This is a genomic window from Pseudomonas sp. R151218B TE3479 (assembly GCF_053629195.1).
The window spans coordinates 1080522-1311207 of record NZ_JBRJHV010000001.1 but is presented as its reverse complement, the minus strand read 5'-3'; the positions used below and the strand labels follow the sequence as shown (position 1 = coordinate 1311207).

The following is a 230686-nucleotide window of genomic DNA, read 5'->3' as shown; positions in this document are numbered from 1 at the left end:
ATTATTTTCCAATCTATAAAAGCCAACTTATAGTCTCGCCGCAGGCGCATTTGCCGCGAGACGCCCAGCCTGCTTTAAGGCAGGATGTGGCAATCTTTTCGGATCGCGGCTACGCCTTATCTCAGCCAAAATATCTCTTCATAAGAAAACACAGGGGCTTGTCATGAATTTTTCCGCATTACGTCGCAACCTGTTGGTGGGTTCGCTGGGCCTGGCATTGAGCGCCGGGCTGCTGGGGCAAGCGGTTGCCGGTGAGCAACTGCAGAAAATCAAGGATGCCGGTGAAATCAAGATCGGCCTGGAAGGCACTTATCCACCGTTCAGCTTCGTTGATGACAGCGGCAAACTGACCGGCTTCGAAGTGGAGTTCTCCGAAGCCCTGGCCAAGGAACTGGGTGTGAAGGTCAAGCTGCAGACGACCCCATGGGCCGGCATCCTCGCGGCGTTGGAATCCAAGCGCCTGGACGCAGTGGTCAATCAGGTGACCATCTCCGAGGAACGTAAGAAAAAGTACGACTTCTCCGAGCCGTACACCGTTTCCGGGATTCAAGCACTGGTACTGACCAAGAAAGCCGACGAGTTGAACATCAAGAAGGCCGCTGACCTGGACGGAAAAAAAGTCGGCGTGGGCTTGGGCACCAACTACGAGCAATGGGTAAAAGCTGAAGTACCGGGCGCCCAAGTCAAAACCTATGATGACGACCCCACCAAGTTCCAGGACCTGCGCGTCGGCCGTATCGATACCATCCTGATCGACCGCCTGGCCGCACTGGAATACGCCAAGAAAGCCAAGGACACCACCGTTACCAGCGAAGCCTTCTCCCGCCAGGAAGCCGGTATCGCCCTGCGCAAAGGCGAGCCTGAGCTGTTGGCAGCCGTGAACAAGGCCATCGAGAAACTGCGCGCCGACGGTACGCTGAAAGAGCTTTCGGAAAAATACTTCAGCGCTGACGTCACGAAATAATGGAAGCAGCTCTTCAACTCGCACTGGACTCCGCGCCCTTTTTGCTCAAGGGCGCGTACTACACGGTCATCCTCAGCCTGGGCGGCATGTTTTTCGGCTTGCTGCTGGGCTTCGGCCTGGCGCTGATGCGCCTGTCGCGCTTCAAGCTGGTGAACTGGATCGCCCGCATCTACGTGTCGTTCTTTCGTGGCACGCCGTTGCTGGTGCAGTTGTTCGTGATCTATTACGGGTTGCCGCAACTGGGCATCGAGCTGGATCCGCTGCCAGCGGCCCTGATCGGTTTCTCGTTGAACATGGCCGCCTATGCGTGTGAAATCCTGCGGGCCGCCATCAGCTCCATCGAGCGCGGCCAGTGGGAAGCGGCGGCGAGTATCGGCATGACCCGCGCCCAGACCCTGCGCCGGGCCATCCTGCCGCAAGCCGCACGCACGGCCCTGCCACCGCTGGGCAACAGCTTCATTTCCCTGGTCAAGGACACCGCGCTGGCGGCGACCATCCAGGTGCCGGAGCTGTTCCGCCAGGCGCAGTTGATCACCGCGCGAACCTTCGAAATCTTCACCATGTACCTTGCCGCCGCGCTGATCTATTGGGTTCTTGCCACCGTGCTCTCGCACCTGCAGAACGTCCTGGAAGCCCGGGTCAATCGGCATGACCAGGAGTCCTGACCCATGATTGTCGTGGAAAAACTGACAAAGCAGTTCAAGGGTCAGGTGGTGCTCAACGGCATCGACCTGAAGATCGAAGAAGGCGAGGTGGTTGCGATCATCGGCCCCAGCGGCTCGGGCAAGACAACGTTCCTGCGCTGCCTGAACTTCCTCGAAGAGCCTACCAGTGGCCGGATCAAGGTCGGCGACATCGAGATCGATGGCAGCCGCCCACTGAACCAGCAACAAGGCCTGGTGCGCCGTTTGCGCCAGCAGGTGGGCTTCGTGTTCCAGAACTTCAACCTGTTTCCCCATCGCACCGCCTTGGAAAATGTCACCGAAGGCCCGCAGGTGGTGAAGAAAATTCCCCGCGCCGACGCCGAGGCCTTGGGACGCAAGCTGTTGGCCAAGGTCGGGCTGGCCGGCAAGGAAAACGCCTACCCACGGCGCCTTTCCGGCGGCCAGCAACAACGCGTGGCGATTGCCCGGGCGTTGGCGATGGAGCCGGCGGTGATCCTGTTCGACGAGCCGACCTCGGCCCTCGATCCGGAGCTGGTGGGCGAGGTCCTGGCAACCATTCGCGGCCTGGCCGAAGAAAAGCGCACCATGGTCATCGTGACCCACGAAATGGGCTTCGCCCGGGACGTGGCCAACCGTGTGGTGTTTTTCGACAAAGGCGTGATCGTCGAACAAGGCGAAGCCAAGGCCTTGTTTGCAGCACCCAAGGAAGAGCGCACGCGACAGTTCCTCAGCAAGTTCCTCTCCGCCGGACACGGCGACCAGTAAGTCAGTGTTATCACTTCCAGGGATGGAAGTGAGACCGCTGCACAACTAACACGACATCGCGATCTTTATCCGAACGACATAACTTGCAACTTACATCTACTAAAATCCTCCGACTCCCATATCGCAAGTAACCCATATAACTCTCGCAACACTTATCCTCCGCGCGCCTCATAAACTTAGTTGTCAGACGCGGCTTCTAGCCTTTTTCAAAAAAACCAAAGAGTCTAGGAAATTGGCCTGCAGCGCTGCGCATTCTTAACATACACACGTAGGATGTTTCTGAAGCCTTTCACAACGAGTTATTAAGCAACCGGCTCTATTGACACTGAAACTGTAGAGCCCTTATCTAGTGCCCGACAGGCGACGCACCGTATTTTAGTTTGCGCAGTGACTAAGCGCAGACAGCCCCTATGGCTACACCCATAACAAATATATCGCGATGGTCCATCGCTTTTTGATCTTCCCGAAACGGACTTAGTTTTCAAGCATCAAGGAGAACACCATGACATGTAAGTCGAAGAGTCCTGAACTGGCCGCCCCTACACTGGCCAACGCCCACCCTACTGGCATCAATATCGCCAACGCCGCTCACTTGGAAGTAGCCATTGCCCCTTACCCCGGCATGGACGCCGGTGACCTGATCGAACTGTTCTGGGACAACTGCTACGTCGGCTCGCGCGTGTTGTCGCAGGCCGATGCACTGGGCAACATCACGATGCGGGTCCCGGAGAGCTTCATCGTCAATGGGACCTCGCGCATCCATTATCGGGTGATGCAGGTCGGACGCGGGCCGGCGCTGTCGGCCAAGCAATAGGTGCGGGTGAAGCTCGATTGTCCCGGCGGCCAACCGTTGGCCCTGAGCGGCGATGAAAACCAGGGCTTGGCGCCAGTGCGCATTCCCACCACCATCCGGCGCCACGGGGTGAACCCGAACCAGATCAAGCGCGGCGTACCGCTGACCATCGAACCCTACCTGAACATGGCCGTCGGCGATGCCGTGACCCTGCGCTGGGGCGATGTGCGCATGGACCTGCCTGCCCTCACCGTCAGCGAGGTCGGCCAGCCGATCAATATCTGGGTCCCGCCGCAGATCATCCTGGAGGCGGGAGAAGACCTGCGCCTGGAAGTGACCTACTGCATCCTCGACCTCGTGGGCAACAACTCTCACTGGGCACCGCCACGGACGTTGAAGATCGGTTGCGTCAATCCGTACCTGAGCACTTCACCGAAACCGGCGCTCATGGCTGCCGAAACGCGCCGCCGACAGCCTTGATGCAAACAGTTATGCGGCAAGCCTGCTTCTGTGGCGAGGGAGCTTGCTCCCGTTGGGCCTGTAGGAGCTGTCGAGCGGAGCGAGGCTGCGATCTTTCCCCTGCCGCTTGAGTCCCAAGCGAAAGATCAAAAGATCGCAGCCTTCGGCAGCTCCTACAGCGCAGCCCAAGCGGGAGCAAGCACCCTCGTCACAAAAAGCTGCTTCATCCTGGGGAGCATACGGGCTTCAATTTAAAACCAACCTATCAATATTCCTAAAAGTTAGTTTGAAAAAAATTTATACGCGCTTAGGGTATATAGACCGGACCACCGGACATTCTTGATTTTTGCTCGCCGCCTTCATCGCGGCGTTTCTTGAGATGTGAGGTGGGTATGGAACGGAACACAATCGCCCCAGTGCAGTATGCCAAGGCACTGCCCGCAGCCACGGAGTGGCTGTAATGTCGGATTTGGCGCAAGCAAAGGTCCAGAGCGACCTGGACATCGCACCACTGCTGTTGCCCGCACAGGTGTTGCGCAACGATGCCGAGGCGATCAAAGCCGCCCATGAGCTGGCACAGATCGCCCGTCAGCAAGCCGCACGTCGTGACCAGCAACGCAAGCTGCCTTGGGCGGAAATCGAGCAATTCACCCGCAGCGGACTGGGCAGCATTGCCGTTCCCCGGGCCTACGGTGGCCCGCAGGTTTCGTTCGTCACCCTGGCCGACGTGTTCGCAATCATTTCCGCCGCCGACCCGGCCCTGGGACAGATCCCCCAGAACCAGTTCGGCGTGCTCCAGCTGATTCTCGGTACCGGTACCGAGCGGCAGAAAAAAATCCTGTTGCAGAGCGTGCTCGAAGGCTGGCGCATCGGCAATGCCGGGCCCGAACGTGGCACTCGCAACACCCTTGAACTCAAGGCGCGGATCACCGCCGACGGTGACGGCTTCGTCATCAATGGCCAGAAGTTCTATTCCACTGGCGCACTGTTCGCCCACTGGGTCGCGGTCAAGGCACTGAATGACGAGGGCCGGCAAGTGCTGGCGTTCGTGCGGCGCGGCACCCCTGGCCTGCGGATCGTCGACGATTGGTCGGGCTTCGGCCAGCGCACCACGGCCAGCGGCACCGTGCTGCTGAACAACGTGCGAGTGGATGCCGAACTGGTATTGGAAAACTGGCGCATCAACGAAACGCCCGGCGTGCAAGGGGCGATTTCCCAACTGATCCAGGCCGCCATCGATGCGGGCATTGCTCGTGGCGCCATCGACGATGCCATCGCCTTCGTGCGCGAACGGGCCCGGCCCTGGATCGACGCCAAGGTCGACCGGGCCAGTGATGACCTCTACGTGATCGCCGACATCGGCAAGCTGAAAATCGAGTTGCACGCCGCCGAAGCATTGCTGCGCAAGGCCGGACAAGTATTGGACCAAGTCAGTGCCGCCCCCATCACCGCGCAATCGTCCGCCCGCGCTTCGATTGCCGTGGCCGAAGCCAAGGCACTCACCACCGAGATCGCCCTGCAAGCCAGCGAAAAACTGTTCGAGCTAGCCGGCAGCCGCGCCACCCTCGCCGAATTCAATCTTGATCGCCACTGGCGCAACGCACGGGTCCACACCCTGCACGACCCGGTGCGCTGGAAGTATCACGCGGTAGGCGCCTACCACCTGAACGGCACCTTGCCGGCCCGGCATTCCTGGATCTGACGACCCGACCTCTGGAGCAGTACATGACGTTTTCTCAACACGTCGCGGTGATCACCAGCGATGAACAAGCCCTGATCGTGGCCAGTGACCTGGCCGATGACTTCAAGCGCGACAGTGCCCTGCGCGACCGCGAGCGGCGCCTGCCGTACCCGGAGCTGGAGGCCTTCTCCCGTTCTGGCCTGTGGGGCATCAGTGTACCCAAGGCCTATGGTGGCGCCGGTGTGTCCAACGTCACCCTGGCCAAAGTCATTGCGCTGATTTCCCAGGCCGACGGCTCGCTGGGGCAGATCCCGCAAAATCATTTCTACGCCCTGGAGGTATTGCGGGTAAACGGCACTGAAGCGCAAAAACAACGCCTGTACGCAGAGGTGCTCGCCGGGCAGCGTTTTGGTAACGCCCTGGCAGAACTTGGCACCAAGACCGCCCATGACCGCACCACCCAACTGCGCCGCGACGGCGAGGGTTATCGCATCAACGGCCGCAAGTTCTACGCCACGGGGGCGATCTACGCCCAGCGCATCCCCACCTCGGTGGTGGATGAAAACGGCGTGCAACAACTGGCATTCGTCCCTCGCGACAGCAAAGGCCTGACGGTGATCGACGACTGGAGCGGTTTCGGCCAGCGCACCACGGGCAGTGGTTCGGTGGTGTTTGAAAACGTGCATGTCGCCGCCGACGACATCGTTCCCTTCCAAAGTGCTTTCGAACGTCCCACACCGGTGGGGCCACTGGCGCAGATTCTTCACGCGGCCATCGACACCGGCATCGCCCGCGCCGCCTATGAAGACGCCTTGCATTTTGTCCGCACTAAAACCCGTCCCTGGATCGATGCCACCAGCGACGTCGCCACCGAAGACCCGCACACCCTCAAGAGTTTCGGCCAACTGAGCATCCGCCTGCATGCCGCCGAAGCCCTGTTGGAACGCGCCGGTGAATTCCTCGACCGGGCCCAGGCCGACACCCGGGCCGACACGGTCGCCGCCGCCTCGATTGCCGTGGCCGAAGCTCGCGCCATCAGCACCGAAATATCCCTGGCCGCCAGCAGCACGTTGTTCGAATTGGCCGGCAGCCAGGCGACCCTGGCCGAACATGGCCTCGACCGTCACTGGCGCAACGCACGGGTGCACACCCTGCATGACCCGGTGCGCTGGAAATACCACGCCGTGGGCAACTTCTACCTCAACGACGAAAAACCGCCGCTGCGGGGGACCATCTGATGGCGGCCGGCAAGAAAAAGATCCTGCTCAATGCGTTCAACATGAATTGCATCGGGCACATCAACCATGGCCTGTGGACTCATCCCCAGGACACGTCGACTCAGTTCAACACCCTCGAATACTGGACCGCCCTGGCGCAATTGCTCGAGCGAGGATTGTTCGACGGGCTATTCATCGCCGACATCGTCGGGGTCTATGACGTGTATCAACAGTCGGTGGACGTCACGCTCAAGGAGTCGATCCAACTGCCGGTCAATGACCCATTGCTGCTGGTCTCCGCGATGGCCGCCGTGACCAAAAACCTGGGCTTCGGCCTCACCGCCAACCTGACCTACGAACCGCCCTACCTGTTTGCCCGACGCATGAGCACCCTCGACCACCTGAGTCGTGGCCGGGTCGGCTGGAACATCGTCACCGGCTACCTGGACAGCGCCGCCAAGGCCATGGGCCTGACGGCGCAAGTCGAGCATGACCGCCGCTACGACCAGGCCGATGAATACCTGCAAGTGCTCTACAAACTGTGGGAGGGCAGCTGGGAAAACGACGCCGTGCTCAACGACCGCGAGCAGCGGATCTATGCCCAACCGGAGAAAGTGCACAAGGTCCGCCACCAGGGCGAGTTCTACCAGGTCGAGGGCTATCACCTGTGCGAACCGTCGCCCCAACGCACCCCGGTGCTGTTCCAGGCCGGCAGTTCCGAGCGTGGCTTGCTGTTCGCCGGGCGGCACGCCGAGTGCGTGTTCATCAGTGGCCAGAACAAACCGGCGACCAAGGCCCAGGTGGACAAGGTCCGCACCAGCGCCGTCGAAGCCGGGCGCAACCCCGAGGACATCAAGGTATTCATGGGCCTGAACGTGATCGTCGGCGAGACCGAGGCGGCCGCCTGGGCCAAGCATGCCGAATACCTGGGCTACGCCAGCGCCGAGGCCGGGGTGGCGCATTTTTCCGCGTCGACGGGGATCGATTTTTCCCAGTACGAACTGGACGAGCCGATCCAGTACGTGAAGAGCAACGCCATCCAGTCGGCCACCAAGACCCTGCAGAACAACGACTGGACCCGGCGCAAATTGCTGGAGCAACACGCCCTGGGCGGTCGCTACATCACCTTGGTCGGCTCGCCCGAACAGGTGGCCGATGAGCTGGAGTCGTGGATTGCCGAAACCGGCCTAGATGGCTTCAACCTGACTCGCATCGTGACGCCGCAAAGCTACGTGGACTTCATCGACCTGGTGATCCCCGAGTTGCAGCGACGCGGCTCGTACAAGATCGAATACGACACCGGCACCCTGCGGGAAAAGCTGTTCCGCGCAGAGGCCCATTTGCCCGAACAACACACCGGTTCGACCTACCGTCAAAAAGCCCATGGCTCAATTAATCAATGACTGGAATAACCGACATGACCACGCAACTCCTGACCCTGCCAGTCAAAGCACTGGCCCTGGCCCTCGGCCTGTTCAGTTCGGCGCTGTTTGCCGCCGACGCCCCGTTGAAGATCGGCACCACCGCCGCGTTCGCCATTCCCCTGGAAGCAGCGGCCGAAGAAGCCGGCAAGCAAGGCCTGAAGGTCGAACTGGTGGAGTTCAGCGACTGGATCGCGCCCAACGTCAGCCTGGCTTCCGGTGACATCGACGTGAATTACTTCCAGCACATCCCGTTCCTGGAAAACGCCAAGGCCGCCGCCGGGTTCGACCTGGTGCCCTTTGCGCCGGGGATCATCAACAACGTCGGCCTCTATTCGAAAAAATACAAAAGCTTCGACGAACTGCCCGAAGGCGCCAGCGTCGCCATTGCCAACGACCCGATCAACAGCGGTCGCGGCCTGCAGCTGCTGGCCAAGGCCGGGCTGATCAGCCTCAAGCCGGGCGTCGGCTACAAGGCCACCGAAGACGACATCGTCGCCAATCCCAAGCAGCTCAAGATCCTGCAAGTCGAAGCCGTGCAACTGGTGCGCGCCTATGAAGACGCCGATCTGGTGCAGGGCTATCCGGCCTACATCCGCCTGGCCAAGACCTTCGATGCCAGCTCGGCCTTGCTGTTCGACGGCCTCGATCACAAGGAATACGTGATTCAGTTCGTGATCCAGCCCAAGAGCCAGAACGATCCACGGCTGATCAAGTTCGTCGACATCTATCAGCACTCGCCAGTCGTGCGCGCCGCCCTGGACAAGGCCCACGGCAAGCTCTACCAGGCCGGCTGGGAAGGTTGATCATGAACGCCGTCAACGCTCGACTCAGAGATGAAGCCCCCGCGCCCCAGCGTGCCGAACACACCGAACTGCATCCGGAGCTGAACCGTGCCCATGTGCGGTTTATCGGCCTGGGCAAGACCTACAACGGCAGCCAGGGTCCGGTGACAGCACTGCAAGGCATCGACCTGGCGATCCAGCGCGGCGAAGTGTTCGGCATCATCGGCCGCAGCGGTGCCGGCAAGTCTTCGCTGATCCGCACCATCAACCGGCTCGAACAACCCACCAGTGGCCGGGTGTTGATCGACCGGGTGGACATCGGCGAGTTCGATGAAGACCGCCTGGTGGAGCTGCGTCGGCGCATCGGCATGATCTTCCAGCACTTCAACCTGATGTCGGCCAAGACCGTGTGGCAGAACGTCGAACTGCCGCTCAAAGTCGCCGGCGTGCCCAAGGAGCAGCGCCAGCGCAAAGTCCGCGAGCTGTTGGAACTGGTGGGTCTGCACGGCAAGCACAAGGCCTACCCGGCGCAGCTTTCGGGCGGGCAGAAGCAGCGGGTCGGGATTGCCCGCGCCCTGGTGCATGACCCGCAGATCCTGCTGTGCGACGAGGCCACCTCGGCCCTGGACCCGGAGACCACCCAGTCGATCCTCGGCCTGCTGCGCGAGATCAACCAGCGGCTGGGCCTGACCATCGTCTTGATCACCCATGAAATGGCGGTGATTCGCGAAGTCTGCGACCGGGTGGTGGTGCTGGAGCAAGGGAGGATCGTCGAGCAGGGACCGGTCTGGGAAGTCTTCGGCAACCCGCAACACGAGGTCAGTCGGACGCTGCTGGCGCCGTTGCAACATGCCATCCCGGAAGAACTGCAAAGTCGCTTGCAGACGCTGCCGGCCTCGGCGGACGCGGCTACGGTGCTGCGCCTGCAATTCACCGGCATAGATCGCGATGAGCCGGATCTTGCCGCCTTGTTCAGCGCCCTCGGTGGGCGGGTGCGCTTGCTGCACGGCGGCATCGAACGGATTCAGGGCCACGGGCTGGGGCAATTGCTGCTGGCCGTGAGCGGTTCGTCTTGGGGCGCCGAGGAACTGCGTCAACGGGCGGGCAATTGGGCGCAACGGGTGGAGGTGCTGGGTTATGTGGTTTGATCGGTTGTTGCAGGGTTTCATCGACACGTTCCTGATGGTCGGCGTGTCGTCGTTGATCGCGTTGCTGGCGGGCATACCGCTGGCGGTGATCCTGGTCACCAGCGGCAAGGGCGGGATCTATGAAGCGCCGGCCTTGAACCGGGCCCTGGGCGCGTTCGTGAACCTGTTCCGCTCGATACCGTTCCTGATTCTGATGGTGGCGCTGATTCCGTTCACCCGGCTGATCGTCGGTACCACCTATGGCGTGTGGGCCGCAGTCGTACCGCTGACCATCGCCGCCACGCCGTTCTTCGCCCGTATCGCCGAAGTGAGCCTGCGGGAAGTCGACCATGGCCTGATCGAAGCGGCCCAGGCCATGGGTTGCCGCCGCTGGCACATCGTCTGGCATGTGCTGCTGCCCGAAGCCCTGCCGGGCATCGTCGGCGGCTTTACGATCACCTTGGTGACCATGATCAACTCCTCGGCCATGGCCGGGGCGATCGGGGCCGGTGGCCTGGGCGACATTGCCTACCGCTATGGCTACCAGCGTTTCGACAGCCAGATCATGCTCACGGTGATCGTGTTGCTGGTGGCGTTGGTGGCGGTGATTCAACTGGGTGGGGACCGATTGGCGCGGGGCTTGAACAAGCGTTAGGCCGCGTTGGCTAATGCCAATGGGGGCGTGAGTCTGCTTGCGGTATAGTCGGCTGACGCTCCTTACCCAAGTCCCCGAACCATGAAACACACGCCCGAAGACCTGCAGACCATCACCGCCACGACCCTGGGCCATTACAACGCGGTCGCCGACAGCTTCCGCGAAGGCACTCGCGATCACGACGTCAGTCAGAATATCGACGCGTTGCTGCGGCACATTCAGGCCAAGGCACCCCTGCACATCCTGGACTTCGGCTGCGGCCCCGGACGAGACCTGCGAACGTTCACCGCCATGGGCCACGTGGCGGTGGGCCTCGATGGCTCGGCGGAATTTGCCCGGATGGCGCGCCAGGACAGCGGATGCGAAGTGTGGCAGCAGGACTTTTTGAAACTCGACCTGCCGGCTGAACGCTTTGACGGGATCTTCGCCAACGCCGTGCTGTTTCATATCCCGGTCCAGGAACTGCCTCGGGTGCTGAAACAACTGCATGCCACGCTCAAGCCCGGGGGTGTGCTGTTCAGCTCCAACCCTCGGGGCGACAATCAGGAAGGCTGGAATGGCCAGCGCTTTGGCGCTTATCACGACCTCGCGGCCTGGCGCACGCTGCTCAGCGAGGCAGGTTTTGTGGAGCTGGAGCATTACTACCGGCCGGCGGGACTGCCACGGGAGCAACAACCCTGGTTGGCGAGTGTCTGGCGTAGGCCTGCTTAGGATTTCAGGGCGCCATCGCGAGCAAGCTCGCTCCCACACTCGATCAGTTGTGAACTCATGCTCGGTGAACACCGCAGCTCCACTGTGGGAGCGAGCTTGCCCGCGATAGCGGTCCAACAGTCAACGAAGCTTGATGGCTTGCCTCATCGCCTGGAAGCTTTCATTCCTGTTTCTTCAGCCACTTCTGCGACAACTGCTCCAACCTCCCGTCATCCTTGATACGTGTCAGAGCATTATCCAGGCTGGCCTTGAACGCCGGGTTGCCCTTCTGGAACGGAATCACCAGGCTCGGTGGCGGGCCGCTCTTCTCTTCCGGCTGGAACGACTGCGTCATGACCAACGGACGCAGCGGCTCCTCCTTGCTCGCCAGCAGTTGTGCATCCGGACGGCTGTAAGCGGCACTGAGGTCGAAACGTTCCGCCAGTTCCGGGGTCAGTGCTATGTGGTTGATGGCAACGTCGTACTTGCCACTCTCCACACCGGACAGTAGATCCCCGGCATCGGTGACCACGAAATCGGGCCGTACATCGAGTTCCGCCGCGAGCATTTCACCCAGTTCCACTTCGAAGCCGGTGAGTTTGCCGTCTTCCTTGAAGTTGAAGGGCGCGGTGTTGGCCTCGAGGGCAATGCGCAGTTCGCCACGGTCATTGATGTCATCGATCAGTTCGGCATGAGCCAGGGGGCTCAAAAGGGGTAGCAGGCAAATCAGGCCAGGCAGAAAACGCATGGTCACTCCTTTGTATTTATACAAGCGACGCTCGTTTCAGGCTCGCTTTGCTATGGTTGTTGCAGGCTTCGACAACGATTGGTCATGAAGTTGTGATGGCCAGGCGGATTTCATGGAAAAACTGGAGAAAAAAATGAAAAGCTTTATGTCTCGTGCCGCGTTGGCCGGTCTGTTATTGGGTGCATCGATGCTGGCAAGCGCCGCGACACCGGCACCTAAAGGTGCTGAAGTGTTCATCGTTTCCCCGGAAGACGGCGCGACGGTCGCCCAGGAATTCACGGTCAAGTTCGGCGTCAAGGGCATTGCCCTGGCCCCCGCCGGCGATGTGACCAAGAACACGGGCCATCATCATTTGCTGATCGATGTCGACAAGTTGCCTGCGGCAGGCGCACCGATTCCAAACGACGCCAACCACATGCACTTCGGCAACGCACAGACCCAGGCCACCATCAAACTGGCCCCGGGCAAGCACACCTTGCAATTGATCCTGGGCGATAGCGGCCACATGCCATTCGAGCCATCGATCGTGTCCAAGAAAATCACTGTCAACGTGAAATAACGCATGACTGGCTGACACAACACAACCCGGTGGGAGCGAGCTTGCTCGCGATAGCGGTGTGTCAGTGGAGAGATCGGCCAACTGGACCGACGCTATCGCGAGCAAGCTCGCTCCCACAGGTTATGTGCTCGACAAAAAAACGGGAGCCCCTTGCGAGGCTCCCGTTTTTTTTACTGCAAAGCCAGCCTGCTTAGAACAACACGCGGCAACGAATCGTGCCCTTGATGTGCTGCAACTTCTCTTGCGCCAGATCCGAGTATTCGGCGTCGACGTCGATCACGACGTAGCCGACTTTCTCGTTGGTCTGCAGGAACTGACCGGAAATGTTGATGCCGTTTTCGGCGAAGACCTTGTTGATCTCGCTCATCACACCCGGGATGTTCTCGTGGATGTGCAGCAGGCGATGCTTGCCAGGGTGTGCCGGCAGAGCCACTTCCGGGAAGTTCACCGACGATACCGACGTACCGTTGTCGCTGTACTTGACCAGTTTCTCCGCCACTTCCAGACCGATGTTGGCTTGGGCTTCAGCGGTGGAACCGCCGATGTGCGGGGTCAGGATCACGTTGTCCAGGCCACGCAGCGGGCTTTCGAAGATGTCGTCGTTGGAGCGTGGCTCCACCGGGAACACGTCGATGGCCGCGCCGATCAGGTGCTTGTCCTTGATCGCGTCGGCCAGGGCGTCGAGCTTGACCACGGTGCCACGCGCGGCGTTGATCAGGATCCCGCCCTTCTTGATGGCACGGATTTCCTTCTCGCCGATCATCCACTGGGTGGCGGCGGTTTCCGGCACGTGCAGGGTCACGATGTCGGACATGCCCAGCAGCTCGTGCAAGTCGTTGACCTGGGTGGCGTTGCCCAGGGGCAGCTTGGTCACGGTATCGTAGAAGAACACCTGCATGCCCAGGCCTTCAGCCAGTACCGACAACTGCGTGCCGATCGAGCCGTAGCCGACGATACCCAGCTTTTTGCCGCGGATTTCGAAGGAGTTGGCCGCGCTCTTGATCCAGCCACCACGGTGGCAGGAAGCGTTCTTCTCAGGGATGCCACGCAGCAGCAGGATCGCTTCGGCCAGTACCAGTTCGGCGACGGAACGGGTGTTGGAGTACGGCGCGTTGAACACCGCAATACCGCGCTCGCGAGCCGCGTTGAGGTCAACCTGGTTGGTGCCGATGCAGAAGCAGCCGACCGCCACCAGTTTCTTGGCGTGGTCGAAGATCTCTTCAGTCAGTTGAGTACGGGAGCGAATGCCGATGAAGTGAGCATCGGCGATCTTTTCCTTGAGCTGGGCTTCCGGCAGAGAACTGGTGATGTACTCGATGCTGGTGTAACCCGCCGACTTGAGGACGTCGACAGCCGATTGGTGGACGCCTTCGAGAAGAAGGAACTTGATCTTGCTCTTATCGAGAGAAGTCTTGCTCATCTGCGTAAACCTGTGTCCCGGAGAAAAATGGCAGGGAATCGGACAGCGCATGCTGGCCCGACCGGCGTGACAGCCGTCGCCGCAGAACAGCCGTTGGGCACTACGCTGCGGGGTCGGTATGCTAGCATACGCACCCCGCTAAACACTCATTCCTGCGACGTGAAGCGTTCTCAGGATGACCATGAATTGTTCGAGAGTTCTGTCGATGACCCATCCTGCCGTGATAGATGAGCTGAAGACCCTGGTTGAGCCTGGCAAGGTCCTGACCGATGCCGACTCCCTGAACGCTTACGGCAAGGATTGGACCAAGCACTTCGCCCCGGCGCCTTCGGCCATTGTCTTTCCCAAGACCACCGAACAGGTCCAGGCCATCGTGCGCTGGGCCAATGCGCACAAAATCGCGCTGGTGCCATCGGGCGGGCGCACGGGGCTGTCCGCCGCGGCCGTGGCGGCCAACGGCGAAGTCGTGGTGTCGTTCGACTATATGAACCAGATTCTCGACGTGAACCTGACCGATCGTACTGCCGTGTGCCAGCCTGGCGTGGTCACCGAACAGCTGCAGAACAAGGCCGAGGAACACGGCTTGTACTACCCGGTGGACTTCGCCTCGGCAGGTTCCAGCCAGATTGGCGGCAATATCGGCACCAATGCCGGCGGTATCAAGGTCATTCGCTACGGCATGACCCGCAACTGGGTGGCGGGCATGAAGGTCGTCACCGGCAAGGGCGACCTGCTGGAGCTGAACAAGGACCTGATCAAGAACGCCACCGGCTACGACTTGCGACAGCTGTTCATCGGCGCCGAGGGCACCCTGGGTTTTGTGGTCGAGGCCACCATGCGCCTGGACCGTGCGCCGAAAAACCTCACCGCCATGGTGCTCGGCACCCCGGACTTCGACTCGATCATGCCGGTGCTGCACGCTTTCCAAGGCAAGCTGGACCTGACCGCCTTCGAATTCTTCTCCGACAAGGCCCTGGCCAAGGTCCTCGGTCGTGGCGACGTTCCGGCGCCGTTCGAAACCGACTGCCCGTTCTACGCCCTGCTGGAATTCGAAGCCACCACCGAGGAAGTCGCCAACCACGCCCTGGAAACCTTCGAGCACTGCGTGGAGCAGGGCTGGGTGCTGGACGGCGTGATGAGCCAGAGCGAAACCCAACTGCAGAACCTGTGGAAGCTGCGCGAGTACATCTCCGAAACCATTTCCCACTGGACGCCGTACAAGAACGACATTTCGGTGACCGTCTCGAAAGTCCCGGCCTTCTTGCGGGAAATCGACGCGATCGTCGGCGAGCACTACCCGGATTTCGAAATTGTCTGGTTCGGTCACATCGGCGACGGCAACCTGCACTTGAACATCCTCAAGCCGGAAAACCTCGGCAAGGATGAGTTCTTCGCCAAGTGCGCGACCGTGAACAAATGGGTCTTTGAAACCGTCGAGAAATATAACGGCTCGATTTCCGCCGAACATGGCGTGGGCATGACCAAGCGCGACTACCTGACCTATAGTCGTTCGCCGGTAGAAATCGAATACATGAAAGCCGTGAAAGCTGTCTTCGACCCGAACGGCATCATGAACCCGGGCAAGATTTTCGCGATTTGATACCTAAAACACCTGATGAACCCCAGAAGCAGGAGTCGGTAATGAGCTATCAGCACCAGTATGTCGACGGTACACGTATTCATTTCCCGGTGGGGAAAGTGGTGTGCATTGGCCGTAACTACGCCGAACATGCAAAGGAACTGGACAACCCGGTACCCACCGAACCCTTGCTGTTCATCAAGCCGGGCAGTTGCGTGGTGCCACTGGAAGGCGGCTTCAGCATTCCCGCCGACCGTGGCTCGGTGCACTACGAGGCGGAAATCGCCGTACTGATCGGCAAGCCGCTGTCCACCAAGCCCAGCGCTGAAGAAGTACTGGACGCAATCTCCGGCTTCGCCCCGGCCCTGGACCTGACCCTGCGGGACAAACAGGCCGAGCTCAAGGCCAAGGGCCTGCCTTGGGAGGTTGCCAAGTCCTTTGACGGCGCGGCGGTGATCGCCCCATTTGTTTCGAACGCCACGTTCGCCGACCTGACCGACATTCCCGTGCGCCTGACCATCAACGGTGAAGTACGCCAGGACGGCAACAGCAGCCTGATGCTCAACCCCATCGTGCCGATGATCCAATACATGGCCGGTTGCTTCTCGCTGCAGGCCGGCGACGTGATCCTCACCGGCACCCCGGCGGGCGTCGGGCCGCTGAATGCGGGCGATGAACTGATCCTGGAACTGCCAGGGACGAGCCGCTTCGAAAGCAGCGTTCGCTAACGGCCAACCTTTGCCCCCCGTGTGGGAGCGAGCTTGCTCGCGATAGCGGTGTGTCAGCCAACATCCGACGTTGAAGGTGATGGCCTCATCGCGAGCAAGCTCGCTCCCACAGGGTATACATGGCGCATCTGCGATCATTTACCGTTTTTTTCACATGCCATCCGGATAATTCCGGGGAATGCGGCATCTGAGCCAGCCACTCCCCTAGCCGAATTTTCTGGAACGCATTCCCCGATGGCCAAAACCCAAGCACTGTCTGCCAAACCTGCCCGCCGCTCGCGCTTCGCCCTGCCCTGGTATGCCTGGTCGCTGCTGGCGGTGGCCGCAGCCTATGGCCTGGCGGTTGCGATGCATTGGGACGACCGCGGCCTGCTTTGGTTATCGGAGCACTTCCAGAGCCCGGCCCAGCGCCAGGAAAGCATCTGGTTGCCGGACTACCACGCCGTGATCGACGCCAAGCCGCTACCGGGCATGGAGAAGGACGAGGCGTCCGATGTGGCCTACAACCCACAAACCAAGACCTTGTTCGCGGTCATGGGCAAGAACCCGTTCCTGGTGGAACTGACCCTGCAAGGCGACGTGCTGCGCAAGATGCCTTTGGTGGGCTGGAACAACCCCGAAGGCGTGACCTACATGACCAATGGCCTGCTGGCGATTACCGACGAGCGTAATCACATGCTGTCGATCGTCCAGGTGGATGCCAACACCCGCGAACTGAACAGCACTGACTTTCCTCACTATGATCTGGGCACCTCGCAGAACCAGAACAAAGGGTTCGAAGCGATCGCCTGGGACCCGCGCAACCAGCAACTGGTGCTCGGCGAAGAACGCCCGCCGGCATTGTTCACCTGGAAAAGCGATGGCAGCCAACTGCTCAAGGGCGACAAGCAGATCCATGTCAGCAATGAACTGGACCTGCGCAACCTCTCGGCATTGGCGATCGACCCGCGCACCGGCCATACGCTGGTCCTTTCGGCCGACTCCCATCTGCTGCTGGAACTGGACGAAAAAGGCGAGCAAGTCAGCTTCATGACCTTGCTGGGTGGCTTCAACGGCCTGAAAGACACGATCCCTCGCGCCGAAGGTGTCACCGTCGACGATGCCGGTAACCTGTACATAGTCAGCGAGCCGAATCTGTTCTATCGTCTCGAAAAACAGCGCTGACAGGACTAACTTTGTAAGATAAGTTCCCTTTCGTTGTAGGGTGTGGCACACCGCCATTAAGCTTCAGTTCAGGCAGCCGTGGTATTTCCACTCACCTGTTCTCATCCGAGCCCACCCCAACATGCGTCGACTCGCCCGTCCCAAACCCTTGATTCTGATATTGCTGACGCTGACGCTGATCTGCCTGATCGCCGCCGGCCAGTATCTGCGCCTGTTCGAACGCGCCTGGTTCAACCTCCACACCTATTGGAAACCCGTCAGCGAAGAGACCATCGCCCTGGACCAATACCGCGTCACGGTCGAAGCCCAGGTGATCGACGGGCTGGACGATGACGTTTCCGCGCTGACGTTCGATCCGGTCCGCAAGAGCCTGTTCACCGTGACCAATAAAAACGCAGAGCTGATCGAGCTGTCCCTGGACGGCAAGATTTTGCGGCGCATCGCCCTGATCGGCTTTGGCGATCCAGAGGCGGTGGAATTCATCAGCGAAGACACTTACGTCATCACCGATGAGCGCCAGCAGCGCCTGATCAAGATTCACCTGGAGGACGACACCCAATTCCTCGACGCCGCCGACGCCGAGCAAATGACCCTCGGCGTGCACATGAGCGGCAACAAGGGGTTCGAAGGGCTGGCGTACGATTCGGTGGGCAAACGCCTGTTCGTGGCGAAGGAACGCGATCCGATGCTGATTTATGAAGTGCATGGGTTTCCCCATCACAATCCGGAAAAGTCCTACGCGGTCCATGTGATCAACAACCCCAAGCGCGATGCCGGGCTGTTCGTGCGCGACCTTTCAAGCCTGCAATACGACGAACGCAGCGGCCACTTGCTGGCGCTGTCCGATGAGTCGCGGCTGATTATCGAATTGGACATCGACGGCCGGCCGTTGAGCACGCTGTCGTTGAGCAAGGGTGCCCAGGGCCTGCAAAAAACCGTGCCCCAGGCCGAAGGCCTGGCCATGGACGACGATGGAAACCTGTACCTGGTGAGCGAGCCGAATCTGTTCTATGTGTTCAAGAAGCCACAGCCTGATTGAAGAAATCAAAAATCCTGTGGCGAGGGGATTTATCCCCGCCGGGCTGCGTAGCAGCCCCCAAAAGCAATGAACTCAATCTATCTGGCACACCGATTATTCAGGTTTCAGGGCTGCTTCGCAGCCCAACGGGGATAAATCCCCTCGCCACAAGAGTGCCAGTCACAACATCGGATCAAGCCTTGAGGGTCTTCACCCCTTCAGCGGTTCCCAGCAACAGCACATCCGCCGGACGCGCCGCGAACAAACCATTGGTGACCACGCCAACGATGGCGTTGATCTGGCTTTCCAGCTCCACCGGGTTGGTGATCTGCAGGTTGTGCACATCCAGGATGATATTGCCGTTATCGGTGAGCACGCCTTCGCGGTATACCGGGTCGCCGCCCAGCTTCACCAGTTGCCGGGCCACGTGGCTGCGGGCCATGGGAATGACTTCCACTGGCAATGGGAACGCGCCGAGCACGGGCACCAGTTTGCTGGCATCGGCAATGCAGATGAAGGTCTTGGCCACCGCCGCGACGATCTTCTCGCGGGTCAAGGCCGCGCCGCCGCCCTTGATCAGGTTCAGGTGCGCGTCGCTTTCGTCGGCGCCGTCGATGTAGAACTCCAGGTCGCTGACGGTGTTGAGCTCGTAGACCGGGATCCCGTGGCCCTTGAGCCGCGCGGCAGTCGCTTCGGAGCTGGCGACAGCGCCGTCGAAGGCGCCCTTGTGTTGCGCCAGCGCATCGATGAAGCAATTGGCCGTGGAGCCGGTGCCGACCCCGACGACGCTCTTGTCATCCAGTTTCGGGAGGATGAGGTCGACGGCGGCCTTGGCCACGGCCTGTTTGAGTTGATCCTGGGTCATGCGGGCTCCGAAGGTGCCGAGAGGGAACGAAAGGCCGGCATTATAGGCGCCGCAAGGGCCTCGGTCATTGCTTGATTGAACGCAGATCCCTGTGGTCGCCCGGCCAAAAGCCGGGTTAGACTCCTTGGTCCTGCCCAACCCGCTCAGTGATGCTTTCCGATGCTTGAACAGTACGTCAAAAAGATCCTCACCTCGCGCGTTTACGACGTTGCCGTAGAAACCCCGCTGCAGACCGCTCGCCAGCTCTCCGAGCGACTGGGCAACAGCATCTTGCTCAAGCGTGAAGACTTGCAGCCGGTGTTCTCGTTCAAGATTCGCGGGGCCTATAACAAGCTGACCCAGCTCAGCGACGAAGAACGCGCCCGCGGCGTGGTCACGGCTTCGGCGGGCAACCACGCCCAGGGCCTGGCCCTGGCGGCCAAGGTGCTGGGGGTCAAGGCCACCATCGTAATGCCCAAGACCACCCCGGAAATAAAGGTCGAAGGCGTGCGCTCCCGTGGTGGCAAAGTGGTGTTACACGGCGATTCGTTCCCCGAAGCCCTGGCCTATTCGTTGAAACTGGTGGACGAAAAGGGCTACGTCTACATTCACCCGTATGACGACCCCCACACCATTGCCGGGCAGGGCACGGTGGCGATGGAAATCCTGCGCCAGCACCCTGGGCGCCTGGATGCGATTTTCGTCCCGGTGGGCGGTGGCGGGCTGATTGCCGGGATCGCGGCCTATGTGAAATACCTGCGCCCGGACATCAAGATCATCGGCGTCGAACCGGACGACTCCAATTGCCTGCAAGCGGCCATGGCCGCGGGCGAACGCGTGGTACTGCCGACCGTGGGTCTGTTCGCCGACGGCGTTGCCGTGGCGCAGATCGGCCAGCACACCTTTGATATCTGCAAGCACCACGTGGACGAAGTGATCACCGTCAGCACCGACGAAATCTGCGCCGCCATCAAGGATATCTACGACGATACCCGCTCGATCACCGAACCTGCCGGCGCCCTGGGCGTGGCCGGGATCAAGAAATACGTCGAGTCGCGCGGCATCAGCGGCCAGACCCTGGTGGCCATCGACTCCGGCGCCAACGTCAACTTCGACCGCTTGCGCCACGTCGCCGAGCGCGCCGAGCTGGGCGAAGGCCGCGAAGCGATCATCGCCGTGACCATCCCCGAGAAGCCGGGCAGCTTCAAGGCGTTCTGCGAAGCCGTCGGCAAGCGCCAGATCACCGAATTCAACTATCGCTACAACACCGGCAGTGAAGCGCACATTTTCGTCGGCGTGCAGACCCACCCGGAAAACGACCCACGCAGCGCGCTGATCGCCAGCCTGACCGAACAAGGCTTCCCGGTGCTGGACCTGACCGACAATGAGCTGGCCAAGTTGCACATCCGCCACATGGTCGGCGGCCATGCAGCCCATGTCATTGATGAAGTGGTGCTGCGCTTCGAATTCCCGGAGCGCCCGGGCGCGCTGTTCAACTTTCTCAACAAGCTGGGTGGGCGCTGGAATATCTCGATGTTCCACTACCGTAACCATGGTGCGGCGGACGGCCGCGTGGTCGCGGGGCTGCAAGTGCCTCACGATGAACGCCACCTGGTCCCCGCCGCCCTGGAAGAAATCGGCTATCCGTACTGGGATGAAAGTGACAACCCGGCGTATCAGCTGTTCTTGGGATGAATCCCATAATTGCGACTGTTGGACTGGGTGGACCTGTGGCGAGGGAGCTTGCTGTGGGAGCAAAGCTTGCTCGCGACACAGACGTCTCGGTTCCAAGGCAAACCGCGTCAGCTTCGTCGCGGGCAAGCCTTGCTCCCACAACTCCCTCGCCACGGGGGTCTAAGCTGTTGAGCACGTCATAAGGAAATCGAACGATGGAAACGTTAACCGCGCTAAAAATCGCTCATGTCGTCGCCACGGTGTTGCTGTTGGCTGGCGCCCTGGGGCTGGCCGTCTGGGTCTGGCGCACGCGACGCAACGGCGATGCCACGGCGGCCGCGCGCACGCTGCAACGGCCGCGGCTGTTCATCTGGCTGGTGATGATCCTGGCACTGGCGAGCCTGCCCTTCACCGGCTGGTGGATGGTTCATCAAGTCGGCTGGCCACTGGGCCAGACCTGGCTGCTGGCTTCCAGCGTGCTCTACACCCTGGCAGCGCTGGCGGGGTTCTGGCTGGTGGTGCGGCTGAACAGACTGCGCAAGCTGCCAGCGGCGGGCAATGGGAAATTTACCTTTGCCTTGGCGCTGTTCAGCGTTGTCTGCTTTGTCGCCATTGCGGGGTTGATGGGGGCCAAGCCGGTTTAAGGTTTTGGACCGTGTCGCTTTCATCGCGAGCAAGCTCGCTCCCACAGAGATTGCGTGATCGACGCCGATCCCCTGTGGGAGCGAGCTTGCTCGCGATAGCCATTTTCAGTCGCGCAACGAAATCACCGGCCAACCCCGCTTCTCGGCCTCGGCCCGAAGATTCGGATCCGGATCCACCGCCACCGGGTGCGTCACCACCTTCAGCAACGGCAAGTCGTTCATCGAATCGCTATAGAAATAGCTGCCCTCCAACGAATGCCCGGTTTCTTCCAGCCAACGGTTCAACCGAGTCACCTTGCCCTCGCGAAAGCAGGGTATGTCGGTGCTGCGGCCGCTGTAGCGCCCGTCGACCATCTCGCATTCGGTGGCGATCAGGGTTTCGACGCCCAGGCGCTCGGCAATCGGCGCGGTGACGAAGCGGTTGGTGGCGGTGATGATCACCAGCTTGTCGCCGGCGTCACGGTGCTTCTTCAGCAGTTCGATGGCCTTGGGCAATACGATCGGCTCGATGCAGTCGCGCATGTAGTCCTGGTGCCACTGGGCCAGCACGGGCATTTCGGTACGACCGAGGATTTCCAGGCAAAAATTCAGGTACTCGGCGTTGTCGAGCTTGCCGGCCAGGTAATCCTGGTAGAACGCGTCGTTGCGTGCCTTGTACGTGACAGCGTCCAGAAAACCGCGCTCACACAGGTAATCGCCCCACGCGTGGTCGCTGTCGCCGCCCAGCAATGTGTTATCCAAGTCGAATAAAGCCAGCCGCATTGCAGTTACTCGCTGAAAAATCTGAAGAAAGGCGTTCAGAATACGGACTTTTCACAAGAGTGCACATAAGCTAGGGGCGCTCGTTGCTGCTTTCACAACCTTTGTGGAACAATGCGGCGACATGCGTTTGCGAGGTTGTTGCCGTGATCGATCCCGATGGTTTCCGTCCCAATGTGGGGATCATTCTTACGAATGATGCTGGGCAGGTGCTATGGGCTCGCCGTATCAATCAAGACGCCTGGCAGTTTCCCCAGGGTGGGATCAACCCCCAGGAGACGCCGGAAGAGGCCTTGTACCGCGAGTTGAACGAAGAAGTGGGGCTTGAGCGAGAAGATGTCGAAATACTCGCCTGCACCCGAGGCTGGTTGCGCTATCGTTTGCCGCAACGCCTGGTCCGCACACACAGCCAACCGCTGTGCATCGGCCAGAAGCAGAAATGGTTTCTCCTGCGCCTGATCTCCAACGAGCAGCGGGTGCGGATGGATTTGACCGGTAAACCGGAGTTCGATGGCTGGCGCTGGGTCAGCTATTGGTATCCGTTGGGCCAGGTGGTGACATTCAAGCGCGAAGTGTATCGACGCGCTCTCAAAGAGCTTGCCCCGCGCCTGCTGACGCGCGACTGACGACGGAGTTCGACCCCGAGCCATGCTCAATACGCTGCGCAAGATCGTCCAGGAAGTTAACTCCGCCAAGGATCTCAAGGCGGCGTTGGGGATTATTGTATTGCGCGTCAAAGAGGCCATGGGCAGCCAGGTCTGCTCGGTCTACCTGCTGGACCCCGAGACCAACCGTTTCGTGCTGATGGCCACCGAGGGCTTGAACAAGCGCTCCATTGGCAAGGTCAGCATGGCCCCCAATGAAGGCCTGGTCGGCCTGGTCGGCACGCGCGAAGAACCTCTGAACCTCGAAAACGCCGCGGATCACCCGCGCTACCGCTACTTTGCCGAAACGGGCGAAGAGCGTTATGCCTCGTTCCTCGGCGCACCGATCATCCACCACCGCCGCGTCGTCGGCGTGTTGGTCATCCAGCAAAAAGAGCGCCGCCAGTTCGACGAAGGTGAAGAAGCCTTCCTCGTGACCATGAGCGCGCAACTGGCCGGCGTTATCGCCCACGCCGAGGCCACCGGCTCGATCAGCGGCCTGGGTCGCCAGGGCAAGGGCATCCAGGAAGCCAAGTTCGTCGGCGTGCCGGGTTCGCCGGGCGCGGCGGTGGGCACGGCCGTGGTCATGTTGCCGCCCGCCGACCTCGACGTGGTGCCGGACAAGACCATCACCGACATCAACGCCGAGCTGGGCCTGTTCAAGACCGCCATCGAAGGCGTGCGGGCCGACATGCGGGCCCTGTCGGCCAAGCTGGCGACGCAGCTGCGCCCTGAAGAGCGCGCGTTGTTCGACGTTTACCTGATGATGCTCGACGATGCCTCCCTGGGCAGCGAAGTGACCACCGTCATCAAGACCGGCCAGTGGGCCCAGGGCGCGCTGCGCCAGGTGGTGACCGATCACGTCAACCGCTTCGAACTGATGGACGACGCCTACCTGCGCGAGCGCGCCTCGGACGTCAAGGACCTTGGCCGCCGCTTGCTGGCCTACTTGCAGCAGGAGCGCCAGCAGACCCTGGTCTACCCGGACAACACCATCCTGGTCAGCGAAGAGCTGACCCCGGCCATGCTCGGCGAAGTGCCCGAAGGCAAGCTGGCGGGGCTGGTCTCGGTATTGGGCTCGGGCAACTCCCACGTGGCGATCCTGGCCCGGGCCATGGGTATCCCGACGGTGATGGGCCTGGTGGACCTGCCATACTCCAAGGTCGACGGCATCCAGATGATCGTCGATGGCTACCACGGCGAGGTCTACACCAACCCCAGCGACGTCCTGCGCAAGCAGTTTGCCGATGTGGTGGAGGAAGAGAAGCAACTGTCCCTGGGACTGGATGCGCTGCGGGACCTGCCGTGCGTGACCCTCGACGGCCACCGCATGCCGCTGTGGGTCAACACCGGCCTGCTGGCCGACGTGGCCCGGGCACAGAAGCGTGGGGCCGAGGGTGTGGGCCTGTACCGCACCGAAGTGCCGTTCATGATCAACCAGCGCTTCCCCAGCGAAAAGGAACAGCTGGCGATCTACCGTGAGCAACTGGCCGCGTTCCACCCGCAACCGGTGACCATGCGCAGCCTGGACATCGGCGGCGACAAGTCCCTGTCCTACTTCCCGATCAAGGAAGACAACCCGTTCCTCGGCTGGCGCGGCATCCGCGTGACGCTCGACCACCCGGAAATCTTCCTGGTCCAGGCCCGCGCCATGCTCAAGGCCAGCGAGGGCCTGAACAACCTGCGCATCCTGTTGCCGATGATCTCCGGCACCCATGAACTGGAAGAAGCCCTGCACCTGATCCACCGGGCCTGGGGCGAAGTGCGCGACGAAGGCACCGACGTGCCGATGCCACCGGTGGGGGTGATGATCGAGATCCCGGCCGCGGTGTACCAGACCAAGGAACTGGCACGGCAGGTGGACTTCCTCTCGGTAGGTTCCAACGACCTGACCCAGTACCTGCTGGCCGTGGACCGCAACAACCCACGGGTCGCCGACCTGTATGATTACCTGCACCCGGCGGTGCTGCAAGCCCTGCAGAACGTGGTACGTGACGCCCATGCCGAAGGCAAGCCGGTGAGCATCTGCGGCGAGATGGCCGGCGACCCGGCGGCCGCGGTGCTGCTGATGGCAATGGGGTTCGACAGCCTGTCGATGAACGCCACCAACCTGCCGAAAGTGAAGTGGATGCTGCGCCAGATCAACCTCAGCAAGGCCCAGGAATTGCTGGCGGAAGTGATGACCATCGACAACCCGCAAGTGATCCACAGCTCCCTGCAACTGGCGCTGAAGAACCTTGGGTTGGCGCGGATGATCAATCCGGCTTCGAACAAGACGCTCTGATCCTGCGGCGCCCCTATCGCGAGCAAGCTCGCTCCCACAGTGGATCTCGGTGGTTCACAAAATTTGTGTTCACTGACGATCTACTGTGGGAGCGAGCTTGCTCGCGATGAGGCCAGCAATGACACAGCAAAACTAAGCCCTGACCTCCACCTCCCCCAAATGCCCCCCATGGGGCCCGAAACTGCGCTCGACCATGTGCCGCGTCCCATCGGCATGGACAATCAGCGCCGTACTCGCCCGCGTCCCGTAGGCCGGGCTGGCAATGAACACACTCGAGAGCAGCATCTCGGTCGCCAGGCCCACGCCCGTGTCTGGCAGTTCCGCCACCGGCGCGGGTTGTGGGTCGTTCAGCAGTGCCAACAAGGCCTGGGGCTGCGGATCGTCCAGCACCTCGCCCAGGGCCGCCCGGGCCTTGAGCAATTTGGGCCATGGCGTGTTCAGCCCAGCGTTCGACAAACCATAGACACCCTCGGCCAGCCGCTGGGGCTGGGTATCTCGGGCATTGTGGTGCCACAGCTCGGTGCCATCGCCGAGCAGCAGGTTGAAGCCACCATACTCGTTCACGCGGGGCACGATTTCGCTGAGGTAATCGGCAATCGACAGATTCCCGGTCAAGAACCGAGCTACCAGCTCACCGCGCGACTTGAAGGCCGGCAACTGGCCCGGGTCACGGATGTTGGTCAGGGCGGCAAACCGACCTTCGGCGCCAATGCCGAGCCAGGTACCACCGGCTTCGAGATCGCGCCCGGCATGGACATGGGGCGCGTCAGGCCACTGGGCCAGGGGCAGGGTCGGCCGGGCGTAGAATTCGTCGCGGTTGGCCGCCACGATCAGCGGCTGGGCGTGGCCGGGTCGCCAGGCAAATACGATCAGGCACATCAGGTCGTCCTGTTAAAAAATGAACCGAACACTCCGCTTTTGTGGCGAGGGGATTTATCCCCGCTGGGCTGCGAAGCAGCCCCAGAACGGCTAACTCAACCAACCTGACGCACCGAGATGCCGGGTTTTCAGGGCTGCTTCGCAGCCCAACGGGGATAAATCCCCTCGCCACAGAGGTTCCGCTGCGAGTCAGCTATAGATCACTCTACCCATCCATCGCCCGCACATCCATCGCCTTCAGTAGAGCCTGAGGCCCTGGATCCGTTACCATGCCGCTCTTATTTCGGGGATGGGCGGGGAGCGTCTGGTGGAATTTGTGCTCTATCTGCTGCTTGGCGCCTGCGCGGGCGTGCTGGCCGGGCTGTTCGGCGTGGGGGGCGGGATCATCATCGTCCCGGTGCTGGTGTTCAGTTTCACTCTGCAGGGTTTCGATCCGCAGGTGTTGACGCACCTGGCCGTCGGCACGTCCCTGGCATCGATCATCTTCACCTCAGTCAACGCCGTGCGCGAGCATCAGCGCAAGGGCGCGGTGCGCTGGCCGATCTTCGCCTGGATGACCGTCGGGATCCTGATCGGCGCCGGTTTCGGCGCGATCACCGCCGAAGCGATTTCCGGCCCGCACCTGCAGAAGATCATCGGCGTGTTCGCCCTGATCGTTGCCGTGCAACTGGCCCTGGATGTCAAGCCCAAGGCCAGCCGCACCGTACCGGGCAAGGCCGGGCTGACCGTGGCCGGCAGCGTGATCGGCTGGGCCTCGGCGATTTTCGGCATCGGCGGCGGTTCGCTGACCGTGCCGTTCCTGACCTGGCGCAGCGTGCCGATGCAGCAAGCGGTCGCGACATCATCGGCCTGCGGACTGCCCATCGCCGTGGTCAGTGCTTTAAGTTTCATGATGCTGGGCTGGCACGACCCGCTGCTGCCGGCCCATAGTCTCGGTTTTGTGTATCTGCCGGCGCTGCTGGGCATCGCCTTGACCAGCATGGTCTTCGCCCGTTTCGGCGCGCGGCTGGCCCATCGCCTGTCTCCGCGCTTGCTCAAGCGGCTGTTCGCCGCCTTGCTATTCTGCGTGGGCTTGAGTTTTCTGTTCTGACGCAATCCTGGCTTAATCCCGAGGTGGCAGCGTCGCCCGGGCATTTTTGACGTTTACGAGGAATATCAATGCTGCCTTACCCGCAGATCGATCCGGTAGCCTTGGCCATCGGCCCGCTGAAAATCCACTGGTACGGCCTGATGTACCTGATCGGCATCGGCGGCGCCTGGCTGCTGGCGTCGCGCCGGCTCAACCGCTTCGACCCGACCTGGAACAAGGAAAAGCTCTCCGACCTGGTGTTCTGGTTGTCCATGGGCGTGATCGTCGGCGGACGCCTGGGCTACGTGCTGTTCTACGACCTGAGCGCGTACCTGGCCAACCCGACGCTGATCTTCGAAGTCTGGAAGGGCGGCATGTCGTTCCACGGCGGGTTCATCGGCGTGATGCTGGCAGCGTTGTGGTTCGGCAAGCGCAACAACAAGTCGTTTTTCGAGCTGATGGACTTCGTCGCACCGATGGTGCCGATCGGCCTGGGCGCCGGGCGCATCGGCAACTTCATCAATGCCGAATTGTGGGGCAAGCCGACTGACGTGCCGTGGGCGATGATCTTCCCGCCGTTCAGCGACCCGGCGCAATTGCCGCGCCACCCGTCGCAGCTGTACCAGTTTGCCCTCGAAGGCGTGGCCTTGTTCCTGATCCTCTGGCTGTTCTCGCGCAAGCCACGGCCGACCATGGCGGTGTCGGGCATGTTCGCGCTGTTCTACGGGATCTTCCGCTTCATCGTTGAATTCGTCCGTGTACCGGATGCCCAGCTCGGCTACCTGGCCTGGAACTGGCTGACCATGGGCCAGGTGCTCTGCCTGCCGATGATCGTCGGTGGCCTGGCGCTGATCTGGCTGGCTTATCATCGAGCGCCGGCTGCGGCGGCCAAGGTTTAAAATTCGAACCCCGGGGCGCTGGCCCCGGGTTCAAGGACACAGGTAACCCATGAAGCAATATCTCGATCTGGTGGCCCACGTCATCAAGAACGGCACCAAGCAAGCCAACCGCACCGGTGTGAACACCATCAGCTTCCCCGGCGCCATGCTGCGCTATGACTTGCAGGACGGCTTCCCGGCCATCACCACCCGCAAGATGGCCTTCAAGTCGGCCATCGGCGAAATGTGCGGTTTTCTCCGTGGCGTGAACAATGCCGCCGAGTTCCGCGCCCTGGGCTGCAAGGTCTGGGACCAGAACGCCAACGAAAACGCCCAATGGCTGGCCAACCCGTTCCGCCAGGGCGACGACGACCTGGGCGAGATCTACGGCGTGCAATGGCGCAAATGGCCGGCCTACAAACAGATCCCCCTGAGCAACCCGGCGGCCATCGAGCAGACGCTGGCCCAAGGTTACCGGCAGATCGCCGAAGGCGAAGAAAACGGCCAGGCCTACGTGGTGCTGTACAAGGCCATCGACCAGGTGCGCCAGTGCGTCGACACCATCATCAAGGACCCGGGCAGCCGGCGTATCCTGTTCCACGGCTGGAACTGCGCCCAGCTCGATGAAATGGCCCTGCCGCCGTGCCATTTGCTCTACCAGTTCCACCCGAATGTCGAGACCCGGGAAATTTCCCTGACCCTCTACATCCGCTCCAACGACCTGGGCCTGGGCACGCCGTTCAACCTCACCGAAGGCGCCGCGCTGCTGAGCCTGATCGGTCGCCTGACCGGCTACACGCCGCGCTGGTTCACCTATTTCATCGGTGACGCCCACGTCTACGAAAACCACTTGGACATGCTCAACGAACAGCTCAAGCGCGAGCCGTTCCCGATGCCGAAACTGGTGATTTCCGAGCGCGTGCCAGAGTTTGCCAAGACCGGCGTGTACCAGCCGGAATGGCTGGAGTTGGTGGAGCCGGGCGACTTCTCCCTCGAAGGCTACCAGCACCACGCGCCGATGACCGCGCCAATGGCCGTCTAAGCCACACCACCCTCCCCTGTGGGAGCGGGCTTGCTCGCGAAAGCGGTGTGTCAACTAGCGAATGTGCAACCTGACACACCGCATTCGCGAGCAAGCTCGCTCCCACATTGGATCTCCATGGGGTCAAGATCAATGCCCATGACTGCGCCCCACATGCGAATGCTCCACCTCCGGCGCCACCGCCCCGCTCACCTCCAACCGCTGTAAGATCCCGCATTGATCCAGGTCCGGCCCTTCGCCACAGCGATGGCGCAGGTCGATCAGTTGCGTCTGCAGGGCCAGCAGGCCATCGATGCGGGCCTTGACATGCTGGATGTGTTCGTCGATCAGCGCATTGACGCTTTCGCACTGGTCCTGGGGGCTATCGCGCAGGGCCAGGAGGCTGCGGATTTCTTCCAGGGTCATGTCCAGGGTGCGGCAGTTGCGGATGAACGTCAGCCGCTCGGCATGAGCCTGGGTGTAGACGCGGTAATTACCGTCGCTGCGGGCCGGCTCCGGCAGCAGGCCTTCGCGCTCGTAATAGCGGATGGTTTCCACCTGGCAGTCGGTGATTTTCGCCAATTCTCCGATCTTCATGATGCGGCCTCCCAAATAGGTGCTTGACCCTATAGTGGCTACAGGGTCTTTACTGCGCAACAGGCACTTTTCACGGACGGCACCCGATGAGCGATTCCCTTCACACCCACAAACCCGACCACGGCCATGACCACGGGCATTCCTGCTGCGCCTCGAAAGCGGCACCGTCGGTGGTCAACCTCGGCAAAGTCCCGACGGACGGCGGGCGGCTGAGCAGTTTCCGCATCGAAGCCATGGACTGCCCCACCGAACAGACGCTGATCCAGAACAAGCTCGGCAAGCTCGAAGGCGTGCAGCGACTGGAATTCAACCTGATCAACCGTGTGCTGGGCGTGACTCACGATTTGCCCAGCGACGCGCCGATCATCCAGGCCATCGAGTCCTTAGGGATGCAGGCCGACCCGCTGGCCCCGGGCCAGAAACCGCAAACCAACGACCTGCCCGCCCCGGCCAAACCCTGGTGGCCGTTGGCGCTGTCCGGCGTGACGGCCGTGTGCGCCGAGGTGATCCATTTCACCAATGCCGCGCCAAACTGGGTGGTCGCGCTGGTGGCGTTGGTGTCGATTCTCAGCGGTGGCCTGGGCACGTACAAGAAGGGCTGGATCGCCCTGAAGAACCGCAACCTGAACATCAATGCGCTGATGAGCATCGCCGTGACCGGTGCCGTGCTGATCGGCCAATGGCCCGAAGCGGCGATGGTGATGTTCCTGTTCACCGTGGCCGAGCTGATCGAAGCCAAATCCCTGGACCGGGCGCGTAACGCTATCAGTGGCCTGATGCAGATGGCCCCGGAACAGGCCACCGTGCAACAGGCCGATGGCAGCTGGCAGGTGCAGGAGGTCAAGGCCATCGCCCTCGGCGCGCGGGTGCGGGTGCGCCCCGGCGAACGCGTGGGTCTGGACGGTGACGTGGTCGCCGGCCGCTCCACCATCGACCAGGCACCGATCACCGGCGAAAGCCTGCCGGTGGAAAAAACCGTCGGCGACAAAGTGTTCGCCGGCACCATCAACCAGGCCGGCGAACTGGAATACAGCGTGACCGCGGCGGCCGACCAATCCACCCTGGCGCGGATCATCCACGCCGTGGAACAAGCCCAGGGCTCCCGCGCACCGACCCAGCGTTTCGTCGATCAGTTCTCGAAAATCTACACCCCGGCGGTATTCGCCCTGGCTTTGGCCGTGGCCGTCATCCCGCCGCTGTTCATGGGCGCGGCGTGGTTCGACTGGATCTACCGGGCGCTGGTGCTGCTGGTGGTCGCCTGCCCCTGCGCACTGGTGATTTCCACGCCCGTGACCATCGTCAGCGGCCTCGCCGCCGCGGCGCGCAAAGGCATCCTGGTCAAGGGCGGCGTGTACCTGGAGGGCGGCTACAAGCTCGACTACCTGGCCTTGGACAAGACCGGTACGATCACCCACGGCAAACCGGTGCAAACCGACTACGTGGCCCTGGACCCGACGGTGGAAAGCACCGCCCCGACCCTGGCCGCCAGCCTCGCCGCCCGCTCCGACCACCCGGTGTCCCGGGCGATTGCCAATGCGGCGGTGGATAAGCAACTGGCCCCGCAGGTTGTGGATAACTTTGAGGCGCTTGCCGGGCGCGGCGTGCGCGGCGACATCGGCGGCCAGACCTATCACTTGGGCAATCACCGCCTGGTGGAAGACCTCGGCCTGTGCTCTCCCGAGCTGGAAGAAAAACTCTTCGCCCTGGAAAAACAAGGCAAGTCGGTGGTGCTGCTGCTCGACGCTACAGGCCCATTGGCGCTGTTTGCCGTGGCGGACACCGTAAAGGACTCCAGCCGCGAAGCCATCCGGCAATTGCACGACCTGGGCATCAAGACCCTGATGCTCACCGGCGACAACGCCCACACCGCCGAAGCGATTGCCGCGCAGGTGGGCATGGATCAGGCGCGGGGCGACTTGTTGCCGGAAGACAAGCTGCAAGCCATTGAAGCGCTGTATGCTCAGGGTCACCGCGTCGGCATGGTCGGCGACGGCATCAACGACGCCCCGGCCCTGGCCCGTTCGGAAATCGGTTTCGCCATGGCGGCGGCCGGCACCGACACCGCCATCGAGACCGCCGACGTCGCGCTGATGGACGATGATCTGCGCAAGATCCCGGCGTTCATTCGCCTGTCGCGGCAGACGTCCAGCATTCTCAAGCAAAACATTGCCCTGGCATTGGTGATCAAGGCGATTTTCCTTGGGGTCACCTTCGCCGGGCTTGCCACCATGTGGATGGCGGTATTCGCCGACATGGGGGTGAGTTTGTTGGTGGTGTTCAATGGGTTGCGGTTGTTGCGCAAGTAAAAGGCCAGGGTGACCGGGCTGGCCTCATCGCGAGCAAGCTCGCTCCCACAGTGGTTCTCTGTTGCTCGCAGAATATGTGCTCACTGGGATCCCTGTGGGAGCGAGCTTGCTCGCGATAGGGCTGCGCAGCAGCCCTTATGGGGCCGCTTCGCGGCCCAGCGGGAGCAAGCTCCCTCGCCACAGAAGCAGTGCATGGCAGTTCTCGTTGCAATGACGATCAATCGCGCTTGGGCTCGCGGATCTTGTACCAGGCCACATACAGCGCCGGCAGGAACAGCAGTGTCAGCAGCGTGGCGATGATGATCCCGCCGATCATCGCGTAGGCCATCGGCCCCCAGAACACCTCCCGGGCAATCGGGATCATCCCCAGGCTCGCCGCGGCGGCCGTGAGCAGGATCGGTCGGCGCCGGTGTTCGGTGGCCTCCACCACCGCGTCCCAGGGCTCGTAGCCGTCACGTTCGTATTCATCGATCTGGGTCACCAGGATCACCGAGTTACGGATGATGATGCCGATCAAGGCGAGGATCCCGAGGATCGCCACGAAGCCCATGGGCGTGCCCGTCGGCACCAGCGCCAACACCACGCCAATCAACCCCAGGGGCGCGACGCTCGCCACCAGGAACAATTTCTGCACGCTGTGCAACTGGATCATCAGGAAGGTCGCCATCAGAAACAGCATCAGCGGCACGACACTGGCGATCGGCCCTTGGGCCTTGCTGCTTTCTTCCACCGTACCGCCCGTGGCGACCTTGTAACCCACCGGTAGGCCGGCAGCGAACTTGTCGATGTCCGGTTGCAGTTGCTTCACCAGGTCGGTGGGCTGGATCTCGTCGCGCACTGCGGCCTTGATGGTGATGGTCGGCTTGCGGTCGCGACGCCATACCAGCGGCTGCTCCAGTTCATAACGCACCGTGGCGAACGCCAGCAGCGGAATCGAGGTACCGCTCGGCGTGACGATTTGCAAGTTCTGCAGGGTTTCCGGCGAACCGCGCTCGGCATCCTCTGCGCGGCCGACCACGTCGATCAGGTAGATATCGTCGTTGACCTGGGTCACTGGCGAGCCGCTGACGATGCTGTTCATCAGCCTGGCCACATCATCGGAAGACAAGCCCAATTGCCGCGCCTTGTCCTGGGCGATATCAATGCGCAGGACCTTGCCCGGCTCGTTCCAGTCGTAAATGATTTCGCCGATGTGCGAGTTCTTGTCCAGCTCGGTGGCCAGCTCGATGGCGTGCTTGCGCACCTGGTCGACGTCCTTGCCACTGATCCGATACTGGATCGGCCGGCCCACCGGCGGTCCCATTTCCAGGGCCTGCACGTAACTGCCAATGCCGACGAAATCCTCGCGCAGACGCTTTTGCAGGCGTTCGGTCAGGGCGTTGCGCGACTCCAGGCCCTTGCTGACGATCACCAGCTGCGCGTAGTAGGGGTTCTGCAATTGCTGGTCCAGCGGCAGGTAGAAGCGAATCGCGCCTTCGCCGATGTAGGTGCTCCACCGCGCGATGTCCGGGTCACCCTTGAGGGTCGCTTCCAGGCGGTCGACGGCTTTGCGGGTCTCGTCCATCGAGGCGTTTTGCGGCAGGTTGAGGTCCACCAGGATTTCCGGTCGGTCCGACGATGGAAAAAACTGGTTCTGCACGAAGCGCATGCAAAACACCGCCAGCACAAACAGCAATATCGTGATGCCGATGGCCCACCAGCGATTGCGCATCGCCCACAGCAGGCCGCCGTTGAAGGCTCGGCCGATCCGTCCCGGCTCGGCGCTGTGGGATTTGACGTTGGTGCTGAGAATATGCACACCGATCACCGGGGCAAACAACACCGCGACGATCCACGACACCAGCATCGCTACCGCGATCACCGCAAACAGGGTAAAGGTGTACTCACCGGCAGAGCTGGCATTCAGGCCGATGGGCACGAAACCGGCGACGGTCACCAGGGTCCCGGTGAGCATCGGGAACGCCGTCGAGGTATAGGCAAAGGTCGCGGCCTGTTCCTTGCTGTCACCTTTTTCCAGGCGCGTGACCATCATCTCCACGGTGATCATCGCGTCGTCCACCAGCAGTCCGAGAGCGATGATCAACGCGCCGAGGGAAATCCGCTGCATGGTGATACCGCTGTATTCCATGAACAGGAAGACCATCGCCAGCACTAGTGGAATTGAACAGGCCACCACCAGCCCAGCCCGTACGCCAAGGCTGATGAAGCTGACGACCAGTACAATGATCACCGCCTCGAACAAGGCGCTGGTAAAGCCGCCGACGGCCTCTTCCACCACCTCGGCCTGGTCTGAAACGGTGTGCACGCCAACGCCCACCGGCAGGTCGGCGGTCAGTTCGTTCATGCGCGCATGCAGCGCCTTGCCGAAATCCTGGATGTTGCCACCCTTCTTCATCGCGATGGCCAGGCCAATGGCCGGCGTGCCGTTGAAGCGGAACATCGGTGTGGCGGGGTCGACATAACCCCGGCTGATGTCGGCGATGTCGGCCAGTCGATAGAACCGGTCATTGAGCCGCAGGTTGACATTGGCCAGGTCTTTTTCCGACTGGAACTGCCCGGACGTACGTACGGAAATCCGCTCCGGCCCCGCGTCGATCACCCCGGCCGGCGTCACGGCATTCTGCGATTGCAGACTCTGCACCACCTGACGTTGATCGATGCCCAGCGCAGCGAGTTTGCGCGTGGAGAAGTTCAGGTACAGCACTTCATCCTGCTCGCCGAGCATTTCCACCTTGCCCAACCCAGGCACGTCGCGAATCTCGGCGCGCACCTGCTCCACGTAGTCGCGCAACTGACGCATCGACAGACCGTCACCGGTGAAGGCGTACACCGAACCGTACACGTCACCGAACTCGTCGTTGAAACCCGGGCCTTGCAGCCCTTGGGGGAAGTCGCCACGAATGTCGTCGATCTTCTTGCGTACCTGGTACCAGATCTCGGGGATGTCCTTGGCCCCGGTGGTGTCGAGCAGGTACACGAACACCGTGGATTCGCCCGGACGAGTGTAGCTTTTGACGTAGTCGAGGGAGTCGAGCTCTTCGAGTTTCTTCTCGATGCGGTCGGTGACCTGCTTGAGGGTTTCTTCCTGGGTCGCGCCCGGCCAGCGGGTCTGGATGATCATGGTCTTGATGGTGAACGAGGGGTCTTCCTCCCGCCCCAGGTTCATGTACGAGAACACGCCCATCAACAGCGCCACGAACATCAGGTACCAGACGAACGACTGATGCCGCAGGGCCCATTCGGATAAGTTGAAAGGCCCTTTCATCGTGCGTCCTCGTCGAGTTTCACTTTCTGCCCCGGCTTGAGGCTGTTCACGCCGGCGCTGACCACGCGGTCGCCGGCCTTGATGCCGTTGGCCACCAGCACCGCATCGTTGGAGCGTTCGAGAATCCGTACTTCGCGGGGGGAGACGGTCTGGCTCTGCGGGTCGATGAGCCAGATGCGCGCCTTGCCGTCGATCTCTTGCACTGCGCTGAACGGCAGCTCGATGCGCGGTTCGATGGTCGAGCTCAGGGTCACACTGATGGCCGTGCCCAGGCGAAAACCTGGCGGTGTGTCAGTCAGCGTCAGGCGCGCGCGGCGGGTACGGGTAGCGCTCTGGGCCTGGGGTTCGATCTCGCGCACGATAGCGCTGGTGTGGATAGTCGGGTCCAATTGCGCCGCCACCTCGAACACCACGTCCGTGGGCAGGCGCTCGACCAGCCCGGCCGGCAGGTCGATCACCGCCTCCTTGACGTCCGGGCGGGCCAGGGTCACCACTTGTTGGCCGGCGGTGACCACCTGCCCGGCTTCGGCATTCCAGGCAGTGACGATGGCGTCGTGGTCGGTACGCAGTTCGCTGTAGTTGAGCTGGTCGCGGGCCTGCTCCACCGAGGCTCGGGCCTGCTCGAGAGAGGCGCCGGTGGTTTTCAGATCGGTCTGGGCGATGTCCAGTTGCGCCTGGGCCCCAACGCCACGGTCGAACAATTGCTGCTGGCGACGGGCATTGGCCTGGGCATTGATGTACTGCGCCTCGATCCGCGCCAGATCGCCCTGGGCGGCGCGCAACTGGTTCTGCTGGTCGGTGGGGTCGAGCGTAGCGAGCAAGTCGCCCTTCTTCACTTCAGCACCGACATCGGCATTGCGGCTGGCGATGCGGCCTGGCACGCGGAAACCCACGTTGCTCTCGTATCGCGCCTGGATATTCCCGGCGAACCGCCCGAGTGCCTGCTGGTCAAGGGCCTGGACCTCAACGGACAACACCGGGCGCACCGGTTCGGGCGGTGCTTCTTCCTTGGAGCAGGCGGCCAGCAACAGGCCGGCCAAAACCATCCATAAACGCTTCATGGCTGGACTCCCGGCGTGGCTTTTCCATACGTGTTTTCAGCGATCTCGACGCGTACACCGGGGTGCAGCAACTGCCCGCCCGCGGTGACGACTTTCTCACCACCCTTGAGGCCGTCGCTGATGATGACCTTGCCGGTCAGATAGCGGCCGACCGTCACCGTTTGCAACTGCGCCTTGCCCTCACCATCCACCAGCCACACGGCCGGCTCACTGAGGTTCTTGGTCAGGGCCGACCAAGGCAGCTCGAAGGCGGTCTTGCCGGCGGACTTGGCCGTGGCGCTGACCACCGACCCCAGGCGCATGCCTTCGGGCAAATCTTTGAGGGTGACCTTGACCTGCACGGTGCCGGTCTGGGCAGACACCGCGGGAGTGATTTCGCGTACCGTGCCGGTGGTCTTGACGGCGGGGTCATCCAGCAGACTGATGGTGATTGCAGGGTCCGACGATGGTTCGCTCAACAGCGATTCGTAGATGTTGAACACCGCGTCGCGCTCGCCGTCCCGGGCCAGGCTGAAGATCGGCTCCGTGGCCTGCACCACCTGGCCGACTTCCGCCTGGCGCGCGGTGATGATGCCCGGTGCCTCGGCAATCAGCGCGGTGTAGCTCAATTGCTCACGGGCGTTGGCCAATTGGGCCTGGGCGGCGGTCAGCGCACTCTGGCTGCTGCGCAGCTGAGCCTGGGCCGCGTCGTATTCGCTCTGGCTGGTGTAGCCCTTGGGCAGGAGTTTCTGCTGGCGCACGAACGCCGCCGCACTCTGCTTGACCCGCGCCTGCTCGGCAGCCACCTGGGCCTCGGCGGAGTCGACGTTGGTCTGCAGGTCCCGGGGATCGAGCCGGGCCAGCACTTGTCGGGCCGAGACCCGGTCACCGACATCGGCCTTGCGCTCGATGATCTTGCCGCCCACACGAAACGACAGATCGGCCTGCACCCGCGCCTGGACATCGCCGGTCAGGGTCACCGAGGCTGCGTATTCACTGGGCACGGCTTGCTGCACGAAAACCCGTGGCAGGGCTTTTTCTTCGGGCTTCTTGTCACCGCACCCCGTCAACAATGCACACACGCCCAAACCAATAACCCATTTGATTCCGGGACCAGTCATGCAGACTCCTTTGCGTTGTACGGACGTACCAGTGACGATACGACTGTGAGCTTAGAACAGGGTTCACTGAAAGCACAGCAATCGGGCAGACTTGCTCCTGACGCCCGTGCAAGGAAACAGGCATGCTCAAGACATTGGCGGTGGCCAACTACCGATCGATCAATAAATTGGTCATTCCCCTGGGCCGGCTGAACCTGATCACCGGCCCCAACGGCAGCGGCAAATCCAATCTGTACCGCGCCCTGCGCCTGCTGGCCGAAACGGCCCAGGGTGGGGTGGTCAATGCCCTGGCCCGTGAAGGCGGACTCGACTCGACCTTCTGGGCCGGCCCGGAGGAAATCAGCCGCCGCATGCGTAACGGCGAGGTGCCGGTCCAGGCGATTGTGCGCCAGGGCACCAAGCGCCTGCGCCTGGGCTTCGCCGGGGAAGACTTCAGCTATTCGATCGCCCTGGGCTTGCCGGAGCCCAGCAGTTCAGCGTTCTCGCTGGACCCTGAAATCAAGCGCGAATGCATCTGGGCCGGCCCGGTGTTTCGGCCCGCCAGCCTGCTGGTGGACCGCAACGGGCCGATGATCCGTGCCCGCGAAGGCCGTTCCTGGGATGTGCTGGCCCAGCACACGCCCACCTTCGACAGCCTGTTCGACCAGGTCGGCAGTCTGCGCACTTCGCCGGAGGTCCTGCAGATGCGCGAGTTCATTCGTCGCTGGCGCTTCTATGACCATTTTCGCAGCGACGCCGACGCCCCGGTGCGCCAACCGCAACTGGGCACCCGTACGCCAGTGCTGCACCACGACGGACGCGACCTGGCCGCCGCCCTGCAGACCATCCTTGAAATCGGTGACGACGAAGCCCTGCATGCCGCCATCGGCGACGCGTTCCCCGGTGCCCGCCTGAACATCGAGAAACTGCAAGGCGGACGTTTCGCCATCGCGTTTCAACAACATGGCCTGCTGCGACCGCTGTCCGCCGCCGAACTGTCGGACGGGACCCTGCGCTATCTGTTGCTGGTGGCCGCCCTGCTCACCCCAAGACCGCCTTCGCTGATGGTGCTCAACGAACCGGAAACCAGCCTGCACCCGGACCTGTTGCCGGCCCTGGCGCGGTTGATCATCCGCGCCTCGGCAAATTGCCAGGTCTGGGTCGTGTCCCACGCCACGCGCCTGATCGCCGCCCTGGAACAGGATGAGCAGTGCAATTGCATCGTGCTGGAGAAAGACCTTGGACAGACCGGGATCGTCGGGCAGCGGGCGCTGGATGAGCCGGCGTGGCACTGGCCAGATTGAGTGGCGCCTGTAAACCGGATCGCGAGCAAGCTCGCTCCCACATACAATTCCCCCTGTGGGACGAGCTTGCTCGCGAAGGCGCTCTGACGGTCTACACAACCCTCAGAGAATCACCCCTGCCATTTGCCACCCTCGACAATCACACTCTCCGGCTTGGTGTCATCGCTCAGTTCCTTGCGCACGTATTGGTCGTACAGCTTGAGCAGGTACTTCTCTTCACCCAACTTCGCCAACTCGGCATTGACCCAATCACGCAGCTCGATGTTGCCTTTCTTCACCGCCGGCGCAATCGGCGCTTCGGCGCCCAGTGTCTGCTCCAGCACGCGATAGCCGGGGTTCTGCTTGGCCCAACTGAATAGCACCAGATTGTCCTGGGCATAGGCATCGCCACGCCCGTTGGCCAGGGCTTGCAAGGACTCGGAATTTTTCTCGAACTTGAGCAGTTTCCAGTCCGGGTGATTTTTGGTCAGCCAGATGTCCGCCGTGGTGCCGGTGGTGACAATGGTGGTGCGGCTCGCCAGGTCATCGAGGCTTTTCACCGCGCTGGCGTGTGGCACCAGCGCCTGCACCGCGACTTTCAGGTTCGGGTTGGTGAATTCCACCGCTTCCTTGCGCTCCGGGGTCACCGTCATGTTGGCCAGGATCAGGTCGACCTTGTCACTTTGCAGGAACGGAATCCGGCTCGCCGGTTCGACCGCGACGAACTCGACCTTGTTTTCATCGCCGAGCAGGTCCTTGGCGAATCGACGACCGATGTCGGTATCGAAGCCGACATAACGCCCCGCCTCATCGACGAAGCCAAACGGTGGCTTGTCGGTGAAGACGCCGACGATCAATTTGTCCCGCGCCTTGATTTTGTCCAGGTAGCTGGTCGACGCGGCGCTTGGGCTGGCAACGTTCGGCTTCGGCGGTTCTTCGGTTTTATTGCAGCCGACCAGCAAAGCGGCGGCGAGCAACGGCAGTAGCAGCAGAGAAGACTTGGCAGTTTTCATGACAGTTCCAGTTCCTTTGTTTGAGTCGTTTTGGGTAGTGCGGCGACGTAGGAGAACTTCTCCAGGAACTGCTGCGCTCGTGCGGTTTGCGGGTTCGTAAAGAAAATCTCGGGAGGGTTTTGTTCAAGGATCCGCCCGGCGTCCATGAACACGATGCGGTCAGCCACGGCGCGGGCGAAGGCCATTTCGTGGGTGACGATCAACAGCGTCATGCCTTCGCGGGCCAGGCCCTGGATGACGTCCAGCACTTCCTTGACCATTTCCGGATCAAGGGCGGCGGTGACCTCATCGAACAACATGACCTTGGGGTTCATGCACAGCGAACGCACGATGGCGATACGTTGCTGTTGGCCGCCGGAGAGTTGGCGGGGAAAGACATCGCGCTTGTCCAGCAGCCCCACCCGCGCCAGCAAGGCTTCGGCCTGTGCGCGCGCTTCGCGGCGGTCGCGTTTTTGCACTTTGAGCGGGCCGAGCAGCAGGTTATCGAGCACGCTCATGTGCGGGAACAGGTGATAGCTCTGGAATACCATGCCGATCTGCTGCCGTACTTCGCGCCAGTCGGTGCCCTTGTCCAGCAACTCGCGACCGGCGAATGCCAAGCTGCCGCTGTGGGCCACTTCCAGCCCATTGAGACAACGCAGCAAAGTACTTTTGCCGCAACCACTGGGGCCGAGGATGACGATCACTTCGCCCGACTGCACTTGCAGATCGATACCATCCAGCACCTGCTGCTCACCGAAAAACTTGTTGAAACCCTTGAACTCGATCAATGCGCTCATGCTTGCGTCCAGCGCCGTTCCAGCACGCGGGAGGCGGCCGAGAGCGGGTAGCAGATAAAAAAGAAAAACAGGAACAGCGCGCCGTAGATCAGCACGGACTCGTAGGTGCGCTCGATGATCTGCTGGCCGACCTTGATCACGTCCACCACGCCGATCAGCACGGCCAGGGAGCTGGTCTTGATGATGCGCGTGTAGACGTTGATGGTCGGCGGAGTCATGCGTCTGAGCGCTTGCGGCAACAGCACATGGCCGTAGAGCTGCGGACCGTTCAGGCCAATGGACAAGCCCGCCTCGCGCTGGCCGCGCGGCAGCGAATGCAATGCACCGCGTACCACTTCACCCACCTCACTGGCGCCCCACAACGACAACACCAGGACCGCGCACCAAAAGCTTGGAAGGCTCAGGCCGAAAAAGATCGGCAGGCCGAAGAACAGCAGGTACAACCAGACCAGCACCGGAATCGCTCGGAACAACTCCAGGTAGACCCGCAGAACGACATCCACGCCTTTGACGCCCAACGTTCGCAACACCCCATAAAGCACGCCGCCCACGGTGCTGAGGGCGATGCTCAGGAAGGAAATCGACAAGGTTTGCGCGGCGCCCTTGCCCAGTTGCGGCAACGACACCCACAGCAACTCAAGACCCGAACTGGCCATGCTGGAGCCTCCTTTCCAGGCGGCTGAGCAGCAGCGACAGCGGCAAGAACAGCAGCACGCAAATCAGCGTCAGCACGGCGAGCATTTCGTAGGTCTTGTAGTAGAGCGCGATGTAGCTTTTGGTGGTGTAGAGAATCTCCGGCACTGCCACGGCCGAGACCACGGTGGTCTCCTTGAGCAGGAAAATGAAGTTGGCGAACAACGACGGCAGGCTGAGGATCCCGGCCTGCGGCAGGATCACGTAGCGCAGCAACTGCCCGTGGGACAGGCCGATGGAACGACCGGATTCCAATTGCGCCTGGGGCACCGCGTCCACGCCCGCACGCAGCACTTCCGTGAGATAGGCACCGCCGAGGAACGTCATGGTGATGATCGCCGTCGCAAACCCCGACACCCTGATGCCCAGCGCCGGCAAGGCGAAGTAGACGAAGAACAACTGGATAAGCAGCGGCGTGTTGCGGGCCAGCTCCACATACAGCCCCACCAGGCGTTGCAGGTAAGGTGTGCGCGACACCAGGATCGTTGCGTTCACGAGCGCCACCAGCAGCGAGGTGGCGATGGCGATAAGGCCAACTTGCAGCGTCACGCCCACGGCCTTGAGAAACGCCGGGAGGGTGCTGAGGATAAAAGCGTAATCGAAGTTCATTGAACATCCTGGACGCCACTCGGTAAGCGGCGGTCGTGCAATCCATGCGCAGCGGATAGCTGCTCGGCAGACACTAACTTTAATGGCATAAGAACAGCAATTTAAATACCGTTAAAGCATATTGATATCACGCAAAAAACTATCCCCTGGATTTGCCGCGAAGAGCAAAGACGACTATTTTCCTTGCGCCGCAGGGAGGATCTTTTTTCGCCATCCCCCTCACCATTACAAGGAAGAAAACATGGCTGACGTAAAAGTGCCGCAGCGACTGGAACCGCAGGACATATTGAAATTGTTGATGGCGTTGCGCAGGGCGTTGAAGAGCGGGGCAGCCTGATCTACCCCCTGTGGGAGCGAGCTTGCTCGCGATAGCGGCCTGTCAGTCACATCAGTGCTCATTGATGAACCGCCATCACGAGCAAGCTCCCACAATAAAAAAACGCCGACGCTGTATCAGCCGTCGGCGTTTGAAACCATGAAAGGGTTTACCGCGCGAATCAGAACGCCGGCAGTACCGCGCCGCTGTATTTCTTTTCGATGAACGCCTTCACTTCAGGGCTGGTCAGGGCCTTGGCCAGTTTCTGGATGGCCGGGCTGTCCTTGTTGTCCGGACGGGCCACCAGGAAGTTGACGTAAGGCGAATCCGAGCCTTCGATCACCAAGGCATCCTTGGCCGGATTAAGACCCGCTTCCAGGGCATAGTTGGTGTTGATCAGGTCCAGATCGACCTGGTCCAGCACCCGCGGCAGCATGGCCGATTCCAGTTCCTTGAACTTGAAGTTGTGCGGGTTCTTGGCGATGTCTTTCGGCGTCGCCAAAGCGTTTTTCGGGTCTTTCAACTCGATCAGGCCAGCCTTCTGCAACAGGATCAGCGCACGGCCGCTGTTGCTGCCTTCGTTAGGCAGCGCGATGGTCGCGCCGTTTGGCAGGTCAGCCAGCGTCTTGTACTTCTTCGAGTAGCCACCGAACGGTTCGACGTGAACACCGATCACGGTCACCAGGTTCGTGCCTTTGCCTTCGTTGAAGTTCTTCAAGTACGGCAGGGTCTGGAAGTAGTTGGCGTCCAGGCGTTTCTGGTCAACCTGCACGTTGGGTTGGACGTAGTCGGTGAAGACCTTGATTTCCAGGTCCACGCCTTCCTTGGCCAGGGTTGGCTTGATCAGCTCGAGGATTTCAGCGTGGGGCACCGGCGTGGCGGCCACGACCAGTTTCTCTGCGGCCTGGGCCAAGCCCGACGCCAGGGCTGCCGCCAATGCGGTGAACAACAGAACCTTTTTCATGCAGTGTCCTTATCGAAAATCACAGTCGTCATGGACGACGGCTAAATGAGGGTGTGCCAGTGAAGTGCTATCGCTGGCGTGATGCGGACAATACCGATATTTTTTATTCCTTAACAATATCTTTTGTTCAAGTTCATATTCATTTTGCTCATATAGCTAACACCGCTTTTGTGGCGAGGGAGCTTGCTCCCGCTCGGTTGCGCAGGAACCGCAAGATCTTGGGGCCGCTACGCAGCCCAGCGGGAGCAAGCTCCCTCGCCACAAGAGCGGGTCAGCCACACTTACAGCGTCGAGCCCAATCGACTGAGCAGCTCCTTGAGTGCGGCACGCTCACCTTCCGATCCCCCTGCGATGACCTGCGCCACTTGCTGCTCGATCAGTTCCGGCACTGAAGGCTGGGGCGGCAAATTCAGGTGCTCGGGTAAAATCTCGTCACCGGTGCTGACCAGCAATGCGAAGTGAATGACGTTTTCCAACTCGCGGGTGTTGCCCGGCCAACTGTGCTGTTCGAGGGCATGCTGCGCCGCTTCACTGATCAGCGGCACGGCCAAGCCGAGTCGCTGGCTGTAGATGCCCAGGAAGTATTCGGCCAGGGACAGAATATCGCCCACCCGTTCGCGCAGGGCCGGCAGTTCCAGCTGGCCTTCGCCCAGGTAGTGGTAGAGCCGTTCGTGGAATTTCCCGGCCGCCACCGCTTGCGCCAGGTCGATGCTGGTGGCCGCGACCAGGCGGACATCCACCGGGCTGGGCTGGTGGGCACCGACACGGGTGACTTCGTGGTTCTCCAGGGCCGCCAACAACTTGATTTGGATCGGCAGCGGCAAATCGCCGATTTCATCCAGGTAAAGGGTGCCGCCGTTGGCCGAACCGAACCAACCGGCCCGGCTGCTGGCCGAGCCGCTGTAGCTGCCGGCGGCATAACCGAACAGTTCGGCGTCGGCGTAGGTCGGGCTGATGGCGCCGCAGTTGACCGACACAAACAATCCGCCGCGATCGCTTTCACGATGGATATGCCGGGCCAGCAGTTCCTTGCCGCTACCGGTTTCGCCGCGTATCAGCACCGAGATCGCTCGGGGCGCCAGTTGCTCCAACTCCTGGCGCAACTGTCGTGAACGAGGGTCGACGAACACCAGCGCCTTGGCGCGAATGCTCAGGGGGCTTTTTTCCGCGTCGGGAAAGGTCAGCAAGGGCTGACCGAAGGTTTCATGCAAACTCATGGCAGGCTCCCGCCCCAGACCGCCGGGAGACGGGGGGCGCTAAAAATTCAGGCGCGACGCAGGGCGTGATGCTCCATGCGGTTTTGCAGACGATAGAGATAAGCGAAACCCTGCTCCCAACGCTGGTGGCCAGACTTCACGTTGATGTGCCCCGCTCCCGCCAGGATCCCGGCCTCGGCCCCCCAGTTGCGCGCCAGTTCCAGGGCACGCGGGGCACTCACGGCGTCGTCGTTGTCGGAACTGACCACCTGGCTTGGGAAAGGCAACAGATCACTGGGAATCGGCGCGAAGTTGCGCAGCGCCGGGACGCAGGCTGGCCGCTCGACATCCGCCGGCGCCACCAGCAACGCTCCACGCACCTGCCGCAAAAACTGCACCGGCGCAGTGGCGGCCCAATGGGCCACCGTGATGCAACCCAGGCTATGGGCAATCAGGATCACCGGCGTGCTGTCGGCGGCCACGGCCTCGGCCAGCGCCGCGACCCAGTCTTCACGCCGGGGCGTCACCCAGTCGGCCTGCTCGACCCTGGCACTGTTGGGCAGGCTGTTCTGCCAGTGGGTTTGCCAATGATTTTCCGGCGATCCTTGCCAGCCCGGCACAATCAGGTAGCGAATCGATTCGTTGCGCATGGGAGCTCTCCTGCGTGTCTGTTCCCGGACGAGTATAGGGAGGAGGGCTATATTATTTAAGGAATAAGAAGCTATTTGTTAATACTTAAAACGAATAACAGGCACACCGCTATCGCGAGCTCGCTCGCGATAGCGGTGTGCCTGTTACATCAATGTCGACTGACCGTTCGCTATCGCGAGCAAGCTCGCTCCCACAGGTCTCCCACAGTTCTCTCAGGCAGGTCGTTCGCCACGCCCCTTGCGCAACAACACATCCAACTGGTCTATCACTTCCGCCCAGTCCGCATCCTCGAGGATTTCCTCGCGCAGCATTTGCCGCTGGCCCTCATTCCAGAAAAACGCATCGGCCAAGTGCAACCCGGGCTTGAGAGGTGAATGCGTGGCGATGAACTGGTCAATGCCAATGGCGTCATCGGGCAAGCCCAGTTGCTTGAACAATGCGCGAAGGGTGTGGATCGGCGGTTCCATAGGGGCTCCTGGACATGAATGGATGGCGGGTTCGTTCCTGGGCAGTCTAGCCCCTCGCCGACCGCCAGACCGCTCAAAATCCAATCAACTCCCGACTCGACTGGGCTTTGAATAAACATCCCGATGGACTCGGGGGTTGTCTTTGTGGCGAGGGGATTTATCCCCGCTGGACTGCGAAGCAGCCCCCAAAACCAGCCGACTCGGTGTGCCAGGAAGATTGAGTTCACTGCTTTAGGGCTGCTACGCAACCAGCGGGGATAGATCCCCTCGCCACCCTCTACAGGGGCAGTGACTTCAACGCCTCATAAGGCTCCTGCGCCCAGCGCAGGACCCGCTCACGCAACAGCGCCGAAGCCTCCCGGCGCTTGTCCTCGCTGTCGCCGACAAACGCCTGCGCCGGCTGCTTGGCATGCTGCCCCACCGTCGCGAACACGTGCCCGCATTGCTCATCATCGAGCCCGAAAAACGCCGCCAACCTGCCCGTCATCGCCTCGGGCAGTTCGGTGTAGTTGACCGCCATCCCAGCCAATGCCCGGCAGTGTTCCAGGCCTGTTCCCAGCAACCGACCCACCCGACGGGGGATGAAATCTTCCTGGCTGCCGAACGGCAATCCATCGTCCAGAACCGTCGCTCCGATCATCCCCGGTACCATGTGCACGCCAGGACGCCGCAGGTGTGAGACTGAAATTTCCAAGGGGTCGCGGTACACGAATAGCCAGGGTGTGTCGGGAAAGCACTCACGCAGCAGTGGCAGTTCACCAATGTTCCAGGCGTCGAGCTTGACCACCAGGCGTTGCTCCACACCTCGGCGGCGCTGCCCGTAGGCCGACATCAAACCCTTGAGTGCCACACACCGCTGGACCGCTGGCAAATCACCGCGCAGCAGCGTATCCAGAGGTGGCGGTTCCGAGATAACAATATGGTCGTCCAACTGGGCAAGCATCTGGCTGATCAATGTCGAGCCGCAACGGGAGGCATGGAAAATGAATGCGCTGGGCTCAAGTCCCGGGGTTTGGCGTTGCCACTGACCAAGTGCATCCAAGGGCGTCCGGCGGCGGAACGCCTGGTTGAAGGGCAGGCGCAGGGCGTCTTCCACCGCATCGCCAAAGAACGGCTGTGACAGACGCGCGTCGCCGAACCAGCACCAATCGACCCACCACTGCCCGGCCTCTTGCCATAGGCGGATCGGTAACCAACCGTGCAGATTCAGGTCTTCCACGGGGTTCTCCACTGCTGACGACCGTTGCGCATGGCGGCACGCACTTCTTCCAGGGTGAAATGAAGCCCTCGTTCGGCCCCCAGCGCCAGGGTGGATTCAATGAAAGCGTCGAGGTCGTGCAGGCTCCGCAAGGTGCGGGCGAGGTCAGGGTCGCTTGCCACGCGCTGCTGAAAACGGGCGAAATCGCTTTGCCTGACGCACGCAGCGGGTGTGGTGCGCAGCCCATCGGCAATCTGCTGGACCAGCCACGGTCCGGGGCGACAGTCGAGCACCAGATGAACCCGCGAATGAGCACTTCGGTTAACCACCCGATGAGGCCGCACCAAGTCGAGAAACCAGCACTCGCCGGCCGTCAGCGGAATGATTTGTCCATCCAGGAAAAAGTCCACATCAGGTGGGCTGAGCAACGGAACGTGCAGGCGCAGGTCGGCGTCCGGCCCGCCCAGGTCATAGTCGCGATGCTCGTGGATGCACCCACCGGGACCCAGCCGCAGCAGCCGGGCCGAGACGATCTCCAGGGGCCAGTCGCGCAACGCCTCATTCCAACGACCGTCCGCCAGCCAAGGCGCACGCTGGCTTGGCTGACCACGCCCGGGCGACAGTTCGGTGACGGTATCCGCCGCCGAAATCAGCGCCACCCCGCTCCAGTCGCCGCTGTAATAGGCACGGTTGAAATGCCCTTGCCAGCGTGTGTCTTCAATGGCCGCCAGTGCCTGCAACAGCAACGGCAGGTTCACCGCCACCGGCAGCCGGGAAAACGCCGGGCGCGTCATGGCAGCACCCGGTCATTGAGTCACCGCGGCCGTCTTCGGCACGGTGATATCGCCTTGGGCCCAGGCCGCTTCGCGGTTAGCCAGCGCCGTGGCGATCGATTGCACCGCGGTCGATTGCACTTCGTTCGGCATTGGATCGAGGCCGGCGCTGGCGAAGATCTGACCGTAGGCGTTGCGCAGGTCGGCATAGGCCAGGTCCCGGCGCAGATCAGCCTGCAAGGTGTTCAGTTCGCCCTGGATCAGGTCCAGCTCGCCAATGCCCGCGGCCTGGTGACGGCTGCGCAACTGGCCAACGATCTGCCCGTCGATGTCCGACAGTTGCTGGCTGGTCTTGAACTGGCGCAGGGCTTCGCGATAGTTGGCATTGGCCACGTACAGCTGCGCCAGCACGGCAATCGACATCGCCTGGCGCCGCGCCGACGCGACTTCTTCACCGGCCTTGGCCACGTCGATGGCCGCCGGGGCGGAGATCACGTTGAACAGGTTCCAGGTGACTTTCACGCCATAGTCAGCCCAGCCCTGCTCCACCAGGAACGAGTTGCTGTCGTAGTGTCCGCCGGCGGAAAACTCCAGCCCCGGCAGCAGGCGCAACATGGCCTTGCGGGTTTCGGCGGCAGTGATGCGGGTCTGGTAATCCTGCTCGCGCAGTTCCGGGCGGCTGGCCAGGGCTTCCTGTTCGAGACGGGCCAGGTCGACCTTGAGTTCCGGGATGGTGTATTCATCCTGGGTCGCCAGGGTCAGCTCGGTGCCCAAGGGCAAGTTGATCAGGGTCGCCAGTTCGGTCTTGGCCAGGGACAGCGCCCGGCGCTGTTCTTCCAGCTGGCGGGTGGCCTGGATCAGCGAGCGCTGGTAACCCAGGGCCTGCACCGGGTCGCCGATGCGCTGTTCGCTCATGCTCTGGCTGTTGCCCCGCGCCGCGTCGACCCTCACCATCAGGCTGTCGATCTGCTTGAGCAGGCGCTCGGCGGCCATGGCGCGCCAGTAGGCCGAACGCACGTCCTGGACGATGGTGTTGATCACCTTGCGTCGGCGTTCCTGCACGATCAGGCGCTGGTCCCCGGCCTGCTTGGCACTGATGTAGCTCACACCGAAATCGAGCACGTTCCAGACCATGGTCAGGTCCGCTACTTCGCGGTCACGGTCCTGGGAGGTCGACGGTTCCAGGGATTGGGTACCGGTTTCCACGCTCTGGCTGCTGGAGGCGCTGACGTTGTTACGGCCCACGTAACCGGCGTCCAGGGCCATGCGTGGCAGCATGTCGAAACTGGCCAGGTCCAGCTGACGCTTGGCCAGGGCCTCCTCCATGATCTTCAAACGACCTTCGAGGTTGTACTTCACCGCCCGGGCCATGGCCTGGTGCAGGGTCAGGGGGCCGCTCAGCGGCTCCTGATCCTTGTACATATTCTGCAGGTCAGTTCGAGCGCGCTGTTCGCTGACGCTGCGCTCGATCGGATCGCTGGTGACCGCACATCCACTCACCACCAGCGCCAGCAAACTCATACCGAACAACTTCTGACTTCTATTCATTCCCTGGATTGCCCCTGGCTGCCCCAATATTTTTTAGAATTCAGGCCAGCGCTTGGCTGATGCCGACCTGTAGTAATGCCGTTGCCAGGCTATCGACCTGACGCTGTTCAGTATCCTTGAGCTGTTGCAGCTGTTGGCCCAAGGTCGGAGCGCCGAACATCCCGCGCAGCCCTTGGGATACATCGCCGCCCTGCATTGACTGGCTGCCGAAGGCATCCATCGAGTCGCCCTCGGAAGCTGAGTCCTGGGTGAACAGGGTCGAAAGCGTGCTGCTGCCGAACACCCCGCCATCGCCCCCACCAAAACCCAGGAACCCCTGGCCAGAACCATCGCCAGCGGCGTCAGCGCTGAAAACCTGGGCGATATAGCTAGGGGCCAGTTGGCCCCGGTTGATGAAAATATCCCCAATCGGCTTGAGGCCACCGCCCACGTCCCGTTGCTCGAACAGCGGCGGGAACCCCAGCGGCGAACCGAGGTTGCCGGTCGGCGGGGTAAAGACGATTGGCTGCAGCGGCGCCTCGGACGGCGGGATAACCGTGACCGGGTCGGACGTCAGGAACTCCGGCGGCGGCTTCACATCGTTGGGTACCACGGTGTTGATCGCATAGTTGTTGGACACCGCCACGCTGGCCCCGGCGTTGCCGGTCAGGTCGCTGACGTTGCTGGTGTCCAGGGCGATGAAATTGCTCGGGTCAGTAAGGTTCAGCGTGGGCGTGAACGTCGCGGTCCAGGTCCTGCCGCCGTCGCTGCTGGTCAGGTTGGTCAGCTCGCCGTTGGTGACGCTGAGGTCCGACAGATCGAAATTGCTCACCGCCTCGCTGAAGGTGATGGTGACCTGGGTCGTCTCGCCCACGGTCAGGTTCGGATCGGCCACCACGATGGTCGCTGTCGGCCGGGTGGCATCGAGCGCGTAGTTGCTGGAGATCGCAATGCCTGCCCCGACGTTGCCGGCGAGGTCCTGCACGTTGCTGGTGTCCAGCAGGATCAGGTTGGTGGCATCGCTGACGCCTGCGGTGGGCGTCAGGGTCGCCGTCCAGGTCAGGCCGCCGTCGCTGCTGGTGAGGTTGGACAGCACACCATTGGCCACGCTGAGGTCCGACAAGTCGAAACCGGACACCGCCTCGGTGAAGCTGATGGTCACGGTGGTGCTCTGGCCGATGCCCAGGGTGGTATCGCCCAGGGAGATGGTCGCGCCAGGACGAGCCGTGTCGATCGCGAAGTTGTTGGAGTTCACCACGCCGACACCGCTGTTGCCCGAGGCGTTGACCACGCCGCTGGTGTCCAGCGTGATCAGGTTACTGGTGTCGGTAATGTTCGCGCTCGGGGTGAACGTCGCCGTCCAGGTCACGCCGCCATCGGAGGACGAGACGTTGCTCAGCGTGCCGTTGCTCACGCTCAGGTCGGCGTTATCGAAACCGCTGACCGCTTCCGAGAAGGTAATGGTGACCTGTGAGGTTTCCCCTATCTGCAATGCACTGTCAGCCACCACGATCGTGGCAGTCGGTACCTGCGTCTGGACCGCATAGTTGGCTGAGTCGGTGGTACCTGCCCCGGTGTTGCCGGCCGCATCGCTTACGCCGGTGTTATCCAGGCTGATCAGGTTGGTGGCGTCGGTCACGCCCAGGGTTGGCGTGAAGGTCGCGGTCCAGGTCAGGCCGCCATCGCTGCTGCTGACGGCGCTCAGGGTGCCGTTGGCCACTGTCAGGTCAGCGTTGCTGAAGCCGGTCACCGCCTCGCTGAAGGTGATGGTCACCTGGGCGGTTTCACCCGCGTTTCAACACCGAATCGCTCAGTACGATGGTGGCGGTCGGACGCTGGCTGTCGACGCTGTAGTTGTTCGAATCGGTGGTGCCGCTGCCGACGTTGCCCGCCAGGTCGGCGACGCCGCCATTGGCGAGGGTAATGACATTACTGGTGTCCGTGATGCCAGCGGCAGGCGTGAAGGTCGCGGTCCAGGTAATGCCGCCGTCATTGCTGCTCAACCCGCTGAGGGTCCCGTTGGCAACGGTCAGATCGGCAGTGGTGAAGCCCGTCACGGCCTCGCTGAAGGTGATGGTCACCAGCGAGGTCTCGCCCGCGGCGATGGCGGTGTCGGTGTCGGCGACGACGATGGTCGCGGTCGGGCGCACGGTGTCGATCGCGTAGTTGTTCGAATCGGTGGTGCCGACGCCAGCGTTGCCTGAGACGTTGACGACACCGGTATTGTCCAGGGTGATCAGGTTGCTGGTATCGGCAATGCTCGCACTCGGTGTGAACGTGGCCGTCCACGTGACGCCGCCGTCGGAGGACGACACGTTGCTCAGCGTGCCGTTGCTGACGGTCAGGTCGCTGTTGTCGAAACCGCTCACCGCTTCGTTGAAGGTGATCGTCACCTGGCTGGTTTCACCGATGCTCAGGGACGTATCGGCCACCACGATGGTCGCCGTCGGCACCTGGGTATCGACGGTGTAGTTGGCGGAGTTGCTGGTGCCGGTACCGGCGTTGCCGGCCGCGTCGCTCACGCCGCTGTTGTTCAGGACGATCAGGTTGGTGGCGTCCCGCGTGCCGGTGGCCGGGGTGAAGATCGCCGTCCAGGTGATGCCGCCATCGCTGCTGCTCACGGCGCTCAGGGTGCCGTTGGCCACGCTCAGGTCTGAATTGTCGAAGCCGCTGACCGCTTCGCTGAAGGTGATGGTCACCAATGAAGTCTCGCCGACGCTGAGGTTGCTATCGGCCATCACGATGGTCGCGGTCGGACGCAGGGTATCGACAGCGTAGTTGTTCGAATCCGCAGTGCCGGTGTTGATGTTGCCCGCCACATCGGCGATCGATCCACTGTTGAGGCTGATCAGGTTGGTGCTGTCGCTGATCCCCGCACTCGGGGTGAAGGTCGCGGTGAAGGTAATGTTGTCGCTGGTACTCAGCCCGCTCAGGGAACCATTGGCCACTGTCAGGTCAGCCAGGGTGAAGCTCGTCACGGCCTCGCTGAAGGTAATGGTCACCAGCGAGGTTTCGCCAATGGCAACGGTTGGGTCGGCCACGACGATGGTCGCGGTGGGGCGCACGGTGTCGACCACGTAGTTGTTGGAATCGGTGGTGCCGACGCCCGCATTGCCCGCGCCGTTGATCAAGCCGGTGTTGTCCAGGGTGATCACGTTGCTGGTATCGGAAATGCTCGCGCTCGGCGTGAACGTGGCCGTCCAGGTGACGCCGCCGTCGGTGCTGCTCATGGTGCTGAGCGTGCCGTTGCTGATAGTCAGGTCCGAATTGTCGAAACCGCTGACCGCCGAGTTGAACGTCACAGTGACCAATGTCGTCTCGCCGATGCTCAGTGTGCTGTCGGCAATCACGATGGTCGCCGTCGGTACGTTGGTGTCGACCTGGTAGTTGTTGGAGTTGGTCGTGCCGGTGCCGGTATTGCCTGCGGCATCGCTGACGCCGGTGTTGTTCAGGGTGATGACGTTGGAGGTGTCGCTGACCCCCAGGGCCGGGGTGAACGTGGCGGTCCAGGTGAGGCCGCCATCGCTGCTGCTGACCGCGCTCAGGGTGCCATTGGCCACGCTCAGGTCCGAATTGTCGAAGCCCGTCACCGCCTCGGAGAAGGTGATGGTGACCAGCGACGTTTCGCCGACGCTCAGGGCGTTGTCGGCAACTACGATGGTCGCGGTCGGGCGCAGCGTATCGACGACGTAGTTGTTGGAGTCGGTGGTGCCGCTGCCAGCGTTGCCCGCCCCATCCACGACGCCCGTGTTGTTCAGCGTGATCAGGTTGGTGGCATCGCTGGTGCCGACGCTCGGGGTGAAGGTGGCGGTGTAAGTGATGTTGTCGCTGGTGCTCAGCCCGCTCAGGCTACCGTTGGCGACCGTCAGGTCAGCCAGTGTGAAGCCGGTCACCGCCTCGTTGAAGGTGATGGTCACCACCGAGGTTTCGCCCAGGGCGACGGCCGTATCGGCGACGACGATGGTGGCGGTGGGGCGCGCCGTGTCGATGGCATAGTTGTTGGAGTCGGTGGTACCGCTGCCGGCGTTGCCGGCGGCGTCCGCCACGCCGGTGTTATCCAGGGTGATCAGGTTGGTGGCGTCGCTGATGCTGGCGCTCGGGGTCAGTGTCGCGGTCCAGGTGATACCGCCGTCGCCGCTGCTCAACCCGGTCAGGGTGCCGTTGGCGACTGTCAGGTCGGCGGTGGTGAAGCCAGTCACCGCTTCGCTGAAGGTAATGGTCACCAGGGACGTTTCGCCGACCCTCAAGGCGTTATCGGCGACGACGATGGTCGCGGTCGGACGCGCGGTGTCGACGGCATAATTGTTGGAACTGGTGGTGCCGGTGCCAGCGTTACCGGCCGCGTCCAGTACGCCGGTATTGGCCAGGACAATGAGGTTGGTGGCATCGCTGATGCTGGCACTTGGGGTCAGCGTTGCAGTCCAGGTGATACCGCCGTCGCTGCTGCTTAGCCCGCTCAGGGAACCGTTGGCAACGGTCAGGTCGGCCAGGGTGAACCCCGTCACCGCCTCGCTGAAGGTAATCGTCACCAGGGAGGTTTCACCGATGTTCAGCGCGTTGTCGGCCACCACGATCGTGGCGGTCGGGCGCAGGGTGTCGATGGCGTAGTTGTTCGAGCTGGTGGTGCCGGTACCGACGTTGCCGGACAAGTCGGCAACGCCGCTGTTGTTCAATGTAATCAGGTTGGTGGTATCGGTCACGCTGGCGGTCGGGGTCAGCGTTGCGGTCCAGGTGATACCTCCGTCGCTGCTGCTCAGCCCGGTGACCGTACCGTTGGCCACCGTCAGGTCCGCGGCGGTGAAACCACTGACCGCCTCGTTGAACGTGATCGTCACCAAGGACGTTTCACCGGCGCTCAGCGCCGTGTCGGCCACCACGATGGTGGCGGTCGGCAGCACGGTGTCGATGGCATAGTTGTTGGAGTTGGTGGTGCCGACACCGGCATTGCCACTCAAGTCCGCGACACCGGTATTGTTCAGCACCACCAGATTGGTGGTGTCGGTGACAGCGGCGTCGGGTGTCAAGGTTGCTGTCCAGGTGATACCGCCGTCACTGCTGCTCAGGCCGCTGAGGGTGCCATTGGCCACTGTCAGGTCAGCCGTGGTCAATCCGCTGACCGCCTCGGAGAAAGTGATGGTCACCAGCGAGGTTTCACCGTTCCTGAGGGCCGTGTCGGATACCACGATGGACGCCGTCGGCGCCACGGTGTCGTTGACCACGTAATTGTTCGAATCGGTGGTGCCCACCCCGGCGTTACCGGCCAGGTCCGCCACACCGGTGTTATTCAAGGTGATGATGTTGGTGGTATCGGCGATATTGCTTGCCGCCGTCAGCGTGCCAGTCCAGGTGATGCCGCCGTCGCCGCTGGTCAGCGTGCCGATGGTGCCGTTCTGTACGGTCAGGTCCGCCGCGGTCAGCCCGGTCACCGCCTCGGAGAAGGTGATGGTCACCTGCGACGTGCCGCCAGAGTTCAGGTTGGTGTTGGCCACCACGACAGTCGCGGTGGGCGGCGTTTCGTCCGGCACGTAGTTGGTATTGATGGTGCCGCCGTCGCCATAGACGTTGGCCACCGACGCCGGCGTAACGCCCGCGGTGCCGGCACTCGTTCCTCCGACGCCGCTGCCCCCGACGTTGCCGGCCAGGGCCGCGAAGTTGGCCGCGGTCATCAGGATCGAACCCTTGTTCCAGATGGCGCCGACACCGACGCCACCGGCACCGCCCGCCTGGGTGTAGCCGCCGCCAGCACCGCCGCCACCGCCACCACCGCCCGCTCCGATGTTGTTGGAGATGACCGAGTTGCCGATGATCCGCAGGGTTGCGCCCGTGTCGTTGTAGATACCGCCAACCGCGCCACCGCCGGCACCACCGATGTCGTTATAGCCGTCGCCACCGCCGCCACCGCCGATGGACAAGCCACCGCTGCTGGCCGTGCCGCCGGCGGAACCGGTGCTGTAGCCGGCATAGACAGCGCCGCCGGCACCGCCGGTCGTGGAGCCGCCACGACCACCGATGTTGAAAAAGCCGCCACCGGCACCGCCCTGGTTGGTAGAGCCCAAGGAACCCGAGGAGTTGAGCGTATCGCCGCCACGCCCGCCGATCCCGCCGCCGAGCGCACCACCGCCACCGCCACCGCCACCTGCGTATTCCGGCGTCACACCACCGCCGCCGCCACCGCCCGCCGCCACGTTAGCCGTGACCGTGACGTTACGCAGGGTCAAGGTACCCGCATTGTTGATCCCGCCGCCCTTGGCCACCAGCGCATCATCACCACCGTTACCGCCGTTGCCCGACACAACGCCACGGGTAATCACCAGGCCATCGAGGGTGGCCGTGGTGCCGGCCGTCACGTTGATCACTTGGGTGCGGAACTGCCCGTCCAGGGTGACATCGGCGACGTTGTCGTTGTTGAGGTCACCGTCGATCGTGACGTTCTTGTTCACCACCAGCACCTGAGTCAAGGCGACGGTCATGCTGTTGTTGAAGGTGACGATATCGCCGTTCTGGGCAGAAGCCAGGGCGGCGCGCAGGGAGCCCACGCCGGAATTGGCATTGTTGGTGGCGGTCCAGGTGGCCAGGCCCCATTGGTACTCGCTCATGGCATTGGCCGAGAGCACGTTGGCACTCTCGATGTTGCCGGTGGCAATCTCCAGGTCCCAGTCGCCGCCGACGCCAGTGCGATCATCGGAAGCCGCCACGTCGCGGCCGGTCAACTGTGCCAACGAATTCACCAGGCTAAGGCCACGATCACCTTCGGCGGTGTAGCAGCCGTAAATGAGAATATCGCCGCCGGCAGTCATGTCCTGGCCGATCTGCGCCAGCACTTCGCTGCGGGCCTGGACGTTGTCCGCCGACAGGTAGCTGTTGCCCAGCCACAAATCACCGGCGTTACCGTGGGCGATGATCTGCACCGAGCTGATGCCCTGGTGGGTCTCCAGATAATCGGCGATTTGTTGCAGGCCATCCTTGGTAGCATCCAGTTGCACCACCTGGGTCCCGGGCGCCACGCCTTCGAGCAGGTTGGCAGCGTCCTTGACCCGGGAATCGACGAACACCACGGATTTGCCCGGAACGGCAGCCTGGGTGGCATCGACCTGGCCCTGGGGCGCATGGGTGTCGGCCGGTTGGTCCGCCGTGGGCGTCTTGGCCGCCTCGGCAGTGGGTTGCGCGTCCGCTTGCGCGGCGTCGGCCACGGTGGCGGCCACCGCGCCGTCGAACAGCATTCGCGGCTCCAGGGACATGATCATTGGCGATGCCAGGGCTTGCGCGCCCTCGGTTACCCGCGATTTGCCTTTGCTCCACCACATGACGATCACCTGGACTCGAACTTTTTGAACGCAAATGAAAAAAACCGCTGTCAGCTGACAGCGGCGTCGGTTTTCATACGAATGACATTGGCGGCGCTTGCGGACCCATCGCGCCAGAACGACAGCTCGGCATACTTTTCAAACAGATCCGGCGGCAACAAGGTTCGCCGGGCTTGCGGCGCGACCTTGGGCTTGACCTTGTGCAGGCCGGCAACGCCCAAGGCCTGGTCGAAGGCAGGGGCGTCGTAGGTCAAGTGATTGAAGTCGTGTTCGAACCAGGGCTCGCCGATGAACTCGTACACCAGGCGCATGACCCGCTCGGGGGCCTGGCTCAGCAGGTCGTAGTCAACGATCAGCAGCGACTCGGCGTTCTCGCCGTAATAGGCCTCTTTGAGCGCCGTCCAGGCAAGCCCCACCAGGCGATTGCGCTGGGCCAGGGTTTCGCAGCGGCTGTAGACGGTGTTGCGCTCGTCATCGTCATTGAACAGCTTGGTGTTCTCGAACGGATTGGCGCGATAAAGGCGCTCCAGGCTGTCGAGGATCCAGGCGACGTTGCGCACGCAAGCGATGGTCTTGGCCTGGGGGAACAGGTCCTGCAGGGCAGGCAAACGGGCACACCATTGGCGATTGGTGTCGAAGATGACCGGTTTATCGGCTTTGTCGGCGTAGTAGGAATCGAAGAGGCCACGCAACAGACGGCGGCGCAGGTCGGTGTCGATCACCGAACCGAACTCGCTGCCGGCGCTGCATTGCTGCAGGACGCTGCTGAACAGCGAACCGACGGGACTGGTCATGCCGGCATGAAAGCGCGGGTTCTGCAACAAAATGGCAGAAAGCAGGGTCGAGCCTGAGCGCGGTAAACCGGAAATAAAGTGAAACTGCGGCAATCCCTTCACCTGTTTTGTAGTCCCTTCGTATCGCCCAAGCGTAGCCGAGGAAACAATCTTCGCCTAGTAGTACTTTGACATCAGATTCGCCCCTAGCTGTAAAAAAGATGGACGGTAGAGACGCTCGGTGAACCTGAATCGATTAAGCCGTTTCGCGACACTTTCCACCCGTTTCCCTCGGCAAAATCAAACATCCCGGTCTACGCTCAGCCGTGCGTGACCAGGCCAGGGAATGAAGGAGTCGGGCTGATCGCACTCTTGTCCTTTACGCGCCGGGCATTGCGAAACCAATCACCTGAAGGATGAGGAATCTATGGAAGTATTCATCGGCACGATCCAGTCATTCGCCTTTAACTTTGCGCCCAGGGACTGGGCCCTGTGCAACGGGCAGACGCTTTCCCTTTCTCAATACCAGACCTTGTTCGCCTTGATCGGCGTGACGTACGGAGGCAATGGCCAGACCACCTTCATGCTGCCCAACCTGCAAGGCCGCCTACCCTTGGGCCAAGGCAACGGCCTGGGCCTGACCCCGCGCGTCATCGGCGAGGTCTCTGGCACTGAAAACGTCACCCCGACGCTGAACAACCTGCCCAGCCACACCCACACCCTCACGGGCGTCACCGCCTCGACCACCCTGCAACTGGCGAACCCGGCCAGTAATCCAGTGAACACTCCCACGGCCACCAACTCATTCATCGGCACCTCGGGCACCGGGCCAGGCTCGGCGGCGATCTATTCCGACCAGATCGGTGCCTCGCCCGTACCGCTGCAAGGTGTCAGCACGACCGTCAGCGGCACGATTTCCCCCGCGGGCAACGGCATGCCATTGGCCGTCATGAACCCCTTCCTGGCCATCAACTTCAGCATCGCCCTTCAAGGCTACTTCCCGTCCCGTAACTGATGAACCGCCGGAGGGCTGCGGTCCTCCGGCCTACTGGAGTGTCGACATGCTGCAACAGGTTCATAGCCGCCATTTCCAACCGCTGGTGGGCCAGACCGGCAGCCTGACCCTGCCTGACGGCAGTTGCCTACCGGTGCGCTTCGAAACCCTTGAAGAAACACCTCGGGCGAAGATGCCGAGCACCGAGCGCATGCCCTTCAGCGTCGAGTTCAACAGTCTGGAAAGCACCGCGTTCGTGGACGGTCTCTGCGGGCTGGAGGTGCCGGAACTGGGCAAGATCGAGGGGGTGTTCGTGTCACGGATACCGCCCATGGGACGGGATCCGGCGCTGGGATATTTCTACATCGCGTTTAACTAAAAACTGATGGTCCCTTGTGGGAGCGAGCTTGCTCGCGATGGCGGAAGGTCAGCTTGCATCCAAGTTGGATTTACCGCCCTCATCGCGAGCAAGCTCGCTCCCACATTGAACCGGTGGCAAGTCAGGCACTGTTCAGCTCCCTTTCGGATACCAGACCAACCGCTCCGCCGCCGGGTTGCGCTCTTGCACTTCGAAACCCAGCGCCAGGTAGTGCCGGCGTGCATGGGGGTTGCTGGCCCAGACCACGGTCGCCACCGGGCAGCGGATCTGTTGCGCGGCTTTCTGCACCCCTTGCAACACCGCCCGGCCGTACCCCTGCCCACGCGCCTGGGGAATGAAGGCCAGGTACAGCACGCGAATTTCATTGGGGCCGAAATCCGTGCTCAAGGCGCCGATCGCGGTGCCGAGTTTTTCCACGACGTAATGCATGGCGTCGGGGAAGTTCTCGCCCAACCCTCGCTCCTGCACCTGGTACTGCTGGGCAATCACCTGCTGCACCTGTTCGGGGTCGCCGTCGATCCATTGCAGGTCCGGCCGCGCCGCCTGGTACAGGCCCTGCAGGAACGGACCATCGCTGACCCGCGATGGACGCACCACCAACCCCTCTGCCGCCACTGAATCCATGCTTGCTCCCTAGGATTAGAACCCGCTTTCCCTGACACCCAACGCCGCCAACCGTCGCCAGGCCGCTCCCAACACCGACTCGCCCTTGCCCTGCAACACCGCCACGCCACGCAGCGGCTGCACCGGAGCGGACGTGTCGTCCACCGCACTCAGGCGCACACCGTATTGGGCCTGCACCGGCTCGGCCCGTTGCTGCGAATCGCGACGCACCGCAATCGGTCCATGGTGGTCGGACGTCAACGCTTGTTGTTCGACCCAGGCCACGCCGTTGGTATCGATTTCACTCAACTGCACGGCAATCGACGTGTGCATCGGATCGTCCGCGATGAACCGTCCCGTGGCGCCCGGCCCGACCCGCCAAAGCTCGGCTTCGGTGAGGTAGCCGCGCAACCGCGAATCGGTCTGCACCACCCGCGCCAGCACCTGCGTCGGCGACAGCCAGCGCCCTACCGACAGTTGCGGCAACAAATCGCGCACCTGGCCGGCATGGGGCGCACGCAACAGCAGGCGTTCGCGCTGGGCCACCAGGCCCCGGTACTCGGCCACCGCTTCGGCCAGTTGCTGTTCGACGATGCCTGCATCGGCGGCGGTTTCGCTGCGCCCGGCCTGACGGCGCATCTGCAACTGCTGGATCTGGATTTCCCGGCGCACGATGGCCAGGCGCGAGGCCATATCTGGCGATTCCAGTTCAATCAATACTTCGCCCTGGGCCACGGTCTGGCCGTCGTGCACATTCACCTGCTTGACCCTTGCCGCCACTGGCGCATGCAAGGCACTGGCCCGCCCGGCCTCAAGCATGGCCGGCACTTCTACCGCGCTGCGCCAGGGCAACAGCAACAGCAAAAGCAACGCCAGCAACCCCAGGCCGCTCAGGAGCATCCGCCCACCGCGGGCTTGCTCACGGCGGCTCCACCATTGCCGCCATTCATTCACGATGGGCATAAAAATGAACCACACCAATTCCACCATCATCAGAAAAATGCCCAGCACCTTGAAGAACAGGTGATAGACCGCCAGGGCAATCCCGAAAAACAACAACGCCCGCCACAGCCAGGAGCCGTACCCCCAGACCAGCAAACGGCGGCGCATCTTCGGCGACCAGGGTTCCGGCGCCGCCGCGCCATAACCGAACAAGGCTTCGCGCAGGCGCCAGCGGCACAGGGCGAACGCACGCCCCTGAAGGTTATCCACCGCCCAGAAATCACTGAGCAGGAAATACCCGTCAAAACGCATGAAAGGGTTCAAGTTGATGATCAGCGTGGTGATCCAGGTGGCGCTGGCCAGCATGAACGCCGCGGTGCGTGCCGGCCCGTCGGGCAGCAGCGACCAGGCCAGCAGCGCGATGCACGCCAGCAGCAATTCGGCCAGGACCCCGCCGGCACCGATCAGCAACCGTGCGCGACGATCGTTGATCCGCCAGGCGTCGCTGACGTCGGTGTAGAACATCGGCAACAGCACCATGAACGCCACGCCCATGCTTTGCACACGACAGCCAGCGCGCTTGGCCATGAAGGCATGGCCGAACTCATGGCACAGCTTGGCGAAGAGCAACGCCGTGCCGAAGGCCAGTGCACCGCCCAGGCTGAACAGGTGCGGAAACGTCGCGATGAAGCGCTGCCAATCCCGCGACACCAGAAAGATGCCGAGGCCCAGGGTCAGCGGCAGGCCATAGCGCAGGATCCCGGGGCCGCACCGCGCCAACCAGGGCCAGGCCCGATTGAGAAAGGCGTCCGGGCGCCACAGCGGTATGCGAAAAAACAGGTATTGATGCAGCAGGATCTGCCACAGGCTCTGGCGCTGCGCGGCGGTCTTGAAGAGGTAACTGTCGCGCTGCTGTGGGTCCATCGCGCTGATCAGATCATGGCCGCGCAAGAAACCCAGCAGTTGCTCCAGCGACTCGCCATTGAGCGGCAGGCCCGGCTCACGGTTCGCGGCTTGCAGCACCTGCTCCGGATCGCCCAGGGACCAGTGCCGCAACATGCGCATTGCTGCCGCGCCAAGCTTGAAATAGCGCCCGCGCACCGGATCGGCCAAGGTCCATTGCGGCGAGCCGTCCGGGTCCGGCGCCGCCGGGGACAATTGCAGGTCCGGCCGCAGGCTCGGCAAGTCCATGCTACAGGCCTACGCTCTGGCGCAGGCCGGCCAATGGCCGCCGCAACAGGTACAACGCCAGCGGCGCGCGGTCGCCAAAGACCTTCGCCGTGCCCCGCAGGCCGATGCGCGGCGTCGTGGCATCGAAACGCGCGTCCAACCGATACGCCAGTTGCCCGGCGGCGGTAGGCTGAGCCTCATAGGCAGAGCGCTCGAGCCAGGCCAGGTGCCGCTGCAAGGGGTCGCTGTCGAGGAACAACGCCACCTGCGCACCGGGTTCCAGGGCGATCGCGTCGCCCACCGCCAATTCAATACGCAACTCGGCCTGGTTCGGGTCGGCGATTTCCATCAGTCGCTCACCGGTCTGCACCGGCTTGCCGAGCCAGCGCTCGGCGTCGGCGAACACCGCGATGCCGTCGCGCTCAGCGCGTACTTCGCTGCGCTTGAGCAGTTCAAACGCGTAGTTGCGCTCGGCACGTTTCTGTTCGACGCGGGCGGCCAGCAAGTCAATCTTCGAACTGGATTCAGCGTCGGCAAACGAACGCTGGGAATTGGCCTTGAGTTCGGCCTCGGCCACGCCCAACGCACGTTCGGCCACATCGGCCTGGGCCTTGAGGCTGGTACTTTCGAAACGCAACAGCAGGTCGCCGTTCTTGACGGTCTGGTTGGGCTTGACCAGGAACTCGGCAATCACCCCATCCAACGGCGCCGCCACCACCTGCCCGCCCAATGGCACCACTTCGGCCGGGGCCAACACGGACTGGCGCACCGGGATCAGCAATCCCAGCAACAGCAACGCCAGCAGCGCGACCTGGCGTTTGCGGGTCCAGCGCAAGCGCCACGGTTTGCGCGGTTGCAAGGCCAACCAGGCATGACTGTAAGTGTCGCCCAGTTGCGATAACAGTACTTGCTCGGCTGGGGTCCAGGGCAGGTCGCGGGCCAGCCACAAACCGCCGAATACCTGGCCCTGATGATCGATCAACGGCAGCCAGAACACTTGCCCGGCCGACAGGCTTTGCCAGTCCGCCCGGATGGGTTCGCTCACCCCGTCGGCGGCGATCACTCGGGCCTGATTCAGTACCCCCTGTTTGAATAGCTGCGCCACCGCCTGCTCGACAAATGCCACGAATGGCGCATTCGGCTCCACCGTACTGACGCCGGTCACCGCCTGGACCTTGCCGGCGATCAACAACGCGGCATGACGAAAGCCGAACAGGGCCTGGCCGTCGTTGACCAGGCTGTAGCTCAGTTGCGCCGGGGTACGTGCAGCGCGCGTCTGGCGCTCCAGGTCGAGGAAGCGGGCGAACACCTGCTCGGCGTTGCCGGTGATCGGCGCGTTCAATTCGACTCCGCGAAACGCGCGGTACCACTCATGCCGGACAGCAAGCCACTGGCATCCGGCACGCTCGCCACCAGCAACAGGGTCTGGCTACCCTCGTCGATGCGCGCGCCCAAGCGCTTGACCGTCGCTTGCAATGGCTTGCCGGTTTCATCGGGAATAAACGTGAAGGGCTGGCCGGGCTTGAGCTTGCTCATCCAGCGCGACGGCACCAACAGATGGATTTCCAGGGTGCGGTTGTCGACCACATCGAGCAACGGCGCACCGGCCGCCACGCTTTCATAGCGCTGGACCTTGCGCGCCACCACTTGCCCGTCGAAGGGTGCGACCACGCTGCAGCGCTTGACCTGAACCTGATACACCTGGGACTGCGCCTGGGTCTCATTGAGCCGGGCCTCGGCCCGCGACACCTCAAAACGCCCGACTGATTTCAATTGCGCCAATTGCCGGTTATGCGCCAGCTCTTCACCGGCACCCCGGCTGGCCGCCTGGGCCGCGTTGAGCTGGGCCTGATAGGCCGAGCAATCGAAACGCGCCAGGGTGTCGCCCTTCTTGAACGACTCGCCCTCACTGAACGGCAACTCGACGATGCGCCCGGCCAACTCGCTGGCCAGCACCGCCTGGTCTCGCGCCCGAAGCACCCCACGCGCCTCGTTGCCTCTCGGCGCATTGGCCGTGACGCCGCTTTCCAGCAGAGGATCGTCCGCGACAGGCGTTTGCGCCTGCACGCCGCACGTTACAAAGGTCAATCCCACAACCCAACTACTCAAACGTCGCATGACCGTGACTCCCTGACGGATGGGCGGAGTCTACGACAGCGGTGGGGGGCGTCAAGGGAGTAGCCGTCAGGAGTGAGAAAACTCTTGTTTCAAAAAGGTCGAAGAGGGGACAAAAAAACGCTCAGTTTTATCCTGATATGTACGGACATCAAATCCTACAAAGTATTGAGAATTTCCATTCGTTGGAAATGGTTTTCGGTGATGGATTTCTACCGTTGCTCTAAGAGAGGCTCTATTTCGTAACAAACGCTGACAGATCAAGCAAAGAATGGATTTGACCTTCCACCATGCATACGCTCAACACTGTTGCGCCGGTGACGAGAGAGAATCCAGCCAACGGTTGACGTTATGACACGCTCAACTTAGGATGGCCCTACTCAACCCCGTACGCAGAGATTCAGTTCTCTGGCTGTTGGGGTGAAAAAACCGGCTTAGGCCGGTTTTTTCGTTTCTGGGGATCAAGTTTGTGCGCACCGCATTTTTTGTTGACGGCTATAACCTGTTCTATGGACTGCTCGCAGACACACCTTACAAATGGCTGGATTTGCGAAGCCTGTTGTCACACATCGCGCATATCGAAAACCCGCACAGCACAACTGCCTCAGTTGATTACTTCACCTCCTCGGTCAAACCATCACTGGCCACCCGGGTGTCGAGTATCAAAAGAAGCGCAAGATTCTTATATCCGCGCCCTGAAGACCACCCATATCCGTGTCCATTACGGTCATCATCAACTTGAACCTGCCAAAGCCCCTCGTTTCGTTGACAGAAAGACAAAAGCCTCTCGAGAGGACAAAGTCGACATCTGGAAGCTGGAGGAAAAAGAGACGGACGTTCACATAGCAATCAGCATGTACCGAGCCGCTGCAAAGCAAACGACGCTGAAGAATCATGAACGGGTGGAGCAATTGGTCCTTGTATCCAGCGACACCGATATGACTCCCGCTTTGAGAGCGTTGCGGGAGGATTTTCCCGAAACAACCGTTGGCGTTATTCTTCCTCATCGAGCTGAGCTGAATCGTCCGTCTCCAGGTTCGTTAAAGCAGCACGCCCACTGGATACGCCGCGTTGTCACTTGCGACGAACTCCAATCCCACCAATTCCCCAACCGAGTGCCCACGCACAAAGCCCCCGCCATCAAGCCGGATTATTGGTAGTAACCAACCTCAGCTCCCCATCGCAATACACCACCTCACACCCCAACCAACCCACATCCACCTGCGGCAGCACCGCCGAAGGTTTACGCAACTCACGCAGCAAGGTCGAGCCGTGGGACAAACGCCCACCCATGCGCGCAATCACCGCCCGGGCGCTTTGATAGTGTGCATGGCGACCAGGGTCCAACGTGTCTTCAAGCAGAATGTCCTCACCCAGAATTCCCTGGGCCTGCCCCGGATAAATCATGAAGCCGCTGGCCTGCTCGGTGCCTTCACGACCGTCCTGCCAGAAGCTGCCATCGCGGGTGCGGATGTCCGGGTGCGGCGCGAACCAATGTGCTCGGTCAGCCGTCGGCATGGCGTGGTGCAGGCGAAAGAACATCCGCATCAGGTTATCGCGATACCATTCGCGCACTTGCAGGTAGTAACCACGCAAGCCCGGCAGACCGGTCGAATGAGCCAGGCGAATCGCCAGGGGCCATTGTGGGAAGGCCTGCAAGGGCAACTCGGTCGGCGCCGGGCGTGGCGTCGCCGGATCGGTTTCCCACGGCAAGCGATGGGGGCTGTGTTCAAGATCGTCATAGGCGGTCGGCGGACGCCCCAACAGGTCGCCACCGCTGCTGGCCAAGGCACTGGCGATGCACAGGTTGCCCTGCACCACGAACACGTAGAAGCGGGTGAACCAGTCGGCCAATTGCTGGCCGTCGGCACCTTGTCCGCTCAGGTCGTGCAGCTCTCGGTCAAAACGCCGCAAGCCGTTTTCCAACGTCAGCAAATGCCCGCGGGCGATGCGTTGCATGCGCAGAAACAACGGCAGCGAGCGCAACAGGCGCAGTGGCCGCCAAGGCAGATGCGGTGTCGCGCCGCCGACCTCGCCGGCATAGCTGCTGGCGCTGATGCCCCAGTCGGCCAGCCGGGCGAGAAACAAATCGTTGTTGATATACGAAGCACCGCCAAACACCGCCGTGAACGGCTCGTTGTCCTGCAACCCCCGTGAGTCCCAGCGCGCCATGATCGCCGGGATGCTCGCCGCCGCACGACGCTGGGCGTACTCCACCAAGGCGCTGGGTTGCGGCGGCAGAATCTCGGCGATGTTGGCGGCAGTCAGGTGGCGGCGCCAGCCGTAGTCACTGATCGGCCGGTATTGCAGCAACCACAGCTGGATGCCGTCCCAAGCCCATTCGACGTCACCGGGCACGTAGTGGAAGACCCGCAGCACGCCTTGCAGGAAGCGCCATAGCACGTCTTCGGTCAGGCCATGGGCGGGCTTGAATGTGCCGCTGTTCCATGACTCGCCGAGGCGGGAAAGAATCGCCCGCTCGGGGCTCGCCTGACCATCGGCCAACGACTCCAGGTGACCTTCGACCCACTCCAGTTCTACCGCCAAATGGCGCACGAAGGCGATCCCCGACAGCCGTGGCGTGATGAAACGCTGGACCACCACTTCCTCGACACCCGCCGCCGTCAACTCGGCAATGCGCACTGGCACGTTGTGCGTCGGTTCACGCAGGAACGTGGTGCTCAGGCCGGCATTCGCCGCGTCGGCCTGATCTTCGCCATAACTGGAGGAACGCACGGCCCAGATAGCGTCCGCCTGGCTCTTCAGAAAGTTCGGCAAGCGCGGATCATTGCGGTCGTTGAGCGTCAGCGCCGCAGGCACCGGCTGCCCAGCCAATGCCGCCAGACGCAAACGGCCGCCCTTGGTGTGCGCAACGAACCCACGCTCGCCCGACTCCAGCCACGCGGCGAACTCGGCCGGCGCATCGACCCACGGGTAGTGACCCCAACCGGGCTTCAGGCTTATGGTCAGATCGGCACGGGCCAGAATGGCGGACCAGGCCGCCGCTTGCGCGACGCCCAGCACTTTGTCCTGATCGCCCCAGACCAATTCGACCCGGTCGGTGATCCATTCCAGCAGTGGCAACGCGGTGTCCGCACGCAGTTGATCCCAGAGCGGCACAAAGGCGCGGCAACGGGCATACCCGGCGCCCATGCGTTGGTATTGCGCGGGCGTCCAGGTCTGGTGGGAGAATTTGTGGGCGAACAGCGTCGGCTTGTTCGAGAGCAGCCAGTGAATGGTCTTGCGAATCGGCGGCGGCGACATCAATGCCGGCAATCGCCGCTGCCACAAAAACGCGCCCACCGGCGCCAGCAACACGCTGCGGCAGAAGTGCCCCGGCTGACGTTGCAGCGCATGCAGCACCAGCAACGCACTCACCCCCACCGCCATGATCGCGCTGCCCTTGACCGTCGCCGCCAGCAAGGCTTGCGCGTAGGCCGCCAGGTCTTCGCAGGGGGCTTGAGGGTTGTTACCGAAGCCGGGCAGTTCCAGCGGCACCACGTCGTGGTGCTGAAAATGCGGTACCGCGTCGTCCCACCAATCGGCGGCGCTACCGTTGCCGGCCAGCAGGTACATCCGGGGCTTGCTCATGGACGGTCCTCAGGCCAGGTCGCGCAGGGCAGCGTCGAGGGTTGGGTAACGGAACGTATAACCGGCCTCGACGAGACGGTTGGGCACCACGCGCTGGCCGTCGAAAAACAACTGGGCCATCTCACCCGCCAGGGCACGCACCGGCGCGGCTGGGATGTGGAACCACACCGGACGCTTGAGTACCTTGCCGACGCGCTCGGCGAACAGCGCCTGACTGACGGTTTCCGGTGCCACCAGGTTGTAGGTGCCGCTCAGGCTTTCGTCATCGAACGCACGGGCGATCACTTGGATGACATCGTCGCGGTGCACCCAACTCATGATTTGCCGACCGTCGCCCATCCGTCCGCCGAACCCCAGGCGAAACGGAATCAACAGCGGCAGCAATGCACCACCAGGGCCGAACACCACGCCCAGGCGCATCACCACCTGGCGCACGCCCAACTCCGTGGCGGGCCGGGCGGAGGCCTCCCAACGCACACAGAGCTCAGCCATGAAGCCATCGCCCCGGGTGGCACGTTCATCGAGGCTTTCGCTGGCGTCGCGCACGCCATAAAAACCGACGGCCGAGGCCTGTATCCACAACGCCGGTTTGTGTCGGGCGTTTTTCAACCAGGTCATCAAGGCTTCGGTGGTATTGACTCGGCTGGCGATGAGTTGCGCCTGACGCTTGGGGCTCCAGCGCGGCCCGGCCACCGGGGCGCCCGCCAGGTTGATCACGACGTCGAAGGTTTCGTCATGGCCCAGTTTGCCCAACGAACGCAGGCACCGGGCGCGGCCGTCGAACAGATAGGCCGCTTTCAACGGATCGCGAGCCAGCACGCTGACTGTGTGCCCGGCGTCGAGCAGCTGATTGACCAGCGTCTCGCCGATAAACCCGGTGCCTCCCGTGACCAGCACGCGCTTGTGGGCGCCACCGGCAAACGGGTTGGCAGGCTTGCCCGCGCGTTGCATGCGCAAGGCCGCCACGCCGTCGCGAATCCCCGAGGCCGTGACCCCGATGGCGAACAAGGTCAGCAGCCAGCCGCGCCAGCCCAGGTCGATCCCGCTCAGGCCGGAGGGCAAACTCGCCCACTGCGCCAGTTGCACTCCGTACAGCGCGAAGAAGGCACCGCCGTTGACCGCCAGTACCGTGTGCATGATCCGCTCGATGGGCGGCAGTTTGCGGCTGCGGTCCTCGACCACGAAGTCCCACAGCGTCAGACCGATCTCCAAGGCGAACAGCAGCGCGATGACAATCGCCCAGGTGCCTTTGAAGGCCAGATGGGCAATGCCCAGGAACAGGATCCCGTAGAAGCACGAACGCAACGCGTGGATCGACAGCTCCAGCCGCGCACTGTGGCGATAGGGCAAGGCGACGGTGAGTTCGTGGTGATACAGGGTATCCAGCGCGCCCAGGATCGCCTGGGCGATCAACAGCGTGATGGCCCAGTCCAGCAGGGAAAAGTCAGGCATGGTTTGCATCACTCGGCGCGTGGTCAATCAGGGAGGTGCGGCGGTCATGGCGATAGAGCCAGAACAGCGGCGGCAGTAACAGCAGCAGCGCAAGACCGTCGAGCCACAAGTGCGACCAGACCCGCGCCTGGGCGGAAATCAGCATGTCCTGGGGCGCCCAGAGCAGGATGCCGGCGATCATCCAGCCCCAGGGCATGGCGCGCTTCAATCGATTGCCGATGTGCACGAGGGCGAGCATGTACAGCGCATAGCTTTGCAACGTGGCGCCGAACAAGGCCAGCCACCAGACCTGCTGCGCGCTGGCCGTCGCGGGTACCACGGCAGCGCCCCAGAAGGTTTGTTCGATGTTTTGCAGGTAGCCATCGAGCAAGCCCGAATGGCCTGCCCAGCTCAGGGTGACGCCGGCAAGCAGATGCATCAGGGCGGCGGCATAAAGCCAATTGACCAAGGCTTTGCGAAGGGTGCTTTGAGGGACTGGCATTCCGTGTCCTGAAGGCTTGCTGGAGGGTCGCAAGTCTAATGGAAAAGGAGGTGGCTTTATCTGGCTATTTGGATTGGGTGCACTCGTACAGTTGGGTCCTAGGAGATTTCCTTCAAGTTGTAGCGATATTGGTGAACTTGTCCGGCTTGGGGCCCGCCGCTAGTCTGGGTTTGTCACTGAAAAAACGGTGACACGGACGTGCAAGTCCGGGTAAAAGAACGCCAAACAATGACACCAGCCATTATATCGAGCATTCGTGCTCGTACTTTATGGCGGCTGTGTGCGGGGAGATCTTCGGGTCTGCCGAGTTTTTTGGGCGTCTTACTCGGTCTTGCACACCCTCACATAGCTGCCACCCTTAGATCGCGTGCAAGCGAACCAGGGCGGTTCTGAAATTGAATAGGAAGCCCAAACCATGTTCAAACCTACGCCCAACCCGCCACCATCCTCGTGCAAATCTCGGGTCGAAACCCCGGATACCAAAAAACTCGACGAAACCGCCGAGCGCGTTCTCGACTATTACCTCAATCCCAAACCGGCCGATGAAACCTCTGGCAAAACCCAAACCGTCCACCTCTTCATGGTCGCCCCGGACATCGATACCGAAACCCTGCTGGCCAATGCCTCCGAAGACCTGCTGTCCATCAGCGCCATCGCCACCGACCTGGCGGATGACGTTGAAGGCAGCCGCCGCAGTGTCATCCTGGCGATCAGCCGGATGGCCGACGGGGTGCATTTGTTGGTGGAGCGGGCGATGGATCGGCTTGAGGTCCAGGCTTCGGGCTGACATTCCTGTGGTGGATTGAAAACCGCCATCGCGAGCAAGCTCGCTCCCACAGGGGTTTGTGTCGACTGAGATATCGAGATCAACACCCGTCAACTGTGGGAGCGAGCCTGCTCGCGATGACGCCAGCCCAGACAACCCAGAATCCGTGGCGAGGGAGCTTGCTCCCGCTCGACTGCGCAGCAGTCGCAAAACCCGGCAACGCGGTCAGCCTGAAGAAACGCAGGGGCCTGCTTCGCAGGCCAGCGGGAGCAAGCTCCCTCGCCACGGGTTCGAGCTGCCAGGGTCTTCCCTCCAGGAGCTTGCCCCTGAGGTGGGATGTGGAACGACTAGCAGTTCTGATAGTTCTCCAACCGGCGCCAGAGGTGTAGAACTATGGCCAACAGTTCCGAGCCTCACGCTTGCGAGTGTTTCGTATGACTCAAAGCAAACCGAACGATCAAGAGAAGCCAAGCCAGCAACGGACGGTGTTGCTGGCAGTGGATCTCAAAAATTCGGTACTTGCTGAACTTGACGCGGGTAATCCCAATTGCATTGCGTACTCCCCGTATGGTCATCAATCGGCACAACATGGGGTCATGTCCCAGTTGGGGTTCAATGGCGAACGGCGCGAAGCCATACCTGAATGGTACTTTTTGGGTAATGGCTACCGCGTCTACAACCCACGGCTGATGCGCTTTCATAGCCCGGACAGTTTGAGCCCGTTTGGTAAGGGTGGGCTGAATGCGTATATGTATTGCGGTGGGGAACCGGTGATGAATTCGGATCCGACGGGGCATTTCTTTTTTAGGGTTATAGTGGCCACGGTAGCTGCCGCGGTTGTGCAGCGTCTCGACGATAGCATTCCCCTTTTCGCGAGATTGACAGTTGATCAGTCGGCAAGCCCTATAACGACAATTAGTCAGCGTATAAAAAACCTAGGCATTGCAACACGAGTCAAAAAGGTGGTGACCGAAATACCTTTCAGTAACCCAGGTACGGGGCCGAAAGTGAAGCAACAATCGCTTTATATGTTCTCCGACAAGCCCTCCTCCTTCGGCAGTGGTTCTTCCTCAAGCTCTGGAAGTTCTGGTTATGCAAATAGAACCTCGCTCACAAAACCCCAACCAAAACCTCAAGGTCATGGTTATGCAAACAGAACGTCGATCCCACCCAAAGAAACAAAACCTCCACGTACCACGAGTACAACCGCCGGAGGTATCAGAGAAGAAAAATGAGTTTACCAGTTGCGAATGTCGGCTAGTTTCGGCAGTTAGCTCATCACAGCTTTTCCCGTGATGAGCGCCAGCCCCATTTTACCGCTGCATCCCCCAACGCTTCACCGTCACCCGCTCCAAACTGTCGAACACCAGGTTCTCCACCAACAACCCAATCAAAATCACCACCGCCAACCCGGCAAACACCTTGTCGGTGTACAGCTCGTTGCGGTTCTGGAAGATGTACCAGCCCAGGCCGCCCTTGCCGCTGGTGGCGCCAAATACCAGTTCGGCGGCGATCAGGGTGCGCCAGGCGAAGGCCCAGCCGATTTTCAGCCCGGCGAGGATCGACGGCAGCGCCGCCGGGATCAGGATGAACAGCACAAAACGCAGGCCCCGGAGCCCATAGTTGCGCCCGGCCATGCGCAGCGTTTCCGACACACCGAGAAACCCCGCGTACATGTTCAACGCCAGCGCCCACAGCACCGAATGCACCAGCACGAAAATCAGGCTGTTCTGCCCCAGGCCGAACCAGAGCAGCGCCAACGGCAACAGGGCGATGGCCGGCAGCGGGTTGAACATCGACGTCAACGTGCTGAGCAGGTCGCGGCCCAACTGCGTCGACACCGCCAAAGTGGTCAAGCCAAACGCCAGGACGATGCCCAGTAGATAGCCCTTGAGCAGCACCACCAGGGAAATCCACACCTTGCCCAGCAGCTCGCCGCTGAGCAAACCGTCGTACAACGCGCTGGCGGTCTGCAAGAAACTCGGCAGCAGCAGGTCGTTATTCTGGTAACGCGCCACGCCCTCCCACACCACCGCCAGCAATAACAGGATCAAACTTTTTCGCAGCCAGCCTTGTTGCCAGAGGCGCTGGCCCAAGGGCAACTCCCGCTCCAATGGCACGTGGGTCAGGGGTTGCAGGTCGACTTCGTACTCTTCGCGCGCAGGCGATAACTGGCTCATAAAACTCTCTTCCTCAATGCCTTGCACCAACCTGTAGGAGCTGCCGAGCGAAGCGAGGCTGCGATCTTTGCGCCAACAAGCGATAGATCAAAAGATCGCAGTCTTCGGCAGCTCCTACGGGGGTCAATAGGCGATACGGATGTTGGTGAAATCCAGCTCACGCTCGGTTTCAGGCGGCTGGCCTTCATTGAACAGCAGTCCATGAATCCGCCGCGCCGTGTGCTGGAACCCCACGCCACCGAGGCTGTGCAAATCGTATTGATGGCTGTGGACTTCCGCCCGCACACGCCCGGGGTGTGGTGACAACAGCAGAATGCGATTGCCCACCACCAACGCTTCCTCGATGGAGTGAGTGACGAATAACAGCGTGAAACGCACCTCTTCCCAGAGCAGCAGCAGTTCTTCCTGCATCTTGCGTCGGGTCAGGGCATCGAGGGCGGCGAAGGGCTCGTCCATCAAGAGGATTTTCGGCTGCATCGCCAACGCCCGGGCAATCGCGACGCGCGCTTTCATGCCACCGGACAACGTGTGAGGGTAGGCATCGGCAAACCCCGCCAGGCCCACTTTGTCGAGGCAATGCAGCGCCCGCTCCTCGGCCTCGCGACGCTTGAGGGTGCCAGACGCCAGCAGCGCGAACATCACGTTTTGCTTGACGGTTTTCCACGGTGGCAGTTGATCGAACTCCTGGAATACTACGATCCGGTCCGGTCCCGGCGCGTTGACGGTTTGGCCTTGCAAGCGAATCTCGCCTTCGCACGGCGTGATGAAGCCACCAATGGCCTTGAGCAAGGTGGACTTGCCGCACCCGGACGGGCCAAGCAAAACAAAACGGTCCCCAGGGTCGACTTCGAGACTCACTTGGTGGGTGGCCCGTACCACCCGCTGTGGGGTGCGGTATTCCAGGCTGACGTTATCCACCGACAACAATGCCGTGTCGGTGCGGGTGGGGTTGCTGGCCGCGTGGCCTTGCAAAAGCGCGTTCATGACAATCAGCTCCCCTGCAACGGTTTGTCGTCCTGGAAGAAATAGTCTTCCCATGACGCTGGCTTGTTCTTGATGGCGCCGACGCGGTAAAGGAACTCGGCCAGCGGGTAGGTGTTTTTCGGGGTGACGGTGAATTCGATCTGCGGGTTGTCGATGATTTTCAGCAAGGTCGCCCGGTCGATCTTGGCCTTGGTCACCCGCAGGTAGGTGTCCGCCGCCGCACCTTTATCGTTCTGGGCGAACTCGGCCGCTTCGGTCAGCGCCTCGACGAACGCCTTGTAGGTCTTCGGGTTTTCATCGCGAAATTTCTCAGTGGCGAACAGCACCGTGGGTGAGTTCGGCCCAAGCACGTCATAGGAGTTGAGCACCACGTGCACGTTGGGGTTTTGCAGGGCCTGATCCTGGAACGGCGGGTTGGAGAAATGCCCGGTCAACTCGGTGCCGCCGGCAATCAACGCCGACGTGGCGTCCGGGTGCGGGACGGCCAAGGTGTACTTGTCGAGACGATTGAAGTCCTTGTCGCCCCACTGCTTCGCGGCGGCGTATTGCAGGAAACGCGACTGCACCGAAACCCCCACCGCTGGCACCGCGATGCGGTCCTTCTCGGTGAAGTCGGCAATGGTCTTGACGTTGGGGTTGTTGCTCAACAGGTAATAGGGAAAGTTGCCCAGGGAGGCCACGGCCTTGACGTTCTGCTTGCCACGGGTGCGGTCCCAGACGGTCAGCAACGGCCCGACGCCGGCTCCGGCAATGTCGATGGAACCCGACAGCAATGCATCGTTGACCGCCGCCCCGCCGGACAGTTGGGTCCAATCGACCTTGATGTCGATGCCCTCCTCCTTGCCGTGCTTCTCGATCAATTGCTGGTCGCGGACCACGTTCAGCAACAGGTAAACGATGCCGAACTGCTCGGCGATCCGAATCTCGCCCTCGGCGTGGGCGCTGGCCGGCGCGATCAGGCTGCCGGCCAGCAAACTGAAGCCCAGGCCGATGGCAGCGGCCAGCGGTGCAAAAGCAATGCGTTTGGACATGGTGATTCTCCGGGCTCTTGGCGCGAGGCGCAGCCGATCAGAAAGGGGCGTCGCCCTGGATGGTGGTGCGATACAGCTTGCGGCGCAGATGGCTCGGGCAACCGGCGGCCAGGTGGATCAGCGAGCGGTTGTCCCAGAACACTAAGTCATGGGGCTGCCATTGATGGCGATAGATGTTTTGAGGCAACACGCTGTGGGCATACAGCTCCGTCAGGATGGCTTTGCTTTCATCCTCCGGCAGGCCGACGATGCGGGTGGTGAACCCCTCGCTGACGAACAATGCCTTGCGTCCGGTTTCCGGGTGGGTGCGGACGATGGGGTGCACGACTTCGGCCACCTGGGCCAGTTGCTCCGGCGTCAACGTCGGGCGCCAGTTGCCTTCGAATTTGGTTTCGCTGTAGCGCGCAGTGTAGGAATGCGCCGCCGAACGACCCTCGACCGCTTTACGCAACGTTTCGGGCAAACCGTCCCAGGCCTTGTGCATGTCGGCGAACAGCGTGTCGCCGCCTTCGCTCGGCAGTTCCTGGGCGTGGAGCATCGAGCCGAGGCTGGGCAGCTCCTTATAGGAAAGGTCCGAATGCCAGAACTTGCCTGCATCGCCGAGGCCGATGGATTGGCCGTTTTCGATGATGTTGGACACGATGAGGATTTCCGGATGCCCGGCCAGCAGGAACTGCTTGAGCACATGGATTTGCAGCACGCCAAAACGGCGGCTGAAGGCGATGTGCTGTTCGGGGGTGATGCGCTGGTCGCGGAACACCACCACGTGATAGTCCAGGTGTGCGCGATGGATGCGGGCGAAATCCTGGTCGTTGATGGGCCGGGACAGGTCCAGCCCGACGATCTCGGCGCCGACGGCATCGCGAAACGGGAGGATTGCGAACGACTGCGGCGCGATGGTCGCGGCATTTGAATCTGGAGAAAAAGAGACGGCTGGCATACATCACTCCCACGCACGGCGCGCTTCAATGGGCGCGCAGTCGATCAAAAACTCACGGGGTTACCGTGTTGGTTTGTGTCGTGCGGCGCGCCGATTGGTCGGCAGGTACGCAGGGGGATGACTTTAAAGCTATAAGAATTGAAATTTAAATACCGTTAATGAATAACGATATGGCGTTTCACTCAGGTGGCAGAAACTGTGGGAGCGAGCTTGCTCGCGATGACTCCAGGTCATACACCTATTTGTCGCTGACCCACCGCCACCGCCATCGCGAGCAAGCTCGCTCCCACAGGGGTTAGCTGAAGAGCTAGCACCACAAAGCTATCCAGCCACCGATGGGCGGCTATGGAGGACACAGGCTTGAACACTACCGCTCGTGCAACGCCTCGGACCGGGCCTTGATGATCGGCTTGAGCAGGTAGCTGAGCACGGTTTTCTTGCCGGTGATGATGTCCACCGACGCCACCATCCCAGGGATGATCAGCAAGGGTTTTTCAGGCGTGCCCAGGTGGCTGCGTTCGGTGCGCAGCTTGATGATGTAGTAAGTGGTTTTCTTGTCTTCATCGGTGATGGTGTCGGCGCCGATCTGTTCCAGCTTGGCTTTCATCCCGCCGTAGATGGTGTAGTCGTACGCGGTGAATTTCACCGTGGCGTCCTGGCCGGGGTGCAGGAAGGCGATGTCCTGGGGGCGGATTTTCGCTTCCACCAGAATGGTGTCGTCCAGCGGCACGATTTCCACCAGGTCGCTGCCGGGCTGGATCACGCCGCCGATGGTGTTCACCAGCAATTTATTGACAATGCCGCGCACTGGCGACGTCACCAGGGTCCGGCTCACCCGGTCTTCCAGGGCCTTGCCGGTGGCCTGGGCCTTGTTCAGGTCGGTGCGGGCTTCGTTGAGCTGGGTCAGGGCTTCGCTGCGAAACTTGCCGCGGGTCTCGTCGATCTTGCGCTGCACTTCCTTGATCGCCGATTCGGCGCGGGGGATCGCCAGCGTCGTGGCGTCCAGTTGCCCACGGGTCTCGACTTCGGCGCGCTTGAGCCGCAGCACTTCCACCGGCGACACCGCGCCCTGGGCCACCAGCGGCTCGGACATGTTGATTTCCTGGCGTTGCAACGCCAGGCCGGAGCGGTACTGCGCCTGCTTGGACACGAACTCGCGCAGTTCCTGCTGGCGCTGGATCAACTGCTCCTGCAAGCCGCCGATTTCGTCGTGCAACTGCTGGCGGCGGCTGATGTACAACGACTCTTCGCTGGCGGCCTGGCCTGGCACCGCCTTGAGCACATCAGCCGGGAAGTTCAGCGGCCGGTCATCGACCTCGGCGCTCAGGCGCTCGACTCGCAACAGCATGGACAGTCGATCAGCCTCGGTTTCGCCGACGTTGGAGACAAACCGTGTGTCGTCCAGGCGAATCAACGACGCGCCGGCGTCGACGATCTGCCCTTCCTTGACGAACAGCTCTGCGACGATGCCGCCTTCCAGGTTCTGGATTTTCTGGATCTTGGACGATGGGATCGCCTTGCCGTCGCCCTTGGTCACTTCGTCGATCTCGGCGAAGTTGGCCCACAGCATCAGGAATACAAAGAAGCCGATGATGCCCCAGATCGTCAAACGCACCACCCGGGGAGCATCTTCGATCAGGGCTTTGTTGACCTCGGGCAGCGGTTGACCGTGCAGCGAGTCGGAACCTTTGAAATAGCGGCCCACCCCGCCCTTTAAACCTGACTTAAGCAACACTGATCTGCCCCTTCTTCAGCGCTTCCATGACAGCGGCTTTCGGGCCATCGGCAAGGATCTGCCCACGGTCGATCACCAGCAGGCGGTCCACCAGCGACAGCAAGGATGCCCGGTGCGTCACCAACAGCACGGTCTTGTTTTCCACCACGGCGGCCAGGCGCTGTTTCAAGCGTTCTTCACCGGTGTTGTCCATCGCGCTGGTGGGTTCGTCCAGCAGCAGGATGGGCGGGTTGAGCAGCAGCGCGCGGGCCAGGGCGACGTTCTGGCGCTGGCCACCGGACAGGTTCTGCCCGCGCTCGCCGACTTGCAGTTCATAGCCCTGCGGATGCAGGCGGGCGAATTCGTGCACGCCCGCCAACTCGGCGGCCTGGAGCACCAGTTCGTCTTCGACGTAACGGGCGCCGGAGGTCAGGTTGTCCCGCAGGGTGCCGGCCAGCAGTTGGATGTCCTGGGGGACGTAGCCAATGTTGTAGCGCAGCTCGCTGACGTCGATCTGGCGGATGTCCACGCCGTCCACCAGCAAGGCACCGTCGTCAGGCTGATACAGGCCCACCAGCAATTTGGCGAGGGAGCTTTTACCCGAGCCGCTGCGACCGATGATGCCGATTTTCTCGCCGGGCTTGATCACCAGGTTGATGTTCTTCAGCGCGGCGTTCTGCTGGTTCGGGTAGGTGAAGTTCAACTGACGGCATTCAATGGCGCCCTGCAGTACCTTGCGGCTCAGCGGACGCTCTTCGAAATTGCGCTCTTGCGGCAACTCCATCATCTGGTCGACCGAGGTCATGGTCACCCGCGCCTGCTGGTAACGGGTCAACAGGCCCGACAGCGACGCCAGCGGGCTGAGGGCGCGGCCGCTGAGCATGTAGCAGGCGATCAGCCCGCCCATGCTCAGGTTACCGGCGATGATCTGGTAGACGCCGAAGATAATCATGATCACGCCAGCCAATTGCTGGATCAACAAGGTGATGTTCATCGCCAGGCCGGACAACATTTTCACCCGCAACTCGAGGCGGCTGAGGGTGCCGATGGTCTGTTCCCACTGGTACTGGCGCTCGCTCTCGGCGTTGTTGACCTTCACCGCATCGAGGCCCGCCAGGGTTTCGATCAGGCTGGACTGACGTTCGGCGCCCAGGGCCATGGTGCGCTCCATCGTCGCCACCAGGGGCTTCTGCAACGCGTAGCCGATCAACAGGGCAATGGGGAAGGCCAGCACCGGGATCCACACCAGGTGCCCGCCGAGGATTGCAATGACCAGGAAAATCAGCAACGTGAACGGCAGGTCGATCAGGCTGGTGAGGGTCAACGAGGCGAGGAAGTCTCGCAGGCTCTGGAACTCATGGATATTCTGGGCAAAGCTGCCGACCCGCGCCGGGCGGTACTTCATGGACATGCCGACGATGCGCTCGAACAACGTCGCCGAGATGATCAGGTCGGTTTTCTTGCCCGCCAGGTCCAGGCACAGGCTGCGCAGCATCTTGAGGATCAGGTCGAACACATAGGCGCCGGTGATGCCCACGGCCAGCACCCACAGGGTCGATTCGGCCTGGTTCGGCACGACGCGGTCGTAGACGTTCATCACGAACAATGGCGCGGCCATGGCGATGATGTTGATCAGCAGGCTCGCGGCGATGGCATCGGCGTACAGCCAGCGGGACCGCTTGAGGGTGTCGCGAAACCACGAACGCGCCCGGGGAATGAGCGTGCCATGGTTAACGTCAAATTTATGCTGCGGTTGGGCGAAGAACACCTTGCCACTGTAGTCATCGGCCAGCAGTTCGCGGCTGACGGTCACCTCACCGCCGTCGCTTTCGCTGAGCAGCAGCCGCGCCTGGTCGTCACCGACCCAGCCCAGCAGCACGGCGCTGCGGCCGTCTTTGAGCAGCAACAGGGCCGGCATGGCGATGGTCGGAATCTGCTCGAGCTTGCGTTGCAGCACCCGGCCTTGCAGACCGGCACGAGCCGCCGCGCGCGACAATAATTCGACGCTCAGCCGTTGCTTGGGCAGTGGCAGGCCCGTGGTGAGCATCGCTGCGCTGGCCGGCTTCTGGTGCAGCATGCAGAGCGCCAGCAGACCGTCCAGCAACGGGTCGTCGTGCAGCGTGCGCGGGTCATCAACTAGTTCGACTGGACTGACTTCTGATTCCACGCTCGGCACTCTGACTGATTAAAACAGGTGGTAGGACTCAATTCATTCCAGGCAACTGGACCTTGGGTTTCACGTCGTTCTGCACAACCGATGCCAACGGTGCGACCACACCCTGGCTTTTCAACAGTTGGCCCATGGTTGCCTTGATCCGGTACTGGGTGAACAACTGCACATTCTTGATTTCCGCCAGGCGACGGGAAGCGCTGAACAGCTCGTTTTCGCTGTCGAGCAAGTCGAGCAGGGTCCGCTCGCCAAGGCTGAACTGCTTCTGGTAGGCGGTGCGCACGCTGGTGCTGCGATCCACGTATTGCTGAGCGATCGGGACTTGAGCGTTGGCGTTGTTCAAGGCGTTCCAGGCCAGGCCCAGCTCTTCGTTCAACTGGCGCAGCGCGTTGTTGCGGATGTCCAGGGCCTGGTTGGACAGGTACGACTTGGATTCCAGGTCGGCCTTGTTGCTGCCACCGGCATACAGGTTGAAACGCATGCGCAGCATGGCCTGCCACTCGTTGTTGTGGCCGTTCTGGCCGTCCAGGTCGTTGTCGGCCGTGCGGCCCAGCTCGGCGTCAAAGCGTGGGTAGAAGCTCGATTTGGCGGCTTCGTACTGTTGCTCGGCGGCCGCGATGTCGGCTTCGGCCGAACGCAGCACCGGGCTGTTTTCCAGCATCTGAGCGCGGGCTTCGGTCAGGTTGGCCGGCAACAGCGCCAGAAAGTCGGCGGGACGTTCCAGTTGATCGGGCAGTTGGCCCACGGCGCTGAGGTAGTTGGTCTCGGCGTCGGCCAGGTTGGTCTGTTCGGTGATCAAGTTGTTGCGGGCCTGGGCCATGCGCGCTTCGGCCTGGTCCAGGTCGGCGCCGCTGCCCACGCCACGGGAGGTGCGCAGCTTGATCTGGTCGAAGATGCGCTCGTGGCTCTTGAGGTTTTCCTCGGCCAGGCGCACGAACTCACGACGGGTCAACACGTCCAGGTAGACCTGGGCCACGGTCAGGCCGGTGCGCTCGGAGGCATCCAGCAACGAGTAGGCACGGGCATTGACGGTGGCTTGTTGACGCCCTACTTCGCTGGACGTCGCAAAACCGTCAAAAACCATTTGCGAGAGACGCAGGCTCGACTCGCTGCGGTTCAGGGTTTCCCAATGGTTGTTGCTGCCCGACCGGGTGGTGACGCTGTCGGTGCCTTCACGGCCATACCCGGCTGCGAGGTCCACCCTAGGCAGGTAGCCGCCCTTGGCCGCCTTGAGTTGGTAATCCGCCGCGAGACGACTGCTCACACCGGCCTGGATTTCAGGATGGACATCCAAAGCCTGCTGCATGGCCTGCGGCAAGGTTTGTGCTTGTACAAAATTGGCGGCGAGGACGAAGGGTAAAGCCTTGAGCAGGTGCGAACGCATGGTTGGATTATTCCCAAAACTCTTGTCTTGAATCACAGCGAAAGGTGGCGCTGCATCGGATGATGGCAACCGGAATGACCGTATGTCGGAAAGTTCGAAACAGGAGCTGGAACACGCACTGGAAGAACAGGTCGCCGCTTAAATATCAATGTGACATTACGCCGGCGATTGTTTAGGATGGCCGGCAGAAGGTCAATAGTTTGGCACAAACAAAATACCCGGAAAAATGCAGCCAAAATATTGACAATAAAAAGCGTCAAATAACCTTACTTTGTGAACATAAACGTCCAGACCGCTGCTGCCCCCAGGCCGCCGGGTCCATGGAAGTCTACTGAGCGTGGCACCCGGAGAAGTCTTCAATGAGCAGTGTTATTGCCGTCGTCAAAAGCATTGTTGGTCAGGTTTTCGTCGTATCCCCTGAGGGCATCCGGCGCGTACTCATTGAAGGTGATCGTCTGAACGTAGGCGACCAGTTGGACACCGGGCCTGCTGGCGCCGTCACATTGGAATTGGCCGATGGCCGCACCCTGGACCTGGGTCGCGATACCCAATGGAGCGCCAACGCCCCGGACTCGTCCACGGACCTGGCACAAGCCACTGCCCAGGCCGCGCCGTCCGTAGAAGAGCTGCAACAAGCCATCGCCGCGGGTGCCGACCCGACCACCGCCTTGGAAGCCACCGCTGCCGGCGCCACCGCCGCAGGTACCGGGGGTGCCGCTGGTGGCGGCCACAGCTTTGTGGTGCTGGATGCCACCGCCGGCAGCGTCGACCCTACCGTCGGTTTCCCAACGGAAGGTCTCGCTGCGGCTGCCGCCACCGACAACAACATCCTGGGTGGCGATACCACGAATACGACCGCCAACGCCGTGCTCAATGCGACGATGACACTGAGCGCCACACCGACCCTGACCGAGGCCGGCGGCGTGCTGGTGTACACCGCGACTGTCACCCAAGCGCCTCAGACCGCGCTGACCGTGACCCTGTCCAATGGCGCCGTGATCGTCATTCCCGCCGGACAAACGACCGGCAGCGTCAACGTACCGCTGGCGCCGAATGACACCGTCTATAACGACGCCACCCAAATCAGCGTGACCGTCACTGGCACCACCGGCGGCACCGGCATCGCCGTGACCGTGCCCACCACGCCGGCCGTGACCCAGATCACCGACACCGTCGACACTACCACCGTCACCCTGAGCGCGGGCAACACCGTCACCGAAGGCGGTCAGATCACTTACACCGCCACCTTGACCAATCCGGCCCAGACGCCGGTGACCGTGACCTTGAGCAACGGCTCGGTCATCACCATCGCTGCCGGCCAGACTAGCGGCACCGTGGCTGTGGATACCCCGGCCAACGACGTCTACAACAACGGCAGCACTGTCAGCACCACCATTACTGGTGCAACCGGTGGCAACTTCGAGAACCTGGTACCGAGCACCGCGCCTGCGGTCACTACGATTACCGATTCGGCGGATACCACTGGCCTGACGCTGACCGCCAGCAACACCGTCACCGAAGGCGGTCAGATCACTTACACCGCCACCTTGACCAATCCGGCCCAGACGCCGGTGACCGTGACCTTGAGCAATGGCTCGGTCATCACCATCGCTGCCGGCCAGACTAGCGGCACCGTGGCTGTGGATACCCCGGCCAACGACGTTTACAACAACGGCAGCACTGTCAGCACCACCATTACTGGTGCAACCGGCGGCAACTTCGAGAACCTGGTACCTAGCACTGCACCTGCGGTCACTACGATTACCGATTCGGCGGATACCACTGGCCTGACGCTGACCGCCAGCAACACCGTCACCGAAGGCGGCCAGATTACCTACACCGCGACCCTGACCAATCCGGCCCAGACCCCGGTGACCGTGACCTTGAGCAATGGCTCGGTCATCACCATCGCTGCCGGCCAGACTAGCGGCACCGTGGCTGTGGATACCCCGGCCAACGACGTCTACAACAACGGCAGCACCGTCAGCACCACCATTACTGGCGCAACGGGTGGCAACTTCGAGAACCTGGTACCGAGCACCGCGCCTGCGGTCACTACGATTACCGATTCGGCGGATACCACTGGCCTGACGCTGACCGCCAGCAACACCGTCACCGAAGGCGGTCAGATCACTTACACCGCCACCTTGACCAATCCGGCCCAGACGCCGGTGACCGTGACCTTGAGCAATGGCTCGGTCATCACCATCGCTGCCGGCCAGACTAGCGGCACCGTGGCTGTGGATACCCCGGCCAACGACGTCTACAACAACGGCAGCACTGTCAGCACCACCATTACTGGCGCAACGGGTGGCAACTTCGAGAACCTGGTACCAAGCACCACGCCTGCGGTTACCACCATTACTGACTCGGTCGACACTACCGGTCTGACCCTCTCGGCCAGCAACACCATCACCGAAGGCGGTCAGATCACTTACACCGCGACCCTGACCAATCCGGCCCAGACCCCGGTGACCGTGACCTTGAGCAACGGCTCGGTCATCACCATTGCCGCCGGCCAGACCACCGGCACAGTGGCTGTGGATACCCCGGCCAACGACGTTTACAACAACGGCAGTACCGTCAGCACCACCATTACTGGTGCAACCGGTGGCAACTTCGAGAACCTGGTACCGAGCACCGCGCCTGCGGTCACTACGATTACCGATTCGGCGGATACCACTGGCCTGACGCTGACCGCCAGCAACACCATCACCGAAGGCGGCCAGATTACCTACACCGCGACCCTGACCAATCCGGCCCAGACCCCGGTGACCGTGACCTTGAGCAATGGCTCGGTCATCACCATCGCCGCTGGCCAGACCACCGGCACCGTGGCTGTGGATACCCCGGCCAACGACGTCTACAACAACGGCAGCACTGTCAGCACCACCATTACTGGTGCAACCGGCGGCAACTTCGAGAACCTGGTACCGAGCACCGCGCCTGCGGTCACTACGATTACCGATTCGGCGGATACCACTGGCCTGACGCTGACCGCCAGCAACACCGTCACCGAAGGCGGCCAGATTACCTACACCGCGACCCTGACCAATCCGGCCCAGACCCCGGTGACCGTGACCTTGAGCAACGGCTCGGTCATCACCATCGCTGCCGGCCAGACTAGCGGCATCGTGGCTGTGGATACCCCGGCCAACGACGTCTACAACAACGGCAGTACCGTCAGCACCACCATTACTGGTGCAACCGGTGGCAACTTCGAGAACCTGGTACCGAGCACCGCGCCTGCGGTCACTACGATTACCGATTCGGCGGATACCACTGGCCTGACGCTGACCGCCAGCAACACCATCACCGAAGGCGGCCAGATTACCTACACCGCGACCCTGACCAATCCGGCCCAGACCCCGGTGACCGTGACCTTGAGCAATGGCTCGGTCATCACCATCGCCGCTGGCCAGACCACCGGCACCGTGGCTGTGGATACCCCGGCCAACGACGTCTACAACAACGGCAGCACTGTCAGCACCACCATTACTGGTGCAACCGGCGGCAACTTCGAGAACCTGGTACCGAGCACCGCGCCTGCGGTCACTACGATTACCGATTCGGCGGATACCACTGGCCTGACGCTGACCGCCAGCAACACCGTCACCGAAGGCGGCCAGATTACCTACACCGCGACCCTGACCAATCCGGCCCAGACCCCGGTGACCGTGACCTTGAGCAATGGCTCGGTCATCACCATCGCTGCCGGCCAGACTAGCGGCACCGTGGCTGTGGATACCCCGGCCAACGACGTCTACAACAACGGCAGCACCGTCAGCACCACCATTACTGGCGCAACGGGTGGCAACTTCGAGAACCTGGTGCCAAGCACCACGCCAGCGGTTACCACCATTACTGATTCGGTCAACACCACCGGCCTGACCCTCTCGGCCAGCAACACCATCACCGAAGGCGGTCAGATCACTTACACCGCGACCCTGACCAATCCGGCCCAGACCCCGGTGACCGTGACCTTGAGCAACGGCTCGGTCATCACCATTGCCGCCGGCCAGACCACCGGCACAGTGGCTGTGGATACCCCGGCCAACGACGTTTACAACAACGGCAGTACCGTCAGCACCACCATTACTGGTGCAACCGGTGGCAACTTCGAGAACCTGGTACCGAGCACCGCGCCTGCGGTCACTACGATTACCGATTCGGCGGATACCACTGGCCTGACGCTGACCGCCAGCAACACCATCACCGAAGGCGGCCAGATTACCTACACCGCGACCCTGACCAATCCGGCCCAGACCCCGGTGACCGTGACCTTGAGCAATGGCTCGGTCATCACCATCGCCGCTGGCCAGACCACCGGCACCGTGGCTGTGGATACCCCGGCCAACGACGTCTACAACAACGGCAGCACTGTCAGCACCACCATTACTGGTGCAACCGGTGGCAACTTCGAGAACCTGGTGCCTAGCACTGCACCTGCGGTCACTACGATTACCGATTCGGCGGATACCACTGGCCTGACGCTGACCGCCAGCAACACCATCACCGAAGGCGGTCAGATCACTTACACCGCGACCCTGACCAATCCGGCCCAGACCCCGGTGACCGTGACCTTGAGCAATGGCTCGGTCATCACCATCGCTGCCGGCCAGACTAGCGGCACAGTGGCTGTGGATACCCCGGCCAACGACGTCTACAACAACGGCAGTACCGTCAGCACCACCATTACTGGTGCAACCGGCGGCAACTTCGAGAACCTGGTACCAAGCACCACGCCTGCGGTTACCACCATTACTGACTCGGTCGACACTACCGGTCTGAGTCTGTCGGCATCCACCGAAGTGGCAGAGGGCGGTCAGATCCTCTACACCGCTACACTGACCAACCCTGCCGGCACACCGGTCACCGTGACGCTGAGCAACGGCGCAGTGATCAACATCGCCGCCGGTGCTACCACTGGCACCGTCACCGTCGACGCGCCAAAAGACGACGTCTACAAAGACGCCGGCAAGGTTGAAGTCAGCATCGACACAGCCACCGGTGGCAACTTCGAGAACCTTGTTCCGAGCACGACCCCGGCTGTCACTGACGTGACCGATACCATCGACACCAGCACCGTTTCGCTGACTGCCACATCGACCGTCGCTGAAGGCGGTACCGTGGTCTATACCGCTTCGGTCAACGCTCCAGTCACCGGTGCGCCACTCGTGGTGACATTGAGTAACGGCCAAACCATCACCATCCCAGTCGGCGCGAGCTCCGGCTCGGTGAACTTCGTTACAACGAACGACGCTCTTGCGGGCGGCGATAACCTGAGCGTCAAGATCGACGACGCCAAGGGTGGCAACTACGAAAAACTGGCTATCGACGGCAAGACCGCCGATACCTCGGTCACCGATACCCAGGACACCACCGGCCTGACGCTTTCCGCAACCGACACCGTGGCTGAGGGCGGCTCGATTGTTTACACCGCGACCCTGACCAACGCCGCTGGCTCGCCGGTCACCATTACGCTGAGCAATGGCGCCGTCATCAACATTGCTGCTGGCGCGACCACTGGCACCGTCACTGTCGATGCGCCGAAAGACGACGTCTACAAGGACGCCGGCAAGGTCGAAGTCAGCATCGACAAAGCCACCGGTGGCAACTTCGAGAACCTGGTGCCAAGTACCGCACCGGCAGTGACCGATGTCACTGACACCATCGACACTTCGACTGTCAGTCTGACCGCTACATCGACCGTCGCCGAAGGCGGCATCGTGGTCTATACCGCTTCGGTCAACGCCCCGGTCACCGGTGCTCCACTGGTCGTCACCCTGTCCAACGGCCAGACCATCACTATCCCGGTTGGTGCCAGCTCCGGTAGCGTGAATTTCGTTACGACGAACGATGCCCTTGCCGGCGGTGACAACCTGAGCGTCAAGATTGACGACGCCAAGGGTGGCAACTACGAAAAACTGGCTATCGACGGCAAAACCGCTGATACCTCGGTAACCGATACCCAGGACACCACCGGCCTCACCTTGAGTGCCACCGACACCGTGGCTGAAGGTGGCTCGATTGTTTACACCGCGACCCTGACCAATGCGGCCGGCTCGCCCGTCACCATCACCTTGAGCAATGGTGCGGTCATCAACATCGCGGCCGGTGCTACCACTGGCACCGTCACCGTTGATGCCCCTAAAGACGACGTCTACAAGGACGGCGGCAAGGTCGAAGTCAGCATCGACAAAGCCACCGGTGGCAACTTCGAGAACCTGGTGCCAAGTACCGCACCGGCAGTGACCGATGTCACTGACACCATCGACACTTCGACTGTCAGTCTGACCGCTACATCGACCGTCGCCGAAGGCGGCATCGTGGTCTATACCGCTTCGGTCAACGCCCCGGTCACCGGTGCTCCACTGGTCGTCACCCTGTCCAACGGCCAGACCATCACTATCCCGGTTGGTGCCAGCTCCGGTAGCGTGAATTTCGTTACGACGAACGATGCCCTTGCCGGCGGTGACAACCTGAGCGTCAAGATTGACGACGCCAAGGGTGGCAACTACGAAAAACTGGCTATCGACGGCAAAACCGCTGATACCTCGGTAACCGATACCCAGGACACCACCGGCCTCACCTTGAGTGCCACCGACACCGTGGCTGAAGGTGGCTCGATTGTTTACACCGCGACCCTGACCAATGCGGCCGGCTCGCCCGTCACCATCACCTTGAGCAATGGTGCGGTCATCAACATCGCGGCCGGTGCTACCACTGGCACCGTCACCGTTGATGCCCCTAAAGACGACGTCTACAAGGACGGCGGCAAGGTCGAAGTCAGCATCGACAAAGCCACCGGTGGCAACTTCGAGAACCTGGTGCCAAGTACCGCACCGGCAGTGACCGATGTCACTGACACCATCGACACTTCGACTGTCAGCCTGAGCGCAACATCGGCTGTCGCTGAAGGCGGTACCGTGGTCTACACCGCGTCGGTCAACGCCCCGGTCACCGGTGCTCCGCTGGTTGTCACTCTGTCGAACGGCCAGACTATTACCATCCCTGTTGGTGCCAGCTCAGGCTCGGTGAACTTCGTTACGACGAACGACGCTCTTGCGGGCGGCGATAACCTGAGCGTCAAGATCGACGACGCCAAGGGTGGTAACTACGAAAAATTGGCTATCGACGGCAAAACCGCTGATACCACCGTTACGGATACCCAGGACACTACCGGCCTGACGCTTTCCGCCACCGACACCGTGGCTGAAGGTGGTTCGATTGTTTACACCGCGACCCTGACCAACGCCGCTGGCTCGCCGGTCACCATTACGCTGAGCAATGGCGCCGTCATCAACATTGCTGCTGGCGCGACCACTGGCACCGTCACCGTCGACGCCCCTAAAGATGACGTTTACAAAGACGCCGGCAAGGTCGAAGTCAGCATCGACAAAGCCACCGGTGGCAACTTCGAGAACCTGGTGCCAAGTACCGCACCGGCAGTTACGGATGTCACTGATACCATCGATACGTCGACTGTCAGCCTGAGCGCAACATCGGCTGTCGCTGAAGGCGGTACTGTGGTCTACACCGCGTCGGTCAACGCCCCGGTCACCGGTGCTCCGCTGGTTGTCACTCTGTCGAACGGCCAGACTATTACCATCCCTGTTGGTGCCAGCTCAGGCTCGGTGAACTTCGTTACGACGAACGACGCTCTTGCGGGCGGCGATAACCTGAGCGTCAAGATCGACGACGCCAAGGGTGGTAACTACGAAAAATTGGCTATCGACGGCAAGACCGCCGATACCTCGGTAACCGATACCCAGGACACTACCGGCCTGACGCTTTCCGCAACCGACACCGTGGCTGAGGGCGGCTCGATTGTTTACACCGCGACCCTGACCAACGCCGCTGGCTCGCCGGTCACCATTACGCTGAGCAATGGCGCCGTCATCAACATTGCTGCTGGCGCGACCACTGGCACCGTCACCGTCGACGCCCCTAAAGATGACGTTTACAAAGACGCCGGCAAGGTCGAAGTCAGCATCGACAAAGCCACCGGTGGCAACTTCGAGAACCTGGTGCCAAGTACCGCACCGGCAGTTACGGATGTCACTGATACCATCGATACGTCGACTGTCAGCCTGAGCGCAACATCGGCTGTCGCTGAAGGCGGTACTGTGGTCTACACCGCGTCGGTCAACGCCCCGGTCACCGGTGCTCCGCTGGTTGTCACTCTGTCGAACGGCCAGACTATTACCATCCCTGTTGGTGCCAGCTCAGGCTCGGTGAACTTCGTTACGACGAACGACGCTCTTGCGGGCGGCGATAACCTGAGCGTCAAGATCGACGACGCCAAGGGTGGTAACTACGAAAAATTGGCTATCGACGGCAAGACCGCCGATACCTCGGTAACCGATACCCAGGACACTACCGGCCTGACGCTTTCCGCAACCGACACCGTGGCTGAGGGCGGCTCGATTGTTTACACCGCGACCCTGACCAACGCCGCTGGCTCGCCGGTCACCATTACGCTGAGCAATGGTGCAGTTATCAATATCGCGGCCGGTGCTACCACTGGCACCGTCACCGTCGACGCCCCTAAAGATGACGTTTACAAAGACGCCGGCAAGGTCGAAGTCAGCATCGATAAAGCGACTGGCGGTAACTTCGAGAACCTTGTTCCGAGCACTACCCCTGCCGTCACTGACGTGACCGATACCATCGACACCAGCACCGTTTCGCTCACTGCGACTTCGACTGTGGCCGAAGGTGGCACCGTCGTTTATACCGCCTCGGTCAACGCCCCGGTGACCGGCGCTCCACTCGTGTTGACATTGAGCAACGGCCAGACCATTACCATCCCGGTCGGCGCCAGTTCAGGCTCGGTGAATTTCGCTACGCAAAACGACGCCCTCGCCGGCGGCAACCAACTGAGCGTCAAGATTGACGACGCCAAGGGTGGCAACTACGAAAAACTGGCTATCGACGGCAAGACCGCTGATACCTCGGTCACCGATACCCAGGACACCACTGGCCTCACCTTGAGTGCAACTGACTCCGTGGCTGAAGGCGGCTCGATTGTTTACACCGCGACCCTGACCAATGCCGCTGGCTCGCCCGTCACCATTACGCTGAGCAACGGCGCCGTCATCAACATTGCTGCTGGCGCGACCACTGGCACCGTCACTGTCGATGCGCCGAAAGACGACGTCTACAAGGACGCTGGCAAGGTCGAAGTCAGCATCGACAAAGCCACCGGTGGCAACTTCGAGAACCTGGTGCCAAGTACCGCACCGGCAGTGACCGATGTCACTGACACCATCGACACTTCGACTGTCAGTCTGACCGCTACATCGACCGTCGCCGAAGGCGGCATCGTGGTCTATACCGCTTCGGTCAACGCCCCGGTCACCGGTGCTCCACTGGTCGTCACCCTGTCCAACGGCCAGACCATCACTATCCCGGTTGGTGCCAGCTCCGGTAGCGTGAATTTCGTTACGACGAACGATGCCCTTGCCGGCGGTGACAACCTGAGCGTCAAGATTGACGACGCCAAGGGTGGCAACTACGAAAAACTGGCTATCGATGGCAAAACCGCTGACACCTCGGTAACCGATACCCAGGACACCACCGGCCTCACCTTGAGTGCCACCGACACCGTGGCTGAAGGTGGCTCGATTGTTTACACCGCGACCCTGACCAATGCGGCCGGCTCGCCCGTCACCATCACCTTGAGCAATGGTGCGGTCATCAACATCGCGGCCGGTGCTACCACTGGCACCGTCACCGTCGACGCCCCTAAAGATGACGTTTACAAAGACGCCGGCAAGGTCGAAGTCAGTATCGATAAAGCGACTGGCGGTAACTTCGAGAATCTTGTTCCGAGCACTACCCCTGCCGTCACTGACGTGACCGATACCATCGACACCAGCACCGTTTCGCTCACTGCGACTTCGACTGTGGCCGAAGGTGGCACCGTCGTTTATACCGCCTCGGTCAACGCCCCGGTGACCGGCGCTCCACTCGTGGTGACATTGAGCAACGGCCAGACCATCACCATCCCGGTTGGCGCCAGCTCCGGCTCGGTGAACTTCGCCACGCAAAACGACGCCCTCGCCGGCGGCAACCAACTGAGCGTCAAGATCGACGACGCCAAAGGTGGCAACTACGAAAAACTGGCTATCGACGGCAAGACCGCCGATACCTCGGTCACCGATACCCAGGACACCACCGGCCTGAGCCTGAGCGCCACCGGTACGGTCGCCGAAGGTGGTCAGATCACCTATACCGCGACCCTGACCAACGCCGCCGGCTCACCGGTCACCGTCACCTTGAGCAACGGCGCCGTGATCAACATCGCCGCCGGCGCCAAAACCGGTACCGTGACCGTCGATGCCCCTAAAGACGACGTCTACAAAGACGCCGGCAAAGTCGAAGTCAGCATTGATAAAGCCACCGGTGGCAACTTCGAGAACCTTGTTCCGAGCACGACTCCAGCCGTCACTGACGTTACCGACACCATCGACACTTCGACTGTCAGCCTGAGCGCAACATCGACTGTCGCCGAAGGTGGCACCGTCGTTTATACCGCCTCGGTCAATGCTCCGGTCACTGGCGCTCCACTGGTCGTCACCCTGTCGAACGGCCAGACCATCACCATCCCGGTTGGTGCCAGCAGCGGCTCGGTGAACTTCGCCACGCAAAACGACGCCCTCGCCGGCGGCAACCAACTGAGCGTCAAGATCGACGACGCCAAAGGTGGCAACTACGAAAAACTGGCTATCGACGGCAAGACCGCCGATACCTCGGTCACCGATACTCAGGACACCACCGGCCTGAGCCTGAGCGCCACCGGTACGGTCGCCGAAGGTGGTCAGATCACCTATACCGCCACCCTGACCAACGCCGCCGGCTCGCCGGTCACCGTCACCTTGAGCAACGGCGCGGTTATCAACATCGCCGCCGGCGCCAAAACCGGTACCGTGACCGTCGATGCCCCTAAAGACGACGTCTACAAAGACGCCGGCAAGGTCGAAGTCAGTATCGATAAAGCGACTGGCGGTAACTTCGAGAATCTTGTTCCGAGCACTACCCCTGCCGTCACTGACGTGACCGATACCATCGACACCAGCACCGTTTCGCTCACTGCGACTTCGACTGTGGCCGAAGGTGGCACCGTCGTTTATACCGCCTCGGTCAACGCCCCGGTGACCGGCGCTCCACTCGTGGTGACATTGAGCAACGGCCAGACCATCACCATCCCGGTCGGCGCCAGCTCCGGCTCGGTGAACTTCGCCACGCAAAACGACGCCCTCGCCGGCGGCAACCAACTGAGCGTCAAGATCGACGACGCCAAAGGTGGCAACTACGAAAAACTGGCTATCGACGGCAAGACCGCCGATACCTCGGTCACCGATACCCAAGACACTACCGGCCTGAGCCTGAGCGCCACCGGTACGGTCGCCGAAGGTGGTCAGATCACCTATACCGCGACCCTGACCAACGCCGCCGGCTCGCCGGTCACCGTCACCTTGAGCAATGGCGCGGTTATCAACATCGCCGCCGGCGCCACCACTGGCACAGTGACCGTTGATGCCCCTAAAGACGACGTCTACAAAGACGCCGGCAAAGTCGAAGTCAGCATTGATAAAGCCACCGGTGGCAACTTCGAGAACCTTGTTCCGAGCACGACTCCAGCCGTCACTGACGTTACCGACACCATCGACACTTCGACTGTCAGCCTGAGCGCAACATCGACCGTCGCCGAAGGTGGCACCGTCGTTTATACCGCCTCGGTCAATGCTCCGGTCACTGGCGCTCCACTGGTCGTCACCCTGTCGAACGGCCAGACCATCACCATCCCGGTTGGTGCCAGCAGCGGCTCGGTGAACTTCGCCACGCAAAACGACGCCCTCGCCGGCGGCAACCAACTGAGCGTCAAGATCGACGACGCCAAAGGTGGCAACTACGAAAAACTGGCTATCGACGGCAAGACCGCCGATACCTCGGTCACCGATACCCAAGACACTACCGGCCTGAGCCTGAGCGCCACCGGTACGGTCGCCGAAGGTGGTCAGATCACCTATACCGCGACCCTGACCAACGCCGCCGGCTCGCCGGTCACCGTCACCTTGAGCAATGGCGCGGTTATCAACATCGCCGCCGGCGCCAAAACCGGTACCGTGACCGTCGATGCGCCGAAAGACGACGTCTATCAGGACGCCGGTAATGTCTCGGCAACCATCAAGACAGCCACCGGTGGCAACTTCGAGAATCTCGTCCCGAGCACCGCGCCAGCAGTGACTGCAGTCACTGACACCGTCGACAACACCACTGTCAGCATCACCGGCAGCACGTCCGTCACCGAAGGCCAGACCGCGACGTACACCGTCAGCCTGACCAACCCGGCGCAGACGGAAGTGACTGTCAAGATCGTCTACAGCGGCACTGCGGCCGACGGTTCAGACTTCACCGGTGTCTACACCGTGAAGATCCCGGCCAACGCCACCAGCGCTACCTTCAACGTGGCGACGCTGGACGACAAGATCACCGAAGGCACCGAAAACTTCGTGGTCAAGATCGACTCGGCCACCGGTGGCAACTTCGAGCACCTGGCAGTCAGCGGCACCAACGGCAGCGTCAGCACCTCGATCATCGACAACGATGCGCCGCCGGTACTCGACCTGGACGCCAACAACTCCAGCGGCAAGACGGGTGCCGACTACCAGGTGACCTTCACCGAAGGCACCAACGGCCCGGGTGTGTCCATCGCCGACACCGACCTGAAAATCACCGACCCGGACAGCACCATGCTGACCGGCGCCACCATCGTGCTGACCAACCGTCAGCCTGGCGATGCGCTGAACCTGGGTAACAGCGTCAACGGCATCAGCATCAACGCCAACAGCACCGACGGCAAGGTCGTCCTGACGCTGTCGGGCAATGCGACGCTGGCCGACTACATGCAGCAGATCAAGAACATCAGCTTCATCAACAACAGCGAAGATCCGAGCACCGTACCGCGCATCATCACCGTGACGGTGACCGACGGCGCGAGCTACTCCAACACCGCCACCACCACCGTGAACGTGGTCGCGGTCAACGATGCGCCGGTGGCCACCGGTGGCGCGGTGACCGGTACCGAAGACACTTCACTGGTGCTCGGCTGGTCGACGTTCGGTATCAGCGACGTGGACAGCGCCGCCGCCAGCCAGGGTGTGAAAATCACCGGGCTGCCGGGTGACGGCAAGCTGCAGTACCTGGACGGAGCCACCTGGAAGGACGTGGCCAACAACCAGACCTTCACCAAGGCCGACATCGACGCCGGCAAGCTGCGCTTCACCCCGGACGCCAACGAGTCCGGCGCCAACGGCAACCCGAGCGGCGTGGGCAATCAGAAGGCTGATTACGCGCAGATCCAGTTCCAGCCAACCGACGGCCAGGCGCTGGGCAATACCAGCACCGTGAAGATCGACATCACACCGGTCGCCGACGCACCGAGCCTCAACGTGGCCGGCAACAGCGTGACCTCCACCGGCCTGATCAAGGAGGTCTGGACCGGCCTGTCGGGCCTGGGCACCGATGGCAATGGGGCGCCATCCGGCACACTCAAGTCGGTGATCGACGCCGCTGGCACGCCGAACAGCAGCACTAACGTGACCAACGTGCAGTCCGACAGCAACGTGAACCCGGGCACCGCGTCGAAAACTTCAGGCCTGATTTTCCTCGAAGCCGGCAAGACCTACACCTTCAGCGGCACGGGCGATGACAGCCTGCTGGTGACCATTGGCGGCAAGGATGTGGCGGGCATCACCTGGGGCGCGGGCGGCAAGCTGAACGGCTCGTTCACACCGACCACCAGCGGCTACTACACCCTGGACATCTACCACCACAACCAGACCGGCCCGGGCAGCTACGACGTGAACCTGTCGGTCAACGGCAGCACGCCAGTGGACCTGAGCAGTGCCGGCGTGCCGCTCTACACCGGCGTGACCGACCTGACGAACGCCGGCGTGACCGTCTCCGACCTGCACGGCACCAATGGCGAAGGCTACTACGACGGCTTCAAGCTCAACGAAGGCGCCGAAGGCACCAGCGTTCACCTGTCGAAGATCACCACCGCCCTGACCGACACCGACGGCTCCGAAAGCCTGAGCGTGAAGATCGGCGGCATTCCGGAAGGCAGCGTGCTGAGCGACGGCGCGGGCCATACCGCGACCGTGGGCAGCAACGGCGAGGCCTCGGTCACCGGCTGGAACCTGGGCAGCCTGACCCTGACGCCGCCGACCTACTACAACGGCCAGTTCAACCTGACCGTGACATCGACCTCTACCGAAACCCTCGGCGGTTCGGCGGTCAGTACGGCGCAGATCCCGGTCACCGTCTACCCGGCGACCTACAACGCGGTCACCGCCACGTCTGGCAGCGACAACGTCACCGGCACCGACGGCAACGACATCGTGATCGCCGACATCGGCGGGCTGACCGTGGTGCCAGGCGTCAACTACAACATTGCCTTCATGGTCGACAGCTCCGGCAGCATGAGCGATTCGTCCCTTTCCGCAGCCAAGACCTCGCTGACGTCGGTGTTCAACACGCTCAAGCAAAGCATGGGTAGCAACTCGGGCACGGTGAACATCTTCCTGGCGGATTTCGACAGGCAGGTGAACAAGACCGTTTCGGTCAACCTCAAGGACCCGAACGCACTGGCGCTGCTCAAGAGCGTGCTGGATTCAATGGTGTCCGGCGGCGGCACCAACTACGAGGACGTATTCAAGACCACGGCCAACTGGTTCAAGAGCACTGAAGCCTTGAACAACACCGGGGCGAAAAACCTGACTTACTTCATCACTGACGGCCAGCCGACCTTCTATCAGTCTGGTGAACAGACCAACCCGACCCTTTACGGCGACGTGAAGCTCGACAGCCTGATTACCACGACCAACTACAAGCTGGGCCAGACGTTCAGCGCCGACCTGGATAGCACACACCGTGTGAAGGTCGACGAGTCTGGCAATGTCACGCTGCAAACCTGGAAAAAAACCTGGGGAGGCTACTGGAGCGACGAAGCGCTGGGCACCTTGCATGCCCAGGGTGACGGCACCTATGAGCTGTCGTATCGCGACGGTACCGGCAACAGCACCGACTCGAGCACCACCAGCAACTCCCTGAGTGCCTTCGCACTCCTGAGTTCGCTGTCTGGCGTGGAAGCCATCGGCCTCAACAGCGATGTGACCCTGGCCGATCTCAAGCCATACGACTCGGATGCAAAACCGCAAACCAATATCGACCCGAGAGACCTGGCGAACTCGATCATCGGCCACACCGAAGCGACCCTGCCGGGCGCCGATACGGTCAACGGTGGCGACGGCAATGACATCCTGTTCGGCGACCTGGTGAGCTTCAATGGCATCGCCGGCGAGGGTTACCAGGCCATCCAGGCGTTCGTGGCCCAGCAGAACGGCGTGGACGTCAGCAAGGTCACCACCAGCAACGTGCACCAGTACATCACCGAGCACTACACCGCGTTCGATGTGTCCGGTGCCCACGATGGCAACGACACCCTGCTGGGCGGCGCCGGCAACGACATCATTTTCGGCCAGGGCGGCAACGACACACTCAATGGTGGCAAGGGCAATGACATCCTGCTGGGTGGCACGGGTAACGACACGCTGGTCGGCGGCCAGGGCAATGACACCCTGATCGGCGGCCTGGGGGGCGATACCTTCGTCTGGAAGGCCGGCGACACCGGCAACGACGTGATCAAGGACTTCAAGGCCGCCGATGGCGACCGGATCGACCTGCGGGATCTGTTGCAGGGCGAAACCGGCAGCACCATCGACCACTTCCTGAAGATCAGCACGGTCGATGGCGTGTCGTCGCTGCAGGTCAGTACCTCCGGCCAGTTCAATGGGGCCAACGGTGCCGCAGCGGCGCCGGACGTGACGATCAAGCTCGAAGGCAACAACTGGTCGAACGTGAACCTGAACTCGCTGATCGCCGGCAGTGACCCGACCATCAAGGTCGATCACAACAACAGCTGAACCTGACACAAAACCCGTGGCGAGGGAGCTTGCTCCCGCTGGGGCGTGAAGCGGCCCTGTTTTTTGGGGCTTCTGCGCAGCCCAACGGGAGCAAGCTCCCTCGCCACGGGATAAGTGTTCATACTCCCCTACAGTTGGCCTATGCTGCCCAGCATGACGCCGCTTCATACATGAGGGATGCCCGATGTTTTATGTGCAACGCGATGCACAAGGCCTGCTGGTGCGCGTAGAAGCCACCGCCTACGCCGAGGCCACCGAGACCTTGCCGGCCGACAACCACGAGATCCAGGACTGGTTCGCCAACCAGGCGGTGGAAAACAGCCTCAAGCAACTCAAGCAGAGCGACCTGGAGATGATCCGGGTACTCGATGACTTGATCCAGGTGCTGACCAGCAAAGGCGTCATCCGCGTCACCGACCTGCCAGCCGCGGCCCAGGCCAAGCTGATGGACCGCACCCAGGCCCGGGAAGCCTTGGGTGGGTTGAGCCGGTTGATCGATGATGATGAGAAGGGGTTGATCTAGCCTCAAATGACACAACCCGATCCCTGTGGCGAGGGAGCTTGCTCCCGCTCGGCTGCGCAGCAGTCGCAAAACCAGGCAACGCGGTCTGCCTGAAGAGCTGCTGGGGGCCTGCTTCGCAGGCCAGCGGGAGCAAGCTCCCTCGCCACAGGGGGTCGTGTTGTCTGGGCTGACGCTATCGCGAGCAAGCTCGCTCCCACAGTTGATCGGTGTTGATCTCGATATTTCGGCTCGACACAGACCCCGTGTGGGAGCGAGCTTGCTCGCGATGACAATCTTCAATTCACCGCAGGCCTCTCAGCCCGCCGCTTGAACCTCCAGCCGATCCATCGCCCGCTCCACCAACAACTGCACCCCATCGGCCATCCGGCTGATCGCCAGGATCACGCTGCGGCGTGAGCCGTCGATGTCATCAGCCAGGTCGGCGGCGATGGCGCTGATGGACAGCAAGTCTTCGGAGGCATTGGCCAGGAGGGTTTCGGTGTCGATGTCTGGGGAAACCATGAAGAGCTGGGCGGTTGGGTTTTTTCCCGAGGCTTCATCGGTAGGTTTTGGATTGAGGTAGTAGTCGAGGGCGCGCTGGGCAGCTTCGTCGAGTGTGTTGGGACTGTGTGAAGTGTGTTTCGTTTCCGCTGTTGTCATTGGAGAACTCCTAAACGACTAGTAAGGAGCCTTTGCTACACAGCGAGTCCAAATGAGATCGCTGAATGGCATGGGCCGTTTCGCCCTAAACAGATATTTCGGACTTGCACGTCCGTGTCACCGTTTTTTCAGTGACAAACCCAGACTAGCCACGAGTCTGGTGCCGGACAAGTTCACCAACTTCGCTACAACTTGAAGGAAATCTCCTAGGACCTTGCTTTTGGAGGGGGGTGTATATCCGTTTCTGCGGTAACGGCCACTGGCGGTTCCGCTCTTACAGCGGGTCACTTTTGGAAGAGCGCCAAAAGTAACCAAAAGCGCTTTGCCCCACCACTCGGCACCTCGCCTAGGCTCGGTGTACCCTCACTCCGGCATTGCTCCGTGGGCCGCCGCGAAGGGCCATCCATGGCCCAGCGCGGCTACCTCGGCATCCATGCCGAGGTGCCCACTGCGCAATGCCTGCGTTCGGCCAGCGTGGTTTAACGGGGCGCCCAAGATCAAAAGCCAAAGCAAGAGCAAGAGCAAGAGCAAGAGCAAGAGCAAGAGCAAGAGCAAGAGCAAGAGCAAGAGCAAGAGCGGGGCACATCCCGGCATTTTATTTAGCTGACCCGCCGCCATCGCGAGCAAGCTCGCTCCCACATAGGCTTTTGGTCGTTTACAAGATCAGCGTCCACCGCCGAGCCCTGTGGGAGCCGAGCTTGCTCGCGATGGTGGTGGGGCTGCTTGCATCAATGCTGAATGTACCGCCGTCTTCGCGAGCAAGCCCGCTCCCACATAGGCTTTTGGTCGTTTACAAGATCAGCCTCCACCGCCGATTACTGTGGGAGCCGAGCTTGCTCGCGATGGCGGTGGGTCTGCTTGCATCAACGCTGAATGTACCGCCGTCTTCGCGAGCAAGCCCGCTCCCACAGAGGAAACGCGGTCCCCATCAAGAACCAGGTCGGCTATAAGGCCGCCTCGTCCTGGCTTTTGATCTGGGGGCCCCGTTAACCACGCTGGCCGAACGCAGGCATTGTGGAGTGGGCATCCCGGCATGGATGCCGGGATAGCCGCGCTGGGCCATGGATGGCCCTTCGCGGCGGGCCCACGGAGCAATGCCGGAGTGAGGGCACACCGAGCCTAGGCGAGGTGCCAAGTGGTGGGGCACAGACCTTTTGGTTACTTTTGGGGCGTTTGCCAAAAGTGACCCGCCGTAAGGGCGGAACCCTAAGTGGCCGTTACCGCAGCAATGGATATGTACTCGGTCAAAAGGCTATAGACCGCTTCGCCAGCAAGCCTCACCCCCAACGCCGAGGCTCCCCAACCAACTGCCCCTGCACCCCAAACAACCCCATCTCCCGAATCACCGCCAACTCCCCCTCCGTCTCCACCCGCTCGGCAATCAACGGCAAATCGATACTGTGAGCAGCACGCTGAATAGCCTCGATGAACAAACGCTTGTCACTTTCCTGATCAATGGCGCGGATATAACTGCCATCGATTTTCAAGTAAGCCAACCCCAGCCGCGACAGGTTGCCGATCATGCTGAAGCGCCCACCAAAACGCTGCAGGCTCAGGGAAAAGCCCAGCTCACGCAATTGCCGGGTCAACTGCTCCAGCACGGCCTGCTCCGGCAATTGCTCTTCACCAATCTCCAGGGTCAAGCGCGACCCAAGGTTGGAATGGGCCCGCAGGATCTCAAAGATCTTGTTCAGCGCCTGAGGATCGGCCAAGGTCGCCGAAGACAGGTTCAACGCCAGGGACTGTTCATGCCCGGCCATTTGCCTGAGCACTTGTTCAAGCATCAAACGGTCCAGGCGTGCGGTCCAGCCGAAACGCTCCAGCCAGGGCAGGAAACGCCCGGCGGGGATGGTCTGGCCCTGCTCGTCCAACAACCGCGACAACACTTTGTAATGCAGCACCACCTGGATGTCCTGGGCGGCCACCACCGGCTGGAAGTACAGCTCGAAGCGCTGATGACTCAACGCCTGGTCGAGCAAGGTGTGCCAGGCATGGTGATCGTCGCCGACACTGGCCGCCAGGCTATGGTCCAGGCAGGCCCAGCCGGGTTCACCCTGGCTTTCGGCCTGGGCCAGGGCCTGGTCGGCAAGCTGGAGCACCGCTTGCGGCGAGTCGCCGTGGACAAACGGCGCCAACCCGATAGAGGCCACCGAAGCCACGTCAGTTGCGCCAGTGGCATGCAGGCTCGCCAGGGCGGCTTCGAGGTTCTGCGCCAGTTGCAGCGCCTCCTCGCGCACCAGCCCGGGGGCCAGCACCGCGAACTCGCCGCCGCGAATACGCGTGACCAGGTTGAGGGTTTCCGGGTAGCGGGCGCACTCACGCTGCAATTGTTCGCCCACGGCCTGGAGCAACTGGTCGGTGCGCTGCCCGCCCAACCGCTGGTTCAAACCGGCCAGGTCCTTGACCCGCAGCAACAGCAGATAACCGGAACTAGCCTGCTCCGGGTTACTCACCCGGGCATTGAGCTGCATTTCGAAATAGCGCCGGTTGGCCAGGCCCGTGAGGGTGTCCTGGTAGGACTCGACCCGCAGCTTCTCGCTGCGCTCGGCCTGCTCCTGGAACAGCGCCTTGAGCTTCTCGACCATCTGGTTCATCGCCTGCACCACACGCCGCAGTTCAGGCGTGCGCGGCAGTTCCGGCAGGCTCAGGAACTCACGTCGGGCGATGGCATGGGACTGATGCACCATGTAGTCCAGCGGCTTGAGCTGGCGACGCAGCAGCAAGGCCCCCAGCACCGCGCTCACGGCACCACACAACAGCAACCAGCCCAGGCTGCCCAACGCGCTCTGCCACAGCTTGGCGAGGGCGAACATCGGGTGGCTGATCACTTCGACCCGCGCCGCCTGCTCCCAGCCGCGACTGACGATGGCGTCGCCACCGGCCGGTTCCAGGCCGATGAGCTTGACGAACCATTGCGGCACGCTGCCAGCGTCCGGCGTGCCGGTGCGCTCGACCAGGGTCTTGTCGGTGGCCACGTCGACCACGCGGATGGTCGCGTAGTAGCCGCTGTCGAAGATCGAGCTGACCATCAACTCCACCATCGCCGGGTCGTCGATGTTCGGCGTCAACGACAGCGCCAGCGCCGTGGCCGCGTCCTGGGCGTGGGAGCGCAACTGATTGACGTACTGGGCCCGTGAGCTCTCCAGGCTGACCATGAAGCTGCCGCTGAAGGCAACCACCAGGAACAGACAGATAGCGATCAACAGCTGTTTGAACAAGGACATCTGAGCGCGCGCTCCTAGTTAGTCGTCTCGACCGGAAAACCTTCGGCCTGCATTTTTTTCAACACATCCTGCCACCGGGACAGGCGCTTGGTGTCACCCACTTTCTTGTTGCCCTTGGCGCCCGGCAACCACAGCCCTTCGGCATTGAAAGAGTAGACCGGGAGCAAGTCGGTTCGCTGGCTGGCCGGCAGGATCCCGTCGATCAGGCTGTCGAGTACCAGCGGCATCGCCTCGGGCGTGGCGTAATAGGTGAGCACCATGTGGGCACGGTTCTGCCGCAAGGCCTTGACGTAGGTGATGCGCAGCTTGTCACTGGACACCCCGAGATGGCGCAGGCTGAAATACTTGGCGATGGCGTAGTCTTCACAATCGCCGGCACCCTTCCACAAAGCCTGGATCGGCGTTTCCCAATAATCGACTTCACGCCACAGGTCGATGTCTTCCACGTAGCGCACCTGTTTGTTGAAAAACAGGTTCACCACCTTGAGCTGTTCCAGTTCCGGGATCTGTTTCTGGGTCGCCAGCAATTGCTGCCACGCGTCGATCCGTTGCTGCCCTTCGCCCAGCGGGCCATATAACGCTTGCGCCCGCCGGCTGATCTGCGCAAAGTCCCAGTCGGCCCGCAGGCCGCCCAGCATCAGGCCGGCCAGCAACAATGCCGAACACAGCCAGCGCAAGGACCTGAGGACAGGGAACGGTGCAGCCAAGGGAAATACGTCCGAAAAGGGTCGTTGGAAATTCGTTGGATGGTGACGCCTGGCCCACTAAAAGACAATGGCAAGGTGCAATCACCGCAGGCAGACTAAACTTTAGTTCAGGAACCTCCGGTCGAGAGACTTTGACGTCTCGTCAACCTGTAACTAACGTGAGCCTGGATCCAATTTTTACTACCAATCAGGGTGCGTTGTCGTGACACAGAAGCCCAAACCGCTTAGCACTATCCAGATCAACGGTCCCATTCCCGCTGACCAGGCACGCTCGATCATCGAAGAGTCTCTGCGCGAGGCCATCCTCGATGGACGCTTGCCTTGCGGTACCGCCCTGCGCCAGCAGGAACTGGCCGACCTGTTCGGCGTGAGCCGCATGCCGGTGCGCGAGGCGTTGCGCCAGCTCGAAGCGCAGTCGCTGCTCAATGTGGTTCAGCACAAGGGCGCCGTCGTGGCGCCGTTGATCACCAACAATGCGGTAGAAACCTACGCCCTGCGTTCGGTCCTGGAGTCTTTCGCCTTGCGCCTGTCCATCCCCTTGCTCGATGACAGCGACCTGGCACTGGCCGCCCAGTACATCGAACAACTGGAAACGGAAACCGACCACGCCGAAATCGGCAAGCTCAACCGGCTGTTCCACATGTCGCTTTATCACAAGGCACCCAACGGCAAGCTGCTGGACCTGATCGAGCGCGAGCTCAATGAAGAAGAGCGCTTCCTGCGTTTTCATCTGTCGTCCATGGGCCTGGGCAAGTTGAACCAGGACGATCATCGCGCGCTGCTCGAGGCCGCACGGGCCAAAGACATCGATAACGCGATCGTATTGTTGGAACTGCACCTGGAAAAAGCCTCTGTCACCATGCGCCGGTACTTGGAACAGCCGTCGAAGCTGTGATCCACGTCGGCGCTCCGTCCGGCGTAAAAATTTCTTACATATCCTTCCGAATCACTTATCACCAGCACGGCGCGGCCTGGCCGTGGCCGCCGCTCGTCGCCCCATCAGTTCAATGGCACTGCCATCGATTTGGGCTCACTCTTGCGCTTGTCGATTCAAAACAGACCTGAAGAAGTCAACGCCTGGCTGAGGCCAGGCGAATCGAAGCCAATACGCAAGGAGCGTCGTCCAACCGGCGGGATGATCGGATGTCCGACCGACGTCCTGCCCATAACATAAAACTTCCTTATTCCCGATCCCTGAAGTGCTCCGAGTGAGGCATTCACTCGAACTATTCGATTCTGATACCTCTAAATCGGAAGGAGCTTCTTCGCCCCAATAAAACTTATATTAAAAGTTTTAAAACCCCTCTTCGCGCCCAATAAAACATCAACTTCAAATAATTAAAAAAGTACTTGCCGCTTACTTGTTCCGTGTATTAGTTTTTTATTCGCCGCGTTACTGCCGGCCGTTCAGACTTGCTAAAACCCATGCAAACAAGGGCGTCGCAAGCCGAAAGCACGATTTAAAGAGAATGCTCAAGCCACTTTGGCAATTCATGGATTTCGGTTCAGGCACCCGCTCGCCTTCACTAACTAACGAGCCGCCCTCCGAACAAACATCATTGATGAGGACGTTCCAATGCAGCCATCCAAAGAACAACTATCTCTCAAAAAACACGAACTTGGCCAACACCCGGTTTTTTCCGAGATTACATCAATCGATCTGTTACGCCGTTTTATGGAAAGCCATGTCTTTGCCGTCTGGGACTTCATGTCGCTGACCAAGCGCCTGCAACGCGAGCTCACCTGTGTCCACCTGCCCTGGCTGCCGCCGGCCGACCCCCACGCGGCCCGCTTGATCAATGAGATCGTGCTGGGGGAAGAGTCGGATGACCGCCCCGGCGCCGGCTATTGCAGCCATTTCGAACTGTACCTGGACGCCATGCGGGAAATCGGCGCCGATACCCGCGCCATCGAGCAGTTCATCACCCTGCAGCAGGAAGGCGTCAGCCCCGAGACCGCGCTGGACAGTGTCGAGGTCGAGCCGGCGGCGGCGCGGTTCGTCCGCCAGACCTTGCACACCGCCCTGCACGCCCCGGCCCACAGCGTGGCCGCCGCCTTCGTGCATGGTCGCGAGAGTGTCATCCCGCAGATGTTCCAGCGCATGTTGGACGCCTGGGGCATTGGCCTGGATCAGGCACCGACCTTTCGTTACTACCTGCAACGGCACATCGAAGTCGATTCCGAAGACCACGGGCCGGCAGCAGAAAAACTGTTGGCACGGCTGATCGATGGCGACCCGCAGCGGGAAACCGAAGTGCTGGCCGCCGCGCTCGCCGCCGTCCACAGCCGCGCGGCCTTGTGGGACGGCCTGCGCCAGAGCATGACCCAACCGGTTGCGCAGGTGATGCCATGAACGCCATCCCCTACCAATCCTTCGCCGACGCCTGGGAAAGCCGCGCCACGATCCGTACTCGACCACGGCGCCGGGTCGAAGACGACGACAAGCTGATCTTCCCCATGAGCCGCCAACCGCTGGTGCACAGCCAGACCTTCCTCAGCCACTGTGCGCAACTGCGGGACTTTGTGCTGGTGCAGAGCCTCTACAAGTTCATCAACGACGTGGTGATTTTCGAGACCGAACTGGTGGACCACACCGCCCGGCGCATCGCCAAGAACCGCTTCGGCATCGAATTCCCGTTCGCCTGCCGCTACGACGCAATGACGGTAGTGGTGGACGAGGATTACCACGCGCTGGTGGCGATGGACTTCATGCAGCAGACCATCGACATGACCGGCATCGAGCCCATCCCATTGCCTGGGCAGATCGAACTCAGCCGCGCCATACCGGCGACCCTGGCCCGAGCGCCGGAGCATTTGCTGAGCGCCGTGGAGCTGATCTGCATCGCCATTGCCGAGAACACCGTGACCAACGAGGTGGCCGCCTTCGCCCGGGACGATTCGGTCAAGGCCTCGATCAAGGGGTTGATGGCCGATCACTTGCTCGACGAGGGCCGGCACTCCGGTTTCTGGACGCGACTGGTGCAGATCTACTGGCGCACCGCGCCCGAAGAGGATCGAGCGGCGATCGCGCGCTTGATGCCCGGTTTCATCGCCCAGTACCTGGCGAGCGACCTGCAACAAGCGTTCGACTTCGAGCTGATCGCGCACCTGCCCGTCGACGAATCGGTACGCCAGTCGCTGCGTGAAGACGCCAGTGCGCTGGCGTACCCCATCAATCGTTTTCACCCATTGGTGGGCAATATCACGCGCTTTTTCCGCGGCAGCTCGATGCTCGCGTCCCCCTGCGTACGCGACGCCCTTGCCGATTACCTGACCCCATGAGGACCTTTCGATGAGACGCCTCGACATTGCACTGCCTGGCACCAGCCGGGCCATGACCGAACTGGCCCGGGAACTGGAGCTGCACGGCCACGCAGTGGTTCGGCACTCGCCAGCCGGCCACGACGCGGTCGACCTGTTGATCGACGACGGGACGACACCGCGAGCCATTGAAGCCCGTTCATGCCTCCAGGTCCGCGTGGCGCTGCGCACGCTTTCCGATGAGGCACTGCCGCAACCGGTGCTGGTTTTTCGCGACAGTGCGCAGCGGCTGTTGTGCCAGGAAGTGATCGCGCCGCAACGCGATGGCAATGGCCAGTCGTTGCGCCTGCGTACGCTGGCGACGGTGGTCGAGACCGGCGCACGGCTGGTCAGCCAGTTATCCCGGGACGAAACCTGTTTCGATCACTGGCCAACGGTGCACGCTGACACTGTCGACCCGCCCCTGCTCGGGCTCGATGCGCTGGAGCCGCTGGCCTTCGAGCATGGCCTCAATCGGCCGGCGGTGCCCTGGCTGCTGGCCGCCGCCGACGTGCCGGTGATGCACAGCATCGAACAGCGCCTGCTCGATGACGCCACGCAACCAGCCTTATGGGTCGATGGGCAATTCATCGACTACAAATCCTTGCGCCGCCTGGCGCTGGGGATACAGCAGGCCATGCTCGCCAGCCTACGCCCGGCGACCGACCGCCCGTTGGTGATCGGCGTGTGCCTGCCCAAGTCCGTGCAACTGTACGCCGCGATCCTGGCGGTGCTGGGTTGCGGTGCGGTGTACTTGCCGCTGGATCCGCAGCACCCGGCGCAGCGTCGGCGCTTCATCCTGGACAATGCCAAGGCCGATCTGCTGCTGCACGACGGCGACAACGACCTGGATGACGTGGCATTGCCAGCCCTGGATGTCCAGCGGCTGCCTGCGCTCAAACCGAGCATCCCGGCCTCGCTGATCCGGCGCGTGGTGAACATCGACGAGCCGGCCGTGGCGATCTACACCTCTGGCACCACCGGCCAGCCCAAAGGTGTGTTGCTCAGCCACCGCAATCTCAGCCATTTCTGTGCCTGGTACGGCGACTACGTCGGGTTGCAGCGCGACAGCCGGGCGTTGCAGTTTTCCACCATCAACTTTGACGCGTCGCTGCTGGATATCCTGCCGACCTTCATCCACGGCGCCCTGCTGGTGGTGCCCTGCGAAGACCAGCGCCGCGACCCGCAGCAATTGGTCGCGTTGATTCACCAGCAGCATGTCAGCCACGCCTTTCTACCGCCTGCGCTGCTGAGCGTCATGCCCCTGGATGCGCCGCTGGGCCTGACGCACCTGATCACCGGTGGCGATGTCTGCGAGCCGTTCGTGATCGAACAACTCGCGCCACAATGCCAGTTCCACAACATCTACGGCCCGACCGAAACCACGGTGCTGGCGACTACACGCCAGTTCGGTATCGGCGACAACAACCGCAACCTCGGCGTACCCATCGCCAATGGCCGGGTCCTGATCCTGGACGAACAATTGCAACCGGTTCCCCAGGGTGTCCCCGGCGAGTTGTACATCGCCGGCCCGGGCGTCGGCCTCGGCTATCTGAACGACCCGGCGCTGACCGCGACGCGTTACCTCAACCTGACGCTGCCCACCGGGCAAGCGTTGCGGGTCTATCGCACCGGCGATATCGGCCAGTGGACCGACAACGGCATCGAACTGTGTGGCCGCCGCGATAACCAAGTGAAGATCCGCGGTTTTCGGGTCGAGCCCGAGGAAATCGAGCACTGCCTGCGCGACAGCCAACTGTTTCGCCAGGTGGCGGTGGGGGTCGATGAAAAGCGGCGGATCCTGGCGTTCCTGGTTCACCCCGAACAGGCGCACCCCGGCGCTGCTCTCCAGGCGCTGCGCGAGCATGTGCAGAACAGCTTGCCCAGTTACATGCATCCTGCGGCCTACGTCGAATTGCCCAGCCTGCCCTACACCAGCAACGGCAAGGTCGATCGCCGGGCATTGCTCGCCATGGCGGTGCAGGTGCACGTCGACGGCCAACGGCGCCAGCCGCAGAACGCCCTGGAAACACAACTGCAGCAACTGTGGGCCGAGCTGCTTGAATTGCCGATCGAGGACATTGCCACCGACGAGAGCTTCTTCAACCTTGGCGGGCACTCGATCCTGCTGTCGCGACTGCTGCTGAGCATCCGCCAGGTGTTCGGCCGCAGCCTGTCGATCAACCGCTTCATCGAAGCGCCGACACTGATGACCTTGGCGAAGCTGCTGGACGACCCGGAACACAGCAGCGCATCGACCCTCAGCCCCCAGGCCTCCATCGATGCCGAGGCCGAGCTCCACCTCGATCCTCTGCCCATCAGCCAATGCGGCGATGTGCACAAGGTGGTGGTGACCGGCGCCAACAGCTTTCTCGGCGTGCACATCGTCGAAGCGCTGCTGGCTTGGGGCGCCACCGAAGTCGCGTGCCTGGTGCGCGCGAGCGCCGAACACAGCGCGGCCGAACGTTTCTCCCAGGCCCTGCGGGACAATCACCTGACCCACCTGGACCTGGACCGCGTCAGCGTGTACGCCGCCGACATCACCCAACCGCAATTGGGTTTGCCGGACGACGTCTACGCCCGCATCGATAGCACTTTCGGCGCGCTGGTGCACAACGCGGCCCACGTCAACCATGTACTCGACTACGCGTCGTTGGCACGGGACAACGTCGAGCCGATTTTCGAGTGCCTGCGCCTGTGTGAAGGGCGCTGCAAGAAAATCTTCAATTTCGTCTCCACGCTGTCCGCCTCCAGTGCCCTGGACGCCGATGGCCAGGTGCTGGAACAGCCTGCCGCCGAGACGCCGCCGATCTACATCAAGAACGGCTACAACCTGTCCAAATGGGTCGGCGAACGGATCCTGCAACGGGCCCGCGATCGCGGGGTGTGGGTCAACCTGTTCCGCCCCGGCAACATCAGCTTCAACAGCCTGACCGGAGTCTGCCAGCCCCACAAGAATCGCTTGATGCTGATGCTCAAGGGCTCGATCCAGCTCGGCCAGGTGCCAGACCTGTCACTCAATTTCGACCTGATGCCGGTGGATTTCCTGGCCCGCTTCATCGCCTTCCACGCCAGCCGCTACCAGCCCACCCAAGCGGTGTTCAACCTGCACAACCCGCAGCCTTTGAGCTGGGACGCTTACGTCGCGTCGTTCCGCGACAGCGGCCGGGAGTTTTCGCTGGTGAGCGTCGCCGAGTGGCAACGGCAGTTGGCTCGGGTCGATGCCGACAATGCGTTGTTTGGCGTGCTGGGTTTCTACCTCAACGGCTTCGAGGAAGACATCGGCGACATCTCGCTGATCAGCCACGACAACGCCCGCGCCGGTGTGCGGCAGATGGGCGCCAGCTACCCGGAAAAGTCCCCGGCCCTGCTACGTCGCGGCGCCGACTACCTCAAGGCCATCGACTTCATTTGAAACACCCTCAACCCAAAGCAAGGAGCAAGACCATGAGTGCATTTCAACCCGACACCCTGATCAAAAACCCTCACGCCTGCCAGGTCGAAACCTCGGTGGAGGTCGCGGCCGACGCGGCACGCGTCTGGGACGTGGTGGGTGATTTTGGCGGATTCAACCGTTTCATCCCGGCGCTGGAGCACATCGAAATGACCGGCGCAGGCGTGAGGTCCCTGCGCAAGAAATTCTTCCGCGATGGTCAGAACCTGGTGGTGGAACAACTCAACAGCCGTGACGACCAGGCCATGCACATGACCTGGACGCTGATCTACAACACCCTGGGCATCGACAACCTGTGGGCGGCCATGCGCGTCGCCCCCCTGGCGGACAACCGCTGCCGCGCCACCTGGACCATCATCGCCGACCATACCGATGCCCACACCCCGTCGGGCTTCAGGGATTTCCTCCAGGGCTTCGCCGATGCGGCGATGGGAAATGTGCAGGAGATGTTCAAGTAGGTACCAACCCTTGTGGGAGCGAGCTTGCTCGCGAAGGCGGTGGGTCTGTTGGCGATGATGTTGATTGGGCTGCCGTCATCGCGAGCAAGCTCGCTCCCACATTGAGTTGGAGTGAACTCAAGATCCAGGCTCACCGCCAATCCCCTGTGGGAGCGGGCTTGCCCGCGAAAGCGGTGGCTCTGTGCCGGTGATGTTGGCTGGGCTGCCGTCATCGCGAGCAAGCTCGCTCCCACATTGAGTTGGAGTGAACTCAAGATCCAGGCTCACCGCCAATCCCCTGTGGGAGCGAGCTTGCTCGCGATTGCGCTGGACCTGTGCCGGTGATGTTGGCTGGGCTGCCGTCATCGCGAGCAAGCTCGCTCCCACATTGAGCTGGAGTGAACTCAAGATCCAGGCTCACCGCCAATCCCCTGTGGGAGCGAGTTTGCTCGCGATTGCGCTGGACCTGTGCCGGTGATGTTGGCTGGGCTGCCGTCATCGCGAGCAAGCTCGCTCCCACATTGAGTTGGAGTGAACTCAAGCTCCAGGCTCACCGCCAATCCCCTGTGGGAGCGAGCTTGCTCGCGATTGCGCTGGACCTGTGCCGGTGATGTTGGCTGGGCTGCCGTCATCGCGAGCAAGCTCGCTCCCACATTGAGTTGGAGTGAACTCAAGCTCCAGGCTCACCGCCAATCCCCTGTGGGAGCGAGCTTGCTCGCGATTGCGCTGGACCTGTGCCGGTGATGTTGGCTGGGCTGCCGTCATCGCGAGCAAGCTCGCTCCCACATTGAGTTGGAGTGAACTCAAGCTCCAGGCTCACCGCCAATCCCCTGTGGGAGCGGGCTTGCTCGCGATTGCGCTGGACCTGTGCCGGTGATGTTGGCTGGGCTGCCGTCATCGCGAGCAAGCTCGCTCCCACATTGAGTTGGAGTGAACTCAAGATCCAGGCTCACCGCCAATCCCCTGTGGGAGCGGGCTTGCCCGCGAAAGCGGTGGCTCTGTGCCGGTGATGTTGGCTGGGCTGCCGTCATCGCGAGCAAGCTCGCTCCCACATTGAGTTGGAGTGAACTCAAGATCCAGGCTCACCGCCAATCCCCTGTGGGAGCGGGCTTGCCCGCGAAAGCGGTGGCTCTGTGCCGGTGATGTTGGCTGGGCTGCCGTCATCGCGAGCAAGCTCGCTCCCACATTGAGTTGGAGTGAACTCAAGATCCAGGCTCACCGCCAATCCCCTGTGGGAGCGAGCTTGCTCGTGATTGCGCTGGACCTGTGCCGGTGATGTTGGCTGGGCTGCCGTCATCGCGAGCAAGCTCGCTCCCACATTGAGTTGGAGTGAACTCAAGATCCAGGCTCACCGCCAATCCACTGTGGGAGCGAGCTTGCTCGCGATGGCGGTGGCTCGGCTTGCGACTGGGATCAGATCTTGAAGCTGTCCACCAGTTGCTTCAGTCGATTGGCCTGTTGGGACAAGGCATCGCAATCCTTCAGGGTTTCATTGAGGTTGGCCACGCTTTGCTGGTTCAGCAGGTTGATGTGGCTGACGTCCATGTTGAGGGTTTCGACCACGGCGGTCTGTTCTTCGGTCGCGGCGGCCACCGACTGGTTCATGCCGTCGATTTCACCAATGCGCTGCGTCACGCTGACCAACCGCAGGCCGGCCTGGTTGGCCACTTCCACGCTTTCTTCGCTGGAGGTCTGACTGGCGTTCATCGTGGTTACCGCTTCACGGGAGCCGACTTGCAGCGAGGTGATCATCTTGTGGATTTCTTCCGCCGACTCCTGGGTACGGTGCGCCAGGTTGCGCACTTCATCGGCCACCACCGCAAAACCGCGCCCGGCTTCGCCAGCACGGGCCGCTTCGATGGCAGCGTTCAGGGCCAGCAGGTTGGTTTGCTGGGAGATGCCCTTGATCACGTCCAGGATGTGCCCGATGTTGTCGGTGCTGGCGTTCAGGGTTTCGATCTGGGTGCACGAGAGGCTGATCTTCTGCGACAGCTCGGTCATGGCCTGGATGGTTTTTTCCACCACCTGGCGACCGTCATCGGCCTGTTCGCTGGCACCGCTGGCATGTTGCGAGGCATCGGCGGCATTACGGGCGATTTCCTGGGTCGCGGCGCCCAACTGGTTGATGGCCGCGGCCACGCTGTTGGTGCGGGCACTCTGTTCATCCGAGCCGACGAGCGAAGCGTTGGACGAGGTCATCACCCGCTGCGACAGGTCATGCACCTGGCGGGTAGCGGAAGACACTTCCGAGATCGACGCATGAATCCGCTCCACGAACTGGTTGAACGAACCACCCAGCACCGCGAACTCATCTTTGCCCTGCACCACCAGGCGCCGGGTCAGATCGCCCTCGCCCTGGGCTATGTCCTGCATGGCGCGCCCCATGGTGGTCAACGGGCGCATCAATACCTGGATCAGCATGCTCAGCAGCAACGCAATGGCCGCCACCGCGACGAACATCGCAATCAACGCCGACGTACGGAACTGGCTCAACGGTGCGTAGGCCTTGGCCTTGTCGATCGACAGGCCGATGTACCACTCAGCATTCGGCAGGCCCGCCACCGGGGTGAACGAAAGAATGCGGTCCTTCCCATTCAGCTCAACCTCCTGGATACCCTTGCCAATGCGCACCGGGGTGCCGGGGTAGATGTCCTTGAGGTTCTTCATCACCTGGTCTTTGTCCGGGCTGACGATCACCTGACCGTCGCCGCTCACCAGGAACGCATGGCCGATACCACCGAAGTCCACGGAGTTGATGATTTTCACCAGGGTTTCCAGGCTCAAGTCGCCGCCCACCACACCGAGCAGTTCGCCGTTGTGCTTCACCGGCAGGGCAACGGTCACCACCAGGCCACCCACCGCCGCCAGATAAGGCGGGGTCAGCATGGTTTTATCGGCGGTCACCGCCTGTTTGTACCAAGGGCGCTGACGCGGGTCGTAGCCGTCAGGCATTTTCGCGTCAGGCCGTTGGGTAAACACACCATTGGCCTGGCCCACATAAGTGAACTGGAAGTTCGACGTCAGCGCCGGTTGGTCGACCAACCCCGGCAAATCGGCAGTCGCCCCCTGATGCGCGATGTTTTGCGCCAGGTTTTCCAACACCAGTATCCGGCCACTCATCCAGTTCTGAATGCTGCTGGCCGTCAGGTCGCCGGATTGCTCGATGGACGATTCAAGGCTGCGGCCAATGGTGTTGCGCTGCAAATAATCGTTGTAGAGCGTGAACAGGGCAAAAGCCAGAACCACCACACCAGAGGCGGCGAGAAGGATTTTGTGGCTGAACTTTAGATTCATCTATGGGGCTTCTTATGCAAGGAGTGGGGGTGCATTCCAGATTGCAACGTTCCATATACAGCGCGGGCGGTTGTCAATCCGCTCCACTTTGGTGCACGCATATCAGTCTGTCGGCAAGCCTGTACAAATAATTAGGGATTCGAAGAAATAGACGACGGGAGGACAAGGCAGGCGAACGGTGGTTGCAAATTCGCCGGGCGATGATGACAATGCGACCTATTATCATTTGTAACATCCAGGCCGTCGCGTCCATGTCATCTCCCGAGTTTGCAGTACAGGCGCTCTACAGCCGGCATCACGGCTGGCTCAATACGTGGCTGCGCACCCGGCTGGGCAATGCCGCCGACGCGGCGGACCTGGCCCAGGACACCTTCGTGCGCCTGTTGCAGCGTAGCGAACGCCTGGAGCTTCGGACCCCACGCGCCTTTTTGCGCACCATCGCCCAAGGTCTGGTGATCGACCATTGGCGGCGAGCGGAAATCGAACGCGCCTACCTGGAAACCATCGCTCACCTACCCGAAACCGAAACCCCAGGCGCTGAAGCCCAGGCCTTGATCCTGGAACTGCTCGAAGCCATTGCCAGGATGCTCGAAGGCCTCAAGCCGAAAGTGCGCAGGGCTTTTCTGTTGGCCCAGTGCGAAGGCCTGACATACAAGCAGATCGCCGAACAGATGGGCATCTCGTTGCGCTCGGTGGAGCGCTACGTCGCCGATGCGCTGTACCACTGCTATGTGTTGCGCTATGAAAGCTGAGCTGGCGGAACACTTGCAGAGCCGCCGCAACGGCCCGTCGCAACAGGTGGTCAGGCAGGCGATCAACTGGCTGTTGCGCCTGCGCAATCACACCGCTCACCCGACCCTGCGCCAAGAGTGCGACACCTGGCGCGCCGCCCACCCTGAACACGAACTGGCCTGGCAACGGGTGCAATCGCTGCACAGCGAATTGACCTCGAACCTGCGGGCGGTGCCCGGTGCCCATATCGCCCTGGACACCCTGGAAAACAGTGCCCAGCGCCTCAGTCGTCGTCAGGCCCTGAAGTTGCTGTCGGGCGTCGCCGTGGTGAGCGGCGCGGCATGGCTGGGCAAGGACCTGGGCTGGCAAGCGTGGAATGCCGATTTCGTCACCGCCACCGGTGAACGTCGAGGTTTCCAGTTGCCGGACGGCACGCGGCTCGAGCTCAACACCCACAGCGCCGCCGACCTGGACTTCAGCGCCCGGCAGCGCCTGATTACCCTGGCCCGCGACGAAATCATGGTCACCTGTGGCCGCGACCCGGGGCGGCCGCTGCTGGTGAAAAGCAGGCATGGTCTGTTCGAAGGGCTGGAGGGGCGCTTCGTGGTGCGCCAGGACAGCGACTGCACGCGCTTGAGCGTCACCAGCGGACACGTCGTGATCCGTTCGCACCCCAACAGCGATGGCACGCCCATCCAGGTCGAGGCCGGACAAAGCTATCTGATCACTGCATCGACAGCGGCCCTGGCACCGCTGCTGGACATGGACGCGGGCGCCTGGGCCGACGGCTTGATCGTCACGCGCAACATGCGCCTGGAAGACTTTCTCAATGAAGTAGGACGCTATCGCCCGGGCTATCTGCACTGCGCGGCATCGATTGCGGACCTGCGCCTGTCGGGTGTGTTCCGCTTGGAAGACACCGACAAATTGCTGGCCGTCCTGCCCCGCACGCTCCCGGTACAGCTGCGCTATCGAACCCGTTGGTGGGTCACGCTGGAACATGCGGTTTGATTTTTTTTGGCGGGTTTTGCGTGGACGTCCGGCTAGGACAGTAAGCAACGCTTATTGGCCTTCAGCGACTCCTACGGAACCTACAATGACTGAGCGCGTACCTCTCAAGAACCCCTTCGGCTTTTCTTCGCAACCGCGTCTGTTGCGCCAGGCGATTCACGCCGCGCTGTTCTCCACGGCGCTGGGAGTCAGCGTCGTGCCGATGCTTGCGCTGGCCGCACAAAACGACGTAACCGTCAGCCGTCAGAGCTACAACATTGCCCCAGGCCCCTTGAGCGATGTGCTGAACCAGTTCGCCCGCCAGGCCGGGATCACCCTGGCAAGCACCCCGGCGCAAACCGGTGGCGTTCACTCCCCAGGGCTCAAGGGCGATTATTCGCCCGACCAGGCCCTGAACCAGTTGCTCAGCGGCTCAGGACTGGTTGCCGTCAGCCAGGATGGCAGCAGCTACGTGCTGCAAACCGAGACCGCTGGCAGCACATTGGAATTGCCGACCACCGACATCAAGGGCTTCGCCCTGGGTAACGCGTTGGGCAGCATGGAAGGCTACAACGCCACCCACAGCCAGGTCGCCACCAAGACCAGTACCGCCCTGCGGGAAACCTCCCAGAGCGTGTCGGTGGTCACCCGCGAACAAATGGACGACCAGGGCGCGCAAACCGTGTCCCAGGCCATGCGCTACACCCCCGGCGTGCTGACCAACCCCTACGGCGCCACCCACCGCTACGATTATGTGGCGATGCGCGGCTTCAACGACGGCTCGGTGGATAACATCTACCTCGACGGCCTCAAGTCCATGGGTGACAGCGGCACCTACAGCTCCATGCAGGTCGATCCGTACTTCCTCGAGCGGGTCGACATTCTCAAGGGCCCGTCCTCGGTGCTCTACGGCCGCAGTTCGCCGGGCGGCCTGGTGGCGCTGACCAGCAAGAAGCCGCTGTACGAGGCCTATCACCAGATCCAGGCCACGGTCGGCACCCAGGGCCAGCGCGGCATGGGCTTCGACTTCAGCGGCCCGGTGGACGACGAAAAACGCATCACCTATCGCCTGATCGGCCTGGCGGACAGCTCCGACACCCAGTTCGACCACAACAAGGAAAAACGCTTCGCCCTCGCACCCACGGTGAACATCGACTTCAGCGAGGACACCTCGCTGACACTCCAGGCCTACCTGCAGCATGACCCCGACGGCGGCTACCACGGTGGCATGCCGGCCGACGGTAGCTTGCATCAGCGCAACGGTCGGCGGATTTCCGAGCACTTCTTCGAAGGCGAACCCGGTATCGACCGCTATGAGCGTGACCAGCAGTCGTTCGGCTACCAATTCGAACACCGTTTCAACGATGTCTTCACCGCCCGGCAGAACTTCCGTTACCTGGATTCCGAGGTCAAGAACGATCAGGTCTATGCCTACGATTGGACCACGCCCACCAGCAACGAGCTGAACCGCTACTACACCGGTGCCGAAGAAAAGCTCCATTCCTTCATTGTCGATAACATGCTGCAAGCCGAATTCTTCACTGGCGCGACCCAGCACACCGTACTGATGGGCGCCGACTATCAGCGGCGCAAAACCGTGGTCGACTGGACCAGCGGCAGCCTGGCGCCGATCAACGCCTTCGACCCGGTCTACGGCAACTCGGCCATCAGCTACTTCAGCCCCACCAGCTACCTGCGGCGCCTGGAGCAGACCGGCGTCTACCTGCAAGACCTGATCGAAATGGACAAGTGGCGCTTCTCCCTCGGCCTGCGCCAGGACTGGGTGCAAACCTCGGATGAGAACCGTATCGCGGAGTTCGGCCGTCCAGAAGGCACCGAGATCAACGACAAACGCACCAAGCTCACTGGCCGTGCCGGGGCGCTGTACCTGTTCGATAACGGCCTGGCGCCGTACATCAGCTACTCCGAGTCGTTCAACCCGAACTCCTATGCCGACAGCGCCGGCAACCCGCTGCCGCCGACCGATGGCAAGCAGTGGGAACTGGGGTTGAAGTACCAGCCGCCGGGCACGGATGATTTGTACACCGCCTCGCTGTTCCGCATCGACCAGGAAAACCTGGCGACCAAACTGCCCCAGGACAACTTCTACCGCGCCATCGGTGCCGTGCGCTCCCAGGGCCTGGAGCTGGAAGCGCACCTGCAGTTGACCGAACAATTCAAAGTGCTGGGCAGCTACACCTTCACCGACATCGAATACTCGAAATCGATGGTCAGCACCCTCAGCACGCCCACCGACATCATCGAAAACAAGGGCAACTCACCGACCCAGGCCCCGCGCCACATGGCCTCGGTCTGGGCGGACTACAAGTTCGACAGCGGCGCCCTCGATGGCCTGCGCCTGGGCGGCGGCGTGCGCTATGTCGGCTATAGTTGGGCCGATGCGGAGAACACCATGAAGGTGCCGTCCTACACGTTGTTCGATGCCTCGGTGGGGTATGACCTGGGCAAGGTCGGCTTGAAGGGCGTGGACGTGCGCCTGAACGCGAACAACCTGACGAACGAAAGCTACGTCGCCTCGTGCGCGAGCCTGAGCTATTGCTACATGGGCGAAGAGCGCAATGTGGCGGCGACGGTGAGTTACCAGTTCTGACTCATTCTTCAGGCCAGGCATGCACCTGTGGCGAGGGGATTTATCCCCGCTGGACCGCGAAGCGGCCCCAAAAAGGGTGGATGTGATCAGGCCTGACACTACGCGGCGCCAGGTCAAAGGGGCTGCTGCGCAGCCCAGCGGGGATAAATCCCCTCGCCACAGGTTGTGTGTTTGTCCCTGAAGTGGTGCGTCTCAAACTCGAGCCGTACCCACCTCCTCCCGCACCACAGCCTCTTCCCGCACAAACCGATTCGCCCGCCCGAACGTGCCGAAGTCATTGAACCGCACGCCCATCTCCCGCATCACCTTGTGCGCCACCGGCACCGTCAGTTGGCGAATGTAGAACGGTTCCTTCACGACGAAATGATGAATGCCATGGCTGCTGCCGAAGTTAAAGCAGAACGCTTGCAACGGCCACAACCACCAGGGATTGAGCACCTGGGTTTGCTGGATGACATTGCCCGGCTCGATGTCGCCGTAATAGTGCATGTTCGAACTGACGAAATGCAGGCAAAAGGTGCGTAAGACGTTCGGTCCGATGATCACCACCGCCGCGATGTCGATCACCTGCATCGTCGCCAGCGTGGTGGCCGACCAGTCAATTGAAGTCCCCAGCAGACTGGCGACACCGTTGGCCCCGTGGAAACCGAGGAACACATACCAGACCCCCCAGTGCAGCAACGCCAGCGGGAAATAAACCTTCAGCGTACGCTTGAGGATGCTGCGCTTGTGCGCCCATGTCTTGGCCCGCAGCAGGCGGATGAAGGCCGACATCACGTTGTCGCCCACCATCAGCAACCGCGCCAGCCCCCAGGGTTCGCCGTTGGTGATCGCCCGTTCCTCCATGTCGGCCTCGCTGCCGGACACCTTATGATGGTTGAGGTGCAGGTGGCGGCGGATCCACGGGTTGATCGTGCTCGGCCGCGCCAGCCACACCAGGCCCATCATCAGGTTGTGGGGCAGGCGCTGCTTGCGGAAATACATGCTGTGGATCAGGTCGTGTTCCAGCTCGTGGGTCAGGGACGCGAAAAACGCGTTGAGCAACAGGCATGCCCACCCGGCCAGGTGACCGTTGATGTAGAGCAGCGCCGAACCGATCATCCCAGCCAGGGCCAGCGCCAGGATGCCCGCGCCCAACGCATCCTGGTGGCGCAGGATCGGATAACGCTGGCGCAACTCCTCGCCCCGGGCCAAGACCACCTGGCGAATATGGGCGGATCGCTGTTGTGCATTCAATCGCTCGGGGCTTGCGCAAGTGCCGTGCATGGCTTACATCCTCTGTTAGAGATGTGCTCATCCTGCCGGGCGTTGTCCCATGGGGTGGTAGCCGTAAACGCCAACCTGTTGACCGCAAGCGCCAATCGTCATGACTGAACCGACCTCCCTCGCCAGCTGGACCCGCGCCCTGCGCAAGCAGCTCGATGCATTGGGCCTGGACAGCCATGCCCTGTGCGTCGACGCGGGTCTCGACCCGCAATGGATGGACGACCCGAACGCCCGTTATCCGCTCTCGGCCACCACGCGCCTGTGGGCATTGGCCGTGCAGGCCAGCGGCGACCCGGCCATCGGCCTGCGGGTGTCGCGCTTCGTCAGCCCCACCACGTTTCACGCACTGGGTTATGCCCTGGTGGCCAGCGGCAGCCTGCGGGAAGTGTTCGAGCGGATCGTGCGCTATCACCCGGTGGTCAGCGATGCACTGACCCTGCAACTGAGCCGCGGCGAAGACTGCTACCGCTTCAATCTCGATGTGCCCCAGGGCAGCCCGTCACCGGCCTTTGAAGCCATCGATGCATTCGCGGCGATTTACGTGCGCACCTGTCGCAACCGCCTCGGCCGTGATTACGCGCCACTGGCGGTGTACCTGCGCCGCCCGGAACCGGCGGACCCTAGCCCATGGCACAAGGTGTTTCGCTCGCCGGTGTATTTCGGCGCCGCCCAGGATTGCCTGGAGTTCAACCTCAGCGACTTCGACAGCCACCTGGACGACGCCAACCCGGAACTGGCCGAGCACAATGAAACGGTGCTCGAACGCACCCTCGCACAGCTCAAGCCTCTGACCTGGGAGCGCAAGGTGCGGGCGGCCATCGAGGCCCAACTGCCCGAAGGCGAGCCCAGCGCCGAGCGCATCGCCCAGGCCATGCACCTGAGCCTGCGCAGCCTGCAACGGCACCTGGCCGACGAAGGTTGCCGCTTCGACGCGCTGCTCAATGAGTGCCGGGAAAACCTCGCACTGCTGCACCTGCGCGATCCCCAATGCTCACTGAGCGAAGTCAGCTACCTGCTGGGCTTCGCCGATACCAGCAGTTTCAGCCGCGCCTTCAAGCGCTGGACCGGAATGACGCCGGGGCAGTTTCGGGATGGGTTGCGCTAGGGACTTGTTGCGCCTGGGCTGGCCCTATCGCGAGCAAGCTCTCTCCCACATTGGGAACGGCGTGACCGCGATATCTGCGGCAACACAAAACCCCTGTGGGAGCGAGCTTGCTCGCGATGGCGGTGTATCAGTCAATATTGATGTCGACTGACCTGTCGTCTTCGCGAGCAAGCTCGCTCCCACAGGGGTCAGGTCGGTTTCAGATTGTGGTCAACCCGCGCAACCGCTCAATGTCGAGGATTTCGATCTCGCCATAACCGAGGTGGAGAATGCCCTGGGCTTGCAAGTCCTTGAGGATCTGGTTGGTGGTCTGGCGTGACAGCGAGAGCATCAATGCCAGTTGCTCCTGGGGCAGTTGCAAGATCCGGCGCGGCGGTTCGATTTCGCCGTAGCCTTCGGCGATCATCAGCAGACGGTGGGCCACGCGGGCCGGGGCGGGCATCAGGCTCAGCTGTTCGAGGTTGATGAAGGTCAGGCGCAGCTTGTGACTCATCAACAATGCCAGATGCCGCCAGTAGATCGGTTGCGCTTGCAGGAAGGCCAGCAACGGCGCCTGGGGCACGTGCAGCAGCGTACCTTGACCCACCACGACCGCATCATGGGTCCGCGGCTGGCCATCGAACAGGCAGATTTCACCGAACCAGTGAGGCGCCTCCACCACGCTCAGCAACGCCTCCTTACCCTGTTCGTTCACCGCACCGACGCGTACCGCGCCTTCCAGCACGGCATACAACCCACAGGGTGGATCGCCGCGCTGGAACAGTCGATGCCCCGGCGGCAGACGGCGCACCCGCGCAATGGCCAGCAGACTATTCTGTAACTCATCAGGCAGATGGCTGTACCAGTGGCCGGCCATCAGGTGTGAGTGCCAGGGATGCGAATTCATGGAAACTCCGGGACAAGTGTCGGCTAACTGACAGAACGCCTCGTGGTACCCGGGCATCATGCAGGCATCACCTCAGGAGGAACAACAATGAAAAGCCTCGTCGATCATCTCAGCCAATACGCTGCTTATCACCGAGACCCGCGCAACATCGCCAGTCATTTCATCGGGATCCCGCTGATCTTCGTCGCCGTCGCCGTGCTGCTGTCACGCCCCGGCTGGCCAATGGGCACGGTGCTGGTGTCGCCAGCGCTGCTGGCGGCGGTGGCCAGTGCCTGGTTCTACCTGCGCCTGGAGCTGCGCCTTGGGATGCTGATGACGGTGCTGCTGGGCCTGGCGGTATGGCTGGGGCAGACACTGGCCGCACAAAGCACGGCGGTGTGGTTGAGCAGTGGCCTGGGGATGTTCGTGGTGGGCTGGGTGATCCAGTTCGTCGGCCACTATTACGAAGGCCGCAAGCCGGCGTTCGTCGACGACCTCACCGGGTTGATTGTCGGGCCGTTGTTCGTGGTGGTGGAAGCGGGCTTCCTGCTGGGGCTTCGCGGCGAACTGAAGCGGGCCATCGAAGAGCGTGTCGGGCCGGTGGCGTTGCGCAACCAGCGTTCGGCGGTGTGAAAAAACCATGCCCCTCTGTGGGTGCGAGCTTGCTCGCGATTGCGCTCGGCCAGACACATCCGTGTCGACTGATCCACCGCTATCGCGAGCAAGCTCGCTCCCACAGGAGTCAGGCCTTACCGCTCAAGCGTTACAGGGCACCAAACTCGACCCGTATCGTCAGCGCGCCGGTGTTATCTTTCAAGCCAGACCCGTGCTGCCCGGTCAGGTCATCGTTGATGCACAGTTGCAGCTCCCCTTGCTGGTCGCCCGGCACCTGCGCCAGATCCCCCACCAGGAACGGCTTGCCACCGTTGCCCACACGTCCGATCAAGGCGCCTTCGGCGGCACCGGGCAAGGCATAGCTGCTGTAGTCGATGTGCCTCGAACCACCATTGCCATCGACATTGCCGCCCTGCGGACTGGCACACCATAGCCCACTGACGTAGCGGACCAGGCGCGGTACCAAGCCGTTGACCTGCACGCCAGTGCCCTGCCAGGCGATGTTGGATTGGACCTGCATCGTCACCGCCTTCAGGTCGTTGGCCACAGTGTCCCCGGCCTGGAACGACAGCGCCGCAATCGTCAGGCTCGGGTTCGAGGTGCCCGTGCTGGGGAACACGCCATCGCCCACCAGGAACAGATTCTTGTGGTCCCAACTGCGCTGGTCCTTGTCCACCACCGACTTGGCCGGATCATCGCCCATGCGGTAGGTGCCCATCAGGTGCCCCGCGCCCTGGAAACTGTACTCGTCACCTTTGTAGGTGAATTTGCCTTGGCCAATGGGTACCGTCAGCTCCACGGCACCGAGCAGCTCCGTGATGATCTTCGTGGCCAACACTTTCGCCTGCCTGAAACCTTCCTTGGTGTAATCGGACAGGTCATAGTGGATTTCCGGGCGCAGAAGGCCAAGCCCATCCTTGTAGCCATCCGTCGAAGGCACGATGTAGCAATTGGACTGATCGGGATTGTCCTCCACCTGCTCCACCAGAAACCCGATCCGAAACTGGCGGGTGAACAGGTCATTGAGTTTTTGAATCAGTGCCGTACCGTAAAGCACTTCACTGGGCAGCGGCGGTTTCTGTGTCGATGGCAATGGGTTGGTGCGGCTGTTGTTATCCCCATCGATAAAATCGGCGACGGTGACGTAAGGGTCGCCCACCGGCCAGTTCCAACCCTCGTTACCGATCTCGATACGCCACGCCGCTCGCTGGCTGCGAAAGTCACCGTCACGCAAGCTCTCGATGCCCGCCGTGGACACCGGGCCACGATACGGAAAGACCGACTTGCCTTCCGGCATCAGCCCCCACGCCAGGTAAATCGGATGGTCGGATAGGCTGCGTCCCACCTGCCCACTGCTGTTGGCCACACCGTTAGGCCAGTCCGGGGTCTTGGAGTTGAGCAACAATTTAGGGGTTTCGATGGCATGGGCGGCGATCACGTAACGTTGTCCGACAGCCACCCCATTTCCCGTCTTCGGTCCCTCGCCGAGTTGATATTGAATGAATTCGATGCCATTGATGTTCTTGTCCGGACCCACGTTCACTTTGCTGGCCACGGTCCGGTACATGACCCGGACCTTGCCGGTGCCCAGGGCTTTGTTCATGGTCACAGTGGCGTCGTACTTGGCCTGGATCGGGCAGATCGGCGTGCAGTTGGTATTGCCGGCACACACTCGGCGCCCGGCGTAGGGTTGGGAGTTGCGTCCGGCCGGCGTCGGGCTGACCACCAGCGGCAAGCCATCGAACTTCTGCCCCGTCACGGCCGCGACAAAACTGCCATCGACCAGCGACAACGGAATGCTGTGCATCGGGAATGAATAGCCCTCGGGGAAGGTCATGCCCAGGTAGGCCTGGTCGCTGACATTGGCCGACACACCGATTTCCGCCTCGGCTCGGCAGTAGGCACTTTGCAAGTCGTCGTAGCCGATCGGCCAGTCGACCCCGACGTGGTACTTCGTCTTCAGGCGAAAATCGTTCGGCACCATGCGCAGGCATGTCCCGACCCAATGCCAGGTCGTCCCTCCGCCCACCCGTTCATAGGTGCTGTTGAACGGCAGCGGACCTTTCTGCACCAGATAGCTGACGTTGTGATCGTTCCAGCCCTTGATCAAGTCGGCGATGGTAGCCCGAGGCGCATTTTCCTTGGTCGGATCTCGCGGCGTGTCCAAGGTCGATACCGGAGGGTAGGGCGATTCCGGGGTTTTCAGGGTGGCGGTGTAGAAGCGCTCCAGGTATTGCGCACGGTTGACCGGGATCTCCGGACCCGATTCGAGCACCAACACATCCACGCCGGCCATGCCCAACTGATACGCGATGATGCTGCCGGCCAGTCCTGCGCCAACGATGACCACCTCTGCTTGTTCGGTACTCATGACGAGGCTCCTTGTGAATGAGCGGGCACCCCGGTGTAATCCTCGAGGCTCGGTGGCGTCGTGTTCCAATAGCCGAAAAACATCTCGCTGTAGCCCATGGGGTGGGCCTGGGCAATTTTCCAGGCCCAGCTCTGGATGTAGGCCTGATCGGAGACCACCGTCTGGTCTTTCTCCTTGAAACTCCCCGCGTCATAGGGTTGGTACCAGACCCCCAGCAACCACAGCTTCATGATTGAACGCGCGGCCAGCACGGTTTTCGGGAGGACCGGCTGCACTCCGATGTCCACCAACACTTTGTGGGCAATCAGATCGGGATGAGACTTTTCAGCCGCCTGCGCGGCGAACTGGGATAGCAACGCATCGAGTACCTCCGGTGTGACTCGCGGCGTGATGAACTCAAGAAAGATCGGCGGCAGTCCCACCTGGTCGATCGCCGGCGCAAGCCGATCAGTGGGAATACCGGTCAGGGCCGATGAAAGGCCAATGAAATTCTCCAGATCACTGCTCATGGCTGACTCCTTGTCGCGCCGGTGGACTGTGCGCGCTCGAGCAAATAGGTGAAGTCCGCAAAACTGGTACGCGGAGATTCGGTGACATGGGTGGCGGCATTGCCGTGACACGCCATGCAACTGGACGACGCCTGGGGCACGGTGCCCTGGATGTAGGTTTCCAGCGTGGCATTGGCCAGGAATAACGGGGCCGGACTGCCCAGCGGGTTGGCAGCCGATATCTGACAGTTCGACGATGGGGCCGACGGCCACTGGGTACTGATCAATTGATAATTGGCCCATACGCTTTGCGGATTGACCGTTCGCAACAGGGCTTGATAACGCGTGTTCAGGCTTTTGGTGGCCTCGGTCAGCGGCACTTCGCGCACGATCTGCGAAGGCGTCGCTTTCACTGCCGGGTTCCACGGCCGCGGCGGAGGCTGGTTGATCTCGCTCTTGCTGGCGGCGTTGTAGAACAGATACGGGCCCACCCGTTGGGCAAGGGGCGTGGATTTTTCCGGCACGTTGTTCACATGTTCAAAAGTCGACCATACCCATTGCGCCGCACTGTTGGTCTTATGAACGATGTGCAACCCCACCAGCCCGACCGGCTCTGACTTACACGACTCTTCGACAATCGGCCCTTTGTTCGGATCGCTGTTTCCCGGCGTATAGACCAGCGCATTGACCGTATGGAAATCCTGCGTCCGATCATTGCCACCCAGGACTTTCCACGAAGCCTTCACCATCAGCGCACCGACCTGCTTGGTATTGGAGGATCCGCAACTGAACGCCACGGCGTTGGTCGGCTTGGCGGCGAAAAACTGCTGCTGGCCTTCAATGCTGTACAGACCGTTGTCGACGATCCCGTTGAACATCGATTGATTGACCACGATTTCGTTGCGTGTGTAGGTGCCGTTCTGATCCACCAACGGGCCGCTTTCGAAGGGTTGGATAAACTCATCCAGCACATCGGGAACCTTGCCCATCTGCTGCAGCAAGCGACCCGGCTTGAGCGACTTGCACGCATCAGGCAGAGTTGCTGGCGCATTCCAGGGCAGCGGCGCCTGGCCCTTGGCCCGGAAGATCTGGTAACTCTCCTTCCAGCTTTCCCACACCGTGGCGCCATCCTGCTTGCCAATGGGCGTGCCGGTATTCGGATCACCGTTATCCAGCGCCGGCCAGTTCAGGGCGATGAAGGTCTGCCATGACAGGTCATCGAAATCGGCTTGCAGGCTGGGCAGTGAAACCGGTTTGGTCACCGTGACATCGAAGGGTATCTGGGGGGACAACGAAGGGGCGGCGCTGGCGGCCGGGACCAGCAAGGCACTTAGCAATGCACAGCCCAACGGGCCGTGCCGACTGACTTCCATTCTCATACTTCATCTCCTTGGCATCAGGGCGCCAGGAGATAACACCGGTCCGTCGTTGGACTCTCTCTCGCCTCCTGGCAAGTCAGAGTCTAGGTAGGGTTTGATTCAAGAACAGGTGAAAAAGTAGAACCGATTGAAGCAAGGGCGAGCGGTGTTATTCAGATTCGGAGGAAGTTAGCCGTGCCGTCGCTATCGCGAGCAAGCTCGCTCTCACAAGGTTCTGGGGATGACCGCAACGATACAGCCACCGCCGACCCCGTGTGGGAGCGAGCTTGCTCGCGATGCTTTTTGCACTTAAAGGTTGGAAATCTTCTGCCAGACCTTCGGCTTGAAGAACAGCGTCTCTCCCTTGGCCAGGCCCACCAGGCTGTCATGGTCCTTCACCACTTCCGCTTCGATCAGCTCGCTCTGGCCTTCCACCTTCAACGTCACCCGAGTGGTCGCGCCCAGCGGCCGGATGTCGCGCACTTCGGCGGCGTGGTGATCTTCCAGCTCCGAGCGCGACAGCGAAACTTCGTGAGGGCGGAACAGCACATGCCGATCCTCCCCCAAGTGCAGGCGATTCGAGTCGCCGAGGAAGTGGTACACGAAATCACTGGCCGGGTTTTCGTAGACATCGCCTGGCGAGCCGATCTGCTCGATCACGCCCTTGTTCATCACCACGATCCGGTCGGCGACTTCCATGGCTTCTTCCTGGTCGTGGGTCACAAACACCGAGGTCAGGTTGATGTCCTCGTGCAGGCGCGCCAGCCAGCGGCGCAGTTCCTTGCGGACCTTGGCGTCGAGGGCTCCGAACGGTTCGTCCAGCAACAGTACCTTGGGTTCCACCGCCAAGGCGCGGGCCAGGGCGATACGCTGACGCTGGCCGCCGGACAGCTGCTCGGGGTAGCGGTCGGCGAGCCAGTCCAGTTGCACCATGTTCAGCAGTTCGTGGACCTTGGTCGCGATCTGGCTTTCGTTCGGGCGCTGATTCTTGGGCTTCATGCGCAGGCCGAAAGCGACGTTGTCGAACACCGTCATGTGGCGGAACAAGGCGTAGTGCTGGAACACAAAACCGACGTTGCGATCACGCACATCGTGGCCGGACACATCCTCGCCGTGGAACACGATGTTGCCATGGTCCGGGGTTTCGAGGCCGGCGATGATCCGCAGCAACGTGGTCTTGCCGCAACCCGACGGGCCGAGTAACGCCACCAGCTCGCCGCTCTGGATGTCCAGGCTGATGTCGTCCAGGGCCCTGAAGGCGTTGAAATTCTTGCTGACGTTACGAACTTCGATCGACATGACTTATTCCTCCGCGGCGCTGGCGCGCAGGCGGTTGATTCGGTTTTCGCTCCACTGCTTGAGCAGCAGGATGAAGAGCGCCAGGATCAGCAACAGGCTCGCCACAGCGAACGCGGCCACGTGGTTGTATTCGTTGTAGAGGATCTCGACGTGCAGCGGCAGGGTGTTGGTCACCCCGCGAATGTGCCCGGACACCACCGACACCGCGCCGAACTCGCCCATGGCCCGGGCGGTACACAGCACCACGCCATAAATCAGGCCCCACTTGATGTTCGGCACGGTGACATGCCAGAACATCTGCCAGCCATTGGCGCCCAACAGGCGCGCGGCTTCTTCTTCCTGGGTGCCTTGTTCCTGCATCAGCGGGATCAGCTCACGAGCCACGAACGGCACCGTGACGAAGATGGTCGCCAGGACGATACCCGGCAGCGCAAACACGATCTGGATGTCGTGATCCGACAGCCACGGCCCGAACAGGCCCTGGGCGCCGAACATCAGCACGTAGACCAGGCCCGCGATCACCGGCGACACCGAGAACGGCAGGTCGATCAGCGTCACCAGCATGCTCTTGCCACGGAACGAATACTTGCTCACGCACCACGCGGCACTGACGCCGAACACCAGGTTCAGCGGCACCGAGATCAGCACGGCGATCACCGTGAGCTTCAGCGCCGACAACGCGTCGGGTTCGAAGATCGCGGTGAAGAACGCCCCCAGCCCGAGCTTCAGCCCCTGGGACACCACGATGAACAGCGGCAACAGCAAAAACAGCGCAAAAATCAGCCAGCCGAGGCCGATCAGCACGCGCCGCGACGTCGCACTGCCGCGACGGGCAGCGTTGGTGGAGGCTGCGGAAATAGACGATTGGGACATGTTCGCGCCTCCTTATGGGGTTTCGATGCGCCGCTGCAGCAGGTTGATCAGCAGCAACAGGACGAAGGAAACCACCAGCATCAGCACGCCGATGGAGGTGGCGCCGGTGTAGTCGTATTGGTCGAGCTTGACCATGATCAGCAGCGGCAGGATCTCGGTTTTCATCGGCATGTTGCCGGCGATGAAAATCACCGAACCGTACTCGCCCACGCCACGGGCAAAGGCCAGGGCGAAGCCGGTCAACCAGGCCGGCAACAACGCCGGCACGAGGATGTGGCGGAACACCTGCCACGGCTTGGCACCCAGGCAGGCGGCGGCTTCTTCGACTTCACGGGGAATATCGGCCAGCACCGGCTGCACCGTGCGCACCACGAACGGCAACGTCACGAAGGTCAGCGCCAGGGTGATGCCCAACGGGGTGTAGGCTATCTTGAAGCCCAGGTCGGTGGCGAACTGGCCCACCAGGCCGGTCGGCGCGTACAACGCCGTCAAGGCAATACCGGCCACGGCGGTGGGCAGGGCGAACGGCAGGTCGATCATCGCATCGATGATCTTGCGGCCGGGGAAGGTGTAGCGCACCAGCACCCAGGCCAGCAGCGTACCGATCACGCCGTTGATGATCGCGGCGTACAGCGCGGTGCCGAAGCTGAGTTTCAAGGCCGCCAGCACCCGCGGCGCCGAGATGATCGCCCAGAACTGTTCCCAGGTGAGTTGGGCGGCATGCACGAACATCGCCGCCAGGGGTATGAGCACAATCAGACTGAGGTACACCAGGGTGTAGCCCAGCGTCAGCCCGAAGCCGGGTATGACGGGGGATATGCGACGCGACATAGAAGTCCTTGATTTACTGTGGGAGCGAGCTTGCTCGCGATAGCGGCGCATCAGTCAACATCAATGCAAACTGAACCGACGCCATCGCGAGCAAGCTCACTCCCACAGGTTTGTGGCTTAACTGGCAGGCACTAAGACAAAACCCAGCTTACTGCGCCTGATAGATCTGGTCGAACACGCCGCCATCGTTGAAGAATTTCGGTTGGGCAGTTTTCCAGCCGCCGAAGTCCTTGTCGATGGTCACCAGCTCCACCTTTGGAAATTGCCGGGCGTACTTGGCGGCCACGTCCTTGTCACGCGGGCGATAGTAGTTTTTCGCGGCGATTTCCTGGCCGGCCGGGCTGTACAGGTGCTTGAGGTACGCCTCGGCGATCTCGGCATTGCCCTTTTTCTCGGCGTTCTTGTCCACCACCGCCACCGGCGGCTCGGCGAGGATCGACAGCGACGGCACGACGATGTCGAACTTGTCGGCGCCACCGTCTTCCTTGAGCGCCAGGAAGGCCTCGTTTTCCCAGGCCAGCAACACGTCGCCCTGACCGTTGTTGACGAAGGTAATGGTCGAGCCACGGGCGCCGGTGTCGAGGATCGGCACGTGCTTGAACAACGCCTGCACGTATTCCTTGGCCTTGGCTTCGTCACCCCCGTTGGCCTTCAGGCCATAAGCCCAGGCGGCGAGGAAGTTCCAGCGCGCACCGCCGGAGGTTTTCGGGTTCGGGGTGATGACCGACACGTCGTTCTTGATCAGGTCGCCCCAATCCTTGATGCCCTTGGGGTTGCCCTTGCGCACCAGGAACACGATGGTGGACGTGTAAGGCGTGCTGGCATCCGGCAGGCGTGTTTGCCAGTCCGCTGGCAGGGACTTGCCCAGCTTGGCGATTTCATCGATGTCGCCGGCCAGGGCCAGGGTCACCACGTCGGCCCGCAGACCATCGATCACCGCCCGGCCTTGCTTGCCCGAGCCCCCGTGGGACTGCTGGATCTTCACGCTGTCGTCCGGGTGCGCTTTCTTCCAGAAATTGACGAATTCGGCGTTGTAATCCTGGTAAAGCTCGCGCGTCGGGTCGTAGGACACGTTGAGCAGCTCGTAATCCTTGGCGACGGCGGAACCTGCAAAAACAGCACTGGCCAGGGCGGCCAGGGCATAACGACGAATGGACGACATGGTGAAAGCTCCTGGAATTCTGATGTTCTTATGGCTTCTGGAAATTCGTTTGGCTTGTAGAAAAAAGATCGCAGCCTTCGGCAGCGCCTACACCTAGCCCCCCGTAGGAGCTGCCGCAGGCTGCGATCTTTTGGTTTTCAAGACGGTTTATGACTCGGCTGCTGCAAGCGAAATTTTTCCTTGCGTTCGATCTGGACCACCTGGGCGTTGTGCACAGTGATTTCCACTGCCCCAAAGCGCAGATCGCGCAACGCGCTCTGGATCTCGCGCAAGATGGTTGCTTCGTCCTGGCCGTCAACGCTACGTAGGGATGCGCTCATGCTGCTGCTCCTTGAATGAATGCCTGGCAGTGGGCGGCACTGCTTGCGGCGTGGGAGCAATACTAGATAAGTGCGAATATTCTTAAAAAGACTATTTAAGAATTTTTATATAACCAAAATAACAGGAAGTAGCCGACGTCCTACGGCAGGGGTGATTGGGGGGCTTTTCCCTGCCAAACCCTCGGATATTTCCCTCAAAACGCCGGGCTGTTCATGAACTAGGCACCCTGGTTTTGCACCGCTAACCTTGGTTCGTCATCGCAAAAAACGGTGACACGGACGTGCAAGTCCGGCGGAGGACACAATTGTGAATGGCTATTCATCGAGCATTTTTTTATGCTCGCGAATTGTTATGGCAGCTGTGTATGGGAGATCTTCGGGTCTGCCGGGTACTCCGACCGGTCTTGCACACCTATGCATAGCTGCCACCTCTCTCGACTGTGCAAGCGAGGCGGTGTTGGCTCCTAAAAACTTCGGAGTACAACTATGTTCAAGCCGTCACCGAATCCCCCGCAAAGCGGCCACAAATCCCGCGTCGAAGCGCAAGAAGAAAAAAAGCTCGAAGACGCCGCCACCCGCGCCCTCGACTACTACCTCAAACCCCAACCCTCCCCGCCCGAACCCCACAAAAACCAGCTCTTCATCGTCTCCCCCCACATCGACACCGAAACCCTGCTGGCCAACGCCTCCGAAGACCTGCTCTCCATCAGCACCATCGCCGCCGACCTGGCTGACGACGTGGACGACTCACGCCGCTGCATCGCCCTGGCGATCAGCCGCATGGCCGATGGGGTGCAGTTGTTGGTTGAGCGGGCGTTGGATCATTTGGAAACAAAGGAGATGGCGGTGCCAGGGGCCAAGGGGTAGCACTTTGCTTTGATGCAAGCTGAGCTGACGCCATCGCGAGCAAGCTCGCTCCCACAGGGTTCTGTGTCGAACCGAATCTCAAGTTCAACGCCAATCCATTGTGGGAGCGAGCTTGCTCGCGATGGCGGTGGATCAGTCGCTATCGATGCAAGCTGAGCCGACGCCTTCGCGAGCAAGCCCGCTCCCACAAGGGAAACGCGGTCTCACCCAGAGCCAGGTCGGCTACTAGGCCGCCTCGCGGTGGACATTGATCTCGGGCGCCCCGTTAACCACGATGGCCGAACGCAGGCATTGTGGAGTGGGCATCCCGGCATGGATGCCGGGATAGCCGCGCTGGGCCATGGATGGCCCTTCGCGGCGGGCCCACGGAGCAATGCCGGAGTGAGGGCATGCCGAGCCTAGGCGAGGCACCGAGTGGTGGGGCAGAAGCGTTTTGGTTACTTTTGCGCTTTTCAAAAGTGACCCGCCGTCAGGGCGGAACCCTAAGTGGCCGTTACCGCAGAAATGGATATGTACCCGATCACAAAATCCTGGCCAGCTGTCTGGCCGCCATCAATACCACCGACGATCAAGCAATAACCGGCGCCCGCCCCCAATCCAACTGCGCCGCCGCCACCGGCCGGCCAAACCAGTAGCCCTGCCCCAGCTCACACGCCTGTCCAAGCAAAAAGGCCGCTTGTTCGCGCTGTTCAATGCCCTCGGCATGCACTTGCATGCCCATGCTATGGGCCAAGGCGATGATCACCCGGACGATCGCCGCGTCATCCTCATCCCACGGCAACCCCGCGACAAAACCCTGATCAATCTTGAGCTTCTGCACCGGCAAGCGCTTGAGGCGCAACAGCGACGAATACCCCGTGCCGAAATCGTCGATGGCCAGGCGCACGCCCAACTCCCGCAGGCGGTGCATCTGCTCCAGCGCCACCTCAGGGTCTTCCATCACCGCGCTTTCCGTCACTTCCAGTTCCAGGCAAGCCGGATCCAGGCCCGTGTCGTGCAACACCTGGGCAACCTGCTCGTACAACTCGCGATGGGCAAACAACCGACTCGATACGTTGACGGCGACGAACGACAACGCCACACCCGCCTGCTGCCACCGGCACATCTGCCGACAAGCCTGGTCCATGACCCAGGCGTCGACCTGGGCAATCAGGCCGGTACGCTCGGCGATGGGAATGAACTCGGCCGGCGACACCAGCCCCCGCGTGGGATGCTCCCAGCGCACCAGCGCCTCGACACCGATCAGACGGCTGCTCGCCAAGTCGTGTACTGGCTGGTAATGAACGCGCAACTCCTGCTGCTGCAGCGCGCGTCGCAATTCGAAAGCAATTTCGACCCGTTGCTGCGCATGGGCGGTGAGTTCTTCGGTATACAGGGCGTAGCCGTCGCGGCCGGCACTTTTGGCCTTGAACAACGCCGAATCGGCATTGCGCAACAGTTGCCCGGCGTTCAGGGCATCACTGGGAAACAGGCTGATGCCGATGCTGGCATTGATGAACAACGCGTGCTCATCGAACCGCAGCGGTTCTTTCAAGGCGTCGAGGATGCGCCGGGCCAGCGCCGCGGCCTGGCCAGGCTGGGAACAGTTTTCCACCAGCACCGCAAATTCGTCGCCCCCCAGCCGGGCCAGGGTCACGCCCGGGGCAAACAGCCCGCGAAACCGCTCGGCCACGCCTTTGAGCAACTCGTCGCCGACGTTGTGGCCGAGACTGTCGTTGATGTTCTTGAAGTGATCCAGGTCCACCAGCAACAGCGCACAGCCACGCTTGTGCAACTGCGCCGACGCCAGGGCCTGCTCGGTGCGGTCGGAAAACAGCAGGCGGTTGGGCAAGCCTGTCAGTGGGTCGTGATGGGCCAGGTAGGCCAGTTCGTGCTCGGAATCCTTGATGGCGCTGATGTCCGAAAACACCGCGACATAATGGCTGACTTGGCCGTTGTCATCGTGAATGACGCGGATCGTCTGCCATTGCGGGTAGATCTCACCGTTTTTACGCCGATTCCAGATTTCGCCGCTCCACTCGCCCAGGCTGACCAGGGCGGCAAACATGTCGCGATAGAAATCCGGTCCATGGCGACCGGACTTGAACAGGTTGGGGCGCTGGCCCAGCACTTCGTCCCGGGCATAACCGGTGATCGCCATGAAAGCCCGGTTCACATGCACGATCAAGCCGTTGCGGTCGGTCACCAACACCCCTTCGCGGGTGCAATCGAAAACGGCGGCGGCCTGGCGCAGGCGCTCGCGATCGATACCGTGTTCGCCCTTGGCGAAAAACCGCGAGATCCGCGCCCGGGCCAGGAAGATCAGCCCGGCGCTAAACAGGATCCAGGCATACCCGTTGATCAGGAGCCAACGCTGCCGGTCGGCGAATTGATCGAAGAAACTGCTCAATAAATAACCAACAAGCTGCAGCCAGACGACTGACAATACGAGGTAAAGCAGCGCTACGCGCATGGCACTGCGTTGATAGGCAGGCATTCGGCCATCCATGTCCCTACAAAGAGGTGGATTATAGAGGAAGAAACATTCAGCCACTCTTATCTGAAAGGCCGACTGGTTTTATCTGTGGGGCTGGTGATAATGCAACGGCGGTTTCTATCTTTATCGAGGGCCCTACAGCCTATGTGGTACGAAGGTTTTCTTGGTTTGTCGGCCTGGTCACTGGTGGCAGTCACCCTGCTGATGACCCACGTCACGATCATTGCCGTTACGGTGTATCTGCACCGTTATTCGGCACATCGCTCCCTGGAGCTCAACGCTGGCCTCAAACATTTCTTCCGTTTCTGGCTGTGGCTGACCACGGCGCAGAACACCCGCGAGTGGACCGCCATCCACCGCAAGCACCACGCCAAATGCGAAACCGAGGATGACCCTCACAGTCCGGTCATCAAGGGCTTGTCCACCGTGCTGCGCAAAGGCGCCGAGTTGTATCGCGCCGAAGCGGAAAACCCGGAAACCCTGCGCATCTACGGCAAGAACTGCCCCGACGACTGGATCGAGCGCAACCTCTACAGCCGCTTCCCGCTGCTGGGTGTGGCAATCATGGGCATCATCGACCTGTTGCTGTTCGGCACCATCGGCATCACCATCTGGGCGATCCAGATGATGTGGATCCCCGTCTGGGCCGCTGGCGTGGTCAATGGCCTGGGCCATGCCGTGGGCTACCGCAACTTCGAATGCCGCGACGCGGCGACCAACCTGGTGCCCTGGGGCATCCTGATCGGCGGCGAAGAACTGCACAACAACCACCACACCTACCCCAACTCGGCCAAGCTGTCGGTACGCAAATGGGAGTTCGACCTGGGCTGGGCCTGGATCCGGGTGTTCAGTTTCCTGCGCCTGGCCAAGGTCCAGCGCGTTGCGCCGATCGCCCACCGGGTCGAAGGCAAAGGCCACCTGGACATGGACACGGCCATGGCGATCCTCAACAACCGCTTCCAGATCATGGCGCAGTACCGCCGGCTGGTCATCGCGCCGCTGGTCAAGCAGGAACTGGAAAAGGTCGATCACTCGGTGCGTCACCAGTTCCACCGGGCCAAACGCCTGCTGTCGCGGGAAACCAGCCTGCTGGACGACCGTCACCACGTGCGAATCCAGAACATGCTCGAACACAGCCAGGCACTGAAGGTGATCTACGAGAAACGCCTGGCCTTGCAGCAGATCTGGGTCAAGACCAGCAGCAACGGCCATGACATGCTCGCCGCCATCAAGGAATGGGTCCACGAAGCCGAGGCCAGCGGCATCCAGTCCCTGCGGGACTTCGCCGACCAACTCAAGACCTACTCGCTACGGCCTGCCACGGCCTGACAAGATCACTGTGGTGAAGGGCTCCTGTGGCGAGGGGATTTATCCCCGCTGGGCTGCGAAGCAGCCCCAAAGCAGTCAACTCAAATTGATCTGACCCACCGAGCCATCAGGATCCAGGGGCTGCTACGCAGCCCAACGGGGATAAATCCCCTCGCCACAGGTTCAGTACTCATGACGCGATTGGCTGAGTTTCCCCCCGCCCTTCGTCGCCTGAAAAGGAACTTCGCCCCGAATCCCCTATCTCAAAGAGCACTTCGCCATCCAGGCGGGATTTGGAGAAAAGTGCGTGCCAAACAACAGCAGTGCACGTTCTTTGAGATTTGTGCCGATGGTCGACAAGAACCTACAGGATTACTCCCTACCTCATTGGCCCGAGGCGGCCCAGACGCTCATGGCGCTGATGCACGCCCAGGGCGAAGTGGCGCGCCTGAGCGAACGTGAGCAACTGTTCAGCTCGCTGCTGGTCAGCGTCAATGCCGTGCTGTGGGCGTTCAACTGGGAAACCCGGCAAGTGCTGTATGTCAGCCCCGCCTACGAACGGATCTTCGGCCGCCCCGCCGGCCTGGTCCTGGCTGACTACAACGAATGGCGCGACGCGATCTACCCCGACGACCTGGAGTACGCCGAACGCAGCCTGGCCGAAGTTCTGGTCAAGGGTGCCGTCGAAGACCGTGAATACCGCATCATCGCCGGCGACGGCCAGGTTCGCTGGCTGAGCGACAAATGCTTCATCAACCGCCAGGCCGAGCCTGGGCAACCGGTGATCGTGGTAGGCATCGCCGAGGACATCACCGAAAAGAAGCTGTTGGAAAGTGAGCTGCAGCGACTGGCAACCACCGATGTGCTGACCCAGAGCAGCAATCGCCGACACTTTTTCGAATGCGCCCACCGTGAGTTCGAGCAGGCGCGGCTACAAGGGACGCCCATGGCGTTCCTGTTGCTGGACATCGATGACTTCAAGGTGATCAACGACACCTACGGCCACCAGGAAGGCGATACCGTGTTGCAGAAGATCGCCGAAAGCGGCCGGTCCGTGCTCCGGCGCGGCGACCTGTTCGGGCGGATCGGTGGCGAAGAGTTCGCGGCGGTGTTCCCGGGCTGCGCCCCCGACATGGCCTTGCAAGTGGCCGAGCGGTTGCAACGGGAAATCCAGCGCCTGGTGTTCCGTTGCGGCGAACAGACCTTCGGCATCACCGTCAGCCAGGGCCTGACCGCCATTACCCCTGAAGACCCGTCCCTCGACAGCCTGTTCTCCCGCGCCGACGCGGCCATGTACGAGGCCAAGCGCAAGGGGAAGAACCGCATCATCGCGGCCTGACGCCAATCGCAGTGCAGTTGAACCCGGTCATGCCACGGATCCAGCGGGAGCGAGCTCGCTCCCGCTGGGCCGCGCGGTAGGAGCTGTCGAGCGGAGCGAGGCTGCGATCTTTCCCAAGACACTTGAGCCTCAAGCGAAAGATCAATAGATCAAAAGATCGCAGGCTTCGCCAGCTCCTACAGAGCCGAGCGGGAGCAAGCTCCCCCGCCACAGGTTCTGGCCTGTCTGGACTGCCGCCATCGCGAGCAAGCTCGCTCCCACAGGGGCAGGTTTGGCGGTGCTACTTGCGGCGCAACCGCATCAGTTCCGGCAACCCGATCTTCAGCAACCGCGCCGTGCGCCCCTGGGCCAGTTCTTCAAGCCCTTCATGCTCGGTCAGATGGGCCATCTGCGCCGCCATGTTCATCACCAGCGCCTCGCGGGAATAAACCCCACCACCCAGGCTATAGGCTGCCGCGATCAACTCACGCAACTCCAGCGGCAGGCGCCAGCGAGTGCGCAGCGCCGAGCCGAAGCCGGCGCCGTATTGATCGAGAGCGTTCCCGACTTCCTCCAGCTCATCCAGTTCGCCACCCGCCTGCGCCCACTCTTCCAGGCACCGCAGCAGCGCCAGATCGCCCAGGCGATGCAACAGCCCCGCGCAGTAACAACGCTCCGGCTCCAGATCCAGCAAACGCGCCAGGATCCGGGCGTACTCGGCGGTGTGCAGGGACAATTCCCAGTAGCGCTTGGCATAGTCCGCCAGACAGGGAACGGTGAGCCGGGCGCAGCGCTTGAGGGTCAGGCCGAGGATCAGGTTCATGCTTTGCCCGGTACCGAGCTGATGCAGCGCCTGGGCCACGGTCTGCACCGGGCCGCCGCCCTGATGCTGGGCAGCGCTATTGGCCGCCGCAATCAGCACCCCCGTGATTTGCGGGTCGGTGCGGATCTCTTCTTCCAACAGTTTCAGGTCCAGGCCCGTGGGGTTGAGGCAGCGCTTGACCGCCACCTGCACATCGGTCATCAGCGGTGCGCCTTCGGACAGATCTCGCCGTCGTTCCAGAAAGGCTATCAGGGTCAGCCCCGGGCCGGGAACCGGCACATCGCCGGCGGTTTCTTCAGTGCCACTCAACAGTAACCCTTGCAAACGCAGGGTCAGGCTTTCCCGGTTCAACGGCTTGGTCAAATACGCCGTCGGCGCCAGTGGAACGACCTCGCGCACACTGGCGCTGTCGTTACGCCGACTCATCAGAATGAACGGCAATGGCGTAGCTCGATGCTGTTGGCGAAGACCACGCAGGATCGTCAGGCCATCGACACCCGGCAGCTCCCAATCGGCGATGACCAGGTCGTACGCGTTATGCGCCAGCAAATCCAGGGCCTGTTGCCCCTCGCCGCAGGTGTCCACTCGGGCATCGCAGCGCACGCCCGACAGCACTTGCTCAAGCATCTCCCGGGACGCCGGGTCGGCCTCGGCGATCAACACACGCGGAACAGCAGGTAAAACCACAGCAGTCATTGCAACATCGCTCCCTTGCCATACATGCACCTTAGACAATGAAGGCCGTTCCAGACAGCTCAAACCTGCGGGATATGCCCGCGGACATGAAAAAACCCGCCGAAGCGGGTTTTTTTGTGGATCAGTGCACAGTCAGCGTTCGTCAGATCAGAGCTCGGAGAAACACTCTTCGATGATCGCCAGGCCTTTGTCCAGTTGCTCGTCCGGCGAAGTCAGCGGCACCAGCACCCGCAGAACGTTGCCGTAGGTACCGCAGGACAGCAGGATCAGGCCCTTGTCACGTGCCTTGGCCACCACCTGGGCCACTGCCGCGGCGTTCGGCTTGTGGGTGTCGCCGTTTTCGAACAGCTCCACGGCGATCATCGCGCCCAGGGCACGTACCTCACCAATGACCGGATACTTTTTCTGGATAGCCTTGAGGCCCGTGACCAGACGCTCGCCCACAGCCTTGCAGCGCTCCAGCAGGTGTTCTTCTTCAAACACGTCCATCACCGCCAGCGCGGCCGCGCAAGCGATCGGGCTACCGGCGTAAGTGCCGCCCAGACCACCTGGGGCGATGGCATCCATGTACTCGGCCTTGCCGCACACACCGGCCAACGGGAAGCCGCCAGCGATGGATTTGGCGAAGGTGGTCAGGTCGGCGGCAACGCCCATCTGTTCCATGGCGAAGAAGGTGCCGGTACGGCCGGCACCGGTCTGCACTTCGTCAGCGATCAGCAGGATGCCGTGCTGGTCGCACAGGGCGCGCAGGCGCTGCATGAATGCCTTGGGCGCTACGTAGAAACCACCCTCGCCCTGTACTGGCTCGATGATGATGGCGGCGATGTCACGGGGCTCGGCGTCGTTCTTGAAGATGCGCTCGATGCTGGCGATGGAATCATCGATGCTCACGCCGTGCAGTTCGTTCGGGTACAGCGCGCGGAAGATACCGCCGGGCATCAGGCCCATGCCAGCCGAGTACGGCACGACTTTGCCGGTCAAGCCCAGGGTCATCATGGTGCGACCGTGGTACGCGCCGGTGAAGGCGATCACACCGGCACGGCCCGTGGCGGCGCGGGCGATCTTCACGGCGTTTTCCACCGCTTCGGAACCGGTGGTGACCAGCAGGGTTTTCTTGGCGAAATCACCTGGCACCTTGGCGTTGATTTTTTCGCACAGTTCCACGTACGGCTCGTAGGCCAGAACCTGGAAGCAGGTGTGGGTCAACTTGTTCAGCTGTGCGGTCACGGCAGCGATGATTTTCGGGTGCACGTGGCCGGTGTTCAGCACGGCGATACCACCGGCGAAGTCGATGAACTCACGACCTTCAACGTCGGTGACCGTGGCGTTCTTCGCCGACTCGGCAAAGATCGGGTGAATCTGGCCGACGCCGCGTGGAACAGCGGCGGTGCGGCGGGCCATCAAGTCTGCGTTGGTCTTGCTCATTAAAATGTCCTCATTCGCCGCTCATCGGTCGGCGTAGTTCAAGGAATACATGGCGGGGAGACAACGGCGACAGCATGCGATGATCGACTGCCGCAGCGTTCCGGCCACAAGAAACAGAACGGGTGAAACACGCAAAGGGACAGCGCTCTCGTGCCCTTTGCGCTTGAAGCCGATCAGATACCCAGGCAGAGGTATTTGATTTCCAGGTAGTCCTCGATGCCGTACTTGGAACCTTCACGGCCCAGGCCCGACGCCTTGATGCCGCCGAACGGCGCGACTTCGTTGGAGATCAAACCGGTGTTGACGCCGACCATGCCGTATTCCAGGGCCTCGGCCACACGGAACACACGGCCCAGGTCGCGGGCATAGAAGTACGAAGCCAGGCCGAACTCGGTGTCGTTGGACATCGCGATCACTTCGGCTTCGTCTTTGAAGCGGAACAGCGGCGCCAGCGGGCCGAAGGTTTCTTCCTTCGCCACGGCGGCGTTCTTCGGTACGTTGGTCAGGATGGTCGGCTCGAAGAAGTTGCCTTCCATCGCCTTGCCGCCCGACAGCACGGTCGCGCCTTTGCTGACCGCATCGGCGATGTGTTCCTGCACCTTGGCGACCGCTTTCTCGTCGATCAACGGACCGGTGGTGGTGCCATCGTCCAGACCGTTGCCGATCTTGAGCTTGGCCACCGCCACTTTCAGTTTCTCGGCGAACGCGTCGTACACCGAATCCTGAATGTACAGGCGGTTGGCGCAGACGCAGGTCTGACCGTTGTTGCGGTATTTGGAAATGATCGCGCCTTCGACGGCCTTATCCAGGTCCGCGTCGTCGAACACGATGAACGGCGCGTTGCCGCCCAGTTCCAGGGAGACTTTCTTGATGTCCTTGGCACATTCGGCCATCAACTGGCGACCGATCTCGGTCGAGCCGGTGAAGGACAGCTTGCGCACGATCGGGTTGCTGGTCAGCTCGCCGCCGATATCACCAGCGCTGCCGGTGACCACGCTCAGCACGCCTTGCGGGATGCCGGCACGGTGCGCCAGTTCCACCAGGGCCAAGGCCGAGAATGGGGTTTGCGAAGCCGGCTTGATGACCATGGTGCAGCCGGCGGCCAGGGCTGGACCGGCCTTGCGGGTGATCATCGCGGCGGGGAAGTTCCACGGGGTAATGGCCGCGGTCACACCGATCGGCTGCTTGATCACGATCAGGCGCTTGTCGGGCTGATGGCCGGGAATCACGTCACCGTAAATGCGCTTGGCTTCTTCGGCGAACCACTCGATGAACGAGGCAGCGTAGACGATCTCGCCCTTGGCCTCGGCCAGGGGTTTGCCTTGTTCCAGGGTCATCAGGCGACCGAGGTCGTCCTGGTTTTCGATCAGCAATTCGTACCAGCGGCGCAGCTTGTTGGCGCGCTCCTTGGCGGTCAGTGCACGCCAGGCCGGCAGTGCCTTGTCGGGCGGCTTCAATCGCACGACGGGTTTCGGCGGCGCCCATCTTCGGCACCGTGCCCAACACTTCGCCCGTCGCCGGGTTGGTGACCTTGATCGTCTGACCATTGTCCGCATCGACCCAAGCGCCATCGATAAAGGCTTGCTGGCGGAACAACTGGGTGTCTTTAAGCTGCATGTCGGCTTTCCTTAACAGCACCGCGCGCACGCGGAGCGAATTAGATTTGTAGAAAGGCGCCTCGGGGGCTGCCGTCAGGGAAATCATTCACCGGGCTGAAGCACAGAAATAACGCACATAAGCACAGACGTGCGGTTCAGCACCCAGACAAGAGCGTTTGAAATCTCAAACGAATCCTAGGGCCGATGGGGGTGAAGGACAATAGCCTGTTCGAAAAAAAGAACGAAAAAACCGAATTTGCCCGCTTTTTCTGATCAGCGTAGCCAACACCCGGCGAGCTGCCCAAAAACACAGGCGATTCAGCAGCATGGACGCCCGCCATGCATATGAGTATCATGGCGCCCGCGTCGCACCAGTAGCTCAGCTGGATAGAGTACTGCCCTCCGAAGGCAGGGGTCGTGGGTTCGAATCCCGCCTGGTGCACCATCTTCGGAATAAAAAGCCCCAGGTCGCAAGACCCGGGGCTTTTTTGTGGGCGCAGATCCCACTCAACGCTTGCGCAACGCCTCCAACCGCGCCGGCAAGTCTTCCTCAGGAAAGCGCTTGTGCAGCGCCAGCAGTTTCTCATCAGCGGCCTTGCTCTCACCCGCCTCGCGCAAGCGCAGGATCTCCATCAGGCCTTGCTCCAGCGATGGCCGTGCAGCCGGCACGGATTTGCTCATTTTCGCCGCAGGCTTTTCCGCCAAGGATTGCACAGGACTTGCCGGGGCCCGGGCCAGTTCGCCCTGGGGCGCCATGGGGGTGACCGGGGCGGGCATGGCCGGCGGTGGTGCGGCGGCAACGGCAGGCGCTTGCCGATCGGCGGAAAACTCCATCGAGGCGGGTGAGGCCAGCTCCTCGTGGGGCACGGGTGAGCGCACTACCAGGCCGATCATCAGCGCCACGCCGGCGACCGTGGCGAATGCCATTTGCCAGCGTGGCTGTTGGCAGGCCTGCAGCCAGCGTTGCCACAGGCTCGGCGTGGGTGTCGGTGCTTCGCGACGGGCGGTGGCCAGGATGAAGGCGTCCAGGGAAGCCGGCGGCTCGCCGCTGGTGTGTTGGCGGAAATGCTCGATCAGCACTTCGTCGTCGGGATCCGGGGTGTGTTTGGTGTCGATCATGCGGGTACCTCCTCGGCCAGCAGTCGCTGCAATTTCTGCTGGGCGTAACGCAAGCGGCTTTTGACCGTTTCCAGCGGGGCGCCGGTCAGGGCGGCAATCTGCGACAGTTCCAGATCGCCATGCAGGCGCAGCAGGAAGACCTCTCGCTGATCCTCGGGCAAGGCCTGCAACGCGGCGTCGAGACGCGCCTGGTCGCGGCTCAGGCTCAGCTGTTGCTCGGGGCTGCTGGTGTCGTCGGGCTGGACGTGCAGTTGCTCGTCATAACTGTCGTGCAACGGGTTGTGGACACCCTGTCTGCGCCAGTGGTCGATCAAGCGGTTGCGGGCAATCTGGAACAACCAGGTACGAAAACTCGCCCGGCCTTGTGGCTGGGTGGCGCTGCGAATCAGGCTGAGCCAGGTGTCCTGGAAAACTTCCTCGGCCAGCTCGGCTTTGTTGCTCAAGGACAGCAGGAAACGGTAAAGCCCTTGCCGATGACGGGCGTACAGGACTTCGAAAGAAGCCCCGTCGCCATTGCGGTAGCGGGCCAGCAGCGATTCGTCGCTGGGAGAATCAAGCGCAGCGGGCATGTAGGGGGCGAACTCCTTTCCAGTCATTGCAACACAGTCCTGGCAGACAACAAGGGGACCCTGTGGGAGCGAGCTTGCTCGCGATGGCGTCGGATCAGTCAATGATGATCATGATCGTTCTACTGCTATCGCGAGCAAGCTCGCTCCCACATTTGATCCTCGTTGTCGTCAGGCTCAGCGCTTGGCCGCAGGCTCAAGGCTCTGGGCCAGTTCCACCAACTGCACAAACTCCGAGCGCAGCCCAAACGGATCATCACCGCGGGCCGAGCGCGCCAATTGCGCAGTGTCCTTCAAGGTCATCGTCCCAGTGTAGCGTCCATCGCCCTTGAGCTGTTGGGCGAAGGCGGCAACAGCGGCCGAGAAGCGCAGGTCATCGCTGGGCTTGCGGTCGTTCGGCACGCTGGCAATGGGATGTTCGATCAATCGACTGCTTCCGCCCTCGGCTGGCTTGTAGCGTACGCGCAACATCGCCAATTCGCCTGACGTGCTCTGCGACTTGGGCGTGTTTGCATAGCGCAGCGGTTCCAACCAGCCCGGCGCGCCCTTCGGAACGATTTCATACAAGGCCGTCACCGTATGCCCGGCACCGATTTCGCCTGCGTCGACCTTGTCGTTGTTGAAATCCTCACGTTTCAACGCACGGTTCTCATAGCCCAGCAGTCGATACTCACTGACCTGGGCGGGGTTGAACTCCACCTGCAACTTCACGTCCCGGGCGACCACCGCCAGGGTGGAACTGAGCTGGTCCACCAGGACCTTGCGCGCTTCGAGCAGGTTGTCGATGTAGGCGTAGTTACCGTCACCGGCGTCGGCCAACTGTTCCATCAGGTGTTCGTTGTAGTTATCCACACCGAAGCCCAGTGTCGTCAGGGAGACGCCGCTTTTACGCTGGTCCACCGCCATCTGCTTGAGGCTGTCGAAATCACTGACGCCGACGTTGAAGTCGCCATCGGTGGCCAGCAGGATGCGGTTGATGCCTTTGTCGATGAAGCTCTCCCGTGCCATCTGATAGGCCAATTCGATACCCGAGGCCCCAGCGGTGGAACCACCGGCGTCGAGTTGATCGATGGCGTTGCGGATTGCCGCCTTGTCGCGACCCGAGGTGGGCTTGAGCACCACCCGGGACTCACCGGCATAGACCACCAGGGACACCCGGTCCTGATCGCGTAATTGGTCCACCAGCAGTTTCAGCGTGCTCTTGACCAGCGGCAGGCCTTCGCGACGGTCCATGGAACCGGAAACGTCCACCAGGAAGACCAGGTTGGCCGGCGCCAGGTCCGCCACGGCACGGTCGCTGGCCTTGATGCCGATGCGCAGCAAGCGGGTGTGGGGGTTCCACGGTGAGGGGGCGACTTCGGTGGTCACACCGAAGGGTGAACCGTCGGTGGGCAGGGCGTAGTCATACGGGAAATAATTGACCATTTCCTCCAGCCGCACCGCACCTTCGGGCGGCAGGCTGCCTTGATTGAGCCAACGTCGCACATTGGCATAGCTGCCGGTATCGACATCCACGCTGAAGGTCGAGACTGGCGTTTCGGCCACACTGTGGATCGGGTTGTCCGGCAGTTTTTCGTACTGCTCACGCGGTTCGGCACGGTAACCCGCGGCAAGGGCATCGTTCGCCACGCTGGGAGCCGGCATCGATGCCGGCTTCATGAGCATGCGCTTGACCGTCGACTGGGGCCCTTGGGCGATCTCGCCTTGCGGCACCACGCTGGGCGCCACAGGCACCGGTTCGGACGGTTTGGCAGCCTCTCGGGAGGAAGACAACCCACAACCGGCCAACGCCACCAGCAAAGTCACGGCGAAGCCTTGGGCAGCAGGACGCATAAAGGGAAATGGGCGGGACATGGGCTGAACCTCGTGAATGAATGATCCGTTCACAGAGTCAGACGCAGGGCGCACGGGGTTCGGGTTAACGACCAAAAAATTTTTTTGAAGCGCCGCAAAGACAGGGCTGGCCACCCCAAAGTGGCCAGGCCGTTACCGCGATTGGAGCCATCGCCGGCACGCTGCAGCAGGCACGGCTAGCGGGACGGAATGCCCCGCAGGTCATCGGCGATGAAGCCGCTCAACTGGCCGGTGTAATAGTCTTCGACATCGGCGTTGCCTCTGTTCGTCAAGGCGCCTGCCATGCCTCGCATGACCTCCAGTTGCCCAATCGCCCCACCTGGCATCAGCCCCTTGCGGGCCTGGGCAAAGTGCAACACCTCGACACCGGCCTTCTTCACCTTGACCTGATAATTGAAATCGACACTGGCCAGATACGTACCGTCGGCAACAATATTGCTCATGAAGCCACCTTGGGTATCTTGAATACGGCGCGCATAGACGGCATTGACATCCAACAGATAATCAGCGGTTTCCTTGCTGGAGGCATAGTGATCGCCGTCGAGCAGGCGGACGATCAGGTCAGTGTGCAACCGGTCGCGGACTTTTTCGTCGGGCAGAAAACGTTCGTTTTTACCTATGACTTCAACGTTGAACGTGTCGATCCAATAGGTGGCGGTCTCGGGGATCGCCACCGGCGCAGGAGAAATGTAGTAATCGGGCTTGGAAGCGCAACCTGCCATAAGGCAGAGGGCCAGAAAGAGGGTAAAAATGCGCATGGTTGAATTCGTCCTTGAGAGGTAGCGGCATAATCGCGCCTGCATTCTACGGGGTTTGTACGAGCGCTCAAGTCAATCGGCCCTTACGGAGCACGGGGCTTGTTCAACTCCCGATGTCCACCACCGTTTTCCCCGCCCCGCGCCCCTCGGCTACCTGGGCAAACGCCTCATTGACGTCCCCCAGGCCAAACCGGCGCGGATCCACCTTGATCCGCAGCTGTCCTGATTCAACCAGCGTCGCGGCCTCCCGCAAGATCCACCCATGATGCTCGCGCCCCTTTCCGGTCAGCAGCGGCAGCAACGTAAACACTCCGGAATAGCTTGCGCCCCGGAACGACAACGGCGCGAGGCTGTGTTGGCCCCAGCCGAGGCAACTGAGCACATGGCCGGTGTAGGGCTTTACCGCGTTGAACGACGCATCCAGGGTCGGGCCGCCAACGGTGTCGTAGACGATGTCGAAGCCTTCGCCCTCGGTGTACAGGCGCATGTAGCTGTCAGGGTCCTGGGTCCGATAGTCGATGGCTGAGGCGCCCAGTTCGCGGATGAAATCCAGGCTGCTGGCCGAGCCCGTGGCGTAGACCACGGCGCCCCGGGCCTTGGCGATTTGCACGGCCATTTGACCGACGCCGCCCGCGCCGCCATGTATCAGCACCTGTTGCCCGGCCCGGACGTTGGCCCGATCGACCAAGCCTTCCCAGGCCGTGATGAATGCCAGCGGCAAGGCAGCCGCTTCGCGCATACTCAATGAGCGGGGCTTGGACGCAATCAGGCGAGCATCGACCGCGATGTATTCGGCCAGCGCGCCTTGCGCCCCGCCGATCCCGCCGGCCATGCCGAATACCTCATCGCCAGGGGCGAAGTCATTCACGCCTTCGCCCCGCTCAACCACCGTCCCGGCCAGGTCGATCCCCAATACGGCGGGCAACGGCTGCCGCGCATGGGCACCGCCTCCCGCCGCGATCTTGGTATCCAGCGGGTTGATTCCGGCGGCATGCACCTTGATCAAGACCTGGCCTTTGCCGGGAACGGGCCGGGCGATGGAACGAGCAATCAGCGGCGCCTGAGCGGTTTCGGCAACGGCGGCGAGCATGGTGTTGTTCATGACGGTAAACCTCCAATAAGTGGGCAAGTTCATCATGCGAGCGAAGACGCATTCCGATAAGTGAGCAACAATGGATAGGATTTATTCCAGACAGAGGCTAAATGCTGATGGATCTGCTCGATGCAATGCAGGTGTTCGTGCGCGTGGTGGAGCGCGGCTCGTTCTCGGCGGTCGCCAGGGAGCTGAACCTGGGACAACCGGCGGTGAGCAAGCAGATCCGCGCATTGGAGCAACATCTGGGTGGGGCGCTGTTTGCCCGCAGCACTCGCCATCTCGCGCTGACCGACCAGGGGCAGCGCTTCTACGCCGAGAGCAAGGACATACTCGCCAGCGTCGACGCCGCACGGCTCAGTTTCGCCAGTGGCCAGGAACAGATCGCCGGCCTTCTGCGGGTGGCGGCACCCGTCAGTTTCGGCCGGTTGTGTATCGCGCCCCTGGTAGGCGAGTTCCTGGCCCGTCACCCACAGCTTCGTATCGACTTGAGGTTAAGCGACCAGAACGAAGATGTGCTGAAGGAAAACATCGACCTTGCCATTCGCATCGGCGTGGTGAAAAACGAAGGGTTGGTGGCGATTTCCCTCGGCGATAGCCCGCGCCGGGTGCACGCCTCCCCTGCTTATCTGCAACAGCACGGCACGCCCCTCGAACCGGCCGACCTGGCCCGCCATAACTGTTTGGCGTTCACGCTGCTGGAGCATTACGACGTCTGGCGATTCGAGCAGGATGGCCTACAGCACAGCGTAACGATCAAGGGCAACGTCACCTGCAACAGCAGCGAGGCGATCCGGGAAATGGTGCTGTCGGGCCTGGGCGTTTCGCTTTCACCGCAGTGGTTGTTCGCTGCCGATGTTCGCCAGGGAAGCGTCTGTTCCCTGCTGCCCGATTACCAACCGCTGGCGCTGCCCATCAGCGCCGTGTTCAGTCACGACCGACGCCGCTCGGCACGGACTCGAGCTTTTGTGGATTTTCTGCGCGAGCGTCTTTGAACCGTCGGGCTAGGACTCACAGGCCAATGACGGCTGCGCAGCCCTGCCATGGCGGCCCGGGAAATACGCCGCCGCAGCCACGCCCACCGCCCCCATCACCACGCAATACCCCACGCACACCCACGGGCTCCACGGCACCAGGGCAATCAGCATCAACGGTGTCATGCTGGCCCATAGTGCATAGGCGATGTTGTAGGTAAGCGAGATCCCGGACACGCGGATCTTCGGCGGGAACAGGCTGACCATCACCGACGGCACCGCGCCGACCACGCCGCAACCCAGGCCGGCCACGGCGTAGGCCAGGCCCAGCCAGGCGCTGCCACTGATCAGGCTGGCGTAGAGCACGGCGATGCCCAAGGGCAGCAGCAGGCTGTAGAGCATGACGGTGCGCCAGGCGCCGATGCGGTCGACGATGAGGCCGGCCAGAACGCAGCCGATGTTCAGGAAAACGATGCCCAGGCTGCTCAGGGCGAAGGTGTGGCTTGGAGACATGCCGAAGCTTTTCTGCATCACGGTCGGGGTGATGACCACGAACACCACCACGGCAGAGGTCAGCACGCAGGTCAGGATGGCGGCGGGCAGCAAGGCCTGGCGGTGGTCGCGCAGGACCGTGCGCAACGGCAGTTCCGCAGCGCCTTCGCGATCGGCTTGCAGGGCCATGAAGATCGGCGTTTCGCTCAGCCAGCGGCGCAGCCAGACGCCGATCACACCGAAGACGCCCCCCAGCAGGAACGGCAGGCGCCAGGCGTAATCGAGTATCTCTGCCGGCGTGTAGATCCGCGCCAGCGCCGTTGCGGTCAGGGCGCCCAGCAGGTAGCCGAAGGTCAGGCCGGCCTGGAGGAAACCCAGGGCATAGCCGCGATGATGCAGCGGCGCGTGTTCGGCCACGAATACCCAGGCGCTTGGCACCTCGCCGCCCACGGCCGCGCCCTGCAGGATACGCAGCGCCAGCAGCAACAACGGGGCGAAATAGCCGATTTGCGCGTAGGTGGGCATCACCCCGATGAGCAGGCATGGCAAGGCCATCATCAGGATGCTCAGGCTGAACACGCGCTTGCGCCCCAGGCGATCGGCAAAGTGCGCCATGAGAATGCCGCCCAAGGGGCGAGCCAGGTAGCCGGTGGCGAAAATCCCGAAGCTTTGCAGCAGGCGCAGCCAATCGGGCATTTCCGGCGGGAAGAACAACTGGCTGAGGGTCAGGGCGAAGAACACGAAGATGATGAAATCGTAGATCTCCAGCGCGCCTCCCAAGGCGGCCAGGCCCAGGGTCTTGTAATCGGATCGGCTGAATCGGTCACCGGGTAGAACAGGGGTGGCAGTCATAGGCAGATTTGAACGATAAGTTGAAAGAGGGCGACGGCTCAGTCGTCGCGATCAGTGTCCACCGGTTGAACCGGTGGTTGGCCTGGCTCGGCGTCTTCGGCCTCGTCGGCAGGCAGGAAATCCTTGCGGCTCTGGGCGATGGCCCGGCGCATTTCGTCGCCCTTGGTCGGGCAGTTCAGGAGGCGGGCGATGCCGTCGGGTTTCTGCGTCATCGCCATCCTCCGGCATGAGTGAACAGGGGCTCGATAGTGCTCGCTTTTGGCGCGCGATGCCAATTTTGTGTCTGAGCGGCGCCATTGTGGCGGGGGGTGCTTTGCACCCCAGCGGGGATAAATCCCCTCGCCACAGGGAGTTGTGTCGGCTTGGGTCAGCGGTGGTAGCGGCGCACTACGCTGCTGTTGCGCAGGACGTGCCCTTTGATTTTTTCCATCAATTGGGCCCGGGTGAGGCCAGCGGGGAGGGCTTCCGGCGGCAGGTCCAGGGCGAAAAGCTGGATCAGGTAGTGGTGAGCGCTGTCGCCGATGGGCGGGCAAGGGCCGATGTAGCCGTGGGTGTTCTTGCTGTTGATGCCGCTCATGCCTTCCAACGAGGACTTGGTACCGGCGCCCGCTGGAATCTGCCGGGTGGTGGCCTTGATGCCGTAGTGGATCCAGTGGTCGACACCCTGGCCCCTCTGGCCGTCCGGGTCCAACATGACGATGGCATAGCTGAGGGTGCCCGGTGGGCCGGCGTTCCAGCTCAAGGCCGGGGAAATGTTCTTGCCACCACAGGTGTTGGCGTCACTGGCCGCCGCCGCGGTGAAGAGGCGGTCGTCCGAAACGCCTGGGATACTGAGGGTAAAACGCTCCTCGGCCTGGGCTGCCCCTTGTGCGCACAGCACCAGGGCGACGGCCGCCAGCCAAGGGGTGAGAATGTTCAATCGAGTCATACCGGGGGCACCTTGTGCGTGTCTGGCCATGGACGGCTTGCGAACTATAGCCGCAGCTTCGCCAAGGGTGCAGTGACAATTATGCTGAACCTCGTTCCGGCCCTGCGACTCCAAAGGGAAACGCCTGCCGGAGAACGACCATGCCTGTGCATCAAGTCGCCCGTTTCGCCGATGTTCGCGAAGACCGCGGCCTCGAAGTCAAAATCAACGACACGTCCATCCTGCTGCTGCGTTCAGGCAATCAGGTGCGCGCCTTCCAAGGCAAGTGCCCCCATGCCGGTGCACCACTGGCCAAGGGCGCGGTGTGCCATGGACGGCTGATTTGCCCGTGGCACAAGGCGGCGTTCCGGGCTGAAGACGGCGCCCTGTGCGAGCCGCCAGCCCTCGACAGCCTGGCGCGCTATCACGTCGAAGTGCGCGGCGATGACGTCTGGGTCGATGACCAACCGCTGCCGGCCGATAAAATTCCGCCGGCCGATGACGCGCGCACATTTGTCATCATCGGCGCCGGCGCGGCCGGCACGGCTTGCGCGGCGGCGTTGCGGGAGAAGGGGTTTGGCGGCCGAATTCTGCTGATCGACCGCGAAGCCGAAGCCGGCTACGACCGTACGGTGCTGAGCAAGTACGTATTGGCCGGCGACATGCCGGTCAACGAGACAGCGCCGCTGCGCGATGAAACTTATTTCAACCAGCAACGCATCGAAAGGCTCCACGGCGAGGTCACCCATTTGGACCCCAGTGCCCGGCAAATCCAGCTCGCCGATGGCCGGCGCCTGGACTACGACGCCGCGCTCATTGCCACAGGCGGGGAGCCGAAGACGCCAGCGCTGCCCGGCATCGATTTGCCGCAAGTCTTCGTGCTGCGTTCGATCGCCCACGCCCGGCAGATTCTCGACACGGTCCGGCCAGGGCAACGGGCGGTGATCATTGGCGACAGTTTCATCGCCATGGAGGTGGCTTCGTCCCTGCGCAAACGCGAGCTGAGCGTCACCGTCCTGGCCCGGCACCCGGTGCCATTCGCCGCACAATTGGGCGAGAGCGTCGGCCAGGCCATCCTGGCCCGGCACCGGGCCAACGGCGTGGTGTACCACACCGACGGCGAAGCGGCACGGATCGAGGGAGCGCACAAGGTCGAAGCCGTGGTGCTGGATAACGGCCAGCGCTTGGCTGCGGACCTGGTGATCGTCGGCATCGGCGTGCACCCGGCCACCGAGCCGTTTGCCCAGTTGCCACGGGAACAGGACCAGTCGCTGTCCGTTGACGCGGGCATGCGTGTGGCTGATGGCTTATGGGCCGTGGGTGATATCGCGACGTTCCCCCTGAACGGCAAGCCTGTGCGCATCGAGCATTGGCGCCTGGCCCAGCAACAAGCGCGCATCGCCGCCGCGAACATGCTCGGCGGCGACGAGCACTATCTGGACGTGCCGTTTTTCTGGACTTATCACTTTGGCAAACGCTACGACTACCTCGGGCACGCTGAACATTGGGACGAGGTGGAATTCAAGGGCACGCCCGAGCATCCGCCCTTTATCGCCCTGTTGGGCAAGGACGGCCTCGTTGCCGCCGCCGTGGCCTGCGATGAAGGCCGGGCCATGGCAGCGCTGGCCCAGCGCATGAAGCAACCGCTGCCGGTGGACGAAGCGTGGCGGCTGGTTCGGGATTTTTCGTCGTAGATCTGTCCCGCACCCAAATCCCCTGTGGGAGCGAGCTTGTTCGCGATGGCGGTGGGTCAGTCACTTCAATGTGGCTGACGCGACGCCATCGCGAGCAAGCTCGCTCCCACAGTTTTGTCTTGTGTTAACCGAAATATCCGCCACGCCCCAATCCCCTGTGGGAGCGAGCTTGCTCGCGATAGCGATGGGTCAGCTTGCATCACTGCACAGACTGATCGGCCGGCAAGTGGATTACCCGTGGTCGCTCCAATGGCGCCAGGGGCGGTGGTTGCAAGTCCGGGCTGAGCAAGTGGAAATGCGGCACGACGTGGCTGATGTCGCCGTCCTGGTTGTTGTGGATGATCTTCGAGCCGGGCTGGCGCAGCGTGTCCAGGCGCTCGCCGGTCAACTTGAAACTGGCGCTCAAGCCCTGGTCATCCACCACCGGCGCCGGCAGTCGGCGCTGGGCGAAGCTGCGGCTTTTGCGCTGTTGATAACGCGCCCAGGCAATCAGCACCACCGCGTTGACTAACGCAATCCAACCATAGACCTGCAAAGTCCCCAGGGTGTCGAACAGCGACCCTCCCAGGCGCGGACCGGCCTGGCCGTCGAGCAGCGGCCATAGCCCGTTGACCAGCAAATACAACAGCCCCACCCACGCCAACACGGTGAAAAGCGCATCGATGACCACCAGAAAAGGCCGTTGCCGGGTCCTGATAATTTTCATCGGATCACTTCCTCTTCCTGATCATCGAACGGTTTGATACCGCGATCCGGACTGATCCAGCGCGCACGCTTCTGATGCTGCCCGAACAACACTTTGGGAAAGCTCACCAGGGTGGTGAAAAGGCTGATCAGCCAGAACACCAACGGGTACCAGACCACCCAGAACATGATGTGCCACAGGCCTTTTTCATAGCGCCGATCGATCAGGATGCTCACCGCGAACTGCAGCAGACACACCACGGCCAGCAACAGGCCGGTGAAGGCTGGCGGCATCAGGTGATCGACGGCGATGGCGGCAGGCATTTCGACGAATTTGCCAGCACCCCAGAAGATCACCGACAGCAGGAAGGTGAACGCCCAGCCGGTGGACAGGCAGTATTCGAACAGCAGCGGCCACAGGTAGCGATGGCGGTATTGCCAGATGCCACGGATGTTCTTGAACAGCACCTCGGCGCCCCCTTGGGCCCAGCGCAGGCGTTGCCGCCACAGGCCACGCAAGGTTTCGGGCATGAGGATCCAGCACAGCGCCCGCGGCTCGTAGAAAATGCTCCAGTGATCCAGTTGCAGCTTCCAACTGATGTCGATGTCTTCGGTGATCATGTCCGGGCTCCAGTAACCGACCCGGTGCAGGGCGGTGCGACGGAACGCGACGATCACGCCGGACACGGTGAAGATCCGCCCGAAGACTCGCTGGGTACGCTTGATCAGGCCGATGATCGAGGAAAACTCGCCGACCTGGACCCGGCCGATCAAGGTCGAGCGGGTGCGGATGCGCGGGTTGCCGGTCACCGCGCCGAGGCGGGCGTTGTCCAGCATCGGCGCCACTAGGTAAGCACAGGTGTTCGGCGCCAGCAGCGCGTCACCGTCGATGCACACCAGGTATTCGCTGCGCGCTGCGATGGCGCCCATGCGCAGGGCCACGGCCTTGCCCTGGTTTTCCGCCAGGTGCAGCACGCGCAGGCGTGGGTCCTCGGCTGCCAGTTGGTCGAGCATCTGGGCGGTGTTGTCCTTGGAGCCGTCGTTGATGGCGATGACTTCGATGTTCGGATAATGCTGGCCCAGCGCCGCGTGAATGGTGTCGGCAACGTTGTCGCCTTCGTTGAAGCACGGGATCAGGATGCTGATCAGCGGCTCACCCGCCAGGGGCGGAGGCAAGGTGTCGTCCTTCCATGGCCAGTGGCGTTCCCAGTGCAGCCAGAAATACAGGCCGCCGGCGATCCACAGCCCGGACATGAACAGCGGGTAAAAGAACACGAAGTCCATCAGGAATTGCCCGGTGACCAGGAAGATCAGGCCCAGGGGCACCCCAAGGACGATCGCCAGCACCAGCAGGGCGAGCAGTCTGTCGAGCATGTCAAGGATTCCACTTGTTGGAGAGCGCCGGCCGCACGGTTTTCACGGCGGGCTGGTCTTCGATGAAGTTGTCCGGGTAGTAGCCGAAACTGGTCACGCCCTGGCGCTTGAGGCGCCCCATCCAGTCGGCCAGGAGTTCGCCGTCGATGTCGGTCACTGGTTGGCTGTCCCAATCTCGCGCCTGCAATTCGAACACCGTCCGCTTGAGTGCACCGGGCCGGCTTTTGACGGTCTGGACCAGACGTTCCAACCATGGGCCGGACTGTGCGCGGGTCTGCTTTTCCATCAGCGGCATGGCCATCGGTGCCGTCCAGTCGTAGGCGCCGAGGAAGTCGTCGAGGTTCTGGGCGAACCAGGCTTCGCTTTGCGGGTTGAGCATCGGTTCGGCAAAGATATTGCGCGCCGTCAGGACCTGCGGACCACGAATAGCTCTGACCTTGGCGGTCAGCTCATGGGTGAAGTCGATCAGGTAGCGGCTCTTGAAGCGGGTCCAGCGTTGCATCGCCGCAGGGTCGTCCCGCAGGGCGGCGATGGACGTCGGCAAGCCGTTGGCGGCATAGACTTTCAGGGCCGCGGGGCTGGCGTCCTCGAAATCGGAGAACACCGCGTCATCATGGTACAGAACGCCATCCAACGAACTCATCCGCGCCAGGTCTTCATAAATTTCACCGATGACCTTGCGCACATTCGGGTCGAACGGCGACAACCGCACATATTGGTCCGGGGCGACGCCGGTCTTGCCGGTTTCCGGATCCCAGCGTTGTACCCGTGGCAGCTTCGCGTCCAAGGCGAAACTGAGCACCGGCATCCAGGCATAGACCTTGGCGTTGGCCCGGGTGCGCAGTTGCCAGGCGACCCGGTCGAACAGGTCGGCGCGTACCGGCAGGTGGCGGTTGGGGAAGTACAACGAGTGCACCAGGCCATCGCCTTTCGGATCGGCGAATGCCTGCAAGAACACGGTGTTGGCACCCAGGTCGTAGATGCGCTGGACCAGCTTGCCAACGTTGGCCTCTTGCTGCACCGGGTCCGGGTCGTAGACGTAGTCCAGATCGACATGCACCACCCGCATCGGGTCAATCGTCTGTACGGACACGATGCTTTCGGCGAAATGGGCGCCATCCGGATCGGACGCCACCAGGAAGCGTGGGCCGCTCATCAGGTTATCCAGGCTGTCGAGGCCATCTTCCAGGGTCAGGGCCATTTGATAGCCCTCGCTGCCGATCACCTGGAGCGCGGTGCCGTCTGCTTCCCCGTAAGGCCAGACCCAAACGCGCGGGCTATAACCGGCAACCTTGCGGATTTTCTCGGAAATGGCCGCCACGTCCTTGCGCAGGCGCGCCTGGAAATCGGCCTCGGTCTCGTAACGACCGGTGGTAGGGTCGTAGCGCCGGGTCGTCGCCGCAGGTTGCTGGTTGCCTTGCGGGTTGGCGAGGATGCCTTTGTGATTGGCATCGGTGTGGGCGGCGATCTCCACCAGGCCCGACTTCGACACCTCGCGAATCTGCTCCCAGGTCAGGAACTCGGAACGCTTGCGCGGCACTCCGGCGAAATCCACCGTCTGGTTCAGCGGCGTATCGACCCAGCTACCGACCGGAGCCAGGATGGCCGGCCAGTTGTAGGCACGCAGGATGGGCATGACGCGGGTATAGAAGCTCGAGTAGCCGTCGTCGAAACTCAGCAGCACCGCACGGGGTGGCAACTCCGGCCCGCCATTGCGTGCGGTGATGATCTGGTCCACGGTGACCGGCTGGTAATTGTTTTCCCGCAGCCACGCCAGTTGCTCGATCAGCCGCTCGGTGCGCACGGCCACCAGCGCCTGGTCCGGATCTCGGTCGTCGACATCGTGGTAGGCGATGCCGAGCACATGGTTCTTCGGCCACGGGGCGTCATTGGCCGCCAGCGGACGCTGCGAAGGCGGCGTGAACGCCGGGGCTTGCTGGGCACAAGCGCTGATCAGCAAGACCCCCAGCAGAAGGATGAATCGCGAAATGACAGGCATCTTCAAACTCTTCTAGAAGCGATAGGTGAGGTCGACAAGCAGGCGCAAATCGCTTTCGCGATCGCCGTCGTAGGGGCGGTTGAGCCAACTCAGCGCGGCACCTGCCTCTAGCACGTCGTTCCAGATGAAACGCTGGCCGTAGCCGAGCAGTCCCATGGCCCCGGTGTTGTAGTCACGCTGGCTGTAGGTACCGGCACCGACCTGGAATTGCTGGCTCCACGTGGTTTCGTAGCGGCGATACAACACGTGGTTGGCGCTCACGGTCGGCATGACGCTGAAATCCGCTTTCGGGTTGAAATAGGGCTCTTCGTTGGAGCCGCTGTTGCGGCTGGCAGCGACTTCCAGACCCAGCTCCACTTGCAGGCGCGGCGTGCTGTAGATGCCCTCGCGACCGGTCAGCTGGGTTTCGAGGCGGTTGTTGCCGTCACTGAAATGAGATGGGCTCACCGCCAGTCGCCACTCGCGGCTTTCATGGGCCCGCCAGCGGACGAAACCACTCCCGCCGTTGGCGCGGATGCCGCTGTTGAGCGCCCGCAGCGGGGTATTGGCCGAGAGGTAATCCAGGCTACCGCCGTATTGCCAGTGGTCGTCGATGTCTCGGGCCACGGCCACGCGCGCGCCTTGCTTGTCGCCGGAACCATAAGCGTGATTGGAGACCTCGGCCTCCAGCGTCATGTCCCGGGTGCGACGCTCCACGCCCAGGCGCTGCCAACGGTGGTGGCCAGTGCCTTCCTCGAAATCACCGGTGGCGTAGCCGGCACCGCCGAACAGCCGCCAGTCTTCATCGATGGGCGGGCTGTAGAGCAGCGTTTCGATACCAAAGTCCCGGCTGCCAGTGACTGCGCCGGCGTCACCGTTGCCACCGCCATAGCTCTTGCCGGTGTAGGCCTCGATGCGCAGCTCGGCCATGTCGTGTACCTCGCGCTGGCGCTGCAGACGTTTGACATGGGCGTTTTCCGGGTAGCGGGCGACCACGTCGTCGGTCAGGGCATCCAGCTGCCGCCACTCCTGCAAATCCATGGCCGCGCGGGCCTGGGCGATTTCCAGGTCACGGTTGCGCGGGATCGTCGCCTCGACTTCTTTGAGCAGGTTTTCCGAACGGCGCGGCCAGTCACGGGCCTGGTACAGATCGGCCTGGGCCAGACGCATGCCGGTGTTGCCGGGGCCCTGGCTCACCAGGGTTTCCAGGCGCGCTTCGGCAGAGGGCAGATCGGCGCCGTATGTGCCGGCCTGGGCGGCGAGTTGCTGGGCGTCCATCCATTCATCGTTGGGGTTGCCGATCGGCAGGCCTTTGAGCTCGATGCGCGGACGCTGGGCTTTCGCCATGTCTTCGGCCAGTGCACGGGCCCCTTCGGATTTTTCACTTTCCAGCAACGCATAGTAGAGCGCGGTGCTGTCTTCAAAACGCTCCGCGGGATCGGCATCCGGCGCAGTCAGGACCCGGCGGTACAGATCGACGGCAATCTCCGGCTCCCGCTGTTCCAGATAGGAAGAGGCCACCCAGCGCAGGGCATAGGTGGGAATGCTCACGCCCTCGGCGATCAGCTTCTGGTATTCGGCAATCACTTCTGCTCGACGGGCGCGGGCATTGAGCGCGCCCATGCGATCGATGCGCCAACGGAGTACGTCGTCATGGGCCTCGGCCACCGGGGTCCAGGTGGCGAGCAACTTGTCGTAGTCGGCCAGGGCGCGGTCGGCAATGACGAAGCGCTCATGTTCGCTGCGGCTGGCCATGTCCGCCAGGCGCACCCGTTCGGCGGCGACGTCACCCTCCAGGCGTCGTTGCACGCCACGGTCGATCAGCCCCGGCTGCAGGCGCGCCAGGCGCAGCGCCGGCTCCGGCAACCGTGCCCGTTGCAGGGCGTAGATGTATTCGCGCGCAACCTCTGGGCTGTTGCCGGCGCGCGTGAAGGCCTGGTCGTATTCGAACAGCGCTTCGTGGGGGCTGTCGGCGCGGGTCAAGGCATAACCCAGTGCCAGTCGACGCATCGGATCTGTCGGCTTGGCAGCGACCAGGGCCTTGGCGCGGGTGACGGCTTCGTCGGGCTGGCCTGCATCAGCCTGGGTCAAGGCCAGGCCGAGTTGCAAGTCGGGGTTCTGGGGGTCGATCACCAAAGCCTGGCGGTACAGCTCGGCCGCCGAATCCCAACGCTTGAGGTTGCGATAGGCACGAGCCGTCGCAGTCAGCGCCTGGACGGGCAGCGCTCGATTGCGGCCTTGGGTCTCATAGACCGTCACCACCTCGGTATCGAGGCCGGCCCAGCTGGCGATCTGCAGGTGGTCACTGATCTGCGCGGCGCTGGCCTGGCCGGCCGGCACCTGGCGCAACGCAGTCAGCGCAGGGGTGTAATGGCCTGCACGGGCGTCGAGCACCATTTGGTCATAGGCGGTATCGGCAAACGCCAGCATCGGCCAGCACAGTTGGCTGCACAGCGCGACACGAAACAACGGGCGCAAACCACGTTGAATAAAAGGACCCACAGTACGCGGCATTCGTCAGCATCCTTACATGGCCAGCCGGGTCGAAGTGCCCCCTTGCCCATCAAACAGGAAGCCGGATCAAAGGAATCCAGCCAAGCTCTAATGGGCCTAGTCTTGCACTCTCAGGAGGGTCATCTTCAGGAACGCCACAATTCTTCAGAATCGATACAGATTTCGGCCAAGGGTTGGTCGGTGGGCATAAAAAAACCCGGCCGTGCTCATGCACGGGCCGGGTCTTGGGTGTGACCTGAACGGGCTTACTGGATGGCGACGCCGCCGCCCAGCTTGCTCATCACAAATGCCGAGAATTGTTCAACGGTCATTTTCTGGCCATTGAAATCGACCTGGTTGTTGGCGTAATGCAACTTGGTGACAACGTCGTTGCCTTCAAGGGTCGCCAATTGCGTACCGACGGCCATGGCGCTGAACATATCGCTGGTAGCCGTGGCTTGATCGGCGATCAGCTTGGCATCCGTCTGGCCTTCCATCTGTGCCTGCACGGTCATCAGGTCCACCAGCATCGGTTTGGAAACCTTGAGATTGAAATCCAGCAGGGCGAGCAACTGACGTCCCAATTCATCCGGCGGCAGGTCCATGGACTGCGGCTTGGTCAGATCAACGATCAGGCTGGCGCGGCTTTCACCGTTGGCAGTGTTGAACGACAGATTTTCCAAGGCCACCTGCGGGGCACCGGCCAAGAGTTTTTCCAGATCGGCTTTGACCTGTGCCTCCTCAGCTTCGGTCAGGCTCAACTCTGGCGCCGGTTCACCGGCTGCAGCGGCTTCGGCGGCCGCTTTTTCGTAGGGCTGCAGCTTGGTCTGGTAGATCTGCATCAGCGACATCGTGGCCGGGATGTCCAGGTTCTTCAGGCTGACCGCCATCTGTGCCGAACCAATGGTCTTGTCGTTGAACGACAACTCACCGATCTTGTAATCGGCACGCCCCGAAGCACTGGTGCCGTTCTCGCTGCTGCTGTTCTTCATTTCGAAGTTCTTCAGGCCCAGCACCGACTTCGGCTCACCAAACGTGGCCTTGGTGCTGCTCATCAGCAGGGTGTTGTCACCCATGTAGTAACCGTATGAACTTTTGCTCAGGTTACTGGCCAATGTCAGGCCGTTCAGCTCGACCTGCACCGGCGTCTGGTCTTCGGCAACGGTGGTCAACTTGAAGCTGTCCATATAGCCGTCAGCCTTGACCTTCTGGCCTTGGGCGCTGGCGGCCAGGTCGATTTTAAGACCGGAGAAGGTGAGCTGGGACTGCTCATCCAACTTGGTGTCCAACGGCAGCAGCTCGTAGGTGCCGTTGATGGATTCGTCGTAACCCAGGTTGACCACACCTTTGAGGGGGGACTGGTCCTTGGTCGCAGCGAACCACTTGTCAGTCAGTGGATTGCGCTCAAGCGCAGTGTGGCTGGTGGCCATGACCGGCAGCCACTTGAGCGTAATCAAGCGCGAGAATGGCAGCGGGCCGTGCTCGATCCGGTCGACGAAGAGCAGCTCGACCGACTCACCACCGAATATCTCGCCTTCGCCTTTGAGACGGTAGTGGGCGGTGCTGCTGAATGTGCCACGATCCATGGAAACCAGCTCCAGGGCGGCAGTGCTGTTGGACCCGGACAAGGCTGTCTGCATCTGCTTATTGCTATCGGCAATAGCATTTTTCAACACGCCTTCGAGTTTGGTCCCGGTGTACCAGGCGCCGCCCGCGCTGATAGCTCCGACAGCCACAACGATTCCCAGAAGTACGCTTGCTGATTTATTCATGAGTGACCTGATCGATATCCATGGTTGAAGAAAGCCGTCGTCTTCCCTGACCCGCCAAGGGGGTGGCTCGACGCCGCAAAGAGGAGGGGAGATTACCATCAGGCACCCTTGCGGGCCCAATGTTTATAGGGGTAAAAACGTTTTCTTGAGAGGTGGTCTACGAATATTGGACTTCTATCTCATCGAGCTGATGGTCGAAAGTCTTGAGGCGGGCCGTCCAGGTGTACACCAGCACTTCGAAATCGCGATTGATCACCGCCGCACCCGATGACTCTGCGCGCGAATCGCAAAAGTCCAGTTGATAGCGCTCCCGGGCCATGGCATTAGCCACGTCGCATAATTCACGGGCGTTGTTGAGCCAGTGCCAACCGTCCTGGGTGACCTGCTTGTCCAGGGCCGCGCATTGGACTTTCAGGGCTTCCAGGCTTTTTTCCAGCGGGGTGCCGGTGAGTTCGCCCATGACTTCCTGGAATGTGCGGCCAGGTTGCCAATAACTGCCCCAGAAATAACGGTCAAACACCGTTTCGACGCGTCGCAATGCCACTTTGGTGTCCCAAATCAGCACCAGGGTCTTGCCTTGCTCGAGGTGTTTTTTCTTGATGCGTTGGCCCTGAAACGAAGCCCAGGCCACGATTGCGATGGATATCACGCCAATCAACGCTGCCGCGCTATCGAGGAACAGCAACGCCTTGTCGATTTGATGAGTGAGCATGACGCCATAGAAGTAAGTGGCCGAAAGCAGCAGCAATGCCGCAGTGGCGCACCAAAAGCCGGGAGCATAAGGGTTTTTCATTATTGGAATCCCCATGACCAGTGACGTCGTGGCCCTCTTGGTCGCCAGAGCCCGACTCTCACAGCATAGCAACGGCGTTGGGGGTTTGCCGGGGCATCAGGGGTTCGATCCGATTACCGGCCCAAAACGACAGAACCCCTGTCTGCTGAGGCAGACAGGGGTTCTGGGAATTCAATCTTGACGATGACCTACTCTCACATGGGGAAACCCCACACTACCATCGGCGATGCATCGTTTCACTGCTGAGTTCGGGATGGGATCAGGTGGTTCCAATGCTCTATGGTCGTCAAGAAATTCGGTAGCCGAACCGTTCAACAACAACGTCTCGGTAAAATCGGTGACTTCTACTAAAAACAAAACCCCTACCTGCATCAGCAGATAGGGGTTTCGGAATTTAATCTTGACGATGACCTACTCTCACATGGGGAAACCCCACACTACCATCGGCGATGCATCGTTTCACTTCTGAGTTCGGGATGGGATCAGGTGGTTCCAATGCTCTATGGTCGTCAAGAAATTCGGTAGCCGGCGCGTGCCTTGCGGTCACGTTCCAGCAAATGGGTATGCGATAGTTTGTGCGTTGCGGTTGAGCGTCTCGAACTTTCGGTTCGTTTCGTCTTCACACACCGCAATCTGGTCTCGTTCGCCTTGGGGCTCGGAGCATTCAAATTGCTTGGGTGTTATATGGTCAAGCCTCACGGGCAATTAGTACAGGTTAGCTCAACGCCTCACAGCGCTTACACACCCTGCCTATCAACGTCGTAGTCTTCGACGGCCCTTCAGGGGACTCAAGGTCCCAGTGAGATCTCATCTTGAGGCAAGTTTCCCGCTTAGATGCTTTCAGCGGTTATCTTTTCCGAACATAGCTACCCGGCAATGCCACTGGCGTGACAACCGGAACACCAGAGGTTCGTCCACTCCGGTCCTCTCGTACTAGGAGCAGCCCCTCTCAAATCTCAAACGTCCACGGCAGATAGGGACCGAACTGTCTCACGACGTTCTAAACCCAGCTCGCGTACCACTTTAAATGGCGAACAGCCATACCCTTGGGACCGGCTTCAGCCCCAGGATGTGATGAGCCGACATCGAGGTGCCAAACACCGCCGTCGATATGAACTCTTGGGCGGTATCAGCCTGTTATCCCCGGAGTACCTTTTATCCGTTGAGCGATGGCCCTTCCATACAGAACCACCGGATCACTAAGACCTACTTTCGTACCTGCTCGACGTGTCTGTCTCGCAGTCAAGCGCGCTTTTGCCTTTATACTCTACGACCGATTTCCGACCGGTCTGAGCGCACCTTCGTACTCCTCCGTTACTCTTTAGGAGGAGACCGCCCCAGTCAAACTACCCACCATACACTGTCCTCGATCCGGATAACGGACCTGAGTTAGAACCTCAAAGTTGCCAGGGTGGTATTTCAAGGATGGCTCCACGCGAACTGGCGTCCACGCTTCAAAGCCTCCCACCTATCCTACACAAGCAAATTCAAAGTCCAGTGCAAAGCTATAGTAAAGGTTCACGGGGTCTTTCCGTCTAGCCGCGGATACACTGCATCTTCACAGCGATTTCAATTTCACTGAGTCTCGGGTGGAGACAGCGCCGCCATCGTTACGCCATTCGTGCAGGTCGGAACTTACCCGACAAGGAATTTCGCTACCTTAGGACCGTTATAGTTACGGCCGCCGTTTACCGGGGCTTCGATCAAGAGCTTCGCGTTAGCTAACCCCATCAATTAACCTTCCGGCACCGGGCAGGCGTCACACCCTATACGTCCACTTTCGTGTTTGCAGAGTGCTGTGTTTTTAATAAACAGTCGCAGCGGCCTGGTATCTTCGACCGGCGTGGGCTTACGCAGCAAGTGCTTCACCCTCACCGGCGCACCTTCTCCCGAAGTTACGGTGCCATTTTGCCTAGTTCCTTCACCCGAGTTCTCTCAAGCGCCTTGGTATTCTCTACCCAACCACCTGTGTCGGTTTGGGGTACGGTTCCTGGTTACCTGAAGCTTAGAAGCTTTTCTTGGAAGCATGGCATCAACCACTTCGTCACCCAAAGGGTAACTCGTCATCAGCTCTCGGCCTTAGAATCCCGGATTTACCTAAGATTCCAGCCTACCACCTTAAACTTGGACAACCAACGCCAAGCTGGCCTAGCCTTCTCCGTCCCTCCATCGCAATAACCAGAAGTACAGGAATATTAACCTGTTTTCCATCGACTACGCTTTTCAGCCTCGCCTTAGGGACCGACTAACCCTGCGTCGATTAACGTTGCGCAGGAAACCTTGGTCTTTCGGCGTGGGTGTTTTTCACACCCATTGTCGTTACTCATGTCAGCATTCGCACTTCTGATACCTCCAGCAAGCTTCTCAACTCACCTTCACAGGCTTACAGAACGCTCCTCTACCGCATCACTTACGTGATACCCGTAGCTTCGGTGTATGGTTTGAGCCCCGTTACATCTTCCGCGCAGGCCGACTCGACTAGTGAGCTATTACGCTTTCTTTAAAGGGTGGCTGCTTCTAAGCCAACCTCCTAGCTGTCTAAGCCTTCCCACATCGTTTCCCACTTAACCATAACTTTGGGACCTTAGCTGACGGTCTGGGTTGTTTCCCTTTTCACGACGGACGTTAGCACCCGCCGTGTGTCTCCCATGCTCGGCACTTGTAGGTATTCGGAGTTTGCATCGGTTTGGTAAGTCGGGATGACCCCCTAGCCGAAACAGTGCTCTACCCCCTACAGTGATACATGAGGCGCTACCTAAATAGCTTTCGAGGAGAACCAGCTATCTCCGAGCTTGATTAGCCTTTCACTCCGATCCACAGGTCATCCGCTAACTTTTCAACGGTAGTCGGTTCGGTCCTCCAGTCAGTGTTACCTAACCTTCAACCTGCCCATGGATAGATCGCCCGGTTTCGGGTCTATTCCCAGCGACTAGACGCCCTATTAAGACTCGCTTTCGCTACGCCTCCCCTATTCGGTTAAGCTCGCCACTGAAAATAAGTCGCTGACCCATTATACAAAAGGTACGCAGTCACCCAACAAAGTGGGCTCCCACTGCTTGTACGCATACGGTTTCAGGATCTATTTCACTCCCCTCTCCGGGGTTCTTTTCGCCTTTCCCTCACGGTACTAGTTCACTATCGGTCAGTCAGTAGTATTTAGCCTTGGAGGATGGTCCCCCCATATTCAGACAAAGTTTCTCGTGCTCCGTCCTACTCGATTTCACTTCTAAGATCCTTTCGCGTACAGGGCTATCACCCACTATGGCCGCACTTTCCAGAGCGTTCCGCTAAAATCAAAGAAGCTTAAGGGCTAGTCCCCGTTCGCTCGCCACTACTAAGGGAATCTCGGTTGATTTCTTTTCCTCAGGGTACTTAGATGTTTCAGTTCCCCTGGTTCGCCTCTTGCACCTATGTATTCAGTACAAGATAACCATCTTATGATGGCTGGGTTCCCCCATTCAGACATCTCCGGATCACAGTCTGTTTGCCGACTCCCCGAAGCTTTTCGCAGGCTACCACGTCTTTCATCGCCTCTGACTGCCAAGGCATCCACCGTATGCGCTTCTTCACTTGACCATATAACCCCAAGCAATCTGGTTATACTGTGAAGACGACATTCGCCGAAAATTCGATCTTGCTCAAAGAGCAACTCACAAATTTTACCTTAGCCTGATCCGTTACCAGTGAAAGTAACGTTCAGTCTATCTTTCTATCACATACCCAAATTTTTAAAGAACGATCTAATCAAAAGACTAGAAATCAACATTCACCATCACCTTGATGGAATGCTCATTTCTAAGCTTTCAGAAGCAGTTTATGGTGGAGCCAAGCGGGATCGAACCGCTGACCTCCTGCGTGCAAGGCAGGCGCTCTCCCAGCTGAGCTATGGCCCCATAACAAAATTGGTGGGTCTGGGCAGATTCGAACTGCCGACCTCACCCTTATCAGGGGTGCGCTCTAACCAACTGAGCTACAGACCCAATTTCGAGCTTGTAACTGTTAGCTGTGAGCTATCAGCTTGGAGCTTAAAGCTGCTTCTATCGTCTTCTTCAATGAATCAAGCAATTCGTGTGGGAGCTCATGAAGCAGCTGCGGTCGTCGATTAAGGAGGTGATCCAGCCGCAGGTTCCCCTACGGCTACCTTGTTACGACTTCACCCCAGTCATGAATCACACCGTGGTAACCGTCCCCCCGAAGGTTAGACTAGCTACTTCTGGTGCAACCCACTCCCATGGTGTGACGGGCGGTGTGTACAAGGCCCGGGAACGTATTCACCGCGACATTCTGATTCGCGATTACTAGCGATTCCGACTTCACGCAGTCGAGTTGCAGACTGCGATCCGGACTACGATCGGTTTTGTGGGATTAGCTCCACCTCGCGGCTTGGCAACCCTCTGTACCGACCATTGTAGCACGTGTGTAGCCCAGGCCGTAAGGGCCATGATGACTTGACGTCATCCCCACCTTCCTCCGGTTTGTCACCGGCAGTCTCCTTAGAGTGCCCACCATAACGTGCTGGTAACTAAGGACAAGGGTTGCGCTCGTTACGGGACTTAACCCAACATCTCACGACACGAGCTGACGACAGCCATGCAGCACCTGTCTCAATGCTCCCGAAGGCACCAATCCATCTCTGGAAAGTTCATTGGATGTCAAGGCCTGGTAAGGTTCTTCGCGTTGCTTCGAATTAAACCACATGCTCCACCGCTTGTGCGGGCCCCCGTCAATTCATTTGAGTTTTAACCTTGCGGCCGTACTCCCCAGGCGGTCAACTTAATGCGTTAGCTGCGCCACTAAGAGCTCAAGGCTCCCAACGGCTAGTTGACATCGTTTACGGCGTGGACTACCAGGGTATCTAATCCTGTTTGCTCCCCACGCTTTCGCACCTCAGTGTCAGTATCAGTCCAGGTGGTCGCCTTCGCCACTGGTGTTCCTTCCTATATCTACGCATTTCACCGCTACACAGGAAATTCCACCACCCTCTACCATACTCTAGCTCGACAGTTTTGAATGCAGTTCCCAGGTTGAGCCCGGGGATTTCACATCCAACTTAACGAACCACCTACGCGCGCTTTACGCCCAGTAATTCCGATTAACGCTTGCACCCTCTGTATTACCGCGGCTGCTGGCACAGAGTTAGCCGGTGCTTATTCTGTCGGTAACGTCAAAACACTAACGTATTAGGTTAATGCCCTTCCTCCCAACTTAAAGTGCTTTACAATCCGAAGACCTTCTTCACACACGCGGCATGGCTGGATCAGGCTTTCGCCCATTGTCCAATATTCCCCACTGCTGCCTCCCGTAGGAGTCTGGACCGTGTCTCAGTTCCAGTGTGACTGATCATCCTCTCAGACCAGTTACGGATCGTCGCCTTGGTGAGCCATTACCTCACCAACTAGCTAATCCGACCTAGGCTCATCTGATAGCGCAAGGCCCGAAGGTCCCCTGCTTTCTCCCGTAGGACGTATGCGGTATTAGCGTCCGTTTCCGAGCGTTATCCCCCACTACCAGGCAGATTCCTAGGCATTACTCACCCGTCCGCCGCTCTCAAGAGAAGCAAGCTTCTCTCTACCGCTCGACTTGCATGTGTTAGGCCTGCCGCCAGCGTTCAATCTGAGCCATGATCAAACTCTTCAGTTCAAACATCTTTGGGTTTTGAGAAAACCCTAAACTTGGCTCAGCAATCGTTGGTTACATCTTTGATTTCTCGCGGAGTAACTTGTGATGCTGATAATCTGTTGACTAGCAGTCTGACTCCACAAGCACCCACACGAATTGCTTGATTCAGTTGTTAAAGAGCGGTTGGCTGAGTCTTTCGTCTCAACCGAGGCGCGCATTCTACAGCGCCCCGTGCATCTGTCAAGCGGTTATTTTCAGAAATTTTCAAAGTTTCGCTTCGGAAACCTCAACAACTTCAACCACTTGCGCTTCCGATCTCTCGTTAGCGGGAGGCGAATTCTACAGCGTTACTCGCTGCTGTCAACACCTCTTTTTCACCGCTTTCGACCGAGAAGATCGAACCGCCGATAGAGCCAAACAACACCGCTCTACCCGCTCCTTCCGGACTTCGATGAACTGAAGCCCCGCACCTTCGAAACCTACTTAACTCATTGAATCTCAAGGAGTTTTCCGTTTCGACTGCGCCGGAAGTGGGGCGAATTATAGACTTCCAGAATCTGCCGTCAACCCTTAATTTCGCTTTTCTATCAATAAGTTGCGCAGCACCGGCTAACCTGTTGCTTTTGCTCTTTAACACGCTCCTCTATAGAGAAGAGAAGACTCACAGGACCCCAGCCTCTCTGAACGCCAGCACCGCAGCTTCGTCCAACCCCAACACTCGCTGCAGCACCTCCAACGTGTGCTCTCCTAATAAAGGAGGCGCATGGCGATACTCCACCGGCGTTTCGGACAGTCGAATCGGACTGGCCACCTGTGGCACCTTACCGGCCAGCAGGTGAGGCAATTCCATCGCCAACCCACGAGCCTGTACCTGAGGATCGGCAAACACCTGGGCCAGGTCGTTGATGGGCCCACACGGCACACCCGCCTGCTCCAACTGAGTCACCCATTCAGCGGTGGTCTTGAACACCGTCGCCTGGCGAATCAACGGAATCAATACCGCCCGGTTCGCCACCCGTACCTTGTTAGTGGCAAAACGCGGATCATCAGCCCACTGCGGCTGACCAGCAACCTCAGCGAACTTTCGGAACTGGCCGTCATTACCCACCGTCAGGATGAAATCGCCATCAGCCGTAGGGAAATCCTGATAAGGCACGATGTTCGGATGAGCATTACCCAGCCGCTTCGGCGCATTGCCCGTGGTCAGGTAGTTCATCGCCTGATTGGCCAGGCAAGCCACTTGAACATCCAACAGGGCCATATCGATGTGCTGCCCGCCGCCAGCATGATCACGATGGGCCAACGCCGCCAGAATGGCAGCGGTCGAATACAGCCCCGTGAGGATATCCGTCAACGCGACCCCTACCTTCACCGGCCCCGCGCCCTCATCGCCTTCAGGGCGACCAGTCAGGCTCATCAAGCCCCCCAGCCCCTGGATCATGAAGTCATACCCGGCGCGCTTGGCGTAAGGGCCGGTCTGGCCAAACCCGGTTATCGAGCAATAGATCAATTGCGGATTGATCGACTTTAGCGAGTCATAATCCAAGCCATACGCCGCCAGGCCGCCCACTTTGAAGTTCTCGATCAGGATGTCGGACTTGGCCGCCAGCTCTCGTACCAGCCGCTGCCCCTCCGGCCGCGTGAAGTCGATGGTCACCGACTGTTTATTGCGATTGGCTGAAAGATAGTAAGCGGCCTCGGTCGTGTTCTCGCCTCGGGCATCCTTCAGGAAGGGCGGCCCCCAGGCGCGCGTATCGTCACCATTGCCGGGACGCTCGACCTTGATGACATCAGCCCCCAGGTCCGCCAGGATCTGTCCGGCCCACGGCCCGGCCAATACCCTCGATAAATCCAATACCCGCAGATGCGAAAGCGCGCCCATGAGCGTTCTCCTGTTAGTAGAACGCCTGGATACCGGTTTGCGCACGCCCCAAAATCAGCGCATGCACATCGTGCGTGCCTTCATAGGTGTTCACAACTTCCAGGTTCACCAGATGACGCGCGATGCCGAATTCATCGGAAATGCCGTTGCCGCCCAGCATGTCCCGCGCCATGCGGGCGATATCCAGGGACTTGCCGCAGGAGTTGCGCTTCATGATCGAGGTAATCTCGACCGCCGCCGTGCCCTCGTCTTTCATACGCCCCAGACGCAGGCATCCCTGCAGGGCCAACGTGATTTCAGTCTGCATATCGGCCAGTTTCTTCTGGATCAACTGATTTGCAGCGAGCGGACGACCAAACTGCTGGCGGTCCAGCGTGTACTGGCGTGCGGTATGCCAGCAGAATTCAGCGGCTCCCAGGGCGCCCCAGGAGATGCCGTAGCGCGCCGAGTTCAGACAAGTAAACGGGCCCTTCAGGCCACGGACATCCGGGAAGATGTTCTCCTCCGGAACGAATACGTTGTCCATGACGATTTCGCCAGTGATCGAGGCGCGCAGCCCGACCTTGCCATGAATAGCCGGCGCACTCAGCCCCTTCCAGCCTTTTTCGAGAACGAAGCCGCGGATATCACCGGCGTCGTCCTTGCCCCAGACGACAAATACGTCAGCGATCGGGCTGTTGGTGATCCACATCTTGCTGCCCGTCAGGCTGTAGCCGCCTTCCACTTTGCGCGCACGAGTGATCATCGCACCCGGGTCGGAACCATGGTTCGGCTCAGTCAGACCAAAGCAGCCGATCCATTCACCGGACGCCAGCTTCGGCAAATACTTCTGTTTCTGCGCCTCAGTCCCGAATTCGTTGATCGGCACCATGACCAGCGAGGATTGCACGCTCATCATCGAGCGATAACCGGAATCGACCCGTTCTACCTCACGAGCGATCAGGCCATAGCTGACATAGTTCAACCCACTGCCGCCGTACTGTTCAGGAATGGTTGCCCCCAGCAGGCCGACTTCACCCATCTCACGGAAAATCGCCGGGTCGGTTTTCTCATGACGGAACGCTTCCAACACTCGCGGTGCGAGCTTCTGCTGGGCGAACTGCTCGGCAGTGTCGCGGATCATGCGTTCTTCTTCGGTGAGCTGCTGATCCAGCAACAACGGATCGATCCAGTTGAAGCTCGCTTTACCGGCCATGAAAGAGTCCTCGCCAATTAAATGAAAATCGTGGATTGATCCTAGGCGCGGTTTCCTACAAGGGCAAACGAGGATTACGCACTCACCTGTGCTAATTTCTCACTCCGTAAACGCTACGAACCCCGTTTACATAGGCATTGAGTGAGGCTTACGTACATGCGCCGTAAAATCCCCAGCACCGCCGCGCTGGTCAGTTTCGAGGCTGCCGCGCGCCATGAAAGCTTCACCAAGGCAGCGCAGGAGCTTTCTCTCACGCAAGGCGCTATCTGCCGACAGATTGCCAGCCTGGAGGACTTCCTCAGCGTGGAGCTTTTCCGACGCTCGCGCCGCGGCGTCAAACTGACCGAAGCAGGTCTTTCCTACAGCCGACGCGTTGCCACCCAACTGGATGCCGTCGAGCGCGACACACTTTCAGTGATGGGGCACACCGGTGCGAACGTAATCGAACTGGCCGTGGTGCCGACCTTCGGCACCCAATGGCTGCTGCCACGCCTCAAGGACTTCCAGCAACAGCATCCGGAAGTTACCGTCAACCTGACCAACCGCACGCGCCCCTTTCTCTTTGCCGATACCGAGTTTGATGCCGCCATCTATTTTGGCGATGCGGACTGGTCCGGTACCGAATCCCACAAGCTGATGGGCGAAAATCCGATGCCTGTATGCAGCCCCACCTTGCTAGACGGTCGCAAGGGCCTGACACCAGAGGCGATCGCCGAACTGCCCTTGCTCCAGCAGACCACGCGTCCGTATGCGTGGCGCCAGTGGTTCAACGCCCAGAACTTGAATATTGCGCGGGACCTGACAGGGCCGCGTTATGAACTATTCTCCATGCTCGCCCAAGCGGCTATGCACGACATGGGTATCGCGCTGATTCCGCCCTTTTTGATTCAACGTGAATTGGCAGAGAAACGACTGGTCGTGGCCAACCGTAATGCGCTGTCGAGCATCAAGGCCTACTACCTGATGATTCCAGAGCGAAAGGTCGAATCCGCCTCCCTTCGAGCTTTTCGTGATTGGCTCGTGAAACAAGCAAACAGTTATCTTCTTGATTAGTAAGGAAAAAATAAAAACCAACTTAGGTAGTCAACTAACAAAAGTCGCTACAGATATAAGTTTATGTCGCATTCAGTCAATCTGTTATCAAGTTCGTGCAGTAGTCTCCAAAGCGTCTAAATACATGGCTTCGAGCCATATCGCGCAACGCATCAGCGCTCATTCATCTGGCCGATGGGAAAAATTGTCAATTTGAACCTGAATCCTTGGAAAGCGCGGCCCACAAGGGCTGTCGATCGATAATTGCGACATTCGGTCACAGGGTGACTTGTAGTTAATTTTCCGTCACCCGTCATAATCCCTTGAAGGGCTGAATTTTCGCCTGCAAAATGCCGCGCCCCGCCTGGTTTGGCGGGATCGTGCTGATCGGCCGCCCCAGCCGCACCATCCGAAGTGCCTGGGTTTACTCAATAAGATCACGCAGGAGATTTGACGTGCACATTGGTGTTCCCCTCGAAACCCAAACGGGTGAAACACGGGTTGCTGCTACCCCGGAAACCATCAAGAAGTTGATCGGCCAAGGCCATAAAGTCACTGTCCAAAGCGGCGCCGGTATCAAGGCCAGCGTTATAGACAGTGCCTATGAGGCAGCGGGCGCAACCATTGGCAGCGCCAGTGATGCATTCGGGGCCGAGCTGATCCTCAAGGTGGTGGCCCCCAGCGACAGCGAACTGACGCTGATCAAGAGCGGCACCGTTCTGGTAGGCATGCTCAATCCGTTCAACAACGAAACCATCGCCAAGCTGGCCGAGTGCGGCATTACCGCTTTCGCACTTGAGGCCGCGCCACGTACTTCCCGCGCCCAGAGCCTGGATGTGCTGTCGTCTCAAGCGAACATCGCCGGTTACAAAGCCGTGTTGCTCGCCGCTCACTACTATCCGCGCTTCATGCCGATGCTGATGACTGCCGCGGGTACCGTGAAAGCCGCGCGCGTGCTGATTCTCGGCGCAGGCGTGGCCGGGCTGCAGGCGATTGCCACGGCCAAGCGCCTGGGCGCTGTGATCGAGGCTTCGGATGTGCGTCCGGCGGTCAAGGAGCAAATCGAGTCCCTCGGCGCGAAGTTCGTCGATGTGCCTTACGAGACCGACGAAGAACGTGAGTGCGCCGTCGGCGTCGGCGGTTACGCCCGGCCGATGCCGGCCAGCTGGATGCAGCGCCAGGCCCAAGCCGTGCACGAGCGCGCCAAACAGGCTGACATCGTCATCACCACCGCACTGATTCCGGGTCGCAAGGCGCCGACATTGCTGAGCGCCGAAACCGTCGCGCAGATGAAACCAGGCTCGGTGGTCATCGACCTCGCGGCAGCCCAGGGCGGTAACTGCCCGCTGACCGTGGCTGATCAGGTCGTGATCGAGAATGGCGTGACCATTTGCGGCCCGACCAACCTGGCCGGTGAAGTCGCGGCCGACGCTTCGGCGCTGTACGCCCGTAACCTGCTGGACTTCCTGAAGCTGGTCTTCACCAAGGAAGGTCAGTTCGACGTGAACCTGGAAGACGACATCGTCGCCGCGTGCCTGATGTGCCGCGACGGCCAAGTCATCCGCAAAAACGCCTAAGCAGGGATTCAGACAATGGAAGAGCTTATCTCCCCCGGTATCTACAACCTGATCATCTTCGTGCTGGCGATTTATGTCGGTTACCACGTGGTCTGGAACGTGACACCCGCGCTGCACACGCCGTTGATGGCAGTGACCAACGCCATTTCGGCGATCGTGATCGTCGGCGCCATGCTCGCCGCCGCCCTGACCGTGACCCCTTTGGGCAAGACCATGGGCACCCTCGCCGTGGCCCTGGCTGCGGTGAACGTCTTCGGTGGCTTCCTCGTGACGCGCCGCATGCTTGAGATGTTCAAGAAAAAAGCCCCGAAAGCCGTAAAAGAAGAGGCGCCCAAGTAATGAGCATGAACCTGGTAACGACGCTCTACCTGATCGCGTCGATCTGCTTCATCCAGGCCCTCAAAGGCCTGTCGCACCCCACCACCTCCCGCCGAGGCAACCTGTTCGGCATGCTCGGCATGGCGCTGGCGGTGCTGACCACTGTGGGCCTCATCTACAAACTGGGGGCCGAACTGGCGACCGCCGGCATCGGCTACGTCATCGTCGGCCTGCTGGTCGGCGGTACCGCCGGCTCGATCATGGCCAAGCGCGTCGAAATGACCAAGATGCCGGAGCTGGTGGCGTTCATGCACAGCATGATCGGCCTAGCGGCGGTGTTCATCGCCATCGCGGCTGTCGTCGAGCCGCAATCCCTGGGCATCGTCAAGCAACTGGGTGATTCGATTCCAGCCGGTAACCGTCTGGAGCTGTTCCTCGGCGCGGCCATTGGCGCAATCACCTTCTCCGGTTCGGTGATCGCGTTCGGCAAGCTTTCGGGCAAGTACAAGTTCCGCCTGTTCCAGGGCGCACCGGTACAGTTTGGTGGCCAGCACAAGCTCAACCTGATCCTGGGTCTGGCGACGCTGGGCCTGGGCCTGACCTTCATGTTCACCGGCAACCTCGGCGCGTTCGCCTTGATGCTGGCCCTGGCCTTTGTACTGGGTGTGCTGATCATCATCCCGATCGGCGGCGCGGACATGCCGGTGGTGGTGTCGATGCTCAACAGCTATTCCGGCTGGGCCGCAGCGGGTATCGGCTTCTCGCTGAACAACTCGATGCTGATCATTGCCGGTTCTCTGGTGGGCTCGAGCGGTGCGATCCTCTCGTACATCATGTGCAAGGCGATGAACCGTTCGTTCTTCAACGTGCTGCTCGGCGGCTTCGGCAATACCGCAGATGCTGCTGGCCCGGCAGGCTCCAAAGAAGCCCGTCCGGTGAAATCCGGCTCGGCTGACGACGCGACCTTCCTGCTGACCAACGCCGATACCGTGATCATCGTGCCAGGCTATGGCCTGGCGGTGGCCCGGGCGCAGCACGCGCTTAAAGAGCTGACCGAGAAGTTGACCCACCACGGGGTGACCGTCAAATACGCGATCCACCCGGTGGCCGGTCGCATGCCCGGGCACATGAACGTCCTGCTGGCCGAGGCCGAAGTGCCTTACGATCAGGTGTTCGAGATGGAGGACATCAACTCCGAGTTCGGCCAGGCCGACGTGGTGCTGGTGCTGGGCGCCAACGACGTGGTCAACCCCGCGGCGAAGAACGATCCGAAGTCGCCGATTGCCGGCATGCCGATTCTCGAAGCGTTCAAGGCCAAGACCATCATTGTCAATAAACGCTCGATGGCCAGCGGCTATGCGGGCCTGGACAACGAGCTGTTCTATCTCGACAAGACCATGATGGTGTTCGGTGACGCCAAGAAGGTCATCGAAGACATGGTCAAAGCGGTGGAATAACCCTCGCCGCTTTACCCAAAACGCCCCGACCTGTCGGGGCGTTTTGATTTGTATCAAGGCAAAATATTACCGATCCGGTAATGATGTTTTGTCCGAAACGCCCGTAATAGACGCCTGAAATGCGACCTTTGTAGCGGGTCGGGCACAGCGCTAATTCACTAGACTGCGCATCTTGCTTTCCAGCCCGAGATAACCACCTATGTACCGTGATCGCATCCGCTTGCCTTCGTTATTGAATAAAGTGATGAGCGCTGCCGACGCAGCCTTGTTGATTCAGGACGGCATGACCGTCGGCATGAGCGGCTTTACCCGCGCCGGAGAAGCGAAAGCAGTGCCCCACGCCCTGGCTGAACGCGCCAAGATCACCCCGTTGAAGATCAGCCTGATGACCGGTGCAAGCCTGGGCAATGACCTCGACAAGGAGCTCACCGAAGCCGGTGTACTGGCGCGGCGCATGCCGTTCCAGGTCGACAGCACGCTGCGCAAGGCGATCAACGCAGGCGAGGTGATGTTCATCGATCAACATCTCTCGGAAACTGTCGAGCAACTGCGCAACGGCCAGCTCAAACTGCCCGATATCGCCGTGATCGAAGCCGTGGCCATTACCGAGCAAGGACATATCGTACCCACCACATCGGTGGGTAACTCAGCCAGCTTCGCCATTTTCGCCCGACAAGTGATCATCGAAATCAACCTGGCTCACAACCCGAATCTGGAAGGGCTGCACGACATCTATATCCCGACCTATCGCCCCACCCGTACACCTATCCCCCTGGTGAAAGTCGACGACCGTATTGGCTGCCCCGCCATTGCGATCCCGCCGGAAAAAATCGTCGCCATTGTCATTACCAACCAAGGGGACTCGCCTTCGACCGTCGCGCCGCCGGACAGCGACACCCAGGCCATTGCGGATCACCTGATCGATTTCTTCAAGCAGGAGGTTTCGGCCGGACGCATGACCAACAAGCTCGGGCCGTTGCAGGCCGGGATCGGCAACATCGCGAATGCCGTGATGTGCGGACTGATCGATTCCCCGTTCGAAGACCTGACCATGTATTCCGAGGTTTTGCAGGACTCGACATTTGACCTGATCGACGCCGGCAAGCTGAGTTTCGCCTCCGGCAGCTCGATCACGCTGTCGGGTCGACGTAATGCCGACGTGTTTGGAAACCTGGAAAGGTACAAGGACAAACTGGTCCTGCGCCCGCAGGAAATCTCCAACCATCCCGAGGTCGTACGTCGCCTGGGCATCATTGCTATCAATACCGCACTGGAGTTCGACCTATACGGCAACGTCAACTCCACCCATGTCTGCGGCACGCGGATGATGAATGGCATCGGCGGCTCGGGGGATTTCGCCCGCAATGCTCACCTGGCGATTTTCGTCACCAAGTCGATTGCCAAGGGTGGGGCCATTTCCAGTGTCGTGCCGATGGTCAGCCATGTGGACCATACCGAACATGACGTCGACATCCTGGTGACCGAGATCGGCCTGGCCGACCTGCGGGGCCTGGCGCCAAGGGAACGCGCGCGAGTGATCATCGACAATTGCGTGCACCCCACCTACCGCCAGGCCTTGAATGAGTATTTCGACGCCGCGTGCGCCGTGGGCGGACATACCCCGCATATTCTGCGCGATGCACTGAGTTGGCACCTGAACCTCGAAGAAACCGGATACATGTTGGCCGTCTGATACAGCTGGATCACCGCTATCGCAAATACAGTTTTGGTTGAGGGCCCTCATCCGCGCCTAAACCAGCAAAAACTGTACTGCTGTACCGGTGTTTTCTTACAGTCTTTTCCCACAAAACACCCAGCACCATGCCAAAACGCACTAATATTGTGCGGACAGGTACAGTTGCCTCAATATTGACCAGTACACCGCTCTTTAACAGTTAACTGGTCTCTCACATTACAGGTGAACTGTATCTAGAGAGACTCGCCAAACGAGAGGATCATGGGCACCAGTCAAACCACTACCTAATCCCGCCACAAGCGGAAGGATGTCAACCATGGAACGTACACTCAGTTCCGAGCTGTTTTTCGAAGACAAAGCTGAAAAAAACCAGGCTTCCCTGCCTCTTCGCGTTATCGCTAACCTGATGTTGTGGCAGCGCCGCATCGCCAGCCGTCACCAACTGGCTCGTCTGGATTCGCGCCTGCTGGCTGATGCCGGTATCAGCGAAGCACAACGCTACGAAGAGCTGAGCAAGCCGTTCTGGCGCTAACTCAGCGTCGCTGGCCCTGACCCACCGGGTCCACCGCCAGCACCGAATTGAACACACAAGACCCGTCGCGGGTAACCGCGACGGGTCTTGTCGTTTCCGGGCCTGATTTTGAAGAAAACCTTGGAGGTATAACAGTTTAAACAACACATAAAACATACCAGTACAGTAGGCCGACACCCTGCAGCCAATGACTGTCGCAGGGCTGTCGGCCAACGCGTTCCTGCCCTAATATCGAAGCGAACGTGGCGAAGCGAGTCGAGCATGCGTCTCCTCTTCCAGCTACACGCACCGGCATCACCCCATCATTCAAGGAGTTTCATCATGATCCGTCTTCGCCTGCTCAGCGCAGTTGCCCTGCTGGCCGTAGCCGCCCACTCCAACGCCAGCAGCTTCATCGTCACCACCGACTCCATCGTCGGAGCACTCAAGGCCACCTCTGACGTGACCTCCGATGCAACCTCATCCCTGCGTGACAACAAGATCGTTCAAGCCGCCCGTGATGACGCCGCCAGCTTCGTAGCCAGCGAAGGCGCCATCCGTGGTGTAAAACTGGAAAGTGCCCTGGATTACATCCGCCAGCAGGCACCGCAGCTCAACGCCACCGATGCACAATTGGCCCAGGCCATCCTGGTGATCTGATGCAACATGAAACATCGGGCACCAAATGGTGTTCCGATGTTTCAGCGCTGGCTCTGGCCCGCAGGTTTGCGCTAGCCTTCAAACTCGCCATCAACCGTCGAGTCCCATGCGTTTCTACTCAGATCTGTTCATCGCGTCTTTCTTCATCGTTTCTTGCTGGTCTGCTCCGGCCCATGCCTTCGATGTGTCCACCCAGCAAGTGGTGGTCAGCGGCTATGCCACGAGCATGGTGACCTCCGCGCCCTTCGACCATAAACTGATCGTCGCCGCTCACGATGATGCTGCGGCATTCGTCGCCAGCGACGGGAAACTGCGAGGTGCACAATTGGAATCGGCCCTGGATTACCTGCGCCGGACCCAACCAAAACTTCACGTCAGCGACCTTGAACTGGCACAGGCAATTCTCGTCCAATAGTTATCCTTATTTTTCCGGAGTCGTTCCATGCGTAGCCCGCTGATTGCTGCCGCCTTAGGCCTGCTGGTGTTGGCCGATGTGGCCCAGGCACATACCCTGGTAGCCACCAGTAACATCATCGTTCGCGCTTCCCAGCGCACGATCGATTTCACTTCCGACACCACCACGTCCATCCGTGATTCGAAAATCGTCCGCGAAGCCCATGACGATGCAGCCAGTTTTGTCGCCAGCAATGGTGAAATTCGTGGCGCTCATCTCGAGGCCGCCTTCGACACCTTGCGCAGCCGCGTGCCGGAAGCCCGCGACGCCAGTGACCAGGTTCTCGCCGAAGCCATCCTCGCATTGTGAGGCGGTTCGCCGCCTGGCTGGCGGCCGGGGTCTTGCTGCTCACGGGCAGCATGGCCCAGGCCGGCCTGCAATTGCACCTCAACGTCGACGGCTTGAGCCCGGCGCAACAGCAAGCCAGCCAGGCGCTGCTCGATGAAGCCATGCAGGCCCTGCCGCCGCGCTTCATCGAGCGGCTGGACCGACGCATCGATGTCGGCTGGACCGACCAGATGCCCGCCAATGCCTACGGCCAGGCCTCGCTGGTGTCGCAACTGGACCTCAATAGCAACCTGCTCGACAGCCTTGTCGACGGCAGCGCCGCGACGCAAAAGACCCATCGCCCCCACGGCACCGTGCGCCGGGAAATGCTCGCCACGGTCCTGCACGAACTGACCCACATCTATGACCGCTCGCGTCTATGGCCAGAGGCCGAGCGCGCACTGATCCAGCGTTGCACTCGACGCAACAGCAGCGCCGGGTTGATCGGACTTCCCGATGAATGCCGGGGCCAGAACGACCGCCGTTTCACCCTCAGCGATGATCCTCGTTTGTTGGACCTCGCCGGCTGGCCACAATACGTCGGCCGTCGCGGTGAACGGGAACAGCACAACCGCCAGGTCGCCCGCAGCCCGGATCTCTATGAAACGAGCAGCCCCAAGGAATTCGTCGCGGTCAACATGGAGTACTTTCTCCTGGACTCCAGCTATGCCTGCCGACGCCCCGCCCTATATCGCTATTACCAGGAACACTTCGGATGGGCCCCCGCCGCCAAGGACACCTGCGCCCAATCGTTCGCCTTCCTCAACGCTGGAAACGACTTCGCCAAGACACCGCTGGGCAAGGTCGATCCAGAACGGGTCTATGCCATTGATTACCTGCTGGCCGAGGCCAATCAGAACTGGGTGAGCCGCTGGGGCCACAGCATGCTCCGGCTGGTGATCTGCGCACCGGGCCGCCCACGTGGCCCGGACTGCCGACTGGATCTGGACCAACACCTGGTGCTGTCATACCGCGCCTTCGTGGGCGATGTGCAGTTGTCGAGCTGGGACGGGCTGGTCGGCAAATACCCGTCGCGCCTGTTTGTATTGCCGTTGGCCCAGGTGATCGATGAATACACCAAGACCGAACTGCGCAGCCTGGCATCGGTGCCGCTGAACCTGTCGCGCACCGAGATCGAGGAAACGGTCGAGCATGCAGCCGAAATGCACTGGAGCTACGACGGCAACTATTACTTCCTGTCCAATAACTGCGCCGTGGAGAGCTTGAAACTATTGCGCAGCGGCAGCAATAACGAGCAACTCAAGGGCCTGGACAGCATCATGCCCAACGGCCTGCTGGAGGTACTCAAGGGCCGGGGCCTGGCGGATACCAGCGTACTGGATGATCCCAAGGAAGCCTTGCGGCTGGGCTACCGCTTCGACTCATTCCGCGAGCGGTATCAGGCGATGTTCGATGTGCTGAAGAAATATCTGCCGATCAAGCAACAAACGGTGGAAGACTGGCTGGCCCTGGACGCCGCCGAACGCCGCGTATGGTTCGAACAGGCCGACCTGCGTACCAGCGCGGCGTTGTTGCTGCTGGAACAAGCCAGTTATCGCCGACAATTGTTGTTGGCGCAGGATGAAGTCAAACAGCGCTACCTCGGCGCCCGTGAATTGCAGAACGGTGGTATGGAAAGGGCCAATGCGACGCTGCAGCAGATCCTCGCCAACAGCGGTTTCCTGAGCCGCCCGGCCGAACTGCTGGGCAGCAGCGGCTACGGCTTGCCTCAACCCAGCGAGTGGCAACGCCTGGAATCGGAAAGCAGCTTACGGCAGAAACAACTGCAAACACTGACAGGCGATCTGGACAAGGAAGTCCGGGCGTTGCTCGAGCCGAGCCGCGCGGCTGAAATTGCGGCGAGCGAGGCCAATGTGAAAGAGATCGGCGAGCACTTGCGCAAGCTGCACAAGGCCGGAGGCGGGTTGGAGTTGCCTTGACCCTGCAAAGAGCAGCGTCAAGACTGCTCCTGGTGGAATAAAAAAAGGGTTCAGAACCCCGTTCTGAACCCTTTTTTCGTGGCTGTCAGCAGAATCAAATCAGCTGAGACGCGCCTTGCGCACACCATCGGCCAGGGCGGCACACAAGCTCAACACCCCATCAATTGCCTGTTCCGATGTTTCGGCGCTGGCGATATGGTCGATCAGCGCCGAGCCCACCACCACCCCATCGGCCAATCGTGCGATGGCGGCAGCCTGCTCCGGCGTACGAATACCGAAACCAATGCTGATGGGCAGATCGGTATGGCGACGCAGACGCGCCACGGCCTCTTCCACATGCTCCAGCGTCGCGGCACCGGCACCGGTCACGCCCGCCACCGACACGTAGTACACAAAACCCGAACTGCCGTTAAGCACCGTCGGCAAACGCACATCGTCGGTGGTCGGCGTCGTCAGGCGGATGAAATCCAGGCCAGCCGCCTGGGCCGGTTCGCACAGTTCGCTGTTGTGCTCGGGCGGCATGTCCACAACGATCAGGCCATCGACACCGCAATCCAGCGCTTCGCCGATGAAACGCTGCACACCATAACGGTGGATCGGGTTGAAGTAGCCCATCAGCACCAGCGGCGTCTCGGTATTGTCCTTACGGAACTCGCGAACCATCTGCAGGGTTTTCGCCAGGTTCTGCTGGGCGCCCAAGGCACGAATATTCGCCAACTGGATCGCCGGGCCATCGGCCATCGGGTCGGTGAACGGCATGCCCAACTCGATCACGTCAGCACCGGCCACCGGCAGCCCCTTGAGAATCGCCAGCGACGTGTCGTAGTTCGGATCGCCGGCCGTGACGAAAGTGACCAGGGCGGCGCGGTTCTGTTCCTTGAGTTCGGCAAAACGGGTTTGCAGGCGGCTCATCAGTGTTTCTCCTGCTGGGACTGTTCCATGTGGTGCATCACGGTTTGCATGTCTTTGTCGCCGCGGCCGGACAGGTTGACCACCATCAGGTGATCTTTCGGCAGGTTGGGTGCGCGCTTGAACACTTCCGCCAGGGCATGGGCGCTTTCCAGTGCAGGAATGATCCCTTCCAAGCGACAGCATTTGTGAAAGGCTTCCAGGGCTTCGGCGTCGGTCACCGAGGTGTACTGGACGCGACCAATGTCGTGCAACCAGGCATGTTCCGGGCCGATACCGGGGTAGTCGAGACCCGCGGAAATCGAATGGGCATCGATGATCTGGCCGTCGTCGTCCTGCAACAGGAAGGTGCGGTTGCCGTGCAGTACACCCGGAACGCCACCGTTCAGGCTCGCCGCATGCTTACCGGTCTCGATGCCATAACCGGCGGCTTCGACGCCGATGATCTCGACACTCTTGTCGTCCAGGAACGGGTGGAACAGGCCCATGGCGTTGGAGCCGCCGCCGATGCATGCCACCAGGCTATCCGGCAGGCGACCTTCCTGGGCTTGCAGTTGATCGCGGGTTTCCTTGCCGATCACGGCCTGGAAGTCGCGCACCATGGCCGGATACGGATGCGGGCCAGCCACGGTGCCGATCAGGTAGAACGTGCTGTCGACGTTGGTGACCCAGTCGCGCAGGGCCTCGTTCATTGCGTCCTTCAGCGTGCCGGTACCGGCGACCACCGGGATCACTTCGGCACCCAGCAGCTTCATGCGGAACACGTTGGCCTGCTGGCGCTCGATGTCGGTGGTGCCCATGTAGATCACGCAATCCAGGCCGAAACGCGCGGCCACGGTGGCGGTGGCCACGCCGTGCATGCCGGCGCCGGTCTCGGCGATGATGCGTTTCTTGCCCATGCGTCGCGCCAGCAAGATCTGGCCGATGCAGTTGTTGATCTTGTGCGCACCGGTGTGGTTCAGCTCTTCACGCTTCAGGTAGATCTTGGCGCCGCCGCAATATTCGGTCAGGCGCTCGGCGAAGTAGAGCGGGCTTGGGCGACCGACGTAGTCACGTTGGAAGTAGGCCAATTCCTCAATGAAGGCCGGATCTTCCTTCGCCACTTCGTATTCACGGGCCAGATCAAGGATCAGCGGCATCAGGGTCTCGGCCACATAGCGGCCGCCGAATGCACCGAACAGGCCGTTGGCGTCGGGGCCGCTGCGCAGGTTGAAAGGGGTCGTAGGCTGGGTCATCGGGCGCTCCAGGCAAATGCGTTGAAAGACTATGAGGCTCACTCTACCCCTGACATCCCCCAGTGAAAACCGATAAGATCGCCACAACCTGTCAGGAAAACTCACAGATAAAATGAGCCACGATCTTCCTCCTCTCAACGCCTTGCGCGCCTTCGAGGCTACTGCCCGTCTGAACAGCGTAAGCCAGGCGGCCGAACAGTTGCATGTCACCCATGGGGCCGTGAGTCGACAGCTGAAGGTGCTGGAAGAGCATTTGGGCGTCAGCTTGTTCATCAAGGACGGGCGTGGCCTGAAACTCACAGATGCCGGCTTGCGCCTGCGGGACGTCAGCGCCGATGCGTTCGAGCGGTTGCGCGGTGTTTGCGCGGAGCTGATGCAAAGTACGGCAGATGCCCCGTTTGTCCTGGGCTGCTCGGGAAGCCTGCTGGCACGCTGGTTCATTCCGCGCCTGGGCAGGCTCAATACCGATCTGCCGGATTTGCGCCTGCACCTGTCCGCTGGCGAAGGCGACCTGGACCCCAGGCGACCGGGGCTGGATGCCTTGCTGGTATTCGCCGAGCCGCCGTGGCCAGCCGACATGCAGGTGTACGAACTGGTGAGCGAGCGGATCGGCCCGGTGATGAGCCCTCACTACGCCGGATTCGCCCGCTTGCAAGCCGCACCGGTCAGCGCGCTGCTGGACGAGCCGTTGCTGCACACCACGTCCCGCCCTCAGGCCTGGCCGACCTGGGCACGACAAAACGCCCTGGAACCCCAGGCACTGAAGTTCGGGCAAGGATTCGAGCATTTGTATTATTTGCTGGAGGCCGCCGTAGCGGGGTTAGGCGTGGCAATCGCGCCCGAGCCGCTGGTGGCCGAGGACGTACGCGCCGGTCGCCTGGTCGCGCCGTGGGGCTTCGATGAAACCGCGGCGCGACTGGCGTTGTGGCTGCCCAAGCGCGCCGCAGATGGGCGCGCTCGGCAATTGGCCCAGTGGCTCAGGCATGAGCTGAGCCAACCGACTCAGTCACCGCGCTTGCACAGCAGGTAAGCAGCCAGCAGACCCAACGCACCGACCGCGACACCGGCCGTGGTCCATGGGTGTTCCTGCGCGTAGTCGCGTGTGGCGATCCCGGTCTCACGGGTTTTCACCTTGACCTCTTCATAGGCGTCGCTGAGCAGATGACGAGAATGTTTCAGCGCGTTCTCGGCATTGGCCTTGAGCGACTTGAGGGTCTTACGCGACTCGTCCGAAGCGTCGTCCTTCAGGCTTTCCAACGACTTGAGCAGACTCTCGATCTCCGCTTCCATGCTTTGCAACGAGGCTTTGCGTAACGAATTGCTGGCCATGGTGGCTCTCTCCTGCAGTGGTTGAGTGGCGTGTGTGAATTGGGACTCCGGTCGTTTCTGAAAGTGCAGTAAATCTGAACTTCAGCGCGCGAACGACGACACACGTAAGGCGAAAAATCGCTGCTAGGCTGTTAAACACAACCAAGGAGAATCCCCATGAGTGATCATCACACTTACAAAAAAGTCGAGCTGGTCGGCTCGTCTCCCACCAGCATTGAAGACGCCATCAACAACGCCTTGGCCGAGGCCAGCAAAAGCCTCAAGCATCTGGAATGGTTCGAAGTGGCGGAAACCCGCGGCCACATCGAAAATGGCCGGGCCGCGCATTTTCAGGTGACCATCAAAGTCGGGTTCCGGATAGCCAATAGCTGAGGTTCTTTGAACTTGCACGCTGGCGGAGTGCCATAGGGAGTGGCGATGCGCTATGGTCTGTGCATTACGTTTTTCCAATACCTGCCCTATTTGATCCGACCAAGGAGTGCGAGCGATGAAAAAGTTGATGGTGGCCCTGGGTTTGCTGAGCCTTGCCGGTGGTGCGTTTGCGGCCGGTATGCCCTGCGAAGAGCTGAAAATCGAAATCGCAGGGAAGCTGGACGCCAAGGGCGTGTCAGGTTATTCGCTGGAAATCGTCGATAAAGGCGCAGCGACTGGCGGAAAAGTCGTCGGCACCTGTGAGGGCGGTACGAAAGAAATCATCTATAAAAAGTGATTCTTTCGAACATCAAAGCCGACGCATTGCGTCGGCTTTTTCATGGGCGTCATTCAGCCTTTCATGACCTGCGCCAGCAACTCGTAGGAGTGTAAACGATCGGCGTGTTCGTACAGGTCACTGGTGAAAATCAGCTCATCGGCCTGGGTTTGCTCGATCAATACTTGCAGCTTGGCGCGAATCTTCTGCGGGCCGCCGACCATGGCCAGGCCCAGGAAATCGCCAACCGCCTCTTTCTCATGGGGCAACCACAGACCGTTCATGGTTTCCACCGGCGGACGCTGCACCAGGCTCTGGCCACGCATCAGCGCCAGGATCCGCTGGTACACCGACGTTGCCAGGTATTCGGCCTGTTCATCGGTATCCGCCGCTACCAGCGGCACGCCGAGCATCACATAAGGCTTGTCGAGCACCGCCGACGGCTTGAAGTGGTTACGGTAGATGCGAATCGCCTCGTGCATAAAGCGCGGTGCGAAATGGGAGGCGAATGCGTAGGGCAAACCGCGCTCACCGGCCAATTGCGCACTGAACAGGCTCGAACCCAGCAGCCATACCGGCACGTTGGTCCCGGTGCCTGGCATGGCGATGATGCGTTGATCCGGGGTACGCGGGCCGAGATAGCGCATCAGTTCGGCCACGTCCTCGGGGAAATCGTCCGCGCTGCCGGAACGCTCGCGACGCAGCGCCCGGGCGGTCATCTGGTCGGAGCCTGGTGCACGTCCCAGCCCCAAATCGATTCGACCCGGGTAGAGGCTTTCCAGCGTGCCGAACTGTTCGGCAATGATCAGCGGCGCGTGATTGGGCAGCATGACGCCGCCGGAACCGACGCGAATGGTCGAAGTGCCTCCCGCCAGATAACCCAGCAGCACCGCCGTCGCTGAACTGGCGATACCGTCCATGTTGTGGTGCTCGGCTACCCAGAAGCGGGTGTAGCCGTATTTTTCCACGTGCTGCGCCAGGTCCAGCGAGTTACGCAAGGACTGGGCGGCATTGCCATCGGCGCGGACAGGCACCAGGTCGAGGGTTGAGAATTTCACGTCGGACAGCTGTTTCATGGGCCGGGATCTCCAACGGCGTTCCGGGCTTTTCCTATGGGCAAAAGCCTGCCGTTTCTATAGGTGTGTTCCATGCAATGTGGGCATATACCCGAGTTTCAATAGCAGCGACGAAATTTCCTACTAAATTCGTCGGCTAATCGACAGGGTGAACTTTTACGGACGGTCTATCCTCACAACCCAGACAGCTAAAAAACACACAGGCGCGGCTTTCGCGCCGAATCTTCAGGAGGCAGACATGGCTATCATCAAGAAAGCATCGGCTCATTGGGAAGGTGACCTGAAAACCGGTATCGGCTCCATCTCCACGGAAACCGGTGTGTTGCGCGAAGCGCCCTATGGCTTCAAGGCACGATTCGAAGGCGGTAAGGGTACCAACCCCGAGGAGTTGATCGGCGCGGCCCATGCCGGCTGTTTTTCCATGGCCTTTTCGATGATCCTCGGCGATGCCGGGCTCAAGGCCGACAGCATCGACACCAACGCCGAAGTGACCCTGGACCAGGTCGAGGGCGGTTTTGCGATCACGGCGGTCAAGCTGGTGCTCAAGGCGAAAATCCCCGGTGCCAGCCAGGCGCAATTCGACGAGCTGAGCAAGAAGGCCAAGGAAGGGTGTCCGGTTTCCAAGGTGTTGAACGCTCAGATCACCCTGGATGCAACGCTGGTGAGCTGACGCATGAAAGGATCGCAGCCTTCGCTGGCGCTGCCGAAGGCTGCGATTTTATTGAAGGCGGTCGAGCTGTTTACCCTGGCGCAATTATGATCGAATGAAGCCCGCAGTTTCAGCGCACAGGCAGTGCGCGCTGCCATGAGGAATTCGAACATGAAACGATCAGCCCTGGTGGTCATCGGCTGCGCATTCGCTGCATCAGCCCTTGCCGCACCCAAATCCTGTGAAGAGCTGAAAGCGGAAATCGAAGCGAAGATCCAGGCAAATAACGTATCGTCCTACACACTGGAAATCGTCACGAATGATGAAGTCCACGACCAGAACATGGTGGTGGGCACTTGCGAAAACGGCACGAAGAAAATCATTTACCAGAAGAACGACCGCTAGGGCGTCCTATGGAACGCAGTTGACTTGTCGCTCTTCGGCCACGATTTGACGCTTGGCGTCATAGAGCCGGGCGCTGGGTGTGAATGCCAGGTTGCGAGCCTCCAGCCGATAGCGTTGGCCGGCCTCGAAATGGTCGTAACGCACGAGCATGTAGCACAGCCGTTCTTGCGGTTCGGCTTGCATGCCCAGGCCACCGCCACTGAACACTTCGAAGTCAAAGCGCACTTTCAATTCGTGGCTGCCCGGCGAAACCTGAAAGATCCGTCCGTCTCGCAATCGCTGGCCGTCCAGGCTTTCAGCCATCAGCATTTTGCCGCCCGGCATGGGGGTCGCGAAATCAACCCACGCCATGTTCGGGTCGACCTGGGGCAGCGGGCTCGTTGCACAACCGCTCATGGAGACCAGAGCCAGTAACAGCAGGGATAAGCGCATCGTGAATTTCCTTAAAACCGGACACTGAGCATAGCGCCAATCACGTTTGTTGGCAGCCCGCCGGCGTACCTTGCCCCACCACTTTGCGCTGCTGATCGTACAGCTTGGCCCAAGGTCGGAAACCAATGCTACCGGCCTGTAGCTGGTAACGCTGGCCGGCGTTGAAGTCCGTGAATTTCAGGTTCAACCGGCAATCGCGCCACAGCGGCTCGGCATCCGGGCCGATGTTGCCGGGTTCGACGGCAAATTGATAACGCACCGTCAGCTCATGGCTACCGGGTTGCACTTCGAAATAACGCCGGTCAATGGACACCTTGTCATCGACTTCCAGCGCTTGTAGCGCGGTGTCCTGCTGGTTTCCCAGGTCGATCCACGCTTGGGAGGGATCAGGATCAGGCAAACCGGCGCAACCGGTCAGCAGCAACAGGCCACTCGTCAGCATCAACACGCGCATAGCGAAGCTCCAGGCAAGCGAGATAGTCTTGGAGGCAGACTTCCCAGGGTGATTCCAATTGATCAGGCCGCGTTCAAGCCGTCGGTTACTCGACCGTGTTTTCCAGATTTTGTTTCCAGGCCTTCTGCTTTTGTTACTGAACGGTTGCAGTAGCGCCGGTTACTACAGCCAGCTCGTCGGCGGGCAGCTGCGGTTGTTGCAGGCCCGAGAGCCTATCGACCAAGTCATCGCCGACCCCGCCCGCGATACCCAACTCAGGGCACATCTGGCCAAGGCGCGCGAGGCACGGGCGTTTGCCAGCGATCACTTGCATTTACCGGACAATCGAAGCTATCGCCTGTACGCCGACATTGGCCGGCCGTTCGTCGTCTGGAATGTCTTCGCCACGCCAGAGTTTTCCCTGGCGCCGCAGAATCATTGCTTTCCCATTGCCGGTTGCGTGGCTTATCGCGGTTATTACAGCCAGGGCGCGGCCCGTGGCGAGGCCGCGCTGCAGCGCTTGCAGGGCATGGACGTGGCGATTGGCGGTGTAGAGGCTTATTCGACGCTGGGCTGGTTCAACGATCCGATCCTGAGCTCGATGATGCACTGGGGCGACGAACGCCTGGCGACGCTGATCTTTCATGAACTGGCGCACCAGCGGTTTTATGTGAAGGACGACACCGAATTCAATGAGTCCTTCGCCACCTTCGTTGAACAGGAAGGCACCCGGCAATGGCGTGCCAGTCGTGGGCTGGCGCCGGATAACGGCAAGCGGGTGCGTCAGCGCGATCAATTCATCCAACTGATCCTCGACACGCGCCAACGCCTGGAAACCCTCTACGCCCAGCCCCTGACAGCCGAACAGATGCGCCAACGCAAAGCGGCGGAATTCGAGCGCCTGCGTGCCGACTATGTGCAAATGCGCGACACCCAGTGGGCAGGCGACAAACGTTACGACGCCTGGGTCTACGCGCCACTGAACAATGCGCGATTATTGCCGTTCGGGCTGTACGACCAATGGGTGCCGGCGTTTGCGGCGCTGTTCAGGCGGGAGGGCGGTGATTGGGTTGCATTTTATGCGGCGGTGGAAAAGCTGGGCGAATTGCCGATCGAAGAGCGCAAAGCGGCCTTGAAGGTCTTGGCGCAGCCGAAGACTTCAGCTGACTAGGCGGATGTCATCGCGAGCAAGCTCGCTCCCACATTGGAACTGCGTCAAGCCTGATGGCATGTACAGCGACGAACAAGTGTGGGAGCGAGCTTGCTCGCGATGACGACAGTACCGACACCATTGACGCAAGCTGGCCCACCGCTATCGCGAGCAAGCTCCATACATTGGATGCCTGGCCACAGCCAGCAACCCCGCACAAAAAAGGGCATACCGATTCATCGGTATGCCCTTTTGATTGCCGCTTTCTTCCCCCGACCGAGGTACTCGTAGCAATTATGGGTTGACGCTTTCTTTCAAGGACTTGCCTGGTTTGAAGGCAACGGTGTTGCTGGCCTTGATCTTCACCGGCTCACCGGTCTGTGGGTTTTTGCCAGTGCGGGCGCCGCGATGGCGTTGCAGGAAAGTGCCGAAGCCCACCAGGGTAACGCTGTCCTTGCGGTGCAGGGCGCCGGTGATTTCTTCCAGGACGGCGTTGAGGACGCGGTTGGCTTGTTCTTTGGTGAGGTCTGCTTTTTCCGCGATAGCGGCGGCGAGTTCTGGTTTACGCATGAATGAAGCCCCTTTGACGGTTTTTTTGTTGTTATGTCCGTGCTGTTCTCTTTGGAACAGCCCCTAAGGCGCCGCAGGCTCTACTCTGCGGCAGACGGAAGTGAGGATGGCACGGTGCCGAAAACGGCGCCAGTGTCCGGGCGACCTTTGTGGGACCAAAAGTAGGGTTTTTGCGACAGAACGACCAGTATTTACGCCAGCAGGGCTGGAAGCTCCTTGTTCAGCCCCAGTTTCTCCATCACCGCCGTGCCTGTCAGGGCGTAGCCCAACAGGTTGCCTTGAACGTCGCGGCACAGCGCCTTGATGTCCGCCCCCTGCCCTTCAACGCTCCACACGCCCTCGCGGCCTCGCGGTGGCGGCGACACCACCAAGGGGCACACCGGGGTTTTTACGGTGATCGGCATGGGGCCGTAGCTGACGGCAGTCGGGTTGCCAGCCAGGGTTTGGGCCAGGGCCCGGGCGCAGCTCATCAGCGGCATGACATACAGCAGGTTCAAGCCGTCGACCTCGGCGCAGTCGCCCAGGGCGTAGATATTGGCGTGAGAGGTCTTCAAGTGACGGTCGACCACGACGCCACGGTTGACCACCAGGCCGGCCGCGGCTGCCAGGTCGATACGGGGACGCAGGCCGATGGCCGAGACCACCAGGTCGCAGGCGATCACCTGGCCGTCGGACAAATGCGCCTCCAGACCGTCGGCGACCTTCTGCAAGCGGTTAAGCACAGGGCCCAAGTGGAAGCGCGCACCGAGGCTTTCCAGCCCGGCCTGGACTGCTGCCGCGGCGGCCGGGTGCAGCAGCGTCGGCATGACCTGCTCGCACGGTGCCACCAGTTGTACTTCGTAGCCACCCAGGCTGAGGTCGTTGGCAAACTCGCAGCCAATCAGGCCAGCACCCAGCAGCAACACCCGACGCTTGCCTGCCGCCGCGGCCCTGAAGCGTGCGTAGTCCTCCAGGTCGTTGATGGGGAAGATCAAGTCCGCTCCATCGCCCTGTACCGGCACGCGCACGGTTTCGGCGCCCCAGGCCAGGATCAGGTCGCGGTAGTTCACCGCCTCTTCGCCGATCCACAGCCGTTTGTGGCCCGGATCGATGCCGCTGATGCGGGTATGGGTGCGCACCTCGGCCTTGAGTTGCTCGGCCATGGCCCCCGGCTCGGCCATGCTCAGGCCGTCGGCGTCTTTGTTCTTGCCAAAGCCTGTGGAGAGCATCGGCTTGGAATACGAGCGACCGTCGTCCGCGGTGATCAGCAGCAACGGGGTTTCGCTGTCGAGCTTGCGAAACTCCCGGGCCAGGTTATAGCCGGCCAGGCCTGTACCGACGATGACGACAGGTGCGCTCATGCTGCTCTCCATTTGATGAAACGATCAGTTGATTTCGATCATCTCGAAATCCATTTTGCCGACGCCGCAGTCCGGGCACAGCCAGTCTGCCGGTACGTCTTCCCAGCGGGTGCCTGGCGCGATGCCATCGTCAGGCCAGCCGTCAGCTTCGTTGTAGATCAGGCCGCAGACGATACATTGCCACTTCTTCATTCCAGTACTTCCTCAAGATGTCAGGCCTTGGCCGGTATTTTCCGGCTCAGGGCCGTTTTGTACTGATCGGTTGCGACAGATGCAAGCACGATCAGCAGGGCAGCCGGCCGGGCCCGTCAAAACCCGCGACCGACATGGTAAGCTCGCGGCCTCATTTGCTGCCATTCAAGACCTCTGTGCCGCATACAAATTCGATATTTCCTACACTCCAATGGCTGCCCCAGCACCTGCTGTCGCCCCGCCCCGATGCGGGTGTACTCGATTGGCTGTTCGACGAAGGCTCCCTGACCCGGCGCCTCACGCGCCTGTCGGACGGCCATTTCAGCGTGACGCCGCTGTTCGAAGGCTGGCAGCCGTTGCGCGCCGACGAATGTGCCGCCCTGGACCTGGCCGAGGGCAGCGAGGGCTGGGTACGCGAAGTGTATCTGCGCGGCCGCGGCCAGCCTTGGGTGTTCGCCCGCAGTGTGGCGGCGCGCAGCGCCTTGCAGGGTGACGGGTTGCAAATGGACGAACTGGGCAGCCGCTCCCTGGGCGAATTGCTGTTTTGCGACCAGGCGTTCCAGCGCCGGGCCATCGAGGTTTGCCATTACCCCGAGGCCGGGTTGCCGGAAAACGTCCGCGCCAGCGGGCTGTGGGGTCGCCGTTCACGTTTCGATCGCGGTGCGTTGAGCGTGCTGGTGGCGGAAATCTTCCTGCCACGCTTGTGGACCGTCGCCCGCGCCTATTCGGAGAATGTTTGATGTACGTGCAACTGCTCAAATCCTTGAATCGCCTGAATCCACGGGCGTGGGACTTCGTGCAACTGACCCGTATGGACAAGCCCATCGGCATCTACCTGCTGCTGTGGCCGACGCTGTGGGCGTTGTGGATTGCCGGCGAAGGCGCGCCGTCCATCGCCAACCTGGTGATTTTCGTCCTTGGCGTAGTGCTGACCCGCGCCGGCGGCTGTGTGATCAATGACTGGGCCGACCGCAAGGTCGACGGCCACGTCAAACGCACCGAGCAGCGCCCGCTGGTGAGCGGCAAGATCAGTTCGAAAGAAGCGCTGGTGTTCTTCGCCATGCTGATGAGCGTGAGCTTCCTGCTGGTGCTGTGCACCAATGCACCGACCATCCTGTTGTCCCTCGGGGGCCTGGCGCTGGCGTTCAGCTACCCGTTCATGAAGCGCTATACCTACTACCCGCAAGTGGTGCTGGGGGCGGCATTCTCCTGGGGCATGCCGATGGCGTTCACTGCCGAAACCGGGCATCTGCCCGCGGCCGCGTGGTTGCTGTACATCGCCAACCTGCTGTGGACGGTGGGCTACGACACCTATTACGCAATGACCGACCGGGACGATGACTTGCGCATCGGCGTGAAATCCACGGCGATCCTGTTTGGCGATGCCGACCGGGTGATCATCCTGACGCTGCAAGGCCTGGCCTTGGGCTGCCTGCTGCTGGCCGGGTCGAAATTCCAGCTGGGGGGCTGGTTCCACCTGGGGCTGGTGGCCGCTGCCGCGTGCTTTGCCTGGGAGTTCTGGTACACCCGTGGCAGGGACCGGATGCGTTGCTTCCAGGCGTTCCTGCACAACCATTGGGCCGGACTGGCGATTTTTGTGGGGATTGTGCTGGATTACGCCCTGAGGTGATTGCAAACCTGTGGGAGCGAGCTTGCTCGCGATAGCGGTAAGTCATTCAAGGATGATGTCGGCTGACAGACGCCTTCGCGAGCAAGCTCGCTCCCACACGGGTTTTAGCCATTACTTGGCCTTGGCAACTTTCCAGGCGCCATCCATTTTACCGTCGCCGGTCATGTCTCCGGCCTTCTTGTCCATCACGAAGGTATACAGCGGCATGCCCTGATAGGCCCACTGCATTGAGCCATCATCCCGCTTGATCACGGTCCAGTCACCCATGGATTTATCACCCGCCTCAGCCATCAGCGGTGGCCAATTGGCCGCACACTTGTCATTGCAAGCCGACTTGCCGGCCGAGTCCTTGGCGAAGGTGTAAAGCGTCATGCCCTTATGGTCGGTGAACATGCCGTCCTTCTCCATCGCAGGATCGGCTGCCATCGCCAATCCAGGCAGCGTCAGGGCAGCAGCCATCAATAGAGCTTTGAAAGAAACAGTCATTTGTTTCATGGAAACCTTCTTGTGTGGTTGTCAGGATTCGGACTGAAAAGCGTAGCCCAGGATCCCCCTCGCTGCCGGGTCATGAAATAACTGTCACACGACTGCAATAATTCCGTTATCTAATGCGGCGCAAGACAGTTAAATGACAAGAGGATTACCCCATGGTTGGCAGGAGCATTCTGATCGTCGACGACGAGGCACCCATCCGCGAGATGATCGCCGTTGCGTTGGAGATGGCCGGCTATGACTGCATGGAAGCAGAAAACTCTCAACAGGCCCATGCCATCATCGTCGACCGCAAGCCCGACCTGATCCTGTTGGACTGGATGCTGCCCGGCACGTCAGGCATCGAACTGGCGCGACGCCTCAAGCGCGACGAGCTGACCGGGGATATCCCGATCATCATGCTCACCGCCAAGGGCGAAGAGGACAACAAGATCCAAGGCCTGGAAGTCGGCGCCGACGACTACATCACCAAGCCGTTCTCCCCACGGGAACTGGTGGCGCGCCTGAAAGCCGTGCTGCGCCGCGCCGGGCCGACCGATGGCGAAGCGCCGATTGAAGTCGGTGGCCTGCTGCTCGACCCGATCAGCCACCGCGTGACCATCGACGGCAAACCCGCCGAGATGGGCCCGACCGAATACCGCCTGCTGCAATTCTTCATGACTCACCAGGAACGTGCCTACACCCGCGGCCAATTGTTGGACCAGGTCTGGGGCGGCAACGTCTACGTCGAGGAACGCACCGTGGACGTGCACATCCGGCGCCTGCGCAAGGCCCTCGGCGATGCTTATGAGAATCTGGTACAAACCGTGCGCGGCACCGGTTATCGTTTTTCGACCAAGGCCTGATCCGAGCCCTTACCGCCCGACAAGCTGACAAGGACGCGCGTCACGTGAATCAAAACTGGCATGGCACCCTGATTCGCCACATGTTGTTGCTGGTGACCGGCTGTTTGCTGATCGGCCTGATCAGCGGTTACTACGGCTGGAGCCTGGCCGCCGGGCTGGGGCTGTACCTGGCCTGGACCCTCAAGCAATTGCTTCGCCTGCATGAATGGCTGCGTCTGCACCAACCCGACGAAGCCCCACCCGACGGCTATGGCCTGTGGGGTGAGGTGTTCGACAGCATCTACCACCTGCAACGGCGCGACCAGCGCGTTCGCGGACGCCTGCAGGCGGTGATCGACCGAGTCCAGGAGTCCACTGCCGCGCTGAAAGACGCGGTGATCATGCTCGACAGCGACGGCAACCTGGAGTGGTGGAACCGCGCCGCCGAGACCCTGCTGGGCCTCAAGACGCCCCAGGACAGCGGCCAGCCGGTGACCAACCTGGTGCGTCATCCGCGCTTCAAGGAATATTTCGAGCAAGCCAACTACGCCGAGCCGCTGGAAATCCCTTCGCCCACCAATGATCGGTTGCGCATCCAGTTGTACATCACCCGCTACGGCAACAACGAGCACTTGATGCTGGTGCGCGATGTCACGCGGATCCATCAGCTGGAACAGATGCGCAAGGATTTCATCGCCAACGTTTCCCACGAACTGCGCACGCCGTTGACGGTGATCTGCGGTTACCTGGAAACCCTGCTCGACAACGTCGAGGAGGTGAACCCGCGCTGGAGCCGGGCCTTGCAGCAGATGCACCAACAAAGCGGGCGCATGCAGACCCTGCTCAACGACTTGTTGCTGCTGGCGAAGCTGGAAGCCACCGATTACCCGTCGGACAACCAACCCGTGCCCATCGACGACCTGCTGCAAACCATTGCCGAGGATGCGCAGGAACTGTCCGGCCCCAAGCAGCAGACCATTACCCTGGAAGCCGACCCGACCGTGCAGCTCAAAGGCAGCGAGGCGGAACTGCGCAGTGCGTTTTCCAACCTGGTGTTCAACGCGGTCAAGTACACACCGGAGCAAGGTCGGATCCACGTGCGCTGGTGGGGCGATGAGCAAGGCGCGCACCTGAGCGTGCGCGATTCGGGCATCGGTATCGACAGCAAGCACCTGCCGCGCCTGACCGAACGCTTCTACCGCGTCGACTCCAGCCGCAACTCCAACACGGGAGGCACCGGGCTGGGCCTGGCCATCGTCAAACACGTCCTGCTGCGCCATCGCGCCCGCATGGAAATCAGCAGCGTACCCGGCCATGGCAGCACCTTTACCTGCCATTTCGCCCCGGCCCAGGTGGTTCGCGCACGCCTCGACCGCCCCGCTGATTGAGCACGCCCCCTAGGCAATCGCCGAGTCAGCCGCTACATTGACTGACTTGCGCCTGCCTTTTCGGGCGCCCATTTCCAATTCCTACGACTATTCGGAACCCGCAAAACCCCATCATGGACCCTTCCCCTGGCTTGTCCCTCGTCACACTCTTCGCCGAATTCGGCATGATTCTTTTCGCTCTGATCCTGGTTTTGCTCAACGGCTTTTTCGTTGCGGCCGAATTCGCCATGGTCAAGCTGCGCTCGACCCGGGTCGAAGCCATCGCCGAGCAGAACGGCTGGCGCGGGCACATCCTGCGCACCGTCCACAGCCAGCTCGACGCTTACCTGTCTGCGTGCCAACTGGGTATCACCCTGGCGTCCCTGGGCCTGGGCTGGGTCGGCGAGCCGGCGTTCGCCCACATCCTCGAGCCGTTGCTGGGCGCGGTCGGCGTACAGTCGCCAGAAGTGATCAAGGGCGTGTCGTTCTTCACCGCATTCTTCATCATTTCGTACCTGCACATCGTGGTCGGTGAACTGGCGCCCAAATCCTGGGCCATTCGCAAACCCGAGCTGCTGTCGCTGTGGACCGCCGTGCCGCTGTACCTGTTCTACTGGGCCATGTACCCGGCGATCTACCTGCTCAACGCCAGTGCCAACGCCATCTTGCGCATCGCCGGCCAAGGCGAACCCGGGCCCCATCACGAACACCATTACAGCCGCGAAGAACTGAAACTGATCCTGCACTCCAGCCGTGGCCAGGACCCGAGCGACCAAGGCATGCGCGTGCTGGCCTCGGCCGTGGAAATGGGCGAGCTGGAAGTGGTGGACTGGGCCAACTCCCGGGAAGACCTGGTGACGCTGGAGTTCAACGCGCCGCTCAAGGAAATCCTGGCGATGTTCCGGCGCCACAAGTTCAGCCGTTATCCGGTGTATGACAGCGAGCGCCAGGAGTTTGTCGGCCTGCTGCACATCAAGGACCTGCTGCTGGAACTGGCGGCCCTGGATCACATTCCCGAGTCGTTCAACCTGGCCGAACTGACCCGGCCGCTGGAGCGGGTGTCGCGGCACATGCCGCTGTCGCAGTTGCTGGAGCAGTTCCGCAAGGGCGGCTCGCATTTCGCCCTGGTCGAGGAAGCCGACGGCAACATCATCGGCTACCTGACCATGGAAGACGTGTTGGAAGTGCTGGTGGGCGACATCCAGGACGAACACCGCAAGGCCGAACGCGGCATCCTGGCCTACCAACCGGGCAAGCTGCTGGTACGCGGCGACACACCACTGTTCAAGGTCGAGCGCCTGCTGGGGATCGACCTGGACCACATCGAAGCCGAAACCCTGGCCGGCTTGGTCTATGAAACCCTCAAGCGCGTGCCGGAAGAGGAAGAAGTGCTGGAAGTCGAAGGCCTGCGGATCATCATCAAGAAAATGAAAGGGCCGAAGATCATCCTGGCGAAGGTGTTGATGCTCGATTGAGTCGTTGACTGAAGGTCGGCGGTGCTGCCTTCGCGAGCAAGCTCGCTCCCACAGGGGATCGCATTTCGGCCTGGAACAGCCAGCCCCTGTGGCGAGGGAGCAAGCTCCCTCGCCACAAAAGCTCCTTTGCTTGTGCAGAGGCTACTGCTTGCCCAACGCAAAGTTGGGCAAGTCGCCCACCGGTTGATTGAACTGGTAGGGAATCGACACCAGCCCCAACCCGGTATTGCGCTGCACCACGAAATGCAGGTGCGGGCCTGAGCTGTTGCCGGTATTACCCGATAACGCCAGCGGCGTGCCCACCCCGACCCGCTGCCCTTCCCGTACGCTCACCGAACCCTTCTGCAGGTGCAGGTAGACGCCCATGGTGCCGTCATCGTGCAGCACTCGCACGAAGTTGCCCGCGGGGTCGTCCCCGCGGCCGGTCTGCTCGTTTTCGGTCTTGATGACCACGCCGCCCCGCGCGGCGATGATCGGCGTACCCACGGGCATGGCGATGTCCATGGCGTAGCGGTTCTTCGGGCCGTAATGGCTGTATTGGCCGTTGGCCCCCTGGCTCAGCCGGAACGGCCCGCCGCGCCAAGGCAGCGGGTACCGATAGGCCTCGGCGGCACCTGCAGGGTCGCCCAGGGAATATTCGAACCTTGGGGTATAGACCAGCGGCCTGCCCGGCCGGGTGGCCGTGAGCAGCGCCAGGCGCAGGTTGCTGCGCGCCGGCAGCACTCGACGAATCGGCCGGCTCGGCGCGCCGCTGACGTTGCGCAGCCCGGCGAAACTCAACTCGATCTCCACCGGTGCATACAGATCGTTACGCACGAACACCGCGTCCGCGCCGTTCTGTTTCTTGATATCCAGGAACACCTGGCGCTCCAGGCGCTCGACCATCCGGTCGCGGAACACGAACACCTGGGCGCCCTTGCTGGGGCGGTCGCTATAGGACACCACGCCATTGGCATCGGTGGATTTGTAGATCGTCATGGCCACGGCCGAGGTGGAGGCCAGGACAAGACCACAGGCAAACAGCAGGGGTACGAGCATGGGCAAAGGTTCTGTCGAAAATGAAGGCCTGCACAGCAGCCTAGCAGCTGGGATGGACCAGCGTAGTCGACGGATGTTTCAAAATTGGATCAGCGATCGGTGTTGGATCTTATGGCCCCATTGCGAGCAAGCTCGCTCCCACACTCGATCCAGTGAACACTGAAGATCCCCTGTGGGAGCGAGCTTGCTCGCAATAGCGGACTCAAAGGCGCCGCCGGATCAGGCGCCCGGCACGAAGTGTTTCTGCGCCGTGCCGCGGGCGATCAGGCGAGAGATGTAATCGAGTTTCTGCGGGTCTTTGTCGACGAAGCGGAACGTCAGTTGCAGCCATTCGCTGTCGGGCGTTTGCTCATGGGCGACGATGGCGTGCAGGTAGCCGTTGAGACGAGCGGTTTCGGCATTGTCGCCCTGCTCCATGTCCAGCACCGCGCTTTCGAGCACTTGTGGCAGGGTGTCGGTGCGCTTGACCACCAACAGCGCTTCCTTGAGGCTCAGAGCCTTGATCACGCATTGCTGGGTGCCGCTGGACAGGCGCAACTGGCCTTGGCCACGGTTGGTCGTCGGAGCGGCAGCTGCCGGTGCCTTGACTGGAGGGCTGTTGAGCAGTCCACGGGACGGGGCAGCTGCGGGAGCGGGAGCGGCGGCCGGCTTGGCAAACGGGTTCGCCGCAGGCGCCGAAGCAACAGCCGCAACCGGAGCCTTATTGCCCGTCAGGGCGCTGAGGGAATCATTACCGAACGCCGAGTTCATCTTGGTCGGGGCACTGTTCATCAGCGTGTCGAGCTTGCCGACCTTGTGCAAGGCCTGCTTGACCTTGGTCAGCAACTGTTCGTTGGTGAAAGGCTTGCTGACGTAGCCGGAAACGCCGGCCTGGATCGCCTGGACCACGTTTTCCTTGTCGCCGCGGCTGGTAACCATCACGAAGGGCATGCCCTTGAGGGTATCCTGCTGGCGGCACCAGGTCAGCAGTTCCAGGCCGGACATCTCCGGCATTTCCCAATCGCACAGCACCAGGTCGAATGCCTCGCGAGCCAGCAGGGCCTGGGCTTTCTTGCCGTTCACCGCGTCTTCGATACGCACGCCCGGGAAGTAGTTGCGCAGGCACTTCTTCACCAGGTCACGAATGAACGAAGCATCGTCCACGACCAACACACTGACCTTACTCATCCAGATACACCTCTAAAAAATCCCGGCAAGCATACCGCTTTTACTGATGGCATATTGCCAAAAAAACCGTCAGTCACGCCGGGACTTTTCGTTCGCGGGGCGCTGCTTTCGATTAAAAAAAATCCAAAAAAAAAGCCCGACCAAAAGGCCGGGCGCTTTTCTTGGCAATCTTACTTATCGTCAGTTTCGCCCGGAACATTAGCGGTTTCGGACGGGGTGCCCTCAACTTCTTCCTTCATCCGCTTGAGTCCCATGTGGCGCACATCGGTGCCGCGCACCAGGTAGATGACAAGTTCCGAGATGTTGCGCGCATGATCGCCGATCCGCTCCAGAGAACGCAGCACCCAGATAATGCTCAACACCCGGGAAATGGAGCGTGGGTCTTCCATCATGTAGGTCGCCAGCTCGCGCAGGGCGGTCTTGTATTCGCGGTCGATGATCTTGTCGTACTGAGCCACCGACAACGCCAGGTCGGCGTCGAAGCGGGCGAAGGCGTCCAGCGCATCGCGGACCATGTTGCGCACCTGGTCGCCGATGTGACGAACCTCGACATAACCGCGCGGCGCCTCGCCCTCTTCGCACAACTGAATGGCACGACGGGCGATCTTGGTGGCTTCGTCGCCGATCCGCTCAAGGTCGATCACCGACTTGGAGATGCTGATGATCAGGCGCAGGTCGGACGCAGCCGGCTGACGACGGGCCAGGATACGCAGGCACTCCTCGTCGATGTTGCGTTCCATCTGGTTGATCTGGTCATCGATTTCGCGCACCTGCTGGGCCAGGCCGGAGTCGGCCTCGATCAGTGCGGTCACCGCGTCGTTGACCTGCTTTTCCACCAGCCCGCCCATGGCCAGCAAGTGACTGCGCACTTCCTCCAGCTCGGCGTTGAACTGTGCGGAAATGTGGTGAGTAAGGCCTTCCTTCGAAATCATCTTGTTCGCTCCGCGAAAGTTGCAAGCTTCAAGCTGCAAGCTTCAAGCAGTTAAATGTTGATCCTGATAACGCAGTGCGCGCCTCGACTAGCCGTAACGACCAGTGATGTAGTCTTCGGTCTGTTTCTTCGCCGGATTGGTGAACAGTGTATCGGTATCGCCGAATTCCACCAGTTTGCCCATGTACATGAACGCGGTGTAGTCGGAAACCCGCGCCGCCTGTTGCATGTTGTGGGTCACGATGACGATGGTGAACTTGGACTTGAGCTCGTAGATAAGCTCTTCGACTTTCAGCGTCGAGATCGGGTCGAGGGCCGAGCAGGGTTCGTCGAGCAGCAGCACTTCCGGTTCCACGGCGATGGTGCGGGCGATCACCAGACGTTGCTGCTGGCCGCCGGACAGACCGAGGGCCGACTCATGCAGACGGTCCTTGACCTCATCCCACAGCGCGGCGCCCTTGAGGGCCCATTCCACGGCTTCGTCGAGGATGCGCTTCTTGTTGATGCCCTGGATGCGCAAGCCGTAGACCACATTCTCGTAGATGGTTTTCGGGAACGGGTTCGGCTTCTGGAACACCATGCCGACGCGACGGCGCAGCTCGGCCACGTCTTCGCCCTTGCGATAGATGTTGTTGCCGTAGAGGTTGATTTCACCTTCGACGCGGCAGCCATCCACCAGGTCGTTCATGCGGTTGAAGGTGCGCAGCAAGGTTGACTTGCCGCAGCCCGATGGACCGATGAACGCGGTGACGCGCTGTTTCGGGATATTCAGGCTGACGTCATACAGCGCCTGCTTCTCGCCGTAGAACAGGTTCAGGCCGGGTACTTCGATGGCGACGGTTTCCTGCGCCAGATCCAGGCTCTGCTTGTCGCGGCCCAAGGCCGACATGTTGATGCCGTGTGTATGTGCTTCGTGTTGCATGGGAGGCTCCCTGTGCTAACAAATTCGGTTCGGAACGCCCGTGTGGCGGCCCCATGAAATTCCAGTGAACGCCGATCAGTGTGGGAGCGAGCTTGCTCGCGAAGGGGCCCTCGAGGCCGTCAGAAGCTTCGCGAGCAATTTCGCTCCCACAGACCATTAACTATCCAGTGCTTTGTACTTCTCGCGCAGGTGGTTACGGATCCACACGGCCGACAGGTTGAGCGTGGCGATCACCAGCACCAGCAGCAGCGCCGTGGCATAGACCAGCGGTCGCGCCGCTTCGACGTTCGGGCTCTGGAAACCGACGTCATAGATATGGAAGCCCAGGTGCATGATCTTCTGGTCCAGGTGCAGGTACGGGTAATTGCCGTCCAGCGGCAGCGACGGGGCCAGTTTCACCACGCCCACCAGCATCAACGGTGCCACTTCACCCGCGGCACGGGCCACGGCGAGGATCATCCCGGTCATCATCGCCGGGCTGGCCATGGGCAGGACGATTTTCCACAGGGTCTCGGCCTTGGTCGCGCCGAGGGCCAGGGAGCCTTCGCGCACGGTCCGCGGGATTCGCGCCAGGCCTTCTTCGGTAGCCACGATCACCACCGGCACCGCCAGCAGCGCCAGGGTCAGGGACGCCCAGAGCAAGCCCGGGGTGCCGAAGGTCGGTGCCGGCAGGGCTTCGGGGAAGAACAAGCGATCGACCGAACCACCCAGCACGTAGACGAAGAAGCCCAGGCCGAACACGCCGTAAACAATCGCTGGAACACCCGCGAGGTTGTTCACCGCGATGCGGATCAGGCGGGTCATCGGGCCCTGGCGGGCGTATTCACGCAGGTAGACCGCCGCCAGCACGCCGAACGGCGTCACGATCATTGCCATGATCAGGGTCATCATCACGGTGCCGAAAATCGCCGGGAAGATGCCGCCTTCGGTGTTGGCTTCACGGGGGTCATCGCTGAGGAATTCCCAGACCTTGCTGAAGTAGAAACCCAGCTTGGTGAACGTGCCCATGCCGTTTGGCTGGTAGGCGTGCACCACTTTGCCGATTTCGATCTCCACTTCCTTGCCGTTGGCATCGCGGGCCGTCAGGCTGTCGCGGTTGAACTGCGCGTGAAGGTCGGCCAGGCGCGCTTCGATGTCCTTGTAACGGGCGTTGAGTTCGGCGCGCTCGCTTTCCAGATCGGCCTGGGCCGAAGCATCGAGTTTGCCGTCCAGCTCCAGCTTGCGACCGTGCAGGCGGATACGCTCCAGGCCGGCGTTGATGGCGCCGATGTCGACTTTTTCCAGGGTCTTGAGTTCGGCGGCCAACTGGTTGACCCGCTGTACGCGAGCCTGCAGTTGCGGCCAGGCCGCTTCGCCCTCGGCGATGACCTTGCCGCCTTCCTTGACGTTGACCAGGTAACCGTAGAAGTTGCCCCACTCACGACGCTCGATGGCCATCAGTTCCGGCGGCGTGGTCTGGTTGGTCAGCCAATCGCCGACGATCCAGGTAAAGTCCGTGCCGTTCAGGTCTCGGTTGCCGACCTTGATCAGTTCGCGGGTCATGAACTCGGGGCCTTCGTCCGGCACCGGCAGGCCGGCGCTTTTCAGGCGCTCGCGAGGTACTTCTTCTTTCTGCACCACTTCGCCGACCACCAGGTGCGCAGGCATGCCCGGCACGTTGTAGTTGGCGTGGATCAGGTCCGCCGGCCAGAAGTGGCCCAGGCCGCGCACAGCGATCACCGCCAGCAGGCCAATGGTCATGATGACCGCGATGGACACCGCGCCACCGCTGATCCAGACGCCGGGGGCGCCGCTCTTGAACCATCCTTTCAGGGAGTTCTGTTTCACAGACTTCTACCTTTCTTAAAGCGACGAATATTTCTTGCGCAGACGCTGACGGATCAGCTCGGCGAGGGTGTTCATGACGAAGGTGAACAACAGCAACACCAGGGCCGACAGGAACAGCACGCGGTAATGGCTGCCGCCGACTTCCGACTCGGGCATCTCCACCGCCACGTTGGCCGCCAGGGTGCGCAGGCCTTCGAACAGGTTCATTTCCATGACCGGCGTGTTACCGGTGGCCATCAGCACGATCATGGTCTCGCCCACCGCACGGCCCATGCCGATCATCAACGCCGAGAAGATGCCCGGGCTGGCGGTGAGGATCACTACGCGGGTCATGGTCTGCCACGGCGTGGCACCGAGGGCCAGGGAGCCCAGGGTCAGGCCGCGCGGCACGCTGAACACGGCGTCTTCGGCGATGGAATAGATGTTCGGGATCACCGCGAAGCCCATCGCCAGGCCAACCACCAGGGCGTTGCGCTGGTCGTAGGTGATGCCCAGGTCATGGGAAATCCACATGCGCATGTCGCCGCCGAAGAACCAGGCTTCCATGTACGGGCTCATGTACAGCGAGAGCCAGCCTACGAACAGGATGACCGGGATCAGCAAGGCGCTTTCCCAGCCGTCCGGCACTCTCAAGCGAATGGATTCCGGCAGGCGGCTGAAGGCGAAACCGGTGACCAGGATGCCGATCGGCAGCAACATCAGCAGGCTGAAGATACCCGGCAGGTGCCCTTCGACATACGGCGCCAGGAACAGGCCGGCGAAGAAACCGAGGATCACCGTCGGCATCGCCTCCATCAACTCGATCACCGGCTTGACCTTGCGGCGCATGCCCGGGGCCATGAAGTAGGCGGTGTAGATCGCTGCGGCAACCGCCAGCGGCGCGGCCAGCAGCATCGCGTAGAACGCCGCCTTCAGGGTACCGAAGGTCAGCGGCGAGAGGCTCAGCTTGGGTTCGAAGTCGGTGTTGGCGGCGGTCGATTGCCAGACATACTTAGGTTCGTCGTAGTTTTCGTACCAGACCTTGCTCCACAACGCGCTCCACGACACTTCCGGGTGCGGGTTGTCCAGCGTCAACGGTTGCAGCTTGCCGCCCTGTTCGACGATCAGGCGGTTAGCCCGTGGCGACATGCCGAACAGGCCCTGGCCGTCGACCACCTGGTCCACCAGCAGGGTGCGGTGGGCGGTGCTGTGGAACACACCCAGCTTGCCGGCGGCGTCGAGCGCCACGAAGCCTTTGCGGCGCTCTTCGGCGCTGATCTCGACGATGGGCGCGCTGCTCATCTGGAAGGTACGAATCTGTTTGAAACGCAGCTCACCGTCTGGATCCCGGGCCATGAACCATTGGGCGAGGCCGCCTTTGGAGTCGCCGATGATCAGCGAGATCCCGCCCACCAACTGGGTGGCGGCGGTGACTTGGGCGTCGGCGTTTTCCAGCAGTTTGTAACGGCCGTTGAGGCTCTTGTCCCGCAGGCTGAACACATCGGCCTGGGCACGCCCGTTGACCACATACAGCCATTGCTGGCGCGGGTCGACGAAGATGTTCTTCACCGTCTCGGTCATCTGCGGCAGGTCGATACGGGTCTGCTCGCTGGTGACTTCACCGGTCATCATGTTTTCTTCGCTGGTGAGCGACAGCACTTGCAGCTGGGCGCCACTGGAGCCGGCCAACAGCAGGGTCGAATCCGTGGCGTTGAGGCTGACATGCTCCAAGGCCGCGCCCTGTTCGTTCAAGGCGATCGGCGACTCACCGTAAGGGTATTCGACGGCGGGCGAGATGGTTTTCTTGCCGTCCGGGTAGGTGACCTTATAAGTGTGGCGGAACACCAAGGCTTGGCCGTTGGACAGACCGATCGCCACCAATGGGCTGCCGGGCTGGTCTTCGCCAATGGCGGTCACGCTGGCGCCGGCCGGGATCGGCAGGTCGACACGGCGCAGTTCGGCGCCACTGCTAACGTCGAAAAACAGCGCCTGGCCCTTGTCGGAAACCCGCATGGCGACCTGGTTCTGTTCTTCGATAGAGATCATCAGCGGTTTGCCGGCGTCTTGCATCCAGGCCGGGGTGATCGAGTCCTTGGCAGTCAGGTCCGCGCCTTGGAACAAGGGCAGCACCACGTAGGCCAGGAAGAAGAAAATCAGCGTAATGGCCGCCAGGACGGCGAGGCCGCCGACCAGCACGTACCAGCGGGTCAGGCGATCCTTGAGCGCGCGGATGCGGCGCTTGCGTTGCAACTCAGGCGTATTGAAATCAATGCGCTTGGGAGGGGAAGTCGTAGTCATTGTGGAGTTGGCCAGATCATTCATGCGCACACCCTAGCGATCCTGTATGACAGAAAGATGACAGTGAAGTGACGCAACAAATCCGCCGCCAGCTAGAAGCGGCAGCGGACGGAAAATTCGTGTCTGTGGGAGCGGGCTTGCTCGCGAAGGGGCCAGCACATTCGACATGGATGCCGACTGATCCACCGCATTCGCGAGCAAGCCCGCTCCCACAGAGAGCCCGGGCATTGGCCCGGGCTCAGGTATTACTGCTTGGCGACGTTGCCGCCTTCCTGCAGACCCAGGTCAGCCAGTGCCTTGGCGGCGACTTTGGCAGGTACCGGGATGTAGCCGTCCTTGACCACGACTTCCTGGCCTTGCTTGGACAGGATCAGCTTCACGAACTCGGCTTCCAGCGGGGCCAGAGGCTTGTTCGGGGCCTTGTTGACGTAGACGTAGAGGAAGCGCGACAGCGGGTACTTGCCGTTCAGGGCGTTTTCTTCGGTGTCTTCAACGAACTCGCCGCCTTCTTTCTTGGCCAGGGCAACGGTTTTCACGCTGGCGGTCTTGTAGCCGATACCCGAGTAGCCGATGCCGTTAAGCGAGCTGCTGATCGACTGCACAACCGAAGCCGAACCCGGCTGTTCGTTGACGTTTGGCTTGTAGTCGCCTTTGCACAAGGCTTCTTCCTTGAAGTAGCCGTAGGTGCCGGACACCGAGTTACGACCGAACAGTTGGACCGGCTTGTTGGCCAGGTCGCCGGTCACGCCCAGGTCGCCCCAGGTCTTGACGTCAGCCTTGGCGCCGCACAGGCGAGTCGAGGAGAAAATGGCGTCGACCTGAGCCATGGTCAGGTGCTTGATCGGGTTGTCCTTGTGCACGAATACGGCCAGGGCGTCCACGGCAACCGGGATAGCGGTTGGCTTGTAGCCGTACTTCTGTTCGAAGGCCTGCAGTTCGTTGTCCTTCATCTTGCGGCTCATCGGGCCCAGGTTGGCGGTGCCTTCGGTGAGCGCGGGCGGCGCGGTGGAGGAGCCGGCGGCCTGAATCTGGATGTTTACGTTCGGGTATTCTTTCTTGTAGTTCTCGGCCCACAAGGTCATCAGGTTGGCCAGGGTATCGGAGCCGACGCTGGAGAGGTTACCCGACACACCAGTGGTCTTGGTGTAACTCGGGATCGCAGGGTCAACAGCGGCAACCGCGTTGGCAGTCGCAACGCCAGCAGCGACAAATGTCATTGCCGCCATCAAACGCTTCAGTTTCATGCCTTACTCCTAGCAGATAGGTGTGTTAAGTCGGCCAAGTATTGGTAAGCCGTGTGAACACTCTATGGCTGAAATATGACAATTGGATGAAAGGCCAGCATTGAGTTTTACAGGATGATTCATGCCGCCCCAATCGCGAGCAAGCTCGCTCCCACAGGGGGTTTGCGGTGAACGCAGCCCTCTGTGGGAGCGAGCTTGCTCGCGATGAAGCCCGTGCAGTCAGCGAAAGATTCGGACCTAGCGCCCCTTCTTCCAGAGATAACCGCCCACCGCAATCCCTACCCCGCAAATGATCGCCACGTAATACGCCGGCCCCATCGGACTCTCTTTCAACAGCAAGGTCACGATCATCGGCGTCAACCCGCCGAAGATCGCGTAGGCCAGGTTGTAGGAAAAAGACAGGCCGCTGAAGCGCACCACAGCCGGGAAGGCATTGACCATGACATAGGGCACCGCGCCGATGGTGCCCACCAGCAAGCCACTCAAGGCATAGAGCGGAAACAGCCACTCGGGGTGGTCGAACAGGCAATGGTAGAAGGTCCAGAACGTGATCATCAGCAAACCGCTGCCGAAGACAAACACCCGACCGGCACCGAAACGGTCGGCCAGCACACCCGCACCGATGCAACCGAAACTCAGGAACACGATCGCCAGGCTGTTGGCCTGCAATGCGATGGTCGGGCTGAAGTGGTACACCGTCTGCAGCACGGTCGGCGTCATCAGGATGACCACGATGACGCCGGCCGACAGCAGCCAGGTCAGCAGCATGGAAATGGCGATGGCACCGCGATGATCACGTAGCACGGCCCGCAGCGGCACTTCCACGGCCAGGGCCTTGCGCAGTTGCAGCTCAGCGAACACCGGGGTTTCGTGCAGCCAGCGCCGCAGGTACACCGAAAACAGCCCGAACACGCCACCCAGCAGGAACGGAATCCGCCAGGCGTAATCGGCCACTTCCACCGGCGTATAAAAGCTATTGATGGCCGTGGCGACCAACGAGCCCAACAAGATCCCCGCCGTCAGGCCACAAGTCAGGGTGCCGCAGGCATAGCCGATGTGGCGCGCCGGAACGTGTTCGGAAACGAATACCCAGGCGCCCGGCACTTCCCCGCCGATGGCCGCGCCTTGGATTACCCGCATCAGCAACAGCAGGATGGGCGCCCACATGCCGATCTGCGCATAGGTGGGCAACAGACCCATGATCAGGGTCGGCACAGCCATCATGAAAATGCTCAGGGTGAACATTTTCTTGCGTCCCAGCAGGTCGCCGAAGTGGGCCATGATGATCCCGCCCAGCGGCCGGGCCAGGTAACCGGCGGCAAAAATGCCGAAGGTCTGCATCAGACGCAGCCACTCAGGCATTTCGGCAGGAAAGAACAATTTGCCGACCACGGTGGCGAAGAATACGAAAATGATGAAGTCGTAGAACTCCAGCGCACCGCCCAACGCTGAAAGCGACAGGGTCTTGTAATCGTTGCGGGTCAGTGGACGTGCTGGTTGTGCGGGCGTCGCCGTGCTCGAAGGCGCAGTGGTCATGGCAAGGGCTTCTCTTATAGTCGATTCTGCAACCCTGGCGACACGGGTTGGGGCCTGGGCAGGTCCGGCACGATAGCAAATTGTTCGAAAAAGCACATAGAGGCGCGTATTTGATAGTCGAAATCAGAACCGAGTGGTCGTCTCGACGTCTATCGCCCGATATACTCGCAACCTTGCAGTACTCTGTAAGGGGTTGCTGTGCGAAAACGTCGTTGGTGGCGTAGTACCAGAACCAGCCGGTTTCGCAGAGTTTCCCTTTGGCACGCCTTTACAAAAAACGTGACGAACGCAGTATGTTCGGGCTGAATCGTTTTTTTCAAAGACGGCTATTCACCTGAAGTACCAGACAGCGTTACGGGTCAGAGGCCCCCCCGGCATGATAGAGCTCGAACAAGAAGATCCAATCCCGCAAGGCGACCTGGCCCTGCAAATCACCGCGCTCCCTCGCGAGACCAACGGCTTCGGCGATATTTTCGGTGGCTGGCTGGTGTCCCAGATGGACCTGGCCGGCACCGCCATGGCCAGCAAAGTGGCCGGTGGACGCGTGGCCACCGTGGCGATCGATCGCATGGCGTTCCTGGTGCCGGTGGCGGTGGGTGCGCAGCTGTCGTTCTATACCCAGGCGCTGGAAATCGGCCGCAGCTCGATCCAGATGATGGTCGAGGTCTGGAGCGACGACCCGCTGTCCAGTGAATGGCGCAAGGTGACCGAAGCGGTCTTTGTCTTTGTCGCCATCGACGGCAGCGGTCGTACCCGCTCGGTTCCGCCGCGCGCCCGTTAAACACGACGGCCGTTTTGCGGTCCATTGCAGTCCCTGTTCCCGAGCGAGATTTGCAACATGCCTACGCCCAATGTCGAAGCGGTCAAACTGGATGAACTGAACGCCTGGCGTATCCATCACGGTCAGGCCGAGTTGCTGGTGGCCCAGCAAGGCGCGCACATCCTCAGTTATCAAGTGGACGGCCAGCCGCCACTGATCTGGCTCAACGACCAGGCCACGTTCAAGGCCGGCAAAAGCATCCGCGCGGGCGTGCCGGTGTGCTGGCCGTGGTTCGGCAACCTGACCCGCAACCCCGACAGCGTACAGGCCATGCGCGTGACCAATGACCCGGCCACGGCCCATGGCCTGGTACGGGCGATGGATTGGGAGTTGAAGGGCATCGAAACCGAAGGCGAAAGCCTCAAGGTGGAATTCGTGCTGCCCTACCCTGAAAACGGCCTCTCGGGCTGGCCTCACCAGGTGGACCTGACGCTGACCATCGTGATGGACGAGCAATTGCACATCCGCCTCACCAGTCATAACCGTGGCAGCGAAACCGTCAGCCTCAGCCAGGCGCTGCACAGCTACTTCGCCGTGAGCGACGTGCGCAACGTGCAGGTCGAAGGAGTGGATGGCTTGAGCTACATCGAGACCCTGGACGACTGGAACACCCACACCCAGGCCGGCGACCTGAAGTTTGCCAGCGAGACCGACCGCATCTACCTCGATACCCCACCGACGCTGAGCATCATCGACCCGCACTGGGCACGACGGATCGAACTGACCAGCAGCGGTTCGCGCTCGGCGGTGATCTGGAATCCCTGGACCGAACGCGCCAAGGCCTTCAGCGACATGGCTGACGATGGCTGGCAGCGCATGTTGTGCATCGAGACGGCGAATGTGATGGACGATGTGGTGACGTTGTTGCCCGAGGCCAGCCATACCCTTGGCGTGAGCATCCGCAGCAAGCCGCTCTGAGCCAACACAAAAAACCTGTGGGAGCGAGCTTGCTCGCGATAGCGGTGTATCAGTCAACGCAGATGTTGTCTGTCGGTCCGCTATCGCGAGCAAGCTCGCTCCACATTAGATCCATGCCAAATTTACTGACACCTATAAATCCGCCTCCTGCACCACCCTCACCTTCTCCGCGTCCAGCGCATACGCCGCACTCGCCAGGTCGTTGTCGACCTTTTCGATCTTCAGCGTGCCCGTCACCCAGAGTGGCGTGTAGATGTCGTCGAGCTTCAGACCCTTGGGATAGCGCACCAGCACCAGTTGGTTAGGCGGCGGTGGCGGGACGTGGATGCAGGCGCCAGGGTAGGGCACCAGGAAAAACAGCGTACTGCGGCCCTTCGCGTCGGTTTCCAGCGGCACCGGGTAACCGCCGATGCGGATGTGCTTATCGTTCATCGCCGCCACGGTCTTGGTCGAGTACATCACCGCCGGCAAGCCCTTGCTTTGTTTCAGGCCGCCTTTTTCGGTGAAGGTGCCGTTGGCTTCCGGGGAGTTGTGGTCGATCTCGGGCATGGCCTCGAGGGCTTTCTGGTCCGACTTGGGCATCAATTCGAGCCAGTCGGTTTCCGGCAGCTCGGCGGCATGGGCCAGGCCACTGCCCAGCAGAAGAAGGGTCAATACTAGACGGCGCATGAAAGGGCTCGGCAATGAATGAAAAGTGAAACGCCGAGCATTCTAGCCCCCTCTGCTCGCCACGCGGAGAGGGCCTTGCTGCATTTGGATCAGTTTCTTTTGATCAGGCCGTAGATCACCAGCAACACGATCGCGCCCACCAGGGCACCGATGAAACCTGCGCCTTGACCGGCCTGGTAGATGCCCAGGGCCTGGCCGCCGTAAGTGGCTGCCAACGAACCGCCGATACCGAGCAGGATGGTCATGATCCAGCCCATGCTGTCATCGCCCGGTTTCAGGAAGCGCGCCAGCAGGCCTACGATCAAGCCGATAAAGATGGTTCCGATGATTCCCATGGCATTTCCCCTCTCATTGAGTCGCTAAACCAAAGCCCGGTCAGGCTTTGGCACTTAGCCATGAGAGAGATTAGCCGACGAATGGTTCCACCGTCGTTCCAGATTATTGCTCGGCGATCAGCGTCTCGACCTTGATGATCTGCTGGGCCAGCGTGGCCCGGTCAGCGCAGCGCAAGTTGGCGTGACCGACCTTGCGCCCGACCTTGAACGCCTTGCCATAGTGATGCAAATGGCAGTCGGCAATCGCCAGGACCTTGTCGCTGTCCGGGACTTTGCCGATGAAATTGAGCATCGCGCTTTCACCGACCTTGGCGGTCGACCCCAGCGGCAGCCCGGCCACCGCCCGCAGGTGGTTTTCGAACTGGCTGCACTCGGCGCCCTCGGTGGTCCAGTGTCCGGAGTTGTGTACCCGCGGGGCGATTTCGTTGGCCTTGAGGCCGCCGTCCACTTCGAAGAACTCGAACGCCATCACGCCGACATAGTCCAGTTGCTTGAGCACCCGGCTGGAGTAGTCCTCGGCCAGGGCCTGCAACGGATGATCGGTGCTGGCGACGGACAGCTTGAGGATGCCGTCCTTGTGGGTGTTGTGCACCAGCGGATAGAAGCGGATTTCACCGTCGCGGGCACGCACGGCGATCAGCGAGACTTCCCCGGTGAACGGCACGAAACCTTCCAGCAGGCAGGCCACGCTGCCAAGCTCGGCAAACGTACCGACCACGTCGTCAGGCTTGCGCAAGACTTTCTGGCCCTTGCCGTCGTAACCCAGGGTACGGGTCTTGAGCACGGCGGGCAGGCCGATGGCGGCAACCGCGGCGTCCAGGTCGGCCTGGGACTGGATGTCGGCGAAGGCCGGCGTGGGGATGCCCAGGTCCTTGAACATGTTCTTTTCGAACCAGCGGTCACGGGCGATCCGCAAGGCTTCGGCGCTCGGGTAGACCGGGACGAACTGGGACAGGAAGGCCACGGTTTCGGCCGGGACGCTTTCGAATTCGAAGGTCACCAGGTCGACTTCATCGGCCAATTGGCGCAGGTGATCCTGGTCGCCGTAGTCGGCCCGCAGGTGTTCACCCAGCGCCGCGGCACAGGCGTCAGGCGCCGGGTCCAGGAAAGCGAAGTTCATCCCCAGCGGCGTACCTGCCAGGGCCAACATGCGACCCAACTGGCCGCCACCGATTACACCGATCTTCATTCGTCAACAACCTCAGGCAATGCGTGGGTCTGGATTGTCCAGGACGCTGTCTGTCTGCTCAGCGCGGAATTTTTTCAGCACGGTATGGAACTGTGGATGCTTGGCGCCCAGGATGCTCGCCGACAGCAGGGCCGCGTTGATCGCGCCGGCCTTGCCGATGGCCAGGGTCGCGACCGGGATACCGGCCGGCATCTGCACGATCGACAGCAACGAGTCGACGCCCGAGAGCATCGACGACTGGACCGGCACGCCCAGCACCGGCAGGTGGGTCTTGGCCGCGCACATGCCCGGCAAGTGGGCCGCGCCACCGGCACCGGCGATGATCACCTCGATGCCACGTGCCTCGGCCTCTTCGGCGTACTGGAACAGCAGGTCCGGGGTACGGTGGGCAGAGACCACTTTCACCTCGTAAGGGATGCCGAGCTTTTCCAGCATATCGGCGGTGTGGCTAAGGGTGGACCAATCGGACTTGGAGCCCATGATCACGCCAACCAGTGCACTCATCGTCGTGCCTCTTCTCTCTGGGCGCCCGCAGGCGCGTCAAAAAACAACAAGCCACGCAGGAAACCGGCGTGGCTTGTTGTACGAATGATGGCCGGGCGAACCGACCGAAGGCCGGGCAGTATACCGAAAATGGTGCGTTAAACGCACTTTCGCCGACCATCTGTCATTTGGGCTGAAGTGGCGGTTTTATTGACTCGCAGGTCAGCGAGGGAACAGCATAAATCCCCTGTGGGAGCGAGCTTGCTCGCGATAGCGGCAGGTCAGTCAATGCAACGGTGAATGTCAGGTCGCCATCGCGAGCAAGCTCGCTCCCACAAGGGCTCTGCGTCGTTTTCAGGATCCGATGGCGCCCTGCGCCGCGCCGCCTTCGAGCTTGCGCCACAGCAACCGCACATTGGCCTTGCGCACCAGGGCGCAGCGGTACAGGCGGATCTCCAGGGGCACGTGCCATTGTGTGCCACCGCAGATCACCAGTTCGCCCCGGGCCAATTCGGCGCGTACGCTCAGGTGCGGCACCCAGGCGATGCCCAGGCCTTCCAAGGCCATGCTTTTCAGGCTGTCGGCCATGGCCGTCTCGTAGATCGTGGTAAACCGCAGCGCCCGCTGGCGCAACAACTGGTTGACCGAACGCCCCAGGAACGCCCCGGCGCTGTAGGCCAGCAGCGGCACGCTGGATTCGCCTTCAAGGTCGAACAGCGGGTTGCCGCTGGCATCGGCGGCGCACACCGGGAGCATTTCGGTCTGGCCCAGGTGCAGTGACGGGAAGATCTCCGGGTCCATTTGCATGGCCGAATCCGGATCGTAGAAGGCCAGCATCAAATCGCAGCCACCTTCACGCAGGGCGTGGACAGCGTCGCCGACGTTGGTCGCCACCAGCCGCGTGGCGATGTTCATCCCTTCGTTGCGCAGTTGCGCGATCCAGCGTGGGAAGAAACCCAGCGCCAGGGAGTGGGCGGCGGCCACCTGGATGACTTCGCCCTGCCCGCCTTCCAAGTGATGCAAATGACGCAGCACTTCGCCCAATTGCTCCACCACCGTACGCGCCGTCACCAGGAACAACTGCCCCGCCGCCGTCAGCTCGACGGGCGTACGGGAACGGTTGACCAGGGTCAGCCCCAGCGCGGCCTCAAGGCTGCGAATTCGCCGGCTGAATGCCGGTTGTGTCACGAAACGCCGCTCGGCCGCCTGGGAGAAACTGCGGGTCGCGGCCAGGGCACTGAAGTCCTCAAGCCACTTGCTTTCAAGATTCATCACGTCCTCCCCTACACGCACCAAAACAGGTCACACGTTCGCCGCACCGTCGGCGTCACACCGGCATTATGCCGAATATGCATAGGCCAGTGTTTAACAGCATTGGCCCTATTTTTCCTCAGAGCCTAGGATCCACAGCGTTCCGGCTCAGACCGGGTCCTTATCGAGATGATTTCCGTCATGTCCTCCGCTGCATCATTCCGCACAGAAAAAGACCTGCTTGGCGTACTCGAAGTACCAGCGCAAGCGTATTACGGCATCCAGACCCTACGAGCGGTAAACAACTTCCGTCTCTCCGGCGTCCCGATCTCGCATTACCCCAAGCTGGTGGTCGGTCTGGCAATGGTCAAACAGGCCGCCGCCGACGCCAACCGCGAACTGGGGCAGCTCAGCGAAGCCAAGCACGCCGCCATCAGCGAAGCCTGTGCACGATTGATCCGCGGCGACTTCCACGAAGAGTTCGTGGTGGACATGATCCAGGGCGGCGCCGGCACGTCGACCAACATGAATGCCAACGAAGTCATCGCCAACATCGCGCTGGAGGCCATGGGTCACCAGAAAGGCGAGTACCAGTACCTGCACCCCAACAACGACGTGAACATGGCGCAGTCCACCAACGACGCCTACCCGACCGCGATCCGCCTGGGTCTGCTGCTGGGTCACGACGCGTTGCTGGCCAGCCTCGACAGCCTGATCCAGGCGTTCGCCGCCAAGGGCGAAGAGTTCAGCCACGTCCTGAAAATGGGCCGCACCCAGCTGCAGGATGCCGTGCCGATGACCCTCGGCCAGGAATTCCGCGCCTTCGCCACCACCCTGAGCGAAGACCTGGCGCGCCTGAAAACCCTGGCGCCTGAACTGCTCACCGAAGTGAACCTGGGCGGCACCGCCATCGGCACCGGCATCAACGCCGACCCGCGCTACCAGGCCCTGGCCGTACAGCGCCTGGCGACCATCAGTGGCCAGCCGCTGGTTCCGGCCGCCGACCTGATCGAAGCCACCTCCGACATGGGCGCCTTCGTGCTGTTCTCCGGCATGCTCAAGCGCACCGCGGTCAAGCTGTCGAAGATCTGCAACGACCTGCGCCTGCTGTCCAGCGGCCCACGCACCGGCATCAACGAAATCAACCTGCCTGCCCGCCAGCCAGGCAGCTCGATCATGCCCGGCAAGGTTAACCCGGTGATCCCGGAAGCGGTCAACCAGGTGGCGTTCCAAATCATCGGCAACGACCTGGCCCTGACCATCGCGGCCGAAGGCGGCCAACTGCAACTGAACGTGATGGAGCCGCTGATCGCTTTCAAGATCTTCGACTCGATCCGCCTGCTGCAACGGGCCATGGACATGCTGCGCGAGCACTGCATCGTCGGCATCACCGCCAACGAAGCGCGCTGCCGTGAACTGGTCGAGCACTCGATCGGCCTGGTCACCGCCCTGAACCCGTACATCGGCTATGAAAACGCCACCCGCATCGCCCGTGTTGCCCTGGAAAGTGGCCGCGGCGTGCTGGAACTGGTGCGCGAAGAAGGCTTGCTCGACGACGCCATGCTCGACGACATCCTGCGCCCGGAAAACATGATTGCTCCGCGTCTGGTCCCGCTCAAAGCGTGATCGACACGGCCACCGCTCACCAGGTCGAGGGACTAGACACCTCTCACCTTTTGAGGGCTTGGGGATCTTCCCCAAGCCCTTTTTTTAATGGATAGCAGCCAGAGATGACCGAATCTGTGGGAAGGAACCTGCTCGCGATAAACGACGACACGCTGCCCGTTGTAAACCGTGTCGCCAGCCAACGCGAGCAGGCTCGCCCCCACAAGAACCTGACCGTAAGGCCAGGTGTTCCAAAGGGTCCGTTTCGTCGGACGCACCACAACTGTGCAGACGGGCACCGCACTGATAGGTATAGTGCCGCCCCTCTTCGCATGAGCGGTCGTCCGCAACGAGACCCTTAAACATGCGAAAACCGAACTAATAACAAACCCGCGAAAATGGACCGGGACGAAACTTCGCCTCATCTGTCGGGCCGCGCGCCGACCGGTGTAACGCGATGTTTCCAAATGGCCAGCATTTGCTTAAACAAAAAACAGCGAGGAATACTCATGCTCGAAGTCATCAACGACTTCCTATCAGGGAAAGTGCTGATCGTGCTCATTGTCGGGCTCGGTGGCTACTTCACGATCCGCTCGCGTTTCGTCCAGTTCCGTCACTTCTTCCACATGTTCACGGTGTTCCGTGACAGCCTGAAAAGCAGCACTGACCAGCTCAGTTCCTTCCAGGCCCTGATGCTCAGCCTGGCCGGCCGTGTCGGCGCGGGCAACATCGCCGGTGTCGGCATCGCCGTGACCCTCGGCGGCCCCGGTGCGGTGTTCTGGATGTGGGTAACCGCCCTGGTCGGTATGTCCAGCAGCTTCTTCGAGTGCTCCCTCGGCCAGCTCTACAAGCGCTGCGACTCCGAAGGCCAGTACCGTGGCGGCCCGTCCTATTACATCCAGCATGGCCTGCAGAAACGCTGGTTGGGCATGATCATGGCGTTCCTGCTGCTGGTCACCTTCGGCTTCGCCTTCAACGGCCTGCAAGCCCACGCGGTGACCCATTCCCTGAACAACGCTTTCGGCTTTGACACCACCTATACCGGCCTCGGCCTGGCGGTGCTGCTGGGCCTGGTGTTCATCGGCGGCATCAAGCGCATCGCCAAGGTTGCCGACCTGCTGGTACCGGTCAAGACCCTGGCGTACATCGCCGTGACCCTCTATGTGATCGTGCTGCAGTTCGAACATGTACCGGGCATGCTGGCGACCATCGTCAAGAGCGCCTTCGGTCTGGACCAAGCTTTCGGCGGCCTGATCGGCAGCGCCATCGTCATGGGCGTCAAGCGTGGCGTATTCGCCAACGAAGCCGGCCTGGGCAGTGCGCCTAACGTCGCCGCCGTCGCGTCGGTCGAGCACCCGGTCGCCCAGGGCGTGGTCCAGGCGTTCAGCGTGTTCCTGGACACCTTCGTGATCTGCACCTGCACCGCGTTGCTGATCCTGCTGTCGGGTTTCTACACCCCGGGCTTCGAAGGCGACGGCATTGCCCTGACCCAGAACTCCCTGGCAGCCGTCGTGGGTGACTGGGGCCGGATATTCATCTCCGTGGCCCTGTCGTTGTTCGTGTTCACCTCGATCCTCTACAACTACTACCTGGGCGAGAACAACCTGCGCTTCATGATCGGTGACAATCGCAAGGTCCTGATGGGCTACCGCGCGCTGGTCCTGGTCCTGATTTTCTGGGGCGCCATCGAAAACCTCGGCACCGTGTTCGCCTTCGCCGACATCACCATGACCCTGCTGGCGTTCGTGAACCTGATCGCGCTGTTCCTGCTGTTCAAGGTCGGCATGCGCATCCTGCGTGACTACGATGACCAGCGTTCGGCCGGCATCAAGGTTCCGGTCTTCGACTCCAGCAAGTTCCCGGACCTGGACCTGGACCGCAAGGCCTGGCCTGCCAACCCGTCGGCACCTGTTGCCCAGCCTGACGCCGCTTCGGCTGGCGTGACCGCAGCGCAACGCTGATCGGTAACAAGCTGTCTGGAAAAAACCGGACGCATCCCCTGCGTCCGGCGTGACACAACCTAAGGTCGGCGTCATGCTCGGCCTTATGTTGTGGCGGCTGACCCAAGCTGCCGTTTTCGTCCTCGGAGAACAACCATGAATTCCTCGACCTACCCTGCCGCCCAGCACGTCATGGTGCTCTATACCGGCGGCACCATCGGCATGCAGGCCAGCGCCCACGGCCTGGCCCCGGCATCCGGTTTCGAAGCACGGATGCGCGATTACCTGCACAGCCAACCCGAACTCGTCGTGCCGCAATGGCGCTTCCGGGAAATGTCGCCGTTGATCGACAGCGCCAACATGACCCCAGCCTATTGGCAGCAACTGCGCGAAGCGGTGGTCGATGCCGTGGACGTGCAGGGCTGCGACAGCGTACTGATCCTGCACGGCACCGACACCCTGGCCTACAGCGCGGCGGCGATGAGCTTCCAACTGCTGGGCCTGCATGCGCGGGTCTGCTTCACCGGCTCGATGTTGCCCGCCGGCGTGGCCGACAGCGACGCTTGGGAAAACCTCAGCGGCGCCCTGGTCGCCCTCGGCCAGGGCTTGGCGCCGGGCGTGCACTTGTACTTCCACGGTGAGCTGCTGGCGCCGACCCGTTGCGCGAAGGTGCGCAGCTTCGGTCGCCACCCGTTCAAGCGCCTGGAACGCCAGGGCGGCGGCACCCCAGCGCCGACCCTGCCAGTGCAGTTGAACTACAACCAGCCCAAGCAACTGGCGAACATCGCGGCGCTGCCGCTGTTTCCCGGCATCAGCGCGCAGATCCTCGATGGCCTGCTGGGCAGCGGTATCCAGGGCCTGGTCCTGGAATGCTACGGCAGCGGCACCGGGCCGAGCGACAACCCGGCCTTCCTCGCCAGCCTCGAGCGGGCGCGGGACAGCGGCGTGGTGGTCGTAGCGGTGACCCAATGCCACGAAGGTGGCGTCGAGCTGGACGTGTATGAAGCCGGCAGTCGCTTGCGTGGCGTCGGCGTGCTGTCCGGCGGCGGCATGACCCGCGAGGCCGCGTTCGGCAAATTGCAGGCGTTGATCGGCGCGGGCCTGCCGGTGCAAGAGGTTCGGCGGCTGGTAGAGCTGGATCTGTGCGGCGAGCTTATCTGATACCCGGCAATCCCTGTGGGAGCGAGCTTGCTCGCGATAGCGGGCTGACAGTCAACTTCAGCGGCGACTGACACACCGCCATCGCGAGCAAGCTCGCTCCCACACTGGGTGTTGTGTCGAGCTTCCGATTTTCATCCGGCATATAACTTGCTCCGTTTCCAGCTTCCCCAGGCTGGAAACGGACATGCTTCACTCCCACCTCACCACCCTCAACGCCGTCTCACTGGTACTGAGCACCTTTAAAAGCGAAGGCTTGCCCAGCGATGCCTTGTTGGCCGGCAGCGGCATCAGCGCGGCGGACCTGAGCCGGGCCGATACGCGCATCACCACCAACCAGGAGATGCAGGTCTGCGCCAACGCAGTGGCCCTCAAGCGCGACATCGGCCTGGAATTGGGCCTGCGCATGCACGTTTCGTCCTACGGCATGCTCGGCTATGCCTTGCTCACCAGTGCCACCTTAGGTGACGCTTTGCGCCTGGCACTGCGCTACCCGGCGCTGTTGGGAACACTCTACGAGCTGAATCTGGACGACGATGGCGAACACATCTGGTTCAGCGCCAACGACTATCGGGAGAACCCGGCCCTGGCGGTGTTCAACGCCGAGTTCTGCATGGTTTCGCTAAAGGTGATCTGCAACGACCTCCTCGGCCATGCACTGCCGTTGCACGCTGCGCGCTTCGAACACCCGGCGCCCGATTATCAGGCGCGCTACACCGCGCTCTTCGACTGCCCGGTACGCTTCGACAGCAGCGATAACGCTTTCGCCTTCGACCGTCACTGGCTCGACCAACCCTTGCCCCTGGCCGACCCCATCACCCATCACGCCATGGCCGAACGCTGTCGTCGGCAGAACACCGAATTCACCGGACGCCAAGCCTGGCTGGGGCGGATCCGCCAGTTGCTCGACACACAACTGGACGCCGCCCCCGGCCTGGAGGGCCTGGCCGAACAGATGAACTGCTCGGCGCGCACCTTGCGCCGGCACCTCAAGGACCTGGGCTGCAGCTACCAGGAACTGCTGGACGAACTGCGCTTCGAGCGGGCCAAGCAGATGCTCTGCGAGGACCAATTGCCGATCTATCGAATCGCCGAACGACTGGGCTTCAGCGAAACCGCCAGCTTCCGCCATGCCTTCGTGCGCTGGAGCGGCGTGGCGCCCAGCCAGTTCAGAGCCTGAATCGCCGCTCTGGTAGGCAACGAGTCCCGTTTGGACTGGGATACCGCTACACCTTGAGGCCGGGGGTGTCTGTGCTGCCGCCATCGCGAGCAAGCTCGCTCCCACAGAGGATTGCCACTGTTCACAAATGTTGCGAACAGCCCCACCCCCTGTGGGAGCGAGCTTGCTCGCGATGACGACCCGGTCAGCGCCGCAAAAACGCCTGATGCAACGCCTCCACCGTCTGGAAGTGATACGCCGGGCGCTCGGTGCTGAGTTCTTCGTGGCTGCCAAATCCATACCCGACCGCTGCCGCATCCAGACCATTGCTGTGGGCGCCGATCAGGTCGTGTTTGCGGTCGCCGATCATCAGGGTGCTGGCCGGGTCGAGGCCTTCTTCGGCCAGCAGGTGGGCGATCAGCTCGACCTTGTTGGTACGGGTGCCGTCCAGTTCGCTGCCGTAGATCACCTTGAAGTGCCGGGCGAAGTCGAAGTGGCGGGCGATTTCCCGGGCGAAGACCCAGGGTTTGGAAGTGGCGATGTACAACTGGCGCCCTTGGCCGCCCAAGGTTTCCAGCAGCGGCATCACGCCGTCGAAGACCCGGTTCTCATAAAGGCCGGTGACCTTGAAGCGCTCACGGTAGAAATTCACCGCTTCCCAGGCCTTGGCTTCGTCGAAGTCATAGAACTGCATGAAGGCCTGCAACAGCGGTGGACCGATAAAGTGCTCGAGGCGGGTGAGGTCGGGCTCGTCGATGCCCAATTTGCTCAGGGCGAACTGGATCGAACGGGTGATGCCCTCGCGCGGGTCGGTGAGGGTGCCGTCGAGGTCGAAGAGTACGGTTTGGTAATGCATGAAATTTCCTGGGCAATGGCGGGACGATTCAGGCCTGGTCGTAACCTTCGGCCAGATGCAGGTCCTTGAGCTTCACGTAGTTCGCCGCGCTGTAGGTGAAAAATGCGCGTTCCTTGTCCGTCAGCGGCCGAACCTGTTTCACCGGGCTGCCCACGTACAAAAAGCCGCTTTCCAGGCGCTTGCCTGGCGGTACCAGGCTGCCGGCACCGATGATCACATCGTCTTCGACCACGGCGCCATCCATGACGATGCTGCCCATGCCGATCAGGATCCGGCAGCCCACCGAGCAACCATGGAGCATGACCTTGTGGGCGATGGTCACGTCGTCGCCGATCAGCAATGGGAAGCCATCCGGATTGAAAGGCCCGGCGTGGGTGATGTGCAGCACGCAACCATCCTGGACACTGGTCCGCGCACCGATACGGATGCGGTGCATGTCGCCGCGAATGACCGTCAGCGGCCAGACGGAGCTGTCTTCGCCGATTTCGACGTCGCCGATCACCACCGCGGTGCTGTCGACAAAAGCGCCACGGGCGAGCCGCGGGCTGTGGTTCTGGTACGTGCGAAGGGTCACGATAGGCTCTCTCTTATCCGGTGATAGGCGCTGCTAGCTGCGGTGAACGCCGATTGTAATTAAGATGGGGCGATGTTTCTTCCAGCCAAGGTGTCGACCGTGAGCGTGAACAACCCTCTTTTGCAGCCCTATGACCTGCCGCCATTCTCGGCGATCCGTGCCGAGCACGTGCAACCGGCCATCGAGCAGATCCTGGCTGATAACCGTGCGGCCATCGCCGAAATCCTCAAGACCCAAGTCCAGCAGCCTACCTGGGCCGGCCTGGTATTGGCGATGGACGAGCTCAATGATCGCCTGGGCGCCGCCTGGAGCCCGGTCAGTCATTTGAACGCCGTGCGCAACAGCCCGGAACTGCGCGAAGCCTACGAGGCCTGCCTGTCAGCGCTGAGTGCCTACTCCACCGAACTGGGCCAGAACCGCGAGCTGTTCCAGGCTTTCGAAGCCCTGGCGAACAGCCCGGAGGCTGCCGGTTTCGACGTGGCGCAGAAAACCATCCTGGAACATTCCCTGCGTGATTTCCGCCTGTCGGGCATCGACCTGCCGCCCGAGCAGCAGAAGCGCTACGCCGAGGTGCAGAGCAAACTGTCCGAACTGGGCAGCCGCTTCTCCAATCAGCTGCTGGACGCGACGCAGGCGTGGACCAAGCACGTCACCGACGAGGCTGCCCTCGCCGGCCTGACCGACTCGGCCAAGGCGCAAATGGCCGCGGCCGCCCAGGCCAAAGAGCTGGACGGCTGGCTGATCAACCTGGAATTCCCCAGCTATTACGCGGTGATGACCTACGCCGAAGACCGCGCCCTGCGTGAAGAAGTCTACGCCGCCTACTGCACCCGCGCCTCGGACCAGGGCCCGAACGCCGGCCAGAACGACAACGGCCCGGTGATGGAACAGATCCTCGACCTGCGCCAGGAACTGGCCCAATTGCTCGGTTTCGCCAACTTCGCCGAGTTGAGCCTGGCGACCAAGATGGCCGAATCCAGCGATCAGGTCCTCAGTTTCCTGCGTGACCTGGCCAAGCGCAGCAAACCGTTCGCCGCCTTGGATCTGGAACAGTTGAAAGCCTTCGCCGCCGAACAGGGCTGCCCCGACCTGCAAAGCTGGGACAGCGGTTTCTACGGTGAAAAACTGCGCCAGCAACGTTACAGCGTGGCCCAGGAAGCCCTGCGCGCCTACTTCCCGATCGACAAGGTCCTGAGCGGCCTGTTCGCCATCGTCCAGCGTCTCTACGGCATCGAGATCGCCGAACTGAAAGGCTTCGACAGCTGGCACCCGGACGTGCGCCTGTTCGAAATCAAGGAAAACGGCCAGCACGTCGGCCGCTTCTTCTTCGACCTCTATGCCCGCGCCAACAAGCGTGGCGGCGCCTGGATGGACGGCGCCCGCGACCGTCGTCGCACCTTCGAGGGTGTCCTGCAAAGCCCGGTGGCCAACCTGGTGTGCAACTTCACCCCGGCCGACAGCGGCAAGCCAGCGCTGTTGACCCACGATGAAGTCACCACCCTGTTCCACGAGTTCGGCCATGGCCTGCATCACCTGCTGACCCGCGTCGAACACGCTGGCGTGTCCGGCATCAACGGCGTGGCCTGGGATGCGGTGGAACTGCCGAGCCAGTTCATGGAGAACTGGTGCTGGGAGCCCGAAGGCCTGGCGCTGATTTCCGGCCACTACGAAACCGGCGAACCACTGCCCCAGGACCTGCTGGAAAAAATGCTCGCGGCGAAAAACTTCCAGTCCGGCCTGATGATGGTTCGTCAACTGGAGTTCTCGCTGTTCGACTTCGAGCTGCACGCCACCCACGGCGACGGCCGCAACGTGCTGCAAGTGCTCGAAGGCGTGCGCGACGAGGTATCGGTCATGCGCCCACCGGCCTACAACCGCTTCCCCAACAGCTTCGCCCACATCTTCGCCGGCGGGTACGCAGCGGGCTACTACAGCTACAAGTGGGCGGAAGTGCTGTCGGCCGATGCGTTCTCCAAGTTCGAAGAGGACGGCGTGCTCAACGCAGCCACCGGGCGTGCCTTCCGTGAGGCGATCCTGGCCCGTGGCGGCTCCCAGGAACCGATGGTGCTGTTCGTCGACTTCCGTGGCCGTGAGCCGTCGATTGACGCACTCTTGCGCCATAGCGGCCTGACCGAGGACGCGGCAGCATGAGTGAGGGGCCTGTGATTACCAAACGACGCTTCATAGCCGGGGCGGTCTGCCCGGCGTGCAGTGAGCCGGACAAGTTGATGATGTGGAACGAAGACGGCGTGCCGCACCGCGAATGCGTGGCCTGCGGCTATTCCGACACGCTCAACGAACAAGGCCTGTCGGTGCCCAAGGAATTGGGCACCCGTGTGAACACACCGGCGCCCAAGGTGCCGGACGCCAAGGTCCAGGCGGTGCAGTTTTTCCCCAACCCCAAGTTGAAGAAAAAGACCGACTGACATCTGCGGCATCACCTTCCGGGCCGCCCGGCCCGGAAGCGATACATATTTACCGCCGGGCCCGGGCCCTTCCTTCACAGACTGTCCACCAGTACAGACTGACAGGAAGGTTCCCATGCTCGACGATGACAATCCGCTGTTGCAGGCCTATGACCTGCCCCCGTTTGCCCACATCCAGGCCCGGCATTTCTCCCCGGCCCTTGACCGGATCCTGGTGGAAAGTCGCGCTCAAGTGGCCGACATCATCAAGACCCAGACCCCCTTTCCCACCTGGGATGACCTGGTGCTGGCCATGGACGAAATCCATGGGCGCCTGGAGAGCTTCGGCTACCTGCTGCATCTCCTGACCACGACCAGGCCAGGGGCGGCCTGGGCGCAAGCTTCCCTGGCGTGCACTGAACGGCTGCATGACTTCCAGGTTGAACTCAAACAACACCCCACACTGTTCACGCTTTACCAGCGCTTGGCAGACAGCCAGATCGCCAAGCATTTCGCCCCGGCTCGCAAACGGGTCCTGAAAAAAATCCTCGGCCAGTTTCACCAGAACAGGTCGGCAGGGCACCTGTCGGCCGACCTGAATCTGTTGAAGTTGCGCATCGACGAACTCCAGGGGTTATTCCTGGAGAACCTGCACATGGCCAATCAGGCCTGGAGCAAAGCGTTTGACGATGAAGCTCCGCTGAGCGGCCTGCCGTCGCGCTTCAAACAACAGATGGCCCAGCGGGCACGCGATGCCGGGCGCACGGGATGGTTGCTGACGCTCAGCGAGGAAGCCTTTGGCGCCGTCACTCAATACGCCGACAACCGCGCCCTCCGTCAGCAAATGTACGAGGCCTACAGCACCCGCGCATCGGACCAGGGCCCCCAGGCGGGCCATTTCGACAACAGCGACATCCTCAGGCAGTTGTTGGAAGACCGTCATCGGTACGCCACCGCCCTGGGCTATTCGGATTTCGCTCAAATGGCGATCGAGCCCGAGCAAGCCGTGTCCACCGAAGAAGTCCTGGCTTTCCTGCGGGCCCAACTCAAACGACAGCACGGCGCTTTCGAGCGGGACGCACGCCAGCTCAAGGCCTTCGCCACGCAACAGGGTTTCGACGAACTCCAGCCGTGGGATTACCCCTACCTGGCGAATCAACTCCGCCAGCAGGCAGCGGGCCTTTCCAAGCAAGCGCTGAGCGTCTGGTTCCCCTTGGAATCCACCTTCGCACAGCTACTGCTGATGGCCACGGAGCTGTTCGGGGTGAGCTTCGCCGAGCGACATGACGTGGCGACCTGGCACCCGGATGTGCGCCTTTTCGAAGTCAGCGAATGGGGAGCGGTCATTGGCTACCTCTATTTCGATCCGTTTTCGGATGCAAGCCGAGACGGTTACCCCAATACCACCACCCTGCGCAGCCGCCGCATCACCGCGGAGGGACGCCCGCGACACCCCATTGCGACGCTGCATGCCTGGCTGCCGCGCAGCGTAGGGGCGGACCCGGTCCTGCTCGATCATCTGCAACTGCGCATTCTTTTCCATGAGTTCGGCCATTGCCTGCAGCATGTCCTGACCCGCGCCGAATACCGTGACCTGTCGGGCATCTCTGGCCTGTCCCGCGATACCGCCGAATTTGCCGGGGTGTTGTTCGAGCAATGGTGTTTCTCCAGGCAATGCCTGGTGCGGGTCTCCAGGCACTATCAAACCGGGGCGACGATGTCTGACAAGGTCGCCGGCCAAGTGTTGACCTTTGCCAGCACCCAGGCCAGTTGGGAAACCGCCGTCCTGTTGCGCAACGCGTTATTCGATATGGAGCTGCACCGCACCCACGGCGACGGGCGGACCGTCCAGCAGGTGTTCGATCAAGCCAGTGCGCAGGTGGGGCACTTGCCGGTGTCCGCGAACGAGCGCTGGCCCAATGGCCTGGACTACCTGGTGACCGGCTATGGCGCGCGGCTCTACGCCTATGCCTGGTCGAAGGCACTGGCCGCCAAAGTATTCCAGCGATTCCAGCGTGACGGGCTGTTCAACCCGGCAACAGGCCGGGCACTGCGCGAAACCATTTTTGCCCCGGGCGACTTGCGACCGTTGTCCGAATCCATCGCCACCTTTACCGGCACGCCGCCGATCAACGCCGCGGCAGCGCCACCTGGGGGTCGAGGTGCTGCGCCGGCGTCGTTGAATTGACCCAGCTTGCCAAGGAGCAAAGGGCAAAGACGCTGGTGCTGCAATCGCCGTTCGCCAATGCCGTGCGGAGTTTGTCGATGTCGGCCTGCATCATGTAGCGCACCCCGTCCTTGAAATGATGACTGTCACCGAAGCCACCTTCGGTCATCTCGTTCAGGGCGTCTTCTTTGCTCCAGCCCTGGACCACCACCCGGTACATGGCGGCCACCAGTCCGGTGCGGTCCGAGCCGTGCTTGCAGTGCATCAGCACCGGCCCCTTGGCTTCGGCCGCCTGGACGGCGCGCAAGGCCCTGAGTATGTCGCTGTCATCGACGTGATTGGTGCGATAGGGCAACTGCACCTGCTCGATGCCGGGGGTGGACAGCCAGCGCTTGTCCGACTCCGGCAGGAAGGTGATGACCGTGCCGATCCTGAGCTTCGTCAGCAAGGGCACCGCCCCGCCGTCCGGCAGGGAGCTGCGGTAGAGCGTGGGGGACATCTGGTAGAGGTTGTAGTCCTTTTCCACCGGCTGCGCCCATTCAGCGGGCCTCGTCTCAGGGGAATCGGCCGCTTGGGCGGGCGCTTCGGCCAGCCCGGTGAGCAAGGCCAGGCAGAGCAGCGAACGGGAGCAGAACTTGAGCATGCATGAACGACCGAAAGTGAAGAAACACGAGAGGCTCAGTCTCGGCTCGCTGCGGTTAAAAGCCTGTGAGGAGAACGTCAAAGCGTTGTGAACGCCGATCCGGTATTTGGGCTGCTGAATGGCACTGGCCTTAATGGAAGACAGCGAATACTGTATACACATACAGCTTTCGGAGTATTCCCATGCCAGCCACCCTTCCACCGCGCGGCCGCGGCACCGCGACCAACCCGCATAACCGCTTCGCCCCGAGCCGCTCGGTGGCCGAAGATGACGGCTGGTATCAGGAAGTCCCGCAAACCCAGGGCACCGAAGTGCGCATCGAAACGGCAAAGACCATCATTACCCGCAACACCTCGTCCGATATCCCGTTCGACCGCTCGATCAACCCGTACCGAGGCTGCGAGCACGGCTGCATCTACTGCTATGCACGACCCAGCCATGCCTATTGGGACCTGTCGCCGGGGCTGGATTTCGAAACGAAGCTGATCGCCAAGACCAATGCCGCCGATGTGCTGGAAGAGCAATTGTCCCGGCGCGGCTATCAATGCGCACCGATCGCGCTGGGGTCCAACACCGATCCCTATCAGCCTATCGAACGCGAACAACGGATAACCCGCCGGATTCTCGAGGTGCTGCTGCGTTATCGGCATCCGGTGACCATCGTCACCAAGGGTTCGCTGATCCTGCGCGACCTGGACCTGCTGACCGAGCTGGCGCAACAACGCCTGGTGCACGTGATGATCAGCCTCACCACCCTGGACGATGAACTCAAGCGCATTCTCGAACCCCGCGCGGCGGCACCCAAGGCTCGGCTGCGGGCGATCAAGGTCATGCGCGAGGCGGGGATCGCCGTGGGGGTGCTGTGCGCACCGATGATCCCGATGATCAACGACAGCGAGATCGAGAGCCTGCTGGCCGAAGCCCACGCCGCCGGCGCGCAGAATGCCGCCTACGTCATGCTGCGCCTGCCGCTGGAAGTCGCGCCGCTGTTCGAGCAGTGGTTGCAGGCGCATTACCCGCAACGCGCCGCCCACGTGCTGAGCCTGGTGCGCCAGAGCCGCGGTGGCGAACTGTATGACAGCCGCTTCGGTGCGCGGATGCGCGGCGAAGGCCCGTTCGCCGACCTGCTGGCCCAGCGATTTGCCAAGGCACTCAAGCGCCTGGGGCTGGAGCGCCGCGACGGATACAATCTTGACTGCGATGCCTTCTGTCCGCCGGGCCGACAGATGTCGTTGATTTGATTAAAGTTGAACCTGGAACGGCGCTGGACATGATCTGCGCCAGCGTTTCGCCACCCCTGGAATCATTGTCCTAGAGCCTTCGATTTCAGTTTGAGTTAAGTTTCGGCCGCTACCTTGTTCAGCGAGTGACTGACAGGTCGAACACCCCGACCTGGACGTATTTTAACCAGCCACTGGCGTCATACCGTCAAAAGAGGATGAATCATGAGTGACAAGGATAAACAGCCGTTGGCTGCGTCGGCTTCAGCCCAACCCGAGGCGGAAACCGCCGATGCAGCGCTGCAGCATATTGTTGACGGCTTTTTGCATTTCCATCACGAGATCTTTCCGCAACAGGAAGAACTCTTCAAGAAACTCGCCACCGCCCAAGCGCCCCGGGCGATGTTCATCACCTGCGCCGATTCGCGCATCGTGCCCGAGTTGATCACCCATAGCTCCCCCGGCGACCTGTTCGTGACCCGTAACGTCGGCAACGTCGTGCCGCCTTACGGGCAGATGAACGGCGGCGTCTCCACCGCCATCGAATACGCCGTGCTGGCCCTCGGTGTGCAACACATCATTGTGTGTGGCCATTCCGACTGCGGCGCCATGCGTGCCGTGCTCAACCCCGACACCCTGGAAAAAATGCCCACGGTCAAGGCCTGGCTGCGCCACGCCGAAGTGGCCAAGACCATGGTCCATGACAACTGTCCGTGCGGCGACGAAAAACAGACCATGCCCATCCTCACCGAAGAGAATGTGATCGCGCAGCTGCAGCATCTGCGAACGCATCCCTCGGTAGCGTCGCGCATGGCCAGCGGTCAGTTGTTCATCCATGGCTGGGTGTACAACATCGAGACCAGCGAGATCAAAGCCTTTGACGCGGACCAGGGACGTTTCCTGCCGCTCGATGGCAGCCATCCGATACCGGTGGCGACGCCCAAAGCGCGCTTCTAACCACTCTTAAACTTGTGTGGTTCAAGCCTTGCCGCCATTTGCGCGGTAGGGCTTCGCCATGCCTGAAGAAAACTTCGGGAGAGTTGCCATGCGTGCTGCTCAATTAAAAGCTGTTCTGCCACGGGAGCTGTTGGCTTCGGTGGTTGTGTTTCTGGTGGCCCTGCCTTTGTGCATGGGCATCGCCATCGCCTCTGGCCTGCCGCCGGCCAAGGGCCTGATTACCGGCATCATCGGTGGTTTGGTGGTGGGTTTCCTGGCCGGCTCGAAGCTGCAAGTCAGTGGCCCGGCCGCCGGCTTGGCGGTTTTGGTCTTCGAACTGGTGCGCCAGCATGGTGTGGCAATGCTCGGGCCGATCCTGTTGCTGGCCGGTCTGCTGCAATTGTTGGCCGGGCGTTTTCGCCTGGGCTGCTGGTTCCGGGTCACCGCGCCTGCCGTGGTGTACGGCATGCTCGCGGGTATTGGCGTGCTGATCATACTGTCCCAGGTCCATGTGATGCTCGACGCCGCGCCCAAGCCCTCCGGGCTGGATAACCTGGCGGCGTTCCCGGCGGCGGTGGCCCAGGCCTTGCCGTCTTTCGGCTGGCAGGCGGGCCTGCTCGGTCTGTCGACGATTGCGGTGATGTGGCTGTGGGAAAAGTTTCGCCCCCACCGTCTGCGCTTCATTCCTGGCGCCTTGCTGGGTGTCGGCCTGGCGACCGTCGCCAGCCTGCTGCTGGCCTTGCAGGTCAAGCGTGTGGAAGTGCCGGAGAACATGGCCGAAGCCATTGATTGGCTGCGCCCGGCGGACCTGCTGAACCTGGCCGACCCGACGCTGCTGATCGCCGCATTCGCGGTGGCTTTCATCGCCAGCGCCGAAACCCTGCTGTCAGCGGCCGCCGTCGATCGCATGCACAGCGGTGAACGTGCGGACTTCGACCGGGAACTGTCGGCCCAAGGTATCGGCAACATGCTCTGCGGCCTGCTCGGCGCCCTGCCGATGACCGGCGTGATCGTGCGCAGCTCGGCCAACGTCCAGGCCGGGGCTACCACACGGATGTCGACGATTTTCCACGGCCTGTGGTTGCTGCTGTTCGTATTGTTGCTGTCCAGCGTGCTGCAAAGCATTCCGGTGGCGAGCCTGGCGGGTGTGCTGGTGTACACCGGTTTCAAACTGGTGGACCTCAAGGCGTTTCGCAGCCTGGGTCGTTATGGCCGGATGCCGATGTTCACCTACGCCGCAACGGCCCTGGCGATCATCTTCACCGACCTGCTGACCGGTGTGCTGATCGGCTTCGGCCTGACCCTGGCGAAACTGGCCTGGAAAGCCTCACGCCTGAAAATCAGCCTGATCGACCTGCCCCAGGAAGGCGAGATGGAACTGCGACTGGTCGGGGCCGCCACCTTCCTCAAGGTGCCGGCATTGACCCAGGTACTGGACACCATACCCACCGGCGCGACCGTGCATGTGCCGCTCAATAACCTGAGCTACATCGACCACTCGTGCCTGGAGTTGCTGGAAGAATGGGGCCGGGCGAATGCCAGCAAGGGTTCGAAGCTGCTGATCGAATCCCGCGGGCTCAAGCGCAGGTTGGAGGGGCGGTTGCGCACCACCGTGGGAGTTGGCGCGGCGTCTGCCTGACACCCAAGAAATCCTGTGGGAACGAGCTTGCTCGCGATAGCGGTGTATCAGCCAACTGTGATGTTGCTGGTCCATTGCAATCGCGAGCAAGCTCGCTCCCACAGGGGGCTGTTGCTGGACACATGCTTTATGAACCACCCGGATTCAATGTGGGAGCGGGCTTGCTCGCGATGGCGGCGTGTCAGTCAACTGTGATGTTGCTGATCCAATGCAATCGCGAGCAAGCTCGCTCCCACAGTGGGCTGTGGCTGGACACTTATTTTATGAACCCCCGGATTCAATGTGGGAGCGGGCTTGCTCGCGAAGGCATAGTGTCAGTCAACTGTGATGTTGCTGATGCAATGCCATCGCGAGCAAGCTCGCTCCCACAAAGGTTTTAAGTTGTCCTGATGGATCAAGCCGCCGGCTGATCCAGCTCCAGGCCCACGCCCAGACGACGGGACATGCACGGCCAGCGCTTCCAGGCCGCGCCGGTTTCCGGGCTGCTGAGCTTCTCGCGGTAGGTTTCTACCGACTCCAATGCAAACGTCTCGTCGTTGAGCATCTCATCGAACGTGTGATGGACCACTTCATCGAGTTGGTTGGCAAATGCCTCACCGATCAACTGGTGGGCGATCAGGTTGGCGACCGTCATGTCCAAGGGGATCAATGGCTGGCCGAAATGCTTGATGTACAGATCGTTGACCTCTTCGACGAACCGATGTGCCAGGTAGGCTTCGTCCAGAAGGCTGTCGAGCCCGACATGCCCGGCCATGATGGTCGGCGGCTGAAGGAAGTACTGTTCGGCAATCTTCAGTACCGGTTTGATCTGCGACTCGATACCCGCCTCCCTGGCGACATCATTGGCTGCATCCAGCAGGTCGGGTACCTCATCAATGTAGGCGGCGACAAAACGCGCCAGGACGTCGTTGGCGTTCGCGTCCGGCAATTGAATGGCTCGGTGCAGGTTCGGCAGTTGGGCCGTCAACTGACGAGTCAACTGACCGGTCTCGGCTTCGTGTTGTTGGGCTTTTTGGATCTGCTCGCGCAATGCGGCGGTGTTCATGACAACTCCAGGAAACAAAGGCAAAGAAATAGGGAAGACATAACTTAGCTGGCCCAAAAACACTCCTAAGACCTATTTTTCATAACCGCCTCATCCTTGCTGCGTCGCAGTTATATCGGTTTGCCATCACTTAGTTCGCATCCTTCTCCATTCGTGGGCTCTAGCGCAAGCCCCGGCTGTTTCAAACGATTTACGCCATCGCGTTGCGAGGTTGCAGGTGCTGTCTATACTCGGTTTGGAATGGAGTTAGCTGATGACACCCGATTGCATGTGCAGCAAGGCGCGGCGGTTCAAGTTGGTAGTCTGAAGTAGCCGATCCCTTGCCGCAGGCTTTACGCCTACGGGATAACAAGAACGATAAGGGGAACCCGCAATGACGCGACATCCACACGTATGGATGGGCCTCCTGTTGTGGTCGATTTTCAGCCAGGCACAAGCGGCCTGGACTGTGAATATGGCGCCTGGAGCGACACAGATCAGCAACGCAGTGTTCGACCTGCACATGACCATCTTCTGGATCTGTGTGGTCATCGGCATCATCGTCTTCGGCGCCATGTTCTGGTCGATGATGATGCACCGCCGCTCAACCGGCCAGAATGCCGCGCACTTCCACGAAAACACCCGCGTTGAAATCCTCTGGACCATCGTGCCCTTCCTGATCCTGGTGCTGATGGCGATTCCCGCCACCGCCACCCTGATCAAGATGTACGACTCCAGCGAGTCGGACATCGATATCCAGATCACTGGCTATCAATGGAAGTGGCACTACAAGTACCTGGGCCAGGACGTCGAGTTCTTCAGCAACCTGGCCACCCCCGCCGAACAGATCCATAACCAGAGCGCCAAGGGCGAGCATTACCTGCTGGAGGTCGACAAGCCGCTGGTGCTGCCGGTCGATGCCAAGGTGCGCTTCCTGGTGACCTCCGCCGACGTGATCCACTCCTGGTGGGTGCCGGCCTTCGCGGTCAAGCGCGATGCGATCCCCGGGTTCGTCAACGAAGCCTGGACCCGTGTCGACAAGCCCGGCCTGTACCGCGGCCAATGCGCCGAACTGTGTGGCAAGGACCATGGCTTCATGCCCATCGTGGTGGAGGTCAAGAGCAAGCCCGACTACGAGAAATGGCTGGGCGAACGCAAGGCCGAAGCCGCGCAACTTAAAGAGCTGACCAGCAAGGAATGGACGCTCGAAGAACTCAAGGAACGTGGCGACAAGGTCTACCACACCACCTGCGTGGCCTGTCACCAGGCCGAAGGGCAGGGTCTGCCACCGATGTTCCCGGCGCTCAAGGGATCGAAAATCGCCACCGGGCCCAAGGCTGATCACCTGAGCCTCGTCTTCCACGGCAAGCCCGGCACCTCCATGGCCGCGTTCGGCAAGCAGCTGTCGGAAGTCGATATCGCCGCGGTCGTGACCTATGAACGCAACGCCTGGGGCAACAACAAGGGCGACATGGTGACGCCGAAAGAAGTGCTGGAACTCAAACAGGCGGAAAGCAAATGAGCCGGCCTGACGTGTGTTCCCGTAACCGGTCGGGGCTTACCGCCCCGCACCGTCCAGCCCACTCGTTCGAAGGAGACAGGACATGAGTGCTGTGATCGATGACCACGGTCATGCCGGCGCCGACCACGCCCACGGCCCCGCCAAGGGCCTGATGCGCTGGGTGCTGACCACCAACCACAAGGATATCGGCACGCTGTACCTGTGGTTCGCCTTCTCGATGTTCCTGCTGGGCGGCTCGTTCGCCATGGTGATCCGCGCCGAGCTGTTCCAGCCCGGCCTGCAGATCGTGCAGCCGGAATTCTTCAACCAGATGACCACCATGCACGGCCTGGTGATGGTCTTCGGCGCGGTGATGCCGGCGTTCGTCGGCCTTGCCAACTGGATGATCCCGTTGATGATCGGTGCGCCGGACATGGCCCTGCCACGGATGAACAACTTCAGCTTCTGGCTGTTGCCGGCCGCGTTCCTGATGCTGGTGTCGACGCTGTTCACCCCGGGGGGCGGGCCGAACTTCGGCTGGACCTTCTATGCCCCGCTGTCCACCACCTATGCGCCGGAAAGCGTGACGTTCTTCATCTTCGCCATCCACCTGATGGGCATCAGCTCGATCATGGGCGCGATCAACGTGGTCGCCACCATCCTCAACCTGCGCGCCCCCGGCATGACCCTGATGAAAATGCCGCTGTTCGTCTGGACCTGGCTGATCACCGCGTTCCTGCTGATCGCGGTGATGCCGGTGCTGGCCGGCTGCGTGACGATGATGCTGATGGACATCCACTTCGGCACCAGCTTCTTCAGTGCCGCCGGTGGCGGTGACCCGGTGCTGTTCCAGCACGTGTTCTGGTTCTTCGGCCACCCCGAGGTGTACATCATGATCCTGCCGGCCTTCGGTGCCGTCAGCTCGATCATCCCGGCCTTCTCGCGCAAGCCGTTGTTCGGCTACACCTCGATGGTCTACGCCACGGCCGCCATCGCGTTCCTGTCGTTCATCGTCTGGGCGCACCACATGTTCGTGGTGGGCATTCCGCTGGTGGGCGAGCTGTTCTTCATGTACGCCACCCTGCTGATCGCCGTGCCCACCGGGGTGAAGGTGTTCAACTGGGCCAGCACCATGTGGCAAGGCTCGCTGACCTTCGAGACGCCAATGCTGTTTGCCGTGGCGTTCGTGATCCTGTTTTCCATCGGCGGTTTCTCCGGGCTGATGCTGGCCATCGCCCCGGCGGACTTCCAGTACCAGGACACCTACTTCGTGGTGGCGCACTTCCACTATGTGCTGGTGCCCGGCGCGATCTTCGGGATCTTCGCCTCGGCCTACTACTGGCTGCCGAAATGGACCGGCCACATGTACGACGAAACCCTCGGCAAACTGCACTTCTGGCTGTCCTTCATTGGCATGAACATGGCGTTCTTCCCGATGCACTTCGTCGGGCTGGCGGGCATGCCCCGGCGGATTCCCGACTACAACCTGCAGTTCGCCGACTTCAACATGGTCTCGTCCATCGGCGCGTTCATGTTCGGCACCACGCAGATCTTCTTCCTGTTCATCGTGATCAAGACCATCCGTGGCGGCGAGCCGGCACCGGCCAAGCCGTGGGATGGGGCCGAAGGGCTGGAGTGGAGCGTGCCGTCGCCGGCGCCGTATCACACCTTTACCACGCCGCCGGAAGTGAAATAGATGACACCGGGGCCTTATGTGGGAGCGAGCTTGCTCGCGATGGCAGCGACTCGGTGTGTCAGACACACCGCTATCGCGAGCAAGCTCGCTCCCACAGGGTTCCTGGTAGGGACTGGAAATCATGGCTGATTCGATTTCACTGAAGAAACTGGTCACCCGCCTGCTGTTGGTGGTGGTAGCCATGTTCATCTTCGGGTTTGCCCTGGTGCCGATCTACGACGTGATGTGCAAGGCGTTCGGCATCAACGGCAAGACCGCCGGGCAATACGAAGGCGAGCAAACCGTCGATGAATCGCGTCAGGTGCGTGTGCAGTTCCTGTCGACCAATTCGGTGGACATGCCCTGGGATTTCTACCCCAAGGGCGATGAACTGGTGGTCCGGCCGGGGGCGGTGAACGAGATGGTCTTTGTCGTCCACAACCCCACCAACCGGCC

179 protein-coding genes, 3 tRNA genes, 4 rRNA genes and 3 pseudogenes (1 of these 189 running past the window's edge) are annotated in these 230686 nt (G+C 61.4%); 84 read left to right on the top strand and 105 right to left on the bottom strand.

All coding sequences use genetic code 11. The features are described from left to right. Positions 1 to 163: 163 nt before the first annotated feature. The 11 genes and pseudogenes from tcyJ (at position 164) to AB7M32_RS05830 (ending at position 11243) form a co-directional block, all read left to right on the top strand. Positions 164 to 964 (top strand): cystine ABC transporter substrate-binding protein, encoded by an 801-nt coding sequence (gene tcyJ, locus AB7M32_RS05880; RefSeq protein ID WP_454249352.1) that lies wholly within the window; start codon positions 164 to 166, stop codon positions 962 to 964. Then, a complete protein-coding gene (gene tcyL, locus AB7M32_RS05875; protein ID WP_163006689.1) occupies positions 964 to 1629 on the top strand; it encodes a cystine ABC transporter permease in 666 nt (221 codons plus the stop codon). The genes tcyJ and tcyL overlap by 1 nt, the downstream gene beginning before the upstream one ends. A gap of 3 nt (positions 1630 to 1632) precedes the next feature. Continuing rightward, on the top strand, positions 1633 to 2394 hold the full coding sequence (gene tcyN, locus AB7M32_RS05870; RefSeq protein ID WP_072409216.1) for an L-cystine ABC transporter ATP-binding protein TcyN: 762 nt from the start codon (positions 1633 to 1635) through the stop codon (positions 2392 to 2394). 502 nt (positions 2395 to 2896) lie between these two features. Next, positions 2897 to 3667 (top strand): annotated as a pseudogene (locus AB7M32_RS05865) (hypothetical protein). 439 nt (positions 3668 to 4106) lie between these two features. Then, positions 4107 to 5348 carry an SfnB family sulfur acquisition oxidoreductase gene (locus AB7M32_RS05860; RefSeq protein ID WP_454249351.1) on the top strand — a complete coding sequence of 414 codons (1242 nt, stop codon included), beginning with the start codon at positions 4107 to 4109 and terminating at the stop codon, positions 5346 to 5348. Positions 5349 to 5371: 23 nt separating this feature from the next. Beyond that, positions 5372 to 6565 (top strand): SfnB family sulfur acquisition oxidoreductase, encoded by a 1194-nt coding sequence (locus AB7M32_RS05855; RefSeq protein WP_454249350.1) that lies wholly within the window; start codon positions 5372 to 5374, stop codon positions 6563 to 6565. Then, positions 6565 to 7947 carry an LLM class flavin-dependent oxidoreductase gene (locus AB7M32_RS05850; protein WP_454249349.1) on the top strand — a complete coding sequence of 461 codons (1383 nt, stop codon included), beginning with the start codon at positions 6565 to 6567 and terminating at the stop codon, positions 7945 to 7947. Before AB7M32_RS05855 ends, AB7M32_RS05850 begins: the two co-directional genes overlap by 1 nt. 14 nt (positions 7948 to 7961) lie before the next feature. Further along, complete coding sequence (locus AB7M32_RS05845) at positions 7962 to 8771, top strand: MetQ/NlpA family ABC transporter substrate-binding protein (protein WP_454249348.1); 810 nt, start codon at positions 7962 to 7964, stop codon at positions 8769 to 8771. A gap of 2 nt (positions 8772 to 8773) precedes the next feature. Continuing rightward, complete coding sequence (locus tag AB7M32_RS05840) at positions 8774 to 9898, top strand: methionine ABC transporter ATP-binding protein (RefSeq protein WP_454249347.1); 1125 nt, start codon at positions 8774 to 8776, stop codon at positions 9896 to 9898. After that, entirely contained in the window at positions 9888 to 10532 is a 645-nt protein-coding gene (locus AB7M32_RS05835) for a methionine ABC transporter permease (protein WP_025211262.1), read from the top strand. The genes AB7M32_RS05840 and AB7M32_RS05835 overlap by 11 nt, the downstream gene beginning before the upstream one ends. A gap of 81 nt (positions 10533 to 10613) precedes the next feature. Next, a complete protein-coding gene (locus AB7M32_RS05830; protein WP_454249346.1) occupies positions 10614 to 11243 on the top strand; it encodes a class I SAM-dependent methyltransferase in 630 nt (209 codons plus the stop codon). A 160-nt stretch (positions 11244 to 11403) separates the two neighbouring features. On the opposite strand, the gene AB7M32_RS05825 is transcribed toward AB7M32_RS05830, so the two are convergent. After that, positions 11404 to 11970 (bottom strand): transporter substrate-binding domain-containing protein, encoded by a 567-nt coding sequence (locus AB7M32_RS05825; RefSeq protein WP_454249345.1) that lies wholly within the window; start codon positions 11968 to 11970, stop codon positions 11404 to 11406. Between the two features lie 133 nt (positions 11971 to 12103). On the opposite strand from AB7M32_RS05825, the gene AB7M32_RS05820 reads away from it, so the two are divergent. Continuing rightward, entirely contained in the window at positions 12104 to 12529 is a 426-nt protein-coding gene (locus AB7M32_RS05820) for a DUF4399 domain-containing protein (RefSeq protein WP_454249344.1), read from the top strand. A 190-nt stretch (positions 12530 to 12719) separates the two neighbouring features. Here the strand turns inward: AB7M32_RS05820 and serA are convergent, their stop codons facing one another. Then, the gene (gene serA / locus AB7M32_RS05815) at positions 12720 to 13949 is read right to left on the bottom strand and encodes a phosphoglycerate dehydrogenase (RefSeq protein ID WP_072409233.1); all 1230 of its coding nucleotides are present in this window, start codon (positions 13947 to 13949) and stop codon (positions 12720 to 12722) included. Positions 13950 to 14154: 205 nt separating this feature from the next. On the opposite strand from serA, the gene AB7M32_RS05810 reads away from it, so the two are divergent. The 4 genes from AB7M32_RS05810 to AB7M32_RS05795 all read left to right on the top strand — a co-directional run bounded on the left by AB7M32_RS05810 (position 14155) and on the right by AB7M32_RS05795 (position 18459). Continuing rightward, positions 14155 to 15549 (top strand): FAD-binding oxidoreductase, encoded by a 1395-nt coding sequence (locus AB7M32_RS05810; RefSeq protein ID WP_158454428.1) that lies wholly within the window; start codon positions 14155 to 14157, stop codon positions 15547 to 15549. Between the two features lie 41 nt (positions 15550 to 15590). Continuing rightward, on the top strand, positions 15591 to 16256 hold the full coding sequence (locus tag AB7M32_RS05805) for a fumarylacetoacetate hydrolase family protein (RefSeq protein WP_060739697.1): 666 nt from the start codon (positions 15591 to 15593) through the stop codon (positions 16254 to 16256). A 234-nt stretch (positions 16257 to 16490) separates the two neighbouring features. Continuing rightward, the gene (locus AB7M32_RS05800) at positions 16491 to 17420 is read left to right on the top strand and encodes an SdiA-regulated domain-containing protein (RefSeq protein ID WP_454249343.1); all 930 of its coding nucleotides are present in this window, start codon (positions 16491 to 16493) and stop codon (positions 17418 to 17420) included. Positions 17421 to 17541: 121 nt separating this feature from the next. Next, complete coding sequence (locus AB7M32_RS05795) at positions 17542 to 18459, top strand: SdiA-regulated domain-containing protein (RefSeq protein WP_454249342.1); 918 nt, start codon at positions 17542 to 17544, stop codon at positions 18457 to 18459. Positions 18460 to 18631: 172 nt separating this feature from the next. On the opposite strand, the gene rpiA is transcribed toward AB7M32_RS05795, so the two are convergent. Beyond that, entirely contained in the window at positions 18632 to 19303 is a 672-nt protein-coding gene (rpiA, locus tag AB7M32_RS05790; protein WP_454249341.1) for a ribose-5-phosphate isomerase RpiA, read from the bottom strand. Positions 19304 to 19462: 159 nt separating this feature from the next. Between rpiA and ilvA the strand changes: the two genes are divergently transcribed. Further along, complete coding sequence (gene ilvA / locus AB7M32_RS05785; protein WP_072409243.1) at positions 19463 to 20977, top strand: threonine ammonia-lyase, biosynthetic; 1515 nt, start codon at positions 19463 to 19465, stop codon at positions 20975 to 20977. A 194-nt stretch (positions 20978 to 21171) separates the two neighbouring features. After that, a complete protein-coding gene (locus tag AB7M32_RS05780) occupies positions 21172 to 21600 on the top strand; it encodes a DUF2269 family protein (RefSeq protein WP_454249340.1) in 429 nt (142 codons plus the stop codon). 105 nt (positions 21601 to 21705) lie between these two features. On the opposite strand, the gene AB7M32_RS05775 is transcribed toward AB7M32_RS05780, so the two are convergent. After that, the gene (locus tag AB7M32_RS05775) at positions 21706 to 22362 is read right to left on the bottom strand and encodes a histidinol-phosphatase (protein WP_454249339.1); all 657 of its coding nucleotides are present in this window, start codon (positions 22360 to 22362) and stop codon (positions 21706 to 21708) included. Positions 22363 to 22505: 143 nt separating this feature from the next. Between AB7M32_RS05775 and AB7M32_RS05770 the strand changes: the two genes are divergently transcribed. Both AB7M32_RS05770 and ptsP read left to right on the top strand, forming a co-directional pair. Then, positions 22506 to 22985: an RNA pyrophosphohydrolase gene (locus AB7M32_RS05770; RefSeq protein WP_003186867.1), complete on the top strand. Its 480-nt coding sequence runs from the start codon at positions 22506 to 22508 to the stop codon at positions 22983 to 22985. 22 nt (positions 22986 to 23007) lie between these two features. Further along, entirely contained in the window at positions 23008 to 25287 is a 2280-nt protein-coding gene (gene ptsP / locus AB7M32_RS05765) for a phosphoenolpyruvate--protein phosphotransferase (RefSeq protein ID WP_053180992.1), read from the top strand. A gap of 132 nt (positions 25288 to 25419) precedes the next feature. Here the strand turns inward: ptsP and AB7M32_RS05760 are convergent, their stop codons facing one another. Beyond that, positions 25420 to 26166 (bottom strand): NRDE family protein, encoded by a 747-nt coding sequence (locus tag AB7M32_RS05760; protein WP_454249338.1) that lies wholly within the window; start codon positions 26164 to 26166, stop codon positions 25420 to 25422. 307 nt (positions 26167 to 26473) lie between these two features. Here AB7M32_RS05760 and AB7M32_RS05755 point away from each other — a divergent pair, with 307 nt between their 5' ends. The 3 genes from AB7M32_RS05755 to AB7M32_RS05745 all read left to right on the top strand — a co-directional run bounded on the left by AB7M32_RS05755 (position 26474) and on the right by AB7M32_RS05745 (position 29155). Then, positions 26474 to 27256, top strand: a complete 783-nt coding sequence (locus AB7M32_RS05755; RefSeq protein ID WP_454249337.1) for a sulfite exporter TauE/SafE family protein — start codon at positions 26474 to 26476, stop codon at positions 27254 to 27256. Positions 27257 to 27324: 68 nt separating this feature from the next. Next, positions 27325 to 28134: a prolipoprotein diacylglyceryl transferase gene (gene lgt, locus AB7M32_RS05750; protein ID WP_025211247.1), complete on the top strand. Its 810-nt coding sequence runs from the start codon at positions 27325 to 27327 to the stop codon at positions 28132 to 28134. 49 nt (positions 28135 to 28183) lie between these two features. Further along, positions 28184 to 29155, top strand: a complete 972-nt coding sequence (locus tag AB7M32_RS05745; RefSeq protein WP_454249336.1) for a thymidylate synthase — start codon at positions 28184 to 28186, stop codon at positions 29153 to 29155. A gap of 129 nt (positions 29156 to 29284) precedes the next feature. Here the strand turns inward: AB7M32_RS05745 and cadR are convergent, their stop codons facing one another. After that, on the bottom strand, positions 29285 to 29731 hold the full coding sequence (gene cadR / locus AB7M32_RS05740) for a Cd(II)/Pb(II)-responsive transcriptional regulator (RefSeq protein WP_003196623.1): 447 nt from the start codon (positions 29729 to 29731) through the stop codon (positions 29285 to 29287). An 86-nt stretch (positions 29732 to 29817) separates the two neighbouring features. On the opposite strand from cadR, the gene AB7M32_RS05735 reads away from it, so the two are divergent. Then, entirely contained in the window at positions 29818 to 32037 is a 2220-nt protein-coding gene (locus AB7M32_RS05735; protein WP_454249335.1) for a heavy metal translocating P-type ATPase, read from the top strand. 217 nt (positions 32038 to 32254) lie between these two features. On the opposite strand, the gene AB7M32_RS05730 is transcribed toward AB7M32_RS05735, so the two are convergent. Genes AB7M32_RS05730 through AB7M32_RS05720 form a run of 3 tightly spaced genes read right to left on the bottom strand, consistent with a single transcriptional unit; the run spans position 32255 to position 37463 of the window. Beyond that, complete coding sequence (locus AB7M32_RS05730) at positions 32255 to 35302, bottom strand: efflux RND transporter permease subunit (protein WP_454249334.1); 3048 nt, start codon at positions 35300 to 35302, stop codon at positions 32255 to 32257. Further along, positions 35299 to 36363 (bottom strand): efflux RND transporter periplasmic adaptor subunit, encoded by a 1065-nt coding sequence (locus AB7M32_RS05725; RefSeq protein ID WP_454249333.1) that lies wholly within the window; start codon positions 36361 to 36363, stop codon positions 35299 to 35301. Before AB7M32_RS05725 ends, AB7M32_RS05730 begins: the two co-directional genes overlap by 4 nt. Then, positions 36360 to 37463, bottom strand: coding sequence for an efflux RND transporter periplasmic adaptor subunit (locus AB7M32_RS05720; RefSeq protein ID WP_454249332.1), 1104 nt, complete (start codon positions 37461 to 37463; stop codon positions 36360 to 36362). The genes AB7M32_RS05725 and AB7M32_RS05720 overlap by 4 nt, the downstream gene beginning before the upstream one ends. Before the next feature lie 122 nt (positions 37464 to 37585). Between AB7M32_RS05720 and AB7M32_RS05715 the strand changes: the two genes are divergently transcribed. After that, positions 37586 to 38746 carry an AAA family ATPase gene (locus AB7M32_RS05715; RefSeq protein ID WP_454249331.1) on the top strand — a complete coding sequence of 387 codons (1161 nt, stop codon included), beginning with the start codon at positions 37586 to 37588 and terminating at the stop codon, positions 38744 to 38746. A gap of 110 nt (positions 38747 to 38856) precedes the next feature. Here the strand turns inward: AB7M32_RS05715 and AB7M32_RS05710 are convergent, their stop codons facing one another. From AB7M32_RS05710 to AB7M32_RS05645, 14 genes are all read right to left on the bottom strand, one after another. Next, positions 38857 to 39738 carry a transporter substrate-binding domain-containing protein gene (locus AB7M32_RS05710; protein WP_454249330.1) on the bottom strand — a complete coding sequence of 294 codons (882 nt, stop codon included), beginning with the start codon at positions 39736 to 39738 and terminating at the stop codon, positions 38857 to 38859. After that, positions 39735 to 40517, bottom strand: a complete 783-nt coding sequence (locus AB7M32_RS05705; RefSeq protein WP_454249329.1) for an amino acid ABC transporter ATP-binding protein — start codon at positions 40515 to 40517, stop codon at positions 39735 to 39737. The genes AB7M32_RS05710 and AB7M32_RS05705 overlap by 4 nt, the downstream gene beginning before the upstream one ends. Continuing rightward, a complete protein-coding gene (locus AB7M32_RS05700) occupies positions 40514 to 41173 on the bottom strand; it encodes an amino acid ABC transporter permease (RefSeq protein ID WP_092446074.1) in 660 nt (219 codons plus the stop codon). Before AB7M32_RS05700 ends, AB7M32_RS05705 begins: the two co-directional genes overlap by 4 nt. Beyond that, positions 41154 to 41819, bottom strand: a complete 666-nt coding sequence (locus tag AB7M32_RS05695; RefSeq protein WP_454249328.1) for an amino acid ABC transporter permease — start codon at positions 41817 to 41819, stop codon at positions 41154 to 41156. Before AB7M32_RS05695 ends, AB7M32_RS05700 begins: the two co-directional genes overlap by 20 nt. 497 nt (positions 41820 to 42316) lie before the next feature. Beyond that, positions 42317 to 43099, bottom strand: a complete 783-nt coding sequence (locus AB7M32_RS05690; RefSeq protein ID WP_454249327.1) for a MetQ/NlpA family ABC transporter substrate-binding protein — start codon at positions 43097 to 43099, stop codon at positions 42317 to 42319. 281 nt (positions 43100 to 43380) lie between these two features. Next, positions 43381 to 44316 carry a sigma 54-interacting transcriptional regulator gene (locus AB7M32_RS05685; RefSeq protein ID WP_454249326.1) on the bottom strand — a complete coding sequence of 312 codons (936 nt, stop codon included), beginning with the start codon at positions 44314 to 44316 and terminating at the stop codon, positions 43381 to 43383. A 47-nt stretch (positions 44317 to 44363) separates the two neighbouring features. Then, positions 44364 to 44945: an alpha/beta hydrolase gene (locus AB7M32_RS05680; protein WP_060739717.1), complete on the bottom strand. Its 582-nt coding sequence runs from the start codon at positions 44943 to 44945 to the stop codon at positions 44364 to 44366. A gap of 213 nt (positions 44946 to 45158) precedes the next feature. Continuing rightward, complete coding sequence (locus tag AB7M32_RS05675) at positions 45159 to 45413, bottom strand: DUF2789 domain-containing protein (protein ID WP_092169346.1); 255 nt, start codon at positions 45411 to 45413, stop codon at positions 45159 to 45161. Positions 45414 to 45690: 277 nt separating this feature from the next. Further along, the gene (locus AB7M32_RS05670) at positions 45691 to 46632 is read right to left on the bottom strand and encodes a sulfotransferase family protein (protein ID WP_454249325.1); all 942 of its coding nucleotides are present in this window, start codon (positions 46630 to 46632) and stop codon (positions 45691 to 45693) included. Further along, positions 46620 to 47405 carry an aspartyl/asparaginyl beta-hydroxylase domain-containing protein gene (locus AB7M32_RS05665; RefSeq protein WP_454249324.1) on the bottom strand — a complete coding sequence of 262 codons (786 nt, stop codon included), beginning with the start codon at positions 47403 to 47405 and terminating at the stop codon, positions 46620 to 46622. Before AB7M32_RS05665 ends, AB7M32_RS05670 begins: the two co-directional genes overlap by 13 nt. A 12-nt stretch (positions 47406 to 47417) precedes the next feature. Next, positions 47418 to 48932 (bottom strand): TolC family protein, encoded by a 1515-nt coding sequence (locus AB7M32_RS05660; RefSeq protein WP_454249323.1) that lies wholly within the window; start codon positions 48930 to 48932, stop codon positions 47418 to 47420. A 40-nt stretch (positions 48933 to 48972) separates the two neighbouring features. Then, a complete protein-coding gene (locus AB7M32_RS05655; RefSeq protein ID WP_454249322.1) occupies positions 48973 to 50685 on the bottom strand; it encodes an Ig-like domain-containing protein in 1713 nt (570 codons plus the stop codon). Positions 50686 to 50695: 10 nt separating this feature from the next. Further along, complete coding sequence (locus tag AB7M32_RS05650) at positions 50696 to 56215, bottom strand: Ig-like domain-containing protein (RefSeq protein WP_454249321.1); 5520 nt, start codon at positions 56213 to 56215, stop codon at positions 50696 to 50698. 50 nt (positions 56216 to 56265) lie between these two features. After that, entirely contained in the window at positions 56266 to 57111 is an 846-nt protein-coding gene (locus tag AB7M32_RS05645; protein ID WP_407807112.1) for a sulfotransferase family protein, read from the bottom strand. A 304-nt stretch (positions 57112 to 57415) separates the two neighbouring features. Here AB7M32_RS05645 and AB7M32_RS05640 point away from each other — a divergent pair, with 304 nt between their 5' ends. Beyond that, complete coding sequence (locus AB7M32_RS05640; RefSeq protein WP_072409287.1) at positions 57416 to 58003, top strand: phage tail protein; 588 nt, start codon at positions 57416 to 57418, stop codon at positions 58001 to 58003. Between the two features lie 46 nt (positions 58004 to 58049). After that, positions 58050 to 58361, top strand: coding sequence for a DUF6916 family protein (locus tag AB7M32_RS05635; RefSeq protein WP_454249320.1), 312 nt, complete (start codon positions 58050 to 58052; stop codon positions 58359 to 58361). A gap of 132 nt (positions 58362 to 58493) precedes the next feature. On the opposite strand, the gene AB7M32_RS05630 is transcribed toward AB7M32_RS05635, so the two are convergent. From AB7M32_RS05630 to AB7M32_RS05615, 4 genes are read right to left on the bottom strand one after another with little or no spacing between them, the layout of a single operon-like run. Next, complete coding sequence (locus AB7M32_RS05630; protein WP_454249319.1) at positions 58494 to 58985, bottom strand: GNAT family N-acetyltransferase; 492 nt, start codon at positions 58983 to 58985, stop codon at positions 58494 to 58496. A 15-nt stretch (positions 58986 to 59000) separates the two neighbouring features. Next, positions 59001 to 61097: a biotin/lipoyl-binding protein gene (locus AB7M32_RS05625; protein ID WP_454249318.1), complete on the bottom strand. Its 2097-nt coding sequence runs from the start codon at positions 61095 to 61097 to the stop codon at positions 59001 to 59003. Between the two features lies 1 nt (position 61098). Then, positions 61099 to 62418 carry an efflux RND transporter periplasmic adaptor subunit gene (locus AB7M32_RS05620; protein ID WP_454249317.1) on the bottom strand — a complete coding sequence of 440 codons (1320 nt, stop codon included), beginning with the start codon at positions 62416 to 62418 and terminating at the stop codon, positions 61099 to 61101. After that, entirely contained in the window at positions 62415 to 63194 is a 780-nt protein-coding gene (locus AB7M32_RS05615; RefSeq protein ID WP_454249316.1) for an efflux RND transporter periplasmic adaptor subunit, read from the bottom strand. The genes AB7M32_RS05620 and AB7M32_RS05615 overlap by 4 nt, the downstream gene beginning before the upstream one ends. 466 nt (positions 63195 to 63660) lie before the next feature. On the opposite strand from AB7M32_RS05615, the pseudogene AB7M32_RS05610 reads away from it, so the two are divergent. Beyond that, positions 63661 to 64351: pseudogene (locus tag AB7M32_RS05610) on the top strand (NYN domain-containing protein). On the opposite strand, the gene AB7M32_RS05605 reads toward AB7M32_RS05610, so the two are convergent. Genes AB7M32_RS05605 through AB7M32_RS05595 form a run of 3 tightly spaced genes read right to left on the bottom strand, consistent with a single transcriptional unit; the run spans position 64332 to position 68715 of the window. Beyond that, positions 64332 to 66782: an alpha/beta hydrolase gene (locus tag AB7M32_RS05605; protein ID WP_454249315.1), complete on the bottom strand. Its 2451-nt coding sequence runs from the start codon at positions 66780 to 66782 to the stop codon at positions 64332 to 64334. The pseudogene AB7M32_RS05610 and the gene AB7M32_RS05605 sit on opposite strands and share 20 nt — an antisense overlap. Before the next feature lie 9 nt (positions 66783 to 66791). Then, entirely contained in the window at positions 66792 to 68234 is a 1443-nt protein-coding gene (locus AB7M32_RS05600) for a TIGR01777 family oxidoreductase (RefSeq protein WP_454249314.1), read from the bottom strand. Next, on the bottom strand, positions 68227 to 68715 hold the full coding sequence (locus tag AB7M32_RS05595) for a cell division protein (protein ID WP_454249313.1): 489 nt from the start codon (positions 68713 to 68715) through the stop codon (positions 68227 to 68229). Before AB7M32_RS05595 ends, AB7M32_RS05600 begins: the two co-directional genes overlap by 8 nt. 415 nt (positions 68716 to 69130) lie before the next feature. On the opposite strand from AB7M32_RS05595, the gene AB7M32_RS05590 reads away from it, so the two are divergent. Continuing rightward, a complete protein-coding gene (locus tag AB7M32_RS05590; protein WP_454249312.1) occupies positions 69131 to 69502 on the top strand; it encodes a DUF6124 family protein in 372 nt (123 codons plus the stop codon). 413 nt (positions 69503 to 69915) lie between these two features. After that, positions 69916 to 70716, top strand: a complete 801-nt coding sequence (locus tag AB7M32_RS05585; RefSeq protein ID WP_454249311.1) for an RHS repeat-associated core domain-containing protein — start codon at positions 69916 to 69918, stop codon at positions 70714 to 70716. Between the two features lie 78 nt (positions 70717 to 70794). Here AB7M32_RS05585 and AB7M32_RS05580 read toward each other — a convergent pair whose 3' ends face one another. From AB7M32_RS05580 to AB7M32_RS05550, 7 genes are all read right to left on the bottom strand, one after another. Further along, positions 70795 to 71661 carry an ABC transporter permease gene (locus AB7M32_RS05580; RefSeq protein WP_454249310.1) on the bottom strand — a complete coding sequence of 289 codons (867 nt, stop codon included), beginning with the start codon at positions 71659 to 71661 and terminating at the stop codon, positions 70795 to 70797. A gap of 123 nt (positions 71662 to 71784) precedes the next feature. After that, positions 71785 to 72645: an ABC transporter ATP-binding protein gene (locus tag AB7M32_RS05575; RefSeq protein ID WP_454249309.1), complete on the bottom strand. Its 861-nt coding sequence runs from the start codon at positions 72643 to 72645 to the stop codon at positions 71785 to 71787. A gap of 5 nt (positions 72646 to 72650) precedes the next feature. Then, a complete protein-coding gene (locus AB7M32_RS05570) occupies positions 72651 to 73676 on the bottom strand; it encodes an ABC transporter substrate-binding protein (protein ID WP_454249308.1) in 1026 nt (341 codons plus the stop codon). Positions 73677 to 73713: 37 nt separating this feature from the next. Further along, positions 73714 to 74616 (bottom strand): TauD/TfdA dioxygenase family protein, encoded by a 903-nt coding sequence (locus tag AB7M32_RS05565; RefSeq protein WP_072409312.1) that lies wholly within the window; start codon positions 74614 to 74616, stop codon positions 73714 to 73716. A 367-nt stretch (positions 74617 to 74983) separates the two neighbouring features. Then, the gene (locus tag AB7M32_RS05560) at positions 74984 to 76351 is read right to left on the bottom strand and encodes an HlyD family type I secretion periplasmic adaptor subunit (RefSeq protein ID WP_092446110.1); all 1368 of its coding nucleotides are present in this window, start codon (positions 76349 to 76351) and stop codon (positions 74984 to 74986) included. Beyond that, positions 76341 to 78497, bottom strand: coding sequence for a type I secretion system permease/ATPase (locus AB7M32_RS05555; RefSeq protein ID WP_454249307.1), 2157 nt, complete (start codon positions 78495 to 78497; stop codon positions 76341 to 76343). Before AB7M32_RS05555 ends, AB7M32_RS05560 begins: the two co-directional genes overlap by 11 nt. Positions 78498 to 78534: 37 nt before the next feature. Further along, a complete protein-coding gene (locus AB7M32_RS05550; protein WP_454249306.1) occupies positions 78535 to 79884 on the bottom strand; it encodes a TolC family outer membrane protein in 1350 nt (449 codons plus the stop codon). Between the two features lie 359 nt (positions 79885 to 80243). On the opposite strand from AB7M32_RS05550, the gene AB7M32_RS05545 reads away from it, so the two are divergent. Next, positions 80244 to 95879, top strand: coding sequence for a LapA family giant adhesin (locus AB7M32_RS05545; RefSeq protein WP_454249305.1), 15636 nt, complete (start codon positions 80244 to 80246; stop codon positions 95877 to 95879). A gap of 184 nt (positions 95880 to 96063) precedes the next feature. Beyond that, complete coding sequence (locus tag AB7M32_RS05540) at positions 96064 to 96402, top strand: hypothetical protein (protein WP_053161687.1); 339 nt, start codon at positions 96064 to 96066, stop codon at positions 96400 to 96402. Positions 96403 to 96696: 294 nt separating this feature from the next. Here the strand turns inward: AB7M32_RS05540 and AB7M32_RS05535 are convergent, their stop codons facing one another. From AB7M32_RS05535 to lapG, 3 genes are all read right to left on the bottom strand, one after another. Next, the gene (locus AB7M32_RS05535; RefSeq protein WP_454249304.1) at positions 96697 to 97041 is read right to left on the bottom strand and encodes a DUF6124 family protein; all 345 of its coding nucleotides are present in this window, start codon (positions 97039 to 97041) and stop codon (positions 96697 to 96699) included. A gap of 1277 nt (positions 97042 to 98318) precedes the next feature. Further along, the gene (gene lapD / locus AB7M32_RS05530; protein WP_454249303.1) at positions 98319 to 100265 is read right to left on the bottom strand and encodes a cyclic di-GMP receptor LapD; all 1947 of its coding nucleotides are present in this window, start codon (positions 100263 to 100265) and stop codon (positions 98319 to 98321) included. 14 nt (positions 100266 to 100279) lie between these two features. Then, a complete protein-coding gene (gene lapG, locus AB7M32_RS05525) occupies positions 100280 to 100903 on the bottom strand; it encodes a cysteine protease LapG (RefSeq protein ID WP_370873791.1) in 624 nt (207 codons plus the stop codon). Positions 100904 to 101174: 271 nt separating this feature from the next. On the opposite strand from lapG, the gene AB7M32_RS05520 reads away from it, so the two are divergent. The 5 genes from AB7M32_RS05520 to AB7M32_RS05500 all read left to right on the top strand — a co-directional run bounded on the left by AB7M32_RS05520 (position 101175) and on the right by AB7M32_RS05500 (position 108184). Further along, positions 101175 to 101867, top strand: coding sequence for a GntR family transcriptional regulator (locus tag AB7M32_RS05520; RefSeq protein WP_454249302.1), 693 nt, complete (start codon positions 101175 to 101177; stop codon positions 101865 to 101867). Between the two features lie 681 nt (positions 101868 to 102548). Further along, positions 102549 to 103325 (top strand): DUF3050 domain-containing protein, encoded by a 777-nt coding sequence (locus AB7M32_RS05515; RefSeq protein ID WP_092204952.1) that lies wholly within the window; start codon positions 102549 to 102551, stop codon positions 103323 to 103325. Further along, positions 103322 to 104254 (top strand): diiron oxygenase, encoded by a 933-nt coding sequence (locus AB7M32_RS05510; protein WP_072411619.1) that lies wholly within the window; start codon positions 103322 to 103324, stop codon positions 104252 to 104254. Before AB7M32_RS05515 ends, AB7M32_RS05510 begins: the two co-directional genes overlap by 4 nt. A 10-nt stretch (positions 104255 to 104264) precedes the next feature. Further along, the gene (locus AB7M32_RS05505) at positions 104265 to 107687 is read left to right on the top strand and encodes a non-ribosomal peptide synthetase (protein ID WP_454249301.1); all 3423 of its coding nucleotides are present in this window, start codon (positions 104265 to 104267) and stop codon (positions 107685 to 107687) included. A gap of 32 nt (positions 107688 to 107719) precedes the next feature. Then, positions 107720 to 108184: an SRPBCC family protein gene (locus AB7M32_RS05500; protein WP_454249300.1), complete on the top strand. Its 465-nt coding sequence runs from the start codon at positions 107720 to 107722 to the stop codon at positions 108182 to 108184. Positions 108185 to 109576: 1392 nt separating this feature from the next. Here the strand turns inward: AB7M32_RS05500 and AB7M32_RS05495 are convergent. After that, positions 109577 to 111457 carry a methyl-accepting chemotaxis protein gene (locus AB7M32_RS05495; protein ID WP_092176837.1) on the bottom strand — a complete coding sequence of 627 codons (1881 nt, stop codon included), beginning with the start codon at positions 111455 to 111457 and terminating at the stop codon, positions 109577 to 109579. Positions 111458 to 111708: 251 nt separating this feature from the next. On the opposite strand from AB7M32_RS05495, the gene AB7M32_RS05490 reads away from it, so the two are divergent. The 3 genes from AB7M32_RS05490 to AB7M32_RS05480 all read left to right on the top strand — a co-directional run bounded on the left by AB7M32_RS05490 (position 111709) and on the right by AB7M32_RS05480 (position 115790). Beyond that, the gene (locus AB7M32_RS05490) at positions 111709 to 112209 is read left to right on the top strand and encodes a sigma-70 family RNA polymerase sigma factor (protein ID WP_158457532.1); all 501 of its coding nucleotides are present in this window, start codon (positions 111709 to 111711) and stop codon (positions 112207 to 112209) included. Then, positions 112199 to 113200 (top strand): DUF4880 domain-containing protein, encoded by a 1002-nt coding sequence (locus AB7M32_RS05485; protein ID WP_454249299.1) that lies wholly within the window; start codon positions 112199 to 112201, stop codon positions 113198 to 113200. Before AB7M32_RS05490 ends, AB7M32_RS05485 begins: the two co-directional genes overlap by 11 nt. A gap of 85 nt (positions 113201 to 113285) precedes the next feature. Beyond that, positions 113286 to 115790, top strand: coding sequence for a TonB-dependent siderophore receptor (locus tag AB7M32_RS05480; protein ID WP_454249298.1), 2505 nt, complete (start codon positions 113286 to 113288; stop codon positions 115788 to 115790). A gap of 192 nt (positions 115791 to 115982) precedes the next feature. On the opposite strand, the gene AB7M32_RS05475 is transcribed toward AB7M32_RS05480, so the two are convergent. Then, on the bottom strand, positions 115983 to 117056 hold the full coding sequence (locus AB7M32_RS05475; protein WP_454249297.1) for a fatty acid desaturase: 1074 nt from the start codon (positions 117054 to 117056) through the stop codon (positions 115983 to 115985). Between the two features lie 100 nt (positions 117057 to 117156). Here AB7M32_RS05475 and AB7M32_RS05470 point away from each other — a divergent pair, with 100 nt between their 5' ends. Next, complete coding sequence (locus AB7M32_RS05470; RefSeq protein WP_454249296.1) at positions 117157 to 118161, top strand: AraC family transcriptional regulator; 1005 nt, start codon at positions 117157 to 117159, stop codon at positions 118159 to 118161. A 199-nt stretch (positions 118162 to 118360) separates the two neighbouring features. On the opposite strand, the gene AB7M32_RS05465 is transcribed toward AB7M32_RS05470, so the two are convergent. Then, positions 118361 to 119047 (bottom strand): Crp/Fnr family transcriptional regulator, encoded by a 687-nt coding sequence (locus tag AB7M32_RS05465; protein WP_454249295.1) that lies wholly within the window; start codon positions 119045 to 119047, stop codon positions 118361 to 118363. Positions 119048 to 119134: 87 nt separating this feature from the next. Between AB7M32_RS05465 and AB7M32_RS05460 the strand changes: the two genes are divergently transcribed. Continuing rightward, positions 119135 to 119659 carry an Mpo1 family 2-hydroxy fatty acid dioxygenase gene (locus AB7M32_RS05460; protein ID WP_454249294.1) on the top strand — a complete coding sequence of 175 codons (525 nt, stop codon included), beginning with the start codon at positions 119135 to 119137 and terminating at the stop codon, positions 119657 to 119659. A 130-nt stretch (positions 119660 to 119789) separates the two neighbouring features. On the opposite strand, the gene AB7M32_RS05455 is transcribed toward AB7M32_RS05460, so the two are convergent. From AB7M32_RS05455 to oscA, 8 genes are all read right to left on the bottom strand, one after another. Next, entirely contained in the window at positions 119790 to 122012 is a 2223-nt protein-coding gene (locus AB7M32_RS05455) for a GMC oxidoreductase (protein WP_454249293.1), read from the bottom strand. Beyond that, the gene (locus AB7M32_RS05450) at positions 122009 to 122521 is read right to left on the bottom strand and encodes a sorbitol dehydrogenase (protein ID WP_454249292.1); all 513 of its coding nucleotides are present in this window, start codon (positions 122519 to 122521) and stop codon (positions 122009 to 122011) included. Before AB7M32_RS05450 ends, AB7M32_RS05455 begins: the two co-directional genes overlap by 4 nt. Continuing rightward, complete coding sequence (locus tag AB7M32_RS05445; protein WP_454249291.1) at positions 122518 to 123879, bottom strand: cytochrome C; 1362 nt, start codon at positions 123877 to 123879, stop codon at positions 122518 to 122520. Before AB7M32_RS05445 ends, AB7M32_RS05450 begins: the two co-directional genes overlap by 4 nt. Before the next feature lie 288 nt (positions 123880 to 124167). Beyond that, positions 124168 to 125157, bottom strand: coding sequence for a sulfate/molybdate ABC transporter ATP-binding protein (locus AB7M32_RS05440; protein WP_454249290.1), 990 nt, complete (start codon positions 125155 to 125157; stop codon positions 124168 to 124170). Between the two features lie 3 nt (positions 125158 to 125160). Next, positions 125161 to 126030, bottom strand: coding sequence for a sulfate ABC transporter permease subunit CysW (gene cysW, locus AB7M32_RS05435; protein WP_024618577.1), 870 nt, complete (start codon positions 126028 to 126030; stop codon positions 125161 to 125163). Positions 126031 to 126042: 12 nt separating this feature from the next. After that, the gene (gene cysT / locus AB7M32_RS05430; protein WP_013692011.1) at positions 126043 to 126861 is read right to left on the bottom strand and encodes a sulfate ABC transporter permease subunit CysT; all 819 of its coding nucleotides are present in this window, start codon (positions 126859 to 126861) and stop codon (positions 126043 to 126045) included. Positions 126862 to 127009: 148 nt separating this feature from the next. Beyond that, positions 127010 to 128023, bottom strand: a complete 1014-nt coding sequence (locus AB7M32_RS05425; RefSeq protein ID WP_060739763.1) for a sulfate ABC transporter substrate-binding protein — start codon at positions 128021 to 128023, stop codon at positions 127010 to 127012. Positions 128024 to 128160: 137 nt separating this feature from the next. After that, the gene (gene oscA / locus AB7M32_RS05420; RefSeq protein ID WP_003186967.1) at positions 128161 to 128343 is read right to left on the bottom strand and encodes a sulfur starvation response protein OscA; all 183 of its coding nucleotides are present in this window, start codon (positions 128341 to 128343) and stop codon (positions 128161 to 128163) included. A gap of 486 nt (positions 128344 to 128829) precedes the next feature. Here oscA and AB7M32_RS05415 point away from each other — a divergent pair, with 486 nt between their 5' ends. After that, complete coding sequence (locus AB7M32_RS05415; protein WP_454249289.1) at positions 128830 to 129210, top strand: DUF6124 family protein; 381 nt, start codon at positions 128830 to 128832, stop codon at positions 129208 to 129210. A gap of 568 nt (positions 129211 to 129778) precedes the next feature. Here the strand turns inward: AB7M32_RS05415 and dibA are convergent. Further along, the gene (dibA, locus tag AB7M32_RS05410; RefSeq protein WP_454249288.1) at positions 129779 to 131686 is read right to left on the bottom strand and encodes a phosphodiesterase DibA; all 1908 of its coding nucleotides are present in this window, start codon (positions 131684 to 131686) and stop codon (positions 129779 to 129781) included. 144 nt (positions 131687 to 131830) lie between these two features. On the opposite strand from dibA, the gene desA reads away from it, so the two are divergent. Both desA and AB7M32_RS05400 read left to right on the top strand, forming a co-directional pair. Then, a complete protein-coding gene (desA, locus tag AB7M32_RS05405; RefSeq protein WP_072411662.1) occupies positions 131831 to 133015 on the top strand; it encodes a delta-9 fatty acid desaturase DesA in 1185 nt (394 codons plus the stop codon). A gap of 328 nt (positions 133016 to 133343) precedes the next feature. Then, positions 133344 to 134333 (top strand): GGDEF domain-containing protein, encoded by a 990-nt coding sequence (locus AB7M32_RS05400; protein WP_072411664.1) that lies wholly within the window; start codon positions 133344 to 133346, stop codon positions 134331 to 134333. A 280-nt stretch (positions 134334 to 134613) separates the two neighbouring features. On the opposite strand, the gene AB7M32_RS05395 is transcribed toward AB7M32_RS05400, so the two are convergent. The 3 genes and pseudogenes from AB7M32_RS05395 to gabD form a co-directional block, all read right to left on the bottom strand. Next, positions 134614 to 135831 carry an HDOD domain-containing protein gene (locus AB7M32_RS05395; RefSeq protein WP_454249287.1) on the bottom strand — a complete coding sequence of 406 codons (1218 nt, stop codon included), beginning with the start codon at positions 135829 to 135831 and terminating at the stop codon, positions 134614 to 134616. Positions 135832 to 135978: 147 nt separating this feature from the next. After that, entirely contained in the window at positions 135979 to 137256 is a 1278-nt protein-coding gene (gene gabT / locus AB7M32_RS05390) for a 4-aminobutyrate--2-oxoglutarate transaminase (RefSeq protein WP_072411668.1), read from the bottom strand. 173 nt (positions 137257 to 137429) lie between these two features. Beyond that, positions 137430 to 138873 (bottom strand): annotated as a pseudogene (gabD, locus tag AB7M32_RS05385) (NADP-dependent succinate-semialdehyde dehydrogenase). A gap of 349 nt (positions 138874 to 139222) precedes the next feature. Here gabD and AB7M32_RS05380 point away from each other — a divergent pair. Further along, a tRNA-Arg gene (locus tag AB7M32_RS05380) sits at positions 139223 to 139299 on the top strand. A 62-nt stretch (positions 139300 to 139361) separates the two neighbouring features. Here AB7M32_RS05380 and AB7M32_RS05375 read toward each other — a convergent pair. The 5 genes from AB7M32_RS05375 to AB7M32_RS05355 form a co-directional block, all read right to left on the bottom strand. After that, positions 139362 to 139973, bottom strand: a complete 612-nt coding sequence (locus AB7M32_RS05375) for a hypothetical protein (RefSeq protein ID WP_454249286.1) — start codon at positions 139971 to 139973, stop codon at positions 139362 to 139364. Further along, positions 139970 to 140542 carry an RNA polymerase sigma factor gene (locus AB7M32_RS05370; RefSeq protein ID WP_454249285.1) on the bottom strand — a complete coding sequence of 191 codons (573 nt, stop codon included), beginning with the start codon at positions 140540 to 140542 and terminating at the stop codon, positions 139970 to 139972. The genes AB7M32_RS05375 and AB7M32_RS05370 overlap by 4 nt, the downstream gene beginning before the upstream one ends. Positions 140543 to 140716: 174 nt before the next feature. Further along, positions 140717 to 142393, bottom strand: coding sequence for a vWA domain-containing protein (locus tag AB7M32_RS05365; RefSeq protein ID WP_454249284.1), 1677 nt, complete (start codon positions 142391 to 142393; stop codon positions 140717 to 140719). Between the two features lie 176 nt (positions 142394 to 142569). After that, positions 142570 to 143151: a hypothetical protein gene (locus AB7M32_RS05360; protein ID WP_454249283.1), complete on the bottom strand. Its 582-nt coding sequence runs from the start codon at positions 143149 to 143151 to the stop codon at positions 142570 to 142572. A 103-nt stretch (positions 143152 to 143254) separates the two neighbouring features. Then, positions 143255 to 144253, bottom strand: a complete 999-nt coding sequence (locus tag AB7M32_RS05355; RefSeq protein ID WP_454249282.1) for a zinc-dependent alcohol dehydrogenase family protein — start codon at positions 144251 to 144253, stop codon at positions 143255 to 143257. A 107-nt stretch (positions 144254 to 144360) separates the two neighbouring features. On the opposite strand from AB7M32_RS05355, the gene AB7M32_RS05350 reads away from it, so the two are divergent. Next, positions 144361 to 145239 (top strand): LysR family transcriptional regulator, encoded by an 879-nt coding sequence (locus AB7M32_RS05350; protein WP_454252102.1) that lies wholly within the window; start codon positions 144361 to 144363, stop codon positions 145237 to 145239. Positions 145240 to 145248: 9 nt separating this feature from the next. Here AB7M32_RS05350 and AB7M32_RS05345 read toward each other — a convergent pair whose 3' ends face one another. The 3 genes from AB7M32_RS05345 to AB7M32_RS05335 form a co-directional block, all read right to left on the bottom strand. Further along, a complete protein-coding gene (locus AB7M32_RS05345) occupies positions 145249 to 146562 on the bottom strand; it encodes an MFS transporter (RefSeq protein ID WP_454249281.1) in 1314 nt (437 codons plus the stop codon). A 38-nt stretch (positions 146563 to 146600) separates the two neighbouring features. Next, entirely contained in the window at positions 146601 to 146774 is a 174-nt protein-coding gene (locus AB7M32_RS05340; RefSeq protein WP_170866874.1) for a hypothetical protein, read from the bottom strand. Between the two features lie 155 nt (positions 146775 to 146929). After that, a complete protein-coding gene (locus AB7M32_RS05335) occupies positions 146930 to 147490 on the bottom strand; it encodes a YbhB/YbcL family Raf kinase inhibitor-like protein (protein ID WP_454249280.1) in 561 nt (186 codons plus the stop codon). A gap of 140 nt (positions 147491 to 147630) precedes the next feature. Between AB7M32_RS05335 and AB7M32_RS05330 the strand changes: the two genes are divergently transcribed. Continuing rightward, positions 147631 to 149163 (top strand): FAD-dependent oxidoreductase, encoded by a 1533-nt coding sequence (locus tag AB7M32_RS05330; protein WP_454249279.1) that lies wholly within the window; start codon positions 147631 to 147633, stop codon positions 149161 to 149163. 199 nt (positions 149164 to 149362) lie between these two features. Here the strand turns inward: AB7M32_RS05330 and pgaD are convergent, their stop codons facing one another. The 14 genes from pgaD to AB7M32_RS05260 form a co-directional block, all read right to left on the bottom strand. Continuing rightward, on the bottom strand, positions 149363 to 149869 hold the full coding sequence (gene pgaD / locus AB7M32_RS05325) for a poly-beta-1,6-N-acetyl-D-glucosamine biosynthesis protein PgaD (protein WP_072411688.1): 507 nt from the start codon (positions 149867 to 149869) through the stop codon (positions 149363 to 149365). Beyond that, positions 149866 to 151221, bottom strand: coding sequence for a poly-beta-1,6-N-acetyl-D-glucosamine synthase (gene pgaC / locus AB7M32_RS05320; protein ID WP_060739781.1), 1356 nt, complete (start codon positions 151219 to 151221; stop codon positions 149866 to 149868). The genes pgaD and pgaC overlap by 4 nt, the downstream gene beginning before the upstream one ends. 1 nt (position 151222) lies before the next feature. Then, the gene (gene pgaB, locus AB7M32_RS05315) at positions 151223 to 153220 is read right to left on the bottom strand and encodes a poly-beta-1,6-N-acetyl-D-glucosamine N-deacetylase PgaB (RefSeq protein ID WP_454249278.1); all 1998 of its coding nucleotides are present in this window, start codon (positions 153218 to 153220) and stop codon (positions 151223 to 151225) included. A 12-nt stretch (positions 153221 to 153232) separates the two neighbouring features. Then, positions 153233 to 155713: a poly-beta-1,6 N-acetyl-D-glucosamine export porin PgaA gene (gene pgaA, locus AB7M32_RS05310; RefSeq protein ID WP_454249277.1), complete on the bottom strand. Its 2481-nt coding sequence runs from the start codon at positions 155711 to 155713 to the stop codon at positions 153233 to 153235. Positions 155714 to 155958: 245 nt separating this feature from the next. Then, entirely contained in the window at positions 155959 to 157464 is a 1506-nt protein-coding gene (locus AB7M32_RS05305) for a YdgA family protein (protein WP_072411694.1), read from the bottom strand. Positions 157465 to 157621: 157 nt separating this feature from the next. Beyond that, entirely contained in the window at positions 157622 to 158257 is a 636-nt protein-coding gene (locus AB7M32_RS05300) for an NADH:ubiquinone oxidoreductase subunit N (RefSeq protein WP_158457523.1), read from the bottom strand. 175 nt (positions 158258 to 158432) lie between these two features. Then, positions 158433 to 158548: ribosomal RNA gene (gene rrf, locus AB7M32_RS05295) — 5S ribosomal RNA — on the bottom strand. Positions 158549 to 158655: 107 nt separating this feature from the next. Beyond that, positions 158656 to 158771: ribosomal RNA gene (gene rrf, locus AB7M32_RS05290) — 5S ribosomal RNA — on the bottom strand. A gap of 170 nt (positions 158772 to 158941) precedes the next feature. After that, positions 158942 to 161833: ribosomal RNA gene (locus AB7M32_RS05285) — 23S ribosomal RNA — on the bottom strand. Positions 161834 to 162074: 241 nt separating this feature from the next. Continuing rightward, positions 162075 to 162150 (bottom strand) — tRNA-Ala (locus AB7M32_RS05280). 10 nt (positions 162151 to 162160) lie between these two features. Then, positions 162161 to 162237: transfer RNA gene (locus AB7M32_RS05275), tRNA-Ile, on the bottom strand. Between the two features lie 123 nt (positions 162238 to 162360). Further along, positions 162361 to 163897, bottom strand: a 16S ribosomal RNA gene (locus AB7M32_RS05270). The 16S, 23S and 5S rRNA genes sit together here with 2 tRNA genes alongside, the layout of an rRNA operon. A 640-nt stretch (positions 163898 to 164537) precedes the next feature. Then, positions 164538 to 165758: a CaiB/BaiF CoA transferase family protein gene (locus tag AB7M32_RS05265; RefSeq protein WP_072411243.1), complete on the bottom strand. Its 1221-nt coding sequence runs from the start codon at positions 165756 to 165758 to the stop codon at positions 164538 to 164540. 13 nt (positions 165759 to 165771) lie between these two features. Then, positions 165772 to 166953, bottom strand: a complete 1182-nt coding sequence (locus tag AB7M32_RS05260; RefSeq protein ID WP_014335919.1) for an acyl-CoA dehydrogenase — start codon at positions 166951 to 166953, stop codon at positions 165772 to 165774. A 156-nt stretch (positions 166954 to 167109) separates the two neighbouring features. On the opposite strand from AB7M32_RS05260, the gene AB7M32_RS05255 reads away from it, so the two are divergent. From AB7M32_RS05255 to AB7M32_RS05210, 10 genes are all read left to right on the top strand, one after another. Continuing rightward, complete coding sequence (locus AB7M32_RS05255; RefSeq protein WP_454249276.1) at positions 167110 to 168006, top strand: LysR family transcriptional regulator; 897 nt, start codon at positions 167110 to 167112, stop codon at positions 168004 to 168006. Between the two features lie 434 nt (positions 168007 to 168440). Beyond that, entirely contained in the window at positions 168441 to 169562 is a 1122-nt protein-coding gene (locus tag AB7M32_RS05250) for a Re/Si-specific NAD(P)(+) transhydrogenase subunit alpha (protein WP_060739788.1), read from the top strand. Between the two features lie 15 nt (positions 169563 to 169577). Then, a complete protein-coding gene (locus AB7M32_RS05245; protein ID WP_003187010.1) occupies positions 169578 to 169901 on the top strand; it encodes an NAD(P) transhydrogenase subunit alpha in 324 nt (107 codons plus the stop codon). Beyond that, the gene (locus AB7M32_RS05240) at positions 169901 to 171337 is read left to right on the top strand and encodes an NAD(P)(+) transhydrogenase (Re/Si-specific) subunit beta (protein ID WP_186708190.1); all 1437 of its coding nucleotides are present in this window, start codon (positions 169901 to 169903) and stop codon (positions 171335 to 171337) included. The genes AB7M32_RS05245 and AB7M32_RS05240 overlap by 1 nt, the downstream gene beginning before the upstream one ends. Before the next feature lie 199 nt (positions 171338 to 171536). Next, on the top strand, positions 171537 to 173030 hold the full coding sequence (locus AB7M32_RS05235) for an acetyl-CoA hydrolase/transferase family protein (protein WP_454249275.1): 1494 nt from the start codon (positions 171537 to 171539) through the stop codon (positions 173028 to 173030). A gap of 319 nt (positions 173031 to 173349) precedes the next feature. Further along, positions 173350 to 173565, top strand: a complete 216-nt coding sequence (locus tag AB7M32_RS05230) for a DUF1127 domain-containing protein (protein ID WP_003187014.1) — start codon at positions 173350 to 173352, stop codon at positions 173563 to 173565. A gap of 321 nt (positions 173566 to 173886) precedes the next feature. Then, positions 173887 to 174204, top strand: a complete 318-nt coding sequence (locus AB7M32_RS05225) for a DUF2388 domain-containing protein (protein WP_003196441.1) — start codon at positions 173887 to 173889, stop codon at positions 174202 to 174204. Positions 174205 to 174310: 106 nt separating this feature from the next. Continuing rightward, entirely contained in the window at positions 174311 to 174619 is a 309-nt protein-coding gene (locus AB7M32_RS05220) for a DUF2388 domain-containing protein (protein WP_072411230.1), read from the top strand. 27 nt (positions 174620 to 174646) lie between these two features. Beyond that, positions 174647 to 174967, top strand: a complete 321-nt coding sequence (locus AB7M32_RS05215) for a DUF2388 domain-containing protein (RefSeq protein ID WP_454249274.1) — start codon at positions 174647 to 174649, stop codon at positions 174965 to 174967. Continuing rightward, positions 174964 to 176925, top strand: coding sequence for a DUF7844 domain-containing protein (locus tag AB7M32_RS05210; protein WP_454249273.1), 1962 nt, complete (start codon positions 174964 to 174966; stop codon positions 176923 to 176925). The genes AB7M32_RS05215 and AB7M32_RS05210 overlap by 4 nt, the downstream gene beginning before the upstream one ends. 99 nt (positions 176926 to 177024) lie before the next feature. On the opposite strand, the gene trpA is transcribed toward AB7M32_RS05210, so the two are convergent. Both trpA and trpB read right to left on the bottom strand, forming a co-directional pair. Continuing rightward, entirely contained in the window at positions 177025 to 177837 is an 813-nt protein-coding gene (gene trpA / locus AB7M32_RS05205) for a tryptophan synthase subunit alpha (protein ID WP_454249272.1), read from the bottom strand. After that, positions 177837 to 179069, bottom strand: a complete 1233-nt coding sequence (gene trpB / locus AB7M32_RS05200) for a tryptophan synthase subunit beta (protein WP_053127073.1) — start codon at positions 179067 to 179069, stop codon at positions 177837 to 177839. Before trpB ends, trpA begins: the two co-directional genes overlap by 1 nt. Positions 179070 to 179181: 112 nt before the next feature. Here trpB and AB7M32_RS05195 point away from each other — a divergent pair, with 112 nt between their 5' ends. Continuing rightward, positions 179182 to 180099, top strand: coding sequence for a LysR family transcriptional regulator (locus AB7M32_RS05195; protein ID WP_454249271.1), 918 nt, complete (start codon positions 179182 to 179184; stop codon positions 180097 to 180099). Here the strand turns inward: AB7M32_RS05195 and AB7M32_RS05190 are convergent. Further along, positions 180072 to 180398, bottom strand: a complete 327-nt coding sequence (locus AB7M32_RS05190; RefSeq protein ID WP_003196426.1) for a DUF883 family protein — start codon at positions 180396 to 180398, stop codon at positions 180072 to 180074. The genes AB7M32_RS05195 and AB7M32_RS05190 overlap by 28 nt on opposite strands. 156 nt (positions 180399 to 180554) lie before the next feature. Between AB7M32_RS05190 and AB7M32_RS05185 the strand changes: the two genes are divergently transcribed. Both AB7M32_RS05185 and AB7M32_RS05180 read left to right on the top strand, forming a co-directional pair. Then, positions 180555 to 180770 (top strand): dodecin, encoded by a 216-nt coding sequence (locus AB7M32_RS05185; RefSeq protein ID WP_454249270.1) that lies wholly within the window; start codon positions 180555 to 180557, stop codon positions 180768 to 180770. Positions 180771 to 180885: 115 nt separating this feature from the next. Beyond that, complete coding sequence (locus AB7M32_RS05180; protein ID WP_454249269.1) at positions 180886 to 181107, top strand: DUF1161 domain-containing protein; 222 nt, start codon at positions 180886 to 180888, stop codon at positions 181105 to 181107. 53 nt (positions 181108 to 181160) lie between these two features. On the opposite strand, the gene AB7M32_RS05175 is transcribed toward AB7M32_RS05180, so the two are convergent. Further along, positions 181161 to 182162: an LLM class flavin-dependent oxidoreductase gene (locus AB7M32_RS05175; RefSeq protein ID WP_072411218.1), complete on the bottom strand. Its 1002-nt coding sequence runs from the start codon at positions 182160 to 182162 to the stop codon at positions 181161 to 181163. Positions 182163 to 182400: 238 nt separating this feature from the next. Here AB7M32_RS05175 and AB7M32_RS05170 point away from each other — a divergent pair, with 238 nt between their 5' ends. Next, complete coding sequence (locus tag AB7M32_RS05170; protein ID WP_072411216.1) at positions 182401 to 182832, top strand: OsmC family protein; 432 nt, start codon at positions 182401 to 182403, stop codon at positions 182830 to 182832. Here the strand turns inward: AB7M32_RS05170 and AB7M32_RS05165 are convergent. After that, the gene (locus AB7M32_RS05165) at positions 182799 to 182984 is read right to left on the bottom strand and encodes a hypothetical protein (protein ID WP_158457665.1); all 186 of its coding nucleotides are present in this window, start codon (positions 182982 to 182984) and stop codon (positions 182799 to 182801) included. The genes AB7M32_RS05170 and AB7M32_RS05165 overlap by 34 nt on opposite strands. Between AB7M32_RS05165 and AB7M32_RS05160 the strand changes: the two genes are divergently transcribed. Continuing rightward, positions 182983 to 183216, top strand: coding sequence for a DUF1161 domain-containing protein (locus tag AB7M32_RS05160; protein ID WP_003196417.1), 234 nt, complete (start codon positions 182983 to 182985; stop codon positions 183214 to 183216). The two genes, AB7M32_RS05165 and AB7M32_RS05160, sit on opposite strands and share 2 nt — an antisense overlap. Before the next feature lie 6 nt (positions 183217 to 183222). On the opposite strand, the gene AB7M32_RS05155 is transcribed toward AB7M32_RS05160, so the two are convergent. Together AB7M32_RS05155 and AB7M32_RS05150 are read right to left on the bottom strand one after the other, a co-directional pair. Then, the gene (locus AB7M32_RS05155) at positions 183223 to 183648 is read right to left on the bottom strand and encodes a PA0061/PA0062 family lipoprotein (protein ID WP_060739799.1); all 426 of its coding nucleotides are present in this window, start codon (positions 183646 to 183648) and stop codon (positions 183223 to 183225) included. Between the two features lie 40 nt (positions 183649 to 183688). Further along, on the bottom strand, positions 183689 to 184102 hold the full coding sequence (locus tag AB7M32_RS05150) for a PA0061/PA0062 family lipoprotein (protein ID WP_454249268.1): 414 nt from the start codon (positions 184100 to 184102) through the stop codon (positions 183689 to 183691). 58 nt (positions 184103 to 184160) lie between these two features. Here AB7M32_RS05150 and AB7M32_RS05145 point away from each other — a divergent pair, with 58 nt between their 5' ends. Beyond that, the gene (locus tag AB7M32_RS05145; RefSeq protein WP_454249267.1) at positions 184161 to 185252 is read left to right on the top strand and encodes an aminopeptidase; all 1092 of its coding nucleotides are present in this window, start codon (positions 184161 to 184163) and stop codon (positions 185250 to 185252) included. Positions 185253 to 185525: 273 nt separating this feature from the next. Here AB7M32_RS05145 and AB7M32_RS05140 read toward each other — a convergent pair whose 3' ends face one another. From AB7M32_RS05140 to AB7M32_RS05130, 3 genes are all read right to left on the bottom strand, one after another. Beyond that, positions 185526 to 185801 carry an HU family DNA-binding protein gene (locus tag AB7M32_RS05140; protein WP_060739802.1) on the bottom strand — a complete coding sequence of 92 codons (276 nt, stop codon included), beginning with the start codon at positions 185799 to 185801 and terminating at the stop codon, positions 185526 to 185528. Positions 185802 to 185992: 191 nt separating this feature from the next. Continuing rightward, complete coding sequence (locus AB7M32_RS05135) at positions 185993 to 187141, bottom strand: NAD(P)/FAD-dependent oxidoreductase (protein WP_454249266.1); 1149 nt, start codon at positions 187139 to 187141, stop codon at positions 185993 to 185995. Between the two features lie 24 nt (positions 187142 to 187165). Then, a complete protein-coding gene (locus tag AB7M32_RS05130; RefSeq protein WP_003177199.1) occupies positions 187166 to 187333 on the bottom strand; it encodes a rubredoxin in 168 nt (55 codons plus the stop codon). A 176-nt stretch (positions 187334 to 187509) separates the two neighbouring features. On the opposite strand from AB7M32_RS05130, the gene AB7M32_RS05125 reads away from it, so the two are divergent. Together AB7M32_RS05125 and ubiA are read left to right on the top strand one after the other, a co-directional pair. Next, positions 187510 to 188073, top strand: coding sequence for a chorismate--pyruvate lyase family protein (locus AB7M32_RS05125; protein ID WP_454249265.1), 564 nt, complete (start codon positions 187510 to 187512; stop codon positions 188071 to 188073). Next, positions 188073 to 188963 (top strand): 4-hydroxybenzoate octaprenyltransferase, encoded by an 891-nt coding sequence (gene ubiA, locus AB7M32_RS05120; protein ID WP_454249264.1) that lies wholly within the window; start codon positions 188073 to 188075, stop codon positions 188961 to 188963. The genes AB7M32_RS05125 and ubiA overlap by 1 nt, the downstream gene beginning before the upstream one ends. Before the next feature lie 111 nt (positions 188964 to 189074). Here ubiA and AB7M32_RS05115 read toward each other — a convergent pair whose 3' ends face one another. Beyond that, complete coding sequence (locus AB7M32_RS05115) at positions 189075 to 189458, bottom strand: COG4315 family predicted lipoprotein (protein WP_072411205.1); 384 nt, start codon at positions 189456 to 189458, stop codon at positions 189075 to 189077. Positions 189459 to 189610: 152 nt separating this feature from the next. On the opposite strand from AB7M32_RS05115, the gene phoB reads away from it, so the two are divergent. From phoB to AB7M32_RS05100, 3 genes are all read left to right on the top strand, one after another. Continuing rightward, positions 189611 to 190300 carry a phosphate regulon transcriptional regulator PhoB gene (gene phoB, locus AB7M32_RS05110; protein ID WP_003177195.1) on the top strand — a complete coding sequence of 230 codons (690 nt, stop codon included), beginning with the start codon at positions 189611 to 189613 and terminating at the stop codon, positions 190298 to 190300. Between the two features lie 80 nt (positions 190301 to 190380). Continuing rightward, positions 190381 to 191667 (top strand): phosphate regulon sensor histidine kinase PhoR, encoded by a 1287-nt coding sequence (gene phoR, locus AB7M32_RS05105; protein WP_256573828.1) that lies wholly within the window; start codon positions 190381 to 190383, stop codon positions 191665 to 191667. A gap of 113 nt (positions 191668 to 191780) precedes the next feature. Next, entirely contained in the window at positions 191781 to 193121 is a 1341-nt protein-coding gene (locus AB7M32_RS05100) for a hemolysin family protein (RefSeq protein WP_014335895.1), read from the top strand. A 141-nt stretch (positions 193122 to 193262) separates the two neighbouring features. Here AB7M32_RS05100 and AB7M32_RS05095 read toward each other — a convergent pair whose 3' ends face one another. From AB7M32_RS05095 to AB7M32_RS05060, 8 genes are all read right to left on the bottom strand, one after another. Beyond that, positions 193263 to 194159 (bottom strand): peptidoglycan DD-metalloendopeptidase family protein, encoded by an 897-nt coding sequence (locus AB7M32_RS05095; protein ID WP_060739807.1) that lies wholly within the window; start codon positions 194157 to 194159, stop codon positions 193263 to 193265. Positions 194160 to 194378: 219 nt separating this feature from the next. Next, positions 194379 to 195326: a response regulator gene (locus tag AB7M32_RS05090; protein WP_454249263.1), complete on the bottom strand. Its 948-nt coding sequence runs from the start codon at positions 195324 to 195326 to the stop codon at positions 194379 to 194381. 170 nt (positions 195327 to 195496) lie between these two features. After that, positions 195497 to 196258: a phosphate signaling complex protein PhoU gene (gene phoU / locus AB7M32_RS05085; RefSeq protein WP_030139132.1), complete on the bottom strand. Its 762-nt coding sequence runs from the start codon at positions 196256 to 196258 to the stop codon at positions 195497 to 195499. A gap of 87 nt (positions 196259 to 196345) precedes the next feature. After that, entirely contained in the window at positions 196346 to 197179 is an 834-nt protein-coding gene (pstB, locus tag AB7M32_RS05080; RefSeq protein ID WP_072411200.1) for a phosphate ABC transporter ATP-binding protein PstB, read from the bottom strand. Positions 197180 to 197335: 156 nt separating this feature from the next. After that, positions 197336 to 199006 carry a phosphate ABC transporter permease PstA gene (pstA, locus tag AB7M32_RS05075; RefSeq protein ID WP_060739810.1) on the bottom strand — a complete coding sequence of 557 codons (1671 nt, stop codon included), beginning with the start codon at positions 199004 to 199006 and terminating at the stop codon, positions 197336 to 197338. Positions 199007 to 199021: 15 nt separating this feature from the next. Next, positions 199022 to 201055, bottom strand: coding sequence for an ABC transporter permease subunit (locus tag AB7M32_RS05070; protein ID WP_454252101.1), 2034 nt, complete (start codon positions 201053 to 201055; stop codon positions 199022 to 199024). 473 nt (positions 201056 to 201528) lie between these two features. Then, positions 201529 to 202527 (bottom strand): phosphate ABC transporter substrate-binding protein PstS, encoded by a 999-nt coding sequence (locus AB7M32_RS05065; protein WP_092333675.1) that lies wholly within the window; start codon positions 202525 to 202527, stop codon positions 201529 to 201531. A 237-nt stretch (positions 202528 to 202764) separates the two neighbouring features. Further along, entirely contained in the window at positions 202765 to 204063 is a 1299-nt protein-coding gene (locus tag AB7M32_RS05060) for an MFS transporter (protein ID WP_454249262.1), read from the bottom strand. Between the two features lie 376 nt (positions 204064 to 204439). Between AB7M32_RS05060 and AB7M32_RS05055 the strand changes: the two genes are divergently transcribed. After that, positions 204440 to 204844, top strand: a complete 405-nt coding sequence (locus tag AB7M32_RS05055; RefSeq protein WP_003177184.1) for an acyl-CoA thioesterase — start codon at positions 204440 to 204442, stop codon at positions 204842 to 204844. A gap of 57 nt (positions 204845 to 204901) precedes the next feature. Next, a complete protein-coding gene (locus AB7M32_RS05050) occupies positions 204902 to 205801 on the top strand; it encodes a D-hexose-6-phosphate mutarotase (RefSeq protein ID WP_454249261.1) in 900 nt (299 codons plus the stop codon). A 132-nt stretch (positions 205802 to 205933) separates the two neighbouring features. On the opposite strand, the gene AB7M32_RS05045 is transcribed toward AB7M32_RS05050, so the two are convergent. The 5 genes from AB7M32_RS05045 to AB7M32_RS05025 all read right to left on the bottom strand — a co-directional run bounded on the left by AB7M32_RS05045 (position 205934) and on the right by AB7M32_RS05025 (position 209749). Further along, positions 205934 to 206470 carry a DUF3299 domain-containing protein gene (locus AB7M32_RS05045; RefSeq protein ID WP_072411192.1) on the bottom strand — a complete coding sequence of 179 codons (537 nt, stop codon included), beginning with the start codon at positions 206468 to 206470 and terminating at the stop codon, positions 205934 to 205936. A gap of 89 nt (positions 206471 to 206559) precedes the next feature. After that, the gene (locus AB7M32_RS05040) at positions 206560 to 206805 is read right to left on the bottom strand and encodes a GlsB/YeaQ/YmgE family stress response membrane protein (protein ID WP_003187057.1); all 246 of its coding nucleotides are present in this window, start codon (positions 206803 to 206805) and stop codon (positions 206560 to 206562) included. Positions 206806 to 206908: 103 nt separating this feature from the next. Continuing rightward, entirely contained in the window at positions 206909 to 207994 is a 1086-nt protein-coding gene (locus AB7M32_RS05035) for a 5-(carboxyamino)imidazole ribonucleotide synthase (RefSeq protein WP_454249260.1), read from the bottom strand. A gap of 12 nt (positions 207995 to 208006) precedes the next feature. Next, complete coding sequence (gene purE, locus AB7M32_RS05030) at positions 208007 to 208498, bottom strand: 5-(carboxyamino)imidazole ribonucleotide mutase (RefSeq protein ID WP_003196369.1); 492 nt, start codon at positions 208496 to 208498, stop codon at positions 208007 to 208009. A 333-nt stretch (positions 208499 to 208831) separates the two neighbouring features. Beyond that, positions 208832 to 209749, bottom strand: coding sequence for a LysR substrate-binding domain-containing protein (locus AB7M32_RS05025; RefSeq protein WP_092167681.1), 918 nt, complete (start codon positions 209747 to 209749; stop codon positions 208832 to 208834). Positions 209750 to 209929: 180 nt separating this feature from the next. Between AB7M32_RS05025 and aspA the strand changes: the two genes are divergently transcribed. The 4 genes from aspA to AB7M32_RS05005 all read left to right on the top strand — a co-directional run bounded on the left by aspA (position 209930) and on the right by AB7M32_RS05005 (position 215611). Beyond that, positions 209930 to 211354, top strand: a complete 1425-nt coding sequence (gene aspA, locus AB7M32_RS05020) for an aspartate ammonia-lyase (protein ID WP_003196363.1) — start codon at positions 209930 to 209932, stop codon at positions 211352 to 211354. Positions 211355 to 211842: 488 nt separating this feature from the next. Next, positions 211843 to 213294 carry an alanine/glycine:cation symporter family protein gene (locus tag AB7M32_RS05015; protein ID WP_072411186.1) on the top strand — a complete coding sequence of 484 codons (1452 nt, stop codon included), beginning with the start codon at positions 211843 to 211845 and terminating at the stop codon, positions 213292 to 213294. 135 nt (positions 213295 to 213429) lie between these two features. Beyond that, entirely contained in the window at positions 213430 to 214434 is a 1005-nt protein-coding gene (locus tag AB7M32_RS05010; RefSeq protein WP_454249259.1) for an asparaginase, read from the top strand. 184 nt (positions 214435 to 214618) lie between these two features. Continuing rightward, positions 214619 to 215611, top strand: a complete 993-nt coding sequence (locus tag AB7M32_RS05005) for an AraC family transcriptional regulator (RefSeq protein ID WP_454249258.1) — start codon at positions 214619 to 214621, stop codon at positions 215609 to 215611. 184 nt (positions 215612 to 215795) lie between these two features. On the opposite strand, the gene AB7M32_RS05000 is transcribed toward AB7M32_RS05005, so the two are convergent. Together AB7M32_RS05000 and AB7M32_RS04995 are read right to left on the bottom strand one after the other, a co-directional pair. Continuing rightward, entirely contained in the window at positions 215796 to 216446 is a 651-nt protein-coding gene (locus tag AB7M32_RS05000) for an HAD family hydrolase (RefSeq protein ID WP_060739818.1), read from the bottom strand. Between the two features lie 28 nt (positions 216447 to 216474). Next, positions 216475 to 217020, bottom strand: coding sequence for a gamma carbonic anhydrase family protein (locus tag AB7M32_RS04995; RefSeq protein WP_454249257.1), 546 nt, complete (start codon positions 217018 to 217020; stop codon positions 216475 to 216477). 99 nt (positions 217021 to 217119) lie between these two features. On the opposite strand from AB7M32_RS04995, the gene prlC reads away from it, so the two are divergent. From prlC to AB7M32_RS04980, 3 genes are all read left to right on the top strand, one after another. Beyond that, the gene (gene prlC, locus AB7M32_RS04990; RefSeq protein ID WP_454249256.1) at positions 217120 to 219171 is read left to right on the top strand and encodes an oligopeptidase A; all 2052 of its coding nucleotides are present in this window, start codon (positions 217120 to 217122) and stop codon (positions 219169 to 219171) included. Beyond that, the gene (locus tag AB7M32_RS04985) at positions 219168 to 219446 is read left to right on the top strand and encodes a YheV family putative zinc ribbon protein (RefSeq protein ID WP_092204877.1); all 279 of its coding nucleotides are present in this window, start codon (positions 219168 to 219170) and stop codon (positions 219444 to 219446) included. Before prlC ends, AB7M32_RS04985 begins: the two co-directional genes overlap by 4 nt. 115 nt (positions 219447 to 219561) lie before the next feature. Further along, positions 219562 to 221613 (top strand): M3 family metallopeptidase, encoded by a 2052-nt coding sequence (locus AB7M32_RS04980; RefSeq protein ID WP_454249255.1) that lies wholly within the window; start codon positions 219562 to 219564, stop codon positions 221611 to 221613. Here AB7M32_RS04980 and AB7M32_RS04975 read toward each other — a convergent pair. Next, on the bottom strand, positions 221555 to 222235 hold the full coding sequence (locus AB7M32_RS04975) for a phosphatase domain-containing protein (RefSeq protein WP_454249254.1): 681 nt from the start codon (positions 222233 to 222235) through the stop codon (positions 221555 to 221557). The two genes, AB7M32_RS04980 and AB7M32_RS04975, sit on opposite strands and share 59 nt — an antisense overlap. 182 nt (positions 222236 to 222417) lie before the next feature. On the opposite strand from AB7M32_RS04975, the gene AB7M32_RS04970 reads away from it, so the two are divergent. The 3 genes from AB7M32_RS04970 to AB7M32_RS04960 all read left to right on the top strand — a co-directional run bounded on the left by AB7M32_RS04970 (position 222418) and on the right by AB7M32_RS04960 (position 226030). Beyond that, on the top strand, positions 222418 to 223476 hold the full coding sequence (locus AB7M32_RS04970; protein ID WP_454249253.1) for a PA0069 family radical SAM protein: 1059 nt from the start codon (positions 222418 to 222420) through the stop codon (positions 223474 to 223476). Between the two features lie 204 nt (positions 223477 to 223680). After that, entirely contained in the window at positions 223681 to 224412 is a 732-nt protein-coding gene (locus AB7M32_RS04965; protein ID WP_060739823.1) for a carbonic anhydrase, read from the top strand. An 88-nt stretch (positions 224413 to 224500) separates the two neighbouring features. Continuing rightward, positions 224501 to 226030, top strand: coding sequence for a SulP family inorganic anion transporter (locus tag AB7M32_RS04960; RefSeq protein WP_454249252.1), 1530 nt, complete (start codon positions 224501 to 224503; stop codon positions 226028 to 226030). Between the two features lie 394 nt (positions 226031 to 226424). Here the strand turns inward: AB7M32_RS04960 and AB7M32_RS04955 are convergent, their stop codons facing one another. Beyond that, positions 226425 to 227075, bottom strand: a complete 651-nt coding sequence (locus AB7M32_RS04955; RefSeq protein ID WP_025211149.1) for a hypothetical protein — start codon at positions 227073 to 227075, stop codon at positions 226425 to 226427. A gap of 373 nt (positions 227076 to 227448) precedes the next feature. Between AB7M32_RS04955 and coxB the strand changes: the two genes are divergently transcribed. From coxB to AB7M32_RS04940, 3 genes are all read left to right on the top strand, one after another. Next, a complete protein-coding gene (coxB, locus tag AB7M32_RS04950; RefSeq protein ID WP_454249251.1) occupies positions 227449 to 228576 on the top strand; it encodes a cytochrome c oxidase subunit II in 1128 nt (375 codons plus the stop codon). Between the two features lie 82 nt (positions 228577 to 228658). Then, positions 228659 to 230251 carry a cytochrome c oxidase subunit I gene (gene ctaD, locus AB7M32_RS04945; protein WP_072411169.1) on the top strand — a complete coding sequence of 531 codons (1593 nt, stop codon included), beginning with the start codon at positions 228659 to 228661 and terminating at the stop codon, positions 230249 to 230251. Between the two features lie 121 nt (positions 230252 to 230372). Continuing rightward, positions 230373 to 230686: the 5' portion of a cytochrome c oxidase assembly protein gene (locus AB7M32_RS04940; protein ID WP_123413963.1), read on the top strand. 238 nt of this gene lie beyond the right edge of the window; the window shows 314 of its 552 coding nt (coding positions 1-314); its start codon is at positions 230373 to 230375; its stop codon lies off the right edge, out of view.

What these genes read in the sequence shown, in the direction of transcription:
- tcyJ (WP_454249352.1), top strand. Translation starts at nt 164, where the DNA reads ATGAATTTTTCCGCATTACGTCGCAACCTGTTGGTGGGTTCGCTGGGC.
- tcyL (WP_163006689.1), top strand. Translation starts at nt 964, where the DNA reads ATGGAAGCAGCTCTTCAACTCGCACTGGACTCCGCGCCCTTTTTGCTC.
- tcyN (WP_072409216.1), top strand. Translation starts at nt 1,633, where the DNA reads ATGATTGTCGTGGAAAAACTGACAAAGCAGTTCAAGGGTCAGGTGGTG.
- AB7M32_RS05860 (WP_454249351.1), top strand. Translation starts at nt 4,107, where the DNA reads ATGTCGGATTTGGCGCAAGCAAAGGTCCAGAGCGACCTGGACATCGCA.
- AB7M32_RS05855 (WP_454249350.1), top strand. Translation starts at nt 5,372, where the DNA reads ATGACGTTTTCTCAACACGTCGCGGTGATCACCAGCGATGAACAAGCC.
- AB7M32_RS05850 (WP_454249349.1), top strand. Translation starts at nt 6,565, where the DNA reads ATGGCGGCCGGCAAGAAAAAGATCCTGCTCAATGCGTTCAACATGAAT.
- AB7M32_RS05845 (WP_454249348.1), top strand. Translation starts at nt 7,962, where the DNA reads ATGACCACGCAACTCCTGACCCTGCCAGTCAAAGCACTGGCCCTGGCC.
- AB7M32_RS05840 (WP_454249347.1), top strand. Translation starts at nt 8,774, where the DNA reads ATGAACGCCGTCAACGCTCGACTCAGAGATGAAGCCCCCGCGCCCCAG.
- AB7M32_RS05835 (WP_025211262.1), top strand. Translation starts at nt 9,888, where the DNA reads ATGTGGTTTGATCGGTTGTTGCAGGGTTTCATCGACACGTTCCTGATG.
- AB7M32_RS05830 (WP_454249346.1), top strand. Translation starts at nt 10,614, where the DNA reads ATGAAACACACGCCCGAAGACCTGCAGACCATCACCGCCACGACCCTG.
- AB7M32_RS05825 (WP_454249345.1), bottom strand. Translation starts at nt 11,970, where the DNA reads ATGCGTTTTCTGCCTGGCCTGATTTGCCTGCTACCCCTTTTGAGCCCC.
- AB7M32_RS05820 (WP_454249344.1), top strand. Translation starts at nt 12,104, where the DNA reads ATGAAAAGCTTTATGTCTCGTGCCGCGTTGGCCGGTCTGTTATTGGGT.
- serA (WP_072409233.1), bottom strand. Translation starts at nt 13,949, where the DNA reads ATGAGCAAGACTTCTCTCGATAAGAGCAAGATCAAGTTCCTTCTTCTC.
- AB7M32_RS05810 (WP_158454428.1), top strand. Translation starts at nt 14,155, where the DNA reads ATGACCCATCCTGCCGTGATAGATGAGCTGAAGACCCTGGTTGAGCCT.
- AB7M32_RS05805 (WP_060739697.1), top strand. Translation starts at nt 15,591, where the DNA reads ATGAGCTATCAGCACCAGTATGTCGACGGTACACGTATTCATTTCCCG.
- AB7M32_RS05800 (WP_454249343.1), top strand. Translation starts at nt 16,491, where the DNA reads ATGGCCAAAACCCAAGCACTGTCTGCCAAACCTGCCCGCCGCTCGCGC.
- AB7M32_RS05795 (WP_454249342.1), top strand. Translation starts at nt 17,542, where the DNA reads ATGCGTCGACTCGCCCGTCCCAAACCCTTGATTCTGATATTGCTGACG.
- rpiA (WP_454249341.1), bottom strand. Translation starts at nt 19,303, where the DNA reads ATGACCCAGGATCAACTCAAACAGGCCGTGGCCAAGGCCGCCGTCGAC.
- ilvA (WP_072409243.1), top strand. Translation starts at nt 19,463, where the DNA reads ATGCTTGAACAGTACGTCAAAAAGATCCTCACCTCGCGCGTTTACGAC.
- AB7M32_RS05780 (WP_454249340.1), top strand. Translation starts at nt 21,172, where the DNA reads ATGGAAACGTTAACCGCGCTAAAAATCGCTCATGTCGTCGCCACGGTG.
- AB7M32_RS05775 (WP_454249339.1), bottom strand. Translation starts at nt 22,362, where the DNA reads ATGCGGCTGGCTTTATTCGACTTGGATAACACATTGCTGGGCGGCGAC.
- ptsP (WP_053180992.1), top strand. Translation starts at nt 23,008, where the DNA reads ATGCTCAATACGCTGCGCAAGATCGTCCAGGAAGTTAACTCCGCCAAG.
- AB7M32_RS05760 (WP_454249338.1), bottom strand. Translation starts at nt 26,166, where the DNA reads ATGTGCCTGATCGTATTTGCCTGGCGACCCGGCCACGCCCAGCCGCTG.
- lgt (WP_025211247.1), top strand. Translation starts at nt 27,325, where the DNA reads ATGCTGCCTTACCCGCAGATCGATCCGGTAGCCTTGGCCATCGGCCCG.
- AB7M32_RS05745 (WP_454249336.1), top strand. Translation starts at nt 28,184, where the DNA reads ATGAAGCAATATCTCGATCTGGTGGCCCACGTCATCAAGAACGGCACC.
- cadR (WP_003196623.1), bottom strand. Translation starts at nt 29,731, where the DNA reads ATGAAGATCGGAGAATTGGCGAAAATCACCGACTGCCAGGTGGAAACC.
- AB7M32_RS05735 (WP_454249335.1), top strand. Translation starts at nt 29,818, where the DNA reads ATGAGCGATTCCCTTCACACCCACAAACCCGACCACGGCCATGACCAC.
- AB7M32_RS05730 (WP_454249334.1), bottom strand. Translation starts at nt 35,302, where the DNA reads ATGAAAGGGCCTTTCAACTTATCCGAATGGGCCCTGCGGCATCAGTCG.
- AB7M32_RS05725 (WP_454249333.1), bottom strand. Translation starts at nt 36,363, where the DNA reads ATGAAGCGTTTATGGATGGTTTTGGCCGGCCTGTTGCTGGCCGCCTGC.
- AB7M32_RS05720 (WP_454249332.1), bottom strand. Translation starts at nt 37,463, where the DNA reads ATGACTGGTCCCGGAATCAAATGGGTTATTGGTTTGGGCGTGTGTGCA.
- AB7M32_RS05715 (WP_454249331.1), top strand. Translation starts at nt 37,586, where the DNA reads ATGCTCAAGACATTGGCGGTGGCCAACTACCGATCGATCAATAAATTG.
- AB7M32_RS05710 (WP_454249330.1), bottom strand. Translation starts at nt 39,738, where the DNA reads ATGAAAACTGCCAAGTCTTCTCTGCTGCTACTGCCGTTGCTCGCCGCC.
- AB7M32_RS05705 (WP_454249329.1), bottom strand. Translation starts at nt 40,517, where the DNA reads ATGAGCGCATTGATCGAGTTCAAGGGTTTCAACAAGTTTTTCGGTGAG.
- AB7M32_RS05700 (WP_092446074.1), bottom strand. Translation starts at nt 41,173, where the DNA reads ATGGCCAGTTCGGGTCTTGAGTTGCTGTGGGTGTCGTTGCCGCAACTG.
- AB7M32_RS05695 (WP_454249328.1), bottom strand. Translation starts at nt 41,819, where the DNA reads ATGAACTTCGATTACGCTTTTATCCTCAGCACCCTCCCGGCGTTTCTC.
- AB7M32_RS05690 (WP_454249327.1), bottom strand. Translation starts at nt 43,099, where the DNA reads ATGAAAAAGGTTCTGTTGTTCACCGCATTGGCGGCAGCCCTGGCGTCG.
- AB7M32_RS05685 (WP_454249326.1), bottom strand. Translation starts at nt 44,316, where the DNA reads ATGAGTTTGCATGAAACCTTCGGTCAGCCCTTGCTGACCTTTCCCGAC.
- AB7M32_RS05680 (WP_060739717.1), bottom strand. Translation starts at nt 44,945, where the DNA reads ATGCGCAACGAATCGATTCGCTACCTGATTGTGCCGGGCTGGCAAGGA.
- AB7M32_RS05675 (WP_092169346.1), bottom strand. Translation starts at nt 45,413, where the DNA reads ATGGAACCGCCGATCCACACCCTTCGCGCATTGTTCAAGCAACTGGGC.
- AB7M32_RS05665 (WP_454249324.1), bottom strand. Translation starts at nt 47,405, where the DNA reads ATGACGCGCCCGGCGTTTTCCCGGCTGCCGGTGGCGGTGAACCTGCCG.
- AB7M32_RS05660 (WP_454249323.1), bottom strand. Translation starts at nt 48,932, where the DNA reads ATGAATAGAAGTCAGAAGTTGTTCGGTATGAGTTTGCTGGCGCTGGTG.
- AB7M32_RS05650 (WP_454249321.1), bottom strand. Translation starts at nt 56,215, where the DNA reads ATGTGGTGGAGCAAAGGCAAATCGCGGGTAACCGAGGGCGCGCAAGCC.
- AB7M32_RS05640 (WP_072409287.1), top strand. Translation starts at nt 57,416, where the DNA reads ATGGAAGTATTCATCGGCACGATCCAGTCATTCGCCTTTAACTTTGCG.
- AB7M32_RS05635 (WP_454249320.1), top strand. Translation starts at nt 58,050, where the DNA reads ATGCTGCAACAGGTTCATAGCCGCCATTTCCAACCGCTGGTGGGCCAG.
- AB7M32_RS05630 (WP_454249319.1), bottom strand. Translation starts at nt 58,985, where the DNA reads ATGGATTCAGTGGCGGCAGAGGGGTTGGTGGTGCGTCCATCGCGGGTC.
- AB7M32_RS05625 (WP_454249318.1), bottom strand. Translation starts at nt 61,097, where the DNA reads ATGGACTTGCCGAGCCTGCGGCCGGACCTGCAATTGTCCCCGGCGGCG.
- AB7M32_RS05615 (WP_454249316.1), bottom strand. Translation starts at nt 63,194, where the DNA reads ATGCGACGTTTGAGTAGTTGGGTTGTGGGATTGACCTTTGTAACGTGC.
- AB7M32_RS05605 (WP_454249315.1), bottom strand. Translation starts at nt 66,782, where the DNA reads ATGAGCAAGCCCCGGATGTACCTGCTGGCCGGCAACGGTAGCGCCGCC.
- AB7M32_RS05600 (WP_454249314.1), bottom strand. Translation starts at nt 68,234, where the DNA reads ATGCCTGACTTTTCCCTGCTGGACTGGGCCATCACGCTGTTGATCGCC.
- AB7M32_RS05595 (WP_454249313.1), bottom strand. Translation starts at nt 68,715, where the DNA reads ATGCCAGTCCCTCAAAGCACCCTTCGCAAAGCCTTGGTCAATTGGCTT.
- AB7M32_RS05590 (WP_454249312.1), top strand. Translation starts at nt 69,131, where the DNA reads ATGTTCAAACCTACGCCCAACCCGCCACCATCCTCGTGCAAATCTCGG.
- AB7M32_RS05585 (WP_454249311.1), top strand. Translation starts at nt 69,916, where the DNA reads ATGACTCAAAGCAAACCGAACGATCAAGAGAAGCCAAGCCAGCAACGG.
- AB7M32_RS05580 (WP_454249310.1), bottom strand. Translation starts at nt 71,661, where the DNA reads ATGAGCCAGTTATCGCCTGCGCGCGAAGAGTACGAAGTCGACCTGCAA.
- AB7M32_RS05575 (WP_454249309.1), bottom strand. Translation starts at nt 72,645, where the DNA reads ATGAACGCGCTTTTGCAAGGCCACGCGGCCAGCAACCCCACCCGCACC.
- AB7M32_RS05570 (WP_454249308.1), bottom strand. Translation starts at nt 73,676, where the DNA reads ATGTCCAAACGCATTGCTTTTGCACCGCTGGCCGCTGCCATCGGCCTG.
- AB7M32_RS05565 (WP_072409312.1), bottom strand. Translation starts at nt 74,616, where the DNA reads ATGCCAGCCGTCTCTTTTTCTCCAGATTCAAATGCCGCGACCATCGCG.
- AB7M32_RS05550 (WP_454249306.1), bottom strand. Translation starts at nt 79,884, where the DNA reads ATGCGTTCGCACCTGCTCAAGGCTTTACCCTTCGTCCTCGCCGCCAAT.
- AB7M32_RS05545 (WP_454249305.1), top strand. Translation starts at nt 80,244, where the DNA reads ATGAGCAGTGTTATTGCCGTCGTCAAAAGCATTGTTGGTCAGGTTTTC.
- AB7M32_RS05540 (WP_053161687.1), top strand. Translation starts at nt 96,064, where the DNA reads ATGTTTTATGTGCAACGCGATGCACAAGGCCTGCTGGTGCGCGTAGAA.
- AB7M32_RS05535 (WP_454249304.1), bottom strand. Translation starts at nt 97,041, where the DNA reads ATGACAACAGCGGAAACGAAACACACTTCACACAGTCCCAACACACTC.
- lapD (WP_454249303.1), bottom strand. Translation starts at nt 100,265, where the DNA reads ATGTCCTTGTTCAAACAGCTGTTGATCGCTATCTGTCTGTTCCTGGTG.
- lapG (WP_370873791.1), bottom strand. Translation starts at nt 100,903, where the DNA reads ATGCTGGGCGGCCTGCGGGCCGACTGGGACTTTGCGCAGATCAGCCGG.
- AB7M32_RS05515 (WP_092204952.1), top strand. Translation starts at nt 102,549, where the DNA reads ATGCAGCCATCCAAAGAACAACTATCTCTCAAAAAACACGAACTTGGC.
- AB7M32_RS05510 (WP_072411619.1), top strand. Translation starts at nt 103,322, where the DNA reads ATGAACGCCATCCCCTACCAATCCTTCGCCGACGCCTGGGAAAGCCGC.
- AB7M32_RS05505 (WP_454249301.1), top strand. Translation starts at nt 104,265, where the DNA reads ATGAGACGCCTCGACATTGCACTGCCTGGCACCAGCCGGGCCATGACC.
- AB7M32_RS05500 (WP_454249300.1), top strand. Translation starts at nt 107,720, where the DNA reads ATGAGTGCATTTCAACCCGACACCCTGATCAAAAACCCTCACGCCTGC.
- AB7M32_RS05495 (WP_092176837.1), bottom strand. Translation starts at nt 111,457, where the DNA reads ATGAATCTAAAGTTCAGCCACAAAATCCTTCTCGCCGCCTCTGGTGTG.
- AB7M32_RS05490 (WP_158457532.1), top strand. Translation starts at nt 111,709, where the DNA reads ATGTCATCTCCCGAGTTTGCAGTACAGGCGCTCTACAGCCGGCATCAC.
- AB7M32_RS05485 (WP_454249299.1), top strand. Translation starts at nt 112,199, where the DNA reads ATGAAAGCTGAGCTGGCGGAACACTTGCAGAGCCGCCGCAACGGCCCG.
- AB7M32_RS05480 (WP_454249298.1), top strand. Translation starts at nt 113,286, where the DNA reads ATGACTGAGCGCGTACCTCTCAAGAACCCCTTCGGCTTTTCTTCGCAA.
- AB7M32_RS05475 (WP_454249297.1), bottom strand. Translation starts at nt 117,056, where the DNA reads ATGCACGGCACTTGCGCAAGCCCCGAGCGATTGAATGCACAACAGCGA.
- AB7M32_RS05470 (WP_454249296.1), top strand. Translation starts at nt 117,157, where the DNA reads ATGACTGAACCGACCTCCCTCGCCAGCTGGACCCGCGCCCTGCGCAAG.
- AB7M32_RS05465 (WP_454249295.1), bottom strand. Translation starts at nt 119,047, where the DNA reads ATGAATTCGCATCCCTGGCACTCACACCTGATGGCCGGCCACTGGTAC.
- AB7M32_RS05460 (WP_454249294.1), top strand. Translation starts at nt 119,135, where the DNA reads ATGAAAAGCCTCGTCGATCATCTCAGCCAATACGCTGCTTATCACCGA.
- AB7M32_RS05455 (WP_454249293.1), bottom strand. Translation starts at nt 122,012, where the DNA reads ATGAGTACCGAACAAGCAGAGGTGGTCATCGTTGGCGCAGGACTGGCC.
- AB7M32_RS05450 (WP_454249292.1), bottom strand. Translation starts at nt 122,521, where the DNA reads ATGAGCAGTGATCTGGAGAATTTCATTGGCCTTTCATCGGCCCTGACC.
- AB7M32_RS05445 (WP_454249291.1), bottom strand. Translation starts at nt 123,879, where the DNA reads ATGAGAATGGAAGTCAGTCGGCACGGCCCGTTGGGCTGTGCATTGCTA.
- AB7M32_RS05440 (WP_454249290.1), bottom strand. Translation starts at nt 125,157, where the DNA reads ATGTCGATCGAAGTTCGTAACGTCAGCAAGAATTTCAACGCCTTCAGG.
- cysW (WP_024618577.1), bottom strand. Translation starts at nt 126,030, where the DNA reads ATGTCCCAATCGTCTATTTCCGCAGCCTCCACCAACGCTGCCCGTCGC.
- cysT (WP_013692011.1), bottom strand. Translation starts at nt 126,861, where the DNA reads ATGTCGCGTCGCATATCCCCCGTCATACCCGGCTTCGGGCTGACGCTG.
- AB7M32_RS05425 (WP_060739763.1), bottom strand. Translation starts at nt 128,023, where the DNA reads ATGTCGTCCATTCGTCGTTATGCCCTGGCCGCCCTGGCCAGTGCTGTT.
- oscA (WP_003186967.1), bottom strand. Translation starts at nt 128,343, where the DNA reads ATGAGCGCATCCCTACGTAGCGTTGACGGCCAGGACGAAGCAACCATC.
- AB7M32_RS05415 (WP_454249289.1), top strand. Translation starts at nt 128,830, where the DNA reads ATGTTCAAGCCGTCACCGAATCCCCCGCAAAGCGGCCACAAATCCCGC.
- dibA (WP_454249288.1), bottom strand. Translation starts at nt 131,686, where the DNA reads ATGCCTGCCTATCAACGCAGTGCCATGCGCGTAGCGCTGCTTTACCTC.
- desA (WP_072411662.1), top strand. Translation starts at nt 131,831, where the DNA reads ATGTGGTACGAAGGTTTTCTTGGTTTGTCGGCCTGGTCACTGGTGGCA.
- AB7M32_RS05400 (WP_072411664.1), top strand. Translation starts at nt 133,344, where the DNA reads ATGGTCGACAAGAACCTACAGGATTACTCCCTACCTCATTGGCCCGAG.
- AB7M32_RS05395 (WP_454249287.1), bottom strand. Translation starts at nt 135,831, where the DNA reads ATGACTGCTGTGGTTTTACCTGCTGTTCCGCGTGTGTTGATCGCCGAG.
- gabT (WP_072411668.1), bottom strand. Translation starts at nt 137,256, where the DNA reads ATGAGCAAGACCAACGCAGACTTGATGGCCCGCCGCACCGCCGCTGTT.
- AB7M32_RS05375 (WP_454249286.1), bottom strand. Translation starts at nt 139,973, where the DNA reads ATGATCGACACCAAACACACCCCGGATCCCGACGACGAAGTGCTGATC.
- AB7M32_RS05370 (WP_454249285.1), bottom strand. Translation starts at nt 140,542, where the DNA reads ATGCCCGCTGCGCTTGATTCTCCCAGCGACGAATCGCTGCTGGCCCGC.
- AB7M32_RS05365 (WP_454249284.1), bottom strand. Translation starts at nt 142,393, where the DNA reads ATGTCCCGCCCATTTCCCTTTATGCGTCCTGCTGCCCAAGGCTTCGCC.
- AB7M32_RS05360 (WP_454249283.1), bottom strand. Translation starts at nt 143,151, where the DNA reads ATGCGCATTTTTACCCTCTTTCTGGCCCTCTGCCTTATGGCAGGTTGC.
- AB7M32_RS05355 (WP_454249282.1), bottom strand. Translation starts at nt 144,253, where the DNA reads ATGAACAACACCATGCTCGCCGCCGTTGCCGAAACCGCTCAGGCGCCG.
- AB7M32_RS05350 (WP_454252102.1), top strand. Translation starts at nt 144,361, where the DNA reads ATGGATCTGCTCGATGCAATGCAGGTGTTCGTGCGCGTGGTGGAGCGC.
- AB7M32_RS05345 (WP_454249281.1), bottom strand. Translation starts at nt 146,562, where the DNA reads ATGACTGCCACCCCTGTTCTACCCGGTGACCGATTCAGCCGATCCGAT.
- AB7M32_RS05340 (WP_170866874.1), bottom strand. Translation starts at nt 146,774, where the DNA reads ATGACGCAGAAACCCGACGGCATCGCCCGCCTCCTGAACTGCCCGACC.
- AB7M32_RS05335 (WP_454249280.1), bottom strand. Translation starts at nt 147,490, where the DNA reads ATGACTCGATTGAACATTCTCACCCCTTGGCTGGCGGCCGTCGCCCTG.
- AB7M32_RS05330 (WP_454249279.1), top strand. Translation starts at nt 147,631, where the DNA reads ATGCCTGTGCATCAAGTCGCCCGTTTCGCCGATGTTCGCGAAGACCGC.
- pgaD (WP_072411688.1), bottom strand. Translation starts at nt 149,869, where the DNA reads ATGAAAATTATCAGGACCCGGCAACGGCCTTTTCTGGTGGTCATCGAT.
- pgaC (WP_060739781.1), bottom strand. Translation starts at nt 151,221, where the DNA reads ATGCTCGACAGACTGCTCGCCCTGCTGGTGCTGGCGATCGTCCTTGGG.
- pgaB (WP_454249278.1), bottom strand. Translation starts at nt 153,220, where the DNA reads ATGCCTGTCATTTCGCGATTCATCCTTCTGCTGGGGGTCTTGCTGATC.
- pgaA (WP_454249277.1), bottom strand. Translation starts at nt 155,713, where the DNA reads ATGCCGCGTACTGTGGGTCCTTTTATTCAACGTGGTTTGCGCCCGTTG.
- AB7M32_RS05305 (WP_072411694.1), bottom strand. Translation starts at nt 157,464, where the DNA reads ATGAATAAATCAGCAAGCGTACTTCTGGGAATCGTTGTGGCTGTCGGA.
- AB7M32_RS05300 (WP_158457523.1), bottom strand. Translation starts at nt 158,257, where the DNA reads ATGAAAAACCCTTATGCTCCCGGCTTTTGGTGCGCCACTGCGGCATTG.
- AB7M32_RS05265 (WP_072411243.1), bottom strand. Translation starts at nt 165,758, where the DNA reads ATGGGCGCGCTTTCGCATCTGCGGGTATTGGATTTATCGAGGGTATTG.
- AB7M32_RS05260 (WP_014335919.1), bottom strand. Translation starts at nt 166,953, where the DNA reads ATGGCCGGTAAAGCGAGCTTCAACTGGATCGATCCGTTGTTGCTGGAT.
- AB7M32_RS05255 (WP_454249276.1), top strand. Translation starts at nt 167,110, where the DNA reads ATGCGCCGTAAAATCCCCAGCACCGCCGCGCTGGTCAGTTTCGAGGCT.
- AB7M32_RS05245 (WP_003187010.1), top strand. Translation starts at nt 169,578, where the DNA reads ATGGAAGAGCTTATCTCCCCCGGTATCTACAACCTGATCATCTTCGTG.
- AB7M32_RS05240 (WP_186708190.1), top strand. Translation starts at nt 169,901, where the DNA reads ATGAGCATGAACCTGGTAACGACGCTCTACCTGATCGCGTCGATCTGC.
- AB7M32_RS05235 (WP_454249275.1), top strand. Translation starts at nt 171,537, where the DNA reads ATGTACCGTGATCGCATCCGCTTGCCTTCGTTATTGAATAAAGTGATG.
- AB7M32_RS05230 (WP_003187014.1), top strand. Translation starts at nt 173,350, where the DNA reads ATGGAACGTACACTCAGTTCCGAGCTGTTTTTCGAAGACAAAGCTGAA.
- AB7M32_RS05225 (WP_003196441.1), top strand. Translation starts at nt 173,887, where the DNA reads ATGATCCGTCTTCGCCTGCTCAGCGCAGTTGCCCTGCTGGCCGTAGCC.
- AB7M32_RS05220 (WP_072411230.1), top strand. Translation starts at nt 174,311, where the DNA reads ATGCGTTTCTACTCAGATCTGTTCATCGCGTCTTTCTTCATCGTTTCT.
- AB7M32_RS05215 (WP_454249274.1), top strand. Translation starts at nt 174,647, where the DNA reads ATGCGTAGCCCGCTGATTGCTGCCGCCTTAGGCCTGCTGGTGTTGGCC.
- trpA (WP_454249272.1), bottom strand. Translation starts at nt 177,837, where the DNA reads ATGAGCCGCCTGCAAACCCGTTTTGCCGAACTCAAGGAACAGAACCGC.
- trpB (WP_053127073.1), bottom strand. Translation starts at nt 179,069, where the DNA reads ATGACCCAGCCTACGACCCCTTTCAACCTGCGCAGCGGCCCCGACGCC.
- AB7M32_RS05195 (WP_454249271.1), top strand. Translation starts at nt 179,182, where the DNA reads ATGAGCCACGATCTTCCTCCTCTCAACGCCTTGCGCGCCTTCGAGGCT.
- AB7M32_RS05190 (WP_003196426.1), bottom strand. Translation starts at nt 180,398, where the DNA reads ATGGCCAGCAATTCGTTACGCAAAGCCTCGTTGCAAAGCATGGAAGCG.
- AB7M32_RS05185 (WP_454249270.1), top strand. Translation starts at nt 180,555, where the DNA reads ATGAGTGATCATCACACTTACAAAAAAGTCGAGCTGGTCGGCTCGTCT.
- AB7M32_RS05180 (WP_454249269.1), top strand. Translation starts at nt 180,886, where the DNA reads ATGAAAAAGTTGATGGTGGCCCTGGGTTTGCTGAGCCTTGCCGGTGGT.
- AB7M32_RS05175 (WP_072411218.1), bottom strand. Translation starts at nt 182,162, where the DNA reads ATGAAACAGCTGTCCGACGTGAAATTCTCAACCCTCGACCTGGTGCCT.
- AB7M32_RS05170 (WP_072411216.1), top strand. Translation starts at nt 182,401, where the DNA reads ATGGCTATCATCAAGAAAGCATCGGCTCATTGGGAAGGTGACCTGAAA.
- AB7M32_RS05160 (WP_003196417.1), top strand. Translation starts at nt 182,983, where the DNA reads ATGAAACGATCAGCCCTGGTGGTCATCGGCTGCGCATTCGCTGCATCA.
- AB7M32_RS05165 (WP_158457665.1), bottom strand. Translation starts at nt 182,984, where the DNA reads ATGTTCGAATTCCTCATGGCAGCGCGCACTGCCTGTGCGCTGAAACTG.
- AB7M32_RS05155 (WP_060739799.1), bottom strand. Translation starts at nt 183,648, where the DNA reads ATGCGCTTATCCCTGCTGTTACTGGCTCTGGTCTCCATGAGCGGTTGT.
- AB7M32_RS05150 (WP_454249268.1), bottom strand. Translation starts at nt 184,102, where the DNA reads ATGCGCGTGTTGATGCTGACGAGTGGCCTGTTGCTGCTGACCGGTTGC.
- AB7M32_RS05140 (WP_060739802.1), bottom strand. Translation starts at nt 185,801, where the DNA reads ATGCGTAAACCAGAACTCGCCGCCGCTATCGCGGAAAAAGCAGACCTC.
- AB7M32_RS05135 (WP_454249266.1), bottom strand. Translation starts at nt 187,141, where the DNA reads ATGAGCGCACCTGTCGTCATCGTCGGTACAGGCCTGGCCGGCTATAAC.
- AB7M32_RS05130 (WP_003177199.1), bottom strand. Translation starts at nt 187,333, where the DNA reads ATGAAGAAGTGGCAATGTATCGTCTGCGGCCTGATCTACAACGAAGCT.
- ubiA (WP_454249264.1), top strand. Translation starts at nt 188,073, where the DNA reads ATGTACGTGCAACTGCTCAAATCCTTGAATCGCCTGAATCCACGGGCG.
- AB7M32_RS05115 (WP_072411205.1), bottom strand. Translation starts at nt 189,458, where the DNA reads ATGAAACAAATGACTGTTTCTTTCAAAGCTCTATTGATGGCTGCTGCC.
- phoB (WP_003177195.1), top strand. Translation starts at nt 189,611, where the DNA reads ATGGTTGGCAGGAGCATTCTGATCGTCGACGACGAGGCACCCATCCGC.
- phoR (WP_256573828.1), top strand. Translation starts at nt 190,381, where the DNA reads ATGTTGTTGCTGGTGACCGGCTGTTTGCTGATCGGCCTGATCAGCGGT.
- AB7M32_RS05100 (WP_014335895.1), top strand. Translation starts at nt 191,781, where the DNA reads ATGGACCCTTCCCCTGGCTTGTCCCTCGTCACACTCTTCGCCGAATTC.
- AB7M32_RS05095 (WP_060739807.1), bottom strand. Translation starts at nt 194,159, where the DNA reads ATGCTCGTACCCCTGCTGTTTGCCTGTGGTCTTGTCCTGGCCTCCACC.
- AB7M32_RS05090 (WP_454249263.1), bottom strand. Translation starts at nt 195,326, where the DNA reads ATGAGTAAGGTCAGTGTGTTGGTCGTGGACGATGCTTCGTTCATTCGT.
- phoU (WP_030139132.1), bottom strand. Translation starts at nt 196,258, where the DNA reads ATGATTTCGAAGGAAGGCCTTACTCACCACATTTCCGCACAGTTCAAC.
- pstB (WP_072411200.1), bottom strand. Translation starts at nt 197,179, where the DNA reads ATGCAACACGAAGCACATACACACGGCATCAACATGTCGGCCTTGGGC.
- AB7M32_RS05070 (WP_454252101.1), bottom strand. Translation starts at nt 201,055, where the DNA reads ATGCAAGACGCCGGCAAACCGCTGATGATCTCTATCGAAGAACAGAAC.
- AB7M32_RS05065 (WP_092333675.1), bottom strand. Translation starts at nt 202,527, where the DNA reads ATGAAACTGAAGCGTTTGATGGCGGCAATGACATTTGTCGCTGCTGGC.
- AB7M32_RS05060 (WP_454249262.1), bottom strand. Translation starts at nt 204,063, where the DNA reads ATGACCACTGCGCCTTCGAGCACGGCGACGCCCGCACAACCAGCACGT.
- AB7M32_RS05055 (WP_003177184.1), top strand. Translation starts at nt 204,440, where the DNA reads ATGATAGAGCTCGAACAAGAAGATCCAATCCCGCAAGGCGACCTGGCC.
- AB7M32_RS05050 (WP_454249261.1), top strand. Translation starts at nt 204,902, where the DNA reads ATGCCTACGCCCAATGTCGAAGCGGTCAAACTGGATGAACTGAACGCC.
- AB7M32_RS05045 (WP_072411192.1), bottom strand. Translation starts at nt 206,470, where the DNA reads ATGCGCCGTCTAGTATTGACCCTTCTTCTGCTGGGCAGTGGCCTGGCC.
- AB7M32_RS05040 (WP_003187057.1), bottom strand. Translation starts at nt 206,805, where the DNA reads ATGGGAATCATCGGAACCATCTTTATCGGCTTGATCGTAGGCCTGCTG.
- AB7M32_RS05035 (WP_454249260.1), bottom strand. Translation starts at nt 207,994, where the DNA reads ATGAAGATCGGTGTAATCGGTGGCGGCCAGTTGGGTCGCATGTTGGCC.
- purE (WP_003196369.1), bottom strand. Translation starts at nt 208,498, where the DNA reads ATGAGTGCACTGGTTGGCGTGATCATGGGCTCCAAGTCCGATTGGTCC.
- AB7M32_RS05025 (WP_092167681.1), bottom strand. Translation starts at nt 209,749, where the DNA reads ATGAATCTTGAAAGCAAGTGGCTTGAGGACTTCAGTGCCCTGGCCGCG.
- aspA (WP_003196363.1), top strand. Translation starts at nt 209,930, where the DNA reads ATGTCCTCCGCTGCATCATTCCGCACAGAAAAAGACCTGCTTGGCGTA.
- AB7M32_RS05015 (WP_072411186.1), top strand. Translation starts at nt 211,843, where the DNA reads ATGCTCGAAGTCATCAACGACTTCCTATCAGGGAAAGTGCTGATCGTG.
- AB7M32_RS05010 (WP_454249259.1), top strand. Translation starts at nt 213,430, where the DNA reads ATGAATTCCTCGACCTACCCTGCCGCCCAGCACGTCATGGTGCTCTAT.
- AB7M32_RS05005 (WP_454249258.1), top strand. Translation starts at nt 214,619, where the DNA reads ATGCTTCACTCCCACCTCACCACCCTCAACGCCGTCTCACTGGTACTG.
- AB7M32_RS05000 (WP_060739818.1), bottom strand. Translation starts at nt 216,446, where the DNA reads ATGCATTACCAAACCGTACTCTTCGACCTCGACGGCACCCTCACCGAC.
- AB7M32_RS04985 (WP_092204877.1), top strand. Translation starts at nt 219,168, where the DNA reads ATGAGTGAGGGGCCTGTGATTACCAAACGACGCTTCATAGCCGGGGCG.
- AB7M32_RS04980 (WP_454249255.1), top strand. Translation starts at nt 219,562, where the DNA reads ATGCTCGACGATGACAATCCGCTGTTGCAGGCCTATGACCTGCCCCCG.
- AB7M32_RS04975 (WP_454249254.1), bottom strand. Translation starts at nt 222,235, where the DNA reads ATGCTCAAGTTCTGCTCCCGTTCGCTGCTCTGCCTGGCCTTGCTCACC.
- AB7M32_RS04970 (WP_454249253.1), top strand. Translation starts at nt 222,418, where the DNA reads ATGCCAGCCACCCTTCCACCGCGCGGCCGCGGCACCGCGACCAACCCG.
- AB7M32_RS04965 (WP_060739823.1), top strand. Translation starts at nt 223,681, where the DNA reads ATGAGTGACAAGGATAAACAGCCGTTGGCTGCGTCGGCTTCAGCCCAA.
- AB7M32_RS04960 (WP_454249252.1), top strand. Translation starts at nt 224,501, where the DNA reads ATGCGTGCTGCTCAATTAAAAGCTGTTCTGCCACGGGAGCTGTTGGCT.
- AB7M32_RS04955 (WP_025211149.1), bottom strand. Translation starts at nt 227,075, where the DNA reads ATGAACACCGCCGCATTGCGCGAGCAGATCCAAAAAGCCCAACAACAC.
- coxB (WP_454249251.1), top strand. Translation starts at nt 227,449, where the DNA reads ATGACGCGACATCCACACGTATGGATGGGCCTCCTGTTGTGGTCGATT.
- ctaD (WP_072411169.1), top strand. Translation starts at nt 228,659, where the DNA reads ATGAGTGCTGTGATCGATGACCACGGTCATGCCGGCGCCGACCACGCC.